Below are 230,686 nucleotides of genomic sequence, written 5' to 3' on the forward strand. Positions count from 1 at the left end.
AAGGACCCGGACAGCGGCACCACCGTCAGCACCTACGACGACCGGGGGCAGTTGACCTCGACCACCGACACGAGGACGGCGAAGAACAAACTCTTCTACGGCTACGACGGTCTGGGCCGCCGCACCGATCTGCGCGAGGGCTCGGCCACCGGAAACCTGTTGGCCGACTGGACCTACGACACGGTCTCCGGCGCCGAGGGCTTCCTCGCTTCCAGCACCCGCTACAGCGGTACCGCCGCCTACACCACCAAGGTGCTGGACTACGACCCGCTCTACCGCGCCACACGCACCAGCATCACCGTCCCCGCCGCCGAGGGTGCCTTGCAGGGCAGCTACCAGTTCAACACCGGTTACAACACCGACGGGACCGTCTCCGGTATCGGCTTCCCCGCGGCCGGAGCCCTGCCCGGCGGGGGTGTCACCTACAGCTACGACGACACACTGCGCCCAGTCGGGATCACCGACAGCCAGGGCCTGAAGGCCGTCACCGCGTACAGCTACACCGGGAAGCCCCTGCAGACCCAGCTGACCAACGGTGCGGCCGGGAAAATCACCCAGGTCAACAACACCTACCAACGGGGCACCCAGCGGTTGGAGACCAGCCGGGTCGACCGCGAAGACCAGCCGGGCGTCGACAAATTCGCCACGTACACGTACGACGAGGCAGGCAACATCCTCGGCGTCGCGGACGTCAACCGCACCGGTACCGACACCCAGTGCTTCACCTACGACCACCTGCAGCGGCTCACCACCGAGTGGACGCAGGCCACCACCGCCTGCGCCGACGCGCCCTCGGGCAGCTCGGTCGGCGGTCCCGCGCCCTACTGGAACTCGTACACCTACGACAAGGCGGGCAACCGCCTCACCGAGACCCGGCACGACCTCGCCGGAGACCCGGCGCAGGACACCGGCCGCACCTACGACTACCCCGACCCCGGCACCGCGCAACCCCACACCCTGACCTCGGTCACCTCGGCCGGACCGAACGGCACGGCCCGCGACTCCTACACCTACGACGAGACCGGCAACACCCGCACCCGCACAGTCGGAGGTGACAAGCAGACCCTCGAATGGGACGCGGAAGGCCATCTCGCCAAGGTCACCGAGCCCGTCGAGGGCTCCGCCGACAAGGTCACCGCATACCTCTACGACGCCGAGGGGCAGCGGCTGATCGGCCGCACCCCCACCGAGACCGTCCTCTACCTCGGACCCGCTGAGATCACGCTGGCCAAGGGGTCCACCACCCCGAAGGCCACCCGCTACATCGACCTCGGCGGGGGCAACCAGGCGGTCCAGAGCGACGGCGGCGGCATCTCCTTCACCCTCGGAGACCACCACGGCACCGGACAGCTCGCCGTCGACTCGGCCGACCTGTCCCTCACCCGGCGCAGCACCACCCCCTTCGGCAGGGCGCGAGGCGAGGAGCCCGCCGGCTGGCCCGGAACCAAGGGCTTCGTCGGTGGCACCACCGACACCAGTACCGGCCTCACCCACCTGGGCGCGCGTGAGTACGACGCATCCACCGGCCGCTTCATCAGCGTCGACCCGATCATGGACCCGGCCAGCCCGCAGCAGATCAACGGCTACGCCTACGCCAACCACTCACCCGTCACCGGGTCCGACCCCACCGGCCTGTACTGCGACAGCTGCAGCATGGGCAACCCCGACAGCGCCTGGGGACCGGGAAGCGGCCCCGGCTGCACCCACTACAACTGCTACGACAAGGACGGCAAGGTCGCCTACGTCGTACGCGAGACCGCTTGGACCCCGCCGAGCGCCAAGTCCTCTGCGGGCCGGGGCCCGAAGCCCACGTCCAAGCCTGTGGCCGAACCCCAACCGATCTTTCTGGCCGGTGTGCGCATCCCCACTCCGAAGGAGATGAACTACCGCTCCGGCTACCAGGACCTGTGGGGCGACTACCAGGCCCAGGTCATGCGTTGGTGCGAGGGCCAGTGCCATTCCAACCCCGACTCCGAGGTCTGCGCGGCCGCCCACGATCTCGGCTGGGTGCGGTCCTCCGGCATCGACCTGCTGGAACTCATCGGAGTCCGGGACGCCATCGACTGCGCCCAGGGCAGTGCCAGCGGCTGCCTGTGGACAGTGGTGGGCCTCACCCCCTGGGGCAAGGTCGGCAAGGCCGCCAAGCTGCTCAAGGCCGGCAAGCATGCCGACGCCGCCAAACTGGCCACGTGCGCCGTACGGCACAGCTTCGTGGCGGGCACCGAGGTCGCGATGGCCGACGGCACGAGCAAACCCATCGAACAGGTGGAGGCCGGCGACAAGGTCCTTGCCACCGATCCCGTGACGGGCCGGACACAGGCCCGCGAAGTGGTCGCCACCATCACCAAGGACGACGACAAGCACTACACCCGGCTTGCTGTCACCACCACCGACGGCGAAGCCGGCATCACCGCCACCGACCACCACCCCTTCTGGAGCCCGGACGCACAGGCATGGGTGAACGCCGGAGACCTCACGCCCGGCACCCGGTTGCTCACCGCGGACGGCATATCCGCGACCGTCGAGAGCATCCGGCACTTCCGGATGTCCGGCCGCACCTACGACCTCACGGTCGTTGGAGTGCATACGTACTATGTGCTGGCCGGCGAGACGCCGGTCCTCGTTCACAACACCAATTGTGACGTCGCTGGCCGAGGGCTTTGGCAGCTAACCAAGGAAGGCTCGACGAAACTCCTGAAGGGAGGTCCGTTCAAGACCACCTTCCATAAGAGCGCCTCGGACGGCACCTGGTGGACTCCGGATGTGACCGGCCACGGCCAATCGGCGTTCAAGGTCTATCGGGAGACCAGCAAGGGGCTCGAATGGATCTCGGACGCCGACAAATACGGCACCTACATGCCGGACAAGTGGAAGGGCGACACGGGGAAATTCATTCCGATGAACAAATTGAGGGGCGTCAAGGGATGATCGAGACCGCCGACGATTTCGTACGGCTGCGCAACAGCTCGGATCCTCAGCAATGCTGCAGGGCGGCAGCGGAGGAGGCGTCCGTGCAGGTATGGACGGAGGTCATCGATCGGTATCCGGAAGAACGGGTGGGGGTAGTCCAGAACAAAACGGTGCCGTTGGCTGTTCTGGAGCTATTGATCGACGACCCCGATACTCGCGTCCGCTTCATGGTGACCATGAAGCGGAAACTGTCACCGGACCTTCTCGAGCGACTCGCTCACGATGCGGACGAATCGATCAGAATGAGGGTTGCACAGCACAGGAATACGTCCAGGGAGACATTGGAATCCCTTCGACACGACCCCTGGAGCGAAGTCCGCGCGGCTGTGGAGGACCGATTGGGCGGCACCGGCAGAGATCTCCCTTGAGGAAGGAAGGCGGCCTCAAGGGCTTGCTCCGCTCGCCGCGCGGGTCCCGGCTCACGGCCGGGAGCGGTCTCCGGGGAGCAGACCATGCCCGCCATTGAAACCCGCCCGGAACCCCTGACCCGGACGCGGACTACCGGCGTCTGGTCGATTCGGCCCCAGGACCTCGCGCGTGGCGGCCTCAGTGACATGCCGGCCTCGTCCTCGAGGGCGAGGCCAGCATTGCGGGCCGCCGCTGTGCTTTTACCTGCGGCCACACCTCCTTCTTCCATAACTCCACTGCCGTGTCGTCACGGTTCGATCGCTCGCCGGGCTGGATGCCGCCACGACCAGCCATGATGCTTCAGCAGCCGCCATGTTGTTTCCACTGTGTAGCTGACGTGGAACAACCGTCCGATCAGAGTCCTCACCCGGGCCAGTGTCCACCGCTGGTCAGCGCAGTCGCGGGAGAGGGGGCCGCGCTCCAACTCCCGCTCCAATTGCGCGATCTGGTCTGCCGAAAGCCTCGGGCGCCGTGGCGATCCGCGACCCCTTCGACCGGGCGCCCTCTTCGCCCTGCTCGCGCCACTGACGGCACCAGCGCTCCACCGGCCGCTCGCTCCACCGGCCGCTCGCTCACCCGGCCGCGATCTCAACGGTTCTTCGCGCCGCTCTCGAAGCGACCGACCGCTTCCAGCCGGATCCCCTCTCTTCCAGCCCTCTTGGCATCGGTCAAACCGCCGCTCTGCGCGTATCGCACACCCCACAACTATCGCCCCGACTCGGCCGGTGACATGCGAACGGCCCGACATCACCCAATTAAGTTGAGTAGCAGGCAGGGGGTGTTCCGACAGTCTAGAGGTGTCCGTGCGGTCGCTGTTGGCGTACTAAGGATCGGGCTGCGCTTGCCTGGAAGAGGTGGCTTCACCTCGATCAGGGCGACGCCGAGGATATCGACGCCTGGTCTTCATGAGGTGTTCGAACGGAAGCGGTGTCGATGCATCTCGTTCGTACGGTCGACGCACTTACTGTTACGAACAAGTGGAGTGACGGCTCCGGGGTGATGTGCGGGGGACGCGTGATGGTTCGATGCCGGTATCCGGTACTGGCTGGGGTGTCGTTCCTCATCGCGGGATGCCAGGTCGTTCCGCAGACAGCCGACCAGCGGAGCGCTGTTCCGCCAACTGTGCTGCGGTGCGCGCCAACTGACGTGTTCGTGTCGGGCCGGATGGGCTACGACGTCTTCCGCATACCGGCACTGGTCACGGTGAGGGAGTCGAGTTCCGATCGTCCGGTCCTGGTCGCATTCGCGGAAGGCCGTCGCGATGGCGCCGCGGATCACGGCGATATCGACGTCGTGCAGCGGGTGTCACGAGACGGCGGCTGCACCTGGTCCGCACTGACCCGGGTCGCGGACGCAGGCTCGGACACGCTGGGAAATCCCGCCCCCGTGGTCGACGCGTCCGGTACCCGGATGGTCCTCCTCACCACACGTAACGGCGGCCGGACGACGGAGCGCGCCATCATGACGGGCGCTGCGGCTTCCCGGGACGGGCGGCGCGTCTACGTCCAGTCGAGTACGGACGCGGGATTGTCCTGGTCTCCGCCCCATGAGATCACCGATGCGGTGAAGCGCCAGGACTGGCGCTGGTACGCCACGGGGCCTGGACACGGGATCACCCTGACCCACGGCGCTCACGCGGGCCGCATCGTGGTGGCAGCGAACCATTCCGTCGCCCCCGGACCCGGGAGCTCGGATACGGGGGTGGAACCGCACCACTACGCCGGCCACTCCCTGATCAGTGACGACGGCGGTGCGACCTGGCGAGTCGGTTATGTCGACCCCGCCGGGGGCGAGCTGCATCACGTCAATGAGACCGCGGTCGCTGAACTCCCGGATGGGCAGGTGTATTTCAACGCCCGCAACCAGCACGGAAGCGCGCCGGGCAGTCGTGTGCACGCCTGGAGCCGCGACGGTGGCGTCACATTGGAATCGCCCTTCGAGGCAGTCGCGGACATCACCGCGCCCACGGTGCAGGGAAGTCTCCTCCACGTGGGCGACAGCGCGGCGGGCGGCTCGCTGTTCATGGCCGCACCATCCGACCCCGAAGACCGTGCGCGGATGACGGTGCGTACGAGTGGCGACGGTGGTGCGACCTGGTCCGACGGGTTAGTCGTCTCCCCGAGCAAGGCTGCCTACTCCGACATGGCACGCGTCGACGCGGACCACGTCGGCCTGCTGTACGAGACGGGTCGCACCTCGGCGTATGACGCCATCCGGTTCACCCCGATCGCCCTCGCCGATCTCACGAACTGAGCGCCCAGAGCTCACGAACTGGCGTAACTTCCGGCGGACATGCGGCAATCCCCTACGTTCACGGTCACGTCGGCCGATGCGGCGTTATCGGACCTGTTCGCGGTAGACGTCCTGGTCGTACTCGCGGCCGAAGAAGAGTGAATCCGGTGCGCGGCCTGGGTGCCGACCCGGCCACTGAAGGCGGGATGGCGTCGATCAGCTGCATGCGCGGTGTGAGGTCGTTGCGGTTGCCACCGGTGAGAATCACGGCGAGCGGGGTTCCATGCCTGTCCGTTATCAGGTGACGTTTCCGCGGCTCACGGAGACGCCCCGATGGCCACGGCCGAGTCGTAGGCTTGTGCCGCTCAACGTTTTCCGTGTCAGAGAAGATCCGAGTCGCTCATTACGAAAAGTGATTGCGCGAGGGCGCGAGGCGATGGGCCAACAGTTCAAGATCACTAAGATCTGGCGACGGTGAGGGCGACCCTTTCCCCGCGCTCCTCTGCAGTAGTACATGCGTGAGGCGGTGGGTGCGGCGAACGCCGCACGGTTCCCGTGCGAGCCGGATCGAGGAGGACCCAGCCGGATTGAAACGGGCTGCTTTGTCCGTTGTTTCGGCATCATTGCAGGTGAGAGGCGTCACCTGAATGGGTTCGAGTCCCACCCGCCCCACCAAGATCCCCAGGCAGAAACGTTCTGACCTGGGGAAACGTGTCTTCTGGGGGCCGTTTAGCGTGCGGCGAACGCCTCGTGGAGTGCGGCGAACGTGGTGCGTCTGGCGTCCAGGTCGGGTGTTGCGCGGCTGTGACCTGGGCTTTTGGCGGGGCCGTGTCCGTGGGAGGGTTATGAATGCTCCCACGGCTGCCTCCCGCCTGAACGGCGAGATGTTTCGAACCCGGGGACGTTCGATCTGGGCACGGCGCCATTCCAACGTCTGCCTATAGCACCCAGTGTTAGCGGCGCCGCGGTGAGTAGTTCCTCGCGTCCTGCCACGGGAGCTGCTTCGGGTTGATGCCGACGAATCAAGCCATTAGGATGAGGCCGCCGTGGGTGCGCACACTGTACGTACGAGCCGCTGATGGACTGGCGGCAGCTCGCGATCTTGCGGGAACTCTCGGTCTCCTTCAGGTGGTTGCGAGAGCTGCGGCTAGGAGCAGCAGTGCAAGTCCGCCCACTGCGATGACACTGCCGATGAGCCTGAAGAACAACGGCCGAACGATGTCGGTATCGGCGAGGCCTAGATTGCCAGTCTGCTGCGCCTTCAGCTCGATGGCAGCCCGACGGCGCTTCATCGTGAGGTTCACAGCGCCACGCACGTCGAAGGCCCACCTTCCTCCGTAACAAACGGCTGCGATTCCCAGCACGGCGATGACAATGAGAGCCCCGGTCGGGGTGGAGGAATCCGCAGCCAGCGTGGCGGTGATCATGAACATGAGGCGCATCATGGCACGTAGGCGCGGGCGCGTCACTGTTCCACCGGGATGCTTCGCAGGAGGCTACTGCCTGGTCGTCAATGGTTACTTTCTGCGCATGATCTTTTCGTGCCAGCGGGCGAAGTAGGCGTGGACGGTGTCCCAGTGCGGGTAGCTGTGCGGCAGATAGCGCCAGGGGGTCCCGGGTCCGATTCACGTAGAGGACCGCGTTCAGAAGGCTGCAGGTCATGGTTCGGCGGCCTGCTTATGTCCAGCCCGTGGCCTCGGTGCTCTGACCGCCAGGCGGTCAGGACCGGCTCGACCAGCTTCGGCCGGGCATCGGAGAGGTCGCTTGGAAAACGGCGACTCTCAGGCATGTTTCGGGAATACCCGCCAGCCAAGGCCCTCTCTGTCAGCCTTGGGTGAGACGTTCCGCTTCGGCGGGTTAGCCTGAGAGGGCACGACAGGAGAACCACGCCTCATGACCAGCACCAAGCCCGCCGGATCCGACCCGGCTCCCAGGCCGAAGCGCCGCTCCTTCAGCCCGGAGTACAAACTGCGGATCGTCGCCGAGTGCGACGGCGCGCCCAGGAACGAGAAGGGTGCGGTCCTGCGCCGCGAACGGCTCTACCACTCGCACGTCAAGGAATGGCGGGCCGCGCGGGATGCCGGTGCCCTGGAAAACCTGGTCGACCGCCGGACCGGCCCGGCCCGTGTGAAGAAGTCCGCCACGGAGGTGGAGAACGAGAAGCTGCGGCAGCAGGTGGAGCGGCTGCAGAAGGACCTGGCCCGGAACAAGGCCGCACTCGAGGTGATGGGAAAAGCTTCCGCGCTCTTGGAAATGATCTCCGAGAGCGCGGACTGAATCCTGCCGCCGGCCCTGTCGTGGCCGAGGCGTTCACCGGCGTCGAGGCTCAGCTGGGCATCACGGCGGCCTGTCGGCTGACCGGGCGCTCTCGGGCCACCCACTACCGCCGGCTGCGGCCGGTACCACCGCGCAGAGCACGTGTCCCGCAGGTGCAGCCGTCGGCCCTGACAGCCGAAGAGCGTGCGGCCGTAGTGGAGTTGATGAACAGCGAAGAGTACGCCGAGCTGGCTCCCGCACAGATCTGGGCGCGTGAGCTGGATGCCGGGCGCTATCACTGCTCCGTCTCGACGATGTACCGGATCCTGCGCGAGCGGGGGCAGTCCGGCGAGCGCCGGCGGCAGGCCACCCATCCCGCCAAGGCGGTGCCCGAGCTGGTCGCCACCGCGCCGTCGCAGGTGTTCACCTGGGACATCACCAAGGCGGCCGGACCGCTCAAGGGCGTCTGGTATCACGCGTACGTGATCATCGACATCTTCAGCCGGTACATCGTCGGCCACACCGTCGAGCGGGCCGAATCCGCGGTGCGTGCCGAGGAGCTGATCCGCGAGACGATCACCCGCAACGGCATCGTGCCCGAGACCGTTCACGCGGACCGCGGCACCTCGATGACGAGCAAGAAGGTCTCCCAGCTGCTGATCGACCTGGGGGTGACGCGGTCGCACTCGCGGCCGAAGGTCTCCAACGACAATCCTTACAGCGAGGCCCACTTCAAGACCACGAAGTACATGTCCGACTACCCCGAGCGATTCGATTCGCTGGCCCACGCCCGCGAGTGGTTCGACGCGTTCATCGCGTACTACAACCATGAGCACCGGCATTCCGGCATCGGCTGGCACACCCCCGCATCCGTCCACTTCGGGACCGCCGAGGAGGTCCGCGACCAGCGCGCGGTCACCCTCGCCGAGGCATACGCCCGCCACCCCGAACGCTTCGGCCGCCGCCCCCGACCACCCGAGATACCCCAGACGGCCTGGATCAACGACCCGGCCAAGCGCCGCGAACCCGCACCACAAACCCCATAGCGATACGACCGTCTCACTGGACTTGAAATCTTCCGTCGCCGGTTTCATCCACCACCAGCACCGCCTGGCCGTCGGCGAGTTCACCGGCGGTCCACATCGCGATCCGGTCTCGGGCGGTGTCGTGGTCGACGGCCGCGCGGGACAGGAAGTGCTGCAGCCGGTGGGGGCCGGAGTGTCCGAGTGCCTCGGCCAGAGTCCAGCAGTTGCGGGTGTCCTGCTCCATCAGCATGGCCTCGCACATCTCCCGCGCCAGAGCGCGGGGTTCACGGCGTCCGAAACAGTCCGTGATCCGGCCGGTCACCGCCCCAAGCGCAGCCGTCCACTCCCGCTCGGCTATCGTGGCCTCCACGGCCACCTGCTCTTGATACGTCGTCACAAACGTTCATGATCACGGTGGCCGTACCCATGCCCGCAGCCAACCCGGCCCGCTGACCAGCTACGAAGCCCTACAGGCCGGAACTACAGCTGCCGTGGCTGAGCCAGCGCCGCAGACGAGTTGACATTTGCGGTCAGGCAGGGAAGCCCTGTGGGGCTGCCCTGCCACCGCCGGCGGCGGGGTGTGTCCCGGAGCGGCGGGTTTCTGGAGCCGGGCGGCTGGGTCACGCGGCGGCTTGCTGGGGCCGGAGCTGTGCGGGGATTTCGTTTCGCTGAAATTACTCCATTCTCCGATCCGTCTCCGAGGTAGATGCATGCCAATACGCGACCCAGAACATAACGGGTGTTACGCTCTCGCTTGGACGATCAATCGATCCCCCGCAGACACGAATGGAGCAACGATGGCCAGTAACAAGTCATTCAATTCAGGCGACAAGGCGAAGGATCGGGGAACACTCGCCGGGGGCTTGCTCGTGCCGAACAAGGGCCCGGTCATCGTCAATGGTGAGGTGATGCCTCAAGACTTCATCCCCAGCATCACCTCGATCGCCGTCACAGGTGACAGCGGCCCGGTCTTCACCTGCACCATCACGGTCGAAGGGGCATGCCCCAAAGGCAAGACCGACAACAAGCTGGAGTTCACCGACGAGTCAGGTGACACCTACGTCTTGCGCATCTACAGTGAGACGCGGGCGAAGCACACCGTGTACTACAACAGCTCGGCCCCGAACATCACCAATATCACCTGGGATATCTGAGGGCAACCGAGAAAGGCATACCGCCGAGAAGTAGCCTCGTCGCCCACAAACTCGGGTAGGTCAGGCTCTGCGCCCATGCCTACCTGACATTCCGGTGCTTCTGCCCTGGTGATTCACGCGCCGGGCAGAGGAATCGGTGGTGGCCCATTGGAGTATCGATTCCAGATTTCCCTCCGCCGCCAGTCGCGCCTTTTCTACCCGGGGTTTCGTTTGCCGTGAGTGAGGTTTTCTCAGCGATGATCACTTCCACATTCCGTTGAGGACGAGGGCGGCGCGCATGAGAGCGTCGATGCATTCGGGGCTGAGGGTGATGCGCTTGAGCGTGCGCCAGCGTTCCTTGAGTTCGGCGGCGGCGCGCTCCCCCGAGGGCCGGACTCCTCGTAGTAGGGCGTTGTAGGTCTGAGTGTCGGGGTGAAGTTGCAGGTGGGAGCTTCCTTTAGGCTTCTTGAACGGGTGGTAGACGCCGATCCCGGCACCCTGGTACCCGGAGTCCGCGAGCGTGGGCAACCCGTCGGCGGCCGCCTTGTAGAGGGCGGGCAGGCAGTGCTCGCGCGCGGCGGTGATGTCGTGGACGGAGCCGGGCTCGGTATCGGAGACCCACAGCGGAGTGCCGTCCGGGGCGGACAGGAACTGCCCGTCGCACCGAATGCCCGGTGCTTGCCGGAGTAGCACGTATCAACCTCTTTGCCCTCCTCGTTGAAGCGGCTGCCTGCGACGCGGTCGGTCTCGATGAGGGTGCCGTCCAGCACGACGTGACTCATGCCCCTCTCCCGACAGGACTTCAGCACGGCATGGAGATCTGGGGCTTGGCCTGCGAGCACATCGATTCCCTCGTGGAGGTACCGGTAACCGGTGGCCTGCGAGACGCCCGCATCGCGGGCCAGGCAGTGCACACACCCGTGTTCCCGGAACCAGCGCAGACCGTGAGTACTCATTGTGTTTGGCGCATTTAGCGGCTCGCGAAGCGGAGGAGGATGTCGATGGCGACGTACGTGGAGGCGTGGGATCTGTCCCACGGGAAACTGGAGTCATTCAATGTCGACTTCGAGGACGAGCCCGACGGGCGCAAGGGGGTCAGCCGCGAGGAATTGATCTCCCTAGTGCGGGAGCGCGACGGCATCCTGCGGGTGAACCGCGCGGCTGGACTGGGGTGGAGCGGAGCCGGGGGGGCAGGACCCAGGGAGGGAGGCTTCGGCAGGGGTGATCACATGACGCTGCCTGGGGTGCCCGACCTCGGCGGCATCGCCGTCCGCTGCCCCACGTCTGGCTGTGGGTTCTCCGGGTTGACATGGACGTGGGACACGCAGTCGCCGCCGACATGCCCGTGGGACGCCACTGCACTCGAGCGGGCGTGATCGATGCCGTCACTCGCTGAGACAGCCACTGACCTGGGCAAAAGCCTCGGCGCCCGGTTCCTGGGAATCGGTGTTGTGCCAGCACTACTACTCGTCGTGCTCTTCGGTGCGCTCCTTGGTGGTGGGGCCCCGGGCAATCAGCCAACGTTGCATCAGATGTCGCACACCATCAGCACGCTCTCTGGTGCCGAGTTTGCCTCTCTCGCTGTCCTCGTCGTCGCCGTCGCGCTCGTCCTCCAGCCACTCCAACTCGGGTTAGTCCGCCTCCTCGAGGGTTACTGGCCGAAAGTTGGCTTCCTGGCCCACGCCACCGCGTGGGCCAAGGACCGGCAAGGCAACCACTGGGAAGACCTGCGGCGGGCCACGACGATCAGTGCCGAGAATGTGGGCTCGGACGCCACCGCCACTGCGCAGCTTGATGCTTCCCGGTGGGCGATCGCGTTTCCGCCAAGCAAGGACCGAGTCCTGCCGACCCGACTTGGCAACGCACTCCGAGCCGCCGAGGATCGGGGTGGGCGGCCATATGGTCTCGACACCGTGACAGCGTGGCCACGGCTGTACCCGCTGTTGCCAGACAGACTTTCTGCAATCATCGACGACGGGCGTGACCAGCTCGACTATTCATCGCGGTTCGTGGCGACATTCGCAATCGGCGCGATCGGCTCCCTCATGCTCCTTGCGGCGCACGGCGGGTGGTGGTTGGTCCTTCCTGCAATCCTCGCCGCCCTAACCTGGCTGTCCTACGCAGCGGCGGTCGCCGCGGCCCGAGCGTACGGACAGTCGGTGTGCGCAGCATTCGACCTTCACCGCTTTGCTTTGTTTACAGCTGCCCACATCGCGCTCCCGCCGAACGGAGCCACGGAGCAGCAACTCGGCGAGAGGCTCACTCGCTTGTGGAGCCTGCGCGATGTGGCACTGGTGACGCCGATGACGTACGACCACGGCGAACAGTCACGGCAGCTGTAGTTCCTTGATCGGTGGGTCATCGTTGCTGGTCAAGCGGTTGCTGCGGCGGTGATGTTGTTCCAACGGCGGTGGGCTTCGGCGGCCTGGTGCTGGTGGTGCCGGCGCCAGGCAGACCAGTGCAGGACGTGCTCGCGGTCGCGTCGGGGGCTCCAGAGGACGGCATGGTCCTGTAGAGCGGTTGCTGCTGCTTCGGTCGAGGTCACTCGCTCATGATTGCCTTCATCGTGCGTCCGGTCGAGCAGGCTTCATCGAGGCTCCTGCTGCCGTGATCTCGCTACGTCGCAGGAGTCCGGTGCGGCCTAGCTAAGACTTGTCCCGTAACTGCTGGTCACACATGAGATGATCTTGTGGTGTCTGGTGTGATCACGGCGTCGGAGCCGTCCTGGATAGCCCCGTTCACCGGGCTGGGCCCGCGCTCCTTCGGCAAGCTCGTGGCCGCGCTGCGCCGCGAAGGGGCAGATCCGGTCCGCAAGGGCCGACCGTGGTCTCTTCCGCTGGAGGACCGGGTGCTGCTCGTGGCAGCGTACTGGCGCACGAACCTGACGATGCGCCAACTCGCCCCGCTCTTCGGTATCTCGAAATCCGCGGCCGACCGCATCATCGACCACCTCGGCCCCGCGCTTGCTCTGCAGCCCCGCAAGCGATTCCGCAAGGACACCGTGCTGATCGTGGACGGCACCCTGGTGCCCACCCGCGACCACTCCATCGCCGCGCAGTCCAAGAACTACCGGTACTCCACGAACCACCAGGTCGTCATCGATGCCGACACCCGGCTCGTCGTGCTGGTCGGCCGGCCCCTGCCCGGTAACCGCAACGACTGCAAGGCGTGGGAGGAGTCCGGCGCGAAGGCCGCCGTCGGCAAGACCATGACCATCGCCGACGGCGGCTACCCAGGCACCGGACTCGTCATGCCCCACCGCCGCCGCAAAGGCGAAGAGCTATCCGACTGGAAACAGGCCCACAACACGTCCCACAAAAAGTCCGAGCCCGCGTCGAGCACGTCTTCGCCCGCATGAAGACCTGGAAGATCCTCCGCGACTGCCGCCTCAAAGGCGATGGCGTCCACCACGCCATGCTCGGAATCGCTCGCCTCCACAACCTCAACCTCGCCGGATAGGCGAGCAGCCGGACTGGCAACCGACCACGCCCACACCCAGTCGAAGATCATTTACGGGACAAGACTTAGGCAGTTTCGTTTGGATCACCGAGTAGACCAGAGGAAGATGCCCGCGATGTGGAGTCCAGCCAGGTAGATGGTTGCGGTCTTCTCGTAGCGGGTGGCAATGCCCCGCCACCGCTTCAGGCGGTTGATGCAGCGTTCGACGGTGTTGCGTTGCTTGTATGCCTCGCGGTCGAAGGCGGGTGGCCTGCCGCCCCGGCTGCCGCGCCGCAGCCGGTGGCCGCGCTGATCGGCCGGCACGGGGATGACCGCCCGGATCCCACGCTTGCGCAGGTGCTCGCGGATCGCGCGGGAGGAGTACGCCTTATCGGCCAGGACCACGTTCGGCCTGGTACGGGGACGTCCTCGCCGTCGAGGAACGCGGAGACGGGCCATGACGTGTGTGAAGGCGGGTGCGTCACCGGCCTGTCCGGCGGTGAGCACGAAAGCCAGTGGCCGGCAGTGGGCATCGGAGGCAAGGTGGATCTTCGTGGTCAGTCCACCGCGGGACCGGCCGATGGCGTGGTCTGCCGGTTCGCCAATTGGGGCCCCTTTTTGCGGGCTCCGGCCGCGTGCTGGTGTGCACGCACGATGGTGGAGTCGACCGAGACTGCCCAGTTGAGGTCTTCGTCGGCATCGGCTTGTGCGACCAGCGCGGTGAACACCCGCTCCCAGGTGCCGTCGATGGCCCACATCCGCAGCCTGTTGTAGACGCCTCGCCAGTTGCCGTACTTCTCGGGGAGGTGGACCCACTGCGTTCCGGTCCGGAACTTGAAGGCGATCGCGTCGATCACCTCCCGGTGGTCCCAATGGTCCTGAGTTAGCTGCCCGGGGTGCGATGATCTTGGGGTGGAGCGGATTGAGGGTGTGGCCGCGGGGCGGCTGACGGATGACGTGTCGATCGGGTTGCTGGCGGCGGTGTTCCCGGAGGAGGCCGTGCGGGCGGCGATCGATGAGGCGGGGGCGCGTGAGGAGCGAACGCGGTCGTTGCCGGCGAAGTTGATGATGTATTTGTCGCTGGCGTTGTGGTTGGAGCCGGGCAAGGGGTACGTGCGCACCCTGCGGGGCCTGCTGGAGGGGCTGCGGTGGTCGCGGGGCGGCTGGGGCGAATACCGGGTGCCCAGTGACGGGGCGATCTCGCTGGCCCGTTACCGGTTGGGTGAGGCGCCGTTGCGGAACCTGTTCGACGAGGTCGCAGCCCCGGTGGCCGATGAGCGCACCCCGGAGGCGTTCTGGCGGGGGCTGCGGTTGATGGCGGTGGACGGCACGGTCTTCGATGTGCCCTCGGGGAAGCGGAACGAGGCGGCGTTCGCGGTTCCGGCCGGTGGAAGCCGGCCGCAGGTCCGCCTGGTGGCGCTGGCCGAGTGCGGCACGCTGGCCCTGACCGGGGCGGCCTTCGACTCCATCGCGGTCGGTGAACGCACCCTGTTCACCCGCCTGTTGGACCGGTTGGCGCCCGGCATGCTGCTGCTGGCCGACCGCGGCTTCCCCTCGTTCGGCCTGTACCGGGCTGCCGCCGCGACGGGCGCACAACTGCTGTGGCGCGTCTCGGCTTCCTTCACCCTGCCCGTCAAGAAACGGCTGGCCGACGGCACGTACCTGTCCGAACTGCGCGGCGAGCGGAAGTCGCAGCGGGTCACGGTACGAGTCATCGAGTACTCCGTCGCCGACGACGGCGGAATCAGCGAGGTCTTCTGCCTCATCACCACCCTGCTGGACCCTGAGCACGCGCCCGCTTTGGAGCTGGCCCGCAACTACGCCGAACGCTGGTCGGTGGAAGTGCTCTTCAAACTGCTCAAGGTCGACCTGCGGCAAAGTGGCGGCATCCTGCGCTCGGGCAAACCCGAGGGAGTACGACAAGAACTGTGGGCGCTACTCTGCGTCTACCAGGCCCTGCGCACCCTGATCGCCAGGGCCGCCGTGATCGCGGGCATCGACCCCGCCCGCATCAGCTTCCCGCCCGTCCTGGACGCCGTCAAAAGCTCCCTCAGGACGGCTTTTTCCCCCTGACCAGCTCGCGAAGGCCCTGCACTTCCTCATAGCCGACCTCCCCGGCATGCACATCCGAGACCGCCCCACCCGCACCACGCCCCGCACCACGAAACGCCCCCATCTCAGCTACCAAACCCGCAGCTCAACCGACCCCGGAACCCGGCGCGTCACCCGCACCATCGTGCTCCACACACTGACACCCGACCCGATCTAACTCATGGCCATTGCCGGTGGTCCCGCCACCTGCCTCCCCGTTTCGGAGTCCGGTCAGGGAGCAACGGCTCGATCCGTGCCCACTGCGCATCGGTCAGCGACATGACCGGACAACGAGGTACACCGTTGCCGGATACTGCTCTATTCAGCCACGTCCGGCATCCGACGTCGCGCCTCCGACATCCACAGCCCTTCACCGCCGCGCGTCATGGACTCATTACACCCCTCGGCTGCATCCTCCAGGTAGTTCAGCCGGGCCTGCGTCAAACTCAGCCCGCCGTTGGGCCCGCCTCGCACGATGTGCGCATCCGCGTCGTCCTGGCCGTCGTCCTCCCATCCGCACTCCGGACAGATTTCGAAGTTGGCCCGTTCCTCCAAAGTCTGCTGGAAACAGCAGGGACACGCGATGAGGTTGTGAGTGGCGTCGCTCGACAGACCAGGGAACGGTTCTTTGGAGACCATGGGTGCCATCATTCCGTCTCCCTCCAATGATCCAAACGAAAGTGCCTAGACGATATTCAGGCTTCCGTCGGGCTGCTCTTGCCATCTGCTGGGGACTTCACTGCACCCGCGACCCGTTACAGAGTGTGACTGGCTGCGGTGTGTCGAGCGGCAAAGGCAGAACTGCCCGTCGTACCCCGGGGGGATTCGGAGATGCTGACAGGCGAGCCTCCCCCCAGGCCCGCGGGGAGGCTCAGCGAGACCCGTGCAGCGGGGACGAAGTGGTGTGGCGAACACCTAACCGATGCCCATTCGAGCGGGATCGAGGGGGATACAGTCGGATGGAAACGGGTGGCTATGTCCGTTGTTTTGGCATCGTCGCAGGTGAGAGGTGTCACTTGAATGGGTTCGAGTCCCACCCGCCCCACCCAGTATCCCCAGGCAGAATCGTTCTGACCTGGGGAAACGCGTTTTTCGGGGGCGTTTTCGCGTGCAGCGTTCGCCGCACGTAGGTGCAGCGAACGTGAGGCTTGGGTCTTTCCAAGCAGGTACCGCACGGCCGTGACCTGGTCTTTTGTTGCCCTCGTGTTCGTGGGAGCGTTAAGGACGGTCCCACAGCCGCACCTACCGGTCCATGTTGCTAGTGGCGAGCCGGGTTCCGTCAGGCGAGACCGCCACTGAGTGCACCTCACCGGTGTGACCGGTGAGGGTTTTGGTGCATGAGGTTGTCGAACGCCTCCTGCCGACGGGGAGGTTCTCGTTGGGCGCCGGAGAACATCGACGCCCTCGACTTTGAGTTCACCGAGGCCCAGGTGGACGCCATCGCCACCCTGGAAGCCGGCACGTCGTTCTTCTTCGACCACCGCGACCCGGAGATGGTCACCTGGCTGAGTGCGTGCCGCCTGGATTCCTGACCCCTCGCGGTGGGTAGGGACGATGCTCGCTCCCAGGAGCGGATGCCCGCGAGGTCATCATGGAGCAGGGGATCACGACCATGCTCAGCGTCCGATACGCCCCCGAGCAAACGGTCGCGCCCTGGTCACGTGGATCGTGAGCCCGCGCCCGCGTCCTGCGAAGGCTGACGGGCGCTGTCAAGAGCCGAGGCATGGCCCGTGGGTATGCGCCTGGTTCACCGTTCGTAGTGGAAGCGGCACGCCACCACGTGGATGATGGCGTTCTCATCGATGCGGTACACCAGTCGGTGTTCGGAGTTGATGCGCCGCGACCAGTAGCCGGAGAGGTCGTTCCGTAGCGGTTCGGGCTTGCCGATTCCTTCGTGGCCGCCCCGGTCGATGTCGGCGATCAGCTGGTTGATGCGCTTCAGTATTTTGCGGTCGTTCCCCTGCCACCACAGGTAATCGTTCCAGCCGTCGTCGACGAACAGCACCTTCACGCGGCGCCCCGCCCGGCCTCGTCATCGGGATCCACCAGCTCGCGGAGCGCGCCCTGGCCGGCCCGGTCCTGCTCGATGGACCTGCGCAGGCGCTCGGCCATCGCGGGCGACCGCAGCAGGTAGTCGGTCTCTTTCAGTGCCTCGTACTCGGCGAGCGAGACGACGACCATCGGCTCATGGCCAGTCCGGGTGATGACCAGCTCCTCGGCGTCGTTCTCCACCGCGTCGAGGGCGTCGGCGATGCCCGCGCGTAGCTCGGTGACGCTCATCGTCTTCATGACGTACACGATAACGTACAGATCGGATCGCCGTGCGACTGATCGCGATCCGCCTCCGGACGGCCATGCGATTCAGCCTTCGGTGACATTGGGGTGCGGCAGAGCCCGTCGGGCGGCTCAGCTGCTGTGGTGACCTCGTCGTTGTCGCGGTCGACCTGCTCCATGTGCGTGATCGTGCGAACTCGGGAATGATCACTTACGAACACGGTGGTTGTGGACTTCGCCTGCGCGGAGTTGGCGGCGTTCGAGGCGGGCCCAGTTGGGCGGCGTGCTCCTCGACTCGCGCCTGCGGCAATCTTCGGTGGCGTTCGACGAACCGTTACCGATAGTTGTGCCGGACGGTCGGCTAGCCGATGTCTCCGATTCTCTGGTCGGCCTGCTGGGCCGGAAGCGAGACTTCCGCTCAGTGCGGCTGAGAGGGACGTGATCGGACGGACCGGATGCGGCCTCATGTGCCTCTCGGGTCGGTGCAGCGAACGCTGCACCGCAACCTGCTGGAGTCGGATCGAGCAGGATGCAGCCGGATGGAAACAGGTTGATTTGCCCGCTTCCTTAAGGAAGCCGCAGGTGAGACGCGTCACCGGTTTGGGTTCGAGTCCCACCCGCCCCACTCGGCACCCCCAGGCAGAATCGTTCTGACCTGGGGATACGTGTTTTTCGGGGTCATTTCGCCTGCGGCGTACGCCTCGCAAAGGTGTGGCGAACGTGGCGGGTCTCCGTGCATCGAAGACGAGCCTTGAGTGCCTGTGACCTGGGGCTTTGTAACGATGCCACCGTTGGGGCGTCGTGGAACGGTCCCACGGCCGTTGAGGGAGGCGCTGCACCCCACCCAACCCCGCCGCATTGGCGCGACATCGGCTCCTCTGCCCCTGGTCTGCCTCGTGCGCGATGAGCCGCCGTCGCGGATGTTGGTGGCGTATCATGGTTATGTACATCGTGGACGCGTGGGAAGGGGTGGCTGGTATGTCTGTGACCCAGGTGGATCTTGATGATGAGGCGTTGGCCGAGGCGATGCGGCTCATGGGTGCCTCGACGAAGAAGGAGACGGTCAACGGGGCTCTGCGGGACTACGTGGCGCGCATCAAGCGGCTGGAGGCTGCCGAGAAGCTGGCCGCGCGGGGTGAGCGGGGCGAGTTCGAGGCCGCGGCTGCGGCGCATGCAGCTGCCAAGCGCGCTCGGCGGGCAGCCTTCGAGTGATCACGTACCTTCTTGACGCGTCCGCCCTGTGGCACCTCTTCCGTACGCCAGGGGCGTTGCGGCCCTGGGAAGGGCACATCGCGGCCGGCGTGTTCCACATCTGTGAGCCGACAAGGGCGGAGTTCCTCTACTCGGCCACAAGCCCCGCCCATCGGGATGAATTGGCCGAAGACATTGACGGCCTCTGCCACCTCTCGCCGGTTCCCAAGAGCGCGTGGCGTTGGGTCGACACCGCGCAGTACAAACTCACCCAGCGCGGGCAACACCGCGCCGCCGGAGCCATCGACCTCCTGGTGTGTGCGACAGCGGTCCATCACGGCCACACAGTGCTCCACATGGACAACGACTTCGCCACGGTGGCGGCGGTCCTCAAGGAAGTGCAGCAGCGAGACGTTCGCGCCTGACTCCTCGCTGGCGTCAAGGGCGAACTACCGCACGTGGATGGCCATATGGCTGAGGATCGTCCCGTAGTCACTGGCGGGCGTGTGACGACAGTTGCGACACCTCGCCGGTGTGTCGCAACACCCGCATACCTCCAGTATGCGGACCCTCCTCCGACTTGCGACGCACCGCATCCGACGCCGCGCACTGATCCACCACGGATCATGGACAGCCCCAGGCGAATCCCACGCCGGGCCCACCCCGATGAAGCCTGTCGGACGCACATCTGATCGACCCGCTCTCGCGCGGATGCTGGTGTGGGACAACGAGGCCGGTATCGGCCAGGGCAAGGTCACAGCCGACTTCGCCGCGTTCGCCGGGATGCTCGCGACCAAGGTCTTCCTCGGCCGCCCCCGTGATCCAAAAGCGAAACGTGCGAACCCTTGTGCGCCCCGGGGGCACTTATGGTGGATAGATGGCTATCACTGCATACGGCACCTCAGGCACGGTGGTGGACGAGCCGGAGGCGGAAACGTGCTCCCCGGGCCTTGCCTGTCTGCTCATCGACCGGGAAGAGGCTGAGCGGCTGGCCGGAATACTCAAAGCCATCGCCGACCCCACCCGCCTGCAGATCTTCCGCCTGATCGAGCGTGCCCCGACGGGTGAGGCGTGCGTGTGCGACCTCGCCGACTGCCTCGGGTTCCGCCAGCCCGCGGTGAGCCACCATCTCAAGCTCATGACCGAGGCGGGACTGCTCAACCGTGAACGCCGCGGCACCTGGTCCTGGTACTCGGTCGACCACACGGGCCTGCGCAGGCTGCGCAACATACTTGACCCGTCGGCCCTCTGACGCGCGATCCCGCCCGTGGACTGGTGTTCGCCACGCCGCGAGCCGGCGGCCAACCCGGGCGGTGCAACGACGTCGCGCCCGTGACCCAGGCCGATCCGTGCTCCGCGCTTCGGCGCGGCCGGCTCAGGCAGGTCGGCTTCCTCTGTGCCGTTCCAGAGGGGCCGCGGTGGTCGAGTTGCTCACGCTGAAGGTGACGCTACCGGGCCGGTAACGGTCGTCGGTCCATTCGATGGGGCGGCCCGACTGGTCGCAGGTGACATGGCGCTGCCGTAGCAGGGGGCTGCTGCGGCGGACGTCCAGCAGGTCGGCGTCCTGGGCGCCCGCCGGTACGGCGTCGATGAGGTGTTCTCCGTACTGGGCGACGATGCCCGCGTCCCGGGCGATGGCGTCCATGATCGATACGCAGTCCTCGGGCAGCGCCTCGATCGCCGGCGCGGCCCAGTCGGCGTAGGCGGTACGCTCCACCATCGCGGGTTCTCCGTCGAGGGAGCGCAGGCGTAGGACGTGGAGGATCTCGGTGTCCTCGGGGAGCGCGAGGCGGCGGGCCTCCTCGGCCGTGGCCGGCCGCCTCGACCGTACGAGGATCCGGCTGGCGACCTCCAAGCCCAAGCCCTGGGCCCACTGGGCGAAGCTGTTCAGCTCGGCGAAGCTCTGGCGGCGTTCCTGGCGGAGCACGATGCGCCGGGCGCCCTGTCGGGAGCCGATCAGTCCCTCCGATGTGAGCAGGGCCACGGCCTGGCGGACCGTGCCGCGCGAGGCTGACCAGTGGGCCACCAGTTCGCTCTCCGAGGGAAGCCGAGCCCCGACGGGGAAGGCACCTTCGAGTATCGCCTGCCGTATGGCGTCGGCGATCTCCAGATAGCGTGCCGTCCTCACGTGCCGGTCTCCAGTCCACTCCTGTGCACAGCCAGTCACCCTGGGTGCCGGTCGGATGCCCACTTTAACCTGCGATCGCAGTCGATCCGCACCTCCAGGGCGACCTTCAAAGCGGCTGTGTTCACCTCGACTTCACGCTGGCCGGGTCTTCCTCCAGTGATCCCGGCGCGGTCATGTTCCGTTCACCTCGGCGTCGGTCGGTACGGGCGAAGTGGGATCAACTTGTTCAGACAAGTAAACCCCTCTCTGTTTAAGGAGATTCCTGTGCCCAGACCCTCCGGCCGCCGTGCGGCTGTCCTGCTCGGCGCCGCCGTACTCACCGCCCTCACCGCCGCCTGCGGCGCCGCTCCCGACGAGCCGGCCGCTGCCGCCGGGGCCGGGGGGGACGCGAAGACCGCCACCTCCGCAGCCGCTTTCGGGGGAGTGGAGGACCTCGTCGCGGCCGCCGAGAAGGAGGGCGAGCTGAACGTGATCGCTCTGCCGCCGGACTGGGCGAACTACGGCGAGATCATCAAGGCGTTCGAGGCCAAGTACCCCAAGATCAAGATCAAGAGCGAGAACCCGGACGCCTCCAGCTCCGACGAGATCGCCGCCGTCAAGTCCCGCAAGGGCCAGGACCGCGCCCCCGACGTTCTCGACCTGGGCATCGCCTTCGCCCGCAGCGGAGCGGAGGAGGGCCTGTTCGCCCCGTACAAGGTCGAGGCGTGGGACAGGATCCCGGCCGGCCAGAAGGACGCGGACGGCCGCTGGTACAACGACTACGGCGGCTACGTCTCCATCGGTTGTGACGCAAAGCGCGTCCCGGTCTGCCCGCAGACCTTCGCGGACCTGCTCAAGCCCGAGTACAAGGGGAAGGTCGCCCTCAACGGCAACCCCACCAAGTCCGGTTCGGCCTTCGGCGGCGTCTACGCGGCCGCCCTCGCCAACAAGGGCTCCTTCGGCGAGATCCAGCCGGGCATCGACTTCTTCGGACAGCTGAAGAAGAGCGGGAACTTCATCCCCGTCGAGTCCACCCCGGCCACCGTCGAGAAGGGCGAGACGTCCATCTCCATCGACTGGGACTACCTGAACGCCGGCTACGCCGACCAGTTCAAGGACAAGGGCGTCGACTGGAAGGTCGCCATCCCCACCGACGGCGTCTACGCCCAGTACTACTCGCAGGCCATCAACAAGGACGCCCCGCATCCGGCCGCCGCCCGCCTGTGGATGGAGTTCCTCTACAGCACCGAGGGTCAGAACCTGTGGCTGAAGGGCTACGCCCGCCCGGTCCTGCTGCCCGCCATGACCACCGACGGCACCGCCGACAAGGGCTTCGTGGCCAAGCTCCCCAAGGTCGAGGGCACCCCGGCCTTCCCCGCCTCCGCAGAGCTCGACAAGGCCAAGGCCACCCTCGCCGAGAAGTGGGACAAGGCCCTCAGCTGATGTCTGCCCCCACCACCACTCCCCACCCGACGGGGACCGCCGGCGGCAGCACCACCCGCCGCCGGCGGCGCGGCCCGCGCACCTGGCTCGCCGCCCTCCCGCTCCTCGTCTTCACCGCCCTGTGCTTCGGCATCCCGCTCGGCGCCCTGATCTTCGGCGCGGTCACCCGTACCGACTCCGGGTCGGGTGTCACCTCCCTGACCGGCGAGCACGTGGCGCGCTCTCTGCAAGGCCCCTACCTGGGCTCCCTCATCGGCAGCGTCCAACTGTCCGTGCTCACCGCGCTCATCGGCGCGGTCCTTGGCGTTCTGATCGCGCAGGCCGTCGTCACCTCCCGCTCCCAGGGCCTGCGCAGCGCGGCCCTGACCGCCTCGGGGGTGCTCGCCAACTTCGGCGGCGTCCCCCTGGCCTTCGCGTTCATCGCCACGCTCGGCATCTCCGGAGTCGTCACCCAGCTCGCCGACCTCGGCAGCCTGGACTGGGACCTGTACTCCTTCACCGGTCTGGCCGTGGTCTACCTCTACTTCCTGATCCCGCTCATGGTCCTGGTCACCGTGCCCGCACTGGACGGGCTGCGCCCCCAGTGGCGGGAGGCAGCCCAGAACGCGGGCGCCACTCCCTGGCAGTTCTGGCGACACGTCGGCCTCCCCGTGCTCGCCCCCTCCCTGCTCGGGGGTTTCGTACTCCTCTTCGGTACGGCCTTCGCCGCGCACGCCACCGCCGCCGCGCTGGTCGGCGGCTCGGTGCCCCTGGTCACTTTGAAGATCGCGGACGCGCTGTCCGGGAACGTGCTCACCGGCCAGGAGAACGTGGCGCTCGCCCTCGGCCTCGACATGATCCTGATCGCCGGCCTGGTCATGGCGGTCTACCTGCCCCTCCAGCGACGGAGCGCCCGATGGCTGCGATGACCCCCACCGCCCAGGAGACCGCCGCCGTCGAGGCGAAGAGCCCGGCACCGGACGTGACCCGGACGCGTCGCCGGCGGCCGGGAATCCGGCGCGGGCTCGTCCTCGGCCTGGCCGGCGCGTACTTCCTCGTCCCGCTCGTCGCCTCGTTCGTCTTCACCGTGCACGTCCCGGGCCAGGGCATCTCCTTCGACGCGTACACCCAGTTGCTGTCCGCCGACGGCTTCACCGAGAGCCTGCTGCTCTCGCTGGGGCTCGCCGCCGCCACCATCGCGTTGTCACTGCTGCTCGCCGTACCCGCCCTGATCGCCGTACGGCTCGGCTCGCCCAGGCTCCGTCCGGTGATCGAGGTGATGTGCATGTTGCCCCTGGTCGTCCCGCCGATCGCACTGGTCACCGGCATCACCACGGTGCTGCGCTGGGGACCGGAACACCTGTCGCGCACCCCGCTCTACCAGACCTTCATCGCCGTCCAGAACGAGAAGTTCCCCGTCGTCCTGGTCCTGGCCTACGCCGTCCTCGCGCTGCCCTTCGTCTACCGCTCGCTGGACGCGGGTCTGCGCGCCATAGACGTACCGACCCTGGTGGAGGCCGCCCGCAGCTGCGGCGCGTCCTGGCCCTACACCGTCGTCCGCATACTGCTGCCGAACCTGCGGTCCTCGCTCGCCGGCGCCGCCTTCCTCACCCTGGCGCTGGTCCTGGGCGAGTTCACCATCGCCTCGCTGCTCGGCTTCCAGCCCTTCGCGGTGTGGATCGTCTCGATCTCCGGAGCCCAGGCCCGCATGTCCGTGGCCGTCTCCATCCTCAGCCTTGTCATCACCTGGGCGCTGCTGCTGCTCCTCTCCCGCACGGGAACGGCCTCAGCCGCGTCGGCGCCCTCCCGTAAGGAGTCCTGACCCCATGTCCTCAGCAACCGCGGAGCGGACCCGGCCGGCCGCCACCACCGGAGCGCGGGTCGAGTTCAGGTCCCTGCGGCGGACCTTCGGCTCCACCATCGCCCTGGACGGCCTCGACCTGACCGTCGAGCCCGGCGAACTGGTCGCCCTGCTGGGCCCCTCGGGCTGCGGCAAGACCACCGCACTGCGCATGGTCGCCGGCTTCGAACAGCCCGACTCCGGCGAAGTCCTCGTCGACGGCGAGGACATCACCCGGGTCCCGGCCAACCGGCGTGACGCCGGGATGGTCTTCCAGTCGTACAGCCTCTTCCCCAACCTCACCGTCCGCGACAACGTCTCCTTCGGCATGCGCGTGCGCAAGGTGCCGGCCTCCCGCAGGCAGGCGCGCGCCGCCGAACTCCTCGAACTCGTCGGACTGCCCCAGCACGGCGACCGCTACCCCCACCAGCTCTCCGGCGGACAGCAGCAACGCGTCGCCCTCGCCCGCGCGCTGGCCCTGGAACCCAGCGTCCTGCTGCTGGACGAACCGCTCTCCGCGCTGGACGCGAAAGTGCGGCTGAGCCTGCGCGAGGAGATCCGCCGTCTCCAACTCTCCCTCGGCATCACCACCGTTTTCGTCACCCACGACCAGGAGGAGGCCCTGTCCATGGCCGACCGGGTCGCCGTTCTCAACGCCGGGCGGCTGGAGCAGTGTGCGGCCCCCGCCGAGCTGTACGCGCGCCCCGTCACCGCCTTCGTCGCCGAGTTCGTCGGCACGATGAACCGCCTCCCGGGGCGCCTGGCGGACGGCGACCTCGTCGAGGTCGCCGGGCAGCGGCTGCCCGTGGACGGCGCCGTTCCGGACGGGCACGACGTCGACGTACTGGTACGGCCGGAGAACGTGACGGTGGAGGCTGCCGCTGAGGGGACGGCCACGGTCGTCTCCGCCTCCTTCTTCGGCGCCGTCACGCGGGTGCACCTCGACCTTCCGGGAGGCGGTGGCGTCAAGGCCGACCTGCCCTCGCGGGATGCGGCAGACCTCGTTCCTGGCGCCCGCGCTTCCCTCCGCCTCGCCCCGCAGCCGGTCCTCGTCGTGCCCAGGGCTGCCGAATGAGCAGCCTGGCCGCCGTCCTGTTCGACATGGACGGCACCCTCGTGGACACCGAGGGGCTGTGGTGGCAGGTGACCGAGGAAGTGGCGGCCGGACTCGGCCACCGTCTCACCCGGGCCGATGCCCACGAGGTGGTCGGCCGGTCCGTCGCGGACACCGCCGCCCACCTCGTACGGATCACCGGCGGGGGCGATCCGCAACACGTCGCGGCAACCCTCGGCGACGAGTTCTTCCGCCGCGTCGACGCGGGAGCGCCGCTCCGCCCGGGCGCTCAGCGGCTGCTGTCGGAACTGGAGCGGGAAGGCGTCCCGTTCGCCCTGGTGAGTGCTTCCCCGAGGGCCGTGGTCGACTCGGTGACGCGCGGGGCACTGGGCCACGTGCCGTTCGCCTTCACCCTCTCCGCCGACGACACCGTACAGACCAAGCCCCACCCCGACCCCTACCAGGCCGCGGCCGAACGCTTCGGTGTTCCGGTCGACGCCTGCGTCGCGGTCGAGGACTCGCCGGACGGTGCCGCCTCAGCCGATGCCGCCGGCTGCGCGGTCCTCGTGGTGCCGTCGATGCTGCCCGTACCACCTTCGCCCAGGCGCGTCTTCGCTGAAAGTCTCGACCGGGTCGACGTGGTCGCGCTGCGGCGCTGCTTGGAACTCGGCCGGAATCACAGCTGACGACGGATCACACGAGTCGAGTCTGCTCCGTTTCCTCACGGAAGCGGAGCAGGCTGCTTTGATCAGGACGGTGTCCGCATGCCACGCGCTTCCCAGCCGGCAGGCCGGCGCGAGCGGAACAAGCAGCTCAAGCTCGACCGCATCACCGCCGCAGCCCACGAGTTGTTCGCAGAACGCGGCATCGACGAGGTCACCACCCAGCGGATCGCCGACAAGGCCGACATCGGCACCGGCACGCTCATCGATGAAGCCACTTCTCCGTATCGATGAAGCGGCACCGCGATGGCGGTGTCGGGTCACCGTGGTGACGGACGGAGCCGGCTGAGTTGCCACAACCTCGAATGCGAACTATCGAGCTTCGGCTTGCGGTCGACCTTGCCCACAGGCTGCGGCGGGAAGTGCAGGACATGGTCCGACCGCATCCGACCCAATCCTCAAGAGGCAGGTCGGTCAGCAGGAAGGCCAGGCAGGTCACGTCGTAGCCAGCATCCGCGGCAGCTGGCACCCCGGAGGGCCTCCACCACGGAATGTAACCATGGGTGTTGGGCAGCGATCAGCCGTGGCTTGTGAAGCCCACCGCAGCGCGGAGGTGGTCGATGGTACTGAAAGGTGAAACTCTTCCTGTGCTCCTCGGGAGCAGTGCTTGCGCAAGGCGGAGATGGAGCGGTGTGGCGAACGCCTAACGGAACCCCGCTCGAGCCGGATCGAGGGGGACACAGCCGGATGGAAACGGGTGGCTATGTCCGTTGTTTCGGTATCGTCGCAGGTGAGAGGCGTCACGCTTATGGGTCCTCGCGTGTCGAAGATGAGCTCTGAACGGCTTTGACCTGGGGTTTTTAGCGAAGCCTTCGTGGGAGCGTCGTGGAATGGTCCCACCCGCCCCACCGTGTGGGGTCCTTGCCCGGCACATTCTGCGGTCCGAAGCGCTGTGGGTGAGGGGACCGTCGCTTGTGGACGGTCTACGTGACGTCACTGGTCGGCCGAGGACGTACCTTCCCTGGCCTGAGCCGGCTGGAAGCTTGGCCTTGGGGGAGCGGGAGAGGGTCTCGCATGGTCCCTGTCCCTCCGGCCTCTGTCGCGTCCGTAGCCGCGGAACTCTCCCTGGCGAGCGGCTATGTTCTGCTCGGTTCGTCGACGTAGACGAAGAGCGGTACGCGAGAGGCAGTTCGCTGTCACGCGGAGTCTTGCGTCCGTCCCGGTCACGATGTCCGTGTCGGCTACTGTGCGATGCGCTCCGGACTTTCGGAGCGCGGTCGTCGCGCCACTGTGGGCGCGGAACTGCACCCGGGACTGCGTCAGGCCTCTGTCAGAGGGCAGGCCGCTGTCCCGGGTGCGTCGGAGGCGGCCACGGGCCGCACTGAATGGGGTGGGGAATGTCCAGACATCGGCTGTCCAGGAAGAGCCGTTACATCGCGTGGGCGACCACGGGGGTCGTGGTGGTCGCGGGTGCCGGTTTCGCGGCACAGACATCCATGGCCGCTACCGCCTGGCCGGCGCAGAAGACGTACACCGGGCGGGCGTTCGACACGTGCACCGCACCCTCGCTCAGCGCGATGAAGGCGTGGCGCACGGGGTTCTACGGAGCTGCCGCCGTCTACATCGGTGGAAAGAACCGTGGCTGTGCCCAGCCCAACCTGACCAAGTCCTGGGTGAAGTCGGTCAACGCCACCGGCTGGAAGCTCATCCCGCTCTACGTCGGCGCGCAGCCGCCCTGCCAGAAGAGCGCGAACCCGGAGAGGTTCACCGCTTCCACGGCTGCCTCCGTCGGCGCGAGCAACGCCAAGGACGCGGTGGCCAAGGCATCAGCGCTCGGGATGAAAGCCGGCAGCCCGATCTACCTGAACATGGAGTCGTACGACATCACCGACAAGGCCTGCAACGACGCCACCCTCACCTACGTGCGTTCCTTCACCAAGACGCTGCGTAACGCGACTTACCGCGGCGGCCTGTACGGTTTCAGCAGTTCCAGCGCCGCGGCCGTCGCCACCGCCACGAACAAGACGGACCTGCCGGGCAACCTCTGGTACGCACTGTGGGACAAGAAGAACACGACCACCACGGACTGGCCGTGGAAGCCGACCCAGTACACCGGCCACAGCCGCGGCCACCAGTACATGGTCAACAGCAAGGAAACCCGCGGCGGTTACACGATCACCGTTGACCGCAACGCCTGGGACGCCCCGGTCGCGATCATCGGCTGATGCAAATGCGTGGTCGTTGACAGGCATCGAGGCGCGGGGCCGGTCGGTGCGGTGCAACCGGGCGATGCCTTGAGGGCTTGAACGCGGGAGATAGACGCGTACAGGCCGAAGCCGGGATTCCGGCCGCTGCCCGCCTTCCCTGGCCCTACGAGAGGTGCCAGGGAAGGCGGGCAGCGGTATCCAGCCTTTCCGATGCGCTTGCCGGACCGCACGGTCCTGGCTGCGCACTCGCCGTCGGCTACTTGAGGTAGAGGAGACCGTCGGTGGTGATGGCCGGGCGGCCGGAGGTGCCTGCCACGACGACCTTGATGGTGTGCTTCGCGCTACTGGTCCAGGTTTTGGTCCAGATGGCGTCGCGGTACTTGGTGGTGGACGACTTGAGGTCGACGGTCGCCGCCTTGGCGCCGTCGACGTAGATGTACGCCTGCCCCGATGTCGCGGCGCGGGAGACTGTCCAGGCTACTGACCGGCCGGTGAACGTCCAGGTGAGTGAAGCGTTCTTCGAGCTACTGGAATACGACTTGCCGCCCAGGTAACTGGTCGATGACTTGGCCGTCCACGTGCCGGACTTCGTGGCTGTCGTCTCCTGCAGGATCACCGGGGTGGCGGAGACGGATACGGAGGCGGCGTTTCCGGCGTAATCGTATGCCGTCATCTTCCACGCGGTCGCGGTGGCGGACTTGGCCGTATGTGACGCGCTGGTCGTGGTGGGTCCGTAGGTCTTCGCCAGCGGTGAGACCAGGCGCACCTCTTTCAGAGCCGCGCTGTCGGTGGCCTTCCAGCTCAGCTTCACGAAGGGCAGCGGTGCGGAAGGTGCGAACGATCCGGCCGTGCAGGCCGCCCACCTCCAGGAGCTGGCGTGCCTCGCCGACCTCTGGGTCACTCATCACGGCAGTGATCAACTGTCGCTTCCAGTTCGGAGGTTACACCGTCCATCACGGTGCCGGCGCCAGCTCGGCGCGGAGGGGTGCGCCCTCTGTGAGGGTCATAAACCGCTCGATATTACATCAGTGGTGTATGCTGCCAGGGTAATAATGTATAGCTGGGGGACGGGAATGGCTTGGAAGATCGTCGTGGCCGAACCGGCTCCTTCGTGGCTTCATGATCTGCGCAGGACTGACCGAGACACCCTGATTCAGGTCAGCCAGGCCGTCACTGCCCTTCAGGAGGAAGGCCCCGCGCTGGGCAGGCCTCTGGTGGGCACGATCAAGGGATCGGTGCTGCCGAATCTCAAGGAGCTCCGGAAGTGCGGTTGTTGTTCGTGTTCGACCCGGAACGCCAAGCCGTGATTTTGGTCGGTGGCGACAAGGCCGGCAACTGGTCCGGCTGGTACCGGGTTGCGGTGCCTCGGGCGGAGCAGGCGTACGCGGAACATCTCAAGCGAATCGACGGAGAGGATGGGGCACGATGACTGATCACCTCAAGGACCCGCAGGCCGTCTCCTGGGAGGATCTGGCCGAAGAGTTCTCCTTCACCGACGCGGAGAAGCACCGGATCCAGAAGGGGGCGCAGGCGTTGGTTCTGGCCTCCCGTGTCCACCGCCTCGCCGAGTTGCGGAAGCGGCAGCACACCACTCAGGTTCAGGTCGCCGAAGTCATGGGTGTCACTCAGGCCCGCGTCTCGCGCATCGAGAAGGGCCAGCTGGAGCGTAGTGAGGTCGACACCCTGGCTGCCTATGTCAAGGCGCTCGGCGGCAAGCTGAAGATCGTCGCCGACTTCGGTGATGAGACCTACGTCCTCGGCTGACCCGAGGTACACGCGACTCGCGGCAGGTCCCAGTCGGACCTGACATCCCACCCATGAGCTCGGTGCGGGTGGGCGCCGCTCGTGGCGGAGTGTGACGGCGGTGGCTGTTGGTTCCCGCCGTGCTGCCCAATTTCCGGCGGTGCCGTGCAACCCGAACGATTGCCGCTTCGACGAGGCTGGAGCGGGGAGTGCTCGGTGCCGTGAACCCTGCGGGTTACTGGAAAGGTGGTGCAGCGAACGCTGCACCATCCCCGATCGAGCCGGATGGAGCAGGACGCAACCGGATCAAAACGAGGGTGTAGATCGGGCGCTTTGATAAAGCCGCAGGTGAGACGCGTCACCGGATTGGGTTCGAGTCCCACCCGCCCCACCAAGATCCCCAGGCAGAAACGTTCTGACCTGGGGAAACACGTCTTCCGGGGGCGTTTCGCGTGTGGCGTTCGCCTCACGGAGGTGTGGCGAATGCGGGTCCGCGCACATCGAAGTTGAGCCCTGAACGGCTTTGACCTGGGGTTTTGTGGTGACGCCTGCGTGGGAGCGTCGTGGAACGGTCCCACGGCCGTTGTGGGAGGCCGTCACCGCATCGGTGTCGTCCCCTCCGCGCAAGGTGCGTGGCCACCGGTCGGGTCGAGTGCGCAGTGAGCCGCTGCGGAATGTGGTGTTGTGTTTCACGCGCCAGGGGACTCGTGACCTTGGGATCACGAGCCCGGGGCATCGCAACGAGTTGACCGAAGAGCTGGACGACTGCTGGGCTGCTCTGGGCATGCCAGGGCCGGAGGCGTTCCGGCGACCGGTTCGGTTATGCGCCGCGGCCCTCGCAGGCAATGGCGGTTGAGGCGGCTCGCCGGATGGGTGGTCCGGGCCTCGTGGTGGTCGAAGCGCCGATGGGCGAGGGCAAGACGGAGGCTGCGCGGGCCGCAGCGGAAGTCCTGGCGGCCAGGTTCGGCGCGAATGGTGTGTTCGTGGGGATGCCGACCCAGACGACCAGTGATCCGATGTTCACCCGTACACGTCGGTGGGTGGAAGCGATCGATGAGCAACTCGCGTCCCGGGTGGTGCTGCTGCACGGCAAGAGGGCATTCAACTTGGAGTGAAAAGCTCTGCTGGAGGACGCAGGGGCGTATACGGACGAGGCATTCTGCGGTGTCGACGAGTTGGGTTGGATGACGACCTGTACGGCGTCGGCCTGAGGTGCGCGGCGTGCCGGAGCGACAGGAGCCTGCTGAGTGGTTCCTGGGGGCGAAGCGTGGGCTGCCGGCCCCGTTTGCGGTCGGTACGGTTGGGTCAAGGGCATGGGCAAGCTCTGCTACGTGGTGGAGCAGACCTACGCCCTGCTCCACCACTTCAACGCGTCACCGTCCGATGGGAACGCCGCACCGAACTCCACGACGCCTTCGTCTCCCTCGCCTGCAGCCTCATCTGCTGGAGGCGCCTCAAGAAAGCCCGATCATGATCGTCTTACGAGCTCTTTCAGAGGTTGCAGCGGGTTCGTGTTGGCGGCTTGGTCGGCACCAGTAGTGCCGACCAAGCTCGGCGACAGAGCGCTCCGCCGAAGCAACGGGTAGGTGCCGTGGGTAGACCGTGCTCACGAAAGCGGTGCGACAGCCCCGGATGACTTACGCCTTCGAGGCTGTCACCCGCGGGGTGACATCAGTCTGTCCACATGGCCCGCACGTAGGCGTCCAGACCTTCCAGTAGACCGTCCTCCCGCTCGTGATTCCGAGCGAGCCGGGGGACGGGAATGGCTTGGAAGATCGTCGTGGCCGAACCGGCTCTTTCGTTCAGGATTCGGGGTCAAGGCCCGCCGCCGTGCTGGCCCCGCAGACCGGTCAGGGGCTGTCCGCCTTCTCTCGCTGCTGGCTCACGCTGCGGGAGAGGGGTGGCGTAGACGACGAGGTTGTCGCGGTACTCGCCCCGTGTGCGGTCGTAGGTGCCTGAGCAGGTGATGAGGTGCAAGGCGGGCGGGCCGGTGGTCGCGTAGACCTTGCTGTCGGGGAGCGTGTCCTTCTCGTACTGGCGCAGTGCCTGGACGGTGAAGGTGACGCTGGAGCGGTCGTCGCGGGCCAGGGTGACCTTGTCACCCGGGCGAAGTGTGGAGAGGCCGTGGAAGGCCCCGGGGCCGGTGGTGGAGTCGACATGGCCGACAACGACGGCCGCGCCTGGGTCGCCCGGCCGTGGGCCGTCGCTCCACCAGCCGATCTGTGAGGGGTCTTGGGGAACGCCGAGGCGGCCGTCTTGTTGGACCCGCACGCCTGTCAGGGGCTGGTCGAGGCCGATGGCGGGTATGCGAATCCGTATCGGCGGCGCCGCGTTTCCGTGTTTCCCGGACGTGGCAGCCTCCGCAGGCCCCGTGTGTACGGGCACCGTGCCTATGTCGCCGGGTCCGGGCGCCCGCGCGGGTTCCGTCACCAGTTCGGATATGCCGAGGCAGGTCAGGGCTATGCCCACGGCGAGGGCCAGAGCCCCGGCGGCTGATTTCAGGGCGGCTGTCGGGCGGTACCGCAAGCGGTGTGTATCTGGGCCGTGGCGCGGTCGCCCGCCCCGCCAGGAGCGGGGCGGGCGACCGGAGAAGAGAGGGCTGTTCATGCCTGGCCGGCGCGCCGCCGGCGCAGGGCCATTGCTCCGGCACAGGCCAGCAATGCGCCGCCGGCGACGGCTGTGACGGGCACGACGGGGAATCCGTCGCCGGAGACGAGGCCACCGAGGCCCGCACCGACGCCGCCGTCGGGGTGGAGGGAGTCGGCCTGGTTGACGGCCGCTGTGTTGGGGAGCGCCACGTACGGGAAGGAGTCTCCCGGCTCGCGGTAGGGGGTGTCGACGGCGTCGCCTGCCGCCAGGGCGGGCACGATCTTGCCGGTCTGCGCGGCGCCTTCGAGGGCCTGGAGTTCGATGTCGACGACATCGTCGTTGAGCCGGCGGCCGTTGGGGAAGCCTGCCAGGTCCTTGCCGAGAACGCCGAGGCGGTTGGGCTTGGCGGCCGGTGCGACCGACATGTTCAGTCGCAGTTCTTCGGCCGGGACCACCTTGGTCTTGTCGACGTCCGCGTTGAGCCGCTGCGAGTTGAGGTCCGCCTTGATGGGGCCGCACTCCTTGCAGATCCCGGTGAGGAAGATCTCGACCAGGTCGTTACGGGGCGCGGCGGGGGCGGGGACCCCGTAGATGCTCTGGATGAGCTTGGGGACGATGGGGTCCTTCACCTTGTCGACGACCGGTGTGATCGTGGCGTCCTTCTCCGGGCTCAGAGCGTTGAAGGCATCCTTGAACTTCAGTGGCACGACCACTTCGTTGACGAGCGGGTTGCCCAGGCGTGAGACCTGGCGCCAGCCATCCTCACCGCCCTTGTCGGGTGCGCCCTCCACATCCGTCGCCTTCCCGTCCTCGGCGCCCTTGCTGCCCGCGCCCGCGACGGTTGCTCCCCGGCGGTCGGTCGTGGACCACACTCCGATCACGGGGTTGCGCGTGGCGTCGCCCTTGAGAGCGACGGCCTTCTTCGGCACCTGGATGGCGACGGTGTTGACGTTGTAGCCGGCGAGCGTGTTGTGCCCGGTCTTCGTCAGGTCACCGCCGTAGAGGAGGTCGAAGATCCGCAGATCGAGGAAGAAGGGGTCGGACGCCTGGCCGGCGAACGTCTGCCCGCCGTCCGGTAGCGGAAGCACGGCCTGCTTGCGCAGCGAGGCGTAGTCGGGCATCGACGCCTTGCCGACGTTGGAGGGTGCTGCGGGCGCGTCCTTGAGGAGGGTCTTGCGCCTGCCTTCGCTGTCGGTGACCGTCAGGCTGTACGTCTGGCGGAAGTTCAGGGCTTCGTCGTTCAGCGACTTCACGACGCCCGTGTTGTAGAGGAACTGGTCGGCGTCGTCGCGGGTGTGGTCGGTGAACTCCCAGGTGTAGGTGGTGTCCGGTTTGCCGTTGCCGTCCGCGTCGATCTTGATGTTGTAGCGGGCGTCGTTGGCGAACGGGTAGAAGTTCGGCCCGCCGTTGGGCTCCTGGAAGGGGAGCCAGTTCGCCACCAGGGTGACGGTGTCGGGCTTGTCCGGGCTGGTGAAGGCGTAGACGTCGGTGTTGTCGGCCCGGGGATCACCTGCGGTCATCGGCGCCTCGCGGTGGCTCGATGCCGAGCTGGAGGCGGGGGCCAGGCCGGTGACAGCGGCCGCGGTAGCCAGGGCGAAGACGCCGGATGCGGCGAGAGTGCGTTCGGCCCGGCGCGAGGCGGACCTTCGTCGGGGCATGCTGGAGGAATGCATGGGCCATCCGTTTCCGGTGAGGGCCGCTTACCTCCGCGGGGTGAAAGCGGGGCGGGCGGCCGGGAGCTGCGCTCCGAGCGCCACACTGGCCCGCAGGAGGTCGCCCTGATCGACGACGATCGCGCGGTGAAAGTCCCATAATGTGACGCCGGGTTGCACTCAGGTCACCATGCGTCCGGTGTGCCCGCAACGATGACTGAGCCGAATGGGCCCGTATACCCGTCAGGCGCGTTGCGGCGCGGCGGAACTGCGCGAGCTAGGCGTACTGGACTTCTCCCGCGGTTGCACCAGGCAGGCAACGCAGGGCGTGCACGAGGTCGGGCCGGGTGGCGAGATGTGCGGCGACGGCGGGATCGGTGCCTTCGAGGAACGCGAGATGCCGCACGGCGTGCGCCACCACGTGGCCGATCTCCAGATCCGGTGGGGTCGGGTGGCCCGGCCTCGGGGAGCGGGCGATCGCGTGCGGATCGGGGAGCGGGATGCCGGGCCGGTCCGCGGCGGGGTCCGGGTGGACGAGATAGGTCAGCACGATGCCGCCGTCACGGGTGGCGCGCCAGCTGGTCGAGTGCGCCATATGCAGTTCGTCGTGTTCCGCCAGGAGCGCGAGGCGCCTTGCGGTCCCGTCGGGGCTCGCCCCCCTGTCCAGCGCCGTGATCAGCCGGCGGTAGGCGAAGCCCTCGGTCGGATCGTGCCGCAGCAGCATTACTTCGACGGCGACAGGCGGCGGCGCGTCAGGTGCTGCGTGCGGGGTGAGCGGCATCGTGTACGGCTCCAACGTCGACGGGCGGGCCCGGAGGGGGGGGGGGGGGGGGGGGGGGGGGGGGGGGGGGGGGAGGAATCCCGTTGCCGATCTTATTGCAAATGCTATGCAAGTGTGCCATTTGGTCAGAAGGGGTATCCGGTGGCTTCTACGCCTGCGGACGGGAGCCGGCTTCCACGTCCTCGGCCGTCCCCTCCCACCGCCATTCGCTGCCCTCTGCGGTGTCGCGAAGCCGGACGCCGCCGGCTGCCACGGCTTCGCGGACCTCGTCCGCCAGGTCGTAGGCGCCGTCCGCTCGCAGCCTCCTGCGCAGGCCGAGCAGGGGAACCAGGATCCGTCCCAGGGTGTGCTCCGGTTCGCTCAGGCCGCGTCCGGCGGCCCGTGCGAGGCGGCGGATCATGCCGTGCAGAACCGTACGGGCCCACTCTCCGCCCTGGTCCTCCTCCATGTCGGCACTCCATGCCGCGATCACCGACTCCAGTTCCACCGTCACCTCGGCCATGGTCGCGGCGTCCCGCGCCTCCTGGGCGGTGTCGAAACGTAACTCCGCTGCCGCGACGGCCTCCTGGAGTGTGGCCGCGCTGCCCGTGGCTGCCGTGGTGGCGAGGGTCGCGGCACCGACACCGTCATCGGCGGGGCGACGAGGCAGGGGCACCCCTCCGGACCCCCTGCCTGCCACCAGGCCGCGCAACTGCTCCAGAGACAGCGTGGTGCCGCCGGGCACCGGGACGCTGACCCCCCGCCGCCGGATCGTCATGACACCCCGCCCCCACACACGTACCGCCGACGTGCCGAGATCGAGGATGACCGCCGTGTGCTCATCGATCCCGAGGACGGCGCTCACGTCCGGGAGTTCGTGCTCCAGGGCGGCGAGGCGGGGTTCGCCCAGGTAGCAGAAGCGGGTGTCGTGCGTGCCTCCCTCGGCGTTGTCGTAGTGCGGGATCACCGCGACCGGCAGGCCGAGCGCCCCGAGCAGATCAAGCCCGGTGAGCCACGCGGGGGTATGCCCGGCCTTGTACACCTCATAGACCGGCAGCGCCGCGAACCCCACCGTGCAGGCCGCCGCGGAGGCCATCACCGTCACGCCGTACCCGCGCCCCACCCGTTCGCGCAGAATCTCGCCGAGACGCTGGGTCTGCCAGCGGCCCAGCGCGTACGACGGGCTGCCGGGCCCGGAGAACACCCAGTCCGCCCTGCGCACCCGGTCGCGTACCTTGTCCGCGTCGCCATCGCCCGAGGCGCCGCCCGGGGGCCCATCGGTGTGCGCGTCCGGAGCGACCACGGTCGTGAAGCCCACCGAGCGTCGGAAGTATTCGCGGGCACGGGTGGAGATGTCGTCGCGGTTGACCTGGAATCCGTACGGTGTCTCCAGGATCACCGCATCGGCGTCGCTGTCCAGGTGGGCGACGAGCTCCCGGTGCAGTGTGACCATGGTCGGGCTGGTCTCGCCCGAGCCCATCAGTGCCAGAACTCCCCGTCCGGCGTTCACGTCCACCCCGCCCCCTCCGCTCAGGGTGAGCGGACCTCTATCCGTACCCGGAGCGCATCTGCCTCATGCCGTCGCGTCCTCCCGGACGGAGGATGACAGCCACGAGCGAACGGGGGAGGTTGGTATCACTTCGCCGCTCGGACCCTCGCCGGCGCTATCCGTTCCCCGTCGCTGCCCGCAGGGTCAAGCCGAGGCCCACGGCGACGACGAGGACAGAGGTGAGGACTGGGCCGAGCCGCACCAGCTTCTTGAGCAGGGGATTGTGACGCAGGGTCCGGGCCCGGTCATGACTCTCGATCCGTTCGCGCAGGCGAACGAGGAGAAGTCCGGCGAGAGTGAGGGTGGCGGCCATGCCGAGTCCGTAGCCGATGACGAGGAGGACGCCGAATGCGGTGCGCCCCAGGGCGACGGCGCCGAGGAGGACGACGAGGGCGGAGGGGCTGGGGACGAGGCCGCCGGCGATGCCCATGCCGATGAGGCCGGGCCTGTTCGCACGCCGGGCGCTTGTGGGTGCCGCTGACATGCCTGACGGGTGGTGTTCGTGGTCCGACGGGGCGAGGGTCGCGACCGTGGGGCTCGCCTGGGCTTCCCCGGCCGGCGCGCTGTCGCGCGCGGGGACCGGTGTGACGGGCGCGTGGCGGTGAGGGCGGTCAGGCCCATGATCATGGCCGTGGTGGTGTCCGACGTCACCGTGGCTGTGGCTGTGGCTGTGGCCCGTTCCGTGGTGATGGTGTTTGTGTTGCGGCCTGCCGCGGAGGGCTCCCATGAGAAGCCAGAGGCCGATGCCGGTGACGAGGAGCCCGCTGGCCGCGCCGAGCCACATCAGGACGGTCTCACCGGCCAGATGGGTGGAGACCGGCAGCGCGAGTCCGAGGACGAGGACACCGGCGGTGTGCGTGAGGGTGACGGTGGCCCCAACGGTGAGGGCGTCCCGTCTGGTACCGCGGCGGCCCGCGAGGTAGGCGGCCATGATGGTCTTGCCGTGGCCGGGCATCGCCGCATGGGACGCCCCGAGGACGAGCGCGAGGAAGAGAGCCAGCAGTCCCACGGGCAGGGTGATCTCTCGGGCCCCGACGAGCGAGTCGAAGACCCCGGTGACCTTCGCGAGCATCCCGCTGATCACGCCCGCGCCGGGGAAGTCCACCATTGCCGGCACGGCGGCCGTGCCCTGACCGGGCTCGCTGCGCAGTGCCGCTGCGCGCTGGTTGAGCGGGGAGGCGAGGGGATCCTGCGGGTACCGGCGCAGCTCACGTGTGGCGGAGGTGGCAGGCACGTCGGTCTGGGTGATCCTGACCTCTCGGCCGGTGGCGGTCATCTCGCGCCAGCCGATGCGCGTGGTGTCGTAGTCCGTTTCGGCTCGGATGGCGGCGGGCTCGGTGAGATCGACCGGGGCGGTCAGGCCGCAGGTGAGGCGGCTGGTCTTCAGGCCCGCTTCGCCGTTTTCGTACACCAGGTTGGCCGAGGTCTGCTTCCAGTCCGCTCGCGTTCTGCCCACGCTCAGGTGGAGCTGCCCGCTCAACCCGGAACAGGTCTTCTCGGCATACGCGCGCGACTCGCTGTCGCTGATGGTGCCGTTGTGGTCGGAGTCGATGCCGGTACGTTCCTGGAGGGCTGAGATCTCTGCGCGATCGACCACGACTTGGGCGTCGATCCGGTCGGGCCGAAGGACGAGGCCCGTGTGGTAGTTGACGCTGAAGTTGCCCAGGGGGTGGGCCGTCGCCGTAGGGGCTGACGCCACGCTCGCGACGGCGGCGAGTGTGGCGGCGGCCAGGGTGGTGAGGACTCGGCACGGGGTGTGGTTCATGGCATGGTGTCGATTCGCTGGAGCAGGGCACGGGCGGCGTCGGCGTGCAGGGGGTGGAAGCCTGGCTCACGCAGCGCTTCGGTCAGGTCGCGGCGGGCTGCTCCGGGATCGCCCAACGCGTGGTGGATGGCGGCGCGGTGGTAGCGGAAGAGCGCGCTGCGGGTGCCCAGGGCCAGGGCTTCGTCGGCCTGGGTGAGGGCTTTGGCATCCCGGCCGGCGCGGTGCAGTGCCCAGGCATACGCGTCGTGGACGGCGAGAAACGGCCGGGTGCGCAGTGTCTCTTCGGCCATGGTGACGGCGCGACGCGGGTTGCCGTGATCGGCTTCGAAGAGGATCGCGTCGGTGTCCGCCGGGTCGCCGGCTGCCTTCCGGATGCGGTCCTGGGCGCGAAGGAGGGCGTACTGCTCTTCGGCCCGGTCGCGGTGGCCCAGGGACTGCTCGAGTTCGCCCAGGCCCAACAGGTAGTGCGGCAGGGGTGCGATCGCGATGGCTGCCCGGTAGTCGGCGATGGCCTTGGTGGTGTCGCCCAGTGCCAGGTGGGCGCGGGCCCGGGTCTCAAGGAGCGCCGAATCCGTCGGGGCTGCCCTGAGCCCGGTCTGCGTCTCGGCCAGGGCTGCCCGGGGGTTGGCGTCCTGGAGGTCCAGGGAGGCCAGGACGTTGTGGGCGAACGCGATGTCGGCCGGGGTGGCCGCTGCCGCGAGAGATCGCCGCATGAGGGTGCGGGCCTGGTCGGTGTCCCCCTTGAGCTCGAAGGTGTACGAGGCCCGGGCGAGGGAGGCGGCGTCCGGGCGCAGGTCCGTCATCTTCTGGACGGCATCGTCGGCTTCGTCGTAGCGGCCCAGCTGGGTGCAGGCGTCGGCGAGGACCCCGTAGGCGGAGGAACTGTAGGGGCCGCTGGTGGTGGCCTTACGGGCCCAGCGCAGCGCGGTGGGGAAGTCGTGGCGGGCCGCGGCCAAGGCGCCCATGCCGGTCTCCGCGTCCGTGTTTCCTTCGCTCTGCACGGTGAGCGAGGTCCGCAGCGCCTTCTCGGCCCGTTCGTAGGTGGCCGGGTCGGCGGTGGTACGGGCCTGCTGGACGTAGGCCATCCCCAGGGCGGCCCAGCCGCCCGGATCCTTCGGCAGCCGGGCCACCCGCGCCTGGAGCGCTTCGACCGACCCACGCGACGGACCCGCTGGTTGCCCTTGGCCCGACGGTCGGGAAACAGTCGTTTCATCGGGTGCCAGCATGACCGCGCCGGCGGCGAACATCGCCGCGCCCAGGGCGAGGGTGACCGCGGTGTTCCGCAACCGTCTGCTGCTCCGTGAGGGGGATGGCGGCGGCGCGTGCGGGGGTGCGTGGTGGTCCGGGTGCACGAAGGATCCTCCCCAATGTTCGATGGTGCCGGGTGCCCGGGCCGGGGCAGCACGCTCCGGCCCGGGGCACCCGGCCGCAGTCCGTTTCCGACTGCGGACGGTTCAGCTGTTCTTGTTGCGACGGCGCAGGCGGAAGCCGCCGATGCCGAGAAGGAGCGCGCCGACGCCGGCGCCCGCCGCGGCCTGGGTGGTGTTCATGACGGGGCTCACCGCGGTGTTCTCCATTGAGGACTGCTCGGCATTGCGGCCGGCCGCGGCGGGGCCGCGGTTCACGTTCTTGGTGTGCGGCAGGGCGACGTAGGGGAACGAGGTGCCGAACGACACCTCGTTGGCGTCGACCTTGTCGCCGTCCGCGAGCGCGGGCACGAGAACGCCGGTCTGGGCGGCGCCCTCGACGGCCTGGAGCGAGATGTCGATGACGTCGTCGGCGAGGCGGCGTCCGTTCGGGAAGCCGGCCAGGTCGCCCGCGAGTACGCCGAGGCGCTTGGGCTGCGCCGTGGGCGGCACCGCCATGTTCAGGCGCAGTTCCTCCGCCGGGACGATGCTCTGGAGCGCCGCGTCCTGGTTGAGGCGGTGCGCGTTCAGGTCGGCCTTGATCGGGCCGCACACCTTGCAGATGCCCGTCAGATAGATCTCGGCGAGGTCGTTACGGGGCGTCGCGGGGGCTGGGATGCCGTAGACCTGCTGGATGAGCTTGGGCAGGATCGGGTCGTACACCTTGTCGACGACGGGCTGGACCGTACGGTCCTGGTCCGGGTTGAGGGTGTTGAAAGCGTCCTTGAACTTCAGCGGGACGACGACCTCGTTGACCAGCGGGTTCCCGAGGCGGGAAACCTGCTTCCACTGCTTGCTGGTGGCCTTGTCGCGGGAGTCGTTGATGGTGACGCCCGCACGGTCGGTGGTCGACCACACACCGATGACCGGGTTGCGGGAGGTGTTGCCCCGGAGGGCGAGCCGCTTCTTGGGGACCTGGATGGCGATGGTGTTGACGTTGTAGCCGGCCAGGGTGTCCTGCCCCCGCTTGCTCAGGTCGCCGCCGTAGAGAAGGTCGAAGACGCGCAGGTCGGCGAAGAACGGGTCCTCGGCCTGACCCGCGTACGTCTTGCCGCCGCCCGGAAGACCGAGGGTCGCCTGGTTGCGCAGCGCCGCGTAGTCGGGCATCGACGCCTTACCTGTGCGCGACGGCGCGGCCGGTACGCCCGACAGGAGGGTCCGGCTCTTTCCTCTGGTGGTGACGACCAGGTCGTAGACCTGACGGAAGTTCAGGTCCGGGTCCTTCAGCGAGGTGACCTGGCCGGTGTTGTAGAGGAACTGGTCCGCGGCATCGCGGTAGCTACTGCGGAATCGCCAGCTGTACGTGATGTCGGCGACGCCGTCACCGGTGTTGTCGACCTTGATGTTGTAGCGCAGGTCGTCGCCGAACGCGTAGAAGTTCGGACCACCGTTGGGCTCCTCCATCGGGATCCAGTTCGCCACCATCGTGACGGTGTCGGCCCTGTCGGGGCTGGTGAACGCGTACACGTCGGTGTTGTCCGCCCGGGGGTCCCCGGCGATCAGGGGAGCCTCGCGATGGCTGGAGGCCGCGCTGAGGCCCGGGGCGAGGGTCATCGCTCCGAGTCCGGCGGCCAGGGTGGTGGCACCAAGCACGAGCAGGGACTGGTCCAGGACGCGTCGCGAGCGGGGCCTGGCCTGGGAAACCTTCACGGCATTCCTTCTGTCTGCTGACTCCCTGCCTGGCACGCGTAAGGGCATGCGGAAGGGAGGACTGGCTGATGGGGGTGGCGTTCGGCACCGCGGCGAGACATCTCGCACCGACCGTGCCGACGGGAAAGGGGGTGAATCGCCGAGGAGGGATGAGATTCTGCCGCTCCGTCAAAAACTGTGCAGCCGTAGACAAGCATGCCCAAACGCCGTCCCGCACGGACCTCGATTGCATCCTCACGTCAGCTGCGCGGCCCGCGACGGATGAAAGGGCCGGTGGGACCGGCAAAGTGGCGAAATGGACGTCCCGCAAAATCGACGACGACACAGACGCCGCACGCTGGGCCGAAAGGGTCACCCCCTCTTATTGCAAGCTGCTCGCAATAAGAGGGGGTTGGGAGTTCACTCTCCCGGCGCAACGGAACTGCTGGAGCACAATGTCCATGGGAATCAGGGCAGTCCGGCATCCTCTGTCCACTGGTGCTCGGCGGCCCGAGCCGGAGCCACCTGCCACCCGCCACGGACAACACCGTCATCCCGCCTCGTGCTTCCAATGGGGTGACTTTCCCACCCTCAGCCAATCCGTGCGCGCGTCGGCCTCGAACCAGTCGTGAACCCGCTCGCCATTCTGGTCGGGTCACTTCACTTCTCCGGGAGCACCATGCGTACTCGTAAGACCGCCGTCGCCGCCGTGCCCGTCGCCGTGGTCGCGGGCCTGTCCGCGCCCGCCCTGGCGTCCGCGGACGGCCGCCACGGACACAACACGGACCACCGAGGACAGGCGCTGACCGCCATCGGGCTGACCGCCGACCAGGGCCTGGTCGAGTTCACCGTCGACCGGCCGGCCAAGACCATGACCATCGGGAAGGTGTCCGGTCTGCGCGGTGACACAAAGGTCGTCGGCATCGACTTCCGAGTTCAGAACGAAAGGCTCTATGGCGTCGGCGACAAGGGCGGCATCTACACCCTCAACACTGAAGCTTCCCCTTGATCGTGGACACCTGGAGACTGGGATCTGAGTGGTTCCAGAGGGAGCTGTGACCAGGTGGCAAGCAAGTACACGAAGCGGTACTCGGACGAGTACAAGCGGGACGCGATCGAGCTCGTGCGTTCGTCGGGGCGAACGGTGACCGATGTCGCCCGGCAGCTCGGCGTCAGTTCCGAGAGCCTGCGCGGCTGGGCGAAAAGGGCCAAGGCCGCCGAGGCCCAGCCTCCCGCGGCGGAGTCGCCGGGGTCGCCGGCCGCGGACGCGGCGGAGCTGAAGCGGCTGCGGAAGCTGACCGTGGAGCAGGCAAAGACGATCGAAATCCAAAAAAACGACAGCTTTCTTCGCGAAGGAGAGCGATCGGTGAGCGCGATATGCCGGTTCATCCACGCGGAGAAGGCGAACTTCACGACCGTTCTGCTGTGCCGGGTGATGAAGACGGCCCGCTCCACCTATTACGCCTGGGCCGCGGGTATCGAGGCCCGCCGGATGCGGCGGCAGGCCGACGAGGCCCTGGTCCACGAGATCACCGTGATCCACCTCGCCTCCAGAGGTACCTACGGGGTCCCGCGCGTGAACGCCGAACTGCGCCGCCTGGGCCGCCCGGTCAACCGCAAGCGCCTCGCCCGCGTCATGCGCGAGCACGGCATCGCCGGCCACACCCGGCGCACCGGCCGCCGCAGCCTTACCAAGCAGGACGCCGGTGCCGCCCCGGCTCCCGACCTGATCGGCCGCCACTTCCACGCCGACCGTCCCGGACAGAAGATCGTCGGGGACATCACCTACATCCCCACCGCCGAGGGATGGCTCTACCTCGCCGGCTGGCTCGACCTGGCCACCCGCGAAGTCATCGGCTACTCCATGGCCGATCACCACCGCGCCGACCTCGTCGTCGACGCCCTGGACATGGCCGCGAACATGGGCCGCCTGGACACCGGTTGCGTGATCCACTCGGACCGCGGATCCGAATACACGTCCAGTCAACTCCGCCGCAGAATAAGCGAGTTGGGAGGGCGTCAGAGCATGGGGCGGACCGGGATCTGTTACGACAATGCCGCAGCGGAGAGTTTCTGGGCGATCCTCAAAGAGGAGATCGGCACCCGATTCTGGTCCGACCGGGCTACCGCTCGCGCCGAGATCTTCGCGTTCATCGAGACCTTCTACAACCGTCGCAGACTGCGCAAGCACATCCGCTGGGGCTACCTCACGCCCCACGAGACACGCCTGCGCTACCAGCAGGGACAGGCCCTCGCGGCGTAACGAAAACGTGTCCATGATCACGGGGAAACTTCAGTGCGGCGAACGTGAGGCTTCGGTCTTCAAGGCAGATCTTGCATGGCTGTGAGCTGGCCTTTTGTGGCCCTGGCGTGTATGGGACCGTTAAGAACGATCCCACGGCTACTGGTCGATTTGAGACCGCTCATAGCGCACGTTCTCCGGAAGTCGCTGGAGTGCGAACAGCACTGGATGCTTGCGGTCAGCATGTGGCTGAGGGCGTCAGACACTGGGATGAGTTGGGACGGATCGGACCGGCGGTCGCTTCGTCCGGCAAGGCGGAGGGGTGCCGGCGGGCCCAATGTCCCGGGCGCGTAGTCCGGCGCCGGGGAGCGCGCCGCACCTTCATGAAACATCCGGTGGAACCTGTCGGGCACTGGCGCCGCCGACCCGGCCGCTCGGCCCACCGCCTCCGACGCGCCGACTCGGCCCAGCATCAGCTACGAGCCGGCATTCGCGGAGGCGTCACGGAAGAACAAGCTAAGTGCCCGGCGTGCGTGGGCGGTGGACTCGCGCGGTGCCCGGTCAGAGCGGGCCGGGAGCGAAGGACAGCATGCGGGCTTCGCGTTGGTCGTCGTTGCCGCTCACGCCCGCCGACGTGAGGACGACCCGTCCGTCGGCATAGGCCAGCCGCCCGCCGAACATCTCGAACTCCTGCGCCGCGGTCGATGCGGGGTGTCGCAGCAGCACCTTCTCCGTGCCCGCGGCGCCCGGGCCCATCAGGAAGGTCCGGCCGGGGCGGCTCGGTGTGGCCGACTCGTAGACGAGCGCCGCCTTGCCCTTCTCCGCACGCAGGGGGTGCAAGGTGCGCAACTCGTTGTTCTTGATGCCCCAGAGGAACTTCCCGGTGGTCAGGTCGTACAGGCGGATCCTGTCGTTGCCGCCCAGGATGATGTGGCCGTTGCCGACGGCGGTGCCGCGGCAGGGCTGGATGTCGCCGCCGCTGCTGTCTCCGGCGCACTGCTCGAGGCTCTTGTCCCGTGGGTCGATGGTGGTGCCGGTCTTTCCTTCCGGGCCCAGGGCCACGACCCGCCAGTCGTTGATGTGGTCCACCGCGTTTTCCGTGGTGAAGACGACCGGATCGACGGAGATCATGCTTCCGAGCCTCCATCCGGTCTTGGTCCGGTGGCGCCACAGGACCTTGCCGGTGAGCGGGTCGATCTCGCGCAGCTGGCTGTGGTTCTTGCTCTGGTCGATGTCGATCATGCAGTCGGACTTCACCAGGAGCCGGGCGCCGCCCGCCACGTCGTCGGGGAAGCACTTCCCCGGGTCCTCCCAGGGGATGTCGAAAAGCTCGGTCCCGTCATCGACCCGGTAGGCGGTCGCCTTCATGCTCCGGGCGATCGCGAAGGTACCGGCGCTGATGGCGCTACGCACGATGAACGTGTTGTCCCCGTCACCGGTCTCGGGGAGCTCTTTGTGCCACCCCGGCTTCCCGGTCTTCAGATCGATCATCTGCATTTGGTTGCACCGATTGTTCCTCCCGGCGTCGGCCCTCTTGTGGTACACGAGCACGACCTTGCCGTCGGGCGTCGGGTTGACCGGTGTCTCGCAGACGGGAGCGGGCAATCGCATGCTCCAGACCTCGGCGCCGTCCGAGAGACGGTAGGCCGCGACCTTTTTGTGCAGGGCCTGGACGACGGTGTCGCCGACGATCCACAGATCGTAGAGCTTCTGGCGCCCGTTGGGCAGGTCGGTCTTGTCGTCGACGATCCACGTCGCCGCATCCCCTGGCTTCCGTGCGGCGTTGATCTCCTCCGTGGTCGGGATGTGCTTCGCCTGCGGGGTGCTGACCGCGGGGGAGCTGGGCGGGGCCGTCGGCGCGGAGGGGCCGGATGATTCCTTCGCCACGGGGGTGGTGGGCCCGTCCTCTCCCCGGTCTACGAAGGCGTACACCCCTCCCCCCACGGCCACGAGCAGCAGCGCGACGGCGGCGGCGATGACCGGTGCTCCGCCGAAGCGCCGCCGACGCGGTGGCGGCCCGAAGCCTTCCGAGGCATACGGGTTGCCGGGAACGGGCTGCTGCGGCGAGCCAGGTGTGTACCAGGGCTGCGGCGGGTTGGGCATGGGTCTTCCCCCTGAGACGTGCCACTCGGTCAGGAAACTACTTCTCAGGCTCAGGCTCGGAAGACGGGCGGAGGTGTGCTCCGTCGTCTCACGAGGCCGCCCGCGAGGATCACTGGTATGGACGCGCCACGCGCCGATGCGGTTCTCCCGCAACGGCAACGGACCGCACGGTCGTTGAGAAGTCGTCAACCACCCTCGATGACTGTTCTTGGAGCCAGGTGGCCGTCCGTGGCCGGTGCCTGTGGATGTGCGAACACGGGGCGGGCAGGCGAGGTGAGCGCGGATGTACGCCATTGATGCCGTCTTGGCTGCCGTAGCCGTCAAGACGGCGGAGCGCGGCTTCGAGGTCACCGTCTTCACCTCGGATGTCGACGACATGGGCAAGTTCCTGGCGGACCATCGCATTCGGGTGGAAAGGGTCTGGCTGCAGGCGCCGGGGCCCGCCGCCCCGGATGTGCCGGGGGGCCGAGGGGCGGGGCCCCGGGTGCCGCGCTGGTCGCAGTCGCACCCGGCCCGCGCCATAACTTCCGTCCGGGGTCCGGGGTCAAGGTCCTCATCGCGGTCGGAGCCACCCGTCTCGGCGCCTAGTCGTCCGCTACGGACCGTAGCCGCGCACTCTGGATGGTGATGGGGTCAACGGCTCATGTAGCGCGACGTAGCCAGGGGTGATCTGTTGCCCCCTGGATCCGAGGTCCCGCTCGAACGTAGGAAGCTGCCGCCGGCCCCCGCCCCCGCAAGCGGCCGTACGGAGGCTCACGTCCGGGCCAGGATCGGGCCCGCTGAAGCTTCCCCTTGATCTTGGTCGCGCTTGTCCACTCCTCCGGCAGGACCGTGGCCGAGATCGCCCAGGAGCCCGGCGTCAGTCCGGCGAGTCTGCGTAACCGGTCCGGCGCGAGCAGGCCGACCGCCGCGAAGGCGCCCTGGCGAGCTGACAGCCGCCGAGCGTGAGGAACTGCGGCAGCCGCGCAGGCAGAACCGCGAACGGCGGCAGGCGATCGAGAAGTCGGCGGTAAGCGGCAGGACGATGGCAGCGGCCTCCGCGAGCTCCAAGATGAGGACGAGCGGCCTGTTCGCCTCCTGCTGGTCTTTGCCTTGGTGGCCTTCGGAGGCTCGGGGGTCCGACGAACGGAGCGGGAATCCGCCTTCCGAACTGGGTGACGTCGGTGTCCTGAAACTTGTCCTGATTGAGATCGATTCCGGCTGCTAGCTTCGGTCCGACAGCAAAGCCTACTGAGGAGTACGCCATGAGGAGACGTCAGTTGACCCGCCGGCGGATATCCGTTCTGGCCGTCACGGTCGCCGCGTTCACCGCGGCCGCCCTGGGCAGTGCCCCGGCCGCGCATGCCGCCGGGCCCGCCGAACTTCGCCTCGTTCCGCTCGGCGCCGACTACCAATCCGGGCTCCAGCAGCAGGTCGGGTACTGGAACCTGAACCGGCTGTCGGCCGCCGCGCTCAACGGTGACGGGGCCGATGCCGTCGCTCCGGCGGCCGGATGGGACGACACCGCCCGGCCCTGGGCCGGCGGCGGGAAGGTCACCCGTACGACGGGCAAGCTGGTGATGCGGATGCGCAACGTCGACGACGCGGGTACGACCGATGGCCTCGCGGCCTGCACCGCCACGGTGGTCAAGAGCCAGAACAAGAGCGTCGTGGTCACCGCGGCGCACTGCCTGCGCGTCAACTGGGGCCTGAACGGTCCGCTGAACCAGATCGCGACAAACGTGCTGTTCATCCCTGGCTTCCGGGGTGAGAACCTGCCGCGCGTCGCCCCGGGCACCGACCTGAACAGCGGACCGGCGATCGGACCCGACGTCGCCCCGTACGGAGTATGGGCGGCCACCCGGGCCTGGTGGACCGAGGGCTGGGCGGCCCAGGCCAACCACTTCAACAACAACGACATGGCCGCGATGGTCGTCGACAACCCGGCCGACGACCGCCCGATCGAAGAGGTCGTGGGCGGCGGCCAGCCGATCGGCTTCAACCCGGCCCGCAAGACGCCGCGCACCAACTTTGGCTACCCCAGCGTCAACTTCAAGAGCTACAGCGGCCCCAACTTCTCCAACACCGGCGCGGCGGTGATCAACGGCTCCCCGAACGTCAACAACGTCCCCGCCGCACAGCAGCGCATCTACGACGGACGCTCGCTGCTGTTCAGCCAGGGTCCGTCCTGGATCAACCGCGAGTGGTGGAGGGACACAAACAGCGACCTGATGAAGACCCAGCTCAGCCCCGGCGCCAGCGGCGGCCCCTGGTTCAAGGACTTCGACCGGGTCGTCGGCGAGGGCGTCCTGGTCGGCGTCACCTCGCACTTCGCCCAGTCCAGCACCGGCGGCCTCGACGCGATCGCCGAAGCCGAGTCCCGTGCCCCCAGCCCCTACATGGCCGGGACGAACTTCGGCGACCAGGAGAAGGCCGCCTTCGAGACGGCCCAGTCCGTCACCCCCGGAGCCTGACCATGACTGAGTCCCTCAAGCGCGTCTTGAACGTGCTGGTCGCGGCCGTCCTGCTGTCGCTCACCGCCCCCGCCGCGCACGCCTCATCTCAGCCATCGCTGGCCGACGGGTTCGGGCTGACCCAGGTCACGAGCGCCGTCAGCTCGGCTCCGACCAACACCGACACCAACTTCGTGATCACGGTGAAGTCCGCCGAGGTCCACGGCGAGCAGAACATCCGGATCATCCTGCCGAGCGACTACGCGGCCAACCCCGGCAAGCGGTACCCGGTCCTGTACTTTCTGCACGGCTCGCCGGACGACCCGTCCATGCCCTTCTACGGCAACGCGGCACTCACTGGGACGTCCAGCATGATCACCGTCGTACCGGACGGCGGCAGCCGCGGCTGGTACGCCAACTGGTTGAACCAGAACACCGCCGCGGGGGCCGCGAACTGGGAGAACTTCCACATCAACCAGGTGATCCCGTTCATCGACGCCAACCTGCGCACCATCCCCACCAAGCAGGCCCGCGCCATCGCCGGCATCTCGATGGGCGGTTTTGGCGCCTTCCACTACGCTCAGCGGCGCCCCGACCTCTTCAGCCAGGTCGGCTCCCTCTCCGGCGACCTGGAACTGGGCGCCAACCAGATGGCCATGCGCCTGGTTGTGGTCGCCTCCCTGACCAACGCGGGCGGCGCGCTGTGCGCTTCCACCTCCGGGACGGTGTGCACAGGTGACGACTACGCCCCCGGCGTGGACAGCGACGCCCTCTTCGGCACCCCCTACCCGGTGTTCAACGCCGACTGGCGCTGGAACCGAGCCGACCCGGTCGCCAACGCCGCCAAGCTCAGGGGTATGGGCATCCACATCTACATCGGCAATGGTGACGGCGGGAAGTACGACGTCAGGGAATGGTGGCTGGAAAGCGGCTCCGCCCATATGAAGGCCGAACTCGACTCCCTGGGCATCCCCGTCCACTACGAGAACTACGGCGACGGCGCGACTTGGGGCGCGTACTGCAAGGGCGGCGGCCACGAAGCCGGCTGCTGGTACCAGGACCTCCTCGACCTGATGCCCCGCCTCCAGTCCAACCTCACCCCGGCAGCCTGAGTCCCTGCGGCAGGTGTCCTCGACACCTGCCGCTTCCGGCTCGCAGCCACCCGGATCTCAAGGCTCGTGCAGCGACGTGACTCGCGGCAGCAGGCGGCGAACCCCGGGTGCCGACTCGGCGGGGGAGCCGAGCCCCTCGTGCACGCGGCCCGCGAACCGGAACGTCCTGATCGATGCGCCGGTCCCTCCTGCCTGCGGAATCGTCTGCTACGGCATCCAGTGAGCCGGAACGCGAGAGGCGGCCCCGGTCAGTGTCCGGGGCCGCCTCTGCTGGTGTGGGTCAGTGGGACAGCGGTTCGAGCGGGTCTACGTAGGCTTCGGGGTCGCTGCGACGGATGCGCCGTGTGCGCCCCTGTCCGAGGTGCTTCGGAACTCCGACGGCCATGGTGCCCCGCTGTTCGCGTTCGGTTGGAACGGTCAGAACAGCGGCTCGTACTGGAGGGAGGGGAAATAGTCCTGCCTGTCGCCGTCACGGTGGATATCCCACGTGGCGCAGTGGAGAGAGCCGCCGTACTCGAAGACGTTGCGGAACGGGATCGGGAAGACCTCGAAACCGAACGAGGAGAGAAGCTCCTGGAGGGGCTTCTCCTGCTCCTCGCAGATGACTTTGGTCGGCGAGATACTCAGCACGTTCATCGAGAGCCACTTCGACGACTGGCAGTACATCGGCATCTCGTCGTTGGCCAGGACGGGCTGGGGCACATCGACCAGTTGCCAGTCGTTGTCGAGGAACATCTTCTCCTCGCCCTCGCGCAGCGGCCGTTCCGGGTTGGTGAGGATCAGGCCGGGGCGCAGCGGCACGAAGGTGCAGTCGATGTGGGACGGGAAGAAGTCCAGCGGGAAGTGCACGGGGTGGACGCGGAAGCCGCGGGGTTCCAGATGGCGCTTGAGCCAGTGGATGCCCGCCCGGTTGGTGGTCATCGACTCCTGGACCAGGATGTCGCGGCCCAGCCGGCTCATATCGGCGGCGTCGAAGACCACCTCGTCCTGGTTGATGCAGAACTCGAACGAGTGCATCTTCGCGTGGCGCTTCTCCAGCGGCCAGTCCCAGAAATCCTCGCGGTACATACCGTCCTTCATCGACGGCTTGGGCGCGGTCGTCCATCCCACCCGCGGGTCGGCGTTCCAGTACTCGTAGACCAGCTTGCGGTAGGGCTGGTACTCGAAGTAGCGGGCCCGGCGCGACATGCTCGCCTCGATGATCTCGTTACCCATGGTGATCATCACGTCGCGTGGACAGACGGCGCAATACTGGTTCTCGACCTCGAAGTCGGGGGTGGTGACCGGGGCGGAGAAGTCGTGCGTCTCGGGGCGGCGTACGGTCACGCCCTGGGATTCCAGAAGCGCGGCGAGACCGGCGAGTTCCTCGTTGGCCAGATCGATGGCCTTCTTGGACTTCGGGCCCGTCGGGAACGGCTTGTCGGGAGCGTTGCGTATCGCGGGCCGGCAGCCTGGCTCGGCCGGTTCGAAGCAGGCGTTGTCGGCGGAGCCGACCACCATTTCCCGGAGGGTGTCCCACTCGTTCCATGAGTTGACGGCCGGGGGGAAGTCGTTCGGCATGTACAGCTACCTATCTCTGCCGGAGCGTTCGATGAGGGAAACGGGTTATGCCGCGTCGGTCGCGGCGAGCGAGGCGGGCCGAATGTCGGTCCAGTTCTCCTCGATGTAGTCGAGGCAGATCTGCCGGGTGCTGTTCGACACAGCCATGTCCCAGCCGGCCGGGACCTCGACGAACGCGGGCCACAGGCAGTGCTGACGCTCGTCGTTGACGAGCACGTGGAAGGTGCCGTCCTCGTCGTCGAAAGGGTTTGTCATGGCTTCAGTCCTTCTGTTCTCGGGGTTCGTTCCGGGCTGGTTCCGGGCTTTGCGTGGGCCTCAGGTGAGTGCGGTGCCGAGGGAGCGGGCGGTACGGCAGCGGAAGACGGCCTCCACGTCGACGGGCCGTCCCAGCTCCGTCTCGATCCGGCCCGCCAGCCGCAGGGCCGTCAGGGAGTCGCAGCCGAGTTCGAACACATCTTCGTCCGCGCTGACGAAGTCGCGTCCGAGTACCTCCGCGATCAGCTCGCACATCATCTGCTGCCCCGGTCCGGCCGGTGGTGCGGGAGTGTGTTCCAGGAACCGACCCGTCGGGAGGGCCAGCGCTCCGGGCAGCTCGATCAGCACCTCCCGTAGACGATCGGCCACCTGCTGCCCGAGTGGTGCGTCGAACAGGTCCGGGCGGTAGCTGATCTCCAGCTCCAGCTGCCGGCCGGGTGCGGCCATCAGCTTGAGCGGATAGTGGTAGGCGTCGTGGCCGACGACGTCCGTCAGCCGCAGGCCGTTGTCCGGACCGCTCGGCAGGGTCTCGGCGGTCGGGAAGTTCTCGAAGACGACGCAACTGTCGAACAGGGTCCCCAGTCCCACCGTCCGCTGGATGTCGCTCAGCGGGAGGTAGTGGTACTCAAGAAGTTCGGCGTGCTCGCCCTGGAGGCGTTCGAGCAGTTCGGCCACCGGCTCGGCCGGGTCGAGACGCACCCGTACCGGCACCGTGTTGATGAACACCCCCACCATCTCCTCGACGCCGGGGAGTTCGGCCACCCTGCCCGAGACCGTGGCCCCGAAAACGATGTCCAGCTGCCCGGTCCGCCGGTGCAGGCACAGCGCCCATGCGACTCGGACCAGCGTGTTGAGCGTGACACCGTGACGGCGCGAAATGTCGAGCAGCGCGGAGGTGTCCGTCTCGGAAAGGGCGACGACGATCCGCTCCGGAAGGACTCGTATCCGCGCGGTGTCCGTGCCGGGGCAGCTCAGCGTGGGTTCCCTCAGCCCCGCCAGCGCCTCCAGCCAGGCCGTACGCGCCTTTTCGCGGTCCTGTTCGGCCAGCCACCGCAGATAGTCGGGGTAGTGACCGGGTGCGGGCAGCCCGCTCGCGGCGCCGTGGTCGTAGAGAGCGAGCAGGTCGCGCAGCAGCAGCGAAGTGGTCCAGCCGTCCACCAGCAGGTGGTGCATGGTCAGTACGATCTGCTGCCTGTCTTCGCCCAGGCCGACCAGGGTGCAGCGCATCAACGGCGGGTCGGCCGGGTCGAAGCGCTGCCGCCGGTCGGCCTCCAGCACCGCCGCCAGCCTGTCGGCCTGCTCGCGCGGGTCGAGGCCGGCCAGGTCATGGGTGTGCCAAGGCATGGCCGTCCGCTCCGGGATCACCTGCACCGGCTCCCCCGACCGCTTCTGCAGGAAGGCTGCCCGCAGCATCGGGTGCCGTCCCAGGAGAGCGTCGCAGGCCTCCCGGAACCGCTCGGCGTGGAGCGTGCCCCTTACCTCCAACGAGATCTGCACGTTGTAGACGTCGAGGTCCCGGCTGTCGTACCGGGCGTGGAAGAGCAGCCCCTCCTGGAGCGGCGTCATCGGCAGGGCCTGGACGACGGGCAGGCCGATACGGGCGCCGAGACCGGCGAGCTCGGTGTCGTGCCGGTCGAGCGGTTCTCCGCCCAGTGGCCCGTCCTCCCGTGGGAGGGCGGGCGGGATCGTCTGCCGCGGGACGATGGCCTCCGTGCTCGTCCCGTGCTCCACCAGCGCGCGCAGGGCCGCGAACCAGAGCCGGCCCAGCTCGGTGACGTCCTGGTCGGACAGGAGCCGGCGGGCCCACAGCCAGTGGGTGACCAGGCGTGGCCCTTCCGCGCCGTCGCTGACCGCCGCGGTCAGTTCGACGACGTGCGCCATGGGCATACGGGGGTCGGCCCCGAGGGGCAGTACGTCCGACTCGGGAGCCACGCTCCAGTCGGTGGTTCCCGCACCGCCCTGTCTCCCGAGGTAGTTGTACCCGATCTGGGGTGCGGGGCGGGCCGCCAGGTCGGCGGCTGTCTCCTGGTTCAGGTAGCGCAGCAGACCGAAGCCGATGCCGCGCCGGGGGATGGCTTCGAACTGGGCCGTGACCCGGCGCACGGCCTCGCCGAGGCGTGCCCCGGCCGGATCGTCGTCCGGCGCCCAGTCGGCGATCCTGGCGTCGACGCGTACCGGGTACAGCGTGGTCAGCCAGCCGACGGTGCCGGACAGGTCGACGTCCTCGGAAATCTGTTCGCGGCCGTGGCCCTCGACGTCGATCAGTACGGCGGTGCTGTCGCCGTCACCGGGCGAACGGTCACGTCGCCAGGCGGCGACGGCCACCGCGAGAGCGGTGAGCAGGACCTCGTTCGTGTGTGCGCCGAAGACGGCGGGCACGGTCGTGAGCAGTGGGGCGGTCAGCTCCGGCGGGAGGGTGAGGGAGAGTTCACCGGCTGTCGCGTAGACGTCGTGCGTCGGCGAGAGCTCCACGTCGGCGAGCCTGCCATCGCCCGGTCCCGTGCCTCTGCTCAAAGTCCGGCGCCAGTGCGGCAGTTCGTCTCTCAGAGCGGGTGCTTCCGCTGCCGCGCGGAGCAGCAGGCTCCACTCCCTCAGCGGAAGCGGTACCGGACCGGTCCGCGGGACGGAGCCCGCTGTCAGGTCCTGCCAGACGCCGTACAGGTCGGTCAGCAGGATGTGCCAGGAGACCGCGTCGACGGCCAAGTGGTGGACGGTGACCAGCAACCTGCCTTGGGCGCCCTCGCCGGCGTCGAACCAGGTCACCCGCAGCATGGCGCCGGCGCGTGGGGCGAGAGCGTCGGCGTCCTCCCGGGCGCACGCGGCAATCCGCAGACGGACACCTTCCGGGGCGAGACCCACGACATCCACCCGACGTACCGAGTTCCGCGACTTCACGGGGTCCACCGGGTCCAGCGTCAGCGCCCCGTCCTCCTGGAGGCGTGCGCGCAGTGACTGATGCCGCTCGGCGACAGCCTGTACGGCGGCGGCCAGCAGGTCGGTGCCGAGTGCGGCCGGCACCCGGAGCAGTGTCGACTGGTGGTACGCGTCGGTCGTTGCGCCCTGCTCCCGCAGCCAGAGCATGATCGGCGTGGCGGGGACCACGTCCGCCGACCAGTCCGCCGCCGGGCCGGCCGCGCCGGAGCCGCCGTCCGCGGTGTCCGCCGCGCCGGTCGGGCTCACCATGAGGAAGGCGGCGAGGGCGCTCGCGGTGCGGTGGATGAATATGTGCTTCGGCGTCAGGTGGAAGCCCGCGGCGCGGGCGCGGACGACGAGTTGGATTGCGGTGATGGAGTCGCCGCCGAGGGCGAAGAAGTCGTCCGCCGCCACGGCGCTGTCCACGCCGAGGACCTGGGTGAACAATTCGACGAGAACGGCCTCGACGCTCTCGTCCCGCGCCTGGTCCCGCCGCTGTCGCTGCCCGGACTCGCGCGCCTCGTCCGGGGCCGGCAGCGCAGCCCGGTCCACCTTGCCGTTCGGGCTCATCGGCAGTGCGGGCAGTGTGACGAACGCCGAGGGGACCATGTTCGCGGGCAGCCGCGCCCCGATCCGGTCCGCCAGCGTGGCCAGGTCCGCGGACGGGCCGACCGCCGGTACGACGTAGGCCACCAGCCGCTCGGTCCCGTGCCGGTCTTCCCGTACGGCTGCCGCGGCCTGTGCGACGGCGGGATCGGCCGCGACGACGGTCTCCACCTCGCCCAGTTCGATCCGGAAGCCGCGGACCTTGACCTGGTCGTCGGACCGGCCGCGGTAGACCATGATGCCGTCAGGCCGCCGGCACGCGATGTCACCGGTGCGGTACATCCGGGAACCGGGCGCGCCGAAAGGGTCGGCGACGAAGCGGGTCGCGGAGAGCCCGGGCCGGTTGACGTAACCGCGGGCGAGTACGTCACCGCCGATGTACAGCTCGGCGGGGACGCCTGCCGGGACGGGACGCAGGAAACCGTCCAGGAGATAGACGCGGGCGTCGGGGGCCGGACGGCCGATCGGCACAGCACCCCTCGGCAGCGGATCGCCGGGTGCCAGGCGATACTCCATGCATCCCACGGTGGCCTCCGTGGGTCCGTACTCGTTCACGACGGTCACGCCCGGGTGGGCCTCGCGCCACTGTGCCAGCGCCTCGCCGTTCAGCTGTTCACCGCCCAGGACCAGTTCCCCGGTCGGTGAGTACCAGTCGGACGACGCGGTCAGCACCGGCAGGTGGCTGGGCGTGGCTTTGACGAAGGTGGGCGGCGGGGTGGCGTCGGCCGGGGCGTCGAAGTCCTCCAGGTCGACGATGCGCACCAGGCCGCCGGAGGTCAGCGGGCCGAAGATACCGGTGACGGTGAGGTCGAAAGAGGGCGGTGAGTGCACCAGCGCCTGTCCGGCGAGGCCGGGATAGGCGGCGCGGGCGAAGGCGAGGTAGCTGTCGACCGTACGGTGCTCGACGGCGACGCCCTTGGGCCGGCCGGTCGATCCCGAGGTGTAGATGACGTACGCGGCGTCCGCGAGCCGCAGCGGCGCGCCGCGTTCGCCGTCCTCCACCCGGTGCCCGGGCAGCAGCGCCAGCTCGTCCTGGATGGCGGGGTCGGCGAGCGGGACGACCGACGGGTGCTTGATGAGCGCCGGGCGGGTGGTGCCGGCGCAGACGACGACGGAGGGGGAGGCGTCGTCGAGCATGAACGAGATGCGTTCGGCGGGATAGGAGGGGTCGATCGGCAGATATCCGGCTCCCGCCTTCAGCGTGCCGAGCAGCGCCACGATCAGGTCCATACCGCGCGGCAGCGCCACGGCGACGAAGTCGCCGGGCTTCACCCCGCGGGCCAGCAGCAGCCGGGCCAGCCGGTTCGCCGCCGCGTCGAGCCGGCGGTAGCTGAGCGACCGCTCCCCGTCCGTCACGGCCGGGGCGTCGGGTGTGGCGCGCACCTGGTCCTCGAACCGCTGGGTGAGTGTCGCCGGTACGCGGGCGGGAACCTGCCCGGACTCCGCTCGGCGGCCTCCCCACCCGGCGATCACCTGCTCCCGCTCCTCGCAGGTCAGCAGCGGAACGGCAGCGACCGGCGTCGTGGGTCTTTCGGCGAAGGTGTCAAGCAACAACCTCAACCGGGAGCCGATCAGTTCGACGCGTTCGGCATCGAACAGATCGGTGCGGTAGTTGAGTTCGAGCCGCAGGCTGGGGCCGGGGACGGCGAAGACACTCAGCGGGTAGTGAGTCGATCCGGTGATCTCCTGCTGTCCGGCCGCTTCCTTGTCCCCTTCCAGCAGAGTCACTCGCAGGCCGGCCGGACCGTCCTGTACGGCCTCCCAGTCGAAAGGCGCGTTGCCGAAGCCGGTGGAGGTGTCGAAGAGCGCGCCGAGGCCGGCCAGCCGCTGCACCTCGGTCAGCCCCAGGTGGTGGTGCGGGGCGAGGGCCGCCTGTTCGTCCTGGATCCTGGCGAAGAGGGCGGCCATCGACTCCTCGGGGGCGATCCGCACCCGGACCGGGACCGCGTTCATGAGCAGGCCCACGACCGAGTCGACCCCGGGGAGCTGTGGCGGGCGGCCGTGCACGGTCTGGCCGAAGACCACGTCGTTGCGCCCTGTCAGCAGGGAGAGGAGCAATGACCAGGCGCCCTGTACGACGGTGTTGAGTGTGAGGCCGTGCTGCCGGGCGGTCGCCGTCAGCGCTTCCGTCGCATGCTCGGGCAGCGTCACGAAGGCCAGCCCGGGCATCGTCTCCGCGAGGGGCGCGCCGGGGGCGACGAGTGTCGGTTCGTCCAGACCGTGCAGGGCGTCCCGCCATGCCTGTTCCGCGGCGGGCCGGTCCTGGCGGGAGAGCCATCTGAGGAAGTCCGAGAAGGGGGTGAGGGGGCCGAGCCCGGTGTCGTCGGCGTCGCTCCGGTAGAACGCCAGCAGGTCCTGGAGTACGAGTGGCAGAGACCAGCCATCCAGCAGGATGTGATGATATGTCATGACGAAGGCGTGGCGGTCGGGTGCCAGCCGGATCAGGGCGAACCGCATCAGCGGTGGCGCCGCCATCTCGAAGCGGCGCAGCCGTTCGTCCTCGAGGAAGGCCAGCAGCCTCGCCCGCCCTTCGGACTCGGACTCCGCCGACAGGTCGAGTTCCGTCCAGGGTGTGTCCACGACGCGGCGTACCAACTGCACGGGTTTCCCGTTGGCACGCAGCCGGAAGCCGGCCCGCAGGACGGCATGGCGCCGGAGCGTGGCGGCGCAGGCCGCGCGCAGCCGCTCCGCCGAGATGTCCCCGGTCAGCTCGAAGCCGGCCTGGATGTTGTAGACGTCCACAGTCTCGGAGTCGTACAGCGCGTGGAAGAGCATGCCCTCCTGCAGTGGCGTGAGGGGCAGTGCCATCTCGATCGGCGACTCTGTCGCTTCGTTCACTGTGAGGTCTTCCCCGTGAGCGGTCGGTGTTGACAGTGGTGCGGCGGCGGGTGGTGTGTGGAACACGCTGACGCGGCCGACAGCGCGATGCTGCCGCACGGCCCGAGTGCGGGGACAGGCAGCCGACCGGCAGCTTCCCCGTCCGACTCCCGCCCTTCGGCCGGGCCCTACCGGCAGGTGCGCGAGCTCCCCCCCCGCTGCCGCGTGAGCGACTCGGTGGCCGGGGGCGGGGCCGGTCAGCGCAGCGCTGTTTCGAGGGCGTCGAGCGCCGCGGGTGCGTCGGTGAAGAGGTAGTCGTGCCCGCCGGGCAGCAGCCGGAGGGAGAACTCGCCCGCCGCGCAGTCCCGCCAGCGCTCCAACTGCGCCTCGCTGACCAGTGGGTCGTCCGCACCGCCGAGGACGTGCAGTGGGCAGTCGACCCGCCCCGGCCCGGGGGCCAGGTAGGCCTCTGTGAGGGCGAGGTCGCGGCGGACGGTGCGCAGCGCGTACCGCAAATACGCCGGGTAGCGGGTCATTTTGGAAGGAATGCCGCCGAACCCGTTCAGCCAGGCGAGCAGCCCGGCGTCGTCCCGGTCCGATACGCTCCGGCGCACCGGGGTGTGCGGCGACCGTGCCGCGGACACCAGCAGTGCGCGCGGCGGGGTCAGGCCGCGCCGCGCGATCCCGACGGTGATCTCATAGCCGAGCAGCGCGCCGAAACTGTGGCCGAAGATGGCGTACGGCAGGTCGAACTCGTCCGAGATGCCGTCGATCACGGCGTCGGCCAGCTCCTCCAGGGTGTCCGGCAGCGGATCCGCGCCGCGTACACCCCGGCCCGGCAGCTCCACCGTCGCGAGCTCCACGCCGGGGGGAGGGGCGAGGCGCCACGGGGCGAACGAGGCCGCGCTGCCGCCCGCCTGCGGCAGACAGAACAGTCGCATCCCGGGGCGTGGCGCGCTGACCCGGCCCACGATCCAGGGACAGTCGGCGCGGGGAGCCGGTGCGCTTCGCGAGCCGGACGAGCTCCCTGAGCAGGTGGGTGGTGCGGCGGCAGTCATGCGCATCCCGCCCCTTCGGTCGGCCGGCGGTCATTCGGGGCGGCAGCCCCTGCCGGTCATCATGGTTCGGCGGGTGGCAGCGGGACCAGGCATGGGGACCGGCAACCGGTCTGCCGCCAAGTTGCCCCGCGGGTGCCTGGAGAGCGGTTCCGCGGCGCGTCAGACTCCACGACAGTCAGTCCTGTTCCGTGCCCGAGGGGTGGACCGTAATCCAATGACCACAGTTCCAGGCTCGGTGACCGGCTTGGCGGCCGCTCCTGGTGGGTCGGCCGCCACGACCGAATCGACCTTTTTCACACTGGATACCGTCACCGCGGACCTCATGGAGGTCGACGCGCAGTTCAAGGCATGTTTGAACTGGGACTACGGCAAACGGGACAGCCGGGTGTGGAACCTCTACGAGAAGAACAAGCTCTCGCAGTGGAACGCCACCACCGACATCGACTGGGACTACGACATCCGGTTCGGATCCGAGTTGTCGGAGGAGAGCGGGGGGAGGCTCGCGTCCTTCGTCGTCGGCGAGGGCAGTCCCGTGCCCCGCGAACTGCTGACACAGTTCCGCTGGCAGTACCAGTCGTGGATGTGCAGCCAGTTCCTGCACGGCGAGCAGGGCGCGCTGGTGACTACGGCCCGGCTGGTGGAGACGGTGCCGGACATGGATGCCAAGACCTACGCGGCCTCGCAGGTCGCCGACGAGGCGCGGCATGTCGAGGCGTTCGCCCGCTATGTCGACGAGAAGCTGGGCGATTCCTACCCGATCAATCCGGGGCTCAAGACGTTGCTGCACGATCTGCTTTCGGAATCCCGGTGGGACATCGTCTACCTCGGCATGCAGGTGGTCGTGGAGGGTCTGGCGATCACCGCTCTGCGGCTCGCGAGCAGCGGCTTCGGGGACCCGGTGATCCGCCAGATCACCAAGATGGTCGCGAGCGACGAGGCCCGGCACATCGCCTTCGGGGTCACCGCGCTCACCGGCATGTACAGGCAGGTGACCTCCGCCGAGCTGCGTGAGCGGGAGGACTTCCTGCTGGAGGCCATCCAGCTGATGTCGCGCCGGTTCATGCTGCGCGAGGTCTGGGAGCGGATGGACCTCGACGTGGAGAAGGGGCTGTTGTTCGCCCGGACGAACCCGATGATGGCCACCTACCGGCAGATGCTGTTCCAGCAGGTGATCCATGTCCTGCGGCAGCTGGACATGCTCTCGGACCGGGTCAAGAGCCTGCTGCTGGCGGAGAACCTGGTGCGTCCCGAGATCATGCTGGCGACGCGCTGATCCCGGGCTCGTCCACCGTCGCGCTGCCGCCGATGTCACCTCGGGTGACATCGGCGGCAGCGTTCTCACTTCCCTCGTCCCGCTTCTCCCGTCCTACTTCCCCGCCGCGCGGAAGCTCTTGACGACGGCGACCAGACTCGCGACGAGTACGATCAGCGCCACTCCGGTGTAGACCTCGGGCGTGGTGTTGTCGGTGACGTCCGCCAGGAAGTCCGGGTTGAAGAACTGCCGCTGATGGAGGATCCAGGCCAGCGGCAGCACGAACAGCGCCTGGGCGATGGCGTGCAGGATGGCCAGTCGGCTGGTCCAGCCGTGCGTGACCACGCGGGCCAGCGCGAGCACGACGAGGCCGGCGAGCCCTGTGAGGACCGGCCAGATCCACCCCGACCACAGGTCCGGGTCGAGTACCGCGATCCGCTCCCCGGTGCCGTCGATCCGGTAGGGCTCGGAGATCTCCTGCCAGATGATCAGACCGAACAGCAGCGCGTACCAGACCGCCGTCATGACGGCCCCGGTACCGCCCTTGTCGGGCTCGCGGGTCTCGGGCAGGTCGTCGGGGGTCCAGTCGGTGGTACGGATGAGAGTCCCCTTCCGGTGGCCGACGCGCTCGGCCACGGCGAACAGTACGGTGAGTACGGTGACCATCTGGGCGCCGACCGTGAGCACCGTCTCGACGCCGGCGCCGACGGCCGCGCCGAGGCCGTTGTCGTCCACGACCTCCAGCAGCACGAACACGACGGTGATCACCGGCAGCACGGTGGTGAGCAGGAGGACCAGCAGCCGGATGTAGGTCGGGTAGAGATCGGGACCGATCAGGGCGAGCGGCCGGTCGGTGTATCGCGCGGCGTGCCGGATCGGATCGCCCATCTCGCTCAGCACCTCGCGCTCGGCCGCCTCGGGACGGGCCGGGTCGCGCGCTTCGATGGTGTCGGCGATCGTGGTGCGCAGTTCGTCGGCGATGTCGTCGCGCTGATCCGCGGGTAGCCGCCTGACGACCTCGTGCACGTAGCGCTCGGTGAGCGTGCTCGTGCTCATCCATTCTCCTTGGTAAGCCGTGAGATCGAGGCGACGAGGTCCTGCCATTCGCGCACCAGTGAGGTGCGTACCCGGGAGCCCTCGGGGCTCACCCGGTAGAACTTCCGTGGCCGGGACTCGTCGGTGTTCCATTCGCTGGTGAGCAGTCCTTGCTTCTCGAGTCGGCGCAGCAAGGGATAGAGGGTGTTGCCGTCGACGGTGACACCCGCGTCGTTGAGTGTCTCCAGCAGTGCGTAGCCGTACTGCGGCTTGCGGAGCAGCGCGAGGCAGGCCAGTACGACCGTGCCGCGACGCAGCTCCTGGGCCTGGCCAAGAGTGATTTCTTCTGTAGCCATGCGATGCACTGTACTGTGCGTCGCACACTATTGTCACGCGCACCGTCCGCCGAGGGCCGGTCAGTTCGCCGTGAACGGCGCGTTCTCCTGCGCTCCCGCCGTCAGCGGTTGTGTCGTCGCGTCGAACTCGCCCGCACAGAGCGCCTTCCAGATAACCCTCCGGCGCGGCTTTCCGCTCGAGGTGACCGAGACACCGCCACGGGGCAGCTCGACCATGTGGAGCACCGCGTCGCCGAGCCATTCGGAGAGGACCTCATGGGCGATCTCCCGCCAGCCGGGACGCGCGCCGCCGAACACCGCCACGCCGGTCGGTACCCCGTCGCGTACGCCCAGGAGGACGGCGACGCGCCGCTCGGGAATGCCCCGGTGGTGCAGCAGGGCCTCCAGGCTCTCGGCGAAGACCATCTTCCCGTTCACCTTCAGCCCGTCGCCGAGCCGGCCGATCACGAAGAGCTGTCCGTCCCGCATGAAGCCCGCGTCACCGGTGGCGAGGCCCCCGTCGTCGACGCTGGTACCGGAGGCGGACCCGGTGGCACCGATGTACCCGCTCGCGATCGACACCCCGGTGACGACGATCTCGCCGACCCGTCCGTCCGGCAGCTCCTCGCCTTCCTCGGACAGGATCCGCACCGTCCTGCCTTCCAGCGGACGGCCGCAGCCGACCACCGCCGCTCCGGCGAGGGACGCGGCGTCACTGGCGTCCGGCGCCTGCGCCGACCATCCCTCGCCGGGGGCCAGACCCGTCACCGCGAGGGTCGCCTCGGCGCTGCCGTACGCGGGGAGCAGGGCGCCGCGGTCGAGACCGTGCGGCCCCAGCAGCGCGTGGAAGTCCTCGAGCACCTGCCGGTCGACCCGCTCCGCGCCGATGATCACGCACCGGACCGAGTCGAAGCGCAGCTCCCGCAGGTCGGCCGGTCTCACCCGGCGCAGGATGTATGCCAGTCCGAAGTTGGGCATGGCCGTCATGACGGCGCCCTGGTCGCTGATGCAGCGCAGATACCGCAGCGGCGAGCGGATGAAGTCGTCCGGCTGCATCATCCAGCCGTCGAAGCCGGTGACGACGACGTTCAGCAGGAAGCCGACGAGGCCCATGTCGTGGTGGACCGGCAGCCAGCTGATCGCCGGGTACTGGGGCGCGCAGCCCAGCCACTGCCCCATTCCGGCGAGGTTGGTCCGCAGGGCGTCGGCGGAGATCAACACGCCGCGTGAGAAGCCGCTCGACCCGGAGGTGAACTGGATCAGCGCGGTCTCCGGCAGGGGCATCGGCCGTTCCAGCGGCTCCGCCCCGGCCACGAGTTCGTCGAAGGCGACCGGCTCCTCGAGCCCCAGCCCGCACGCGATCTTACGGATCTGCTCCAGCGACTCGTCGTCGCAGATGGTGTATCGGGGCGCGGCTGTCCGGAACAGATGGCCCGCGTGCTTCTCGTACTCGTCGGCACGCTGGAAGGCGAAGGGCGGAGGAATGGAGCACGGCGTCGCGCCGGCCGCCAGCGCGCCGAAGAACCCGGCGACGAAACCCGGGCTGGAGCGCAGCACCAGGCCGACGACGTCGCCCTGCCCGACCCCCTTCGCCCGCAGGGCTGCGGCGGTTCTCAGCACCAGCGTGGCCAGATCACGGTAGGACCGGAAGTCCCATCCGTCGGCGGAATCCGCGTAGTACAGACCGCGCTCGGTGGACGGCTGGTCCAGCCAATCGAGCAGGCCTCGGTCCTGGTCTCCCAACGTCCCTGTCCTCTCCAGTGGTTCATGGCACGTACGGCACGCGCGAGGCGTGGCGCCGTGCCCGGCTCGCCGCAGCATCACCCGCGTCCCGTACGAGAACCAGGCAAGCGGCCGGTAACTCGACCCGGCCGGGGCGGCATTTCGACCCGCGCCGCTGATTGCCGGTTCGGTTGCCTGGTTTCCGCACGGGCGGGCGATGCAGCATCGTCGCGAGATCCGAGCCCTCCAGGCTCGCGGGGATGCACGAGAGAGCGGTTACGACCCGATGACTTCACGCGCCGAGAACGGTCTGCTGCCGCTGACGGCGGCCCAGCGGGGGGTGTTCTTCGCCCAACAGCTCGACCCCGCCAACCCGGCCTACAACACCATGGTCGCCATGGAGGTACGCGGGCCGCTGGACGGCAGGCTGCTCCAGCGCGCGATCCGCCGGGCCGAGGGGGAGAGCGGAAGCTTCGACGTCGAACTGGTGGAGCGGCGGGACGGTACGTACCAGCGGCCGGTCGCACCCGGCTGTTCGACCTGGCAGGAGTACGACTTCAGCGATGAGCCGGACCCCGTCGCCGCCGCGCGGACGCTGATCGACCGCGACCGCGCGACCCCGCTCGACCTGGAGAAGGACGCGCTGTCGGCGCACATCCTCATACGGGTCGGCGCCGATCACCACGTCTGGTACCAGCGCAGCCATCACATCCTGTCCGACGCCTTCGGGTCGGTGCTGCACTCACGCCGGATCTCCACGTGCTACGAGGCGCTGGCCGCCGGGGTGGAACCCGATGGTGAGCCGCTGGGCCGACTCCAGGACCTGCTGGCGGACGAGACGGCCTACCGTGCGTCGGCGGACTACACCGCGGACCGGGCGTACTGGGCCGGGATCTTCGCCGACCGGCCGGAGACGGCCGGTCTGGCGCCGGGAGCGCCGACGACCGCAGCGGGCATGGCGATCGCCACGACGACGATGCTTCCGCCGGCCGAACTGCGGGCGCTGCACACCGCCGGGCGGGCCGCCCGCACCCCGTGGACGGTGCCGATGCTGGCGGCGGTCGCCGCCTATCTGCACGGGATGACGGGAGCTCAGGACCTGACCATCGGGGTGCCCATCACCGCACGGCTCGGCGCGAGGTCCCAGAACGTGCCCGGCATGCTGTCGAACACGCTGCCGCTGCGGATCACCGTCGACCCGGCGGCCGACCGCGCCGAGTTGGTGCGGCAGGTCGCCCGGCGTCTGGGCGAACTGCTGACCCACCAGCGTTACCCGTACGACGAACTACGGCGTGACCTGCGAATGCTCGGCACCAATGAGCAGTTGTTCGGCGTGCTCGTGAACATCATGCCGTCGGGGTCCGAGACCGCGTTCACCGGTCGCGAGGCCGAGGTGATGGCGCTGTCCGGCGGACCGGTCACCGACCTCAACATCACCTGCCACCCCGATCCGGGCGGCCGGGGAATGCGCATCGAGTTCGAGGCCAACCCCGACCGGTACAGCCCCGCCGAACTCCGCACGCACCAGCACCGGTTCACAGAATTTCTGACCCGCTTCCTCGGCACCCCCGCAGATGTGCCGCTCGCCCGGGTGGAGGTCCTGACCGCGGCGGAACGCATGCGGGCACTCGCCGCGGGTGACCCCCCGCAGGACACGAAACCCGTCGTCCCGCGTACCTTCCCCCAACTGTTCGAGGAGCAGGTCAGGCGGACCCCGTACGCCTGCGCGGTGCTCTCCCCGACCGAGTCCCTCGACTACGCGCTGCTCAACAACCGCGCCAACCGCCTGGCAAGGGTGCTGGTCGGACACGGTGCCGGCCCCGAGCGGCTGGTGGCGGTCGCCCTGCCGCGCGGCAGCGCCGCCCTGACAGCCACGGTGGCGGTGATGAAGTCGGGCGCCGCGTGTCTCCCGGTCGACCTCGACTACCCGCGGTCCCGGGTCACCGCCATGCTCGACGACACCGCACCGCTGCTGCTGCTGACGACCCGCGAGGCCGACGACGCCACGCTCGCCCCTGCGGTGCCGCGCCTGTACCTGGACGAGGCGGCCGCTCCCGTCGGCTCCCCACCGGCCGGCGGCGACACCGACGGCCACGATCTCGACGACCGGGACCGCCTCACGCCCCTGCGGCAGACGCACCCGGCGTACGTCATCTACACCTCCGGGTCGACCGGCAGGCCCAAGGGCGTCGTCGTCACGCACACCGGCCTGGCCGCGCTGTCGCGCCACCAGAGCGACCTGCTGCGCCTGACGCCCGAGACCCGCGTACTCCAGTTCTCCTCACCGAGCTTCGACGCGTCCGTATGGGAGCTGTGTGTGGCGCTCCTCACCGGCGCCGCCGCGGTTGTCGCGCCGGCCGAACGGCTCACGCCCGGGGCACCACTGGCCGAACTCGTTGCCGAACTCGGCGTCGACTGTCTGCTGCTGGCCCCGTCCACGCTGGCGGCCATGCCGGCCGGGGGGCTTCCGGAAGGCATCAACCTGGTCGTCGGCGCCGAGGCGTGCCCGCCGGACCTGGTCGCACGCTGGTCGCCCGGCCGTCACATGGTCAACGCCTACGGCCCCACCGAGTCGACGGTCATCGCGACCCAGACCGGCGCGCTGTCCGGGCGGACCGTCCCGCTCATGGGCCGTCCTGTCCCCGCCACCCGCGTCCGGCTGCTCGACGACGCGCTGCGACCGGTGCCGCCCGGAGTGGCGGGCGAGGTGTATCTGAGCGGTGACGGGCTCGCCCGCGGCTACCTCGGTCGTCCCGGAACCACCGCGGAACGGTTCGTCGCCGACCCCTTCGGTGCGCCCGGCACCCGGATGTACCGGACGGGAGACGTGGCACGGCAGTCGGCGAGCGGCGAGCTGTCCTACCTGGGCCGGGCCGACAGCCAGGTCAAGGTACGTGGCTTCCGCATCGAACTCGGCGAGGTCGAGAGCGTTCTCGCCGAGGCACCCGGAGTCGACCGGGCCGTGGCGGCCGTCCGCGAGGACCGGCCGGGATACCGGCACCTGGTGGCCTACGTGACCCCGGCCGCGGACAGCGCGGCGGACGCGGTCGCGTTGCGTGAGTTCGTGGCGGAGCGGTTGCCGGAGTACATGGTTCCGGCTGTGGTGATGGTGGTGGAGTCGTTCGCCCTGACACCGAACGGCAAGGTGGACCGGGGGGCGCTTCCGGTGCCCGGGTTCCGGGCGGCGCACGCGTACCGAGCTCCGGCCACCGAGCGGGAGCTGGTGTTGCACGAGGTGTTCGCGGAGGTGCTCGGGCAGCCGCGTATCGGCGTCGACGACAGCTTCTTCGACCTCGGCGGCGACTCCATCATCGCCGTACGGGTGTCGTCCGGGGCCCATCAGGCCGGACTCGCCATCGCCGTCAAGGACGTCTTCGTCCACAAGACCATCGCCCGGCTCGCCGAGGTGGCCGAGGACGTCGGCAAGCGAGCTGTGACCCCCCGTACCGGGAGCCTGGTGCGGATCGACGCGGAAGAACTCGACGAGCTCGAAGCCCAGTGGGGGACAGCACTGTGAGACAGACATCCCTGGAAGCGGTCCTGCCGCTCTCGCCGTTGCAGCAGGGCATTCTTTTCCACGCCCTCTACGAGGAGGGAGAAGCCGACAGCGGGAACGTCGACTTCTACAACGTCCAGACGCCGCTGGAGTTGACCGGGGCGCTCGACACCGACGTGCTGCGCGCCTCCTGCGGCGCGCTGGTCGGCCGACACGCGAGCCTGCGGGCAGGATTCCTGCGCCGCCGCTCCGGCGAGGCCGTCCAGGCCGTCGCGCGGGCGGTCGAGCCGCCGTGGGAGGAGATCGACCTCTCCGGCTTCGGCCAGGAGGAACTGAGACCGCGCCTCTCCCGGCTGCTCACCGAGGAGCGCGCCCGACGCTTCGACATGGCGAAACCGCCACTGCTTCGGTTCACGCTGATACGGCTCGCGCCCGACCGGCACATCCTGCTGATCACCAACCACCACATCCTGCTGGACGGCTGGTCGCTGCCCCTGATCCTCGGCGACCTGTTCCGCATCTACGGGGACGGCGGCACGGCGGAGCGGCTGGTGCCGACGGTGCCCTTCCAGGACTACCTCGGCTGGGTCGGGGAGCAGGACAGCGCCCAGGCCGAGCGGGCCTGGAAGAGCGTGCTGTCGGGGGTCGACGGAGCCACGCTCGTCGCGGCCGGGGCCGGCACCGGCTCCTCGGGCCGGGGCCAGCGGCGCGTCGTCACGGAGCTGTCCGAGAAGGCCGCGGCGGCACTCACCACCCTGGCCCGGAGCCGCGAACTCACCATCAACACCCTGGTCCAGGGCGCATGGGCGCTGTTGCTGACCGAGCTGACCGGACGCCAGGACGTCGTCTACGGGAACACCGTCGCGGGTCGCCCGCCGGAGCTCCCCGGCAGCGACCGCATGGTGGGCCTGATGATGAACACCGTGCCCGCCCGGGTACGGGTCGACCCGGCGGAACCGGTGGCGGACCTGCTGGCCCGTATCCAGCACGACCACACGACCGTGATGGGACACGAATATCTCGGCCTCGCCGAGATCCACCGCGCCGTAGGAGCTACCGAACTCTTCGACACCACCGTCGCCTTCGAGAACGTCCCCGTGGAACAGGCCGTCCGGGGCGCCTCGGTGCCCGGACTCGACGTCAGTCTGCTGCGGGACGCCGTCGACGAGGCGTTCGAGGGCACCCACTACCCGCTGAGCCTGGCCGTCCACCCCGGCAGCCGGCTCCGCTTCGAACTCAACTACCGCGAGGACGTCTACACCGCCGATGCCGCGAGGGGCGTACTGCGGCGCCTGACCGGTCTGCTGGAGGACATCGCCGCCCGGCCCGACGAGCAGGCCGGACGGCTCCCCTCGCGTACGAACGCCGAGCGACGCGAGATCCTGCGCGGGACGAGCGGACGCGCCGTCGAACGGCCGGCCGGGACGCTGCCCGGCCTGTTCGAGGCACAGGCCCGCGCGACGCCCGACGCGGTAGCCGTCGCGGACGGCACGACCAGCCTCACCTTCAACCTGCTCAACGCCGACGCCAACCGCCTGGCCCGGCTGCTCGTCGCCCGCGGCGTGGGACCGGGCGACCTCGTCGGCGTCGCCATGCCGCGCACCACGGACGCCGTGGTGGCGATCCTGGCAGTCCTCAAGTCGGGCGCCGCGTACCTGCCGATCGACGTCGACCACCCTGCGGAGCGCATCGCGGCGATCTGCGCGGAGGCCGGACCGGCCCTCGTCCTGGCCTCTGTCGCGACGGTGTGCGCCGTACCCGAATCGGTGCCGGCGCTACTGCTCGACGAGACCATCCCGCCCGCGGACGAAACGGACCTCACGGACGACGACCGCACCGGTGCGCTGCTACCCGCCCACCTCGCCTACGTCATCTACACATCAGGTTCCACCGGCCGCCCCAAGGGTGTCGCCGTAGAGCACCGCAATCTGGCCAACATGTTCCACAGCCACCGGGCGAACTTCTTCGAACCCGAGCGGGCGAGGGCGGGCGGCCGGCCGCTGCGTGCCGCGCTCACCAACTCGCTCGGCTTCGACGCCTCCTGGAGCCAGCTCCTGTGGATGGTCGCCGGGCACGAACTGCACATCGTCGGTGACACCGTGCGCAAGGACTCCCTGGCGCTCGTCCGCCACGCGGCGGAGGCACGGATCGACGTTGTCGACACCACACCCTCCGTCGCACGGCAGATGCTCGACGCCGGCATGTTCGAGGTGTCGGGGGAGCGGCACCGCGTGAGTGTCCTCGCGCTCGGCGGCGAAGAGGTGGGCGACGACCTGTGGGCCGAACTCCACAGCGTGGACGACCTGTCGGTGTACAACCTCTATGGTCCCGCGGAGTGCACGGTCGACGCGATGCTCTGGCACCCCGGCGGCCCACCCGGTGCGGCGGGCCCGCCCGCCATCGGTGTCCCCGCCGACAACACCCGGGTCTATCTCCTGGACGCGTTCCTGCGGCCGGTGCCCGCCGGGGTCGTCGGCGAGCTGTACATCGCCGGTGACGGGGTCGCCCGTGGATATCTGGGCCGCCCCGACCTGTCGGCGGAGCGTTTCGTGGCCGACGTGTTCGGCCCGGCGGGTGCCCGGATGTACCGCACCGGCGACCTGGGGCGCCGCCGGCCCGACGGCGTCGTGGAATACCGCGGACGGTCCGACTTCCAGGTCAAGGTACGCGGCCACCGCATCGAACTGGGCGAGATCCAGGCCGTTCTGGCCGCCGACCCCTCGGTGGGCCAGGCGGTCGCGGCGGTGTCCGCCGACCGCGAGGGCATACGGCGGATCGTCGGCTACGTACGGGCCGCCTCCGGTGCGCGAGGGCGGCCGGACGCGGTCGCGTTGCGTGAGTTCGTGGCGGAGCGGTTGCCGGAGTACATGGTTCCGGCTGTGGTGATGGTGGTGGAGTCGTTCGCCCTGACACCGAACGGAAAGGTGGACCGGGGGGCGCTTCCGGTGCCCGAGTTCCGGGCGGCGCACGCGTACCGAGCTCCGGCCACCGAGCGGGAGCTGGTGTTGCACGAGGTGTTCGCGGAGGTGCTCGGGCAGCCGCGTATCGGCGTCGACGACAGCTTCTTCGACCTCGGCGGCGACTCCATCATCTCGATGCAGCTCGCGGCCCGCGCCCACCGCGCCGGACTCGCCATCGCCGTCAAGGACGTCTTCGTCCACAAGACCATCGCCCGGCTCGCACAGGTGGCCGAGGACATCGAGGAGAAGGACCCCGCGGCGGCGGACAGCTCCGTCACCGGGCCGCTGCTCCTGCTGGAAGACGCCGAACTGGCGGAGATCGCCGCCGACGGGTACGAGCTCACCGACGTACTGCCTCTCACCCCGCTCCAGCAGGGCATGCACTTCCATGCCCTGCTGGCCGCCGACGGCATCGACGTCTACACCGCCCAGGCGCCCGCACGGCTCGAGGGACCACTGGCGCCCGCCGTGCTGCGCAAGGCGTTCGACGCGGCTCTCGCCCGCCACACCGCGCTGCGCGTCTCGTTCCGGCTCCTGGCCTCGGGCCGTTCCGTCCAGGTGGTGCACGAGGACGTGCGCGTGCCCTGGCGGGAGATCGACCTCTCCGGTGCCGGCCAGGACGAACGTCGCCTGCGACTGGCGGAGCTGGTCGACGAGGACCGTGTCAGCCGCTTCGACCTCACCGAGCCCCCGCTGATGCGGGTCACCCTGGTCCGGCTCGGGACCGACGACCACGCCCTGCTGGTCACCTACCACCACGCCCTGCTCGACGGCTGGTCGCTGCCGCTGTTCTTCCGTGACGTCTTCTCCCTCTACGCCCGCGGCGGAGCCGACAGAGGTCGGCCGGTGGCTCAGTTCACCGACTTCCTCGGCTGGCTCACCCACCAGGACGATGAGCGGGCGACGCGGGCCTGGAGCGAGGCCCTGGCCGGTATCGACGAACCGACGCTCGTCGCCCCGGGCGCCGAGGCGGCCACCGCGACCGTGCCCCACCTTGTGACGGAGGTCCTGGACGCAGAGGGGACCACCGCACTCACCGCCGCGGCGCGCGCCGCGGGCCTGACGCTCAACACGGTCGTCCAAGGCGCCTGGGCGGTGGCACTCGGTCACCAACTGGGACGAGACGACGTCGTGTTCGGCGCGACGACCGCCGGGCGCCCACCGGAGCTGGCGGGCGTGGAGGAGATCGTCGGCCTGTTCATGAACACCGTCGCCGTACGGGTACGGCTGGACCCCGCACGATCGCTCGACCACATCCTGACCGACCTCCAGTCGCACCAGGCCGAGCTGCGCCCGTACCACCATCTCGGGCTCCCCGACGTACAGCGGGCTCTGGGACTGGGCGATCTCTTCGACACCGTCATCGGGTTCGAGAACACCCCCTTCGACGGGGCGGCCATCCAGGAGCAGGTCCCGGGCCTGCGGATCTCCCTCGACGAGGAGCCCGTCCCCGGCGCCTCGCACTATCCGCTCAGCCTGGTCGTCATGCCCGAGGAGCGGCTCAGTCTCGAACTCAGCTATCGAGCCGACCTGTTCACGGCTGAGGCGGCCGGCGCGCTCCTGGCCAGGGTGCGCAAGGTCCTCGCCTGCTTCGTGCACGACCGGACCGTACCGCTGGGCCGGATCGACCTGCTCACGGACCGGGAACGCGGTCAGCTTCTGGCCGCGGCGGAAGGGGCGGCCCACGAGCGGATGGCGACCTTCCCCGAGCTCTTCGAGGAGCGGGTACGGGCCAGACCCGGCGCCGTCGCGGTGTACGACCACGAGCTGGCCCTCACCTACGGGGACCTCGATGCCCAGGCCAACCGGCTCGCCCGCGCGCTGGTGGGCCGGGGCGTGGGTCCGGAGTGTGTCGTGGCGATCGCGATGCCGAAGTCGGCGCGGTCCGTCCTCGCGATCCTGGCCGTCCTCAAGGCCGGCGCGGCCTATCTTCCGCTGGACCTCGGCTACCCGCCGGACCGGCTCCGTTACCTGATCGGTGACGCGCGGCCGGATCTCGTCCTCACCACCGGTGAGGGCGCGGCGGCCATGGCCGAGGCCGGTGCGGGAGAGGTGCTTTGCCTGGACGGGCCCGGACCGGCTGCCGAGAACGGCACCGCACTCCTCGGTGTGGATCCGGAGCTGACCGCCGGTCTGTCCGCGGCCGGTCTCACCGACGCCGACCGGATCGCGCCGCTGCGGCCCGCGAACTCCGCCTATCTGATCTACACCTCCGGGTCGACCGGCCGCCCCAAGGGCGTGCTGGTGTCCCACCTCGGGATCGCCGCTTTGATCGCCCAGCAGCGTGACGGGCTCGCGCTCCGTGCGGAGGAGCGGGTGCTGCTGTTCGCCTCGCCGAGCTTCGACGCGTCCGTATGGGAACTTGCCACGGCGCTGTTGACCGGGGCGAGCGCGGTGACCGCGGACCCCGACGAGCTGCTGCCCGGCCCGGCCCTGGCGCGGACGGTGGCGCGACACGGTGTGACCGCGCTGCTGTTGCCGCCGTCCTCGCTCGCCGTGCTGCCCGAGGACGCCCTGCCCCCCGGGGTCACCCTCGTCGTGGGCGGCGAGGCGTGCCCGCCGGACCTGGTCGCACGCTGGTCGGCCGGGCGCCGCATGGTCAACGCGTACGGTCCCACCGAGGCGACCGTCATCGCGACGATGAGCCGCCCGCTGTCCGGGCGGACCAGTCCGCCGATGGGCGGGCCGGTCGTCGGTGCCCGGGTCCATGTGCTGGACGACTCCCTGCGGCCGACGCCCGTCGGGGTGGCGGGTGAGCTCTACCTGGCGGGCCACGGCCTGGCCCGTGGCTATCTGCGGCGCTCCGGGCTCACCGCGGAGCGTTTCGTGGCCGACCCGTTCGGCCCGCCGGGCGCGCGGATGTACCGCTCGGGCGACGTGGCGCGCCGCACGGCGGATGGGGGCCTGGAATACCTGGGCCGCGCCGACGAGCAGGTCAAGGTACGCGGCTTCCGTATCGAACCGGGGGAGATCGAGGCGGTGCTCGCCGCCGAGCCCTCGGTGGGGCAGACCGTAGTGGTCGTACGGGAGGACACGCCCGGCTCACCACGCCTGGTGGCGTACGTGGCCCCGGTGGCGGCCGGCCTGCCCGACCCGGTGGCGCTCCGTGACCGGGTCGCCGCCGTGCTGCCCGAGCACATGGTGCCCGTGGCCGTCGTCGTCCTCGACCGACTGCCGGTGACGCCGAGCGGCAAGCTCGACCGCGCTGCTCTGCCCGCACCGGACTTCTCGGGAGCCGGCGGCGGCCGGGCACCACGGACCGAGCGCGAGAAGCTGCTGTGCGCGTTGTTCGAGAAGGCCCTCGGCATGGAGGGGGTCGGCATCGATGACAGCTTCTTCGACCTGGGCGGCGACTCGATCGTCTCCATCAAGCTCGTCACGCTGGCCCACGCGGAGGGCCTGGACATCGCCCCGCGCGACGTGTTCGCCCACAAGACCGTGGCGGCGCTCGCCACCGCGGTCAAGGACCTGGTTCCGGCGGCGGACGCCGACGCGGCCGACTCGCAGGAACCGCTGATCACCCTGGACCAGGGCGAGCTCGACGAGTTCGCCGAGGACTGGCGGTAGTCGGCCCCGCGCACGCACCACCGCACCGACAGTGCGCCAAGCGCCATCACTGGACCATGAACGGCCGGGACCCTGCCAGGCCGGTCCGGTGCGCACCACCACGCGGTCCGGCCACTCGGCGCGGACCGCACAGGACCGGACGACGGACGACCCAAGCGGTCACGACCAGGTGAGGACACCCGACATGACAAGCACTCCGACTGTTGACGTACCCTGCCCGGACGTGACCGCGGCGGTCACGCCGGGGAAGGACCGCGGCGACACCCCTGTCGAGTACCACCTCGACACCACCGAGATCACCCAGCTCGAGGAGGCCGCCGCACGGCTCGTCGGCGCCCACGGGGCGCCAGGCCTGCCGGACTTCTACGACCATGCCCACACGGCCGAGGAACTGCTGCCCGCCGGTCTGCGCAGGTTCCTCCTCTCCTACCGCAGGACCGAGCAGTCCGCCGCGTGCCTGGTGCACGGCTTCCCGGTGGACGACGCGCTGCTCGGACCCACACCGGACCACTGGCGCCACGCCATCCGTTCCGACGCGGCCCGGGTCCAGGAGCTGTGGCTGGCGATGTGCGGCATGGTGCTGGGCGACCCGTTCGGCTGGGTGACCCTCCAGGAGGGGCGCATCATCCAGAACATCCTGCCGATCCGCGGCGACGAGCGGCGGCAGAGCGGTTACGGCAGCGAGAGCCTGCTGGAGTTCCACACCGAGGACGGCTTTCACCCGAACCGCTGTGATTACCTCATGCTGTTCGGACTGCGCAACCCCGACCTGGTGCCGACCATCGTCGCCTCCGTCCGTGACGTCCGGCTGAGCGACCACGACCGCGCGGTGCTCGCCGAGGACCGTTTCCGCATCATGCCGGACACCGAGCACATACGGCAGTTGGAGGCCCAGGACCCCGTCCATCCCGCGCTGGAGAAGCTGTACGGGATGATCAGCAGCGCCGTTCCGACCACCGTACTGTCCGGCGACCGGTTCAACCCCTACCTGCGCATCGACCGGCCCTTCATGGACGTCGCCCCGGGGGACACCGAGGCCGAGGGCGCGCTCGACCGGCTGATGGATGAGCTGCACCGTGTGCAGCAGGACGTCGCTGTGGGCCCCGGCTCGCTGCTCATCGTGGACAACTACCGTGCGGTGCACGGCCGCCGGCCGTTCAGGGCCCGGTACGACGGCACCGACCGCTGGTTGAAGAAGCTCACCGTCAGCCGCAACCTGCGCCGCAACTTCAGTGGATACGTACTCGGCAACCACCGCGTCATCGTCTGAGCCGATCGGGCGGAAGGAACAGGAGAAGCATCATGCGCACAGTCATCGTGTCCGGCGCGTCCAGCGGAATCGGACTCGCCACCGCCGAGCGGTTCGCCCGCTCGGGCGACCATGTGGTCAATCTCGACATCCAGGCACTCACCGGGGACGCGGCGGACGGCCCCCGTGAGGGCGGAGGCGAGATCCGGACGGTCATGCTCGACATCGCCGACTGGACCGCCGTGGGTGAGGCCGTCGACCAGGTGCACGCCGACCGCGGCCGCCTCGACATCGTCATCGCCAATGCGGGCATCAGCGTCCGGCACTCCATCCTCGACCTCACCGAGGCGGACGCCCGGCGCACCCTGGATGTCAATCTGATGGGTGTCCTGGCTCTGTGGCGGCACGCCGTCCCGTACATGCTGCGGGAGGGACACGGAGTGCTCCTGGCGACGGCGTCCGTCAACGGTTCGCGCGGCTACCCTCTCTACGCGGACTACAACGCCAGCAAGGCGGGTGTCGCCTCGCTGTGCCAGACCTTCGCCGTGGAGCTGAGCCCGCTGATCAGGACGGCGTGTGTCGCCCCCGGCGCCGTACTGACACCCATGCAGCGCGCCGAGTACACCGACGCGATGCTCGATGAGGTCAACGAACGCATCCCGGCCCGGCGGCACGCCCTACCCGGGGAGATCGCGGACGTGTTCCACTTCCTGGCCTCGCCGCAGGCATCCTTCATCTCCGGTCAGCAGTTCACCGTGGACGGCGCGGAGACAGCCGGTGCCACCACCGCGTTCTTCCCCGGCCCCACCGAGCCGATGCGCTGACCCGGACGGCGCCCAGCCGCCGGCGTCCGCCCCGCACCGTTCCGCTGCCGCCCGCCCGTAACCGAGTCCGAGGAAACCGCCCCATGGACACCCGCCCCGCACTCGATCAGGGTCCGCTCGACGCCGTTGATCTCGCCGATCCGCTCCTGCACGCCCACCACGACCTGGGGCCGTTGTGGCGCCGCCTGCGGGCCGAGGCGCCGGTGCACTGGCAGCCCGAAAGCAGTAGCCGTCCAGGGTTCTGGGTGATCACCGGTTACACGGACGTCGTCTCGGTACTCAGCGACAGCGCGAGCTTCACCTCGGAGCGGGGCAACGTGCTGGACACCCTGCTCGCCGGCGGTGACTCGGCAGCCGGGAGGATGCTGGCCGTCACGGACGGACAGCCGCACAAGGCGCTGCGCAGCGCCCTGCTGAAGCCGTTCTCGCCGCGCTCCCTCGACGTGGTGGTCGAGAGCGTGCGGCGCGGTACCCGGCGGCTGGTCGAGGAGGCGGTGGAGCGGGGCGAGGTGGACTTCGCCGCCGACGTGGCCGCGCACATTCCGCTCGCCGCCATCTGTGACCTGCTCGGCGTGCCGCCCTCCGACCGGCAGCACATCATCGAGCTCACCTCCTCCGCCCTGTCCACCGAGGACGGGCTCCCCAACGAGGAGGCAACCTGGGCGTCGCGCAACGGACTGCTGCTCTACTTCTCGGAGCTGGCCGCCGCCCGGCACGACAAGCCGTACGACGATGTTGTCAGCCTGCTGGTGACCAAGGAAATCGACGGGCGGCCCCTCACGCACGAGGAGATCGTCTTCAACTGTTACAGCATCATCATGGGCGGCCACGAGACGACCCGCTTCTCGATGGTCGGCGGGCTCCAGGCGCTGATGGACCGGCCCGGTCAGTGGCGGGCGCTCAAGTCCGGCGAGGTGACCACGGACTCGGCGGTCGAGGAGGTACTGCGCTGGACGAGCCCTGCTCTGCACAGCGGGCGGACCGCGACCCAGGACCTCTTCCTCGGTGACCAGTTCGTCGAGGAGGGCGACATCGTCACCACCTGGCTGGCCTCCGCCAACCGCGACGGTCGGGTCTTCGCCGAGCCCGACGAGTTCGACCTGGCGCGGACCCCCAACAAGCACCTGTCGTTCGCCTACGGGCCACACTTCTGCCTCGGTGCCTTCCTGGCCCGCGCCGAGCTGACGGCCCTCCTGGAGAGCCTGTGCGACCTGGTCGCCGAGGCCCGTCCGACAGGCCCGCCGAGTTATGTGTACTCGAACTTCCTGAGCGGTCTCTCGTCCCAGCCGGTGAGCCTCACCGGAGAGCCGGCAGCGCGTCGAGCACCGCTGACATCGTCTGCCGGGGGTGTGTGCCCGGGAACGAGTGACCGCCGGGCAGCACCCGGGTCCGGTGCTCCGCCGGGGTGTACGCTGCCCACGGTCTGACCTGCGCCACCGGGGCCACCGTGTCTTCCTCGCCGGCGAAGGTGAAGAGCGGGCAGCTCACGCCGACCGGGTGCGGAATGAGGTAGCCCTCAGCGAGGGCCAGGTCACCCCGGACGGCCGTCAGCAGATCGCTCAGAAAGTCAGGGAAGGCCAGGAGTTCGCGCGGCAGCCCGCCGGTGCTCAGCAGCCAGGCGATCAACTCGTCGTCGGGGCGGGCCGCGATCGGCTCCCGGATCAGGGCCAGATGCGGCGCGCGGGACGCCGAGGCCAGCAGGGCGCTGGGCGGCCGCAGCCCCGCCCGCTCGATCCGCAGCGTCAGCTCGTACGCCACCACGGCGCCGAAGCTGTGACCGAACAGGGCGTAGGGCATGGTCAGTTCGGGCTCAAGGCCGTGGAGAAGAGCCTCGACCAGTGCGTCGAGATCGTCCGGTACGGGCTCGTCGATCCGCGAGCCGCGGCCCGGCAGTTCCACCGGCACCAGCTCCATATGCTCGGGGACGTAAGGTCGCCAGGCACCGAAGGTGCCCGCGCCACTGCCTGCAGGCGGAAGGCATATCAGCCTCAGGCGAGGATTCCCGACGGTGAACCGGGCACTGACCCAGTCGACTGCTGGTGTACTGTCCGCTGTGCTCATGCCGGTCAGCCTCACCGCCGCGCCCGGTTCCGGCAAGGCAGCCGGGCGGCAACTTCGGCGGAAACACTCCAGATGGAGAGGGCGCCGGGGCAGTGCGCTGTGTGTGGATCACGCGCGGGGTCCCGCGTTCGGATCACGCCGGGCTTGCGTGCCCCGGCCCGCGCCGCATCGCGGCGGTTGCGACGTGCGCTTGCCGTCCGGCATCAGCCCTCGCAGGTACGGCCGCCCCTTGGCCCGAAGGTCACGCCGCGACGACGGACCGTGTCCACCTCCTCGTGTACAGCAGCTGACGAGGTGTCATGACGCGTCTGGAAAAAGCTGGTTGGGGTGCCCGACAAAGCTCTTAGGTCCTGTCTGGAGTTCCAGCGCGGGAGAAGGAGCGGCGTCCGGTGCCGTCGAATCCAAGGCGGAGGAGGGAGCGATGGCGGAGCCCTCGCGACTGACGACAACGCCGGAGGCGGCGGTGCCGGACGCCGCGACGCCGCGGGGGAACTCCAGACAGGACCTAGTTGCCGCGCGCTTGCCGGGCCCGTTGCCTGGGCTCGGTGATCGGCGGGTCCTAGCGTCGACGTCATGACTCACACTCCTGCAGCCATCGGCACCGAGGCCATCGCTCCCGTGGTGATCGGTATGGTCCAGGTGATCGCGCCACGCAAGCTGGACCGGATCGATCTCGACCACCGGCTCGTCGGTGACCTCGGCTTCCACTCCTTGGTCCTCGCGGAGCTCGGCTACAACCTGGAGGATCTCTTCACCCTCCAGGCGCTGAATCCTGAGGCCGCCATGAAGCTGGAGCGGGTCAGCGACGTGATCGAGCTGGTCAGCGCCGAGGTGGCCGCGGGCCGGGCGGCGCTGCCCGACGCGGAGACCATGAGCGGCATGTTCAGCCGCTACGGCGTCGACAGCCCCCTGGTATGAGCGGCCACGCAGTGGAGCGCCCGGTCCACGCGCTGGTCGCCGATCTGGAGCGGACGCTCGGTGACCCGTTTGCGGAGGGCGGCCCATTCAGCTTCGCCGAGATCGTCGCGCACGAGGAGAACGACAGCCTTCCGCCAGGAGCGGTGGAGCTGCTCAGATCGTGGGGCTTCTCCGGGTACCTGGTGCCCGAGGAGTTCGGCGGTCGGCTTCGGAATCTCGAAGATCTCTTCCTGCTTACCCGTACGCTCGCGCGCCGCAATCTGACGCTCGCGGTGATGTTCGGCTCCGCGCTCCTCGGTGTCAACTCGGTTTGGCTGTGGGGGAACGACGAACAGCGCGCGCGGGTCGCGGGTGCCCTCCTGGACGGGGAGCTTGCCTGCTTCGCGGTGTCCGAACCAGACCACGGCAGCGATCTCGGCACCAACGAGACCACTGCCGAGCCCGACGGCGACGACTTCCTCCTGACCGGAGAGAAGTGGCCCGTCGGCAACGCGACCCGGGGCCGCTTCGTCACGGTTTATGCGGCGATCGGCGGTTCGCGGTCCTCCTTGTTGCTCCTTGACAAGGAGCAGATGGAGAAGGGTAGTTGGACCAACCACCCTTTCGTGAGGACTGTCGGGTTGCGCGGACACGACCTCAGCGGCATCACCTTCGACCGCACCAGGGTGCCCGCCGGCGCACTCCTCGGGCGCCCCGGTGCCGGACTGGTCCAGATCATTCAGGTGCTCCAGATCACCCGTACAGCGATCGGAGCGCTGTCCATCGGCACCATGGACTCGGTGCTGCGGATCGCTCTGCGTCACGCGCGTGATCGGGTGCTCTACGGACAGGAGATCTACAGGCTCCCTGTCATCCGGCGGCATCTGGTCAATTCCCATGTGGACCTGCTGATCGCGGAATGCACGGCGCTGCCGGTGGCGCGTTCGCTCTCCGTCGTGCCGTCCCGGCTCAGCCTGTGGTCGTCCGTGGTCAAGTACCTCGTCCCTACCCTCGGTGAGGAGGTTGTGCAGGAAGCCGCCAGGGTTCTCGGAGCCCGGAGCTATCTGCGGGAAGGCGTGGCCTCCGGCGCCTTCCAGAAGCTCCAGCGCGACCATGCGATCGCGAGCATCTTCGAGGGGACCACGCACGTCAACCTCCACAGCATCGCTTCACAGCTTCCCGCGGTGGCGCGAGTGGCCGACCGTCCCGCCGTCGGCGGGGAAGAGGTACTGCGGCAGCTCTTCGACTGGTCCGAGGATGCCCCGCAGTGGCATCCGTCGGGCAGGGCGCTGCGGCTGACCAACGCCAGTGAGGACGAGATCACCCGGGGCTGGGGCCCGGCAGCCGCCGAGGCTCGCCGGATCGCGGAATGCGAACTCGCCGAGCCCGAGGGCGCCGCGCTCGTCAAGGTTCTCAGTGAGCTCTCCGAGCGCCGGACGGACTTCTACGCGCGGATCGCCGCCGAGGCACCCGACGCCGTGTCCACGCACGGGCAGGATCAGGCCGCCGAGCACTGCGTCCACCACGCGGCTGCCTCCTGCCTCTATACCTGGCTCTACTCCTTCGAGCGAGAGCGTGCGGCGCAGGGCGGTAGCGGATGGCTGGTGCTGGTGCTGGTGCTTCAGCGACTGCTGAGGCGGCTGGACCACACGACCGAGCTGGAGGAGAGCTGCTTGCCGTGGCTGGAAGAGCTGATGCTGTCGAGCCTCGACGGCCCGCGGCACTTCTCACTCCAGGCCGTCAGATCAGCTGCCGGGTCGACGTCGGCATGAGCGTGCCGCCGTCCCTGGCGGCACGTCAGATAGCTTGGCGCCAGGCGCTGCCCGCGAGTGCGGGCCACTCGCGGCCCTGCTCGGTGGACCGTCCGAGGCCCGTCGAGCGCTCCTCCTGTGTGACCCAGTGCCGCACGAGTGCGTGGACCCCATATCTGTACTGCTGCCCCCGATGGATCTGGACCAGTGAGACGTCCGCGAGTTCGGCCAGGAGATGAGCGACGCGTGTGCTTCCGTGTCCGCCGCCCGACTGGGCCGGGATCGCGTCCAGGGAGAACGTGCGGGGCAGTGAGGACAGTTCACGGAGCAGCTCGCGGTGAGGCGTAGGCAACAGGTCGTAGCTCCACCGCACGCTGTCCGACAGCGTGCGGTGCCGCGACAGGTCACCGGCGTCGACGTGTGCGAGCAGATGGAAGAGCGTCGCGTCGTGCAGGAGGGTGGTGAGAGGGAGTGATCTGAGTCCTCGCGCGGCCACTTCTATCGCGAGTGGCATGCCGTCGAGGAGTCGGCAGAGCTGCTGCACCAGCGGCAGACGGTTGCCGAGGTCGAGCGTCGGCAGACTGGCCCGTACCCGGCGCAGGAACAGCTCCACCGCGCTCGGGAGCTCGGTGTCCGAGCTGTCCCGCTGATCGCACGAAAGCGGCTCGACCTCCCAGGTCTCGGCCGCGCCGACGGCCAGGGCGCGGCGCGAGGTCACCATGATCTGAAGTCCGGGATGCTCGTCGAGGAGCTGCCGCGCGACCCGTGCCGTCTGCTGCGAGACATGCTCGGCACTGTCCAGGACCAGGAGCCGCCGTCCGAGCCCAGCACCGGCACGCGCACCGCCTTCGTCACTGGTCAGACGCCGCACTACACGCGTCAACTCAGCTGCTGAAGCGGCGGGTTCCAGATGCTGGGGCGGGATGTCGTGCAGTTCGGCGACGGCCACTCCGCCCTGGAACAGCGGGCGCAGCCGGGATGCCGCGGCCAGGGCGATGCGGGTCTTGCCCACGCCACCGGGTCCGGTGAGAACGATCAGCCGACTGCGCTGCGCGGCGGAGAGGACGTGCCCCATGTCGGCCTGGCGGCCCACCAACGCGTCGCCCAAGGGCCGGGGGCCCTGCCACGGCGGGAGCGCTGTCGTGTCGGAGTGGGGGTCTGGGGGCTGCCCGAGCGCTGGCCGGCGCCCGCTGTCCCAGGGCGCCGGCTCGGAGAACGCGGTGGCGGTTGCGCCGAGCGCGGTGAGTAGCAGGTTTACGGAGGTCCGACGTGGATTGGTGTTGGAGCCGGTTTCCAGATTGCGGATGGTCCGGACACTGACGCCGGAGCGGTCGGAGAGCTCCTCCTGCGTCCAGCCGGATAGTCTGCGTTGATTGAGAAGGAAGTCGCGGAGTTGGTGAATGTCTGTTCTGTCGAAAGAGTAGAGTTCTTTCAGAATCGGCATGTAAAGCCCCCCGTGAATGATTAACAGTGCCAGTCGGGCGAATCCGCGCGATGCGAAAACCCGGTCGCCGCATTCCTTATGAGAGCGGTGGTACCGACAGGTGAGCGGTGGCGCTTGTGGCGCCAGGAGATTCGCGTGTGCGCTGACGAGCGGCTCAGTGAAGCCTCTCCGTGTAATTATGGAGGACCCTACTCGAAAACTTCATCCGCGTGGGAGATGTGAAGGCGGCAGAAAATTCGGCTGAGCAGCATGGCTCCGACCGCTCCGGCTTTGATCAGCTTTGACTCGCCAGCAGGGCCGAGGGTCGTCGGCGTACGTGCTGAATTCATCAGCACGTACCTATTCGTTCCTTGCGGAGCGAGTGTGTGTGGAGGTAGGGGCGCGGCATGGACCTGCTTGCCCGTGTCGCATGCGCAGCCCTCTTCGAAGAGGCGGGAAACCAGCGTTCAAGGTGTCCTGCACTGATCGGTCGCCTTTCGTGTCTGGTGCACGGCCAATACCTGGGCTGTGGGGTGGGACGTGATCCCACGAAGCCCGGGAGGTGGTCGACGGTTTCGGGCGTCGGATGGGATTCGACGAGACATCCCTTCTCCCGGCGGATCGATCCCCGTCATGCCGTCCTTCCGGGTGCCCGGACAGGAAACGCCGTACTGTCCCGAGCCGATCGGCGCTGCCGGTCCCGGAAGGGCATCGGTCAAGTCGACGAACGCTCATGACGGCCTGAAAGTACCGCATCGATTTGCTCTCAGACAGGCAAGATTGGCTTAAAATAACATTGTCGGATGATGAAGCTCGAGTGTTTTACCGGGTCGATTGTTTCTAATTATCCCAATTTTTCCCTGCTTTCGGCGCCAAACCGTCCAGGTAGCCATTGGGTGCGTAGCTGGCTGAAAATGCCACTACGGACAGGAGCAGGCTGGAACGCGCCGCCCAGCGCCCTGTGAGCCCAGCTGGGTAGGGGGATGAAAAGGGCGTTCCGGGCGTCGGGGGAGTGGTGCGGAACGTGCCGTCGGGCCGCAGCCGAACGGTGAAGTCCCGAAAGCCGAAACGGGTTCCCGTCCAGGGCGAGAACGCCTTGTAGGAAGCCTCCTTGGCGCAGAAGAGCAGACGGTCCAGTGGCAGACCGGCAGCCGAGGGAAAGTCCTGCCGGAGCCAGCCCGCCTCGACGTCCGTGACGATCCGCTCCGCCATGAAGCGGGGGAGGGGCTCCCGCGGCTCCGCGTCGATGCCCAGAGCGGCGAAGTCCTTGGTCGGCGCGACAGCGGCCGCGCGGTAGTTTCGGCAATGGGTCATGCTCCCCACGACCCCCGCAGGCCAGCCGGGTGCGCCCAGGGGGCCGGGCACCAAGGGCGCCGGAGCCACCCCGAGGGCGGCCAGTGCCGCACGGGCGCACCCGCGCACCGTGGTGAACTCCTTGCGCCGCTCGTCGAGCACCCCTTCCACCACCGCCTGTTCGGTGGCGAAGAGGGTGATGGAGGAGTCCGGGCCGTCGTCGTCGAATGCCTCCCGCGCCCGCACCCCGGCGGGCACCACCTCAGCGATCACGCCTCGCCTCCTCCTGGTGAACAACGGGTTACGTGGGTGTCGCGATTCTTCCGGCTGCGGTGCGCCGGGCCGGCCCCCGGGGGCTGATCCGACGACGCGGCGGGCCGGATCCGCGCCGGGACCATCGAGGTGTACGACCGTAGTCCGGTCGATCGAGCGGCAATTCCCGCCCCGTGAGTTGCCGGTGCGCTGCCTGGCCCGGCCCGTTCCCTATCGACCAGCATGCATCGGAGGTCGGCGGCACACGCCCGGACAAGCGCGGAGACAAAGGACAGAGGACGACTAGCCATGGCGCAGGCGCGTCCCGAAGAGACCGAGCCGGTTTCGGTCAGCCCCCCGTCGCTGTGGCGGGATCGCGACTACATGTACTGGTGGTCGGGGAACGGCCTGTCGACGCTGGGCACCAGCGTGTCGACGCTCGCCTTCCCCCTGCTTGTCCTCCACCTGACCGGATCCGCCGCCCAGGCCGGCGTCATCACCGTCCTGCACATGGTCGGCAGGCTGGCCACCCTCGCGGTGGGCGGGGCGCTGGCGGACCGGGTGTCCCGCCGCGCCATCCTGTGTCTCGTACCGCTGGTCCAGGCAGTGTCGATGGGCGTCGTCGCCCTGCTGGTACACAGGGGCGACCCCTCGATCACCCCGATCGGCGCGATGGCCCTGCTCAGTGGTCTGGCGGCCGGACTGCGGGTCGGTGTCTCGATGCCGGTTCTCCGCAGGATCGTACCCAAGGAGCAGGTCGCGACCGCGACGGCCCAAGGGATGGGCCGCGACATGGTCGCCCAGTTGATCGGCGCTCCGCTCGGTGGCCTGCTGTACTCGATGGGCCGCTGGATCCCGTTCCTCTTCGACGCGGTCTCCTTCCTCTTCGTCACCCTGGGCTCCCTGCTGATCCGCCGGCCCCTCGGCCCGGACCGGCACCCCGACGACGGGCCGCGGGCCAGCCTGGCCAAGGACGTGGGCGACGGCCTGCGCATGATCAGGCGCAGCGACTACCTGGTGTTCACGCTCATCTGGGGCGCCGTACTCAACGCCGTCGCCGAGGGTTTCATCCTGCTTTTCGTGGTGCTGGTACAGCACCGGGGAGGCGGGCCCACGGCGGTCGGTCTCGCCACCTCGCTCGCGGTCACCGGTGGTGTCATCGGAGCGGTCCTCGGCCCGCTGCTGATGGGCAAGCTGGGCGCACGGCGGGTCCTGATCATCTCCGCGTGGGTCTTCATGGCCTCGTTCGCCGTGGTGGTGTCGGTCTCCCAGCCGTGGCAGATCGGCCTGGTCGTGATGGTCGGCATGGTCAGCATGGTGCCGATGAACGTCGTGATCGAGTCGTACGAGGTCCGGCTGGTCCCGGACCAGTACCAGGGCAGGGTCGCGGCGACCAGCCGCTTCTTCATCCAAGCGGTCCAGTGGATCGGCCCGTTGGGAGCGGGCATCCTCGCCGACGCGGCCGGCGTGGAGCGGGCCATCCTGGTGCTGGCGGCAGCCATGGCCCTGCTGGCGATCACCCTGCACGCGGCGCGGCGGTATTTGAAGGTGCTCGACATCCCGCTGGCCGACGTGGAGGAACTTCCCCCGCCAGGGGCCGTGCCCACCGGCGAGCAGAGTGGGCCGGCGGCCCCTCCGCAGGACGACATCCTCACCCCGGCGACCGGGAGCGAGACGCTTGGAGACACACAGCAGCGATGACGGGCCTCGGCCCACCGACCGGAACATACGAAGGAAATCATGGAACATCTTGTTCAGCCCATATCACTGACAGACGCCGCCGAAAGCCTGCGGACAGGTGCCGTCGAGCCGCAGAAGTACGCGGCCAGGACTGTCGAGCGCATCACCGAAGTGGATGGCACCGTCCAGTCCTTCGTGGCGGAGCCCGGCCGGACGGACCGGTTGGCCCACGCGGCCCAGGAAGCCGCCCAGTGCGGGACGGAGCCGGGAGACCGGCCTCCGCTGTACGGCGTTCCGGTCGGGATCAAGGACATCATCCACGTCGAGGGGCTGCCCACCGGGGCGGGTTCGGCGCTGCCGCCCGAGGTCCTGGCAGGAGCACAGGCCACGGTCGTGGACCGGCTGCTCAAGGCCGGGGCACTGATCGCGGGGAAGACGGTGACGGGCGAGTTCGCCGTCACGGCGCCGGGGCCCACCCGTAATCCGCACCGGCTGGAGCACACTCCGGGCGGAACGAGCAGCGGCTCCGCCGCGGCCGTCGCCGCGGGTCTGGTGCCGCTCGCCATCGGCACCCAGACCATCGGGTCGCTCATCCGCCCCGCCGCGTACTGCGGAGTGGTCGGCTTCAAGCCCAGCCACGGACGCATTCCGCTGGACGGTGTCCTCCCCGTCGCCCCGACCTTCGACACCGTCGGCATCATCACCGCCCAGGTCGCCGACGTCGCGCTGGCAGCGAGCTGTCTGTGCGACGACTGGCGGCCCGACCGGGCGGTTCCCGGCCGGCCGGTGCTCGGCATCCCGGAGGGTCCGTACATGGGCTTCGCCGAGCCGGAGGCCCGTAGTGCTTTCGACGAGCAGGTGGCCGCGCTGCGCACGGCGGGCTACGACGTGGTGAGCGTCCCCATGTTCGAGAACTTCGAGGAAGAGGTCTTCGACTTCTTCGTGATCAACCTCTACGAGCTGTCCCAGGCCCACGCCGACTGGTTCGCGCGCTACGAGGAGCTTTACGACGAGCGCACCGCCGAGGCCATCCGCCAGGGCCAGGGCGCCCAGGCGTCCGACCACGCGGACTCACTGGCGCGACGCGAAGCGTTCCGTGACCGGCTGGCCGCGTCCACGGCCGAGCACGGCGTCGACCTGTGGATCACCCCCGCCGCCACCGGACCGGCTCCGCTCGGCCTGGAGAGCGCCGGAGACTCGGTGATGTCCCTGCCGTGGAGCGGCGTGGGCCTCCCGTGCCTCACCATCCCCACCGCCCGGCCCGAGGGCGCCCTGCCGCTCGGCTTCCAGTGCGTCGGCCGTGACGGCGATGACGAGCGCCTGCTGCACTGGGCCCTCGACCTCGAAACAGTACTCACCGCGCGGGGAACCGATACCTGTGAGACCTGAAGGACGACGAGTGGAGACTTCGGTGGAGATGGGTATCGTTGCGACCGGTACCGCGTTCGGCACTCGACGCGATGTGGCCGAGACCGCGGGCGAGTACCTTCCCGATCCCGAGGCTGTCACCAAACTGGGCTACGAGAGCTATCACCGGGTGGCCGACGGTGTGACCGCGGTCGACCTGGCGGCCGAGGCGTCCCGCGCCGCCCTGGAGAACGCCGGCCTCGGCATCGAGGACGTGGACCTGATCGTCCTCGGCCACTCCGACATCCCTCAGTACCTGGGATGGGACCCCTCGGCGGCGGTGGCCAGGGCGCTCGGCGCCCATGGCACCCCCACCGTGCTGTTCACCCAGTCCTGTGCCGCGTGGTCGCTGGCCCTCGACCACGCGGCGGGTGCGATGGCGCTCTCGCCCGACACGGGCACCGTACTGGTGGCCATGGTCAACGTGGTCAGCGAGACGCACACCAACCGGATGGACTTCAACGGCACCATCGCCAGTGACGGGGCCGCCGCCGCTGTCCTGCGGCGTGGGCATCCACGCTTCCGTCGGCTCTCCTCCGCGAGCTTCACCAATCCCGAGTTCGCGGATCTGTTCCGTATCGAGGTCGGCGGTTCCGCCCACCCCGTACCGCCCCCGGGCCGGACTCATCGGGACTTGGACCCGATGATCGCGGTCTACGAACACTTCGGCGCGGACCCCGAGCGCTTCGGGCGGTTCATCGGGGAGGTCGTCGGGCGGTTCGCCGACGTGGTCGATCAGGCGCTGGCGCGGGCCGGCCGGGACCGGAGCGAACTGGCCCGGCTCATCTACTTCAACGACAGCCAACGGGCGATCCACGGCGTCGCCGACGCGATCGGCATCCACGTCGCCCGCACCAACGCCGAACTCGCCCGCCGACTCGGGCACATGGGCGCTGCCGATCAGCTGGTGTCCCTCCACCTGCACGCAGAGGCCGGAGAGCTGGTCCCGGGGGACCTCGTTGCCCTCGCGGGTGTCGCCTCCCCCGGCATGCACTGGTTCTGCACGCTCGTCGAGGTGTGAGACCGAACATTGAAACAAGGCGATGCTCCCCATGTCATGGCCCCAGGATGGGAAACAAGAATGACCACCGAATCCGGGATCGAACCGAAGTCACTGTTCAGGATCTCCGAGGATGAGATCGCCCAGTTCGTAGTCGAGCGCTTTCTTCCCGGTGTCGAGCGGACCGAACTCGACCAGGATTACGACCTGTTGGCGACCGGAGTGATTGATAGCCTCGGGGTGCTGCACATCGCGAGCTGGCTGGGGAAGCAGCACGGCATCACCCTGACCGGCCCTGAGCTGACAGCCGGTAACTTCCGTTCCGTGCGGACCATCCGGGAGACGGCCGAGCGGGCGGAAGCGGGTGGCGCGGCATGACCCGCTCGCTCGTAGCATCGTTCACGGCTCGCGCGGCTGCCCACCCCGGCGCACCCGCGCTCATCTGGGAGGACCGGCCCGTCAGTTACGGCGATCTGTACGCCATGGCCTCCAGGGCGCGCACTCAGGTCGAGGAGGCGGCGCCGGACGCCGACCGTCCCGTCGGTCTGCTGGTACGCAAGTCACCGGAAGCCGTGGCCCTGGTGCTCGGCTGCCTGATGGCCGGCCGGGCTTTCCTGCTGCCCTCGCACGAACTGCCCGAAGCGCCCCTGAAAGCCCTCTACCAGCAGGCGGGATGCGCGGTAGTGCTCGGCCTCGCCGACGCTCCACCCGTCGACCGGGTGGTGGATCCGGCCAGGGCTCCCAGGGGCTGCGAGGAGTACCCCCCCGCCGCGGCCGTCGACGACGAAGCCGTGACCTTCATGCTCACCACGTCCGGCTCGACCGGTCTGCCCAAGGTCGTTCCGCTGTCGTCCGGGGCAGTCGGCCGTTTCACCGAGTGGGCGGCCGAGACCTTCGGGATCACGACCGGCGTCACTGTCCTCAACTACGCGCCCCTCAACTTCGATCTCTGCATGCTGGACGTGTGGACGACGCTGGCGTACGGCGGCACCGTCGTGCTGGTCGACCCGGGCAGGGGCGCCTCGGCCGGCTATCTGCGTGATCTGGTCGCCGATCACGCGGTGTCCGTGGTCCAGGGCGTGCCGATGCTGTTCCAACTGCTCGCCGAGGCGACAGCGGAAAGCGGTTCTCTCGACACGCCCGAGCACGTCATCTTCGCCGGTGACAGCATGCCCGCCCGTGTGCTGACCGGGGTGTCCACTGCCTTCTCCAAGGCACGCTGGTACAACAACTACGGCTGTACCGAGACGAACAACAGCTTTCTCCACGAAGTGGACCAGGACCGGCCCCTCCGCACCCCGCTGCCGATCGGCCGGCCGCTGGCCGGTGTGCGCTGGCTGATCATCGGCCAGGACGGCCGGGCGTTGACCGGCCCCGGTCAGGGCGAGCTCTTGGTCAACACCCCTTTCCAGAGCGCAGGATACGTGAACGCGCCCAACGAGAAGACCTTCGCCCCACACCCGGACGGTGCACCCGGCCTTGTCTACTACCGCACCGGCGACATGGTCACCCTGCACGAGGACGGCGCACTGAGCGTGATCGGGCGGACCGACTACCTGGTGAAGGTGCGTGGCTTCCGGGTCAGCACCCAGTGCGTGGAGCAGATCCTCCTGGAGCACCCGGCCGTCGCCGAGGCCGCCGTCATCGCCCTCCCCGATCCGGTCGCCGGTCATCGCCTGCATGCCCGCCTCCGGCTGACCGAAGCGGGAAGTGTGAACAGCCTTTCGCTGCGGCAGCATTGCTCGGAGCGCACGGTACGCGCGGAGATCCCCAGCGTGATCGAAATGGTGACAGACCCGCTGCCCAGGACCTCCACCGGCAAAGTCGACCGTAACCGGATCAAGGCCTGCGTTCTCGCAGCCGAAGAGGAGCTGACCCGGACATCGCGGCCCTGAGCTTGGCGTTTGACATCGCAGGTCACTCGACCTGCTGAGTTCTCCTGGTTTCGGCGGCACGTGACGCGGCCGTTCTCCACAGGGCCGAACTCCTCAGCCGGTGCACGCCCGGTGGCAGCGAGGTGAAGCCGGGCCTCGGCGACCAGTTGTCGCACGCGACTGCGGGGGGCGCCATGTCTGCCGGACAGCAGGTCACCGAGGTGACCGAGCCACCGATCGGTCTCCGCCGTGTCGGCTTCCACGGAGACCGCGGGTTCCCTGCTGCCCGTCTTCTGGGCCGATACGGTCGTGGCTCTGCGGCGCGTAGGGGAGCGGGCGTCAGTCAGGTGGAGAGCGCGGCGGCAAGCATCCGCCGGACGACCGGGGTCAGCTCGGTCACGTCGGGCACCGGGCGGGTCGCGGCCGTCGCGCCGGCGAGCCAGTCGTACAACAGGCCGTCGGTCCAGGCGACGAGCAGGTCCGCCGCCGACGCTGGATTAGGAGCGCCGAGCGCAGCCAGCACGGCGGCGGCCTTGGACCGTGCGGCGAGGCCGGCGGTCCGCAGGTCGGCACGCAGCTCCGGGCGACGGTTCGCCTCCAGGCTGAGTTCGAATCGGGCGAGCTGGCGGTCTCGTTCCACCGTTAGCCAGTGGTGCAGCAGCGCGGCCAGCGCCTCCGCGGCGGAGTCCGGGTCCGGGCGCCCGTGCTCCGCTTCCCACCGGTCCACGTCGGCGACCGACAGTTCGGCCAGGCGGAGGTAGCAGGCGCTGATCAGAGCGCTACGCGTGCGGAAGTAGTACGACGTGCTGCCGGCCGGCAGCCCCGCGGCGGCGTCGACCGCGCGATGGGTCAAGCCGCGCAGCCCGGCGTTGGCCACGGTGCTGATGGCAGCGTCGGCGATCAGGTCTCGGCGATCAGGGAGGGACACACCTCGCACTCTACAGGTGTAGAGTGCGGAGCATTCGCCTCTACGGCTGTAGAGGTGGCGCGTGGGTGAGTGGGGGAGGCAGTCGACATGGGTGTTCGTCATGCCGTCGTGGCCGGAGGCGGCATCGGGGGCCTGGCCGCGGCGGTGGCCCTGAGCCGCCGCGGATGGCGCGTGACCGTGTGTGAACGGGCTCCCGCCCTCACGGGTATCGGCGCCGGCATCGTGCTCGCCCCCAACGCACTGCGCGCCCTGGACTCGATCGGCCTGGGCCCCGAGGTCTGGGCGGGTGACGCCCTGCCCGGTCCGGTCGGGCTGCGTACACCCGACGGCACGTGGCTGAGCCGATCCGACAGCGGTGCCATGTCCACCCGCTACGGGCTCTCCACGCGCGCCGTGCACCGCGGCTTCCTGATCGACGCCCTCGCCGCCGCACTGCCGCCCGGCGTCGTACGCCTCGGCGTATCGGTGGCCGGTGTGGACGACGCCGGGGGCGCCGTGGTCGTGCGTACGTCGGCGGGCGACCTGCGTGCCGACGTCGTAGTGGCGGCCGACGGCATGCGCAGTGTCCTGCGTGGACAGCTCTTCCCCCGGCACTCCGGGCTGTGTCACGCCGGTGAGGCCGGATGGCGAGCGGTGTTGCCCGGTGCCGGCCTGCCTCCCCAGCAGGCGACCGAAACCTGGGGTCGAGGCGAGCGGTTCGGCGTCGTTCCCCTCGTCGACGGCCGGATCTACGTCTACGCCACCACCGTCACGGGCCCCGGTGCGCAGCCGGCCGACCACCACGCGGAACTGACCCGACGCTTCGGCGCGTGGCACGATCCGATACCCGAGCTGCTGGACCGGCTGAACCGGCGGAACCCCGACCCGGTCGGCATACTCCACCACGACTTCCACGAACTGGGCTCGCCCCTGCCCCGGTTCCACGCCGGCCGGGTGGCCCTGCTCGGTGACGCCGCCCACGCGATGACGCCCAACATGGGCCAGGGTGGCTGCCAGGCCATCGAGGACGCGGTCGTCGTGGCGCACCTCCTCGCACGCGACACCGACGTACCAGCCGCGCTCGCCGCCTACACCAAGGCCAGACACCGGCGAACCACCCGTATCAGCCGCCGCTCCCGACGCATAGGTGAACTCGCCCGGCTCTCCCACCCCCTTGCCGCGTCCATCCGCAACCTCGCCGTACGCGCCACGCCGCGGGTGGTCACGTTGAGGGCCCTGGACACGGTCCTCGGCTGGCATCCCCCTTCCGGCCCCGCCCCCACCCCCGCCTCCGTCAACGTCAACGTCAACATCAATGCCAATGTCAAGGAGCAACCATGAACAGCGCGGTCACATCCCGCCCCCTCTCCCGGGCGGACTCCGTCCGGCCCTTCAGGGTCGGCGCCTACGGCTTCGTCTTCCTGGGCATCGGCCATCTCGCCCTCTCCGCCGCCGCGGCGGCGGCCACCCAGACACCGGAGCGGCGTGAAGTCGACACGGCCATGCGGGAGTCCACGTTCGCCCTGCTGGGTCTGGAACGCACCGTCCTCGACGTCTTCAACGGCATGAGCATCGCCATGGCGTTCTTCAGCATCACCTGCGGCCTGCTGATTCTCGCCGCCGTCCGTCACGCCCCCGACCTCGTCCAGCGCCGCACCGCCTTCGGATGGTTCGCCCTCGCGGTCTCCCTGGCCGTCCTGGCGGTATCCGTCCTCCTGCTGCCCCCTCCGCCGATCGTCGTCCTCACCATCACCAGCTGCGCTTTCGCCCTGTCGTTGCGCAGGGCGACCACTCCCTCCGCTCGCGCGGCAGAGGTCGCATGACGCAGGCCGCCACGCCCGCGAGGCCGAAGCGGGTGACAAGCGCGCGGCGCGCGCGCTCCTGATCCTGGCTGCGCAGAAATGGACCTGGGGCTCGGCTCTCAGCTCGCAGGCGACTCCGTGACCGGGCGGCCGGTCTACCCGGGGACCGCATGTCGCGCTCCACCGGTCGTAACTTTCTGTGGCGGGTTGCGGGGCCGAGGGAACGGAAGCCTGTCGAAATTCTGAGGGTCGGCCCAGCGCTGCTGAAGTACGGGCTTGCGGGCTTGTCACCGAGGCAGGGGATCCGCGCGGCGGGGAGTTCACAGTGCGGCGAACGCCGCACCACTACCTGCCCGAGCCGGCCTCCGTGGGAGCGTCGTGGAACGGTCCCACGGCCGTGGAGGGTCGAGGGGGGCGTCGCACTCCACCCAACTCGCCACACCGGCACGACATCGCCCCCTCCGCACCTGGTCTGCGTCGCGCCATGAGCTGCTACCGCGAATGTTGGTCATGTATCATGGTTATGTACATCATGGACTTCTAGTGAGGGCTTGTAGTGAGGGGGTGGCTGGTATGTCTGTGACCCAGGTCGATCTCGATGACGAGGCGCTGGCCGAGGCGATGCGGCTCATGGGCGCGTCGACGAAGAAGGAGACGGTCAACGGGGCTCTGCGGGACTACGTGGCGCGCATCAAGCGGCTGGAGGCTGCCGAGAAGCTGGCCGCGCGGGGCGAGCGGGGCGAGTTCGAGGCCGCGGCTGCGGCGCATGCAGCTGCCAAGCGCGCTCGGCGGGCAGCCTTCGAGTGATCACGTACCTCCTCGACACGTCCGCCCTGTGGCATCTCTTCCGTACGCCGGGTGCGTTGCGGTTGTGGGAAGGGCACATCGCTGCCGGCGTGTTCCATATGTGCGAGCCCACGAGGGCGGAGTTCCTCTACTCGGCTACGAGCCCGGCCCATCGGGACGAGTTGGCCGAAGAGCTGGATGATCTCTGCCATCTCTCGCCGGTTCCCAAGAGCGCATGGCGCTGGGTCGAAACAGCGCAGTACAAGCTCACCCAGCGAGCACAGCACCGCGCCGCCGGAGCCATCGACCTCTTGGTATGTGCGACAGCGGTCCATCACGGCCACACGGTGCTCCACGTGGACAACGACTTCGCCACGGTGGCGGCGGTCCTGAAGGACGTGCAGCAACGGGACGTACGCGCCTGAGCGATGTACCGCCAGTGATCGTCGCTGGGAGTCCGGCCAGTGGGGCTGGGGCGGAAGCGGGTTGCACCGTTCGCACGCTGATGCCGATGGCGGCCCTGCGTGCAGCCGGCTGGGGCGCCCGCGGGCGTGGTCATGGCGAGTCTTTTGCTTGCTCGCTGCTGCCGGCAGGGGGCTGGTGGTGTGTGTCGTCGCCGGCGGGAGGCCGGTCGGCTCCGCTGGTGCCGCCTGCCTCGGTCCCGACCGGCTGCCCCTCGTTGTCGGTGGGCTGGTTGCGGGTGGCGATCAGCGACCAGGCGATGGAGACGGTGATCGTGCCGGCGATGACGCCGAGCGTGAGGGGGATGGGGAGCTTGCCGACGGGTGTCTCGGACAGGATGAGCTTGACGCCGGCGAAGGCGAGCAGGACCGCGAGCCCGTAGTGCAGGTAGGCGAAGCGGCGCAGGAGGCCGGAGAGGCAGAAGTACAGGCTGCGCAGGCCCAGGACGGCGAAGGCGTTGGCGGTCCACACCAGGAAGGTGTTGGTGGTGATCGCGAGGACGGCGGCGACGGAGTCGATCGCGAAGATCAGGTCGGTTGCCTCGACCCCGACGAGGACCACGAACAGCAGCGTGGCCACGCGCTTGCCGTTGACGTGGATGAAGAACTTGTCACCGTGGAACTTGGGGTCGGTGGGGATGAGTTTTTTGATCAGTCGGACGATGGGGTTGCGGTCGGGGTGTACCTCCTCGTCCTTTGAGACGGCCATCTTCCAGCCGGTCCAGATCAGGAACGCGCCGAACAGATAGGCGGTCCAGAAGAACGCCTGGAGCAGTTCGGCGCCGACGAAGATGAACACCAGCCGCGCGGCCAGGGCCCCGAGGACGCCCCAGAACAGGACCTTGTGCTGGTAGGCGTCGGGGACGGCGAAGAAGGAGAACACCAGCGCGAAGACGAAGACGTTGTCGATGGACAGGGCCTTCTCGATCAGGTAGCCGGCGTAGTAGGTGGAGGACACCTCCCCGCCCTGCCACGCCAGAAGGATGAGGCCGAAGCCGAGGCCGACGGCGATCCAGACGCTGCTCCAGATCGCCGCCTCCTTGAAGCCGATCACGTGGTTGTCGCGGTGGGCGATCAGGTCGACGGCGAGCATCACGCAGATGCCGAGAGTGACGGCGGCCCACACCCACAGTGGGACGGCGAACGACAGGCCATTCATCGCAGAACGTTTCCTCTCCGGGAGAGAAGCGGGTCACGAGCAGGAGCCGAGGTCACGGCGAGGGCGATCGCAGGGGCGTCCACGCGGCCGGGGCGATCGTGTGGACGAACTGGCCGCCGCGCAGGGCCGCAGCCTCGATCAGGGTGAACGCGTCCAGTCCTTCCGGTCCGCTCCGGGCGGCCACCACGTCCGGGGCCCGATGTCGGGCGGCCATGGCCAGCAGTTCCCTTGCCGCAGCCAGCCGCGAACCTCGGCCCGCAGGCAGGTGGAAGACCTCGGGGATGTAGCCCGTGGTGATCGGGCCGATCTTGGGCATGACACGGGCCAGGACCGCCCGCAGCGGCGCGGAGAGGGGGCCGTCACCCTGCCGGTGGATGTCCGGGGGTAGCACGGCGATCAGCAGTACCGGAACACGGCGGGCGAGCGCCATCCGTGCGGCTGCCTCGGCCACCGCCAGATCGTCGATGCGGTCGGTCAGCACGGCCGCCACCGGCTGGACCAGCCCGGCCCGCGCAAGCCAGGGGGTGTGGTCTCGGCGGGGGCGGGAGAGCAGTGGGGTCATGACGCTGCCTTCCTTTATGTGGACGAATCCCCTCAAGCGTCACTCCACAACCGGATGTACGTCAACAGTTACGCGAAAAGATTTTCGCTAATAAGGCTTCGCATGAGCAGTCGGATGTGCGAAGCGGGTTTCGTATGATGGAGAGCATGAGTAGCGCACAGTCACGCGGCGCCCAATGGACGTTCATCACCAACCACGCACGGGTGCTGCTGAGGATCGCCCGGGACCCGGAGGTCCGGTTGCGCGACGTCGCCACCGGAATCGGCATCACCGAACGGGCGGTGCAGCTCATTGTCGCCGACCTGGAAGCCTCCGGCTATCTGACCCGGATCCGCGTCGGCCGCCGTAACCGCTACACCATCGACCCGACTGTCGCTCTGCGTCATCCTTCGGAGTCCGGCCACCCCGTCGGCGACCTCCTCGGGGCCTTTCTCCACCGAGAGGACGCACCCGCCTCCGAGTCGGCCGGGCCGTCGGCAGAACACGCCTGAAGCGGCGGTCGGGTGGGCCGAACTTCAGGCGGGTGCCCCTCGGCTGCGGGAGCGCGCGCCGCGGTGGACTCGCTCCCGGTGGCAGCCGTCACGGGACCGCCAGGTGGTGACCATCCGAGCCCCAGTGGTCGGCCAACTCGGGTGGATAGCGGTCGACTTCGTCACTCGAGTGCGGCAACCCGCATCCGCCTGGCCCCTCGCGGACGTCCACCCTTCTTGGAGCCGGTCGTGCCTCGCACCGTCCAGCGAGTCCTGTCCGGAACTCGGCGTGTCCCTCTTCCGCAGAAGCGAGCTTCGACTGCTGAACCACCGGCGCCGCCGCCTGCGGAGCGAAGTGGCGGGACGGCGCCGGGTGTGGTGCGCTTGCATGGTGGGTTCGCCCGCCGACACGCCCCAGGAGAGGCTTGCGGCTGAGGATTCCGGTACCCGCACCCCTCGTCCGCCGTCCTACACGTGAGGAGCGCGCGCATGCTTGTCAGAAAACTGCACGACATCGGAATGACCAGCGAACATGCCTACACCGCCGGCTTCGCCTCGATCGGTCTCTCGGTCGCGTCCTGGGTGGTGTCGATGAAGGCGGAGGCCCGTGGGGTCGAGCGGGCTGACCGGTGGGGCATCTTCGTCGGGGAATGGGCCCCGACCTTCTTCGCCCTGGGACTGGCCCTGGCCAACCACGAGCGCGACGAGATCTTCACCCCCACGAAGGTCGGCGAGAACACGAGCGTCTGACCCTGTCGGGCTTCGGTACGTGCCTGGTCCGGCGTCCCACAAGGCGTGGGCCGACGAGCATGAGAACCCGGGCACGCACACGGCCGGTGCTGACGGCTTCTCGAAGTCGACAACACAGATCCCGGCAGACGCGGTATCTGAGATCCACCGATAGGGCCTGCAGCGAGCAGGCCTGTGTGAAGGGAGCGCAAAATGAGGAAATCCCGTACGAGCGTCATGATCGCCGCCTGTCTCGGAGCCGGGGCTCTGAGCCTTGGTTCCGCAGTTCCTGTCGGCGCGGCACAAACCGAGGACACGGCGACGGTCTCCGTCTTCCACGCAGTTCCCGGTCTGACGGTAGACGTCTACGCGAACGGCGACGAACTGCTGCCGGACTTCAAGCCCGGCACTCTCGCCGACCCGCAAGAGGTGCCGGCGGGCACTTACGACCTGAAGGTCTTCAAGGCCGGCGCCGACCCCAAGACGGCTGACCCCGCGATCCAGAAGACGGTCGAGGTACCCGCCGGAGCCAACGCCACGGTGGTGGCCCACCTTTCGGCCGACGGCAAGCCTCAGCTCAACGCCTTCGTCAACGACACCTCCGCTGTCGCGGCGGGCAAGTCGCGCCTGACGGTGCGGCACGTGGCGGCCGCCCCAGCCGTGGACGTCCGCGCCAACGGCACGGCGGTGTTCAAGGGACTGGAGAACCCGAAGGAGGACACCGCCGAAGTCGACGCAGGCACAGTCTCCGCCGACGTGGTCCTTGCCGGTACCGACACCGTCGCCATCGGCCCCGCTGATCTGAACCTCAAGGAAGGCGCGAACAACGTCGTCTACGCCTGGGGCAGCGCCGACGAGAAGAACCTGGCTCTGAAGGTCCAGACGGTCGGTGGCATGCACTCGTCGCCCAGTGGAGTCGACGCGGGCGGAGACGGTGCGATGGTCTCGGGCAACTCCTCCAACGCCTGGATGGCCTGGGCAGCAGGCGCAGGGGCGCTCGCCCTGGCCGGGTCACTCGCCATGAGGTCCCGGGCACGGCAGGATGCCTGACCGTCCACAACAGCGTGCGAAGTGGCGCACGGTAGCGGCAGGCTCGGCCTGGTCTGCTGTCGCCGCCGGCTCGGCCGCGGCCGCAGTCACCGCCGTGCTCTTGTTCCCCTCCGGTGATCCGGGACCGCCGAACGGTTTCGGGCAAGTGCCCGAAACCGGCCGCAGTACGGGGACAGCTTCGAGTTCTTCTGCCCAGGCGGCAACTCCGCCTGGGCAGAAGCCCGTTCCCTCTGTAGGAGCCACCGACCAGAACAGCACCACCAGCGCCCAAGGCGCTCCACCGGTTCGCGTCGTCATCTCGAGAGCCGACCTGTCCGCCCCGGTCGTTCCTGTCGGCGTGCGGGACGACGGCCGGGCCGAGGTGCCGGCCGACCCCGCCCAGGCGGGCTGGTACCGCTTCGGGCCGGCGCCGGGCGACGCTCACGGCTCGGCCGTCCTCGTCGGACACGTCGACTCACGTACAGGGGAACTCGGTGAGCTCGCAGCCCTCTACGACGTACGCGCCGGCGACCGCGTCGACGTCCAGCGAGGAGACGACACGACGATCGCGTATGAGATCGTCGCCCGACGCATCGTCAAGAAGAACCGGATGCCTGCCGACGTCTTCCGGCGTGAGGGCGAACCCGTCCTCACCCTCATCACCTGCGCGCCTCCGTACGACCCCGACCGCGGCGGCTATCAGAGCAACCTCATCGTGACAGCCGTCCGCTCGGTGTCCTGAGCGGTTTCTCCTTCGCGGAGAAGACCCTGGTAGCCACAGGGCGGGTCGGTGTCCCCACTTGGCGGTCGCCGCGCCGCCAAGGAGTGCAGCCGACTAGAAGGGCATACGGCCGCGGGCCCGTCGGCCGGCGGAGCCGCTGCGGCCCACGGCCCGCGAACTGCTACGGAAGGGCTTGCTGAAGATCCGGCCCAGGACGCCGGGCGCCTTGCCGCCGGCGCGTGTCCCGGCTCCGAGAGTGCGTTGTGTGCCTCGTTCGGGGTGGCGGGACAGTCGGGGGACGAAGAAGGCGAGGACAGCGAGGACGATGCATACGGCGACGATGCCGACAATCATCATGAAGGGCTCCTTGGGTAGGTGTGCCCTGCCGTCTGCCCCGGCGGACGGCAACGCATGCGCGCATCACCCGACTCGTACACCGCACTACGGCACAGCCGGGATCACTGTCCGGCAGTGCAGCCGGAAGGTCTACTTGCTCCAACGCGCCCAGACGGGAAGGGCGACCCAGCAGGCCAGGAACCACAGGAATACGCCCGAAACGATCCACAACGCTGCGGATTGGTGCAGTACGACCCGCAATATGAGCAGCAGTGCGCACATGATGGTGCACAGCAGGAGGAGCAGTCCCGTCACCGTCAGGCGAGAGGCCCACTCGACCGCTTGGGGCTTCATCTGCTGACCGCTGACGAAGCGGTGGAAGGATACGGGAGCTATGAGTGCGCCGGTGGCGGCGGCACCGAGCACGATGGTGATGACGTAGATCGTACGGTCCGTGCTGCCCAGTTCTGTGAAACGCGGTGTGAAGGCGACGCTGAGCAGGAAGGCGAGCAGGATCTGCACACCCGTCTGCGCCACCCGTACCTCCTGAAGCAGTTCCACCCAGCGCCGGTCGGCGCGTTCAGCGGCAGTCTCGTCCCGACCGGCGGAGGCCCTTCGGCTGTCCGTTCCGGTCGGCTGTCTGTCGTCGGACTTCTGGAGATCTGTCACGTCATCCTGCTTTCCTCTGGGAGTGCCACTGCCGGCGCTCGAATCGCTCGTACTACGCGTCAACGACGCCTATCGCCCTGACTTCTCGGAGGCCTTGCCTTCCTGTCGTTTCTCCTTGCCGGTGGAGGCCGGACCCGTATCCGCCGCACCCTTGCGGGAGTTGAGGCCTGGGGCGTCGCTCGCACCGGCGTTCCCCTCGCCGCCCTGACCGGCGTTCTCCTCCGCCTTCTCGCTGCTCCGACTGTTCTGGCCGGGGGAGGGGGCGCCGGGGGAGGCAACGGAGCCCGGGGGATCGGCCGACGGTTGCCCGGCGGACTGCCGGACGGGCCCGGGAGCCGAGGAGCCGGCAGAGGGCGTCCCGGTGCCGGGCCGTACGGACGGCGATGAAGGCGAAGCGGGTGCCTTCTGTTCGCTGGTGCCGCCTGGCAGAAGAGCGGCGGTGGTGAGGGTGGCGCCGACCAGAGCGATGAGCGTGGTGCCGCCGATCAGGAGCGTCCGCGTGCGCCGGGGGAGGGATGCCCTTGTCGGTGGCGGCGGGGGTACTCCTCGTGGCGAGGGTGAGAGGGGAGTGAGCCGGTCGCCTTCCACGTGCTCGCCGACAGTGAGGTGGGACGTGGGATCGGCCGACGCGGGGGTGAGGTCCATGGCGTAGTCCGTCAGGGCGGTGGTGCAGTCCTGTGCGTCCGGCCGTACGGCCTCGTCGGCGGACGTCATGTCGCGCAGAAGTCCGACGAGGGGAGCCGGCACGTCGTCGGGAATGACGGGTGGCCTGTGCAGGCGGGCTATCGCCGCTTCCATGGGCGGGCCGCTGTACTCGAGTTCACCTTTGAGGCATTCGAGCAGAAGGAGCCCGAGTGAGTAGATGTCTGCCGCGGAGCCGGCCCCTTTGCCCAGGACCTGCTCGGGTGCGAGGTAGGCGGCGGTGCCGATGAGCACATCGGGGGCGGTCTGCGTTGTCGCGTCGATGAGGCGGGATATGCCGAAGTCCGTGAGGTAGGGCTTGCGTTCCGCGTCCAGCAGGATGTTGGAGGGTTTGATGTCCCGGTGCACGATTCCCGCCGCGTGCACATGGGCGAGAGCGTCGGCCAGATGGCCACCGAGTCGAGCGACGGACTCCGGCGTCATGGGGGTGCCCGCGAGCTCCTGCCGCAAGGTGGGGCCCTGCACGAGCTGCATGATCAGGTATGAACGGCTTTCGTGCCGTCCGGCGTCGTAGACAGTGACGAGCCCTGGATGCTGAAGGCGTGCCAGCAACACGGCCTCGTCATGGAACCGTTCCTCAAGGAGGGCGTCGGTGCCGGGTCGGAACACCTTCACGGCGACAGACCGCCCGAGGAGCAGGTCGGTCCCCTCGTACACGTCCGCCGCACCGCCCACGCCCACCAGCTCACCGAGCTGGTAGCGGTCGGTGAGCATGCCGTGTCCCGTCTCCGAGCCGACTCCTCTTGGCGGCTTTCGGCGCGGCATGTGACCCCCCGCAGGCGAGGCGCACGGATGTGTACGCATGGACGACCAGAACGCTTATCCGGTTACCCCGTACGTCGCCACCCATCCGCAGGAGTATCTGATCTGCCGGACAGGTGGCCCGCACCGTGGTTGCTCCTGCCCCGGGCCGCGCGGGTGTCGCCGCCGCAACGGGCCTTGGTGTTCTCGTACGTGACGCCTGAGTCGCGATCCGCACCCATGACGCGTGGGACCCATGACGCGTGAGGCGTCTGCCGCCGCTCAGCTCGCGTCGTGCAGCGGGGGCATCTCGCCCTCCGTGGTGGTGACGTCGATGACCGTGAACGCCGCGCCCCGCTCGGTCGCCTTCGCCACCGCCGCCAACCAACCATTCGTCACCTTGCGCGCCGGAAGGTCAGCGACCCAGCGACCGTTTCATGATCTTTCCCAGGTCGTTGCGGGGCAGCGCGTCCAGGAAGCGGACCGTGCGCGGGCGCTTGTGCGGGGCCAACAGGCCCGCGACGTGGTCCGCCAGCTCCTCCGCCGGGGGAGGGGAACCGGGATCGGCGGGCACCACCCAGGCGACGATCCGCTCACCGAGATCCGCGTCGGGCTCGCCGGTGACGGCGGCCTCGCGCACACCCGGGTGGTCCAGCAGGGCGTTCTCGATCTCGCCCGCGCCGATCTTGTACCCCCCGCTCTTGATGAGATCGGTGGCCTTGCGCCCGACGATCCGCACATAGCCGTCGGCGTCGCGCGTGGCCATGTCGCCCGTACGGAACCAGCCGTCCTCGGTGAGGGCGGCGGCCGTCGCGTCGGGCCGGTTCAGATAGCCGGTGAAGAGGTTCGGGCCGCGCACCTGGATCTCGCCGATCGTGGCCGGATCGTCGAGCACCGTGCCGTCCTCCTCGACCAGCCGGAGCGCGACGCCACGCAGGGGCGGGCCCACCGTCCCGGGGCGCGCCTCGCCGTCGGCGCGCACCCCCGTGTTCATCAGGGTCTCCGTCATCCCGTACCGCTCGATGACCCGGCGGCCGGTCGCCGCCGCGATGCGCTCGTGGTCGTGGACGGGCAGGGCCGCCGAGCCGGATACCAGCAGCCGGGCGCCCGCGAGCGCCTTCGTCAGCCCGGGGGAGCCCGCCGGGTCGCCGAGTGCCTCGGCCAGCCGGTGGTACATCGTCGGTACACCGAAGAGCATCGTGCCGCCGGACAGCAGCTCCGCTGCCACGCCCTCGACGGAGAACCGGCCCAGGTGGCGCACCGAACCACCCCGGCGCAGCGGCCCGAGCACGCCCAGGATCAGGCCGTGCACATGGAACAGCGGCAGGGCGTGGACGAGGACGTCGTCCCCGGTCCACCGCCAGGCGTCCTCCAGCGCGTCCAGCGAGGCGGCGATCGCACGGCGGGGCAGGACGGCGCCCTTCGGCGGGCCCGTGGTGCCGGAGGTGTAGACGATCAGCGCTGGAGCCTCGGGGGAGGGCTCGGGGAAGGGCTCGGGGAAAGCGCCGTCCGGGGCGGTGGCCGTGTCGGTGCTGACGTCCAGGCGTTCGAGCCCGGCCAGCGCCGCCGGGAGTTCGTCGGCGGGCCCGGCGAGCACCGTCGTGGGCGCGCTGTCGGCCACGATGTGCGCCAGTTCGCGTGCGCCCGTCCTCGGGTTGACCGGCACGGCGGGCACTCCGGCGCGCAGGGCCGCCACCACCGAGACGACGGTCTCCGCGGTCGGCGTGGCCCAGACGGCGACCCGTCCCGCCCCCGCGAGGCGGACCGCGAGGGCGTTCGAGGCGGCGGCCAGCTGTGCGTAGGTCAAGGAGAGCCCGCCGAACCGGACGGCTTCCCGGGAGGCCGCGGTGCCGGACGTTCCTGACAGGTCCTGGAGTGCAGGCAGAAGAGGCGTCACCCGGCGAAGCCTAGGGCCTCACGCCCAGGCCCCGAGGGCGCGGCCGGACGGTCAGCCGGAGCGCTCGGCCGTCCGCATCCGTCCGTACGCGTACACACACCCGGCGAGCGCCAGATCGGACAGCAGCATGAATCCGATCGAGTACGAGTCCTTCGCGCTGAAGATCGCGCCCATAACCAGCGGCGGTACGAATCCGCCGAGACCGCCCATCGCGCCGACGATGCCCGTCACACTGCCCACCTTGGTCTGCGGTGTCACCTGCGAGACCAGGGCGAAGACGCTGCCGCTCGCGGTGCCGAGACCGGCCGCCATACCGAGCAGCGCGATGGTGCCACCCGGTACCAGGGGCGGGTCGAACGCCTGGACGATCGCCATCAGTGCGGCGGTCAGCAGGGCCACCGAGGCGACCATGGCCGGGTGGATACGGTCGGAGAGCCAGCCGCCGACCGGCCGGAAGAGGACGGTGACCAGGGCGAACCCTGCGGCCCGGGTGCCCGCGTCGGTCGGTGAGAGGTCGTACCAGGTCTTGAGATACGTCGGGAGGTAGACCCCGAAGGCGACGATGCCGCCGAAGCCGATCGCGTACAGGGCGGACAGCTCCCAGGTCACCCGCAGCTTCCCCGCCTCGCCCAGCCGACGGGCCAGGGTATCGGCCGGGATCTTCCGGTCGGGGCGGTCGGTGATCAGTACGGCGGAGAGGAGCGCGTAGAGGACGAGGGCACCGCCGACCACGAGGAACGGCAGACTGTCGCCGTGCTTCGCGATCCGGGGCGTGAAGTAGCCGGACAGCGCCACCCCGCCCATTCCCATGCCGAAGATCCCCAGGGCGAAGCCCCGCCTGGCGGGCTGGAACCACGAGTTGACCAGCGGGATGCCGATCGCGAACGTGGTGCCGCCCAGACCCAGCAGGAATCCGACCGCGAGCATCGCGCCGTAGGAGTTCCTCGCCGGGATCAGCAGGATCACCGGGACGACCGTCAGCGCCGAGACCAGCGGGAACATCACCCGGGCGCCGTACTTGTCGGTGAGCGCGCCCACCGGGATCCGGCCCAGCGAACCGACCAGCACCGGCACGGCGACCAGGAGGGACTGCTCGAACGAGCTGAGCCCCAGCCTGTCCTTGTAGTCCGCGGACATCGGGGCGATGAGATTCCACGCCCAGAAGGTGAGCGCGAAGCCGACCGTGGCCGTCGCCAGGTTAGGGAGCAGCGGACTCCTCGGCTGCGGGGGCGGACGACTGCTTCGCGGCGGTATCCACAGGCCCAGTCAACGGCGCGGGTCCTGTACGGGCCCGCCGGACTGCTCCAAGCGGGGTGCCGGCGCCTCGGTGGCCGGGCCCGCGTTCCACCGTCGTTTTCCGGCCAGGGCTGAGACAATCGCAGTATGGACAGGCTCGACAGAGAAATCCTCTCCGTCCTCCAGGAGGACGCGCGGATCTCGTACCGAGACCTGGGCGTACGCGTGGGACTGAGCGCCAACGCCGCAGGCGACCGGGTACGCCGCATGCGGCGTGACGGAGTCATCCGCGGCTTCACGGTGATCATCGACCCGGCCGCCGACACCCGTTCCGGCCTGGTCGTCTTCATCGACGTGTCCTTGCGTCTCGACACGACGAACGAGGAGTTCGAACGCTCGGTGCTGATGCTGCCCGGCATCACCGAAGTGGTGCATGTGACGGGGGGCCACGACTATCTCGTCCGCGCGACGGCGGCGGACCCGGGCGCGCTGGACGCGCTGCTGCGCCGACTGAAGCGGGAGGCGGGCGTCGCCCACTCCAACACCCGGATCGCTCTCAGAGCGGCGCCTGCCAGGTGACGGTGGGCGGCCGCTCCCCGTTCTCCGCACGCCCGTCGTCGGCGACCACCAGACGCACCGCCGCACCGCCCGTGGGCGCACGCACCGTCGCGTCCACCTCGACGTCGATCGCGGAGACTCCGGCCCGTCGCTGCGCGGCGGCCAGAGCGCCGCGCAGCGCGGCGAGCAGATCCGTCGCGGCGGGCTCCCCGACGAGTGCGTCGACGGCCCCCGTGAAGTGCACCGACGGCTGAAAACCGAGCACGGCCGCCGCGCCCCCGCTCTCCCGCAGGACCCGGCCTCGGAAGGTGGTGGGCACCTCGGCGGGCGGCTGCTGGAGGGCGAAGATCGTGGTCCGCACCTCCTGGATCGTGGAGTCCAGTTCGTCGACCGCCCTGGCGAGCAGCTCGTCGGTCTCCGGCACGGGGGCCCGGCGGCGGGTCGACTCCAGCATCATCTCGGTCGCGAACAGCCGCTGGACGACCAGGTCGTGCAGATCGCGGGCGATCCGGTCGCGGTCCTCGTAGACCGCGAGCCGCTCCCTGTTGTGCTGGGCGTCCGCCAGGACCAGCGCCAGGGCGGCGTGGGAGGCGAACCGCGTGGCGAGCATCCGTTCGACGGGCGAGTACGGGGGCTCGTCGTGCCCCCGCGGCAGGGCGAGGGTGCCGATGAGCCGGCCGCCGCTCTGCAGCGGCAGCATCATGCTGGGGCCGAACCGGGACCGTACCGGCGTCGTCATCCGGGGATCGGACGCCGAGTCGTCGATGAAGACGGGTTGCCCGCCCAGGAGCTGCACGAGGACCGGGGAGCCCGGCTCGATGACCGTGCCGACGATGCCGGCCGGGTCGTCGCGGGTGGACGCCGTGACGATCTCCATCCCGCCCTCGGCCGTCGGCTGGAGGATCACCCCGGCCGCGGCCCCGGCCAGCACCCTGGCCTGCTCGGCGACGATCCTCAGCGCGTCCGTGGGGTCGGTGCGGGTCAGCAGCGCGGTGGTCACGGCGGCGGAGCCCTCGATCCAGCGTTCCCGCTGGCGGGCCGTCTCGTAGAGGCGGGCGTTGCCGAGCGCGATGCCCGCCTGGGCGGCGAGGACCCGCAGCACTCCGGTGTCCGTCTCGTCGAAGCGACCGGAGCGGTCGTCCGCGATGTAGAGGTTGCCGAACACCTTCTCGTGCACCCGGATCGGGACGCCGAGGAAGGACCGCATCGGGGGGTGCCCCGGCGGGACGCCGCAGGCGCGCGGATCGGCGCTCACGTCCTCGCAGCGCAGCGGCCGCGGGTCGTCGACGAGGAGACCGATGACGCCGTGGTGGCCGTCCGGGAGCCGGCCGGCGCGGCGGCGCTCCTCGGCGGTGAGACCGGTCGTGTACAGCTCGGTGATGCGGTCGCGCTCCGGGTCGAGGACGCCGAGGGCCCCGTAACGCGCGCCGGTCAGAGCGGTGGCGGCGTCGACGATCCGCTGGAGCGTGGCGTGCTGGTCGAGATCCGACCCGAGGGCGATCAGCGCCTCCAGCAGACCGGGCAGCCGGGGCGGTGAGCCGCCCCGCGCAGCCTCGCCGCCCCGCCCGGACTTCCGCTTCGTGACCCGCTCCGTCATGTGCTCCCCCTTCGGGGGCGCCGGCTGTCAGCCGGCGAGCGGGTTGAGGACCATCGGCGCGATCTTGCCGTCCAGCATGGCACCGAGACCGAGCACGGCGCACACGTCGGGCCGTTCGGCGATCTGGACGGGCATTCCCGTCGCGTCGCGCAGCATCTGGTCGAGTCCCGGCAGCAGCGCGCTGCCGCCGACCATCATGATGCCGCGGTCGGCGAGGTCGGCCACCAGATCGGGCGGGCAGTCGCGGAGCACCTTGCCGAGCCCGTCGAGCACCGCGGTGAGCGGGGTGTGGATGGCCTGCCGGACGGCGGCGGTGTCGACCTGCACCGAGCGGGCCAGACCGGTGGCCACGTCGCGGCCGTGGATCTCGGTCATGGCGGGGCCCTTGGGCGTCAGGCCGTTGCTGCTGAGCGCCAGTTGCAGGGGGCGCACGGACTGGCTCGGAAGCACCAGCTCGTGCTGCTGGCGCAGGTGCTGGATGATCGCGTGGTCGATGGCGTTGCCACCGACCGGAATGCGTACCGCGGTCACGATCGACCCGAGCGAGAGCACCGCGATCTGGGTGGTGGCCGCCCCGCACACCATGATCATGGTGGCGGTCGGCTGCTCCACCGGCAGCCCGCAGCCGACGGCCGCCGCGATCAGGGTGTCGACCAGTTCGACCCGCCGGGCGCCGAGCCCGACGAGCGTCTCGACGGCGGCGCGCTGGGCGAGCGGATCACTGTCGTGCGGGGTGCAGGCGGCGGCCCGCAGCCGGGGCTTGCGGCGCAACTGGCGGCGGAGCTTGTCGCCGAGCAGATGACGCAGCATCCGCTGGGCCATCTCGATGTCGATGACGGTTCCGCCGGAGACGGGGCGTGCCACCCGGATGTACGCGGGCGTCCGGCCGGTCATCTGCTCGGCGAAGGCGCCGACGGCGATGAGCGAGCCGGTACGGGTGTTCACGGCGGCGACACTCGGCTCGTCGACGACGAGCCCCAGCCCCTTGACGTACACACGGGTCCTCGCGGCCCCGAGATCGACGGCGATGTGGCAACGGCGCAACTGCTCAAGACTGACGGTCACGGCAGGTTCTCCCGAGAACGCTGGGACGGGGCACCGGCGGCAGCCGGTCCTCCTTGCATCGTTGCCCCAGGGGAGGCCTCGCGCGCGCTGGGATGCGCCGTAGGGGGGTATCGAGCTGACGGGGCGGCAGATCAGCCGGGCAGCAGCCGCTGGAACAGCCCCCAGGTGAACTCCGCGACGTACGGCCGCCCGCTGCCGTGATCGGTGATCGCCAGCGCCCACCGGGTCGGCGCGCTGCCCTCCATCGGCCTGGCCGGCGCGAAGGCCCTGGCGACCTCGTCGACGGTGCACGACCAGGGGCGCAGATCCTCGACGGTACGCAGCTCGGGACCGGGCTCTCCCGGCGCGCGGACCAGCCACTCGTTCCATACGGCTCCGCCCGGGGCGGCCATCACCTCGAACCGCAGGCCGGGCCAGAGCGGCACCGGCCAGAACAGCGCGTCGCACTCCAGGTCGCCGACCTCGCGGCGTACGGAGCGTTCGGGCTCCCCGAGTACGGAGCGGTAGCGGCGCAGGGTTCCCCGTCCGCGAGGCGCTCGCACCATCGCCTGCCAGCGGCGGTTCGCCTCCCGCATATCGGCGAGCGAGGCACTCAGCTCCTGCCGGGCCTCCTCGACGAGCTCCGGCTGGTGGTCGGCCATCCGGCGCAGCAGGACGAGCTGGAATTCGAGCGGCCCGAACGGGGCGGGAGCGGTCATGCCGCCCATCCTCCCGCGTGTCTCGCTTTATCGGAGAGGTGTCACACGTATCGGACTCGCGCGCCGAGGAACGCCGGCTTCCACACACGATCCTCACCTGAGCGGCTTCCTCCGTTGATCCGCGCACGTCTACTCTGCGGGCGCCATGGATTACTGCCAACCGTGCCGACGGCACCTCAACGGCGCCCTGGCCTGTGCCGGTTGCGGAACCCCCGCCGAGGCGCTCGGCCCCTACGCCGCCCCCGCGTCCTGCGGTCACGAGCCGGAACCGCAGGACGCGTCCCCTGAGCCCTCCGCGGCCACGGGGCGCCGCCGACGTGTACCCGAGCCCGTGCGCGGCCGGGGCACGGGACGCGGAGCGGGGAAGCGCGAGGGCCGGGGCCGGCGCGGCCACCGCCGACGGGGCCGCACGGCGCTGCTCGCGGTGCTGGGAGCCGTGCTCGCGGTCGGGGCGCTGGGTGTGACCCGGCTGGCCACCGCACCCGAGGGCGACAGCGGCGCCGCGGACTACGTGCGCGAGTCCGCCACGACGGCCGAGCCCGCCCCGGAGCCCCCGGCGAGCGGTACGCCCGACCATCCGGCGCCGGTCACCAGCCCGACCGCACGCCCCACGACCCCCGCCCCTGGCGGCACGGGGAGCGGCACAGGGAGCGGCACGGGGAGCGGCACGGCGAAGCCCGTGAAGACGGAGCCGACCGAGAGGCCCACCGCTCCGGACACGCCCTCACCCTCCGGGTCCGCACCCACGACCGTGCCGCCCGTCCCCGACGACACCGACGCCTCGACCCGTCCGTCGGGTCCCGTCGACGGCCCGACGAGCGGGCCCCCGCCGCGGGAGCCCACGGTCCCCGCCCCGACACCGGAGCCGACCGAGACGTGCGACTGGTTCCTGTGGTGGTGCACCTGAGGGTCCGCCGCGAGCGGTGACCACCGTTGCGGCGGTGACCTTACGGCTGTGACCGCTCCAGCGCCGCGTTGGCGCCCAGCATGCGGCGCAGCAGGTCCCGCAGCACGGTCCGCTCCGCGTCCGACAGCTCGGCGAGGGGCTCGCGGGCGAAGCCGAGAGCCTCGCGCAGTTGCCGCGCGGTGCCGATGCCCTCCTTCGTGGGGGCGGCCAGCTTGACGCGCCGGTCGGACGGGTCGGGCCGCCGCTCCACGAGGCCGCGGGCCTCCAGGCGGTCGACGATGCCGGTGATGTTCGACGGCTCGCACCGCAGCTTGTTGGCGACCTTCCGCATGGGCATCGGCTCCATGGAGAGCAGCCCGAGCACCCTGGCCTGCGCGCCGGTGAGCGAGTGTGCGGCCGCCGCGCGCTCGTACTCCTCGTAGTAGCGCGCCACTACGGTGCCGATCAGCTCGACCACTTCGAGGGTCACGGGGTCTGTACGGGGGGTGGCCATGACACACAGGATACCCCCTTGCTTGACAACATGAAATATTCAGGCGCATGGTTGTTTCACGTAATGAAGCATTTCTTGCTTCTCCGGAAGGCATCTAGGAGACCGAGCCCATGTCTGCAGCACTTCCCACCTCCAGCCGCGAATGGCACCTCGTCGCCCGCCCGAGCGGCTGGCCCGTGGCCGAGGACTTCGCGCTGCGTGAGGCCCCCGTCACCGCCCCGGCCGAGGGTCGCGTCCTCGTCCGTAACCTCCACTTCTCGGTCGACCCCTACATGCGCGGCCGGATGAACGACGTGAAGTCGTACACCCCGCCCTTCAAGCTCGACCACCCCATGGAGGGTGGCGCGGTCGGCGAGGTCATCGCCTCCGGAGCCGAGGGCTTCGCCGTCGGCGACCACGTCCTGCACGGCCTCGGCTGGCGGGAGTACGCCGACGTGCCTGCCAAGCACGCGGTGAAGGTCGACGCGTCCCTCGCCCCGCTCTCCGCCTACCTCGGCGTGCTCGGCATGACCGGCCTCACCGCCTACGCGGGCCTGTTCGAGGTCGCCTCCTTCAAGGAGGGCGACACCGTCTTCGTCTCCGGCGCGGCCGGCGCCGTCGGCAGCCAGGTCGGCCAGCTGGCGAAGATCAAGGGCGCCGCGCGCGTCATCGGCTCGGCGGGCTCCGACGAGAAGGTCAAGCTGCTCGTCGAGGAGTACGGCTTCGACGCCGCGTTCAACTACAAGAACGGCCCCGTCGGCCGGCAGCTGCGCGAGGCCGCCCCGGACGGGATCGACGTCTACTTCGACAACGTCGGCGGCGAGCACCTGGAGGCGGCGCTCTCCTCGTTCAACGTGCACGGGCGCGCCACCATCTGCGGAATGATCGCCCAGTACAACGCGACGGAGCCCACCCCCGCCCCGCGCAACCTCGCGCTGGTCATCGGCAAGCGGCTGCGCCTCCAGGGCATGCTCGTGGGCGACCACGCCGCGCTCCAGCCGCAGTTCGTGAAGGACGTCGCGGGCTGGCTGGCCTCGGGTGAGCTGAAGTACCGCGAGACGGCCGTCGAGGGCATCGAGAACGGCTTCGAGGCGTTCATCGGCCTGATGCGCGGCGAGAACACCGGCAAGATGATCGTCTCGCTCTGACCGCCATCCCGCCGCTCGGGGTCACCCGTTAGGCTCTCCGGCAGGCCGTCGCGATCGTGGGCGCGAGTCGCGGCGCATCAGCAGGAGGAATCCGGCTGGTCTGACGGCGACGAGCACTGCGGACAGGAGCGGCGCCCACTGGCCGAGGAACACCGGTGTCGTGCATGGGAGGCCGTCGGCCTCGTCGTCATGGTGGGTTCCTCCGCCCCGGCCCGCCCGTTCCATGAGTCTTTGACCTAGGGCCTTTCGGTTCCGGTCGCAGCCTGGCCGTGCCCTGGTCTCCCGCACGAGGACGGGTCAGGGGCCTGATCCACTCACTGGATCAGGCCCCTGACCTCGTCGTTCCGAAGGGAGGTTACGAGCCGGCCTTGCGCTTGTTCCAGACGTCGAAGCCCACCGCCGCGAGCAGCACGAGCCCCTTGATGACCTGCTGGTAGTCGGTTCCGATGCCGACCAGGGACATCCCGTTGTTGAGGACACCCAGGACCAGGCCGCCGATCACGGCGCCCATCACCGTGCCCACGCCGCCGCTCATCGAGGCGCCGCCGATGAACGCGGCCGCGATCGCTTCCAGTTCGAAGTTGAGACCCGCCTGCGGGGTGCCCGCGTTCAGCCGGGCCGCGTAGACACAGCCGGCCAGCGCCGCGAGGACGCCCATGTTGACGAAGACGAGGAAGGTGACCTTCTTGTCCTTGACGCCCGACAGCATCGCCGCGGCCTTGTTGCCGCCCAGCGCGTACACGTGGCGGCCGACGACCGCGTTGCGCATGACGTAACCGAGGCCGAGCAGCAGCGCGCACATGATCAGCATGACCACGGGCACACCGTGGAAGCTCGCGAGTGTCAGCGTGAAGGCGACGACCGCGGCGGTCATCGCCACGCACTTCGCCGCCCACAGCCCGGTCGGCAGGACCTCCAGCTCGTACGCCAGCCGGCGCTTGCGGTCCCGCCACTCACGGATGAGCAGGAAGGCGATGGTGGCCAGCCCGATGAGGAGCGTCGGGTTGTGATACTGCGTGTACGGGCCCATCTCCGGGATGAAGCCCTTGGCGATCTTCTGGAAGCCCTCCGGGAACGGCGACAGCGACTGGCCGCCGAGCACGATCTGCGTCAGCCCCCTGAAGAGCAGCATTCCGGCCAGCGTCACGATGAACGACGGGATGCCGAGATACGCGATGAAATAACCCTGCCAGGCCCCGGCCGCCGCACCGATCAGCAGCGAGAGGACGAGCGCGAGGACCCACGGCATGTCGTGTTTTACCATCATCACCGCCGACATGGCGCCGACGAAGGCCACCAGTGAGCCGACGGACAGGTCGATATGACCGGAGATGATGACGATCATCATCCCGATGGCCAGGATGAGGATGTAGCCGTTCTGCTGGATCAGGTTGGAGACGTTGTTCGGCAGCAGCGTGCCGTCGGTCCATATCTGGAACAGCACGACGATGAAGACGAGGGCGATGAGCATGCCGTACTGGCGCATGTTCGACCGCACGCTCTGTGCGAGCACCTGAAGGGCGGGCTGTGTCGCGGACGGGGAGGTGGCGTCCTTGGATGGTGTGGTCGTGGTCGTCATGGCGGCCTCAGCTCTTGTTCTCTGACGTCTGGCGCGTCATCCGGCGCATCAGGGCTTCCTGGGTGGCGTCCGCGCGGTCGATCTCACCGGTCAGCCGGCCTTCGGCCATCGTGTAGATCCGGTCGCACATGCCGAGGAGTTCGGGCAGCTCCGAGGAGATGAAGAGCACTGCCTTGCCGTCGGCCGCGAGCTTGTCGATGACGCTGTAGATCTCGAACTTCGCTCCGACGTCGATCCCTCGGGTGGGTTCGTCGAGGATCAGTACCTCGGGGTCGGCGTGGACCCACTTGCTCAGCACGACCTTCTGCTGGTTGCCGCCGGACAGCCGGCCCACCTGCTCGAAGACCGTGGGCGCCTTGATGTTCATCGAGGCGCGGTAGCGCTCGGAGACCCGGCGCTCGTGGTGCTCGTCGACGACACCGCGCCTGGCCATCCCGGGCAGTGAGGCCAGCGAGATGTTGCGGTTGATGTTGTCGATGAGGTTGAGGCCGTACGTCTTGCGGTCCTCGGTGACATACGCGATGCCCGCCGTGACGGCCTCCGGCACGGTCTTCGTACGGACCGCCTTGCCGTTGACCTCGACGTCCCCGGCGACGTAACTCCCGTACGACCGGCCGAACACCGACATGGCCAGCTCGGTACGGCCCGCCCCCATCAGGCCCGCGATCCCGACGATCTCGCCCCGGCGCACGGTCAGCGAGACGTCGTCGACGACCTTGCGCTGATGGTCCACGGGGTGCCGGACCGTCCAGCCGCTCACCTTCAGGGCCGTGCCCTGCTCGCCCTCGTACCGTGTCCGCTCGGGGAAGCGGTGATCGAGGTCGCGTCCGACCATGCCTCGGATGATGCGGTCCTCGGACAGCTCCGGTTCGGCTTCCGCGGTCTCCCGCACGGTGAGCGTCTCGATGGTCCGCCCGTCGCGCAGGATCGTGACCGAGTCGGCGATCTCCCGGATCTCGGTCAGCTTGTGCGAGATGATGATGCACGCGATGCCCTGCCCGCGCAGCTCCCGGATGAGCCCGAGCAGCTTGGCGCTGTCCTCGTCGTTGAGCGCGGCGGTCGGCTCGTCCAGGATGAGCAGTTTCACCTTCTTCGACAGGGCCTTGGCGATCTCCACCAGCTGCTGCTTGCCGACACCGATGTCCGAGATCGGGGTCTGCGGATTCTCCGGCAGCCCCACCCGCCTGAGCAGCCGCGAGGCTTCGCGCAGGGTGCCGTTCCAGTCGATGAAGCCGCGCCTGCTCCGCTGTTCGTTGCCGAGGAAGATGTTCTCGGCGATCGACAGATAGGGGACGAGCGCCAGCTCCTGGTGAATGATGACGATGCCGTGCCGCTCGCTGGCCCGGATGTCCTTGAACGCGACGGGCTCGCCCTCGAAGAGGATCTCGCCCTCGTAACTGCCGTGCGGATGAACGCCGCTGAGCACCTTCATCAGGGTCGACTTGCCGGCGCCGTTCTCGCCGCAGATCGCGTGGATCTCCCCGGCGCGCACGGTCAGACTCACCTCGCAGAGCGCCTTGACCCCGGGGAAGGTCTTGGTGATGGAGCGCATCTCCAGTGCGGGGCGGCTCACTTGAGCTGTCCCGCGGTGAAGTAGCCCTCGTCGACCAGGAGAGCGGTGTTCGACTTGTCGATGGAGACCGGCTTCAGCAGATACGACGGCACGGTCTTCACGCCGTTGTCGTAGTCGCTCACGTTGTTGACCTCCGGCTTCTTCCCGGTCAGGACCGCGTCGCCCATCTGCACGGCCTGCTGGGCGAGCTTGCGGGTGTCCTTGAAGACGGTCTGCGTCTGCTCGCCCGCGATGATCGACTTGACGGAGGCGAGCTCGGCGTCCTGCCCGGTGACGACGGGCAGCTCCTCACCGTCGTAACCGGCGCTCTTCAGGGCCGAGATGATGCCGATCGAGATGCCGTCGTACGGGGAGAGGACCGCGTCGACCTTCTCGGTGCCGTAGCTCTTGCTGATCAGGTCGTCCATCCGCTTCTGCGCGGTGCCGCCGTCCCAGCGCAGGGTGGTGGCCTGGTTGAGCTGCGTCTGCTTGCTGCGGACCACCAGCTGCCCGGACTTCAGGTACGGGGTGAGCACCTTCATGGCGCCGTTCCAGAAGTACTTGGTGTTGTTGTCGTCGGGGGACCCGGCGAACAGCTCGATGTCGAACTCCTCGCCCGAGCCCTTCTCCGGCTCCTTCAGCCCCAGCCGGTCCAGGATGTACTGGCCCTGGAGCTCGCCGACCTTCTCGTTGTCGAAGGAGGCGTAGTAGTCGATGTGCTTCGTGCCCGTGATGAGACGGTCGTAGGAGATGACGGGAATGCCCGCGTCGTGCGCCTTCTGGAGCACGTCGGAGAGCGCGGAGCCGTCGATCGCGCCGACGACGAGCAGTCGGTGCCCCTTGGTGATCATGTTCTCCAGCTGGGCGACCTGGTTCTCCACCTTGTCGTCGCCGTACTGGAGGTCGGTCCTGTACCCGGCCTTCTTGAACTGTGTGGCCATGTTCCGGCCGTCGGCGATCCAGCGTTCCGAGGACTTCGTCGGCATGGCCAGGCCGATGGTCCCGCCCTTGCTGTCATCGGCCTTGTAGCGGCTGCCCCCTCTGGCCTCCTGGCCGCAGGCGGTCAGAACGAGTCCCAGGGTGACGGCGGTTGCGGCTACGGCGGCTCCGCGTATACGCATCGTGATTCAGTGCCTCTCAGTGGTTCCGGACGGTTCCGGACAGTTCCGGGCTGGTGGGGAAGCGGTTCAGCTCGCCAGGGAGCCGGGAGCCGAGCGGCGACATGCCGCCGTCGGCGCCGTGCCGGGCGAGCAGGTCGAGTACGAGCCGGCCGCGGCGGACCCGCTCCCGCGCGGTGGCGAGCGCGAGGTCGCGCAGGTGTCTGCCGTACGGGTAGATGCCGGGCGACTTGCTGAGCCCGAACTTCAGATAGAGCGGGGCGCCGCGCCTGATCAGCTCGGCCGCCTCGTACATCCGGACGTACCCGCCCAGGTCGTCCGGTGCCTCGACGTACAGGTCGAGGGGTACGCGGCTGGCCCGCCGGATCTCCGTGAAGTGGGCCAGGGTCAGGTCGGACGGCACATTGACCGAGTCGGCGCCGAGCCGTTCCTGCACCTGCACGGCCGCCGGGTTCACCGGGCCGATGAGCGCGGAGACCTTGAGCGTCGTGCCGGCGGGGATCAGCCCCTCGTTCCGCATCCGGTGCAGGGTCCACAGGACCCCTTCGTCGGCGATGAGCAGGCACCGCACACCCAGCTCGGTCGCCCGCACGGCATCCTCGACGCACCCGGCCAGGGCGTCGTGCCCCCGGGCCCGCAGGCCCGCGCCGCCGGAGTCCGTACGTGTGGACGCGCCGGTGTCCCAGGTGCCGCGTGGTCCGGTGAACAGACACAGCTCGATGTCGCGTTCCGCGCAGCCCGCCACCATCTCGGTGATCTCGGTGTCGCTGAGCATCCAGATGCCGCTGCCCTGGCTGATCCGGTGCACGGGGACACCGAGCTCGGCCGACTCCTTCAGGACGACGGCGAGCGCGTCCGGGCCTTCCACGGACGGGATCTCGGTACGCCAGCTGCCCCCGTCGGGGAAGGTGTGGGGCGAGGCGTCGGCGGGGGACAGGGGTCCGGCGCCGAGGCCCAGCGCGCTGAGCGCCGAGTCGCCGGGACGGCGCGGGCCGGGGGGAGAAGCTGTGGCGTCGTTCACGGCTGATCCTTCGTATTCGATGTCTCGGAACAAGGGAAGGGCGGGTGCACGCCGGTACGGGGGTCGTCGTTCGCCTCCGTACCGGCGCGCGGATCAGGGGCCGTCACGGGCGCAGCAGCACCTTGCCGGTCTCCGGGCCGCCGGCACCGACGAGGGCCACCGCCTCCGCGAACTGCTCCAGCGGGAACTCGTGCGTGATCAGCGGCGCCGGATCGAGGAGCCCGGCGGTGAACGCCCGTACCGCGTAGGACCACGCCGACGACGGCGCACCGAACACGCTGCGCACGGTGAGCTGGCTCAGTGACAGATGCACCGGGTCGATCCCCACGGCCCCGGGTGTGAACATGCCGGTGAGCACCACGCGCCCGCCGCGCCGCGCCAGCAGACACGCGTCGGCGGCGGTGGTCGCGGCCCCCGCGGTCTCCACGACCAGGTCGTAGCCGCCGCGTACCTCCTCGGCCCGCTTCGGGGTACGGGTGTCGCTCGCCCCGAACTCCAGAGCCAGGCAGGCCCGTTCCTCCCGCGGGTCGATCACGGTCAGCTCGCCGGGCGACACGGCGGCCAGCAGCTGCACGGCGAGCAGCCCCAGCGTGCCCGCGCCCACCACCGCGACGCGCTCACCCGGCTCGGGCGCCCCGGCCCGCACCGCGGCGGCGACCACCGCCGCCGGCTCCAGCAGGGCGGCGGCCCGCAGGTCGGCGTCGTCGGACAGCAGGTGCAGCAGCCGGGCCGGGACCACGACATGGTCGGCGAACGCGCCGGGCCGGGTGAACCCCGTCTCGTCGTATCCGGCAGAGCACAGCGAGGTCTCACCGCAGCGGCACCGATCGCACCGCCCGCAGGCCCGGAACCCCTCCGCGACCGTCCGCCGGCCGGTCAGCGCCGGATCGACGCCCGCGCCCACCGCTTCGACGATGCCCGACCACTCGTGGCCCGGCACCACCGGATAGCGGACGTAGTCCGCGTCGCGATGGCCGTCGTACAGCTCGCGGTCGCTCATACAGATCCCGGCCGCGGCGACCCGCACCCTGACCTCACCGGGCCCCGGCTCGGGTGGCGGACCCGACGCGAGGCGGTGCCGCCCCGGCCGGTCCACCACCAACGAGCGTGAAAGGGGACTCACTTGGGCTGCCTCTTCTCCCAGCCGTCGGCCCACAGGTCGAACCGGGCCTGCTGCTGCGGGAACTCGGCCGCGGCGTCCACATCGAGCTCGACACCGAGCCCGGGAGCGTGCGACAGCTCGAAGCAGCCGGTGGCCGGGTCGACCTGGGGCGCGCCCTTGACGACCTTCTTGATGTCGGCGTCCGCGAAGTCGTTGAAGTGCTCAAGGATCTTGAAGTTGGGTGTGCAGCCGGCCAGCTGGAGACTCGCGGCGGTCAGCACGGAGCCGCCCACGTTGTGCGGGGCGATCAGCATGTAGTGCGTCTCGGCGGTCGCGGCGAGCTTGCGGGCCTCCAGGATGCCGCCGATGTGGCCGACGTCCGGCTGGATGATGTCGGCGGCCTGTGACTCGAAGAGCTCACGGAACTCGACGCGGTCGTGGATGCGCTCGCCGGTCGCGATCGGCAGATCGATCTTCTCGGCGACCTTGCTGAGTGCCTTGAGGTTCTCCGGCGGCACCGGCTCCTCCAGCCACGCGGGCCGGAACGGCGCCATGTCGCGGGCGATCCGCACCGCGGTCGAGGGGCTGAACCGGCCGTGCATCTCCAGCATCAGCTCGGTGTCCGGGCCGATGGCGTCCCGTACGGCCTCGATGAGGGACACCGCGTACCGGGTCTCCTCCTGCCCCAGCTCGAAGCGGCCCGCGCCGAACGGGTCGATCTTCAGCGCCCGGTAGCCGCGCTCCACGACCGCCTGCGCGGCCTTGTGGTACGCCTCCGGGGTCCGCTCGGTGGTGTACCAGCCGTTGGCGTACGCCTTGACGCGGTCGGTGACCTTGCCGCCGAGCAGCTGCCAGACCGGGACGCCCAGCGCCTTGCCCTTGATGTCCCAGCACGCCATCTCGATGACGGCGATGCCGGACATGACGATCTCCCCGGCCCGCCCGTAGTCGCCGTACTTCATGCGGCGTACGAGATCCTCCACCGCGAACGGGTCGGAGCCGGTGACATGGTTCGCCGCTGCCTCACGCAGATAGCCGACCAGCGCGTCCGTACGCCCGAGCATGCGGGTCTCACCGACGCCGGTGAGGCCCTCATCGGTGTGAACCTGGACGTAGGTGAGGTTGCGCCATGGGGTGCCGACGACATGCGTGCTGATTCCGGTGATGCGCACGGAAGACGCCTCTCGGTTGTTCGATATTTCGACACTCGTTCGAAATGCTGGCGTGACCGTAATGACGGGCCAGCGCACGTGTCAATGGTTCACGCAAGTACGCTGACCCGTATGAGCGATCTTGGGGCGGGCTTCGGCTATCTGATGAAGGGTCAGCGCTGGGCGTTCCAGCACGGCCGGTGGTTGGGGTTCGGTCTGCTTCCCGGGCTGGTCACCCTGGTCGTATACGCCGGTGCGCTGACCGGACTCGGCTACGGCGCCGACGACTTCGTCGCCTGGGCGACCCCGTTCGCCGACGACTGGTCCTCACCTTGGCTCGGCCTGCTGCGCAACACCCTCGTCGTGCTGGTCTTCGTCTTCGGCCTGTTCCTCGCGGTGATCACCTTCACGGCGGTGACGCTCCTGGTCGGCCAGCCCTTCTACGAGTCGCTCTCCGAGGAGGTCGACCGCAGCGAGGGCGGCGAGGTCCCCCGGTCCGACCTGCCGCTCTGGCGCGAACTGTGGATCTCCGCCCGCGACTCCCTCCGCATCCTGCTGCGCGTCGCGCTGTACGGGGTGCTGCTCTTCGCCCTCGGCTTCATCCCGGTCATCGGCCAGACCGTGGTCCCCGCGGTCGGCTTCTGCGTCTCCGGCTACTTCCTCGCCCAGGAACTGACCTCGGTCGCCCTCCAGCGCCGGGGCATGGTCCTCGCCGACCGGCTCACTCTGCTGCGCGGCCGGCGCATGCTGGTCCTCGGCTTCGGCGTGCCGCTGACGCTCTCCTTCCTCGTCCCGGTCGTCGCGGTGTTCCTGATGCCGGGCGCCGTCGCCGGAGCGACGCTGCTGGTCCGCGACCTGGTGGCACCGGAGGGTGCGGAGCCGGCGAGCCCGTACGCGCCGGGCCAGGGGAGACCGGCATGACCGAGATCCTCGCCGTCGCGCTCATCACCGTCCTCGCGGTCGTCAGCCCGGGCGCCGACTTCGCGATGGTCGTGCGCAACAGCTATCTGTACGGGCGCGGGACCGGCCTCCTGGCGGCCACCGGAGTCGCCGCGGGTGTCCTCGTCCACGTCTCGTACACGATGCTCGGCGTCGGCCTGCTGATCGCGTCCTCCACCGCGCTGTTCACGGCGATCAAACTGGCGGGGGCGGCCTACCTCGTCTACATCGGGGTACGCACGTTCTTCGCCCGCAACGATCTCTCCGTCGACCTGGCCCCGGCGTCCGGGCTGAGCCCGTTCGGCGCGCTGCGCACCGGCTTCCTCACCAACGCGCTGAACCCCAAGACGACGCTCTTCGTCGTCTCCACCTTCACCCAGGTCGTCGGGCCGGACACGGCTCTCTGGCGGCAGGCGGGCTACGGCCTCTTCATGTCCGTGGCGCACTTCGGCTGGTTCGGCCTGGTGGCGCTGTTCTTCTCGCACTCGCATCTGCGTGCGGCGATGCTGCGCCGGCAGAAGATCCTCAACCGGTCCATCGGTTCGGTGCTCGTGGGCCTCGGAGTCACTCTGGGGCTGGCCCGCTGAGATCCTCCCGGCCGCCCCGCAGCAGCCGCAGGAAGTCCCGGAACGCCCCCGGCATGTCCACCGCGTCCGGGTCCAGCAGCCACTGGTACTGCAAGCCGTCCATCACCGCGACCATCAGGGTGGCCGCACGCTCCGGCGTCATCCCGCCCGGCAGCTCCTCGCCGTGCTCCGCCCGGAGCGAGGCCGCCATGTCCGCGCGGACCTGCGTGTAACGCCGGGTGAAGAACTCCCGCGCCGGATGCTCCTCCGTCACGCTCTCGCCGAGCAGTGCCGAGAAGGTCTGGACGATGGCGGGGCGCATCGCGTTGTACTCCACGAGCGAGCCCAGCAGTTCGAGCGGCCACGGGCCCTCCCCGCGGCTTCCGCCGCCGCCGGTGTCCCACCGGTCGCGGTCCTCCAGCACGGCGACGAGCAGGGCTTCCTTGGTGGGGTAGTAGTGCAGCAGCCCCTGCTGGCTGAGGCCGACCCGCTCGGCCACCGCGCTCAGCGTGGCCCCGCGGTAGCCGCGTTCGGCGATGACTTCGAGGGTGGCGCGGAGGATGTCCGCCCGCCGCTCCTCGCTCCTGGCCCGTACCATCGCCGGCCCCTTTCCTGCGCGACAGCTCCTTGTCAGCAGGACCGTACGGCATCCTCGGGGCCCGGCCGCCCTTCGGTAACGAAGTGATAACCAAATCTACCGGCTCACCTGGATCGACGACACCATGGAGACCTTCGCAGTGGAGCGGTAACCCGACGAGGAGGTACGGCCGTGGCAGACGCGTCCCCATCCAGCACGCCCGAGGCGGTCCGCGGTGCCGCGGTGGAAGCGGCGCTCGCCGCACTCGGCCTCGACGACAAGGCGCGGCTCCTGGCCGGCCAGGACATGTGGTCGCTGCCCGCGCTGCCCGCCATCGGGCTCCGGTCGCTCGTGATGTCCGACGGTCCGATCGGCGTCCGGGGCGTCCGCTGGAGCGCCGACGACCCCTCCATCGCCCTGCCCTCGCCCACCGCCCTCGCCGCGACCTGGGACGCCGGCCTCGCCCGCCGCGCGGGCCGGCTGCTCGCCCAGGAGGCCCGCCGCAAGGGCGTCCACGTCCTCCTGGCACCCACCGTCAACCTGCACCGGTCCCCGCTCGGCGGCCGCCACTTCGAGGCGTACAGCGAGGACCCGTACCTCACGGGCGAGATCGGTACCGGCTATGTGCGCGGCGTGCAGGAGGGCGGAGTCGGCACCACCGTCAAGCACTTCGTGGCCAACGACGCCGAGACGGACCGCTTCACCGTGGACAACATCGTCGCCCCGCGCCCCCTGCGCGAGCTCTACCTCGCCCCGTTCGAACGCATCGTCAGGAACGCCCACCCCTGGGGCATCATGGCCGCCTACAACCAGGTCAACGGCTCCACCATGACCGAGCACCACTACCTCCAGAACGCCGTCCTGCGCGGCGAATGGGGCTTCGACGGCTTCGTCGTCTCCGACTGGCTCGCCGCCCGCTCCACCGTAGGGGCCGTAACCGGCGGCCTCGACGTCGCGATGCCGGGACCCAGGACGGTGTACGGGGACGGGCTCGCCGCCGCCGTCCGGGCCGGTGAGGTCGACGAGTCGGTGGTCGACGGCGCCGTACGCAACGTCCTGCTGCTCGCCGCGCGCGTCGGCATCCTCGACGGCGCCCCGCCCGTCGTCGACCCGGCCGACCACCCCACGGGCATCGACGGCGAGGCGCTGGCCCGCGAGATCGCCCGACGCTCCTTCGTCCTGGTACGCAATGAGGGCGCCGCACTCCCCATCCGGCCCGGGGCCGTCCGCAAGGTCGCCCTCATCGGCGCCCTGGCCCGGGACGCCCGCGTCCTCGGCGGAGGCTCGGCCCAGGTCTTCCCCGACCATGTGGTCTCCCCGCTCGACGGTCTCACCGCGGCCCTCCCGGACGGAGTGATCGACTACCGCGTCGGCGCCGACCCCAACGACCGGCTCGCCACCGCCGAGCAGGGCTTCGAGTTCAGGGCCGTCTGCTACGACCGGTCGGGCACCGTCCTCGCCACCGCCCCGCTGAACAGCGGATCCGTCCAGTGGGCCGGCACCGACATGCCGGACGGCGTCACCCTCGACGCGCTCCACAGCGTCGAGGTGACCGGCACCTTCGTCCCGCGCGAGAGCGGCGAGCACACCTTCGGGACGCGGGGCACCGGCGCCCTCAGGCTCAGGATCGCCGGCGAGGTCCTGTTCGACGGAGTGCGGCGGGTCACCGGCTCCGACGACCCGGGCGAGGCGTTCTGGGGCAACCCCGTCGAGCGCGGCCGGGTCACCCTCACCGAGGGCGTCCCCGTCGAGGTCTCCCTCCGCCAGGTGCCCGACACCCTCGGCGCCGACTCACCGATCCCCGGCGTCTCGTTCACACTCGTCCACCTCGGTCCGCGCCGTGACCCCGCCGAACTGATCACCGAAGCGGCCGACGCGGCCCGCGCTGCCGACACCGCCGTCGTGGTCGTGGGCACCACCGAACACGTGGAGTCCGAGGGCTTCGACCGTACGGACCTGGCACTCCCCGGCCATCAGGACGAGCTCGTGCGGGCGGTGGCCGCCGCCAACCCGAACACGGTCGTCGTCGTCAACTCCGGTTCCCCCGTCGAGCTTCCGTGGCGGGACGAGGTCGCCGCCGTGCTGCTCAGCTGGTTCCCGGGCCAGGAAGCGGGCCACGCGCTCGCCGACGTCCTGCTCGGCGTGGACGGCGCGGAACCGGGCGGCCGGCTCCCCACCACCTGGCCGGCCGCCCTCGCCGACGCCCCGGTCTCGAACACTGCTCCCTCCGACGGCGAACTCCACTACGAGGAAGGCGTCTTCATCGGCTACCGCGCCTGGGAGCGGGCCGGCACGGCGCCCGCGTACCCCTTCGGCCACGGCCTCGGCTACACCACCTGGGCCTACGAATCGCTGCACGCCACCGCGGAGTCCGCGACCGTCCGCCTCCGCAACACGGGCCCGCGCCCCGGCGCCGAGACCGTCCAGCTCTATCTGGCCCCGGAGGCGGACACGGCACAGCGCCCGGTCCGTCAACTGGCCGGGTTCGCCCGGGTCGAGGCGGCACCGGGCGAGACGGTCGAGGTCACGGTCCCGCTTGACCGGCGGGCGTACGAGATCTGGGACGAGGACGCCAACGGCTGGCAGCTGGTCCCCGGCCCGTACCAGGTGCAGGCGGCCCGCTCCGTCGCCGACATCCGGCTGACCGCCCCGGTGGAGATCAAGGACTAGCGTCTCCCGTGGGCGGAGAGAAGCCCCTCCGCCCACGGGAGACGCCCGTGCTCAGCGCACCGAGAAGCCGTACACGGTCGTCGAGGTGAACTCCTCGCCCGGCCGCAGCACCGTGCTCGGGAACTCCGGCCGGTTCGGCGAGTCCGGGAAGTGCTGGGTCTCCAGCGCGATGCCCGCACACGGCCCGAACGGCTTCCCGTCGAAGTGGTCGGCGGTGTACAGCTGCATGCCGGGCTCCGTCGTACGGACCGTCAGCACCCGCCCCGACCCCGGTGCGTACAGCTCGGCCGCCACCCCGTCCGCCGGTGAATCGTCGAGCACGTAGTTGTGGTCGTACCCGGTGCCCACCGCCTTCGGCTCCCGGAAGTCGAACCGGGTCCCGTCCACCGGAGCGAGTTCACCGGTCGGCAGCGAGGCGCCGTCCACCGGAGTGATCCGCCCGGCCGCGATCCGCAGCTCGTGCCCGAGCGCGCTCGTCCCGTCCGCACCGGCCAGGTTCCAGTACGTGTGGTTCGTCAGGTTCACCACCGTGGGCGCGTCCGTCGTCGCCCGGTAACCGATCCGCAAGGCCCCGCCCGGGTCCAGGCTGTACGTCACCGAGACCGCGAGCCTTCCGGGGAAGCCCTCCTCGCCGTCCTCGGCGACGAGGGAGAGGCACACGCCGTCCGGGACCCGCCGCGCCTCCCACACCCGCTTGTCGAAGCCCATGGGCCCGCCGTGCACCTGGTTGGCACCCTCGTTCGGCGTGACCCGGTGCACCGTGCCGTCCAGCTCGAACCGGGCGCCCGCGATCCGGTTCGCGTACCGCCCGACCAGAGCCCCGAAATAGGGCCCCGAGAATTCCCGGTACGCCGCGAGATCCGGCAGCCCCAGTGCCACAGGGCCCCGGACACCGTCCCGGCCCGGTACCTCGACCGACTGCACGATGCCGCCGTACGTCAGCACGCGTACCCGCGTGCCGTCCCGCTCCAGGGTCCAGCGCCGTACGGCCGTGCCGTCCGCGAGGGCGGAGTAGTCCTCCGCGTGTATGTGCGTGTCCGTCGTACCCGACGCATCCGTCGTACCCGTCGTCATGATCAGGGACCCTACGCGGGTGGCCCGACGGCCGTGACATTGTGGTAAGCGATTTCTGCCAGCCGGGCCTGGCCGTCGCGGCCCGGGTGGAACCAGTCCCACCGGCTGAGCTGCTTCCCGGTGAACCGGTAGTCGAAGACTGCCCCGCCGTCGTACCGGCAGCGCCGGTCCTTCGCGCAGACGTCCTGGAGGACCTCGTTGAACGCGACCACCCGCCTCTGCACGGTGTCCCGCCGCGCCACGGCCGCCGCGTCCATGTTGTCCGCGTCGCCCAGCATCGACCGGCAGATCCCGAGCTTCCAGATCTGCTTGCCCAGCTCGTTGGTGCGTCCCGTCGACCAGAGGCGCTTCAGGTCCGGCACGCTCGACACGTACACCTGTGCCTGGGGAGCGGTGGCCCGCAGCTGCCGCATCGACGCCTCGAACGAGGCCCGGAAGTCCGCCACCGGGGTCATGAGGCGTACCGAGTCCCGGCACGCGTCGTTGGCACCGATCATCACGGTCACCAGCTCCGGCTTCTCCCGCGCCGCCAGCGCCATCTGCTCCGGCAACTGCGCTATCCGGGCTCCGGAAACGGCATGGTTCCAGCTGTGCGTGGCCGCCTTCGCGGCGCCGAGCAGCCGCACCGCGAGGCTGCGCACCCCGCTGTCCGTGCCGGTGGCCCAGGAGGCCTCCGGGCAGTCGGCCAGGACCGAGCAGGCGTCGAAGCCGCGGGTGATCGAGTCCCCGACGGCGGCGAGCGAGGCCGGTGTGCGGTCCCAGAGCGGCGCGGCGGCGGGGGAGGCCCGGCGCACACCGTCGGAGCCGCGTTCCTCGGCTTCTCCGGAGCCGCTGGAACAGCCCGCGAGCGTGAGGCCCCCGGTGAGCGAAAGCGCTGCCAGCGCGGCTGCGCCGGCGTGCCTGCGACGGCGTGCGAGACGTTCCGGCATTCCTGGTCCCCTCCGGTCGAAGCCCTGGTCATGCCGCCGGCCATGCCTCGGGCAAACCCCTGCGGCACAGGTGGCGGGCCCGCGCGCCCTGCCGGGTGAAAGCTGTGCGAATCATGGGCCCAGGACCGACGGTACGTCACACGCCCGGCCCCGGCGCACGGTAGCTTCTTCCCGTCGGCCCAGTGGAGCTTTGCCTGCCGCGTACACATGGGTGGCTCCCGCACGTCACACCTTTTCACATACCGGCCCTTTTCAGGAGATTCACTCCCGATGCTGTTTACTGATGACAACCTCGGGAGCCGACCGGGAAGAGGCGGTACGGGTACGAGGCCGCTGGGCAAGGCGAACTTCGTCCCACACTGGAGGTCCCGGTGACGACACGTGGAGTTCTGTACGTTCACTCCGCACCGCGCGCGCTGTGCCCGCATGTCGAATGGGCGGTAGCGGGAGTCCTCGGCCTGCGGGTTCAGCTCGACTGGATCAGACAGCCGGCCGCACCCGGCACCTGGCGGTCCGAATTCTCCTGGCAGGCCCGCCCCGGTACGGCGTCGGAGCTGGCCTCCGCGCTCCGGGGCTGGGATCTGCTGCGCTTCGAGGTGACGGCCGAGCCGTCCGCGACGGCCGAGGGCGAGCGCTACAGCTCGACGCCCGGACTGGGCATCTTCCACGCGGTGACCGGCATGCACGGCGACATCCTGATCCCCGAGGACCGGCTGCGGGCGGCGCTCGCGCGGTCCGTACGCGGTGAGACGGACCTGGAGGCGGAGGTCGCGAAGCTGCTGGGCAAGCCATGGGACGACGAACTGGAGTCCTTCCGGCACGCGGGCGAGGGCGCGCCGGTGCGTTGGCTGCACCAGGTGGTGTGAGCCTTCGGGGGCTCCGCCCCCGCACCTCCGCACCTCCGCACCCCCAGCCCTCCGGCGTTTGAGGAGCGGGGTCTGGGGCGGAGCCCCAGGTTCGGGAAGGGGCGGGTAGGGGAACAAGCCCGCGCAGCGCGAGAGGCCCGCCTCCCCTGATCGGGGAAGCGGGCCTCGGCACGGGCGGACGGCGCGATCAGACCGAACGGAACGCCAGCACCACGTTGTGCCCACCGAAGCCGAACGAGTTGTTGATCGCGGCGATCGGCCCCTCGGGCAGGGCACGCGGCTTGTCGCGTACGACATCCGCCTCCACCGCCTCGTCGAGGTTCTCGACGTTGATGGTCGGCGGGGCCAGACGCTTGTACAACGCCAGCACCGTGGCAACGGTCTCGATGCCGCCCGCGCCACCCAGCAGGTGACCCGTCATCGACTTCGTCGCGGAGATCGCGACATGGTCGAGGTCGTCGCCCAGGACCTTGCGCAGGGCCTTGATCTCGGCGACGTCACCGAGCGGGGTCGAGGTGGCGTGCGCGTTGAGGTGCACGATCTCGGCCGGCTTGAGGTCCGTCGCGTCGAGCAGGTTCTGCATCGCGGTCGCGATCCCGCGGCCCGTGGGCTCGGGCTGCGCGATGTGGTGCGAGTCGGCCGACAGACCCTGGCCCACCACCTCGCAGTAGACCCGGGCGCCACGCGCGGCGGCGTGCTCCGCGGACTCCAGGACGACGACGCCCGCGCCCTCACCGAGGACGAAGCCGTCACGGCCCGTGTCGTACGGGCGCGAGGCCTTCTCGGGCTCGTCGTTGCTCTTGGACATCGCCATCATGTTGGCGAACGCCGCGATCGGCAGCGGGTGGATCGCCGCCTCGGTACCGCCGGCGATGACCACGTCGGCGCGGCCGGTGCGGATCATCTCGACGGCGTACCCGATGGCCTCGGCGCCCGAAGCGCAGGCGGACACCGGGGTGTGGACGCCGGCCTGCGCGTTGACCTCGAGGCCGACGTTGGCCGCCGGGCCGTTGGGCATGAGCATGGGAACGGTGTGCGGGGAGACGCGGCGTACGCCCTTCTCCTTGAGCACGTCGTACTGGTCGAGCAGGGTGGTCACGCCGCCGATGCCGGAGGCGATGACCGAACCGAGACGCTCGGGGCGGACCTTCTCGTCCTCCCCGGCCTTGCCGGTGTAACCCGCGTCGGCCCACGCCTCACGGGCCGCGATCAGCGCGAACTGCGCCGAGCGGTCCAGCTTGCGGGCGAGCGGACGGGGCAGGACATCGCCCGGGTCGACGGCCGCGAGGGCGGCGATCCGGACGGGCAGGTCCGCGTAGCGCTCGCCCTCGAGGGGCTTGACGCCGGAACGGCCGGTCATCAGGCCTTCCCAGGTCGATGCGGTGTCGCCACCCAGCGGAGTGGTTGCGCCGATACCGGTGACGACCACGGTGCGATTGGTCGGGATCACTGGAAAATCTTCTCCACGTGTAGAGGGTCGTGAATCAGCGGCGCCACCGCCGGGTGGCGACACACGAACCGGGGCTGGATCAGCCCTGGTTCTTCAGGATGTAGCCGGCGGCGTCGCCGACGGTCTTGAGGTTCTTGACGTCCTCGTCCGGGATCTTGACGTCGAAACGCTCTTCGGCGGCGACGACGACCTCGACCATGGACAGCGAGTCGACGTCCAGGTCGTCGGTGAAGGACTTGTCCAGCTGGACGTCCTCGACCGGGATACCGGCGATCTCGTTGACGATCTCGGCGAGACCGGTGACGATCTCTTCCTGAGTGGCGGCCATGTGGCGCTCCTTCGGTGGTTTTCTTCAGGGTTCGGGCATTCGGACCGAGGTCCGGTGTGACTAGGGGAGGGTAACGACCGTCGCGGCGTAGACGAGACCCGCCCCGAAGCCGATGACGAGCGCGGTGTCGCCGCTCTTCGCCTGACCGGTCGCCAGGAGCCGCTCCATTGCGAGCGGGATCGAGGCGGCGGACGTATTGCCGGTGGTCTCCACGTCACGGGCGACCGTGACGTGCTCCGGCAGCTTCAGGGTCTTCACCATCGAGTCGATGATCCGCATGTTGGCCTGGTGCGGAATGAAGACATCCAGGTCGTCCACGGTGATCCCGGCCGCCTCCAGCGCCTGCTGGGCGATCTTCGCCATCTCGAAGACGGCCCAGCGGAAGACCGCCTGGCCCTCCTGCGTGATGGCGGGGAACTTCTCCGGACGGTCGGTGTGGAATTCGTCCCACGGCACGGTCTGCTTGATCGTGTCGGACTTGTCGCCCTCGGAGCCCCAGACGGTCGGGCCCATCGCCGGTACCTCGGAGGGGCCGACGACGACCGCGCCGGCGCCGTCACCGAACAGGAAGGCCGTCGCGCGGTCCTCCAGGTCGGTGAGGTCGCTCAGCCGCTCGACGCCGATCACGAGGACGTACTCGGCCGAGCCCTCGACGATCATGCCCTTGGCGAGCGTCAGGCCGTAGCCGAAGCCCGCGCAGCCGGCGGAGATGTCGAAGGCGGCGGGCTTGCCCGCACCGATCTTGTGGGCGATCTCGGTCGCGACGGCCGGGGTCTGCTTGAAGTGCGAGACGGTGGAGACGATCACTCCGCCGATCTGCTCGGGCGTGATCCCGGCGTCGGCGATCGCCTTGCCCGACGCCTCGATGGACATCGTGGACACGGTCTCCTCGTCGGAGGCCCAGTGCCGGGTGACGATGCCGGAGCGCGAACGGATCCACTCGTCGGACGAGTCGATCGTCTCGAGGATCACCTCGTTGGGCACGACACGGGTCGGCCGGTAACCGCCGACACCCATGATGCGTGCGTACGGGGCGCCCTTGCTGGGCTTGATCTTCGACATGCTCTCGGGCTCCTTAGACACCCGCGTGCTCGAGGATGAGCGCGCGGGCCGCGTCGAGGTCGTCGGGGGTCTTGAGCGCCAGCGTCTTCACACCGGGCAGCGCGCGCTTGGCGAGACCGGTGAGGGTACCGCCGGGGCAGACCTCGATCAGTGCCGTGACCCCGAGCCGCTGGAACGTCTCCATGCACAGGTCCCAGCGCACGGGGTTGGCGACCTGGCCGACCAGCCGGGCGATGATCTCGGTGCCGGTGGCGACGGTCCTGCCGTCGGCGTTCGACACGTACGTCACGGCGGGGTCGGTGACGGTCAGATCCGCGGCGGCCACCCGCAGCTTCTCCACGGCCGGAGCCATGTGGTGCGTGTGGAACGCGCCCGCCACCTGGAGCGGCACGACACGGCGTACGCCTTCGGGCTTGTCCGCGACCAGCGCGGCGATCTGCGCGGTGGTGCCGGCGGCGACGATCTGGCCGCCACCGTTGACGTTGGCCGGGGTCAGGCCCAGCTTCTCCAGGTGCGCGACCGATACGTCGTGGTCGCCGCCGAGCAGCGCGGCCATGCCGGTCTCGGTGACCGCTGCGGCCTCGGCCATGCCGAGACCGCGGGTGCGCACGAGACGGAGCGCGGCTTCGTCACCGATGACACCGGCGAGGGCGGCGGCGGTGATCTCACCGACACTGTGACCCGCGACGACGCCGGGCGAGGCGTCGAGCGCCGCGGCCGACAGCAGGCCCGCGGCCACGAGCAGCGGCTGGGCCACCGCCGTGTCACGGATCTCGTCCGCGTCGGCCTGCGTGCCGTAATGGGCAAGGTCGAGCCCGATGGCGTCGGACCAGGCCGCGATGCGGTCGGTGGCACCGGGGAGGTCGAGCCAGGGAGTCAGGAAGCCGGGCGTCTGAGCGCCTTGGCCGGGAGCGACGAGTACGAGCACCCTCACACTCTCTCTTGTGGACGGTCCCGGACGCCCGTGGGGACAGGGACGAAGAACCGTCGGGGGAATTGTTGAAGTCCGACAAAAGTCTAGGACTGAGGATCTCCGGCGGCCAAGCGCCCCAGGATCAGTGCGATCCGCAGTGTGAAAGCGGACCGCACATCGGAGGGTGACCACCCGGTGACGTCCGTCACACGTCGCAGCCGGTAGCGCACGGTGTTGGGGTGCACGAACAGCATTCGGGCGGCGCCTTCGAGGCTGCTCGCCTGTTCCAAGTACACACTCAACGTCTCCAGGAGGGCCGAACCCGCTTCTTCGAGCGGTCTGTAGATCTCCTCCACCAACTGGTCCCGTGCGGCGGGGTCCCCCGCCATCGCGCGTTCCGGAAGAAGATCGTCCGAGAGTACGGGACGCGGCGCGTCCTGCCAGGCTGAACACGCCTTGAGTCCCGCTGCGGCCGCCTGTGCGGACCGGGTGGCCGCCAGCAGGTCGGGCACCACGGGCCCGGCGACGACAGGGCCGGCCGCGTAGGGGCCGATCAGCGCCTTGGCGACGCGCAGGGGGTTGTCACTGCCGCCCGCGATGACGACCAGACGGTTGCCGAGGACTCCGGTGAGGACCTGGAGCTTCGCGTGCCGGGCGGCCCGGCGGATCGCCTCGACGGTCAGCTCGCTGTCGCCGTCGGGAGCGGTGCCGAGGACCACGCAGACGTGCTCGGGGGAGCTCCAGCCCAGTGCCGCGGCCCTGGACACGGCACCCTCGTCGGCCTCGCCGGACAGCACCGCGTTGACCACGAGCGATTCCAGCCGGGCGTCCCACGCGCCGCGCGCCTCCGCCGCCTGTGCGTACACCTGGGCGGTCGCGAAGGCGATCTCCCGGGCGTAGACGAGCAGTGCCTCACGAAGGACCGATTCGTCGCCGGGCGCCGCGACCTCCTCGATCGCGGTCTCCATGACCTCGATCGTCGTCCGCACCATCTCGACGGTCTGGCGCAGGGTGATGGCCCTGGTCAGCTCTCGGGGGGCGGTGCCGAACACATCGGTGGAGATGGCCTGCGGGGTCTCCGGATGCCGGAACCACTCCGTGAAGGCCGCGATACCCGCCTGGGCGACCAGGCCGATCCAGGACCGGTTCTCCGGTGGCATCGCCCGGTACCACGGCAGCGTCTCGTCCATGCGGGCGATCGCGTTCGCGGCCAGCCGGCCGGAGGACTGCTCCAGCCGCTTCAGCGTCGCGGCATGCAGATGGGCTTTGTTCGCAGCGGGCTGCTCAGGATCGGGTCGGGGCACGTACACAAGACTGCCTTATCGGGGCACAGGGACGGAGGGGCGGGGCGCACGGGACCGCTGCGGTCACCGGCCCGGCAGGGCTAACGTGGGCGCGTGATGGACGTACGCCGCTCCGGCGACCGCTTCCGCGGAGGGGACCCGGCCCCGGGAGTATCCGCGGGCATCGAGACGCTGCACGCCTTCTCCTTCGGGCGGTTCTACGACCCGGACAATCTGCGGTTCGGTCCGGTTCTGGCCTGCAACGAGGAGCGTCTCGCCCCCGGTGCGGGCTTCGGCGAACATCCGCACAGCCACACCGAAATCGTCACCTGGGTGGTGCGGGGCGAGCTCACCCACCGCGACTCGGCGGGCCACGCGACCGTCGTCAGGGCCGGTGACCTCCAGCACCTCAGCGCGGCGGCCGGGGTCCGTCACGTCGAGCGCAACGACGGCGAGGACCCGCTGACGTTCCTTCAGATGTGGCTGGCGCCCCTGTCGCCGGGAGGCGAACCCTCGTACACGGTCGTCCGCGGCATGGCCGACTCCACCCCCTACGAGCTCCCCGCCGCCGGCGCGATGCTGCACGTCCGCAGGCTTGCCGAGGGGGAGCGCGCGGCGGTCCCGGACGCGGCGGGGGTGTACGTACACGTGGTGAAGGGCGACGTACGGATCGGGGGCGAGGATCTGGGCCCCGGCGACTCGGCGCGGATCACGGGCTCGGAGGGTCTCGACGTGCTGGCCGTCACGCCCGCCCAGCTACTCCTCTGGGAGCTCGGCGCCGCCAGAGTGGGCGGAAATCTGTAGGTCGCCTCCCGTTGTCAGTCCCGTCCCATGAAGTACACCTGTACGCATGGGGATTGACGGGATCGACGCATACAAGATGAACGAGGACGAGACGTGTAAGCGGTTCGTCCTCCCAGCGTTGCGCGCTGCGGGGTGGAGCGAGAAGCAGATCCGTCCGCAGTACCGGATCAACGACGGTCGGCTGGTGCCGACCCGCAGGCGTCACAAGCGCGGGGCATCGCTCGCAGCCGACTACGTGCTGGAGTACGTCCCCGATGTGCCGATCGCCGTCGTGGAAGCCAAGCGCTACCGGCTCAGCGAGGAGAACGGCGTCGAGCAGGCACGGCGGTACGCACGCAAACTGGGTCTGTCCTTCGCGTACGCCACCAATGGACGAAGCATTGTGGAGATCGACTTCAGTGGCGACAAGCCCGCGATCCGCTCCATAGACCAGTTCCCGTCGCCCGCCGTCCTGTGGGCGCGTTTTCTGAGCGATCAGGGGGTTCGTGGCACGGCGGCGGGCGAGGAGCTGATGTCGGCACCGTACGACTACACCCTCCGCAATACCGACAACTCGGTGAAGCGTCCGCGCTATTACCAGCGGGTCGCCATCACCCGGGCGCTCGCGGCGCTTGCGCGTGACGAGCGCCGCATCCTGCTGGTGCTGGCTACGGGGACGGGCAAGACCATGCTCGCCCTCCAGCTGGTCGCCAGGCTTTCCAAGTCCCCGGGCGCGTTCGGCGGACGCAAGCCCCGGGTGCTCTACCTCGCCGACCGCAACATGCTGATCGACGACCCCAAGGACCGCTACTTCCTGCCGGTGTTCGGAGAGGACGACGTCCACAAGATCGGTGGCGGTGAGGCCAAGCGCGGACGGAAGATCTACTTCGCGCTCTACCAGTCCCTGGAGCAGGGGGAGGCGCAGGCCGAGCTGTTCCGGGAGTATCCGCCGGACTACTTCGATCTCGTCATCGTCGACGAGTGCCACCGGGGCAGTGCGAGCAGCGACTCGCGGTGGCGCAAGGTGCTGGAGCACTTCGAACCCGCCGTGCAGATCGGGCTGACCGCCACCCCGGTCAGGGACGGGAAGAAGAAGACCGACACGCTGGATTACTTCGGCAACCCCGTCTATTCGTACTCGCTCAGGGACGGTATCGAGGACGGCTTCCTCTCGCCCTACCGGGTGCGCAGAGTCCGGCTGAACGTGGACGTGGGGGGCTACCGGCCCGAGCCGGGCAAGAAGGATGTCTACGGCCGGGAGATCCCCGACGATCTCTACGGGCCCAAGGAGTTCGAGCGGGTCATGGTGATCCTGGAGCGGACCGAGGCAGCGGCGCACTACCTCATCGACTACCTCCGCAAGAACGCCGAGGACGGACGATTGGGCAAGACGCTCGTCTTCTGCGAGAACAACGACCACGCCGGCCGGATGCGGACCGCCCTGCACAACATCGCCTCCGAGGAGGTCGCCGTACTTCCGGACTTCGTCAAGCGGATCACCAGCGCGGACGCGCCGCATGTCGGGGAGTCCCTGGAGGAGTTCCGCAAGGCCGACTCCAGCCAGCCCGTCATCGCGGTGACGTCCAAGCTGCTGTCAACAGGTGTGGATCTGCCCGCGGTGCGGAACGTGGTGCTGTTCCGGCGGATGGCCTCCATGCCCGAGTTCAAGCAGGTCATCGGGCGCGGCACCCGACTGTGTCCGGAGATCGGCAAGGAGTCCTTCGACATCATCGACTTCGTGGAGGCGACCCGCCTCTTCGAGGACAAGGCATTCGACGGCCCGCCGCTGAAGTTGCTCCAGGAAACGGCCGACGAGCAGGGCGAGCTGGTGGATGTCGAGGACATCACTCCGACGGCCGGGGAGGCCGGTGCCGAGGAGGGGGAGTCGGTCGCCGAGCCGCAGGCCGAGTACGAGGAGCAGGACGGCGGCTCGTTCGACCCGGTCGGGGACGACGGTGACACGGTGACCGACCAGGACGAGGTCGATCGCATCCAGGCGCGGGGCAAGCGCTATCGGGTGCGTGGTGTCGACGTCTACAAGTTGGGCGAGCGGCGCTATCAGCTTGCTGACGACGGTGTGACCATGACGCTGGTGAGCGTCGAGCAGTGGGTGCACAACCAGGTGCTCGAACTGGACCTGGACCCGGCACAGTTGCGTACGCAGTGGGCGAGGGCCAAGAGCCGTGCCGTGCTGATGGAGGCCCTGCGGGAAGCCGACATCGACGTGGAGGAGCTGCCGGAGGAGCTGGGCAAGCCCGACGTGGACCCGGTGGACCTGCTGGTCAGTGCGGCCTGGGAGGGGCTTGCCGTGGTGAGCCGGGACGAGCGGCTGACCTGGTTCCGCCGGGAGCAGGAGGAGTTCATGGACTCCTTCGGGGAGCGGGCGCGTGAGGTACTGGAGGCGATGCTGGTGAAGTTCGCCGAGGCGGGCTCGCCGCAGCTGAAGGTGGACACACTGAAGGTGCCGCCGTTCGACTCGATGGGCCGGGTGGTGGACCTGGCGGCGCGGTTCGGTGGACCCCGGCAGGCACACGAGGCGATCGACCAGCTGGCGACTCGACTCCTGAATGTTGTGTAACTGTAAGACTGCTTTAGTTCTGTGCGAACGTTAGTCGTAAAACTAAAGCAGTCTTTGAGTTTCATGACGGTGCTAGGGTAGAGCCGTGCTCAGAGACCGTACGGACAGCCGCGCAGCCCTCTGGCGGACTGCCGCCGGTCAGCGCGGTTACTTCACCGCCGCGCAGGCGCTGGATGCCGGGTACTCGTACCAGGCTCAGCGCTACCACGCCCAGCATGGCAACTGGCTGGTGGTGGACCGGGCACTCTACCGCTTCCGGGAGTTCTCGGACCTGCCGGGCGAAGGCGACGAACAGCTGGTGCGCTGGTCGCTGTGGAGCAAAGGACGGGCGGTGGTTTCGCACGCCACCGCCCTCGCGGTCCATGACCTCGGCACGGCCAACCCGTCCCGCATCCATCTCACAGTGGGGCGCGGCTTCCGGCAGAAGTCGGACGCGGTGATCCTGCACCGCGCGGAACTGGCCGAGCCGGACGTGGCGGACCGGATGGGGTACCGGGTGACGACCCCGCTCCGTGCGCTCGTGGAGTGCGCGGCAAGCGGTGACGACCAGGACGTCCTTGACGGGGCTGTCTCCGAGGCGCTGGAGCGGGGCATCGTGACCCGGCGGAAGCTGCTGCATGCCGCACAGCTTCTGGGCTCGCGTGCGGAACTGGGCGTGGAGCGAGCGCTCGGGACGGTGTCGTGACCGGCCGCTACGGTGATGCGACGGCCCTGCGCCGCGCGCTGGAGGCCCGGCTGAAGCAGGAGGCCGACCGGACCGGCACCGACCTTGCCCGTCGTCGGCGCCTCGTCGTCTTCGACCGCATGGCGGCACGCCTTGCGGAGGACCCGGCCGGCGGCTGGGTCCTGAAGGGCGGGGCGGTGATGGAGTTCCGGCTCACCGGACGTGCCCGTACCACCAAGGACCTGGACCTGGCGCTGCGGCCCGAGGACGGTTCGGAGGCGGAAGGGAGCGAGGTGCGTGAGCTGCTGATCGATGCCATGGCGGTCGACCTGGACGGCGACGGCTTCCGTTTCCGTGTCGGTGCGCCTGTCCCGTTGAAGGCCGATACGGCTGGGCGGGGTGGCTGGCGATTCTCCGTCGAGGCCCACCTTGCGGGGAAGCTGTTCGCCGGAGTCCGGGTGGACGTGGTGGACCGGGGCGAGGAGATTGCCTGCACGGAACGCATCCCGCTTCCCAACACCCTTGATTTCGCGGGGACGCCGCAGCGTGCGATAGAAGCCGTCGACCGCCGTCAGCACTTCGCGGAGAAGCTGCACGCTTTCACCCGTGACTACGGCAACCGCCCCAATACGAGGGTCAAGGACCTGGTGGACCTCGTGCTGCTGGCCGAGAACGGCCTGGTGGGCGATGCAGCACTCGCGGAGGTCGTACGGCATGTCTTCGCGGTACGCGCCACACACGAGGTCCCGGACGAACTCCCGGATCCGCCACCCCGCTGGCGCGAAAGCTACCCGGAACTGGCGCGGGAACTGACGACAGAGATCCCGCCGACGCTTGAAGCGGCCCTCGCACTGGTGCGAGAGCTGTGGGCGGTGGCGCTCGCCGACGAACTACATATTTCTTCTCGACCCGAACAGAAAGACCGGCTGAGCTGACATGGCAGCGACCAAGAAGAAAACGGCGGAGAAGTCCCCCGGCACCTCACGGACACGCCTCGCGTCTCTGATCAAGTCCGCGCGCGACACGATGCGCAAGGACGCCGGGATGAACGGTGACCTGGACCGGCTGCCGCAGCTGTCCTGGCTGCTCTTCCTCAAGGCGTTCGACGAGCGCGTCGAGCAGGAGGGCGAGGCGCTGGACCCGGACGGCTACCGGCGGGCCATCGAGGAGCCGTACCGCTGGGAGGACTGGGCGACCGACCGGGACCACAGTGGTGACGAGCTGAAGTCGTTCGTCAACGAGAAGCTCATCCCGCACCTGGCCGGGCTGGTCGGCGACGACGCGGAGGACCCGCGCAACGTCATCTCGACCATCTTCAAGGACGTCGTCAACCGCATGCAGTCCGGCACGTTGCTGCGGGAGCTGGTCGACATCGTCAACCAGATCCACTTCGTCTCGACCGACGACATCCACACGATGGCGTTCGTCTACGAGTCGATCCTCAAGGAGATGCGCGACGCCGCCGGCGACTCGGGTGAGTTCTACACCCCGCGCCCGGTCAACCGCTTCATGGTCCAGCAGTCCTTCCTCGAACTAGGCGAGTCGATTCTCGACCCGGCGAGCGGCACGGGAGGGTTCCTGGTCCAGGCGTACGAGGAGCTGAAGGGCCAGGTCAAGACGAACACCCAGCGCAGGCGGCTGCTCGCGGACATCCGCGGCATCGAGAAGAAGCCGCTGCCGTATCTGCTTGGCTCGATGAACCTGCTGTTGCACGGTATTGACGCGCCGCAGGTCCGGCGTGCCAACTCGCTCCTGGAAATGCGGACCTCCAACGCCGCCGACAAGGTGGACGTGGTCCTTACCAACCCGCCCTTCGGCGGCGAGGAGGAATCGACGGTCGTCAAGGCATTCCCCGACGGCTTCCGGACCCAGGAGACGGCCTGGCTCTTCCTGTACTCGATCCTCGACCAGCTCAAGCTGGGTGGGCGGTGCGCGATCGTTCTACCCAACGGCAGTCTGTTCGCGACGGGAGAGAACTCCATCGGCGCGAAGATCAAGAAGAAGCTGATGAAGGACTGCAACCTTCACACGGTTGTCCGTCTCCCGCAGGGCGTCTTCGCGCCGTACACCCAGATCCCGTCCAACATCCTCTTCTTCGAGAAGACCGGTCCGACGAAGGACGTCTGGTTCTACGAGGTTCCGTTGCCGGATGGTCGCCGGGGCTACACGAAGACGAAGCCGATGCGGATCGAGGAGTACCAGCCGTGCGTGGATTGGTGGGGCGGCAAGGAGCGCGAAGGGCGGGAAGCGGGAGAGCAAGCGTGGGCCATCCCGGCATCGGACATCATCGCCTCCGGCTTCAACCTGGACATCGCCAACCCGCACGTGGGTGATGAGTTGGCACATCGGACGCCGGAAGAACTGGTGGACGAGCTAGTGAAAACGGAGACGGAGATCCTGAACCAGCTGGAAGAGCTGCGTAAAGGGCTGGGGGTGAGCAGCAGTGCAGAGTGATGTTCGCCTTGGCGACGTGCTTCAGCTGGAGCGGATCGCAGTTGATGTGGATACCGAGGCGCAGTACCGGCAGATCGGTATCAGGTCGTTTGGGAACGGGATCTTCCATCGAGATCCTTGCCTGGGCAGTGAGTTGAGCAAGCTCAAGTACTTCGAAGTGCATCCAGGTCGAATTGTCGTGAGTAACATCATGGCTTGGGAGGGAGCCATTGCTGTTTCAAGCGAGAGGGAAAAGGGGTTTGTAGGGTCGGCTCGATTCCTTAGCTACCGACCGACCGGGAAGGTTGACCTTCGCTATCTGAACTACTTCTTCCAGAGTGAAGCAGGGAAGGCTCTCATTAAGTCGGTCTCGACGGGGACCGTTACACGGAACCAAACCGTTTCACCAAAGAACTTTGAGAACGCGAAGGTTCTGTTGCCCGACCTGACCGAGCAGCGCCGCGTTGCCGACAAGCTCGACACAGGGATGCAGCGAATCGGCGGTGTTTTGGCGCTTCGTGATCACATGACGCGGATCCAGAAAGAGCTTCACGAGTCGCTGATCAGCTCCGCGCTGAATGCGAACTTGGAGAGAGTTTGGGCGGGCGAGGTCCTTGAGCTAGTCCGTGATGAGATTGATGTTGATCTCGATGCGCCGTACAGGGCTATCGGGATGCGATCCTTTGGTAAAGGGATCATACATTATGAGCCGGTTCCCGGGAGTGAGCTCAGTAAGCTTAAGTACTACACATTTCCGGTAGGGGCCATTGTCTTCAACAACATCATGGCCTGGGAGGGGGCGATTGGCGTCACGACGGAATCCGAGCGAGAGTTCATCGCTTCGCAGAGATTTCTTCCGTACGTTCCCACTGGGGAGCGAGTTAACGTCAGTTATCTCCGTCACTATTTCTTGAGTCGACCTGGTCTGGCGCAGATCTCTGCGTGTTCTCCCGGCGCTATGGCCAGGAATCGGACCCTGGGCATCAAGAAGTTTGAGGGGATCGAAATTCCGCTGCCGCCGCGCGATGTGCAGGACCGTATTGCTTTGGCAATCGATCGACTTGCCATGAAGCTTGCAGGCGCCTATGCCGCTCCTGCGGCTTCGGCTGTGCGGCCGGCGCTACTCGATGCTGCTTTCTCTGGGCGGCTGTAGCCCAAGGCATCAAGTCACTCGGCCTGAACCCGCCGCCACCCTCCGTCCGTGACCACCACATGGTCCAGGAAGCGCAGGCCGACCGCCGCAGCCCCCGCCGCCAGGCGGGTCGTAGCGCGGTGGTCGGCCTCGCTCGGGTCCGCCCGGCCCGTGGGGTGGTTGTGGGCAACACCGAAGGACGCGCCGCCTGCCGCGAGGACCAGGGCGAGGACGTCGCGGACCGGGAGCAGGCTGCGGTCCGAGGCGCCCTCGGTCAGGACGCTCGTACGCAGAACCGTGCCCGCCCCGTCACAGACGACCACGACGACTCGTTCGTGGCGCAGGCCGTGCAGGAGGGGAGCCGCGATGCTCGCCAAGTCGGCCGAGCCGCAGACCCTTTGGCGGGAGGACGGAGAAGGAGGCGCGGCCCGTCGGCCCAGCTGGAACGCCGCCGGTACCCGGGCCGTCTTCGCCGGGCCGATCCCGGCCAGGCCCGCCCCCAGTTCGTGCGCGGGAAGGCGGGACAGTTCGTACAGGCCGCCGTGCCGGACGATCAGCCGCCCGGCCAGTTCCACCGCATCCTGGCCGGGGACTCCGGCGCCCAGCAACAGAGCCAGGAGCTCACGGTCGGACAGTGCCTCCGCGCCCCGTGCCAGCAGCCGTTCGCGCGGCCGGTCCCGGGCGGGCACGTCCCGCATACGTACCATCGCTCCGCACCCCCTCAGTCCACCGAGTCGCGGTCGAGAGGCTCCGAGCCGGCGGCTACCGGCGGGTCGGGCTCCACGTCAGAAGAAGAGACGGGCGTCCCCCCGCCCCCGCTGCTCCCCGCCGCCGATCCGATGAGCGCCATCAGCCGTCGGTGCAACGTCTCCGAGCGGGCCCGCAGGAAACCGTCGTAGTCATCGCGCAACGCGGCCTGGTAGGCATCCTCCTCGATGAGGCACGTCCGCAGCCGCTCCCGCAGGACGTCCTCGCCGTTCCAGTCGGCCAGGTCCTTGAGGTAGGCGGAGGGGCGACGGTCGGAGATCCAGTTGTTCGTGATCGCGCTGAGCATGATCAGGTTGCCGCAGACGTTGTCCTGCCCTGACTTCACCCCTTCCTTCTTCAAGTACGCACGCGGAAAGAAGTGGTGGAACTGCTTCCCGTTCTGCCAGGACAGTGCGTCAGCCACGTCGATGACGAGGCCCGTGTTCAGATCGAGCGGCTTCTCGTACGACATGAGCAGGACCAGGAGCTTGCTGGGTGCGTTCTGCCGGGAGAACTGCGCACGCTGCCACAGAATGCTCCGGGGGAGCGCGGCCCCTGTCTCGATCTCCGTCGAGCGGCCCTGCCGCGAACTCCGTGACCGCCGTCAGGTCCGGCCCCATCTGGGACTCTCGCCAGCCCTTGAAGTACTCGCCGCTCGCCGTGAGCCAGAACCATCGGGTCACTGCGTCGTACTGACCGGCCGTCGGCTTGGGCAGCCGCCTGAACAGCTCGACCAGGACAGCGAACTGGTTGTAGTACGGCAGCGCTTCCGCCTGCGGGGTGTGGATCTGGGTGGAGAGGAAGTCCACTGCCCTCGCCGCCGCCTTGCCCGCCTCGCCGACGGCCGTCTGGAGCTGCGGCTGGTCCAGGCTGCGCAGCTCGTGGATGGACCTGGTGGAAAAGCCGAACCCTGCCGCCGCCGAAATCGTCCGCAACATCGTCTTCGCGTCGACCCGGCCGTACTTCTTGGCATCGAGGACCTGGAGCAACTGCTCGATCTGGTCATTGAGGTCGAAGTCCTTGGACCAGGTGCCCGCCCGGATCAGGTCCACGATGTCCATGGACGTACCGGTGCTGTTGATTCGCTCGAAGATACGGGCCGAGTCTTCCTCGGAGACATCCAGGAGCGTCACTATCGGCACCTGGTAGTGCGCGAACTGCTCGCTCAATGCCTCGGCTCGGAGCCGTAGTTCGTCATTGGGCTTGTCCTGCCGGATCCAGGAAAGCATCGCTCCGACGGAGGTGAGGTGGCGCACGGGCATGATGTGAGGCCCGGTCGGAGCGTCTTCCGTGAGGTGCAGGAATTCCTCGCGCTCCAGGTCGTACGCGATCTCCCATATCGGCCCGGAGCCATGCAGCGCACCCACCAGGCTGGCGAGGCGTTGTTGGCCGTCGAGCACGTAGTGCACCGGGGCGCCCTCGTGCTGTTCGACGGTGTCCAGGCCTGCGATCTCGTGTCCGCTGGCCAGCTTGGCCGTGGTGCGCCACATGAGCAGGCTGCCGATGGGGTAGTTGCGGCGCACCGAGTCGAGCAGGTACAGGACCTGCTGCGGGGTCCAGACGAACGCCCGCTGGAACTTCGGTAAAACGATGTCGCCGGACAGCACCCGCGAGGCGAGTGAGGTGATCGGCGCAATCGTCGGCTCGGGCGCGCGTACCCGTGCCGGTGACACCGGTGATGTCCCCATCGTGTACCCCCTGATCGCCGTAATCCCACAGCTGGAGCAGCTATGGGGACGATCGTAGGGGGCACCACTGACATCCAATGCGCCTGCGGTCTGAAGGCGCGGAGGCGACCTACCGCGCCGACTCCGCGGTGGGTGAGCACTCGGCGCGGCATCTGCGCCGCATCCTGCGCCTGTACCTCGCCGGCTGGGGGCTCCTTGACGTCGCCGACGCGGCTGAGCTGGCGCTCACTGAACTGATCGCGAATGTCGTGCGGCACGTCCCCGGTCGTCGCTGCCAGACATGCATTCTCCCGCTCCAGGCCGGCGGCGTGCGGGTCGAGGTTGCGGACGGGTGCCCGCAGCTGCCCAGTGCCGTCGCGGGTGACGAACTCGCCGAGGGTGGGCGGGGTCTGCTCCTGGTCGCCGCCGTCACAGACGGCTGGGGTGTGGAGCCGCGCGGCTCCGGCGGCAAGACGGTGTGGTTCGAGTGCCTGGCCGCCAAAGCCGACGACGGTGTCGCCGAGGGGTGATGTCTCTCAGTGGGGGGCGCCAAGCTCCGCCAGCACCGCGTCCGTGAACAGCGGCCACACCTCGGCTGCCCAGGGCCCGAAGGCCCGGTCGGTGAGCGCCACGCAGGCCGCTCCCGCCACCGGGTCGATCCACAGGAACGTCCCGGACTGGCCGAAGTGCCCGAAGGTCGCCGGGGACGAGGAAGCGCCTGTCCAGTGGGGCGACTTGGAGTCGCGGATCTCGAAGCCGAGCCCCCAGTCGTTGGGGTTCTGGTGGCCGTAACCAGGCAGGACCCCCTTCAGGCCGGGATGGACGACGGTCTGCGCCTCCAGCACCGTGCGCGGGTCCAGCAGCCGGGGTGTCTGCACCTCCGCCGCGAACCGCACCAGGTCCTCGACGGTCGAGACGCCGTCCCGGGCGGGCGAGCCGTCCAGGGTCGTCGACGTCATGCCCAGCGGCTCCAGGACGGCCTGGCGCAGGTACTCGGCGAACGGGATGTCCGTCGCCTTCGCCAGGTGGTCCCCGAGCACCTCGAAGCCCGCGTTGGAGTACAGCCGCCGGGTGCCGGGAGGGGCGCTCACGCGGTGCTCGTCGAAGGCGAGGCCGCTGGTGTGCGCGAGGAGGTGCCGCACGGTGGACCCCTCGGGGCCCGCCGGTTCGTCCAGCTCCACGGCCCCCTCCTCGTACGCCACCAGCACCGCGTACGCCGCGAGCGGCTTGGTGACGGAGGCGAGCGGGAAGCGGTGTGCGACCGGACCGCGCGTACCGAGTACGGTGCCGTCCGCCCGTACGACGGCTGCCGCGACGGTCGTGACGGGCCAGTTGTCGATCATCTCCAGGCTCTGCATGAGTGTGAGCCTAATCCGAAACACGCGGCCGGTTGTGCTTGCTTCGAGTGCACTCCAGGGTTCTAGCGTGGAGGGCATGACGGTGATGGAGAGCACTTCCGAAGGGACGGCTGTCTGCGCCGCGCCCACCCCGGCGCACCCGCGACCAGAGGGCCAGGACCACTACACCATCAGCGAGGTCGCCGCCTTCACCGGCCTCACGGCACACACCCTGCGGTGGTACGAGCGGATCGGGCTGATGTCGCACGTCGACCGGTCCCACACCGGTCAGCGCCGGTTCACCAACCGGGACCTGGACTGGCTGGGCTTCGTCGGAAAGCTCAGGCTGACCGGGATGCCGGTCGCCGACATGGTCCGGTACGCGGAACTGCTGCGCGAGGGCGAGCACACGTTCGAGGCCCGGCGGGAGCTCCTGGAGTCGACCCGCCGCGACGTACGGACGCGGATCGCGGAGCTCCAGGACACGCTCGCCGTGCTCGACTTCAAGATCGAATTCTATGCGGGTGCCCGACGGGTACCGGAAAGGCCCAGTGCCTGATGACTGACAACAAGATCGCCACGGTGCGGCTCGGCAGCGACGGGCCCCAGGTCGGTGTGCAGGGACTCGGCTGCATGGGCATGAGCGAGTTCTACGGCGAAACGGACGAGGCGGCCGCCCGCGACACCCTGGAAGCGGCGCTGGAGGTGGGGGTCACCCTCTTCGACACCGCGGACGTCTACGGGCGCGGAGCCAACGAGGAGTTCCTCGCGCCCTTCGTCGGGGCGCACCGGGACGAGATCACACTGGCCACGAAGTTCGCCATCGAGCGCAGCGACGACCCGCAGTACCGGGGCATCCGCAACGACCCGGCGTACATCCGGCAGTCCGTCGAGGCAAGCCTGCGCAGGCTGAACACCGAGGTCATCGACCTGTACTACATGCACAGGCGCGACCCCGCCGTGCCGCTGGCCGAGTCGGTCGGCGCCATGGCCGAGTTGGTCCGGCAGGGCAAGGTCAAGCAGCTCGGACTGAGTGAGGTGACCGGCGCCGAGCTCCGCGAGGCCCACGCCGTGCACCCGATCGCCGCCCTCCAGTCGGAGTGGTCGCTGTTCAGCCGGGACGTGGAGCGCAGCGCGGTGGGCGCTGCGGTCGAGCTCGGGGTGACGCTCGTGCCGTACTCTCCGCTCGGCCGCGGCTTCCTGACCGGGGCGTTCGCGGACGCGGGCAAGGACCTGACGGAGGGTGACTTCCGTAAGTTCCAGCCGCGCTTCACGGGCGAGAACGCGAAGACGAACGCGGCCCTTCTGGAGCCCGTGCACAAGATCGCGGCGGCGCACGGGGCGACGGCCGCGCAGGTGGCCCTCGCGTGGGTGCAGCGGCGTGCGGAGGTGCACGGCCTGACGGTGGTGCCCATTCCGGGGACGCGTAAGCGGAGCCGTCTGCTGGAGAACGTGGCGGCGACCCGGCTGAGGCTGACTCCGCAGGAGCTGGCCCTGCTGGAGCCGATCGCGGGGCGGGTGGCGGGTGACCGCTACCCGGACATGAGCAGCACGTCGGCTGCGCGCGAGTAGGCCGCGGCGCGTTTGTCCTCAAGCCGACCGGGCTGTCCTCAACCGCCGGACGGGCTTGGTGGGTGGGCCTGCCCGTCTCCATCAGGGCGTGCCGGGGCACTTCCGCCCCGTCCGGTGGCCATCAGGGTGTGCCCGGCACTTCGGCCTCGCCCGGTGGCCATCAGGACAGGTCCGTGCACTTCGAGCCCGTCCGGCGATTGAGGTCCGGGGTCCGGGGCGGTGCCCCGGGGGTGCCCGGCCTCCGGGGCACGGAGCCTGCCCGCCCCGCCCCACCCGCTCACGCCAGCCGGAGCGCGAACACCGCGAACCCCGCCGCGAGCGCCCCCGCCGCCACCCGAAGGGCCCCCGTGCCCGACTGCCACGGCGCCTCGAACCTCCGCGCGTACCGCGCGATCAGCACCAGCAGCCCCGCGAACACCGGCATCCACGCCGGCCGGGCCAGAATCCAGCCCGGCGTGTCCGGGCCGGTCGTCAGTCCCGGCACCGTGCCCGCGAACGACGCGGGCACGGCCGCCGCCAGCATCGCCGTCTGGTGCCAGCACAGGATCGTCATCGCGGAGAGATTGATGACGACGACCTGCGCCCACACCAGCGGTCGGCGCAGGAACCCCGCGATCCGGTCCCGCAGCAGGATCGCCGCCCCGCTCTGCGCCGCCGCCGGCGCGAGCACCAGCAGCGACGGCGGGTGCGAGTTCGTGCGTGCCTCGCCCGGTACGCCGACCATCGAGGCGGGGTAGTGGAACGCGAGCAGCAGCACGGCGAACAGGACGCTTCCGCCGGCGAGCAGCAGCCGGGCCCCGCGCTTGCCGATCCGCCCCTCGCCCCAGGACACCCCGAGCTGATACGCGAAGAGCCAGCCCGGCAGGATGTTCAGCAGGCTCAGCCACGACGGCACGGAGTCCGCGTACGGCCCGTACCGCAGGACGTCCACCACGGCGACGGAGACGAGCGGCGGTGCCGCCGCCCAGCCGCCGAGCTTCCCCGCCGGCCGTACGCAGTACGGCGTCAGGGCCGTGACCACGGCGTACACCCCGACGAACCAGAGCGGCTGGATCACCAGCGTCGACGCCGTGTGCAGCGTGTCGCCGGGCACCCCGAGCGCGTACAGCACGGGAATCATCCCCGCCCAGACGGCCGTCACCCCGAGCACGGGCCTGCCGAGGCGGACCATCCTGCCGCGCAGCCAGGCGCCGGTCGTGGACGTCCGGCGACGGTAGGAGAGCACGGAGGCGTACCCGCCCACCAGGAAGAAGATGCCGAGCATCTGGAGCACCCAGCTGACCGGGGCGAAGAAACCGAACGTGGCCGGCGGACTCGCGTTGTGCAGGGCGCCCCCGCCGTCGAGCGTGAACCCGCCGAGCAGCCAGTGCCCGGCCGGGACGGCGAGCAGGGCCAGCGCGCGCAGGCCGTCGATCGCCCGGTCCCGGTGGGCGGGGGGTTCGGGCGTCGATCCGTGTCGCGAGCCGCCTGACGCTCATCAGAGAACCGTCCCTTCCGGGCCGGCGGAGAGGGCGGCGATCGCGGCGAACGAGCGGAGCGAGTCCGTCCCCGGCACGAAGTAACCCGTGTGCCCCTGGGCGTCCTTCGCCGGTACGGGACGGGCGCCGAACTCCGGGTCGGTGGGGTCGGTGCCGTGTCCCAGGCCGGCGACCTCGACGTTCGGTACGTCGTCGATCCAGTCGGTGGCGTCCTTGGCGGCCCAGACCCGGGCTCCGGTACGCAGGTCACCGACGGTGTCGGCGCGCATTCCGGGCGAGCCGAGTACGACCAGGTCCGTGGCCCGGAGCCGGGGTGCGGCCAGACCGCACACCACGGACCCGTAGCTGTGGCAGAACACGGCCGGCTCGGGCAGCGCGTCGGCGACGAGTCCGTCGGTGAACCGGGCCAGCCGGTCCGCCCCGGCCTCCGCGAGCCTGCCGCTCGCGGCATCGACGCCCACACCGACGGGCGTGGTGTATCCGGCCCAGGCGATCACCGCACTGCCCGGCCCGGTCTCGGCGTACAGCGACTTCGCCATGCCCGACGGGGTGCCGTACACATCCGTCGTACGGTCGAAGGTCCCCGCGTCGATGTCCGAACCCGGCACCACCACGGACACCTGCCGTGCCGACCGCACGTCACCGAAGACCTCGGCGACCTGGCCGCGGCCCCGGGGATCGAAGGCGAGGATCTGCCGGTCGTCGCCGTGGAGGTGCGTGTACCGGGGGTCGTGACCGGTTTTCAGGGCGAGGGCGTTGGCCCGGTAGCGCAGCTCCACGGGAGCCCCGTCGAGGTTGCCGACCACCAACGGGTGCCGCTGCACCAGCTCCTCCCGCTCGGCACCGGTCAACTCCGCGAAGAACCGGCCCACTTCGGCGGGTGACGACTCGGCCGGATCGGGCAGCTCCCGCCCCAGGACACGGTCCGCGCTCCAAGCGGCGCTTCCCGGCGGTGGCCCGGTCAGCGCGTGCTGTGCGTCCCCCGACACCCACCCCGCGCTCCCGGCCACCACGGTCGTCGCCAGCGCGACCGCGACCAGGGTCCTCGCGTAGCGGCGCATCTCGCCCTCCCTCTTTGGCTGTTGCGCACCGTTCGGTGCGACGGAGAGGAAGGTAGGAAGAGGGTGGGTGCGAGGGCGTCACACCACGGAGCCAACCGCGAAGTGATACCGGGGTAGGGGGTGTACGGGGTGCGGGGGCGGGTCAGCTGCCCGGCGCCACCAGTCCCGACTCGTACGCGAAGATCACGGCCTGCGCCCGGTCCCGCAGATCCAGCTTGGCCAGCACCCGCCCGATGTGCGTCTTCACCGTCTGCTCGGCCAGCACCAGCCGGTCGGCGATCTCCTGGTTGGACAGCCCACGCGCGATCAGCTCCAGCACCTCCGTCTCCCGGGGGGTGAGCCCGTTGAGCCGGAGTGCCGGACCGCTCCGGGCCGCAGCGGACGGCCGCCGGGCCGCGAAGTCCGCGATCAGCCGCCGGGTCACCGACGGGGCCAGCAGCGCGTCCCCCGCCGCCACCACCCGTACCGCCGCGATCAGATCCGCGGGCGGCGCGTCCTTCAGCAGGAAGCCGGACGCGCCGGCGCGCAGCGCCTCGTACACGTAGTCGTCCACGTCGAAGGTGGTGAGCATCAGCACCTTGGGCCGGTGGATCACGCCCAAGGGCGGGTTCAGCAGCTCACGGGCCGCCGCCAGCCCGTCCATCTCGGGCATCCGGACGTCCATCAGCACCACGTCGGGATGCCGGTTCCTGCTGACCTCGATCGCCTGCCGTCCGTCCGGCGCCTCCCCCACCACGTCGATGTCGCTCTGCGCCGCCAGCAGCGCGGCGAACCCCGCGCGCACCATGGCCTGGTCGTCGACGATGATCACGCGGATGGTCACGAGTCCTCCGGGTCGGGGGCGCGTTCAGGGGGAGCCGTGCGGCCACCCGGAAACCGCCGTCCGGCAGCGGACCGGTGTCCAGCGTGCCGCCGGTCAACCGTACGCGCTCACGCATACCGACCAGCCCGTGTCCCGTGCCGCTCGTCTCCAGCGGCGAACCGGGCCGCTCTGCACGGTCGTTGACGACCACCACCGTCAGATGGTCCCCGCCCGCCGCGATCGACACCCGGGTCCGCGCCCCCGGCGCGTGCCGGACCACATTCGCCAGCGCCTCCTGCACGATGCGGTACGCCGAGAGCTCCACCGCCTGCGGCAGGTCCCCGCGACCGGCGGCCTCCGCCACCTCCGTGGCCAGCGAGAGTGCGGCGGGCAGCCCCGCCCGCACCGTCGCCTCCACGAGCGCCTGCACCTGTCCGGTCCCCGGCTGCGGCGTGCGTTCGCCCTCCGTTCCGTCGCTGCGCAGCACCGAGAGCAGCCGCCGCATCTCCGTCAGCGACTCCCGGGCACTCGCCGCGATGGTCCCGAACTCCTCGCGCGCCTCCTCGGACAGCCCGCTGATCCGGTACGGCGCGGAGTCCGCCTGGACCGTGATCACCGACATGTGGTGCGCGACGACGTCATGGAGCTCGCGGGCGATACGGGTCCGCTCCTCCAGAAGCGTCCGCTGCGCCCGTTCCGCCTCGCTGATGGTCTCCTGCTCGACGAGCCGCCGCTGGGCCTCGCCCCGCTCCTGCACGGCAGTCCCGATCACCAGCACCACCGCGCCGAGGACGAACAGGAGGAGTGCGCTGCCGGTGCTGCGCCCGGAGCCGACCCAGTGCAGCACCAGCCCCGCGGCGCCCGTCGCCAGCCACACGCCGACCACGGTCCTGCGGGTCTCGCGAAGCCCCAGCGCCAGGAGGACGAAGAGGTAGCCGACGGTGGCCGGCGGCGTCCACGGCCAGACGTCGTACTTCCCGACGGGCTCCGCCAGCAGGACGAGGGCGCCCACGATGTCGGCCGCGAAGATGATCCACCACGCCTGCAGCGGCCGGTGCGCCAGCATCAGCAGCGGCGCGGCCTGCGCGACGGCGAGTGCCCCCGCCATCCCGCCGCTCACCCAGTACTGCGAGGTCAGGACCTCGATCGTGGTGGGGATGAAGATCGCGGCCAGGGCGAGAACGACCCCGTACGGGAGCAGCCGCTTCCACAGTCTCGGGGCGTCGGCGAAGAGCGGGACGGGCGGATGGGACGCGTGGGACAGCCCATGGGCGAGCTCGCGCAGATTGCGGCGGGCGGCGTCGGCCCGGCGGGTGAAGTGGACATGACCCGCTCACCCTAGGCAGCGAACCCGCCGTCCGGCGTCATACCGGGGTGCCGGTCCGCCGCCCGCGCCTCATACCGGGGTACGGGTGTCCTACGGAGCACGGGGTGCCGTACGGACCGTCCCGCTCCGGGGCCCGCTACAGCTCCGCGAGCAGCTGCGCCTTCTTCGCGCCGTACTCGTCGTCCGTGACGAGCCCCGCCTCGTGCAGATCCCCCAGGTGTCTGATCCGCTCGGCGATGTCCGCCGGATCCCGCCGCACCGCGCCGGCCAGTGCGGCGGGCGCCGTCGCGGGCCTGGACTGACGGCGGCGTACGGACTCCAGTACTGCGGCCGCGAACGGCAGCGACTCGTGCACCGGACCGTAGCCGAGCCCGAAGACGACCGCCGCCGGGTCCTGGTCCGCCTGGGCGGGCCGGACGGCGGCTTGCAGGCGGTGCGCCCCGCCCACTCCTCCGTACGCCGCACCGGGCACGTCCACCGGGCCCGCCATCACGGAGTCCGCCGCCCCGGAGCGCGGCACGAGCCGCAGGTAGCCGTCGAACGCCTCGGGCGAACGCCACTCGACACCGCTGAGCTCCTGGACCGAGAACGTCTGGTCGCCGGCCTTCCACTTGGCACTGGACGCACCGGTCCAGGACCACCGGAAGGAGATCCGGTCGCCGTCGAAGCCGGCCCGGCCGTCGTACGCCTTGAAGCTCAGCGGGGCGTCGGGTGCCGCGACCATGAACCGGTCGGCGCGGAGCGCCGCGTCCGGCCCCAGCAGGGCGCGCAGCTCGTCCGCGTAGTACTCGGCGAGCGTCTCGCGTTCGGCGGGCAGCACCAGCCGGTACGGATCGCACCCGTCCTTCAGCTGTCCGGCCGCAGCCTCCAGCAGTGGATCGGCACCGGGTCTCGGCACCGCCTGCAGAACCACCGTGCCCCGCTTGCCAGGGGTCAGCGTCACCGACGACAACGCCGCGTGCGGTACGCGCCGTTCACGCAGGCTCTGGAAGAGCTTCGGCGTGCGGATACCCCGTTCGAAGCGGATGAGCACGGAGTCGGTGTCGAACTCCCAGGTGGCATGAATTCCGGCCAGCACATCACCCATGCGCCTCATCGTATGCGGCACCGGCCTCCACGTCCCCCTCGAAGCGAGCCGCAATTCGGCCCATGTCCCGTGCTCTACGCGCGTCAGGTGTTCCGTTCGCCGGAAATCCCGCTGTGGCAGGCGCCGTCGCCGCTCGCGCAGCTGACCGATTCGTAGGCGCCCACACCGATCGCCGCGAAGTTGCTGAGGCTCTCCGTACCCGGCTCGAAGTAGCCGCTGTGCCCGATCGCGCCCCGCGCCGACATGATCCGCGCACCGAACTCCGGATCGACCGGGTCGGCGCCGTGTCCGATGCCGCCGAACGCCAGATACGGCACGTCCTGGATCCAGTCGTCGCGGTCCCGCGTCGCCCAGACCCTGGCCCCGGTGTCCAGCTGCTCCGCCCGCTCCACCCTCATGCCGGGACTGCCCGCCACGGCGATGTCCGTCACCCGGGACGGCAGGCCCTGTGCGGCGACCCCGCACAGCACGGAGCCGTAACTGTGGCAGAACAACGAGATGCGTGACGTGCCGGGCAACACGTCGACCAGGGCGTTCAGCCGTACCGCCCCGGCCCTGGCCAGCCTGCCCAGCGCCGCGTCCACACCGATTCCGGCGGGGGAGGTGTAGTCGGCCCAGGCGATGACCGCGGTACGGGTACCGGGGCGGGCGGCACGTTCGGCCGCGTACAGGGCATGCGCCATGCCGACGGGGGCCGAGAACGCCCGGCCGGAGCGCTCCAGGGTCAGCAGATTCGTATCGACGCCGGGCACCACGACCGAGACCCGGCTCGCCCGGTCCAGATCGCCGAACACCTCCGCGGCGTGCCCCTTGCCCGACGGGTCGAAGGCCAGGATCTGACGGTCCTTCGCGAGCATGGAACGGAAGCGCTCCATCCTGCGCAGCGCCTCGTGACGGCCGCCGGGCGAGAGTCTCGTGTCGTGCATCCGCCGCTGCTCGATGACCCGCGCTTCCTTCAGTGCCTGCCGGTTGGCGCGGTAGCGCAGAGTGACCGGGGCGCCGTTCATGTTTCCCACGAGGAGCGGGTAGGTGTCGGCGAGCGCGGTCTGCTGTCCGGCCGTCAGCGTGGCGAAGAAATGGGCCAGCCGGTAGGGCGGTGAAGCGATGTCCGGCAGCGCGTGACCGGCTATCCGTCCCTGGGCCCAGGAGACCAGCGCGATCTCTCGTGGCTCGTCGGAGCGTTGCTGACGCACGGCGGTCCACCCGGTGGTCGCCAGCATCACGAACACGACCGCGACGGCGAGCAGGGCGCGCCAGGCGGTGAGCGTGGGGGAGGAGTCGAAGGAAGTCACTGCGCCTCACCCTAGGAGACGCTCGCCGGAGCCCGTGACGAGGGTGACGCACATCACCCGCCGGACCGGAATTCGGCCGCCGTCCCTCACCCTGTGTGCGCGCCCCGCGTACGTTCCGGTGCGCCTGACGCCTCGTCGGGAGGGGATCAGGTGCCGCGTGTGAGGTCCGCCATGCGAGGCCCTGAGAGGTGCGGCACAGCCGCTGTGGGACCTACCGGACCGGGGCGCCGGTTGGCGGCGTCCGCCAGTTCTCGGCCAGTGCGGGGCCGAGGTGGTCGAGGTACTCCTCGGTCAGGGCCCGCAGCGATTCCATGCTGGTGTCCTGCCCCAGACCCCACTGCTGTCCGGACACCCGCATCACTCCGGAGAACGCGGCGACGACGATCCGCGGGCGCGTGTCGGTCTCCAGGTCGAGCCCTTCACGCCGGGCGATCAGCCGGGCGATCTCGTCCTCGAGGGCGACGCCGCGGCGCATGTGGGCGGCGATCAGCGACGGGGTCGACTCGATCATCCGGTACGTCCGCATGTGGAGCTCGATCGGGATGATCTCCTCGATGGCCTCACCGATGCTGTTCCAGGCGCACAGGACGGCCCGGCGCATCGCCTCGAAGGGGGCTTCCGCGGCGGGACGTCGACGCAGCTCCGCGAGGAAGCGGGACTCGACCATCGTCTGGACGGCGAAGGCGGCCTCCTCCTTGTTCGCGAAGTGGCGGAAGAAGGTGCGCTGGGAGACCTCCACGGCCTCGGCGATCTCGTCGACCGTGGTCCGCTCGTACCCCTGCGTGGTGAAGAGCTCCAGAGCGGCGTTCAGCAGGGCGCCACGGGTGCGCTGTTTCCTGCGTTCGCGCAGCCCGGCCGGAGGATCGGCTTCCTGCCCTGCTGGCACGTATCGGCTCGCCTTCTGCTGCTTCGTCCGGTTCGGGATGACCTGTGGGCTACGGCACAGTTACCGAGTTGTGAATCGGTTTGTCAACTGTCAGTGGCTGACACTAATCTCCGGCGCATGACTAGTCAGACCACCGTTGAGAAGGCGGCGCGGGAACCGGACAAGACGGTTTCCCCAGCCCCGGCCAAGGGTCTTCGCGGCCACCCCTGGCTGACCCTGTTCGCCGTCGCCATCGGCGTGATGATGGTCGCGCTCGACGGCACGATCGTCGCGATCGCCAATCCCGCCATCCAGAAGGACCTGGGTGCCTCGCTGGCCCAGGTCCAGTGGATCACCAATGGCTACATGCTCGCACTCGCGGTGTCGCTGATCACCGCGGGCAAGCTCGGTGACCGCTTCGGGCACCGCCAGACCTTCCTGATAGGCGTCGTCGGCTTCGCCGCAGCGTCCGCCGCCATCGGCCTCGCCGACGGTGTCGCCCTGGTGATCGCGTTCCGCGTGCTCCAGGGCCTCTTCGGCGCCCTGCTGATGCCGGCCGCGCTCGGCCTGCTGCGCGCCACCTTCCCGGCCGAGAAGCTGAACATGGCGATCGGCATCTGGGGCATGGTGATCGGCGCGTCGACCGCCGGTGGCCCGATCCTGGGCGGCGTACTCGTCGAGCACGTCAGCTGGCAGTCGGTCTTCTTCATCAACGTGCCGGTCGGGGTGCTCGCGGTCGTCCTCGGCGTGGTGATCCTCAAGGACCACCGCGCGGAGAACGCCCCGCGCTCCTTCGACATCGGCGGCATCGTGCTGCTGTCCCAGGCGATGTTCTGCCTCATCTGGGCCCTCATCAAGGGTGCCGAGTGGGGCTGGGGCGACTACAGGACGCTCGGCTTCCTGGGTGCCGCGGTGATCCTCTTCATCGTCTTCGCGCTCTCCCAGAAGAACGTGCGCGAGCCGCTGATCCCGCTGGCGATGTTCAAGTCCCTGCCGCTCTCCGCCGGTGTGATCCTGATGATCCTCATGGCCTTCGCCTTCATGGGCGGGCTGTTCTTCGTCACCTTCTATCTGCAGAACGTGCACGGCATGAGCCCGGTCGACAGCGGTCTGCACCTGCTGCCGCTGACCGGCATGATGATCGTCGCCTCACCCATCGCGGGCGCCCTCATCACCAAGTTCGGCCCGCGCGTTCCGCTCGTCGGCGGCATGGTCTGCACCGCTGTCGCCTGCTTCGGCATGTCCCAGCTGGCCATCGGCACGGGCACGCTGACCATGTCCGTCTGGTTCGGTCTGCTCGGTCTCGGTCTCGCCCCGGTCATGGTCGGCGCCACGGAGGTCATCGTGGGCAACGCCCCGATGGAGCTCTCCGGCGTCGCGGGTGGTCTCCAGCAGGCCGCGATGCAGGTCGGCGGCAGCCTCGGTACGGCGGTGCTCGGCGCGATCATGGCCTCGCAGGTCGACTCGAAGCTGGCCGGCAACTGGGCGGACGCGGAACTTCCCCCGGTCTCTCCCGAGCAGATGGAGCAGGCCTCGTCGGCCGTCGAGGTCGGCATGCCGCCGATCGCCCCCGGCACCCCGCCGGAGATCGCCGCGAAGATCGCGGGCGTCGCGCACGAGACGTTCCTGTCGGGCATGAGCGCGGCGTTCATGGTCGCCGGGATCGTCGCCGTGGGCGCCGCCCTGGTCGCCACCCTCACCAAGCGCGGCGACAACGCCGAGGCGGGCGCGGGAGCCGGACACATCTAGGTCCTGTCTGGAGTTCCCCCGCGGCGTCGCGGCGTCCGGCACCGCCGCCTCCGGCGTTGTCGTCAGTCGCGAGGGCTCCGCCATCGCTCCCTCCTCCGCCTTGGATTCGACGGCACCGGACGCCGCTCCTTCTCCCGCGCTGGAACTCCAGACAGGACCTAGGGCTGCCGCACTCTCTCCACGATCGCCGGACGGGCACGCTTCCCGTCCGGCGATCGTCGTGCGCCCGGCATTTCACGCGCGTCAGAAACCCCTATCAGGGTGGCGGCGTCCAGGACCCCTTCCCCCGGTGCCGCTCCGCAGGCCAGGGTGCGGGCAACTGATCCGCACGACCACGGGGGACGAACCACCATGCGCACCACTCTGCTCGCGGCCGCCCTGGCCGCCACCGCACTGATCCCGCCGACCGCGGTGCACGCCGCACCCGTCCGGCTCGGCTCCTGCGACGCCGGGCAGTTGTGTCTCTGGAAGAAGCCGGACTTCACCGGTGCCCGCCAGGTCCACGAGCTGTCCACCGTCGACGTCGACAGCTGCGTCCCGCTGCCGGCGGGCACCAAGGCGCAGGCACTCGCCAACCGCACCGGGCGGCCCGTCACCACCTACCAGTCGGCGGAGTGCGACGAGACCGGTGAGTTCGAGACCTACCCGGGCGGGGGCACCTGGGTGCCCAGGTCCTCGTACCAGGTAAGGGCCTTCAAGATCTGGGAGAACTGACCCAGACGGCGACCCCGGACGGCGACCCCGGACACGGCTCCTGACACGGCGAAGGGGCGGCGCGACCTTCCGGTCCCGCCGCCCCTCGTCATCTGTGTGCCTACGCGTCGCCGCCGGCCGGGCCCGGATCGGCCGCGGCCACATCCAGGAGGTCGTAACGGTCGACCGCCGTCTTCAGGGCGGACCGGTCGATCTTGCCCTCCTTCGCGAGCTCGGTGAGCACCGCGAGGACGATCGACTGGGCGTCGATGTGGAAGAAGCGGCGGGCGGCGCCACGGGTGTCGGCGAAGCCGAAACCGTCGGCGCCCAGCGACTGGTACGCGCCGGGAACCCAGCGGGAGATCTGGTCCGGCACCGAACGCATCCAGTCCGAGACCGCCACGAACGGCCCCTCGGAGCCGGAGAGCTTCGACGTCACGTACGGGACGCGCTGCTCCTCCTCGGGGTGGAGCAGGTTGTACCGCTCCACGTCCACGGCCTCGCGGCGCAGCTCGTTCCAGGAGGTCGCCGACCAGACGTCCGCCTTGACGTTCCACTCGTCCGCGAGGATCCGCTGCGCCTCGACCGCCCACGGGACCGCTACACCGGACGCCATGATCTGGGCCGGGATCTGGCCCTTCTCGCCGCTCCGGTAGCGGTACACGCCCTTGAGGATGCCCTCGACGTCCACGTCAGCCGGCTCGGCCGGGTGCTGGATCGGCTCGTTGTAGACGGTGAGGTAGTAGAAGACGTCCTCGTTCTCCTCGGGCGTCCCCCCGTACATCCGGCGCAGACCGTCCTTGACGATGTGCGCGATCTCGAATCCGAACGCCGGGTCGTAGGCGACACAGCCCGGGTTGGTCGAGGCGAGCAGCTGCGAGTGGCCGTCCGCGTGCTGGAGACCCTCGCCGGTCAGGGTCGTACGACCAGCCGTCGCACCCAGTACGAAGCCGCGCGCGAGCTGGTCGGCCATCTGCCAGAACTGGTCACCGGTGCGTTGGAAACCGAACATCGAGTAGAAGACGTAGACCGGGATCAGCGGCTCGCCGTGGGTGGCGTACGCCGATCCGGCGGCGATCAGCGAGGCCGTGCAGCCGGCCTCGGAGATGCCGTCGTGCAGCATCTGCCCGGTCGGGGACTCCTTGTAGGCCAGGAGCAGATCGCGGTCCACGGCCTCGTACTGCTGACCGAGCGGGTTGTAGATCTTCGCACTCGGGAAGAAAGCGTCCATGCCGAAGGTGCGGTACTCGTCGGGCGCGATCAGCACGAAACGCTTGCCGATCTCCTTGTCCCGCATGAGGTCCTTCAGAATGCGCACGAACGCCATGGTCGTGGCGATCGACTGCGTACCCGAACCCTTCTTCGCGGCCGCGTACGTCTTCTCGTCCGGCAGGGCCAGCGGCTTCGCCCGCACCACACGCGTCGGGACGTAACCGCCGAGACCCTGGCGGCGGTCGTGCATGTACTGGATCTCTTCCGAGTCGCGGCCCGGGTGGTAGTACGGCGGGTAGCCCTCGTCCAGCTGCTTGTCCGTGATCGGGATGTGCAGCCGGTCGCGGAAGCGCTTGAGGTCCTCGACCGTGAGCTTCTTCATCTGGTGGGTCGCGTTGCGGCCCTCGAAGTTCGGCCCCAGGGTCCAGCCCTTGACCGTCTGCGCCAGGATCACCGTCGGCTGGCCCTTGTGGGCCTTGGCCGCCGCGTACGCCGCGTAGACCTTCTTGTGGTCGTGGCCGCCGCGCCCCAGGTGCAGGATCTGCTGGTCGGTCATGTCCTTGACCATGTCCCGCAGCCGCGGGTCGTCGCCGAAGAAGTGGTCGCGGATGTACGCGCCGGTCTCGGTGGCGTACGTCTGGAACTGCCCGTCCGGCGTGGTGTTCAGCTTGTTGACGAGGATGCCCGTGCGGTCCTGCGCCAGCAGCGGGTCCCAGGAGCGGTCCCAGACCAGCTTGATGACGTTCCAGCCGGCACCGCGGAACTGCGACTCCAGCTCCTGGATGATCTTGCCGTTGCCGCGGACCGGGCCGTCGAGGCGCTGGAGGTTGCAGTTCACCACGAAGGTGAGGTTGTCCAGGCCCTCACGGGCGGCGATGGACAGCTGGCCGAGCGACTCGGGCTCGTCCATCTCGCCGTCGCCCAGGTAGGCCCACACGTGCGACTTGGAGGTGTCGGCGATGCCGCGCGCCTCCATGTAGCGGTTCATCCGGGCCTGGTAGATCGCGCCGAGGGGGCCGAGGCCCATCGAGACGGTCGGGAACTCCCAGAAGTCCGGCATGAGCCGGGGGTGCGGGTAGCTGGACAGACCGTTCGGAGCCTTCGACTTCTCCTGGCGGAACGCGTCGAGCTGCGCCTCGCTCAGCCGGTCGAGCAGGAACGCGCGGGCGTAGATCCCAGGCGACGCGTGCCCCTGGAAGAAGATCTGGTCGCCGCCGTCGCCCTCGTCCTTGCCGCGGAAGAAGTGGTTGAAGCCGACGTCGTAGAGCGACGCGGAGGAAGCGAACGTGGCGATGTGACCGCCGACGCCGATCCCGGGACGCTGGGCGCGCGACACCATCACGGCCGCGTTCCAGCGGGTCGCGTTGAGGACCTTGCGCTCGATCTCCTCGTCGCCGGGGAAGAACGGCTCGTCCTTCGTGGCGATCGTGTTGACGTAGTCCGTACTGCGCATCTCCGGCACGGCGACACGCTTCTCCCGCGCGCGCTCGATGAGCCGGAGCATCAGATAGCGGGCACGCTCACGGCCCCGCTCGTCGACGGCGGCGTCGAGAGAGTCGAGCCATTCCTGGGTCTCCTCAGGATCGAAATCCGGGACCTGGCTCGGAAGGCCGCCAATGATGATCGGGTTGCGATCGGATCCGGAAGCCACGCTGTTCCTTCGCTGTTCGGTGCTGCTCTACGGGGCCTGGTTACGGGGAACGGACCCCCGGGACATCTGTGGTGCGCCGCCTCCATCGTGTACCGCGAGGGCGCAAACGTCATCTCTACCGTGGGGTAACCGCGAGGTTCTGAAGCCTCGCACCCCGGGCACGAGTATGGGCGTCGGAGGATGGGTCGGGCCAAACCGCAACCATACGCCCAACCCGTCCAAGCGTTCCCAAAGGCTGTTCGACTCCGATTGGCGGATCGAAACGGCATAAGCTGAGGAAGGACGTAAACGGACTGGGCGATATCGAGCGCCCCGCTGGGGACCGGCCGGAGGTTGCGGCGACGTGGCAGGGAACGTCACCGTTTAGGCGGTCTCGGACGCTGGGTACTTGCGCGATTCGCCGAGCCCGTGTGGACTACGGCCAACGCCCCGCGCACGCGCGTGGGTGAAGTACTTTCCGAAACATGATCAGGAGGCAACCCGTGAGCGCGACCGCGGACCACGCGGAGGAGCGGACCAACCCGGCAGCACGCCTGGGGTTCGAGCCCGGACAAGTGGTCCAGGAGATCGGCTACGACGACGACGTCGAGCTGGAGCTCCGTGAGGGCATTGAGGCCACTATCGGCCAGGATCTCGTCGATGAGGAGTACGACGACGTCGCTGACGTCGTTCTGCTCTGGTTCCGCGACGAAGACGGCGACCTTACGGACGCGCTGGTGGATGCCATCGGTCTGCTCGAGGACGGCGGTACGGTCTGGCTGATGACGCCTAAGACCGGCCGCGACGGATACGTCGAGCCGAGCGATATCAACGAGGCTGCCCAGACAGCCGGTCTCGCCCAGACCAAGAGCATCAGTGCGGGCAAGGACTGGACGGGCAGCCGTCTGGTCACCCCCAAGGGGGCCAAGGCCAAGCGCTGAACCCCTCTCCCACCACCCGGGGCCCCCGACGGCATCACGCCGTCGGGGGCCTTCGTACAGCCGTGCAGGTCGCTGCATAGGGTGGGGACAGCCCGGACGGACCGGTCCGGGAGTGCGCTGGAGTACGAAGGGACGCGTTTCATGGCGATCGAGGTCGGCACCCAGGCCCCGGAATTCGAGCTGAAGGACAACCACGGGCGGACCGTGAAGCTCTCCGACTACCGCGGCGAGAAGAACGTCGTGCTGCTCTTCTACCCGTTCGCCTTCACCGGTGTCTGCACGGGCGAGCTGTGCGCGCTGCGCGACGAGCTGCCCCGGTTCGAGAACGACGACACCCAGCTGCTCGCCGTCTCCAACGACTCCATCCACACCCTGCGCGTCTTCGCGGAGCAGGAGGGCCTCGAATACCCGCTGCTCTCGGACTTCTGGCCGCACGGCGAGACCTCCCGGGCCTACGGCGTCCTCGACGAGGAGAAGGGCTGCGCCGTGCGCGGCACGTTCGTCATCGACAAGGACGGCACGGTCCGCTGGAGCGTCGTCAACGGCCTCCCGGACGCGAGGGACCTCAAGGACTACATCAAGGCGCTCGACTCGATCTGATCGCCGCCTGTTCCCCGGTCGGTCCCCGGTCGGTCCCCGGTCGGTCCCCGGTCGGTCCCCGATCCGGGAGATCTCCTGCCGACGCCCCGCCAAAAGTCTGTTTCGGCAGGGAACCGGTCACTAGGATCCAATCGTTGATCCGATGCCAACGCACGATGGGGACACTGGTTCTGCCGGCCCCTTAAACCATGGGAGGACTCGTGGGAGTCAGCCTCAGCAAGGGCGGCAACGTCTCGCTGACCAAGGCCGCGCCCAACCTGACGGCGGTCATCGTCGGTCTGGGCTGGGATGCCCGTACGACCACCGGCGGTGACTTCGACCTCGACGCCAGCGCGCTGTTGACGGGTGTCGACGGCAAGGTGGGCAATGACGGCAATTTCGTCTTCTTCAACAACCTCAAGTCCCCCGACGGCTCCGTCGAGCACACCGGTGACAACCTCACCGGTGAGGGCGAGGGCGACGACGAGGTCGTCAAGGTGAACCTCGCCGGGGTCCCGGCCGACGTCGACAAGATCGTCTTCCCGGTCTCGATCTACGAGGCCGAGAGCCGTCAGCAGAGCTTCGGCCAGGTCCGCAACGCCTACATCCGCGTGGTGAACCAGGCCGACAACACCGAGCTCGCGCGCTACGACCTGAGCGAGGACGCCTCGACGGAGACCGCGATGGTCTTCGGCGAGCTGTACCGCAACGGCGCGGAGTGGAAGTTCCGCGCCATCGGACAGGGCTACGCCTCGGGCCTGCGCGGTATCGCGCAGGACTTCGGCGTGAACGTCTGAGAGCCACACCGGTTTTTCCCGTCCGGCGCCGCACCCTGTGCGGCGCCGGACGTTCTCATCCATCGACACGGGGAGGACACACATGGGCGTCACGCTCGCCAAGGGAGGCAATGTCTCCCTCTCCAAGGCCGCACCCGATCTCACCCAGGTGCTGGTCGGGCTCGGCTGGGACGCACGGTCCACCACCGGAGCGGACTTCGACCTCGACGCCAGCGCGCTGCTGTGCCAGTCGGGCCGGGTGCTCGGTGACGAGTGGTTCGTGTTCTACAACAACCTCACGAGCCCCGACGGCTCCGTGGAGCACACGGGCGACAACCTGACGGGGGAGGGCGACGGCGACGACGAGTCGGTCATCGTGCACCTCGACCAGGTGCCCGCGCACTGCGACAAGATCCTCTTCCCGGTGTCGATCCATGAGGCGGACAATCGGGGGCAGACGTTCGGGCAGGTCAGCAACGCCTTCATACGCGTGGTGAATCAGGCGGACGGCCAGGAACTGGCACGGTACGACCTGAGCGAGGACGCCTCGACGGAAACCGCGATGATCTTCGGTGAGCTCTACCGCTACGGCGGGGAGTGGAAGTTCCGTGCAGTCGGGCAGGGGTACGCGTCGGGGCTGCGGGGCATCGCTCTAGACTTCGGGGTCAACGTTTCGTAGAACCGCGTACACGCGGGGGAGCCCCTCACTCCGGGGGAGGTCCGTACACACACGATGGGGTGCCAGTGATTCTGAAAACCTTCGGCTGGTCGTTCGCGGTTACCGCGGCCGGCCTGGTCGCGGCGATCTTCTACGGGGGGTGGCAGGCCTTCGGTATCGTCGCGATCCTGTCGATCCTGGAGATCTCGCTGTCCTTCGACAACGCGGTGATCAACGCCGGAATCCTCAAGAAGATGAGTGAGTTCTGGCAGAAGATCTTCCTCACCATCGGTGTGATCATCGCGGTCTTCGGTATGCGGCTGGTCTTCCCCGTCGTGATCGTGGCCATCAGTGCCCAGCTCGGTCCCATCGAGGCCATCGACCTCTCCTTCAACGACCCCGACCGGTACAAGGAACTGGTGACGGACGCCCATCCGTCCATCGCAGCCTTCGGTGGCATGTTCCTGTTGATGATCTTCCTCGACTTCATCTTCGAGGACCGCGACATCAAGTGGCTCGGCTGGATCGAGCGTCCGCTCTCCAAGCTCGGCAAGGTCGACATGCTGTCGGTCTGCGTCGCGCTGATCGTGCTGCTCATCTCGGCCATGTGGTTCGCGCCCCAGGCGCACCAGCACGGTGGCGGTCACGCGGACAAGGCGGAGACCGTCCTGCTCGCCGGTGTGGCGGGTCTGATCACGTACCTCATCGTGGGCGGCCTCTCCGGATTCTTCGAGAACAAGCTCGAAGAGGAGGAGGAGCGCGAACACGAGGCGGAGGAAGCCGCCAAGAAGGCCGGCAAGCCGGTCTCCGCGGTTGTCGTCGCGGGCAAGGCCGCGTTCTTCATGTTCCTCTACCTCGAGGTGCTCGACGCGTCCTTCTCGTTCGACGGTGTCATCGGCGCCTTCGCCATCACCAACGAGATCGTGCTGATGGCCCTCGGCCTCGGCATCGGCGCCATGTACGTCCGTTCGCTCACCGTCTACCTGGTCCGCCAGGGCACGCTGGACGACTACGTCTACCTGGAGCACGGCGCGCACTACGCGATCGGCGCGCTCGCCGCGATCCTGCTCATCACCATCCGGTTCGAGATCAACGAGTTGATCACCGGCCTCGTCGGTGTCGTGCTGATCGCCTGGTCCTTCTGGTCCTCGGTGCGCCGCAACAAGGCGCTCGGCGTGGCCGGTGACGGGGACGACGGCTCCGGTTCCAAGGCGGAAGTCTCCTCCGGGGTGTGACCCGGTAGGGAATGAGGAACGCTCTCTGCGGGGCGGCCCACACGGTGGCGGTTCTCCGGAACCGGCCCGGGGTCGCCCCGCAGTGACGTACGGGGGCTGTGACGACGCCCGGGACGCCTGGAGCCCAGTGGGCGGCTCCACCCGGGCACAACCGGAAATGTGGGGGGTTGGGATGGCCTTCTGGAACAGCCTGTGGCCGGGGCGGGACGCGGTGTTCGAGGCGGGCAACTCCGTGACGAGCTCGATCGTGCTGTCCAAGCGGCACGCCACGGTCTCCCTGACCAAGCAGGGCGCCCTGTCCGGGCATCTCCGCGTCAACCTCTCCTGGAGGATGCGGAGCTCGGACATCGAGGGCAGGTCACGGCAGAGCGGACGACTGCTGCGTCCGATGAAGCTCTTCACGCCCGACGTCGTCCAGGCGCACACCCGGGGCGTGGTCAACGTCGACCTGGACCTGGGCTGCATGTACGAGCTGAAGGACGGCACCAGGGGCGTGGTGCAGCCGCTGGGCAACCTGATCGGCGACCTGAACGGGCCGCCCTACATCCGGCTCAGCGGTGACGACCGCTTCGGGGCGCCGTCGGGGGAGACCGTCTACGTCAACCTCGACCATCACGAAGAGATCAAAAGACTGCTGTTCTTCGTCTACATCTACGACCAGACGCCTGCCTTCGACCGTACGCACGCCAAGGTCACGCTCTACCCGGGCAACGGACCCCGGATCGAGATCGAGCTCGACGAGAGGGCCCCGCAGGCCCGGTCCTGCGCCGTGTTCACCGTCGACAACATCAAGGGCGAGCTGATCGTGCGGCGCGAGGTGAAGTTCGTCTACGGCTTCCAGTCGGAACTGGACCGGCTGTACGGCTTCGGCATGCAGTGGGGGCGCGGCTACAAGACCCGGGCCTGACCGCCCCGGCCGGTCCCGGGGCACACCTTCCGCGGGGCTCAGTTCCTGACGAACTGGGGACCCTGCGGGGGCAGCGTGAAACTCGGGTCCGGTGCGTACGCCGCCGCCGCGGCGGGCTGCGGATAGCCGTAGGCGGGCTGCGGCGGGGCCGAGTGCTGCCCGGCGGGCTGCGGGTACCCGTACGCGGGCTGCTGGTGCAGCACCGTGGCCTGCGAGTCCGGGGCGGGCTCCGGTGCGGGCGGGAACGGCGGCGCGGGCACGGCGCCCTGCGCGGGCGGGTCCCCAGCCGGTGCGGCCGCCTGGTCCGGCTCGGAGGCCGGCTCCGTGGCCGTCTCGTCGACGGAGATGCCGAACGCCGTGGCGAGCCCGACGAGGCCCGTCGGATAGCCCTGCCCGACCGCCCGGAACTTCCAGCCCTCACCGCGCCGGTAGAGCTCGCCGCAGATGATGGCGGTCTCCTCGCCCGTCTCCGCCCTGACGTCGAAGACGGCCAGCGGATCGCCGCCGGCCGTCGCGGCGTCGTACAGCAGGATGCGCAGATCCCTGACCCGTTCGAACGCCGCGCCGTCGGAGGACGCGGAGATCACCACCTGCTCCACCGAGGGGTCCAGTGCGCAGAGATCCGCCTCGATCGTGTCGGTGAGCCCTTCGGGGACGCTGCGCTTGGGCAGACGTCGCACCAGGCCGGAGGGGTGCCGGGGCTGGTTGTAGAAGACGAAGTCCTCGTCGGAACGCACCCGGCCGGAGGCACCGAGCAGCAGGGCGGAGGCGTCCACGTCGGGGACGTCGGCGCCCGGGGTCCAGCGCAGCACGGCCCGTACGGCCGTGGCATCGAGGGGGACGTTCGAGCCCTTCAGCATCGCGTGCGTCATCCCGTCATCCTGCCTGCTGCCAGGCCGGACGGACAACGCGGGGGCCCGACGGGTTCCGGTGGCGGCCCCCCGCGGTGGCGTTACGCGTGGAGTGGCGTAGCTCGCCGCGAGTGCCTGTAATGGACGGGTTACCCGAAATTCATGCCTCTGGGGAACTGCCGACACCCGTCCGTACGTACTATTACCGGCCATACGTTGTCCGGCCGATCAGGCAGTACGGGGGATTACATGCGTCATTTCGGGCATATCTCGCCCGCTGCCCGCAAGGGCCTGTTCTTCCAGGAGCCGTGCGAATTCGACGCCGACTCTCCCGCCCGCATGCTCTCCGCAGCGCTGGGAGCCACCCTCTACAGCCCGGCGACCCGGCCGCATCTGGCCGACGACGTGCTCAAGCAGGCCGGTCACGGGCTCGTGTCGATGGTGCTGTGCCTGGAGGACTCGATCGACGACACCGAGGTGGCGGACGGCGAGGCGAACCTCGTCAGGCAGTTCGCGGACCTCGACGCGAGGGCCGCACAGACGCCCCTGCTCTTCATTCGCGTCCGCGCCCCCGGGCAGATCACCGACCTGGTGAGCAGACTCGGCAGCTCCGTCCGGCTGCTGTCCGGATTCGTCCTGCCGAAATTCACCGAGGAGCGCGGCGTCCTGTTCCTGGAGGCCCTCGCGAGCGCCGAGGCGGCAGCCGGCCGGCGGCTCTTCGCGATGCCGGTGCTGGAGTCGCCCGAGCTGCTGCACCTGGAGACGCGGGCAGAGGTCCTCCGGGGGATCTCCCGCACCGTGGACAAGTACCGCGACCGGGTGCTCGCCCTGCGGCTCGGCGTCACCGACTTCTGCTCGGCGTACGGTCTGCGCCGCGCCTCCGACATGACGGCGTACGACGTCCAGATCGTCGGGGCCGTCATCGGTGACGTCGTCAACGTGCTGGGCCGGGCCGACGGGACGGGCTTCACGATCACCGGTCCGGTGTGGGAGTACTTCAGGCTCCAGGAACGTATGTTCAAGCCCCAGCTGCGCCGCAGCCCCTTCGCGGGGCGGGCCGAGGAACTGCGCACCACCCTGATCGAGCACGACCTGGACGGACTGCTGCGCGAGATCGAGCTGGACCGTGCCAACGGGCTGCTCGGCAAGACCTGCATCCACCCGTCCCACGTCCAGCCCGTGCACGCGCTGTCCGTGGTCAGCCACGAGGAGTTCAGCGACGCGCAGGACATCCTGCGGCCCGGGCGCGGTGGCGGCGGAGTGCTCCGGTCGGCGTACACGAACAAGATGAACGAAGTGAAGCCGCACCGGGCATGGGCCGAGCGCACCGTGCAGCGGGCCGAGGTCTTCGGTGTGGCCAAGGAAGACGTCGGGTTCGTGGAGCTGCTGGCCGCGGGCCTGACGGACTGAGCGCGTATCGACGAGCGAGCGCGCAACGAGGGAAGAGACATGGACGTGGTGTGGACGGGCAGCTGGGTCGCCGAGCGGCTGGGAGTCGAGCTGGTCGGCGACGGGGAGCTCCGGGACCTGCTGGGTCTGGCCCTGCGCCGCAACCCCAAGCGGGCACACCTGCTCGTATCGAACGTACTGGGCAAGCACGTGCCACAGAAGCCCTCCGTGGTCTACGGCGCGGGTTTCGAGCTGGGGGAGCGGGTACGCGACCTCCTCGGTGAGGCGCAGGCCCGTACCGCCGTCGTGCTGGGGTACGCGGAAACCGCGACCGGCCTCGGCCACGCGGTCGCCGATGGGCTCGGCGTGGCGCCGTACCTCCACTCCACACGCCGGCCCGTCGAAGGGGTGGCCCGAGCGGGCGGCTTCGAGGAGTCGCACTCGCACGCCACCTCCCACCTGCTGCTGCCCGAGGACGTGGACCTGCTGACGCCCGTCCCGTCCGGTGCGCCACTGGTGCTGGTCGACGACGAGTTCTCCACGGGCAACACCGTGCTCAACACGATCCGCGCCCTGCACGAGCTCTACCCCCGTGAGCGGTACGTCGTCGTGGCGCTCGCGGACATGCGCTCGGTGGCGGACCGGGGGCGGCTGGCCGGGTTCGCCGACGAGATCGGCGCCCGGGTCGACCTGGTGGCCAGGAGCGCCGGGACGGTGCTGCTGCCGGACGGTGTGCTGGAACGGGGCCAGGAGCTGGTCGCGGCCCAGGAGGCGATGGCCGCCGTCCCGGAGGCTGAGCCGGCGAAGCCCGCCCCGGCCCCCACCCGGATCGAGCTGGCGTGGCCCGCCGGCGTCCCCGACGGCGGACGGCACGGCTTCACCCCGCTCCACCGCGCGGCCCTGGAAGCGGCCCTGCCCGGCATGGCGGCCCGTATCGACGAGGCCCTGGGCGATGCCCGGCGCGTACTCGTCCTCGGCTTCGAGGAGCTGATGTACGCCCCGCTCCGCCTCGGCACGTCCCTGGAAGAGGTCTCCACCGCCGAGGTGCGGTACTCCACGACGACCCGCTCCCCGGTGCTCGCCCTGGACGACCCCGGGTACGCGATACGCAGCCGGCTGGTCTTCCCGGCCCACGACAACCCCGCGGACGGCCCCGGCGACCGGTACGCGTACAACGTCGCGGGCGCCGGTTTCGACGCCGTCGTGGCCGTCGTGGACTCCACCGCGGACACGCCTGCCCTGCATGCCCCCGACGGCCTGCTGGCCCGGCTCGCTGCCCACACCGACCACGTCCTGCTGGCCGTCGTCCCCTCGTACACCCCTTCCGGTACCGCCGCCGCTTCCCGCGCCGCCGCTTCGCGAGCTGTCCCCTCGCGCGCCGTCCCCTCACTCGTCGCCGAACGGCAGGAGCCGCCCATGCTGCCCGAGCCCCTCCGAGGCCCCGCCTTCTCCTCCTACGCGGCGGACGACGTCGGCTGGCTCCTCCAGGACCTGTCCGGCACCGCACTGGAAGCGCCCACCGAGGAGCGCGAGGAAGCGATACAGAGCGGTGGCGCGCACTACGCCGAGTCGCTTCCCGTCGAGTACCAGCCGACCCCGCAGTACCAGGAGCTCTTCAAGGCCGCGCTCGACACCTCGGCCGCCCGGGTGGCCCGCGCCGTCGGCACCGTCACCGAGACCGTCCTCGCCGAGCGGTCCCCCCGCCCCGTCCTGGTCTCCCTGGCCCGGGCCGGCACTCCCGTGGGCGTACTGATGCGCCGCTGGGCCCGGTTCCGGTACGGACTCGACCTGCCGCACTACGCCGTGTCCATCGTGCGCGGCCGGGGCATCGACGCCACCGCCCTGCGCTGGCTGGCGGCCCACCACGACCCGGCCGACGTCGTCTTCGTCGACGGCTGGACGGGCAAGGGGGCCATCACCCGGGAACTCGCCGCGGCCCTCGCGGAGTTCGAGGGCTTCAACCCCGAGATCGCGGTCCTCGCCGACCCCGGCGGCTGCGTCCGGACCTACGGCACCCGGGAGGACTTCCTCGTCCCGTCCGCCTGCCTCAACTCGACGGTCTCCGGCCTCATCTCCCGTACGGTCCTGCGCGCCGACCTGGTCGGACCGGACGACTTCCACGGAGCGAAGTTCTACCGGGAGCTCGCCGGTACGGACGTGTCCGGCCACTTCGTCGGCACCGTCGCCGACCGCTTCGGCGAGGTCGTGGACGCGGTGGACGCCGACGTCAAGGAACTCCTCGCCGCAGACCGCGCCCCCACCTGGGAGGGCTGGGCCGCCGTCGAGAGGATCAGCGAGGAGTACGGCATCCACGACGTGAACCTCGTCAAACCGGGGGTCGGCGAGACCACCCGCGTCCTGCTGCGCCGCGTCCCGTGGAAGATCCTCGCCAAGCGCGGAGCGGGCGCCGACCTCGACCACGTACGCATGCTCGCCGAACAGCGCGGCGTATCGGTCGAGGAGGTCGACGCACTCCCGTACACCTGCGTGGGACTGATCCACCCACAGTTCACCCGTGGCGCCACCGGTGCGGACGGCAAGGCGGTGACGGGCAAGTGAGCACCCAGGTGACGCTGGTCGCGAGCGACCTCGACCGCACCCTCGTCTACTCCGCCGCCGCCCTCGACCTGCCCATGCCGGACGCCGAAGCACCCCGGCTGCTCTGCGTGGAGATCTACGGTCACAAGCCGCTGTCCTACGTCACCGAGACGGCCGGGGCGCTCCTCGAAGCGCTGGGCGCCAGCACCGTCTTCGTCCCCACCACGACCCGCACCCGCGAGCAGTACCACCGCATCCACCTCCCCGGACCAGCCGCGCGGTACGCCATCTGCGCCAACGGCGGACACATCCTGGTCGACGGGATCTCCGACCGGGACTGGCAGCGGCAGGTCGCGGCCCGGCTCGCCGACGAATGCGCCTCCCTCGCCGAGGTCAGGGCCCACCTCGTCGCCGCGTCCGACCCCGCCTGGCTCCTCAAGGAACGGATCGCCGAGGACCTCTTCGCGTATCTCGTCGTCGAGCGCTCGCTGCTGCCGGAGGGATGGGTGAAGGAACTGGCTGACTGGGCGGACGGCCGGGGCTGGACGGTCTCCCTCCAGGGACGCAAGATCTACGCCGTGCCGAAGCCCCTCACCAAGAGCGCCGCCATGAACGAGGTCGCACGCCGCTGCGGCGCCACACTGACCCTCGCCGCCGGTGACTCCCTCCTCGACGCGGACCTGCTGCTCGCGGCGGACCGCTCCTGGCGACCCGCCCACGGCGAACTCGCCGACAGCGGCTGGACCGCTCCGAACGTCGAGGTACTGGGCGAGACGGGGATCGCGGCGGGGGAGGAGATACTGCGCCGGTTCATCGGCGCTGCGGGTGCGGAGCGGCGCCGCTAGCCGGGACGGTGGACCCGCCGGAAAGCGGGCCGGCCACGGACGGAAGCACGCACGATGAGCACGGGCTACGAAACCAGGATCACGGACGAGCTGTACGCGTACACGCTGGCCGCACAACCCGCCGCTGGACGCGGCGCGGCGTGAGCTCGTGGAGACGGCGTACGCCCGTTTTCCCGATCAGGGTGCGGTGCGGACGGCATCGCGCGGAGCGACGACGTGCCGGGCCCATCGACCGGGCCCACCTGGACGCGGACGAGGACAACTGCGTCCCGTACTGGGAGGAGCGGGGGCCCCGGATGCGACCGGGCGGGCTCATCGCGACGCTCTCGCGCAAGAGGTAGCCGGCCTTCCTGCGGCGGTCAGCCGCAGCAGCCGCCCCCGCAGCAACCTCCTCCGCCACCCCCGCCGGCCGGTGCGGGCGCGGACCCGGCGGCGCCGCCCACGGCGACGGCGGAGAGCAGCTTCACGGTGTCCTCGTGGCCGGCGGGGCAGGTGGCGGGAGCGGAGGACTCGGCCATCGGACGGCTGACTTCGAACGTGTCGCCGCAGGGGCGGCAGCGGTACTCATAGCGAGGCATGGCCCCAGGGTAGAGCCCCGGGACAGCACCACGCCCTACCGTCGGACCTCCGGCATCCGCGGAACCCGCCGACGACGTGCCTCGCGTGCGGCCTGCTCGGGGTGGCGGGCCTGCCAGTACGGGTTGTCGTGCGGAAGACGGCCGCTGACCCGCCCGTACATGCCGAAGAACATCAGCATCAGACCGACCACGAAGCTGAACAGCACGTTCGGCATGCGGAAGGCGAGGAAGTTGAAGTCGGAGTCCAGCAGAGCGAGATTGACGAACCCGCTCAGGATGAACGCGATACCCAGGACCATGTTGATCGTCGAGGCGGTATTGCCGCCGACCACCATTCCGGCGAAGAGCACGAGCCCGCCGCAGATGGACAGGACGCCGAGCGCGCCGTTGGTGTTGAGGCCCGCCACGGTGTCGCCTCCGGTGTCGAAGAATCCGACCTTGCCGATGAGACCGAGCACGCCGAAGACGAGCAGAACGAGCCCGGTGAGCCCGGCCCCGAGGCGGTAGACCTGGTTGAGCCGGTGGTCGAGGGGGAGATGCTCATCGAGCCGCACGGCCCCCCCGCGCCTGCCGGCCCGGGGCGGCGCATGCCGTGGACGTGGAACGTGAAGGGTCATGCGAGCCTCCTCGGGCCGTGGGCGTACCGCGCGTGCGTCCGGCTCGGCGGGTCTGTCCCCGCCTCCCTTCCAGGATCGGCCCGCGGACGCCCGGCGACAAACGTGGGTCCCCTCTCAGGCCCCGGCCCCGCGCTCCTCACGGATGTCCGAGACCACACGGGCCACGGACCGGCGTACGGCTTCCGTCTCGATCAGGAAGTGCCAGTAGTCCGGGTGGCGCCCCTCCAGCCCCGCCACGGACCGGTCCAGCCGGGACACGGCGTCGTCCAGCGGCAGGGCATGGCGTGGATCAGGGGTGTTGCGCCCGGCCATCGCCAGCCGCTGGGCGTCCCGGATCGCGAACCGGGTCCGCTGGATCTCCTGCTGCGGATCCTTCGCCACCGCGTCCAGCCGCTGCAGACGGTCACCCGCGGCGGACACCGCCTCGTCCGTCGCGTTCAGCAGGGCGCGCACCGTGCTCAGCAGCGCCGTCGCATCGGCCCAGCGCTGCTCGTCGCGGGCCTTCGAAGCTTCCGCGATCTTCTCCTCGGCCCGCCTGATGTTCACCGTGGCCTGCTCGGGAACGGGCTGGAGGTCCTGCCAGCACGCCGCCGAGAACCGGCGCCGCAGCTCGCTCAGCACCGGTTCGACCGACCCCGCGCGTGTCGTCAGTGCCTGGGCGCGGGTGCGGAGCGATACCAGCCGCCGGTCGATCTCCGCGGCCCGCTCCGGAAGCCGGTCCGCCTCGGTCCGCAGGGCCTCGGCCTCCCGCAGCACCTGGTCGGCACGCTGCAAGGTCTCCGGTACGCCGTGCCTGCCGGCACCCTGGTTGAGCCGCGTCAGCTCCGGTGCCAGAGCCGCCAGCCGCGCCGCGAGGTCGTCGGCGCGCATACCGGAGGCCCGTACGGCATCGAGGGAGTTGCTCGCCCCGAGCAGCGCCTGCCGTGCGCGCTCCACGGCGGGCGCGAGCCGGGCGAGCTGCGTCTCCGCGCTGCCGAGCAGCGGCCCGAGGCCCTGGGCGAACCGGTCGAGCTCGGCCTTGACCCGGACGAGCTCGTCCTTCGCCTTCGTCAGCTCGGTCAGGGCGCGGGCGGCGACCGCGGGCTCCAGACCGTCCCGGTCGAGGTCGTGCGCGTCGACGGCCGTGATGTACCCGTGGCTCACCTCGTCGATCCGCCGCCCCAGCGCCGCGAAGCCCTCGACGGCCTGACGGGCCCGCGACGTGCTGTCCACGGCGGTGATCGTCTCGATGGAGATCAGCAGATCGCGCTGAGCGCTGTCGAGCTCGACGAAAGCGGCCGCGGCGGCGTCCTTCGCCGCCTGGGCCTCCGCCCGCTGATTCTCACCACCACGCCCGCCGAACCAACGCCGCGTACCGCCGCCCGCGAAGGCCACCGGCAGCGCGGCGGCCAGCAACGGGACCGGCAACACCATGAGTGTCAGGACATCCCGGACGACGGAACCCCCACCCGCTTTCGCCTGCGGCCGCGCGTGTGTCGCCGTCACATCCCTCTCCCGTGCCGTTTCGCCCTGCCCGGTTCATTCTCCCACCAGGTAAGGACGAACACACGGGTCCGTTAGTTCGCGCTTCGGACGGTGACTTCGCCGTTGTCGCTGCGCGCCCGCACCACGTGCACGCTGTCGTCGCGGCGCGGAACCCTGACGGACACGTCCCCGTTGTCGGCCTCGGCGGTCACGGCGTACGCGTCATCGCCCTTCGGCAGATCGATGGTGATCCCCCCGTTGTCGCTGACGGTCTCGACCAGCGTCGGCACCCTGGTGAACATCAGCCGCACGGAGCCGTTGTCCGAGTGGGCGTTCACCGAAGGAGCGGAGATCCGTTCCGCCCGGACCTCACCGTTGTCGCTCTTCAGCTTCAGCGGACCGCTGGAGTCCCGGACCACGACCTCGCCGTTGTCGGACGTGAGATCGAGCCGCGTGTCGAACCCGGTGGCGGTGACGTCCCCGTTGTCCCCCTGCACGGTCACGGCCACCCCGCGCGGCACCTTCACCTGGTGGCGAGCCGCGCAATCACTGATCACCGCCTCACACTTCACCTGAAGGCGCAGGACCCCGTCGTTCATCTCCCAGACGGGCTCGGGCCCGTTCCCCAGCACGACCCACCCGTCGAACTGCCGCGTCACCTCGACCTGCCGCACATCGGCCGGCACGAGCTCGACGCCGGAGTCCTCGGAATCGATGGTCAGCACTTTCCCACCGAGCGCGAACGACTTCCGCTCGACGGGAGCATCGTCGACATCGTTGCTCCCGCACCCACTGAGGACAGCAACAAGAACAAGAACCCCACCGGAGGCGCCGAGGGCGCCGGTGAGTGTGCGCGTACGCAAGGTCATGGTGGTAGGTCCCCCGGGTAGTGCCGCCGATGTGCGTTCACCGTATGTACTGGGGGCCCGGGGAGGCATCCGGACGGCTACCGTCTCGGGGTGGGGATATCCCCCGTACGCTTGCGGAGTACTGGGGACAGGTGCGGGGTGCCGAGGGTCTCCGGATGCTCGGGTGCTCTCCCGGCACCGTTGAGGCACGCTGCGGCGCTCGAAGGCACTTCGCATTTTCAGGGGACGAGCCGGGCGAACGGGAACCGGTTTGCGGGGAGGGGCTGTGAGCCATGTAATCTGTTCCTTCATCCACGGGTGCGTAGCTCAGGGGTAGAGCGCTGCTCTTACAAAGCAGATGTCGGCGGTTCGAAACCGTCCGCGCCCACCAGCCACAACGCCCCCGCAGCGATCCGCTGCGGGGGCGTTGACGGTAGTTGAGCCAGGGAAGTGCAGTGCCTTCGCAAGTGCTGCATGCAGTCCGCGCTCGTCGGTCACAGAACTGACGTCGATGGTGAGCATGCTTGCACTCCTTGCATGTGCCAGCGGGGGCCTGCGTGCCAGATCCGTGCCAGAACGAGCGGTCGGCCACGGTCAATCGGGGTGCGTCAGGCTCAGGCACGCGTCGTCGGGCTCAGTGCCGTCGTGCTACGTGAGCTTCGGAAGGGACCCGCTGCCCGGCGTCGAACCGTCGGCCGTAGTGCAGTTGGGCGAGGGATCTGACATCCATCGCTGACATCAGCAGCGGTGGACTGCGGCGGTCGTCCCGGCTTCTCACAGCGCGGTAGCCCCGGGAGCACAAGCGAGCGAGACCGTCCGGCGAGGAACTGTGGCCGGGACTGTTTGTCGATACCGGTCGAGCGCCTGCCGGAGCAGGGTGCCCCGCGCGGGGCACCCGCCGGTCGGCTCAGGCGGGCCGGCCCCAGTCCAGGCGGTCTGCCAGGCCTGCGGCGGAGAAGGCGGTTGCCAGGCTTTCGTGGCCCTCGGTGAAGTGCGCCCAGCTGTCGTAGTGGACCGGTACCACGCGGCGGGGGTTGAGGAGTCGGGTGGCCTCGGTTGCCTGGGTGCTGTCCAGGACGAGCAGTCCGCCGTCGTACAGCATCGGGAAGCGGGGGGCTCCGGCGAAGAGAAGTGCGGTGTCGATCGTGGGGAAGCGCTCGGCGATCTCCTTGACCACGTCGAGTGATGCGTTGTCGCCGCTGACGTAGACGGTGGGCAGGCCGTCCCCCGTCAGGACGAAGCCGACGACCTGGCCGGTGATCGGCTCGATCTCCTCGCGCTCACCCGGGCCGTGGATCGCGGGGACGCCGGTGACGGTGACCGTGCCGCCGTCGGGGCGCCTCAGCTCGACTGTCTCCCAGTCGGCCAGGCCCTTGGCCTTCTCGCCGAGGCGCTGAGCGCCGGAGGGGGTCGTCAGGGTGAGGGGTACGTCGGAGAGCAGGGCGCGGCCGGAGTGGTCGAGGTTGTCGGGGTGCTCGTCGTGCGAGAGCAGGACGACGTCGACGGGGCCGAGGTCGGCCGGGCCGGCGAGGGACGGTGCGGTCTTCGTCAGGGTCGGGCCGGCCGAGGGGTAGTCGCCGGGACCGTCGAAGGTCGGGTCGGTCAGGAAGCGCAGGCCGCCGTACTCGAAGAGGGCGGTCGGGCCGCCGAGAACGCGGACCGGGAACTGGTCGGTCGTTGCGGAGAGAGCGGAGAGAGAAGACACGACGTACCTCACGGATAGAGTGCTTGCGAACCGTGAGGCGACTGTAGTCATTTCTCATGGATGCTTGCAATCCGTAGCATGAGAAACATGAAGGAGTCAGTGACGGAGGAGTCCGCCGTGCCACCCGCACCGGGTGAGGAGGAGCACCCTTGTCTCGCCCTCGCCAACAGCGCTGTGGCGCTGCCCGGCGGGCACGTGGTGGATCTCCTGGGGAGCCCTGCGCAGGCCAACCACTGGTTGACGCAACGCGGTCTCGCTCCGGTCGACGCCGGCATGCGGGACATGTGCGCGTCGCAGTTGCGGTCGATGCGCGAACAGATCAGGTCGCTGCTCGCCTCGCGCGCCGAAGGGCTTCCCGGCCTTCCGGCCGCTGTCGCCGCCGTCAACGACGCCATGGCCCGTGTGTCCACGGCGCCGCTCCTGCGGTGGGACGAGAGGAGCGGCCCCTGCCGGGTGACCCCCCACCCCGTCACGGCGATCCTCGACCATGCCTTGGCCGCCCTCGCCTCCGATGCCGCCGACCTCCTCACCGGCCCCGACGCGGAACGCCTCACCGCCTGCGGCTCGCCGCCCTGCAACCGCTACCTGCTGCGTCATGGCCGCCGCCACTGGTGCTCCACCCGCTGCGGAGACCGCGCCCGCGCCGCCCGCGCCTACGCCCGCCGCACGCGGTCCGGGACGGCATGACGGTCCGGATCGACGGTCCGGCTCGATGGTCCGGTCGCACCCACGTGGCCGCCGGTGGGAGTGAGGGGCGTCACTGCTCGGATCCGATCGGCCTGGCGGTCGACGAGGTCGCCCGTCGGCGCATTGCATGCTGCTGCCGGGACGGGCGAGGGGCAGGAAGCTGTTCACGCGGTGCCGGACTCCCGAGTGGTGGGCTTCCTCCGGTGTGAGGTGTGGGCGAACAGGAACAGCAGTGCCCCGCAGGCTGCGACCAGGGCCCAGCCCGGGCGGGTGGCGTGGGCGAGTTCTGTGGGCTGTGTCGCCGTGACCAGGGCGCCGGCGATGGCGATGCCCAGTGCGGCGCCGAACTGGCGCGCGGTGGAGGTGATTCCGCCGGCCACGGCGGCTCGGGCGGGAGGCAGTGCGCTCACTGCGGTGGTCGTGATCGGGGCGTTCGCGAAGCCGAAGCCGATGCCGATGAGCAGGTAGGCCAGCAGGAGCAGGGGGGTGCTCGTGTGCTGGTTGAGACCGATCAGGCAGAGTCCGCCCGCCGTGACGAAACCGCCGGCCAGGGCGAGCGGGAGCCGTGGTCCCGTGCGGCCGACCAGACCGCCGGACAAGGGCGCGCAGACGGTTGCTCCGACTGCCATCGGCAAGGTGGCCAGCCCGGCCGTCAACGGTGTCCAGCCACGGGCCAGTTGCAGGTAGAAGGTGTTCAGCAGCAGTGCGACGTTCAGGGCCACGAAGACGGCTACGGCGGCCAGGACGGCGCCGGTGAAGCCCGGGTTCCGGAAGAGGCGTGGGTCCATCAGCGGTTCGGGTCTGCGGGATTCGATCCGTACGAACGCGATGGCCGTCATTGCGGTGAGCGCGTACATGGTCAGTGCTGCCGGTGATGCCCAGCCGATGCGTGGGCCTTCGATGAGGGCGCCGACCGACAGGCCGATGGTCAGGGTGAGCAGGGCCTGTCCGGGGAGGTCCGATCGGCGGGCGCGGTGGGCGCGGGACTCGGGTACGAAGACAGCGGTGAGGACGAGCGCGGCCACGACGATCGGTGCGTTGATCCAGAACATGGACCGCCAGCCCAGCGCCTCGATCAGGAAGCCCCCGGTGACGGGGCCGACGGCCATGCTCAGTCCGAAGACCGAGGCCCAGATCCCGATCGCCTGGGCCCGCTCCTTCGGGTTCGGCATCGCGCTCACCACGATCGCGAGCGCCACCGGGCTGAGCATCGAGGCGCCGACTCCCTGGACGGCGCGGGCCGCGATGAGTGTGCCCGCGGAAGGGGCGACCGCGCAGACCAGCGAGGCCGCTCCAAAGACGGCCAGCCCGAGCCGGAACACCCGGCGGCGCCCGAACCGGTCCGCCAGTGCGCCGGACGAGATCAGGAGACTCGCCAGGACGAGGGTGTACGCGTCGACCGTCCACGCCAGGCCCTGCGTCCCCACGTCCAGGCCGCGCCCGATCGCGGGCAGCCCCACGTTGACGATGGTGGTGTCCATGCCCACCAGGAACATGCTCAGGCAGCAGACGGCCAGCACCGTCCAGCGTCTGCGCGCGCTCAAGAGGGGTGGAACGGGGGAAGTCTTCGTGGGCGTGGTGGTCACCGTCTGCCTCTCACGTACGGGAGTCGCTTGCCCGGCAAGAATCCGGCGGGGCGGCGCTCGCGGCCCAGCCTTTTTGCGAAGGCTGCAAAATGGGTGACGTGGACGTGGAACTGGAACAGATCCTTGGCGGCATCGGACCCCGGCTGCGTGCGCTGCGCCTCGACCGCGGACTCACGCTGGAGGCCCTGGCGGCTACGTCCGGGATCTCGGTGAGCACCCTGTCCAGGCTCGAGGCAGGCAAGCGGCGCCCGACCCTCGATCTGCTCATTCCCCTCGCCCGCGAGCACCGCATCGCACTCGACCACCTGGTGGCCGCACCGGCGAGCGGTGATCCCCGTGTGCATCTGGAGCCCCTGCGCAAGGCGCGCGGCAGCACCCTCGTACCCCTGACGCAGTACCCGGGACGGGTCCAGGTGTTCAAGCAGGTGCTGGCTCCGCGCGAGCCGAAACTGGTGACGCACGACGGCTACGAGTGGCTCTACGTCCTCGCGGGCGAGCTGCGGCTCATGCTGGGAGGCGACGAGTTCATCCTCCGGCCCGGAGAGCTGACGGAGTTCGACACCGCGGAACCGCACTGGTTCGGACCCGCGGACACCGGCACGGTGGAGATCCTGCACCTCTTCGGGCCGCGGGGCGATCAAGCCGTCGTACGCGCACGGCCCTCCTCGGGAGCGCCGCCGACGCCGTGACGACCCGCCACGGCCTGTGACGGAATGCCGCCTCAGGCGGGCGGGGCGGGGTGGCGAATGCGGGGATGGCCGGCTCCGTGGCGCCGGGGACGCCGGGAGAGGAGCACACTGGACGTATGGCCCTACCCAGAACGCATCATTGCTCGGTCTGTTCAGACGGTGCCGCATCCGATTCGGTCCTCCACGAGGACCTTGTCATCGGGGCGCCGCTCTCCATGGAAGAGCTCACCGACGCGCAGCGTCTCGATCGGTTCGCGCTCAAGTACGCCCACGACGGTTGCCAGGTCAAAGACGTCCGGCGGGTCCCGCACGACAGTCTGAGCGGTTACGCCTGGTCCGTCACCTTCACCGAGACCGCCTGATCCGTCGCCCACCCGATGGCCCCGGGGAGACGCCCGGGCTGTCCGGGCCGGTGGTTCCGCAGGTATCCGGGCTGGCTGTTGCCGCAGCCCCAGCAGGTCCACCAACCGCCGGCGTTCTCGCTCATCCGGCCTCCGCATTTGCCGCACTGCATGCCGGCTTCCTCCTGGGGTCGGGACTCGCGTCGGCTGCCGCTTCTGCGCTGTTCGTAGGGAGCGTGCCTGTGCGTGTGCCATCCATGCGCGGAGTGTGCACATCTCTACCCCTACGAGGGGCATGACTGTCTGCTCTTGACGGTGCTAGCGCCGTTCTCGCCCCGGGATGCGTCCAGGGGCGGCCGGGCGCACCGTGGAGACATGTCAGGTCACCCGCCCGTCATCGTTCATCCGCCCTCGCCCACCGGAGGGCGGCGGGTGACCGTGCACGGGCAGATCGTCGGGCTGGCGCACGGGCGCGGCGACGTGGCCTCGTTCCTGCGGCGGGCCGGGCTCGCTGCCGGGGCCGGGGAGATCGATCTCGATCAGCCCGAGCTCATCGAATGGCGCGGTGGAGACCTCAACACCTGGGGCGACCCGTGACCCCCCACCCATGCCGCCCTCTTGAGCCCCGATACGTCGCATGCCCCCATGAGCCAGGGATGCGAGGCGCGGTGTGGGGGCCTCACCCGTCCGGGTGCCGCCGAGTGGCTGCCCGGGTCGGGCGCGGGCAGCGTCGGTTCTGAATCTGCAGGACGTTGACGCAGGTCATCTGCAGAACGTTGGTGCAGGTCGGAATCGATGCAGGCCCATCCGCAGGCCGAAGAGCCTGCGCGGCGAAGGAGTCCCCATGGCACAGTCAGCACCCACGCCCGGCACCTCGCGGCGGACGGACGTCGGCAGCAACGGCGGCGGTGGATGGGCGGCCGGCGGAACGATGTTCGCTGGTGTCCTGCTCGTCGTGGACGGCTTCCTCTCCGTCGTGAAGGGCATCGCGGGCATCGCGTCCGACGACGTGTACGCCCGCGTCAACAACTACGTCTTCAAGTTCGACGTGTCCGCCTGGGGCTGGATCCACCTCATCCTCGGTGTGATCCTCCTGTTCGTCGGCTGGGGCATTCTGCAGGGCGCCGGATGGGCCCGCGGTGCGGGCGTCGGACTCGCCTCGCTCAGCATCATCACCAACTTCGTCTGGCTGCCGTACCAGCCGGTGTGGGCCATCGTCTCGATCGCCATCGACGTCTTCGTGATCTGGGCCCTGTGCACCGACCGCTCGAAGCCGGCCGTCTGACGTGGCCGTGGACGACGCCGCGGGACTCCTCACGGCCAAGGCGGTGCGCGACACCGCCGCCTCGGCCCGGGTCCGGGGGTATCCGCTTCCGGACCCCCGGACTCGTGTACGACGCCGACGGCGGGCTGACGCTCCACGTACGGAAGGACAGGGCGCCGGGCCCGGAACAGGCGGCGAACCGGCTGCCCGCGCCCGGCGGACCCCGCACGGCCGCTGTACGCATCCAGGGGCCGAAGGCCGCCGTCCTGGACGGCAGTTGATCCATGCCGCCCCTCGCCGTGCGCGACTGAGACGAGAGGAACACCCGTGGTGGAGACTCCCGAAGAGCTCGTCGAGCTGGCCGCCGAGGCCTATGTCTACGGCTATCCGCTGGTCTTCGATCTGTCGATGGTCGATGCCTTCCTGCACAAGGGGTTCGGCGCACTGCCCGCCGCCCCCTTCAACACGTTCGCCCACTCCGGTGAACTGGCCTCCCCCGGCGCCCACTTCGTGTCCGTCAACAACGACACCGTCTCCTCCGTCGCCCAGCTCGACCTGTCCGGCGGTCCGCTCACGCTCCATGTGCCCGATACCGGCGGTGCGTACTACGTGCTCCAGTTCGTGGACGTGTGGAGCAACAACTTCGCCTACGTCGGCCGCCGCGCCACCGGTACGGCGAAGGGCGACTGGCTGATCGTGCCGCCCGGCTGGGCGGGCGCCGTACCCGACGGCGTGAGCGGGGTGATCGACGCACCGACCTCCCTGGTGACGGTGGTGGGCCGCACCGCCTGCGACGGGCCCGAGGATCTGCCCCGCGTGCAGGCGCTCCAGCGGCAGTTCACGCTCAGCCACCGGGACTCCGCGCCCCACCGCACCGGGCTGCCCACGCCCGACGCCGGTGTGCCGGAGGAGCTGCGGTTCTTCGAGGAGCTGCGGGTCTGGATGGCCGACTTCCCGCCGTCCGCCGGGGATCAGGCGTACCAGGACCGGTTCCAGCCGCTCGGACTCCTGGAGGAAGGGCCCTCGCCGTACGTTCCCGCCGGTCCCGCTCTCGTCCAGGCACTGAAGGAAGGGCTGGCGCGCGGCAAGGCGCGGGTGGAAGCGGCGACCCGGCCCGCGCCGGAAGCGGACGGGGTGGTGCCAGGAGCCTGGGAGGCCAATCCGCACCTCTTCGACTACAACCTCGACCACCTCGGTGTCGGAACGATCGATTCACCGGAGTGGAAGATCGCGGACCGTGAGGCGTCGTACCTGGTCAGGGCGGTCGCCGCGCGGACCGGGCTGTGGGGGAACCACGGCTACGAGGCGGTGTACGCGCACACCTTCCACGACTCCGGGGGCAGACCGCTCAACGGGGCGCACACCTATGTCCTTCGCTTCGAGGAGCGGCCGCCTGTCCAGGCGTTCTGGTCGGTGACCATGTACGACGTCCCGGGCTGCCACCTCGTCGAGAACCCGGCGGGCCGCTACTCGATCGGCGACCGCACGCCCGGACTCGTGTACGCCGCCGACGGCTCCCTGACCCTGTATCTGTCCAAGGACCGGCCCGCGGACCCGGACGCGGCGGCGAACTGGCTGCCCGCCCCGGACGGGGACTTCCGGCCCATGCTCCGGCTCTACAACCCTGAGCAGGCCGTTCTCGACGGAAGCCATGTCATTTTGCCCATCGAGCGGGTGGAGGCGGACCGGGGGTGACGCGGGCGGGCAACGGCCGCGGCCCTGCCGTTGTCAGTGGTCCGGTACACACTGGACTCATGTGCCGCAGCATCAAGACCCTTCGCCCACCCGCCCTTCCGGAAGAGGCCACCGAGGAGGACATGCGGGCCGCCGCACTCCAGTACGTGCGCAAGGTCTCCGGCTTCCGCGCGCCCGCCGCGCACAACCGCGAGGCCTTCGACCGTGCCGTCGACGAGATCACGGAGGCCACTCACCGGCTGCTCGACAGCCTGGAGGTACGAGGTGCCGCCAAGGCCGGCTGAGGGAGACGGGAGGTCGAGGCGGAGACGGTGTTGCCGTCAGGAACCGGTGGCTGCCGCCGCGGCCGGGGGCTCGGCCGCTGCTGAGGGGCGGCGTACGACCAGTGCGGCCAGCGCGCCCACGAGGAACAGGGTGAGCACGGAGACCGCCGTGCCCAGCCAGGTGGTACCCATCCACTGGCCGCCGAAGTAGCCGAGGCTCACGCTGTAACCCGCCCAGGCGACACCGGCCAGCGCGGACCAGGGAAGGAATTCCTGCACCTTGCGGTGTGCGGCGCCCGCGCCGAGGGAGACCACGGAGCGGCCCGCCGGTGCGAACCGGGCGATGACGACGAGCGCGCCCCCGCCACGGCTGAGCGCCGCGCCGAGACGGTCCTGCGCGGTGGTGAGGCGACGCGAGCGGGCGATGGCCCGGTCCAGCCGGTCACCGCCGCGCCAGGCGAGGCGGTACGCGACGAGGTCGCCGAGCACCGAGGCGGTGGCAGCGCACAGGATCAGCACGAGGAGCGAGGGCACCTGCCGCGTCGCCTCCCCGGCCGATCCGGCGACCGTGGTCGTGCCCGCGGCGGCGGCCGTGGCCGCCATGATCACGAGGACTCCGCTGGGGAGCACGGGCAGGAAGACGTCCAGAAGTACCGAGAGGGCGACCACTGCGTAGATCCATGGGCTGCCGGTCAGCGCGCCCACACTCTCAAGCACTTCTACTCCCCGATTCGTCAACGCCGCGGCGTCGCAGGGAGCGGCAGGGGCGGCAGGCCCAGCTGTACAGCGTACGCCCGCGGTTTACCTGGACATCACCTCGGGCGGGTGATGTTGTGCACCTCACGTGCACCTCACGTGCACCTTGGGGAGGGTGCGTAACGTCCGGGGCGTCCGGGGCGTCCGGGGCGTCCGGGCGTCCGGGCGTCCGGGGCGTCCGGGTCGCACGGGTCGGGTGGGTCGCACGGGAGGGTGTGAGGCGGTCCGGCGTCCGGCTCCTGCGCGTGTGTCCGGCTCCCCGGAGCGGCGGGGAGCCGGACACACGAGGACCGGCGGACCGTTCGTGGACCTGGACCTGGACCTGGACCTGACCTGGACCTGGAACGGAACGGACGGACGGAACGGTCAGGCTGTGACGGCCGACTCCTTCTCGCGCGAGCGCTCGGCGTCGTGCGTGGCGTCGCCGCGCGAGGAGAACAGCCCGTCGGCGGCGAGGGCCCCGGGGCCGGTGAAGACGAGCAGCAGGAACGCCCAGCAGAACATCGCGGAAGCCTCGCCGCCGTTCTGCAGGGGGAACAGTGCCTCGCTCTGGTGGACGTCGAAGTAGGCGTACGCCATGGAGCCGGAGGCGATGAAGGCCGCGATACGGGTGCCGAGGCCGAGCGCGACCAGGGTGCCGCCGACGAGCTGGATCACCGCGGCGTACCAGCCGGGCCACGTGGCGCTGGGAACAGTGTCGCCGCCGAGCACTCCGAAGAGCGACGCGGCGCCGTGGCAGGCGAACAGGAAGCCGACGACGACACGGAACGCCGCGAGCGCGTAGGGCTGGGCCTGATTCAGGCGTACTGACATGGGGAGGGCTCCTTCGGTCTGTGGGGGACGTGCACCGATTGCCGACTGAGCGCATCAGGTTAGGGAGGCCTCACGCTTACTTGCAAGTTCAACATTCTGTGTCGTGACTGAAAGTCATTCATTCATCGGGAGTCAGATTCCGTTCCAGAACGGTCTCCAGTTGCGTGTCGCGCGACTCCCCCTTGGCCTGAACCAATGTCAGCGCAGCTTTCCGGCCACGCAGTGTCAGTATCATCAGCTGATTGCCGAACCACGGCCCGCCGGTCTTCTGCCAGCGCACCGGTGGAGTCCCCGTGCGCCCGTGGCGCGCCAGGAGTCCGCCGAGCCGCCGCCCCGCCCGGCTCCAGCCGAAACGGAAGGCGGCGCGCAGGGGGCGCGGGATGGCGTTGTGCAGGGGTGAGCAGGTCAGCTGCAGGATGCGTGCCGCTGGAGCGCCGCCGGGTGCGGACGCCGGCCACTCGGGCTCCGCGATGTACGCATGGTGCACATCGCCCGACAGCACGCATACCGTCGCCGGTGCGTCCGGACCGCTCCCCGCCTCTCTGAGCAGCTCCGCCAGTCGGCGGAACGAATCGGGAAAAGCTGCCCAGTGCTCCAGGTCGGAGCCGCGCCGCAGCTTCTCGCCGAAGCGCGCCCAGCGCCCGTCCGGACCGCCGCGCTCGCCGCGGCACAGCGCGGCGTTCCAGGTCTCCGCCTCGTGGATGAGGGGCGGCAGGAGCCACGGCAGCGAGGTGCCGATCAGGAGATGGTCATACGATCCGGGGCCGGCGAGGGCCTCTTCCCGCATCCAGCGGGCCTCCTCGGCGCTGAGCATCGCGCGCTGTTCCTCGTCGAGGACCCGGGCCGCCCGGGTGTCCACCATCAGCAGCCGTACTCGGCCGAAAACGCGCCGGTAGCTCCAGCGGGCGCGGGAGGGATCCGCCGCGGTCCCGGCGGCGAACTCGCGCAGAAGCTCGGTGCCGTCCGGCGCGGCCCGCACCGCCGCGTAGAGCGGGTCGGCGGCCAGTGCGGCGGGGGAGAGGTTGCCGAGGTGCTGGTACACCCAGTACGACATCAGCCCGCTGACGATCCGCTCGTTCCACCAGGGAGTGGCGCGGATCTCCGCGAGCCAGGCGGCGCTGGTGTTCCAGTCGTCGATGACATCGTGGTCGTCGAAGATCATGCAGCTGGGGACCGTGGACAGCAGCCAGCGCACCTGCGGGTCCCGCCAGGACTCGTCGTAGAGGAAGGTGTACTCCTCGTAGTCCGCCACCTCCGCCCCCGGCGGCTCCGTGAGGTCACGGCGCGTGGCGAGCCGGTGCCGGGTCGCCCGCGAGACCTCGTCCGCGTACACCTGATCGCCGAGCAGGAGCAGGGCGTCGGGCCGTACGGCATCGGGGTCGGTGGCCAGGCGGGCCGCGAGGGTGTCCAGCGCGTCGGAGCCCGCCGGGTCGTGGTCGTCGCCGGGCGGGGCCGCCCATCGGCAGGAGCCGAAGGCGATCCGCACGGGCTCCGGAGTCTCCCCGGACACGGGCGGGGGCGGGGGCGTGGTGATCGTGCTCGCGGGCAACCGGGAGTCGTCGAGCGGCCACACCCGCCTGCCGCCGAGCAGCACCTCGTACGCCGTCGTCGTGCCCGGCGTCAGGCCCGTCACGACCACCAGCGCGTAGTGATGCCCGACGACCGCGAAGGTCGGTGACGAGCCGGATGCCCCGTCCTCGCACCGGACCTCCACGGTGCATGGCCGGTCGGCCTCGATCCAGACGGTCGCCGACGAGGCCGACTCCCAGTCGATGTACCGCAGCAGTGGTCCCAGTCGCAGCCTGGCCATGCCGCCCCCTCGCGTCGCCGTGACAGATGGCTTCGTACCGTACGGAACGACGGAGGGGAACGGTTGGGTTCCGCCCGGCGGGTCTGCGCGGAAGGCGGATCAGTGGCCGGGCGGGTGGCGGTCAGCAGGCGGTCAGCAGGCGTTCAGTACCGACTGGAGTGCGCTCTTCTCCGTCGAGTCGACGCTCAGGCCGTAGTAGTGCTTCACGTGCACCCAGGCGCGGGCGTACGTGCAGCGGTAGGCGGTACGCGGCGGCAGCCACTCGCCCGGGTCCTGGTCGCTCTTGGACTGGTTGACGTTGTCCGTGACCGCGATCAGCTGCGGGCGTGTCAGGTCGTTGGCGAAGGACTGGCGGCGGGACGTGGTCCAGCTGTTCGCACCCGAGCGCCAGGCTTCGGCGAGCGGGATCATGTGGTCGATGTCCACGTCGGAGGCCGCGGTCCAGGTGGCTCCGTCGTACTGCGAGTACCAGCTGCCGCTGACCGCCGCGCAGCCGGAGTCCTGCTGGACGTTGCTGCCGTCACGCTCGAGGACCACTTCGCGCGTGTTGCACGCGCCCGACTGGGTGATCCAGTGCGGGAACATCTCGCGGCTGTAGCCGGTCGACGATCCCTCGGTCCTCACGGTGAGCTGGCTGAGGTACGTACGGGCGGTGGACGCGGTGACCGGGGTCGGCATGGCGGCCTGGGCGGCCGGTGCGCTGAGCAGACCCGTGGTGGCGGCGAGGGCGGCGGACGCGGCTATGACGGCAACGCGACGCGCGTAGACACCGGACATGCGAACTCCCTTGATGTGGGGGGCTTTTGGCGGGCTGTCTGTGGGGCCCGGCCATCGTGGCGGCGCCAGGTTTCCGGGGGGTGGGCGCCAGGTAACAGGGTGACGACATGCGCACGTCACATCAAGAGGTCGGACGGAACTGCTGACGGCAGGTCTGAAGTACCGGGTGGTACGGGTGTTGTGCGCGGTTTTCGCGGAGTGTGCGGTCTTGTGGTGGCCGCGTGCTGCTTCCGGTGAATGTGACGCCCGGGGTCGTCTCGCCGTACTCCTGGCGTTCGCGGTCGCAGTCGGCTCGTGGGCCTCGCTCGGCCGCTCCCGGGAGATCCTCGTCGCCGGACTGCGGGCGACGGCCCGACTGGCCTTCGTCTCCGCGCTCATCGGCTGGGTGGTCCACTCCCTGGCGCCCCTGCTCGGCTTCGTGGCGCTGATGTTCGCCGTCGCGGTGTGGACCGCGGGCCGCCGGATCACCGGCAATCGCATCTGGCGGTGGGCCGCCCTGCCGATCGGCCTGGTGGGCGTCCCCGTCGTCGTCGCGCTGCTGCTGACCGGCCTCGTCCCGCTCAGGGGTATCGCGCTGATCCCGGTCACCGGCATTCTCACCGGGGGTGCGCTCACCGCGACCGTGCTCGGTGGCCGGCGTGCGCTGGAGGAGCTCGCCGTGCGGCACGGGGAGGTAGAGGCGGGGATGGCGCTGGGGCCGCTCGACCGGGACGCCCGGCTGGAGATCGCCCGTCCGGTCGCCGCGGACGCGCTGCCGCCCGGGCTGGATCAGACCCGGACGGTGGGGCTCGTCACGCGGCCCGGGGCCTTCGTGGGCATGCTGCTGGGCGGCGCGTCACCGGTGGAGGCGGGCGCCGAGCAGTTGTTCGCCCTGGTGGCCCTGGTGGCCCTGGTGGCCCTGATGGCGGTGCAGACCGTGGCCGTCGCGGTGGTACTCGAACTCGTGGCACGTGGGCTGCTCTTCCGCGACCCCGTCTGACGGGGGAGGAGGAGGGGCGATGGTCTCAGGCCGAGATGTGCAGACGGATCGAGCCGTCGGCTGCCACCTCCACGCGGATCCGCGTCAGGTCCTCGACATGGGCGTCCGGCGAGAGCGCCGCAGCGCGCGGGCCCACGCCCACGACTCGCATACCCGCTGCCCGGCCCGCCGCGATGCCCGCCTCGGAGTCCTCGAAGACGATGCAGTCCGCCGCGTCGAAGCCCAGCTGGGCCGCGCCCTTGAGGAAGCCCTCCGGGTCCGGCTTGCTGGCGCCGACCTGCTCGGCGGTGACGCGGATTCCCGGCATCGGGAGCGCCGCGGCCGTCATCCGTGCCTGGGCGAGCGCCTCGTCGGCCGAAGTCACCAGGGCGTGCGGAAGGCCGGCGATCGAGGTCATGAAGGCCGGGGCGCCGCCGATCGGCACCACGCCGTCGACGTCGGCGGTCTCCTCGGCGAGCAGCTCGCGGTTCTCGGCGTAGTTCTGCTCCATGGGGCGTTCGGGGAGCAGGACGGCCATCGTGGCGTACCCCTGCCGCCCGTGGACGACCTTGAGGACGGCCACCGGGTCCAGGCCCTGCCGCAGCGCCCAGCGGCTCCAGCAGCGCTCGACCACGGCATCGGAGTTCACGAGGGTGCCGTCCATGTCCAGAAGGAGGGCTCGGGATATGAGAACGGTGGCCGACATCGGCAGGCTCCAGAGAACAAGACGCGCGTAAAGAGAAACAAGCAGCCCCGCCCGCCGGTCAGGGTGAACGGGCGGAGGCTACTTTGTTCCCCCACGATACAAAAAGCGGCGGCAGAACGCGAATCCGTCCGGCCCGTGAAGGCGAGTCCCGGCGGTGCGCTCCGCGCGGCGCCGTCAGTCGCGGCCCCGGCCGGTCGTCTCCGCCTCCAGGGCCCGCCGGGTGTTCGGCCCGTACACGCCCTGCGGATCGCCCTGGACGGCCCTGTACGACTGGAAGACCGCGACGGCGTCCCTGACCTTGCCGGAGTACATGCCGTCGGCCGGTCCGTGGTAGAGCCAGACCTCCTTCAGGCGCCGCTGGAGCTCGGAGACCTCCGCCCCGCTGTCGCCCGGCTGCAGCGTGGAACCGTTGAGTGCCGGCGGGGCCGCCGTCGAGGGGGCGGGCGCCGGCGCGCTCGCCGACGAGGGCGACGGGGTCACTGTGGCGGACGCGGTGGGCGAGGCGGAACGGGAGGCCGTCGCGCTCTTCGAGGGTGACGCGGTAGCGGTGGCGGACGCGGAGGCCGACGCGGACGGTGAGGCCGAGACCGACGCGGAAGGCGACGCGGACGGCGATTCCGACACGGCAGCCGCCGGCTCGCCGGGGGAGTCCTCGGTGCTCGTCGTCGCCGAGGGCAGTGCCTCCGTACGGCCGTCGTCCCCGGTGAACAGGCCCCCGGCGAACGCGGCCGTACCGACGACCGCGGCCACGGCCGCCCCCACGGCGATGACCGCGAACGGTCGGCGGCGGCGCGGCTGTACGGGGTCGTCGTCCGGCCCGTACCCGGCGGCGGTCCGCCGTCCGGTCGCGTCCGGTGCCTCGGTCTCCGGCAGCGGGCTCGCCGCGTGAATGTCCAGGAACAGGGGCATCGTCACGGCGGCGGCACCCGGCGCGCCGTCGTCCGGACCGGGGTCGGGGACGGCACGGTCCTCTCCCAGCGTCACGTACGGACGGATGCGGAGCGGGTCGAAATCCTCCGCCGCGGCGATCTCCGCGGCCGTCTCCGCCAAGCGGGCGGCACGCTGCTGATCGGCGGTCGTCTGCGCCGTACGGTCTCCGCAGGCGCAGCCGGGTCTCATGCCCGCGCCGGACCCGCCACCGGGCGCCGTGCTGCCCCCCGCGCCGCGCCCCGACTGCTCCGGGTCTCTCTCCATACCGCATGCCGGGCACACATGTCCGGTCATTGTGGGTCCCCTCCCCTTTGAACTGCCTGCGATTATGCAGGCAGCCACGGCGTAGCCCAACGGCGTCCGGCCACTCGGCGGGCCATAACGGGGCACAAAGGCCAGGATGTGGGTGTAGCGGACCCGAGGAGATGCCCATGGCCCAGCAGCTGAGCCCACCCCTGGCCCCCGGCGAGGGGCGGTCCCGACGGACCGTTCTCGTCGCGATCGGCGCACTGCTCCTCGGCATGCTGCTCGCCGCACTCGATCAGACCATCGTCGCCACCGCACTCCCGACGATCGTCAGCGAGCTCGGCGGCATGGACCATCTGTCCTGGGTGGTCACCGCCTACATGCTGGCGGCCACCGCGGCGACCCCGCTCTGGGGCAAGCTCGGCGACCAGTACGGCCGCAAGAAGCTGTTCCAGGCGGCCGTCATCATCTTCCTGATCGGCTCGGCCCTCTGCGGAATCGCCCAGAACATGCCCCAGCTGATCGGCTTCCGCGCCCTCCAGGGGCTCGGCGGTGGCGGGCTGATGGTCCTGTCGATGGCGATCGTCGGAGACATCGTCTCCCCGCGCGAACGCGGCAAGTACCAGGGCCTGTTCGGTGCGGTCTTCGGCGTGACCAGCGTCCTGGGACCGCTTCTCGGAGGCTTCTTCACCGAACACCTCAGCTGGCGCTGGGTCTTCTACATCAACCTGCCGATCGGAGTCGTGGCGCTCCTGGTCATCGCCGCCGTCCTGCACATCCCGGTACGCAGGACCAGGCACACGATCGACTACCTCGGCACCTTCCTCATCGCCTCCGTCGCCACCTGCCTCGTGCTCGTCGCCTCCCTGGGCGGCACCACCTGGGCCTGGGGTTCGGTGAAGATCATCGGTCTGGCCGTACTCGCCGTGGTCCTGCTGATCGCGTTCATCGCCGTGGAGCGGCGTGCCGTCGAACCGGTCCTGCCACTGAAGCTCTTCCACATCCGCACGTTCACCCTCGTCGCGGTCATCAGCTTCATCGTCGGTTTCGCGATGTTCGGCGCCATGACGTACCTGCCGACGTTCCTTCAGGTAGTGCATGGCATCTCCCCGACCATGTCCGGTGTGCACATGCTGCCGATGGTCTCCGGCATGCTCATCACCTCGACCGGCTCCGGCCAGGTGGTCAGCCGCACCGGCCGCTGGAAGGTCTTCCCCGTCGTGGGCACGGCCCTGACCGCGGCCGGTCTCCTGCTGCTCCACCGGCTGGACGAGACCAGTTCCACCTGGGAGATGAGCGTCGGCTTCTTCGTCTTCGGCGCGGGGCTCGGGCTCGTGATGCAGGTCCTCGTGCTGGTCGTGCAGAACGCCGTCGGTTACGAGGACCTGGGCGTCGCCACGTCGGGCGCCACGTTCTTCCGGTCGATCGGCGCCTCGTTCGGCGTGGCCATCTTCGGCACCGTCTTCACCAACCGGCTCACCGGCAAACTCGACGCGGCGCTGTCCGGCCGCTCGCTTCCTCCCGGAGTCGACGCCGAACGGCTGGCCGCCGACCCGCGCGCCATCGGCGCACTTCCGGCCGAGTTGCGCCCGTCGATCCTCGGCGCGTACTCGACGTCGATCACCGACGTCTTCCTGTACGCGGTCCCCGTCGTGCTGATCGCCTTCGTCTTCGCCCTGTTCCTGAGGGAGGACAAGCTGCGCGGCTCGGTGACCGCCCCCGACACCAGCCAGACCCTCGCCTCGAACCCGGTCGAGCGGTCCTCGTACGACGAGTGCGCCCGCGCCCTTTCCGTGCTCGCCAGCCGGGAGGGCCGGCGCGACATCTATGTGAAGATCACCGCCAGGGCGGGGTACGACCTGCTGCCCGCGGCCAGTTGGCTGCTGCTGCGCATCAAACGGCACGGGACCATCGAACCCGCCAGGCTCGCCGACGTCGCCCCCGTATCGCTGCGGGTCATCAACGAGGCGGCCCGCCAGGTCGAGGAGCGGGGTCTGGCCTGCCGCGAGGGCGTCCAGATGATCCTGACCGACAAGGGCGCCGAGGCCGTGGTCCGCCTCTCGCAGGCCCGTGAGGACTCGCTCGCGGAACTGCTCGGTGACTGGTGGGGGCCGGAACGGCCGACCGACCTGGTCCATCTGGTCGCGGAGCTGACCGCGGAGGTGAGCGGGTCGAGCGAGGACCGGCCCCGCATGCCGGAGCCGCGCCGCGACCACCAGGCGTGAACGAGGGGCCGGGGCCCGGCCATCAGGAGTGAAGTAGGGGCTGGGGCCCGGCCACGAGCCGCCAAAGCGCCGGGGCCGTCACCGCACAGACCTCACAGTTCCTTCGCGAACCAGTGTTCCGCGTACTGATCGCGGTGATGAAACGCCGGGACCTCCCGGTAGCCGTGCTTGGCGTACAGCCCGCGCGCCTCGACCAGGTCGTGACGGGTGTCCAGCCTGATCACCCGCACCCCGGAACCCCGCGCCGCGCTCTCGATGGCGGCGAGCAGCAGCCCGCCCCCGCCCGTGGACCGGAAGCCGGGGCGTACGAACACCCGGGTCAGTTCCGCGATGTGTGGCTCGGTGTCGTTCAGCAGCAGCCCGGCGCAGCTCGCCGGCTTGCCACCGAAGCGGCCCACGACGAACTCCCCGGTCGGCGGGGCCAGCCGCTCCGCGCCGTCGTCGGTGAGCGCCTCCTCGATCTCCTGGTCGGTCGCGGGCCGCCCCCAGTAGCGGCCGGCGACCTCGTCGTAGTAGTCCCACCGGAGCTGAACGGCATCGGGGGAGCCGAAATGCTCGGGGGCCACGGTCCATGTCATGTGGTGCATTCTGACTTCCGCATGATCGGATCGCGAAGCGTTTACGGGTGGGGGAGAGCTGTGGGGGCGGGGCAGATGGAACGGACCGGGTCGATCCAGCGTCTGGGCCAGCAGTGGATACGGGAGCTGGCAGACGCGGACAGGAGCGGCGACGGTTTCGCGTGCTCGCCCGCCGAGAAGGGCGTGGAGGCCGCCGCGGTGACGGTCGTGCCGACGCGGGCCGGCTCCGCGCCCGGCCCCCGGCAGTTGCGGCACCTCGCCTTCGACCGCCCCTTCGGGATCGTCGTCCTGGACGGGGTCGCGGACATCCCGCTGTTCACCGGCTGGCAGGCGGCTCCGCCCGTCCACGAGGGCTGACGGCCCGCTCCCGCCCGGGGGGTGGCGCGGGCCGAAGGTGTCCGGGAGGTTGATTGTGTCCAGCTCATGAGGCAATGAGAGGCTTCATCCGCACAGCCCCGCGTCGAGGGGACCGTGCACGGAACGGTGGGAGGGTCGGCGCGGGTGGCAAATGCGGAGCAGGGCGTGCGCGGGAACACGGCGGGGCCGGAGGCGGGGGCCGGGGCGACCCGGGTGGTGCTCTGGCTGATCGTGGCGGCACTCGCCGTACGACAGATGGTGGCGCTGCTGCGGCAGCCGCCCGGGGAACGTCTGACCGACCTGGAGACCTGGACAGGCCCCGACGGGGTCCTCCAGGTGGCGGGTTCCCTGTACGACACCGGGCGCTTCACCGGAACACCCTTCGCGGGGCTCGTCCTGAAACCCCTGGCGGCCTCGGCCGAACAGGCCCTCGGCGTCCTGTGGACCTTCGGTTCGCTGCTGCTCGTCGCCGCACTCGGCATCGTCGCCGCGCGTGCCCTGCCCGCCCCGGTGAGCCGCCGCACGATGTTCCTCGCGGCCCCCGTGGCGATCACCCTGCTCATGCTCTCGCTGCCCGTCCGCAACACGCTGCATCTCGGCCAGACGAGCATCCTGCCCGTTCTGCTGGTGCTCCTCGGCTGGTTTGTGGCCCGGGGCGAACGCACCTCGGGCGTGCTGATCGGCATCGCCGCCGCGCTCCAGCCCGCCGTACTCCTTTTTGCCGCGCTCCTCTGGCTCACCGGCCGGCGCAGGGCCGCGGCGGGTGCCGGTGCCGCCTTCGCCGGCTGTACCGCCCTGGCCTGGGCCGTGATGCCGCACGACTCCTGGACGTACTGGCTGCACCACGCGGCGGGCGCCGGCCTCGGTGACCGGCCGGACAGTCTGTCGAACCAGTCCCTGCACGGAGCGCTGCTGCGGCTCGGCCTCGAAGGGCCCGCGGAGATCGTGGTCTTCCTCGCGGTGGCCGCCGCCGTCTGCTTCCTCGGACTGCGGCGCGCCGTGCGATACGCGCAGGACGGGCAGCTCCTCCTCGCCGTCGCGGTGACCGGCTGCGTCGTCGTCGCCGTCTCTCCGACGGCCTGGCAGCACCAGCTGCTCTGGGTCCTCCTGGCGGCGGTCGGCCGCGTCGGCAAGCGGGCCTCGGACCGGCTCGTCTGGCCGGCCGTCGTGGTGCTGGTGCTGACCCTGCCCGGCAAGATGCTGCTGCCGAACATCGGGGCCGTCATCCCCGTACGGGACAACGTGCTGCTGATCGCGGCCCTCGGTGCGGCGTGCGTCGCGCCGTTTCTGCCGCGCTCCTCGCCGTACTGGCAGCAGCCCGTTCCCACGGACTACGCCAAGCCCGTCGCGGCACGATGGAGACGGGTGCCGCTCCTGCCGTTCTGGCGCAGAGTGCTCACCCGCCCCAATCTGCTGCTGGAACTCCTGCTCATCCGCGTCGTCTACTCCGCGTACGCGAAGGTCCGGCTGCTGGCGACAGCCGGGCGTCCCACCGCCGAGGAACACGGCCGGCAGATCCACTCCGTCGAGCAGTGGCTGCACATCGACATCGAACACTGGGCCAACCACGCGGTCGTCGAGATCAACTGGCTGCGCGAGTTCTTCGACTACTACTACTCGACCTTCCACTTCATCGTGCCGCTGGCGATCCTCGGCGTGCTGTACGTGCGACGGCCGGCCGACTACCGGTGGGTCCGCAGCTCCATCGGTTTCGCCACGCTCCTCGCGCTCGTCGGCTTCTGGCTCTACCCGCTGGCCCCGCCGCGTCTGATGCCGGGCCTCGGATTCATCGACACCGTGCATGGCGTGCAGGACTTCGCGAAGCCGGACTACGGGACGCTGACGTCGATGACCAACCAGTACGCGGCGATGCCGTCGCTGCACTTCGGCTGGTCGCTGTGGTGCGGTGTGGTCATCGTGATGCTCGCCCCGAAGCCGTGGATGAAGGCACTGGGCCTGCTGCACCCGCTGTTCACGGTCTGCGCGATCGTCGCCACCGGCAACCACTGGATCCTCGACGCGGTGGGCGGGGCGGTGGTGGTCGGCCTGGGGTTCGGCCTGACGTACCTGCTGTCGGGACCGCGGGCGCTCCGGCCGAAGAATCCGGAGCCGGAGCCTTCCTCGGAGCAGCCGGAGCAGCCGGAGCAGTCGGAGCCTTCCTCGGAGCAGCCCGCGTCCTCCGCGTCCCCCGCGCCGTCGGAGCAGTCCGGGCCGTCCGGTCCCGGTCGCGCCGCCGAGAAGGTCGGCTGAAAGCCGTAGCTGTCCGAGTGGCCGAAGAGGTGCCGGGCGGTCCTCACCGCCCGGCACCCCTGCGGCATGGATCGCCGCGTCACCAGCGTCCGCCCGTACGGCCCGTTACGCCACTCGGGGGAGTCACCCCGCGGGCCCCAGGGCCCAGGCGGCCAGGGACAGGGTGACCATCGACACCACCGTGGTGGCCACCACGGAGTTCCGGGGGAGCGCGGTGTCCAGGCCGTACTGACGGGCGTAGAGGAACGCGTTCTGGGCGGTCGGCAGCGCGGAACACAGCACCACGGCCAGCACCTGGTGCTCCGGCAGCCCCAGCAGCAGCGCGACGCCGAAGGCGGTCAGCGGCCCTCCGTTCGAGGCGGCGCGGTGCGGCTATGTGGCGGACTGGAAGACCCGTTGGCGGCTGAGCGTCGACCCTGAAGAGGCCACGGCGCCGGCGGAGGCAGCGGATGCCGGCCCCAACGATCCGGTCCGGTCACCTGCCGCGCCCGCGCCCTTGCCATCACCGCATCCAGTGCCCGTCGGTGCTCCATCCCACAAAGCGCCGGGCACGTCCGGTGTCTGTCGTTCCGTCATTGCCGAAGCTGCCGCCCTCGGCGACCAGGGCCAGGCCCGCCAGGGCGGGGGCAAGCCGGGTTGCGACATGGGCCGGGTGGCGGTCCGTCTCCTCCTTCAGGCCTGGGATGACGCGTGTGCGGTGGTGGCGGCGACCAACTGTGGCACCAGCTCGGCCATGACCTCGGCGGACGGGACGACGCCCCGGTCCACGAGCGTGCTGAGCGGGGCGCTCAGCGCGGACTCGACCACCTGGCCGATCGTGGCCGGTACGACGGCTCCGGCGGGCAGGCCGGTCTCCCGGCTCTCCTCCTCGGTCACCGGGCCCAGGAGCGGGGCGACATCGGTGATGCCCGTCTTCAGCGGGAGTGCCGCGAGCCGACGCAGCATCAGCTGGGCCAGAGCATGATGGGAAGGAAGCGCCACCTGCGCGGCCTGACACCGGCGCAAGGCCATGTGCGCGGCCGAGCCGGGCAGATTTTCACGTAGACCCCGGGCGTTCCGGGCCCCGCCGCAGGAAGCCGGCCCGCTCGGCGCGGTCCGCGGCCACCGCGAGCGTCAGCCGGTCACCCGGCAAGACGGGGCGGCACCGCAGCGGGACCCAGCGTGGTCGCGCCCGGCGCCGCCCGGTGCCCGAGTCCCGTACGGTACGCGTCCAGCGCCGCTTCCATCCGCCCCGTGCGCCGCAGCAGGTCGCCCAGCAGGCGGCACAGGTCCGCGAGGTCGCCCGCCGCTTCGCTGCGTTCCAGGAACGCCAGCGCCCGCACGTAGTGCTCCTCGGCGCGCTCGTCGGCGCCCTCGTCCTCGGCGATCAGGCCGAGCATGCGGTGCGCGCCCGCCGCGTGCACCGAGCCGCGCCTGTCGCCCAACGATGTCGACAGTCCGCGCTCCAGCAGCCCGGAGAGCAACGCGACCGCCTCCGCGCATTGGCCGCGGCGACGCAGTACATCGGCCAACTCCACCTCGACCTGGGCCGTGTAGAGGGTGGCGCGCTGCACGGTCAGCATCTCACGGGCCGTGCGCAGCTCCGTCTCGGCGCTCGCCAGGTCCCCGTTCTGCGCGTGGACATAGCCGCGCATCCAGTGGCAGTGCGCCAGTTCCGTGCAGTCCACGGCGACCTGGGCCGTCCGCGGCTAGCCTCGGCGGACCGTTTCGCCTTCCGTGGCCGATGTCGGTCATGACGCCCGGCTGGAGAAGAACTACGGCCGGACGCCGAGCGAGCCGCCGGCTCGTGCAGTCCGGGACCGAACCGAATCGGGACCACTGCCAGGACTGCCGTTGCCCTCCGCACCATCGTCTTGTGGAGGGGCAGTGCAATGTGAAATATTACTGGGGTGCTCACAAGGAACTCGGCAGACCTCATCGTCGTCGGCGCGGGAGTGGTCGGCGCGGCCTGCGCCTACTACGCCGCCCGGTCCGGGCTGCGCGTCACAGTGCTGGACCGTATCTCCGTCGCAGGCGGAACCACGGGTGCCGGCGAGGGCAACCTCCTGGTCTCAGACAAGGAGCCGGGGCCCGAGCTGGAACTGGCTCTGCTGTCGACCCGGATGTGGCGGGAGCTGGCCGAGGAACTGCCGCAGGGGATCGAATACGAGCCCAAGGGCGGACTGGTCGTCGCCTCTGACGAGGCCGGCCTGGCCACGCTGAAGGACTTCGCGTCCCGGCAGCGGACGGCGGGTGTCACCGCGGAGGAGGTCCCCGCCGACCGGCTGCACGACCTGGAGCCGCACCTCGCCTCCGGCCTGGCGGGCGGCCTCCACTACGCCCAGGACGCGCAGGTCATGCCGGCGCTCGCAGCCGCCCATCTGCTGCGCGCGGGTGGCGACCGGATCCGGCTGCGCCTCGGCGAAGAGGTCACCGGCTTGCTCGTCGGTGCCTCCGGGGAGATCCGAGGAGTGCGCACAGCGGCAGGGGAACTCCATGCCCCGTACGTCGTGAACGCGGCCGGGACCTGGGGAGGCGACCTCGCCCGCGATGTCGGCGGAGGACTTCCCGTACGGCCCCGCAGGGGTTTCGTCCTGGTCACCGAGCCGCTGCCGCGCGTGGTGCGCCACAAGGTGTACGCCGCCGACTATGTCGCCGACGTGGCCAGCGGCTCCGCCGAGCTGCAGAGCTCGGCGGTGGTGGAGGGCACTCCGGCGGGACCGGTCCTGATCGGGGCCACCCGGGAGCGGGTCGGCTTCGACCGCACGCTCTCGGTCGAGGCGCTCAGACGCCTGGCGACCCAGGCCACCGCCCTCTTCCCGGTGCTGGCCGATGTCCGGGCGGTGCGCACGTACATGGGGTTTCGCCCGTACCTGCCGGACCACCTGCCCGCCATCGGCCCCGACTCTCGGGTTCCCGGTCTGCTGCACGCCTGTGGCCACGAGGGCGCCGGCATCGGGCTGGCCCCCGCCACCGGTCTGATCGTCGCTCGGTCCGTGACCGGCCGCGAGCCTCCGCTCGACATCGCTCCATTCAGGCCGGACCGTTTCGCTTCGGCTGCCTGAAGCCGCCCCGCACCGAAAGGAGGGCCCGTGGCCCGCACCCCTGCCGACCTGGTCGGCGCCCAGCCTGGTCCACCGTTCCGGATCACGTTCGACGGCCGCCCCGTGACGGCCCTGCCCGGCCAGTCGGTCGCCGCCGCACTGTGGGCGGCCGGGATTCTCGCGTGGCGTACCACGCGCAACGCCGGGCGCCCGCGGGGCGCGTTCTGTGGCATCGGCCAGTGCTACGACTGCCTGGCCACCGTCAACGGAGAACCCAACCGACGAGCCTGCCTGGTCCCGGCCCGGCCGGGAGACGCGATCACCACACAGGAAGGACACGGCCGTGCCGGTCTCGGGGTCTGAACCGTACGATCTCGCGGTGATCGGTGCGGGACCCGCCGGCCTCGCGGGCGCCGTCGCCGCCGCCGACATGGGGCTGAAAGTCGCCCTGCTGGATGCTTCCGCACACACCGGCGGGCAGTTCTACCGCACTCCGCATCCCGCCCTGGGAGCCGTCCGGCCCGAGGCCCTGCACCATGACTGGTCCGGCTACGCCGACCTGCGCGGGCGACTGGCACAGAGCAGGATCCGTCACCTCCCCGGTCATCACGTGTGGAGCGTGACGAACGAGAGCGCGGACGTCGGCGCGACGTGGGCGGTGCACGCGGTCACCGGGGCCGACGGCGGCGATGGGCGGCCGGTGCGGCTGCGGGCCCGTGCTGTGCTGCTTGCCACCGGAGCCTACGAACGCCACCTTCCCATTCCCGGCTGGACTCTTCCGGGAGTCGTGGCCGCCGGGGGAGCGCAGGCCATGCTCAAGTCCGGGCTGGTACTGCCGGGCCGGCGGATCGTCGTGGCGGGAAGCGGCCCTCTGCTGCTCGCGGTCGCTTCCGCGCTGGCGGCTGCCGGCGCGAGGGTGCCCGCCGTGGTCGAGGCGTCCGGCTACCTGCGCTACGCCCGGCACCCCCGGGCACTCGTCACGAACCCGCACAAGTCAGCCGAGGCGCTGGTCCATGGCACCGCGCTGCTGCGGCACCGGGTACGGGTGCGGATGCGCAGCGCGGTCACCGAGGTCCACGGCACCGACCGGGTGGAAGCTGTCACCGTCACCCGACTCGACAAGAACTGGCGCCCCGCACAGGGGGCGGGGCGCCGCATCCAGTGCGACGCGCTGGCCGTCGGGCACGGTCTCATGCCCCAGATCGAACTGGCAACGACCCTCGGCTGCGCCTCCCGGTCACTGCCCGACGGCACCCGCGCCCTGGCCGTGGACCGCCTTCAGGAGACCTCGGTACGGGGCTTGTGGGCCGCGGGCGAGACCGGAGGAGTCGGCGGCGCGGCCCTGGCCCGCACCGAAGGAGAACTCGCGGGGATCGCCGCCGCCGCGCGGCTCCTGGGACGCCTTGCCCCCAGTGGCCGCGTCCGGGCACTCCAACGCCGCAGGGACCGGATGCGTGCCTTCGTCGACGTGATGGCCGCCGCCCACGCGCCCGGCCCGGGGTGGTCGCGCTGGCTGACGGACGAGACCGAGGTGTGCCGCTGCGAGGAGGTCACCGCGGGGCGGATCCGCGAGGCGGTCGAGGATCTCGGAGCTCGGGACGCACGCACCGTGAAACTGCTTACCCGGGCCGGCATGGGCTGGTGTCAGGGCCGCATGTGCGGCGCGGCGGTCGCCTGCCTCGCAGCCTGCGGCCGAGCCGACGGACTGCCGGTCGAACGCCGTCCGTTGGCCGTGCCGGTACCGCTCGCCGTCCTCGCCGGCCTCGACGACCCCGATGGCAAACCGGCCGGAGCGCCGAGCTACCGGCCTTCGACCTGAGCCCGATGCCGTCCCAGCGCCCACGGGCGACCGCAGGCGAACGCGTGCGGCGTCCGACCGATGTCACATCCACAGAAAGGTTCTTGCCACATGAGCACCACGGCCTGGAACAGTGCCCGCCCCTGGCGCGGCATCGTGGTCGCCACCGTCCTGCCTCTGCGTGAAGACCTCTCCGTCGACTACGACGCCTATGCCGAGCACGTCCGGTGGCTGATCGCCAACGGCTGCGACGGGGTGGTGCCCAACGGCTCGCTCGGTGAATACCAGACCCTCTCCGACGAGGAGCGGGCCCGCGTGGTGCGGACCGCGGTCGAGGCGGCCGGCGGCGCGCGGGTCATGCCGGGCGTCTCCGCCTACGGCAGCGCCGAAGCACGTCGCTGGACGGAGCAAGCGGCCGAGGAAGGCTGCGGCTCGGTGCTCGTCCTGCCGCCGAACGCCTACCGCGCCGACGTGCCGGCCGTACGCGCCCACTACGCCGAAGTCGCCAAGGCCGGGGTCCCGGTGGTCGCCTACAACAACCCGATCGACACCAAGGTCGACCTCACCCCCGATGTGCTGGCCCAGCTGCACCAGGACGGCAGCATCGTCGCCGTGAAGGAGTTCACGGGTGACGTCCGCAGGGCGTACGAGATCGCGGAACTCGCCCCCGGACTCGATCTGCTGATCGGCGCCGACGACGTCCTGCTCGAACTCGCCCTCGCCGGTGCCGTCGGCTGGATCGCCGGGTACCCCAACGCCTTCCCCACCAGCTGTGCCGCGCTGTACCACGCCGCTGTCGCGGGAGACGTGTCCACAGCGCTACCTCTCTACACGTCGTTGCACTCACTGCTGCGCTGGGATTCCAAGACCGAGTTCGTCCAGTCCATCAAGCTGTCCATGGACATCGTCGGCCGACCGGGCGGGCCCACGCGACCGCCGCGTTCCCCGCTCACCGAGGAGATCGAAGCGGCGGTGCGGACCGCCACCGAGAAGGCGGTGGCCGACGGCCACCACTGACCGGACCACCCGACCGAACGAAAGGAAAACCCGTGCGTACGCGCCATGTCTTCCATGCCGTTGACTCGCACACCGAAGGCATGCCCACGCGCGTCATCACCGGTGGCGTCGGGGTCATTCCCGGCGCCACGATGGCCGAGCGGCGAATGTACTTCGGCGAGCACATGGACCACCTCCGTACGCTCCTGATGTACGAGCCGCGTGGCCACGCCTCCATGAGCGGCGCGATCCTCCAGCCACCCACCCGGCCTGACGCCGACTACGGCGTCCTCTACATCGAGGTCTCCGGGCTGCTTCCGATGTGCGGACACGGCACGATCGGGGTCGCCACCGTCCTGGTGGAGACCGGCATGGTGCCGGTGAGCGAACCGGTCACCACGGTGCGGCTCGACACACCGGCGGGTCTGGTGACCGCCGAAGTACAGGTGGTGGGCGGTGCGGCCAAGGCGGTCACGTTCACCAACGTGCCCGCGTTCTGCTCCGCTCTGGATCGCGAAGTGCCGGTACCCGGCTACGGAACGGTGACCTACGACCTCGCGTTCGGCGGCAACTTCTACGCCTTCGTCGACCTCGACGCACTGCACCTGCCCTTCGACCGTGCCCGCAAGGACGACCTGCTGGCCGCCGGGCTGGCCGTCATGGACGCGATCAACGCCTCACCGGAGCGGCCGGTGCATCCTGAGCAGCCGGAGATCGCCGGAGTCAAGCATGTGTACCTCGCTGCTCCCGGTTCCGACGCACGGCACTCGCGGCACGCGATGGCCATCCACCCGGGCTGGTTCGACCGCTCCCCCTGCGGAACAGGTACCTCGGCCCGGATGGCTCAACTGCACGCGCGCGAACAGCTGCCTCTCGGCCAGGACTTCATCAACGAGTCCTTCATCGGCACCCGCTTCATCGGGCGCCTGACCGAGGAGACCGTGGTCAGTTCCGTGCCCGCTGTCGTACCGACCGTCACCGGACGCGCCTGGATCACCGGCACCGCCCAGTACTTCCTCGACCCGGACGACCCCTTCCCTGGAGGTTTCCTCCTATGAGCGCCGTATCCCTCGTCACTTCCCGCAATCCCGCTGACCCGTCCGACGTGCTCCTTCAGGTTCCGGCAACAGGGGCCTTCGCGATGGCGGAGGCGGTGGAGCGGGCCCGCGACGCCCAGGCCGGATGGCTGCTCTGTGGGGCGGCCGCCCGGTCGGCCGCCTTGGCCGCAATAGCCGATGCCATCGACGCCGCGGCAGTCGAACTGACCGCGCTCGCCGTCCGGGAGGTGGGAAAGCCTCTTGTCGAAGCCCGGGCCGAGGTCGCCCGCACGGCTGCCATCTGGCGCTACTACGCGCAGGCGCCGTATGACCCCGTGGGTGCCGTGCACGAGACGGCCACAGGCCCCGGCCTGCTGCTCACCCGACGCCGCCCGCACGGCGTCGCCGGGCTGATCACGCCCTGGAATTTCCCTTTCGCCATTCCGAGCTGGAAAGCCGCGCCAGCTCTTGCGGCGGGCAACACGGTCGTCCTCAAGCCGGCCCCCGAGGCAACCGCCTGCGCGCAACGCCTGGCCGGAATCATTGAGAACGCCCTTCCCCCAGGTGCGTTCATCTGCGTGCCCGGTGGCTCGACGGAAGGTAACGCGCTCGTCTTCTCCGCTGACGTCGTTTCCTTCACCGGCTCGACGATCGTGGGCCAGGCCGTCGCGCGCGCCGCCACAAGCCGAGGCGTTCCGGTCCAGGCGGAAATGGGCGGCCTGAACGCGGCGATCGTCTTGCCGGACGCCGAGATCGAGCAGGCCGCGACGCATATCGCCGCGTCCATCGCCGGGTACGCTGGTCAGAAGTGCACTGCTACCAGCAGAGTTATCGCAGTCGGTGCGGCCCTCAATCCCCTACGCGAAGCGCTCTCCGCGGCGCTCAGGGCCATTCCGGTCGGCGATCCGGCCGACGCGGCGACGGTGAGCGGGCCACTCATCGACCAACACGCCCGAGATCGGGTCAGCGAGGCCTGGTACGGCCTGTCCGCGCTGGCCGGCGGCACCGTGCCCGACCAGCCCGGCTGGTACGCGGCCCCCACGCTGCTCGAGAAGATCCCCCCGGGGCACCGCCTGCTCCGCGAAGAGATCTTCGGGCCTGTCGCCTCCTTGCTGCCAGCCGATGACCTCGCTCACGCGGTGCGGATCACGAACGCCGTGCCGTACGGATTGGTCACCTCGGTACACACCGCCGGCCTGGACACGGCGCTGGGCGGCCTGGATCGTCTCGACACCGGGATGATCCGGATCAACGCCCCGTCCACCGGCGTGGACTTCCACGTGCCCTTCGGAGGCGCCAAGGGTTCCAGCCACGGGGCCCGTGAACAAGGCGGGGCGGCTTTGGAGTTCTACACCTCCAGCCGTACCTACACCCTGTCGCCTGCCCGGGCAACGTGACATTGTACGGTGGTGGTCCTGTCAGCCCGAAGGGACTACCGCTGCGATGGGCCATCTGAAGCGCCGCGACCTCAATGCCACCCGCGAGCGACTGCGGGACCAGGTCGGCAACGCTCTGCGGGCCGCCCTGATCTCCGGTGAGCTGCGACCCGGTGTGGTGTATTCGGCCCCCACCCTCGCCGAGGACTTCGGTATCTCGGCTACCCCGGTCCGCGAGGCGATGCTCGACCTGGCCCGTGAGGGCCTGGTCGAGCCGGTCCGGAACAAGGGCTTCAGGGTCACCGAGCTGAGCGAGAGCGATCTCGATCAGTACACCGAGATTCGCGCACTGCTCGAGATCCCCACGGTCGGGCGCCTCACCCGCATCGCCACCCGCCAGGCGCTGGAGGGGCTGCGCCCGGTCGCCCGGGAGATCGTGCGGGCGGCGCGCGACCACGATCTCATCGGGTACCTGGAGGCCGACCGGCAGTTCCACCTGTCACTGCTCGCCCTCGCCGGAAACGACCGCCTTGTCGAAACCGTGAGCGAGCTGCGCAGTCGCTCCCGCCTCTACGGTCTCACCGCGCTGGACCACAGAGACGAGCTGATCCCCTCGGCAGAGGAGCACCTGGAGATCCTCGACCTGATGCTCGCCGGTGACGACAAGGGGGCGGAGGAGTGCATGGGCAGACACCTGGGTCACATCCGTTCTCTGTGGGCGAGCAGCGGCAACTCCTCCGCCGAAGACGGGGACTGTAAACCATCGGTGTGACTCCTGATCAAGGAAGATGCGCCGATGACCAGTGAGAACGTGACCGAGGCCGCGTCCGTCGAGCAGTCTGAAGCGGCTCCGTCGAAGTCTGCGGACGACCGGCTGATTGACGATATGCAGCCACCCGCGGCGAGGCCGGCCCCGTACTTGCGTTCGTGGTCGATCGGGCTCTTGGAGTCGCACACGCTATATAGCCGACGGACGTTGTAGAAGTCGGTGATCCAGGTGGCGACCGGGCCTTTTGCCGGTTCCGGCTCCTGGTCTCTCTCCAGGACCCAAGGCCCTACCGGCCGACGATGTGAAACCAGCCGAGCAGCCACCAAAGCCGCAGGCCCTCGAATGATAGTTAGCTGGTATCATTGAATCATGCTGTATGAGACTCCCGCCCTCGACACTTCCGACATCAAGGTCCTGGAAGAGGTCGACGGCCTGCGCGAGCGGCTGCGTGACGCGGTGCAACACGCGCCGATGAAGTGGACACAGGATCTACGCAAGGCGCTGACCGCTAGTGCGATCGCGGCGTCGAACACCATCGAGGGCTACCAGGTCGACGCCGAGGACGTAGCAGACCTGATGGACGGCGAACGCGAGGTAGACGCCAGCGAGGAAAACAAGGCGGAGACCCTCGCCTACCAACAGGCGATGACCTACATCCAGTCGCTCCACGACGTCGAGGACTTCCGGTACAGCAAAGAACTGCTGAACGCTCTGCACTGGATGCTGCAGGGCCACCACCACCCGCAGCGCACCGCCGGGCAGTGGCGCAAGACTTCGATCCGGATCACCGTGCCCGGGGATGAGCTCGCCACCGACTACGACGGCCCGGATCCCGAGCTGGTGCCGGACCTGATGGCCGAGCTGGTGGACTGGCTCAACGACGGCGACACCGAGGGGCATTTCCTGATCAGGGCGGCGATGGCGCACCTGAACCTGGTGAAGATCCACCCGTGGTCCGACGGAAACGGCCGCATGTCCCGCTCCCTGCAGACTCTCCTGATCGCCCGCGGCGGCGTCCTGGCATCCGAGTTCTCCTCGATCGAGGAGTGGCTCGGAATGCCCGGCAACACCTGGGAGTACTACAAGGTGCTGCGGGAAGTCGGCGGCCCGGTGTACTCACCCGAGCGCGACACCCTGCCCTGGATCAAGTTCAACCTGCGCGCCTACCACGAGCAGACGCAGCGGGTGCAGTACCGGGTCGACCGCTCCAACCAGGTGTGGCTCGAGCTGATGCAGCATGCCGAGGCGCACGGAATCAGCGAGCGGCAGGTCACCGCTCTGCACGAGGTGGCCATGGTGAACCGGGTACGACGCTCGCGCTACGAACGGCAGGAAGCGATCAACACCCAGCAGGCGACCCGGGACCTGCAGGCATTGACGAAGGCCGGAGTGCTGACCGCGGTCGGGCAGACCAAGGGCCGCCACTACGTCGCGGGTCCGCAGTTCCCCCAGCACGTCGTTGCGACCGCCCGCCGCCCACACCGCATCATCAACCCCTACACCGCTGCCTAGTGCAGCAGGTCGCAAGTCCTTTTAGGGTTGAGGGTCCTGTGCTCGCTCACGCTTCGTGGACACTAGAGCCTGCCGGTGCTGACCTGCAACTGCTTGATGCCGTTGAGCCAGGCCGAGCGCAGCCGCCGTGGCTCGCTCACCAGACGCAGGTCCGGCAGCACGTCGGCGACGGCGTTGAAGATCAGGTTGATCTCCATCACGGCCAGGGACTTGCCCAGGCAGAAGTGCGGGCCGCCGCCGCCGAACCCGAGATGCGGGTTCGGATCGCGGGAGATGTCGAAGCGCTCGGGGTGATCGAAGACCTCGGGGTCGTTGTTGGCGGAGGAGTAGAACAGCCCGACCCGGTCCCCCTTCTTGATCCGCTGCCCGCCGAGCTCCAGGTCCTGCGTCGCGGTGCGCTGGAAGGAGACCACGGGGGTCGCCCAGCGGACGACCTCCTCGGCGGTCGTGGCCGGGCGCTCGCGCTTGTACAGCTCCCACTGCTCGGGGTGGGTGAGGAAGGCGTGCATCCCGTGGCTGATGGCATTACGGGTGGTCTCGTTGCCGGCGACGGCGAGCAGGATCACGAAGAAGCCGAACTCGTCGCCGGAGAGGTTCCCTTCGCCTTCCGCCGCGACGAGCTGGGACACGATGTCCTTGGCCGGGCACTCCTTGCGCGCCGCAGCCAGGTTCATGGCGTAGGAGACGATCTCCATGGCCGCCTCGGTGCCGACCTCCTCGGTGATCGCGTACTCGGGATCGTCGTACGCGGCCATCTTGTTGGACCAGTCGAAGATCTTGGACCGGTCCTCCTGGGGCACGCCGATGAGTTCGGCGATGGCCTGGAGGGGTAGTTCGACGGCGATGTCGGTCACGAAGTCGAACGAGCCGTTCTCGTCCACGGCGGCGAGGGCGGTCTCGGCGATCGAGCGGGCGCGGTTGTGCAGGGCCTGCTCCAGGGAACGTATCGCGCGGGGCGTGAAGCCGCGCTGGACGATCTGGCGGACCCGGGTGTGCTCGGGCGGGTCCATGTTCAGCATGATCAGCTTCTGGACCTCGATCTGGTCACGGCTGATCGTCTCGTTGAAGCGGATGACCGCGGTGTTGGTGTTCGAGGAGAAGAGTTCCGGGTGGGTGGAGACGTATCTGACGTCCGCGTGGCGCGTGACGGCCCAGTAGCCCTCGTCGTCGAAGCCGGAGATCCCGGCGGGCTGGGCGCACCACCAGACCGGTGCGGTCTCCCGCATCTCGGTGAACTCCGGGTGCGGCACCCGGGCTTGGAGCAGGTCGGGATCGGTGAAGTCGAACCCTTCGGGCAGATGGGGGCAGCGCATGGGCACCTCTCCACTCCAGGTCTGGCAGCGAACTGTCTGACGGCCCATCAGAAGTTGCCCGAAAGGTAGTAACGAGTTCTACAAATCGCAAGAGCCGTGGCCGGATCTGTTGCCCAGCACGGTACGCCGCGCGTAACGGAGTGCGTGCCGCGTGCGCAAGGTGGGTGCACGCCCCTTGCGTACCCGGGGTAAGGGTCATAAGACTGCTACAGAACTAGAACGCGTACTAGTTCCTTCCGTGGGTGCCGGGACGCCCCAGCGGAAGTGCGAGGAGAGGACGAGCTCATGGCCGCGGAACCCGTCATCGTCGAAGCCGTACGCACCCCCATCGGCAAGCGCGGGGGCGCGCTCGCCAATCTGCATCCCGCCTATCTGCTGGGCGAGACCTACCGTGAACTGCTGGGCCGCACCGGGATTCACGCCGACTGCGTCGAGCAGATCGTCGGCGGTACGGTCACCCACGCCGGCGAACAGTCCATGAACCCGGCGCGCAACGCGTGGCTGGCCGTGGGCCTCCCCTACGAGACCGCCGCCACCACCGTGGACTGCCAGTGCGGCTCCTCGCAACAGGCATCGCACATGGTCGCCAACATGGTCGCGGCCGGGGTCATCGACGTCGGCATCAGCTGCGGCGTCGAGGCGATGTCGCGCGTGCCGCTGGGCAGCGGCTCCAAGCACGGGCCGGGCAAGCCCTGGCCGGACGAGTGGAACGTGGACCTGCCCAACCAGTTCGAGGCCGCCGAACGCATCGCCCGGAAACGTGGCCTCTCCCGCGAGAACGTCGACTCGCTGGGCCTGCTCTCGCAGGAGCGGGCGGCGGAGGCCTGGGCCGAGGAACGCTTCAAGCGCGAGACGTACGCGGTCCAGGTGCCCACCACCGAGGAGGAACAGGCCGCGGGGCAGGGCATGTGGCGGCTCGTCGACCGTGACGAGGGGCTGCGGGACACCACCATGGAGGGCCTCGGCGGCCTCAAGCCGGTCATGCCGACCGCGATCCACACGGCGGGCAACGCCTCGCAGATATCCGACGGTGCCTGCGCCATCATGTGGGCGTCCAAGCGCATGGCGCGCGCCCTCAAGCTCAAGCCGCGCGCCCGGATCGTCGCCCAGGCCCTGGTCGGCTCGGACCCGCACTTCCACCTCGACGGCCCGATCGACGCGACCCGCGCGGTCCTTGGCAAGGCGGGCATGTCCCTGAAGGACATCGACCTCGTCGAGATCAACGAGGCCTTCGCCTCGGTGGTGTTGAGCTGGGCGCAGGTGTTCGGCCAGGACCTGGAGAAGGTCAACGTGAACGGCGGAGCGATCGCCCTCGGCCATCCGGTCGGCGCCACGGGTGCCCGGCTCATCACCACGGCCCTGCACGAACTGGAGCGCCGGGACAAGGAGTTCGCGCTCATCACGATGTGCGCGGGCGGCGCGCTGGCCACGGGGACGATCATTCAGCGGCTCTGAGACCGCCCCGGTCCCGGGCAGGGAGCACCGACGGACGCGCCGCCGTCCCTCCCGGGGAGGGGAACGGCGGCGCGTCCGGGAGGTGCGGCCGGGCTTCCGGCGAAGGTCAGGAGCGCGAACCGGAGTCGGGGCGAATGTCCTGATCGGCCATCTGCTGAGCCGCCAGTCTCAATCATTGCCCTCGACTCCACCGTGTTGAGCGCCAGTTGGCGCATCGCCTCGATGTAGTACCTATTCTCGCGGACATCCCTGGGACGCTTCTGGAACGTCATTCCCGTCATGGAATCGAACGCGGTGAGGGGCTTCTCGTCTGCCCCGCCGAACTCCAGGAGATGCAGCGGGTGTGTCGGTGGAACGGGAGCTGTGAAGGGTACGACTCGCAGGCTGATGGCGTGGAGGGCTTCATCCTCGATCAGTGAGTCGAGCTGCTCCAGCATGATGCTTCTGCCGCCGGCGCGCTGGGTCGGAGCAGCTTCGCTGAAGATGAACTCGAATTCAACGGGGTTCGGCCTGGTGAAGAGCCGACGCCGATTGCGGCGCAGCTCAACAGAACGGACTCGGGCCCCATCACGACGATGGCCGGTAAGTCGATCCCCGGCTTCGATCAGCTTGCAAAGCTCTGGCCGGAGCGGGCACCGCTGGGATGGGATACCTCCGACGCCACGTCCGTCGCGGACACGGTGGCCTTCCTCCTCGGTGACGACTCGCACGCCATCACGGGTCAGGTCATCCATGTCGACGGTGGGTTCACGGCCGTCGGTGCCTGAACAAGCCGACGCGAAGGGCCCGGCGCCACGAGGTCCCCGACCGGAGTTGTCCGGTCGGGGACCTCGTGTGAGTTTTGGGCTGTGGGTCAGTACCAGCCGTTGGACTGCCAGAAGTCCCAGGCGCCGCACGGGCTGCCGTAGCGGTCCTCCATGTAGTCGACGCCCCACTCGATCTGGGTCTTGGCGTTGGTCTGCCAGTCCGAGCCCGCCGAGGCCATCTTCGAGCCGGGCAGGGCCTGGACCAGGCCGTAGGCGCCCGAGGAGGCGTTGGACGCGTTGACGTCCCAGTCGCTCTCGTGATCGACGATCTTGTCGAAGCACGTGTACTGGGCGTTGTCGTCGATCATCTTCTTCGCCGTGGCCTGGGCGCTCGCGGCGGTCGTCGGGGCAGCGGCCGGGGCGGCCGTCGCCGGGGTGACGGCCAGGGCCAGACCGGTGGCGCCCAACAGTACGGTCGCGCCGGCGGCGGCGGCCTTACGGCGGGCGGAGCGGGGCTGGGCGAGCATGCGACGGGCGAACGACACGTAGAGACCTCACGTCGGGAACGGGGGAGTCGCGGCCGGTCCGAGTGGTGCGGGACCGGTACTCGTCGACCGTGACCCGTTCGTACGGGGTCCGCGGTGTCCGGCGACGTGATCCATTGTCAGCGAGCCCGACCGGCCTCCGCAACGACCCCGAGTACGGCCCCGCCTCGGAGGAAGGGTCCGAAGTCCCGAGCCGGGGGCGGGCCAGGGAGGCGCGGGCGTGGTTCCGGGGCTACTAACGCCGGTCGTGGAGGACCAAGGGCCTGTGGCATCCTTCACCCCTTCGGGACCTCGAATGTGACCTGGGCCTCGGAGGTGGGGGCGGGCGCTCGCTCGGGTGTCAGGCGGAGTCCAGCAGGCGGTCCTGTTCCTGATCGGCGACGGGCTCGCCGGAGGAGGGGAGCAGTTGCGGGATGCCGTCGACGATCGGATAGCGGCGTCGCAGGCGCGGGTTGTAGAGAGCGTCGCCGTTCTCTTCGAGGATCAGCGGACCCTTGTCGAGCGGACAGGCGAGGATCTTCAGCAGCGGGTTGTCAGGCTTCATGGCCGGCTTCCTTCGATGTGGGGGTGTCCGTGTCGTGTCGCGGCAGGGTGAGCAGGACCGTCAGGGCCAGCACGGTGCCGCCGATGCGCAGTAACAGCCGCAGTGGGTCCTCCGGCAGCGGCTCGTCGAACGCGATCGTGCCGCTGACGATGGTGAACACACAGGTCACCGTCGAGCACACCGGGACGATCAGGGACGCCCGGCAGCGCTGCAGTGCGGTCTGCGACAGCACCAGTCCGCTGAACCCTGTGACCAGCAGAAGGTACGGGTAGGGGCTGGCGAACAGGCCCGCCACGGAGCCCTTGAGGTCTGCGGTGTCCACGTGTCCGGAGACTCCCTTGATGGCGAGCGAGCTGACCCCGTAGAGCAGACCGATCGCCACCGCGTACGCCACTCCGGTGGTCGGCTGCCGGTGACGCCGGCGGGCGCGGCGTTCCGCAGCCGCGTACAGGGCCAGTCCGGCCGCGAGTGTCGGCACGCACAGTGCCAGCAGGATGCCCGCGGGCGCGCTGCGGCTGACCTCCTCCTCGCTCCCGTACAGAGAGGACACCACCATGACCAGTGCCAGCCCGATGACCGCCACCGCGCGCCGCTCACGGCCGGAGGGGCGCTCACCGAGCACCACCGACGAGAGCACCAGCAGGAGGACGAGACCGGAAAGGAACAGACCCTGGGCGGCGGCGATCGGCAGGGAGCGGTAGACGGCCAGTTGGGCGCCGAACCCCAGGGCGAGCGCCATGGCCCCGCAGATCCACAGGGGCCGGCGGGCCAGCAGGAGCAGGGCCCGGCCCGGCTGTGCCGCACTCAGCGCCGGCATGCCGGCCAGCGCACGCTTCTCCAGGACGAAGCCGGTGCTGTAGAGCACGTTCGCCACCAGCGCGGCGGCTACTCCCCACACCACGGGCTACACCTTTCTCGCGTGCACAAGGAGGATGGACGCGAGGGACGGCAGCCGGCAGGCCATCCGGTCCAGAGTCCGGAGCGGGCGCGGCACTCCGTGGAACGGTGCACCGGCGACCTTCACCACCTCGAACCCGCACGCCGCCACGAACTCGCGCAACGCGCGTGCCGTGTAAAGGCGCAGATGGCCGACCACCTGGCTGCCCGGCCTGCCGTGGATGTGGCGCAGACTCACCTCGGAGAACACCGGCTGGACTCCGGCGAGCAGGAGTCCGCGGTTGTACCAGGCGGCGAGGTTGGGGGTGGAGAGCATCAGATGCCCACCTGGCCGCAGCACGCGGTGCAGTTCGTCGAGGGCGCTGTCGGGGTCGACGAGATGCTCGACGACCTCGCTGAAGAGCACGGCGTCAGCGCTTCCGGAGGCGAACGGCAGCCCGCCGTCCGTCAGTTCACCGCGGACGACCTGGCTCAGGCGCGGCGCCGCCCGGAGCAGCGCGCCCTGCGACCAGTCGACTCCCACGACGCGGTGCCCGTTCAGTTCTCGGGCGGCGATCGCGGCGGCCGAGCCGTCACCGCAGCCCACGTCGAGCACGGTCGCGGCCGGACGGCCGGCGCTGACGGGCCCGAGGGCCTCGGCGAGCATCCGGGCCTGGCGCAGCGTACGGGCCTCGCCGGAGGCGACGGGGACGGCGGGGTCCTCGTAGAAGTCCCGCAGCCCGGGAGCGGACGGGGCCGGCGAAGGTACGGTCGGCTCCGCCGAGTTCCTGGCGGCTGAGCAGTGGGGGGAGAGGGTCATGACGGCCTCGCAGAGTCCTTTTCGGGGTGGGTGACCTGCGATGTGGCCGAAAGCGACTGCGCGAACAAGCCGGCCAGGTCCGCGCCCGCCGTGTCGCCCAGCAGCGCCCGCGACCAGCGCAGCGTCACATGCAGCCGCCCGCCGGTGGAAGCCGCCGCAACGCTCAGCCCGCGCGGCATCCGGGCCGGTGCGGAGAACCACACGGCCTTCGCCCGCCCGGCGTCGCCGAAGTCCAGCGCGTAGGGAACGCGCCCGACATTGGTGACCAGCACCGTAGACGTCCAGGGGGCCGCGGCCCGCCGGGCGCCACGGGTGAGCGTGCCCCGGATTCCGACCGGCAGAAAGGGCGCGGTCAGCAGGTTCGCCCCGAAGCCCAGCGGCGCACCGTGGGCCGACTTGAGCGCGCGGGTGCGCCGAGCGGTGGCGCGCAGCAGTCGGGCCACGGCCGCCGGGTCCGGCCGCTCACCGAACAGCAGGTCCAGGTCGTGCGGGTCCTCGGGGGTCATGGCCACTTCGACGAGCCGGGTTCCGTTCCCCATCGGCATGTCTCTGCCGCGCGGACGGTCGTCGACGGGCATCGTGATCCGCACCGGACCGGCGGGCCGGCCCTGGGAGACGTTCCAGCGGCCCACCATCAGTGACGCGGCGACCAGCAGTTGATCGTTGACGGTCCACGACGCGAGCCCGCCGGTCCGGCCCGCCGCGGGCGGAACGGGCAATTCCGCCTGCAGCATGCCGTTGCCCATGGCGCGGGCGCGCTCCGGTCCGGGGCGGGAGTCCGGCGCGACCCGCACGGGCCGCGACCGCACCGCACGGTCCGCGCCGCCGGTCGCGGCCGGACCCGGGGGGCCCTGCCGGACCGGCCCGGCGACGGGGAGAGCGGCCGAGCCGCCGTACTGTTCCGCGGTCGTGGCGAGGACCCGTAGTCCGGACCCCGCGTCGAGAGCGGTGTGATGCATCGTCAGCAGCAGCACCGTCCGGGTCGCCTCCGGGCCGTCCGCCTCCGGCGGCTCACCGACGGCGGTTCCCCCGTCCCCCTCGATGACTTCCAGGCGCATCGGCGGCGACAGGGCCAATGACGGGCATTCCCCCAGGGCCCGGGCGCGGGCACGGCCCAGCGCCTCGGGTCCCGGCCTGGGGAAGCTCACCGGATCGCACTCCGGTTCGCCGGTCAGCTCCCACGCGAAGGACTGCCGGAGCCGGCGGCCGGGCACTTCCCGCATCAGTACCCGGGGGTGTGTCAGCAGGGCCCGCCGGAACGCGGTCCGCAACCGTTCCGGGTCCAGCCGTCCGGGCAGATGGACCTCGATGTGTACGGTGTCCGGCTCGTCGTCACTGAGGCAGTGCCGGGACACCTCATCGGTCACCGGAAAGGGAATCCGGACCCCGCCGGGTGGGGGTGAGGACCCCCACCCGGCGGTTCGCGACGAGGTCATGACGGGCCACCGCCTCCTTGGTGCCCAGGGAGCTGCTCAGTCCGGTCCCCGGCGCCCGTGCTTCCCTGCCGGGCCGTGACCACCGGTCCTGCCACGGGTGCGTCGGCACCGCTGTCGCGTTCCGGCGCGTCGGCACCGCTGTCGCCTTCCGGCGCCTCGGCACCGCTGTCGTCTCCCCGCCCGGCCGTGGACCCCGGGCGTACCGCCGTCACCAAGGCGGCGGACAGGGCCACCAGTGCCAGTACCTGGGCGAAGGCGCTGAACGCGCCTTGCCCGGCGGCGGCCGGCTCCCCGGCGCCGATGGCCGCGGCGATACCCGCTCCGGCCATCGCCGCCGCGGCGGTCGGCACCAGGACGGCCGGCCGGAACCTTGCCGCCACGGCGAGTACGGGCACCACCAGGGCCAGCGGACCGGCCGCCACCGCGACGACGGCGGTCAGCGCCAGTGTCCCGAGCAGCATCCCGGGGGCCGCCGGTTCGGGCAGCTCCTCGTAAAGGCCGGTGGGTCCACCGGCGTTGCGCCTGCGGCCCGCGAAGGCCAGTGCGACCAGCGCGGCGAGCGCGATCGCACCGCCGATCAGGGCGGCCCGGTACGGACCGGAGGGCTCGAACTCCAGGTTCACCGTGCCGGACGCCCCGGCCGGGATCACCCACGCCTGCTGCCAGCCGTCGAGCCGCACCGACTCCAGCTCCGCGCCGTCCAGCGTGGCCTTCCAGCCGTCGTTGGCGTTCTCGTAGGTCTGCAGGTACGCGGCCTCGCCCGAGCCGGCCGAAACCGAGACGGTCCGGCTGTCGTCGGTCCACTTGGTGACGTCGGCCTCACGGCCCGCCGCTCCCGCGATCTCCTGCGGGGTGCCCCGGGTCAGCGTGACGTCGGTGATCGCCAGTGGGCCCGCGTCATCCGCCTCCACCTCGTGCTTTCCGGCCGGAAGGTCCAGGGTGCCGTCCTCTTCCTCTCCCGCGCAGAGTGCGACGGTGACGGGACGCCGCTCGGTGAGGTCCCGGACGGATCCGGAGGCCTTCGTCTTGTGCAGGACGCCGCCGACCGCGAGGTCCGGGCCCTGGCCGCACGGAAGCGAGAAGCGCGCGGACGGCTTGGCACGGGGCACCCGCAGATCGGCCAGCGCCGGAACATGGACCTCACTGAGCCCGACGGGCAGCTGCAACTCCGCCTCCGCCACCGGGTTGTGGACGGTGAGCGGGGCTACCCGGCTGATGGTGATGTCGAGCTGGTTCGTCTCGATCTCCGGGAAACGGGCCCGGCCGTTCTCGTCCACGTCAGCCGTCGCGGCGCCGTGCGGCGAACTGATCAGCACCTGCTCGGGCCGGGTGGACACCCCGCCGGCCGGTGCGAGGACGATCTCGTCGATCTTCTCCTTCTTGGGCCAGCTCAGGTGGACGACCGGCCGGTCACCCGCGATCCAGGCGGTCGTCAGGTCACCGTCGACCAGGTTGCGCGCGCTGAGTGACATGCCGCTGCGGCTGGTGGAATCCACGGAGGCCGTCACCCGGTTCTTCGATCCCGGAGCCGAGCGGTCGAGCAGTTCGTCCATGCGGGCGCCGGGTACGGCGACGGCTCGCGCCGACACCTGGTACTCGGCCGCGTCCTTGGTGCTGATCTGCCGGTGCAGTCCCACCTCGGCCGATACGGGCGACAAGCCGCCCGCGTCGGTACCGCGGTGCAGGGAGTACACGGTCGCCGCCGCCTCGGTGTCGCTCGCGTCGGCGGGCAGCGCCAGCATGCGCGTCACCTGCACGTCCGGGATCGACACCTCGGAGAAGCCGGCCCCGGCCAGGCCCGGCCCGCCCTGCTGCGCGGCAAGAACGGTGATCTTCATCCAGGAGGCATCGCCGACGGGTGCCTTGACGGTCTGCGGCGAGCCGTTCGTCTGCAGCGGGCTGTCGGCCGAACCCTGGTCGGTCTCTATCCGCACCCGCGTGGGCGCGGATCGAGTGCCGTCGCCCCGCAGCGGCGTCAGCTGGATGGAGGAGGGGATGTCGGTCGGCTGAGAGAAGTGAACCTTGAGCCACTGACCGGCCGGCTCACCCGGGCTGCCCTCGGCCCATGCCGTGTCCGGGTTGCCGTCGAAGGCGTTCACCGGGTCGTACTGCGGCTGGTGGAACAGCCAGTTGCCACTGCTGGAGGCCGTCACGGACTCCGCACCGCGCAGTTCGGCCGTCGTCTGGTGACCGGCGCCCTCCGACGGCAGGATCTGCTTGGGCTTCTCGCCCGGGTTCTGCAGGCTGTCGGAGTGATTGCGCTCGTTCTCGGTGTACGTGTACGAGGTGTTGTTGTTGACCAGGCCGAAGCGGGTGTCGGCGCGGCGCAGTCCGTCCGCGACGGCCTTCACCGGTGCGGTGACACCCTCGGGAAGACGGTCCCCGGCCAGCACGGCCGGCCGGTCGGCCATGGAGGGATCGGCCGACAGCTGGAGCAGCGACTCGGGTCCGCCACTGACCACGGCCGTGTCGGACGCGGCCGACACACCGACCTTGCCGGGACGGCCCTCGCGGTCCTGCGGGCGGTAGATCTCCACGGCCTGGAGCCGCGGAACGAGCCCCTGCACCTGCAGCGGGGTGCCGGCGGCGATACGACCGCCGGTCACCAGCGGACCGAATCCGGCGACCTTGCCGTAGCCGGACGACTCCAAGGTCCGCTTCACGGTCTGCGGCGGGACGTAACCGATCTGGTCGGGGTCCAGGTCGTTGCGTACGACCACCTCGTGCAGGCCGGCTCGTGCCAGGAAGGCCTGGAGGCCCGGAACCTCGGTGCCGGACAGCAGCGCCTGCTCGACGGCGTCCGTCGCACGGCGTGAACCGGGCGCGCCGAAGGGCACGAAGTCACGCTGTGCCCAGGCCGTCTCGGCCAGTACGTCGAACGGCTGGTCGATCGGGGAACCCCAGGTGTAGATGCCGTGCGCCGTCGCCGGGACGACCATCGCCCGGCTGTCCTGGGCGTTGTCCTTGAGCCAGCCGGCGGCCTTCTCCCAGTGGGTGGGCAGCTTGGTGAAGGCGCCGGGCTGCAGGATCGAGCCGTTGACGTACGGCAGGGCCAGGCCGGGCAACACCAGTACCGCCGCCACCGCGGGCACCCAACGGCGGCCGGGGAGCGCGCGGGGAGCTCTGCTCGCGGAGAGCACCGCGGTCAGGTGGGCCAGGCCGAGAGCGAGCGCGAGGGCCAGTCCCGGCTGGAACTTGTAGATGTTGCGGAAGGGCTTCAACGACCCGTTCAGCCAGTCCTGCACAACACCGTGGAACGGACCGCCGAAGGCGCCGCCGTACCCGGCCAGCGCGATCAGGACGACCGCCAGCACGGTCATGAGCAGCCAGCGTCGCTCGGGCAGGTCCCGGCGGGCCAGGCCCGCGAGACCCAGGGCCGCGGCGAACGCCGAACCCAGGATCGTCAGGACGGAGGCGGCGACGGTCCAGCCGGCCGGCAGCCAGGCCTCACCGAAGTTCAGATACGCCACCCAGTTGCCGGCGCCGCGCAGCAGCTCGGTCGCGGACATGGTGGCGGTGGTGGTGTCGGCCTGCTCCACGTACGCCATGAAGTTCTCGCCGTGCATGCCGAGCAGGAGCAGCGGCACCACCCACCACAGGGTGGCCAGCAGCACGCCCGGTATCCACCAGCCCAGCAGTGCGCGCCGCCGCCGTCCGGCCGGGCGGCTGAGCAGATACAGACCCACGGGCAGGAGCGAGGCCAGTGTCGAGGCGGCGTTCACGCCACCCATGAAGGGGATCAGCAGGGCCGACCGCGCGGCGGCCTTACGGGGGCTCAGCACCGTTGAGGTCAGCGGCAGCAGGACCCAGGGCAGCAGGGCACCGGGCAGCGCGGCGGCGGAGGTCGAACCGATGACGATCGTGAAGGTGGGCCACAGCGCGTACACCACCGCACCGAGCAGCCGGGTCGAGGGCGTACCCACGCGCAGCCGTTCGGCGAGCCTGAGCGCACCCCAGAAGGCGGCGGTCACGATGATGGACAGCCAGAGCCGTTCGGCCAGCCACACCGGGACGTGCAGCGTGTCCATGAGCGCGTAGTAGGGGAGCGCCGGGAAGGCGTAGCCGACGTACTGGTTGGCGATGCCGCCGAAGCCCACGTCGCCGTTCCACAGCGAACCGAGGTCGCCGAGGAAGCGCCAGGGGTCCAGGGCGACGCCCAGCTTGGTCTCGAACGTCATCTTCCCCGGTGACACCGCGAGGAAGGACACCAGCACGACGGCCCAGAAGCCGAACATCAGGCGTCGTCCGCGTGGGCCCTCCGGCGCCTCGGGCGGCGTCGGGCCGGGCTGCGGCGCCCGGGTGGGCGCCTGGACCGTACTGGTCATGACCGGTTCCTCGCTTCGCTTGCTCATGGGCTTCGCCTGAGAATCAGCAGCAGATTCCAGGTGGCGATCTCGCGGATTCCCGGTAGCCGGGTGATCGTGCTCGCGAAGAACGGCCAGTAACGGGATCGCGCCGTGACGACGTGCATGTCGTCACGGCCGCGGACGTGCCGCAGGGTGGTGCCGATATGGACGGGGAACAGGTTCTCGCCGACCGTGTGCTTGGCCTCGCGGCCGGTGCGCCGTTCGTAGCGCCTCCGGGCCCGCCCCGCCCCGAGGTAGTGCCAGGGGGCTGTCTCGTGACCTCCCCAGGGGGAGAGCCAGTTGGTGAACGACAGGTAGATCAGTCCGCCGGGGCGGGTGACGCGCGCCATCTCGCTGATGAACGTCTGCGGATCCGACACGTGCTCCAGCACGTTGGACGAGAAGCACACGTCCGCCACGCCGTCGGCGAGCGGCAGCAGATAGCCGTCGGCGAGCACCGCGTCCTCGATCGCCGGGCCGCGGGAGCTCAGCTCCCGCAGGTCGGGCTCGAAGAGGTAGCTCTGCGCGCCGCGGCGGCGGAACTCCTGGGTGAAGTAGCCGCTGCCGCCGCCGATGTCGACGACGATCTTGCCGGGCAGGTCGATGTGACGTGCCACCTGTGCGACCGAGTCACGGGCCAGCAGGGTGTAGCACCTTTCGGGGGCACTCTCTTCGCGCATGAACGCACGGAAGAGGGTGGCCGACCGCCGCAGCGACGGATCCTTGAACGTGCGTTCGGTGACATCAGACACAGCCGCTCACCTGCCGTGTCCGGGGGCGGCGGCGCGCGCCGCCGCCTCGGCCGCCACCGCTTGGAACTGCCGGACCGTCGAGCTCCAGCGGAAGCGCTCGGCGCGACGCGCCGCCGCACGTCCCATGGCCGCGCGCCGCGCGGCGCTGAGGGACAGAGCGCACCACATGGCGGCGAACGAACTCTCCCCCCGGGCCAGCACCCCGGTCTCCCCGTCCTCTATGGAGTCGCGCAGGCCCGGTATGTCGAAACCGATCGCGGGAGTGGCCCGGGCGGCGGCCTCGGTGACGACCAACCCCCAACCCTCGACGAGGGAGGGGTGCAGCAGCAGCCACGCCTCGCACATCAGCCGGTGCTTCTCGGCCTCCGACACCCGGCCGGCGAACGTAACGCCGGGGCCGGCCATGGCTTCCAGCCGCTCCCGTTCGGGGCCGTCACCGACGATGACGAGGCGACCGCCGGTGACCGGACGGACCCGCTCCCACAGGCGCAGGAGCAGATCGATGCGCTTGTACTCCACCAGCCGGCCGACGGCCAGGAACAGCGGTTCCTTCGCCTCGGGCAACAGCGGGCCGGGGTCTTCGACACCGTTGTTCACGATCCGGATACGGTCCGCGGCGACACCGATGCCGCGCAGCTCGGAGGCGGTCGACTCGGAGACCGCCACCATCAGGTTGTCGCGGTGGGTGCTTGCCAGCGCCCAGTGCTCCAGCCTGCGCCCGAGCCGGGCCGCCGGGCCGGGGTAGCGCAGCTGCCACAGATCGCTGTGCACATGGTTGACCAGGCACAGGGTCGGTCCGCGGTGCCACAGCGGCGCCAGGTAGGGCATGCCGTTGCACACCTCGACCAGCAGGTCGCAGCCGTCGACCTCGCGGGCGAACGTCTTGCCGGCGCGCAGGAAGTGCCCTGCGTCACCGCCTGCGGACACCACCCGGTACTCGCGTGCGGCGACAGGGCCGCCGCACACGAGCGTGACCTCATGGCCGTCGGCGGTCAGGCCGTCGGCTATCCGGTCGATAAGCAGTTCCGAACCGCCGGCGGCCTGGTTGCCCAGGTCGCGGCGGGCCAGGAAGGTGATCCGGCGCGGCAGGCGTTCCACGGCGGATGCGTTGTGCGGGTCGGCGGCGAGCGGGCGGGTGACCTGGCTGCCGATTCGGGCTTGAGCGGGAACGGAGTCTGCCTGGCCGGAGGCCAGAGCGGACGCGTGCTGGGGCATAGAGGTGCTCCAACTCGGTGGCTGCGGGAGCAGTCGGGTTAGGGGATTGCCGGGCTTCCGGGATGAAGCGCTGGGCGACTCGGTGTGCGGGTACTGCGGTGCGCTGAGCCTTACTCAGGGGTAACCCAAGTGTTCGTACGAGTGATTCATCCCGCTACGCACGTGGGTGACAAGTTCGGGCCTGCCGGGAGGTCCGAACTTGTCACGCAGCTGAGTGTTCCGGCTGCCGGCGGCCGCGGATCAGCAGCACCACGCCACCGACGGTGAGCAGACCGCCCGCGATCCCGCCCCACAGGGGAACCGTCTCGCCGATCAGCTTCAGCCGACCGCCGTCATCGGAAGCCAGCGCGGCCTGCTCGCGCCGTGTCGACTCGGTGAACTCCAGCCGCTTGCTGGCCAGCAGGGTGACCGCGTCCTTCTTCGAGCCCGGGGCCCGCAGCGTCTTGGTCGGCGCGATCACCGCGTTCATGATCCGGCCCGTGCGCGGCTCCACAGTCAGCTCGATCAGCGCGTTGGAGTACCACTCCTCGGCGAGCACCTGGCCCGGCTCCTTGCTGCCCACCAGCACGCCCGGGACCTGACGGGTACCGGTGGCGACGGCTTCGACGGTGCCGGTGAAGCGGTAGCCCTGCTGGCCGTGGATCTCGGTGGTGTCCTTGAACTCCAACGGCACACCGGCGCCCAGGCTGCTGTCCCACCAGGTGTAGACGCGCTTCTCGACGTCGAACGGGAACTTCAGGTAGGCCTCGCCCTCGAACGCGGGCGTCTCCTCGCAGCAGTGCACCGGAAGGTTGGTCCGGCGGTCGGTGACCCAGCGTTCCGTCGTCCACTGCAGGGATTTGCGCGGGTCGGCCAGCGGCAGCGTCTTCGGGGTGTCGATCTGCGTCGACACGTCCCAGATCGCCTTTCCGCTCCGCTCGCTCTCAGCGACGTTGCCCAGCACCCGGCGGGTGATCGTGAGGGTCTGGTCGTCCTCCGTGGAGACGGTGCCGGTGTCGAAGTAGCTGCCCTTGCCGGTGAAGACCGTCGTGGAGTTCACGTCGGTCGGTGTGCGTTTGGCGCGCGGTTCCACGTACCAGGCGAGCAGCTGGGTGAGGACCAGCAGGAATACGCCGGCACCCAGCAGAACCAGGGAGGGAAGTGACGTTGAGCGGCGCATGCGGGTACTCCAATGCAGGCAGGATGTGTGCGGTTTCGTTCGCGGGCTGTGCGGAAGTGTCGCCCGCGCAGCCTTCAGCCTGACCGGGCCGAGGAAGGGCGTTCCGGGCGTGAAATGACGTACCCGGGAGTAACAGCGCTGTGAACCGCGAAATTAAGCGGCGCTTGACCACCTGTCAATGGGCTCGCATACTGACCGCGCCGGACCGGGCCGGCGCGCTGGGTGACAACCTCACCCGACTGAGAGGCCGATCATCCTCATGCCCAGACTGCTCGCCGCATTGCTGACCTGCACCGCTTCCGCCGTACTGGCCTCTGGTGCCGCCTTCGGAATCGTCGCCGCCCTCGAGGCCACACCCGAGCCGCAGAACGTGCCGCTCGTCACGTTCCCCGACCCTCCCGCAGACCGGGCATCGGGCGCACCGAGCCCCAGCGCGGGCTAGTTTGTGATCGAGGCCGGCCGATCGAGCGGGCATACGGACCGAACGTCCAGGAGCGGGTGCTGTGGCAACGTCGTCAGCGTGGCACGACGTGCCACGGGAACGGATCAAGCGGTTCGCCGATCTCGCCCAGGAACAGGTGCCCGAGCTCGCACAGGACGTGCTCGCGGCGATCCGCAGGGAACATCCAGGTCTGACGTTCATCGTCGACGAGTCCGGAGAGCCGAAGGGCCTGGTGGCGATCCGGCGCTCTCTGGAGCTCTTCGTGGAGCAGATGATCACGGGGTCGGACCGGCCACGCGCCCTTCCCGAGATGTTCCGGGACTTCGGACGCGGTGAGGTCACGCAGGGGCGCAGCCTGGACTCCCTGCAGGAGATCTACCGGCTGGGCGTACGCCTCTGCTGGCGGCGCATGGCGGCGATCGGCCAGCAGGTCGACATCCCGCCCGCGGCCATGTACGAACTCGCCGAGACCGCGTTCGAGTACCTCGATGTCATGGTGGCCCAGTCGGTACGCGGCTACGCCGAGGCCGTGGCCCGCCAGGCCGGGGAGCGGCTGCGGCTGCAACGACTGCTCGTCGAGTTCCTGCTCGTCGAGCACCGCACGGATCCGTCCGCCCTCCTCGCCGACCGCGCGGCCGGCATCGGCTGGCAACTGCCCGAGAGGGTGGCGGTGGCCGTGCTGATCCGCCCCACCCAGGACGCCGTCGCGCCCGCCGTGGGCGACGAGGTACTGATCAACATGGAGGCCGAGCGGCCGCGCGCGGTGGTCCCGAACCCGGAATCCCCCGGGCGGGCGGAGCTGTTGCACCGGGCGATGGCCAACTGGTCCGGCGCGATCGGCCCGTCCGTTCCCCTGGCCCAGGCTTCCACCTCGCTGCGCTGGGCGGAGGCCGCCGCCGGGATGATCGAGCAGGGCCTGCTGCCGCAAGGGCGGTTGCTGCATTGCACCGAGCACGTCGAAGCCCTGGTGCTGCTGCCCGCGCGCGAGCTGCTCGACGATCTGGCGCGGCGGCGACTGGCCCAACTGGGCGGGACCGGCGGCCCCGCTCACGCCCACCGTCTCGCCGAGACCCTGCTGGCCTGGCTGGAAACGCGTGGTGGTGCGCCGGAGGTGGCCGCCCGTCTCGGAGTCCACCCGCAGACTGTCCGCTACCGGCTGAGGCAGCTCCGTGAGGTGTGGGGCGAGGACCTGGACGACCCGGACCGGCGATTCGAGATGGAGCTGGTGCTGCGAGCCCGGCGACTGCGCGGTGATCTCCTCCCGCCGCCCGACTGACCAGCCCACACACCTTCACTCCTTGGGGACCTCGAAGGTGACCTGGGCCTCGAACGCCGCACGGCGGGTGGCCCGGCGCAGGGCCTTCAGCAGGGTGGGGCCCACGGCGAACGTCAGGGCCACGGTGAGTACGGCCCGGCCCAGGTCCCAGCCCAGCGAGGTGGCCAGGCAGTACGCGACGAAGCGGACCAGGTTCTCGTGCACCGGGTCGCCCGCGACGAACGAGATGCCGGAGCCGGCGGGCGGCACGATCGTCCAGCCGTAGAGGTTCATCACCGTCCCGTAAGCGAACGCCGCCACACAGCCGTACGCCGCGAGCATCAGGACCTCCGCGCGGCCCCGCAGCCGGTCCTGGCCCGGCAGCAGGCCCGCGCCCATCGTGAACCAGGCCAACGACAGCATCTGGAACGGCATCCACGGCCCTACCCCGCCGGTGAGCAGCGCGGACGCGAACATCGTCACCGAACCGAGTACGAAGCCGAAGCCCGGCCCCAGCACGCGGCCGCTCAGCACCATCAGGAAGAACATCGGCTCCAGGCCCGCCGTGCCCGCTCCCAGGGGGCGCAGCGCGGCGCCGACCGCCGCGAGGACCCCCAGCATCGCCACCGCCTTCGCGTCCATGCCGGAGTCGGCGATGGTCGCCACGACCACCGCGACGAGGAGGGGCAGCAGCGCGCCGAACAGCCAGGGTGCGTCCTTCTCGTGGGCGACGCCGAACGACGGGTCGGCGAAGAGGGGCCAGCCGAAGGCCGCCACCCCGATCGCGCTGATGAGGACCAGTGCGGCGATCGCCCGGGGGCCGAGACGGATCGGGCGGGTCCGGTGGGTCCGATGGGTCGGGTGGGCGGTGGGTTCGCTCATGGCGTGACCTCCAGAGCGGTGCGTACCTGGGACACGGTGAGCCAGGGCTGCGGTGCCAGGATCTTCGCGGTCTGCGGGGCGAAGGCGGGGGAGGAGACGACGACCTCCGCCGTCGGGCCGTCCGCCACGATCTCGCCGTCCGCGAGGATCACCACCCGGTGGGCCAGCTCCGCCGCCAGCTCCACGTCGTGTGTCGCCAGGACGATCGCGTGTCCCTGGGCGGCGAGACCGCGCAGGATGCCGACGAGGCGGGCCTTGGCCGCGTAGTCCAGGCCCCGGGTCGGTTCGTCCAGGAGGAGCAGCGGGGGGCGGCCGGTGAGGACGACCGCCAGGGCGAGCGCCAGTCGCTGGCCCTCGGAGAGGTCGCGGGGGTGCGTGCCGTCGTGAATGCCGGGGATCAGTTCGGCGACCAGGGCGCGGCACGTCCCGGGAGCGGCGTCCGCGTCGGCGTCCGCCGCCGTGCATTCGGCGGCGACGGTGTCCGCGTACAGCAGGTCGCGTGGTTCCTGCGGGACCAGGCCGACCTGGCGGATCAGCTCTCGGGGGCTGGTGCTGCGGGGGGTGCGTCCGCCGACCGTGACGTCACCCGTCGTGGGCTCGATCATGCCGACGAGAGTGGCGAGGAGGGTGGACTTGCCTGCGCCGTTGCGGCCCATGAGGGCGATGGTCTCGCCGGGGGTGACGCGGAGGTCGACGCGGCGGAGAGCCTCGATGCGGCCGCGGCGGACGCCGAGGCCGGTGGCCCTGGCGGTGTCGGTGTTCCGGGGCTCGGGGGGCGGGGTGGCGCGGCGCCCCAGCAGGCGGGTGAGCCTTCCCCCGGCCCGCCCCTTCCTGACCCCGGGGCTCGTCCCCGGGCCCCACTCCTCGGTCGCCGGAGGCATTTCCGGCCCGCCCGGCGATCGAGGGCTGGAGGTCCGGGGGCGAAGCTCCCGGGAAGGGGCGGGATCGGGGACATGACCGTTCCCGGGCACGCCCTGCTCCGGCACCGCTCCCGACAGCCTCGCCCGCAGCGCACCCGCCCCCCGCCTCGCATCCCGTACGGACAGGGGCAGCGGCGACCAGCCCGCCAGGCGGCCCAGGGCCACCACCGGGGGGTGGACCGGGGAGAGCGCCATCACGTCCTGCGGGGTGCCGGTCACCGGGGCCGCGCCGGGGGACGGCAGCAGGATGACCTGGTCCGCGTACTGCACCACCCGTTCCAGGCGGTGCTCCGCCATCAGGACCGTCGTCCCCAGGTCGTGCACGAGCCGCTGGAGCACCGCGAGGACCTCTTCGGCCGCCGCCGGGTCCAGTGCGGACGTCGGTTCGTCCAGGACCAGGACCTTCGGGTGCGAGGTCAGGACCGAGCCGATCGCCACCCGCTGCTGCTGACCGCCCGACAGCGTCGCGATGGGCCGGTCGCGCAGCTCGGCCAGACCCAGCAGGTCGAGCGTCTCCTCCACCCGCCGCCGCATGACGTCCGGCGCGAGGCCCAGCGATTCCATGCCGTACGCGAGCTCGTCCTCGACGGTGTCGGTCACGAAGTGCGCGAGCGGGTCCTGCCCCACCGTGCCGACGAGGTCGGCGAGTTCACGCGGTCTGTGGGTACGGGTGTCCCGGCCGTCCACCGTGACCCGGCCGGACAGGGTGCCGCCCGTGAAGTGCGGGACGAGCCCGGACACCGCGCCCAGCAGGGTCGACTTGCCCACCCCCGACGGACCGACGAGGAGCACCAACTCGCCCTCGGGGATGGACAGATCGATGTCGGAGAGGGTGGGGCGGTCCGTTCCCTCGTACCGTACCGAGACATGCTCGAACCGGATCAAGACTGCTCCTTGAAGCCTGTGGGTGAGGGCGGCAGCGGTGCCACCAGCGCGGGCAGCAGACCGATGAGGACCGCGGCGGCGGGCCACAGCGGCAGCACCGGGGCCCTCAGCGGTACGACGCCGGGGTGCAGCGCCCGCGGATCGGCGCCGGACGCCCAGATCATCGCCGCGGCGACGAACGCGCCCGAGCCCGCCACCAGCCAGGCCCTGGCCCCCCACCGGTCGGGCCGGTAGCGGGTACGGACCGAGCGCCGGCCGCCCAGCCGCAGCCCCGCCATCGCGGCGGCCAGGCCGATGAGCAGCAGCGGCAGCCCGTACACCGCACCCTGCGAGGCGAGCAGCCCGTACGTGCCCGCGCACACCCCCAGCAGTCCGCCGAGCGTGAGGATGTTCGTGGTGAGCCGGACGGCGGGCGGCACCCGCGCCGTGCGCCCGTATCCGCGCGCGTCCATCGACGCCGCCACCGCCACCGACCGCTCCAGAGCACCTTCCAGGACCGGCAGTCCGATCTGGAGTACGGCCCCGATCCCGCCGGTCGGCCGCCCCCGCAGCCGCCGGGCCGTACGCAGCCGCACGACATCGGCGACCATGTTCGGCGCGAACGTCATCGCCACGACGACGGCGACCCCCGCCTCGTACAGCGCGCCCGGCAGCGACTTCAGCAGCCGCGCCGGGTTGGCCAGCGAGTTGGCCGCGCCGATACAGATCAGCAGGGTCGCCAGCTTCGCCCCGTCGTACAGCGCGAACACGAGCTGCTCGGCCGAGACCCGGCCGCCGATCCTGACCCCCTGCGCCCAGTCGGGTACGGGCACTTCAGGGAGGGCGAACAGGGTGTGCGTGCCGGGAACCGGCGAGCCGAGGAGGACGGAGAACACCAGCCGTACGCCGACGACGAACAGCCCGAGCCTGACGAACGCCGCGTACGAACGCGCCCAGGGGGCGTCCGTGCGCCGCGCCGCCACCACATAGCCCGCCACCCCGACCAGCAGCCCCAGCAGCAGCGGGTTGGAGGTCCGGGAGGCGGCGGTGGCCAGCCCCAGCGCCCACAGCCACCACGCCCCGGCCGGCAGCGCGTTGCTGCGGGTGGCCTCGGGCGCGCGCAGGGCACGGCGGAGCCGGGCGGCACGGGTGGAGCGGGTCATCGGCGTCGGCGGGCCTGGAGGACGGCGGCGATACCGAGCAGGAGGACGGCACCGAGACCGACGAGCACACCGGCCGAGGGGCCACCGCTGTCGTCGTCGCCTGCGGCCGGGGTGCGCGTGACGGGCTCGGAGGCGGCGGACCCGGCGGCGGTGGCATCCGTGTCCTCGGAGTCCTCGGTGGCCTCGGCGACCTGCTCCCCGCAGCCCGATGCCGGGTAGCCGGAGATCGCGCAGAGCAGCGCGTTGCTGTCGTAGCGCAGCGGTGCCGCCACCGACGCGAGCGCTTGCGCCCCGCTCGCGTCCGGCTCCACCTGCGCGCACGCGGCCCGCGGCGCGGGCGGGCGCTCACCGGCGGGGGCGTCCGCCGCCGTACCGGGATCGATGACGACACCGATCCGCTTCCTGCCCTCCTGGGCGGGCGTTCCCGCGCAGATCTCCTCGAAGTCCGGGGCGCGGCGCGGCTGTGCGGCGTCCTGGGAGTCCTCGCTCACGGCGAAGCGGAAGCCCTCCACCGCTCCGTCGTCGGGCCGCGTCAGGGACGGCCCCTGGGTCGCGTACGTCCACTTCCCGCCGTCGCTCTCCCAGAACGACCAGTAGCGGTACCCGGCCGCCTGCGCGCTGCCCGCGCCCAGCACGGCCGGCAGACCGCCGAGGACCAGCAGCAGGACCGCGGCTCCCATCCGGCCCCGTGCGGCGCCCCCCGCCCGCTTCACAGCTGCTGGTTCTTCCGGCGGCTGCTGAGCAGGAAGCCGATGCCCGCGCCGAAGGCGAGGCCGACGCCGACGATCCACCAGACGCCCATGCCGCCGTCGTCACTGCTCTTGTCCTTCACCGGCTCCTGCCCGGTCACGGTCGGCGAGGGGGCGGCGGTGGCGGCGGGCGCGGGGCCGGTCGCGTTGAGCTGTGCGACGAGGTCGACGCCGCCGAAGTCACGGGCGTCGGTGCCGGTGGCGTGCGCGGCGAGCACCAGCTGCGCGGTGGCCGCCGGGCCACCCTGCTCTGCCCACTGCCTGGAGTTCTTCTCCAGCCACTTCACGGCTCCGGCCGCCTTGTCCTTGTGACCGGAGGCGGCGAGGGCGACGACCGCGTCCGCGGTGTTGCCGAAGTCCGGCTGCGGCGCGGTGTCCTCGGCGCCCGGCATGGGCGGCAGGTTCAGATACGGCTGCTCGCCGAGGGCGCCCGCGAGGTGGTGCGCGCCGTTCTGGGCGGTCTGCTCGGGGCTGAGGCCGGTGCCCTTCCGGCAGACGGGGGCCTTCACCGCGTTGGAGTCGCCGGCCGCCAGGCCCTTGCCCATCGCGCCGAGCACTCCGGCCGCCGTGGCGTCCGCGTTGGCGGTGAGCTTGCCGTCCTTGTCGGGCTGGTACGCGAACGCGCCGCCCTCGGGCCCGCCGCACGGGATCGCGAACGTCTGGAGCGCCGCGTACGGGGTCTTCCCGCCGAGCGTGGTGATGTCACCCAGCTTCTGGCCGGCCCTGGAGAGTGCGCCGATCACGATCGCGGTGGAGTTGGCGTCGCTCGGGCTGCCCGGGTTGTAGCCCCAGCCGCCGTCCTCGTTCTGTACGGACTTCAGCCACCGGACCCCGCTGTCGACGGTCTCCCGGTGCACGGCGAGCTCGACGAGCGCCTGTACCGCTACGGCGGTGGCGTTGGTGTCCGCGACCGTCTTGGGAGTGCAGTTCTCCGTGGCGTCGCGGTACGAGGGGAACGCGCCGCTCGCGCACTGCTGGCCCGCCAGCCAGTCCACCGCCTTCGTGGACGGCGTCACGTACTCGATCTTCTGGGCGAGGAGGGCGAGCGACTGCCGCCAGACACCGTCGTACGTCGGGTCCGAGGTGCCGTACAGACCGGACGGCAGTGCGGTGGTCGGGGAGGGCGACGGGCTCGGGGCGGCGACCGCGGCGGGAGCGGCGGTGGCGCAGAGCACGGCGGTGGTCGCGAGCGCGGCTGCGCTGCGGCGTACGGACATGGCTGGCTGGGCCTCTCCTGCGGGGACCGGGCGCAGGCGCACTGAGGCACCGGGCTCCGGCCCCGTATACCTCGACGGTGCCGGCCACCGGGGTCCCGGTGGCACGAGCCGGTCACGACCGCGTACAGGGCATTCCGACTTCACCGCCGCGGGGCGGATTTCACGGTTGCGCGGTCAGTGCCGGACTTCCACCGGCTTTCCCCTGTACGGGCATGATGACGACGGGCTCACTCTACCGGCCCGCCCCGCCCCCTTCCCGGCCGGACGGCCCGGTCAGACAGCGACGTACGTCACCGGACCGGTGCCCGCCGCCTCCGCGCGCCCGAGCTTCACCAGCCGCCGCAGATGGGCTTCGGCCTCGGAGACGGCGATGGAGCGGGAGCCGTGGGGGATCCGCTCCCAGGGCCGGTTCCACACCATCCGCTCGGCCAGCTGCCACGGGGTGAGGGGTGCGGCGAGCAGGGCGAGCAGCCCGGTCAGCCGCTCCTCGTGATGGTCCAGGAGCTCCCGTACGCGCCCGGAGGCGTCCGTGAACGCGTGCTGGTGCGCCGGAAGCACCTCGGCGGCCCCGAGGCGGCCGATGCGTTCCAGCGAGTCGAGGTAGTCGCCGAGAGGGTCCGTGACCGTCGTGTCGTCGGGGTCCTCGTACAGCCCGATGTGCGGGCTGATCCCCGGCAGCAGATGGTCGCCGGAGAAGAGCCGGCCGCGGCCCGGCAGCCGTGCCGGGTGGTCCTCCTCCAGGTGGAGGCAGACGTGGCCGGGGGTGTGGCCCGGTGTCCAGATGGCGCGCAGCCGGCGGCCCGCCAGGTCCAGCAGCTCGCCCGGGACGATCTCGCGGTCCGGGATCGCGGCGCGGAGTCCCGGCAGGGTGCGCGTCCGGCCGCTCGCGCGGGCGGCCCTGAGCGGGGCGAGGTGTTCCTCGGGGGCGCCGGCCGCGGCGAGTTTCTCCGTGAGGTAGGTGAGCCAGGTCGCCGGTTCGGACTCCCTGGTACGGCGGACGACCTCGGTGTCCGCCGCGTGCATGGCGATCCAGGCGCCGGACACCTCCCGCACCTGGCCGGAGAGGCCGTGGTGGTCGGGGTGGTGGTGGGTGATGACCATGCCGTGGATGTCGGCGACGCCGGTTTTGAGGGAGGCGAGTCCCGTGACCAGGGTGTCCCAGGACTCCGGGTCGTCCCAGCCGGTGTCGATGAGGACCGGGCCGCGGTCGGTGTCGACGAGGTGCACGAGTGTGTGACCGAGAGGGTTGTCGGGGATCGGCACCTTGATGCTGTGGACGCCTCCGCCGTGGTCGGTCACCTGGGCCATGGGTTCCTCGTCTCTGACAAGAACTCGTTCCAGTGGTAGCCCCAGTCAATCACTCTTGCCCGCGCGGATCGATGCCGATGCGTGGACTCCTGCAAGCGGAACTGGTATCAGTTCTGACACATAGTCAGGTACGTGCCGGGTTCGCGGGAGGCAGCAGCCATGACCGAGCTTGTGGAACACGGAAGACTGTTCATCGGCGGGGAGTGGACCGATCCGCTCGGCGACGGCGTCATCGAGGTGATCTCCCCCCACACCGAGCAGGTCATCGGCCGGGTCCCGCACGCCTGCGAGGCCGACGTGGACCGGGCCGTCACCGCCGCCCGCCGCGCCTTCGACGAGGGGCCGTGGCCGCGTACCACCCTGGACGAGCGGATCGCGGTGATCACCCGGATCAAGGACGCCTTCGCCGTACGGTACGAGGAGATCGCCCGCGTCATCAGTTCCCAGAACGGCACCCCGTACAGCTCCAGCGTCATGGTGCAGGCGCTCGCCGCGATGATGGTGTGGGACTCGGCGATCACGGTCGCCCGTACCTTCCCGTACGAGGAGCGGCGCGACGGAGTCCTCGGACCCCTGCTCGTACGCCGTGAACCGGTCGGGGTGGTCGCGGCCGTCGTGCCGTGGAACGTCCCGCAGTTCACCGCGGCGGCCAAACTGGCCCCTGCCCTCCTCGCGGGCTGCACCGCCGTCCTGAAGGTCTCACCCGAAACTCCCCTGGACGCCTACATCCTGGCCGAGATCGCGGCCGAGGCCGGGCTCCCGGAAGGGGTCCTCTCGATCCTGCCCGCCGACCGCGAGGTCAGCGAGTACCTGGTCGGACACCCGGGTGTCGACAAGGTGTCGTTCACCGGATCCGTCGCCGCCGGCCGCCGGGTCATGGAGGTCGCCTCCCGCAACCTCAGCCGCCTCACCCTCGAACTGGGCGGTAAGTCCGCCGCGGTCATCCTCCCCGACGCCGACCTCGACGCGGCCGTCGCGGGCATCGCCCCCTTCGCCTGGATGATCAACGGCCAGGCGTGCGTCGCCCAGACCCGCATCCTCGCCCCCCGCTCCCGCTACGAGGAGATCGCCGAGGCGTTCGCCGCCGCGGCCGGGGCGCTGAAGATCGGCGACCCGCTCGACCCCGCGACCGAACTCGGCCCACTCGTCGCCCGGCGTCAGCGCCAGCGCTCCCTCGACTACATCGGGATCGGCCAGGCGGAGGGCGCCAAGATCTTGACGGGCGGCGGCCGTCCGGCCTCGCAGGAACGGGGCTGGTACGTCGAGCCGACCCTCTTCGGGGACGTCGACAACTCCATGCGCGTCGCCCGTGAGGAGATCTTCGGCCCGGTCGTCTGCCTGCTCCCGTACGGGGACGAGGAGGAGGCCGTGAAGATCGCGAACGACTCCGAGTACGGACTCAGCGGCAGTGTCTGGACCGCCGACACCGAGCGCGGCATCGACATCGCCCGCCGGGTCAGGACGGGCACGTACAGCGTGAACACCTTCAGCCTCGACATGCTCGGGCCGTTCGGCGGCTACAAGAACTCCGGCCTGGGACGGGAGTTCGGGCCCGAGGGCTACGGCGAGTTCTTCGAGCACAAGATGATCCACCTGCCCGCCGGACACCAGGGGGCGTGATGGGTGACCGCTGGCAGGTGGAGGTCGACCGGGGCGTCTGTATCGGCTCCGGGATGTGCCTGAATCACGCTCCGCAGCGCTTCCGGCTGGACACGGCCAGGCAGTCGCATCCGGCCGCCCCGGAGAGCGACGCCGACGAGCAGATCCTCGCGGCGGCCGAGGGCTGCCCCGTCGAGGCCATCACGCTCACGCTCGTGGCCTCCGGCGAGGTGGTGTTCCCGCCGGAGGAGTGAGGGAAAAGGGGGCTTCCCAGCAGGTCAGAGCCCGTGCGAGACTCCGGCGGAGAACGCACGGGCGCCCGCCCGTGAGGACGACGACCGGGCGGGGACGCTTCCAGTGAGTACGAGAAGAACGGCGACCGTCGCCGCCGCGGTGAGCGCGATACTGACCACCGTCGCCGGCTGCGGCCTCGGCGACGGCGGTACGGCGGACAGCGCGGCGAAGGCGTCGCCCACGGCCACCGCACCCTTCACGAAGGAGACGGTGGCCAACGAGGTGGGCGCGGCCGCGGACGCCTCGGGGCTCCCGCCCGGCGACGACTCGATGGCGGGGATGCCCCAGGGGGAGTGGCGGGACTGCGTCGCGCCCTGGCTGGCGGACGCGCCCGACGCCGCGGACGGGTTCGCCGCCACGGTCGAACGGCTGGAGAAGCTCGGCTGGCAGGTCACCACGAGCCGCGAGGAGCAGGACGTCACCTTCCGTACCCTGACCAAGCAGGGCTGGAAGGTGTACGCCCGGCACTTCGCGATGGAGGGTTTCGGCGCCGAGCAGCCGGTCTCCTTCACCGCGGTGAAGGACGGCTGCGCCCTGCCGGATGAGGTTCAGAGGGACTTGAGCGACGACCCGGCCTGACAGCCGGAGTCGGCGATCACGAAGTACCCCGCAGGTGACTCCTTGAGCGTGTGGGTGACGAACACGTTGTACAGCCCCATGTTCTGGCCGGACCCGTGCGCGTACACATAGCCGCCCGAGGTGCGCGCCCGGCCCGCTGTCACGTGCGCGTAGTTGCTCGCGGTGAAGCACCGGACCGTGGAGCCGCCCGTGGTGGTCGCGGTGACCGCGGGTGCGGTGGCGCCCACCGCGCCCGAGGAGCCGACCGCCGCCACCGTGTAGCGGTAGGAGACCCCGGGGGACAGCCCGGAGTCGGTGAACGACGTCCCGGTGGGCGATGCCACCTTCGTGCCGTCGCGGTGCACCACGTACGAGGCGGCCTCCGCCACCGGACTCCAGGACAAGGAGGCCGAGTCGGCGGTGACGCCCGTGACGCGCAGACCCGTCGGCGCGGGCAGCCCGTCACCGCCGCCCGGCGCGTCCCGGTCCAGACCCCAGAAGACGCCGGTGTAGTACGTCGAGCAGACGGTGTCCAGGAAGTACGCGGCCGTCGACCCGCACTGCGAGGCGCCGACACCGGGGTCCACGGCCAGGCCGTGACCCATGCCGGACATGGAGTACGTCTCGACGGCGGGCTTCCCGGAGGCGTCGTCGTAGACGGTACGGGTGGTGTTCCCGGGCAGGGTGCTGGTGCCGTCCGGGGTCTGGCCGATGCCCCACACATCGGTCCACTGGTCGCGCAGCGCGGTGGCGTTGGCCGGGTAGACCGTGTAGTCCGACGTGCCCTGCCAGATCGCCACCCGGGGCCATGGCCCGGTGTAACCGGGGTACGAGGCGCGGACCTTGTCGCCCCACTGGGCGGGGCTGAGCTTCTGCGGCCCCGTCTGACAGCCGGAGGCCGCGGCCTGAGTCGTCGCGCACTGCGCCGGCAGCCCGGAGGCGACGGACCCGCCCGCGAACACGTCCGGATAGGCGGCGAGCAGGTTCGCCGTCATACCGCCGCCCGCGGAGAGCCCGGTGACGTACACCCGGCGGCCGTCGGAGCCGTACGTCCGCTGCGCGTACTCGACCATCTGCACGATCGAGGCGGCCTCCCCCCGGCCCCGGGTGTCCTTGGCCGCATCGAACCAGCTGAAGCAGGAGAGCGCGTTGTTCGCGGACGTGGTCTGGGGGTACACCACGTCGAATCCCCAGGCGTCGGCGAACTTCGGCCAGCCTGAGTTCGCGTGGTAGGCGTTCGCGCTCTGGGTGCAGCCGTGCAGGGCGACGACCAGCGGCGCGCCCGCGGGGGCGGTGGAGGGCGTGTACGCGAACATCTGGAGGTTGCCGGGGTTGGAGCCGAAGCCGGTGACCTGGTGCAGCGTGTCGGCGGCGGAAGCGGAAGTGCCTGCGGGGGCGGCTGAGGCGGCGGCTGTCGCGGTGACGGGTGTCGTCAGCAGGACGCCGAGGGCGGTGGCGGACACGACGCTCCGGAACAGGCGTCGCAGGATCGATGGGCGCACGGTGGGGCCTCCCTGATCGGACGTGCGGACTGCTGCCGGAACCTATGAGCGGAGACGGGAACTGCCCATGTGGTGCGCGGCCACCGGCACCGGCCCAAAGTGTGCGCTACGGCCCTTGCGCAGGTCAGAGCGGGCGCCGGGACACCGCGGCCCCGCACCCGCCGGCCGCCGGGCCGTCACCCCGCACCATGTACGCCGCCACCATGTGCCCGTACGAGGGTGTGTGCACCGGCCCCGTGTGATGCGGGCGGCGATCTCCTTACCGTGACGGCCATGCAGACTTCCCGGACACCGGACCACGCGCCCGCCCCTTCCCCCGACGCCGTGCCCCCGGCGGCGGCCGACCGCTTCCTGGCCGGGCGCACCGCCCTGGTGACCGGCGCGGCGAGCGGCATCGGACTGGCCTGCGCGCGGACGCTCGCCGCGGCGGGCGCCCAGGTGCACATCGTGGACAAGGCGGCCGATGCGGCGAAGCGTCTGGCCGAGGAGCTCGGCGCGACCGCCTGGGTCGTCGACCTCTCGGACCCCGAGGCGGTCGACACGCTGCCCGCCGACGCGGACATCGTGGTCAACAACGCGGGGCTCCAGCACATCGCCCCGGTGCACGCGTTCCCGCCCGAGCGCTTCGCGCTGATCCAGCGGGTGATGGTCGAGGCACCGTTCCGCATCTTGCGCCGGACCCTGCCCGGCATGTACGAACGCGGCTGGGGGCGCGTCGTGAACATCTCCTCCGTCCACGGACTGCGCGCCAGTCCCTACAAAGCGGCCTATGTCACGGCCAAGCACGCACTGGAAGGACTCAGCAAGGTGGTCGCGCTCGAAGCGGCGGAACACGGGGTGACGAGCAACTGCGTCAGCCCCGGGTACGTCCGGACGCCCCTGGTCGAGAACCAGATCGCCGCTCAGGCCCGTACCCACGGCATCTCGGAGGAGGAGGTGGTGGGGCAGGTCATGCTGGAACGCAGCGCCATCAAGAGTCTCATCGAACCGGCGGACGTGGCCGACGCCGTGCTGTGGCTGTGCGGTCCGCGCGCCGGGCACATCACCGGTACCTCGCTCTCCATGGACGGCGGCTGGACCGCCAACTGACCGACCGACCCGACCCGCGCACCCCCGACGAACGATGGCCGCCCATGTCTGAACCGTCCCACTCCGCCGCACCCCACCTCCGGCACCTCCTCACGCTGCTGGCCGACGACGCCCCCGCCGAGGCGCTCGGCGCCGTCTCCTCGGCCGCGAGAGCGGCCGGCGTGCCCGCCGCGGACCTGGCGGAGGTGGAAGGGGCGGTCGCCACGGCCCTGCGGATCAGGGGCGCCCTGCGTCAGCACCGCCGCCGGGAACTCCAGCTCACCGCCCTCTTCGACACGGCCGGTGACCTGGCCGCCTCCCGCGACCTGGACGACGTGCTGAAAGCGATCGTGCGGCGGGCCAGAATGCTGCTCGGCACCGACACCGCCTATCTCACCCTCCCCGACGAGGAGGCCGGGGACACCTATATGCGGGTGACCGACGGCTCCGTGTCCGTGCTCTTCCAGCGGCTACGGCTGGAACTCGGCGAAGGGCTCGGCGGCCTCGTCGCGCAGACCGCCAGCCCGTACGCGACCCCCGACTACCGCACCGACGAACGCTTCCGCCACACCGACAACATCAACGCCGGTGTACTGGCCGAGGGGCTCGTCGCCATCCTGGGCGTCCCCCTCCTGCTCGGCTCCAGCCGGGGCGGTACGGGGAAGGTCATCGGCGTCCTCTTCGCGGCCGACCGCTCCCCGCGCGTCTTCAGCCCGGACGAGGTGGCCCTGCTCTGCTCCCTCGCCGCGCACGCCGCCATCGCCA

196 protein-coding genes, 1 tRNA gene and 14 pseudogenes (2 of these 211 only partly in view) are annotated in these 230,686 nt (G+C 69.9%); 106 read left to right on the forward strand and 105 right to left on the reverse strand.

Annotation, left to right across the window (positions count from 1 at the left end):
• Window positions 1-2,928: the final stretch of a polymorphic toxin-type HINT domain-containing protein gene (locus F0344_RS25610; RefSeq protein WP_185301009.1), read on the forward strand. 3,990 nt of this gene lie to the left of the window's left edge; only the last 2,928 of its 6,918 coding nucleotides appear in the window; its start codon lies beyond the left edge, outside the window; the stop codon is at window positions 2,926-2,928.
• Window positions 2,925-3,338 (forward strand): hypothetical protein, encoded by a 414-nt coding sequence (locus F0344_RS25615; RefSeq protein WP_185301010.1) that lies wholly within the window; start codon window positions 2,925-2,927, stop codon window positions 3,336-3,338. The genes F0344_RS25610 and F0344_RS25615 overlap by 4 nt, the downstream gene beginning before the upstream one ends.
• Before the next feature lie 74 nt (window positions 3,339-3,412).
• Here the strand turns inward: F0344_RS25615 and F0344_RS25620 are convergent.
• Window positions 3,413-4,074: pseudogene (locus tag F0344_RS25620) on the reverse strand (winged helix-turn-helix domain-containing protein); the annotation flags it as partial.
• A gap of 456 nt (window positions 4,075-4,530) precedes the next feature.
• Here F0344_RS25620 and F0344_RS25625 point away from each other — a divergent pair.
• On the forward strand, window positions 4,531-5,631 hold the full coding sequence (locus tag F0344_RS25625) for a sialidase family protein (protein WP_219732154.1): 1,101 nt from the start codon (window positions 4,531-4,533) through the stop codon (window positions 5,629-5,631).
• 87 nt (window positions 5,632-5,718) lie between these two features.
• Here the strand turns inward: F0344_RS25625 and F0344_RS36125 are convergent.
• From F0344_RS36125 to F0344_RS25635, 3 genes and pseudogenes are all read right to left on the reverse strand, one after another.
• Window positions 5,719-5,959 (reverse strand): annotated as a pseudogene (locus F0344_RS36125) (transposase); the annotation flags it as partial.
• A 775-nt stretch (window positions 5,960-6,734) separates the two neighbouring features.
• Window positions 6,735-7,043, reverse strand: a complete 309-nt coding sequence (locus F0344_RS25630) for a hypothetical protein (RefSeq protein WP_185301012.1) — start codon at window positions 7,041-7,043, stop codon at window positions 6,735-6,737.
• A 102-nt stretch (window positions 7,044-7,145) separates the two neighbouring features.
• Window positions 7,146-7,399: pseudogene (locus tag F0344_RS25635) on the reverse strand (transposase); the annotation flags it as partial.
• 104 nt (window positions 7,400-7,503) lie between these two features.
• Between F0344_RS25635 and F0344_RS25640 the strand changes: the two are divergent.
• Together F0344_RS25640 and F0344_RS25645 are read left to right on the forward strand one after the other, a co-directional pair.
• Window positions 7,504-7,887, forward strand: a complete 384-nt coding sequence (locus F0344_RS25640; RefSeq protein WP_185301013.1) for a transposase — start codon at window positions 7,504-7,506, stop codon at window positions 7,885-7,887.
• Window positions 7,888-7,907: 20 nt separating this feature from the next.
• Window positions 7,908-8,912, forward strand: a complete 1,005-nt coding sequence (locus F0344_RS25645; protein WP_185301014.1) for an IS3 family transposase — start codon at window positions 7,908-7,910, stop codon at window positions 8,910-8,912.
• A 13-nt stretch (window positions 8,913-8,925) separates the two neighbouring features.
• On the opposite strand, the gene F0344_RS25650 is transcribed toward F0344_RS25645, so the two are convergent.
• Window positions 8,926-9,288 carry a transposase gene (locus F0344_RS25650; RefSeq protein WP_185301015.1) on the reverse strand — a complete coding sequence of 121 codons (363 nt, stop codon included), beginning with the start codon at window positions 9,286-9,288 and terminating at the stop codon, window positions 8,926-8,928.
• 400 nt (window positions 9,289-9,688) lie between these two features.
• On the opposite strand from F0344_RS25650, the gene F0344_RS25655 reads away from it, so the two are divergent.
• On the forward strand, window positions 9,689-10,045 hold the full coding sequence (locus F0344_RS25655) for a hypothetical protein (protein WP_185301016.1): 357 nt from the start codon (window positions 9,689-9,691) through the stop codon (window positions 10,043-10,045).
• A gap of 240 nt (window positions 10,046-10,285) precedes the next feature.
• On the opposite strand, the gene F0344_RS25660 is transcribed toward F0344_RS25655, so the two are convergent.
• Window positions 10,286-10,717 (reverse strand): transposase family protein, encoded by a 432-nt coding sequence (locus F0344_RS25660; RefSeq protein WP_185301017.1) that lies wholly within the window; start codon window positions 10,715-10,717, stop codon window positions 10,286-10,288.
• 308 nt (window positions 10,718-11,025) lie between these two features.
• On the opposite strand from F0344_RS25660, the gene F0344_RS25665 reads away from it, so the two are divergent.
• Entirely contained in the window at window positions 11,026-11,400 is a 375-nt protein-coding gene (locus tag F0344_RS25665) for a hypothetical protein (protein WP_185301018.1), read from the forward strand.
• Between the two features lie 156 nt (window positions 11,401-11,556).
• Window positions 11,557-12,366, forward strand: a complete 810-nt coding sequence (locus F0344_RS25670) for a hypothetical protein (RefSeq protein WP_185301019.1) — start codon at window positions 11,557-11,559, stop codon at window positions 12,364-12,366.
• A gap of 29 nt (window positions 12,367-12,395) precedes the next feature.
• Here the strand turns inward: F0344_RS25670 and F0344_RS25675 are convergent, their stop codons facing one another.
• Window positions 12,396-12,569, reverse strand: a complete 174-nt coding sequence (locus F0344_RS25675) for a hypothetical protein (protein WP_185301020.1) — start codon at window positions 12,567-12,569, stop codon at window positions 12,396-12,398.
• Window positions 12,570-12,716: 147 nt separating this feature from the next.
• Here F0344_RS25675 and F0344_RS25680 point away from each other — a divergent pair.
• Window positions 12,717-13,483: pseudogene (locus F0344_RS25680) on the forward strand (transposase).
• Window positions 13,484-13,567: 84 nt separating this feature from the next.
• Here F0344_RS25680 and F0344_RS25685 read toward each other — a convergent pair.
• Window positions 13,568-14,331 (reverse strand): annotated as a pseudogene (locus F0344_RS25685) (IS5 family transposase); the annotation flags it as partial.
• 43 nt (window positions 14,332-14,374) lie between these two features.
• Between F0344_RS25685 and F0344_RS25690 the strand changes: the two are divergent.
• Window positions 14,375-15,535, forward strand: a complete 1,161-nt coding sequence (locus tag F0344_RS25690; RefSeq protein ID WP_185297178.1) for an IS4 family transposase — start codon at window positions 14,375-14,377, stop codon at window positions 15,533-15,535.
• A gap of 336 nt (window positions 15,536-15,871) precedes the next feature.
• On the opposite strand, the gene F0344_RS25695 is transcribed toward F0344_RS25690, so the two are convergent.
• Window positions 15,872-16,204, reverse strand: coding sequence for a CPCC family cysteine-rich protein (locus F0344_RS25695; protein ID WP_258050111.1), 333 nt, complete (start codon window positions 16,202-16,204; stop codon window positions 15,872-15,874).
• A 591-nt stretch (window positions 16,205-16,795) separates the two neighbouring features.
• Window positions 16,796-16,858: a hypothetical protein gene (locus F0344_RS35195; RefSeq protein WP_219732192.1), complete on the reverse strand. Its 63-nt coding sequence runs from the start codon at window positions 16,856-16,858 to the stop codon at window positions 16,796-16,798.
• 32 nt (window positions 16,859-16,890) lie between these two features.
• Here F0344_RS35195 and F0344_RS25705 point away from each other — a divergent pair, with 32 nt between their 5' ends.
• Window positions 16,891-17,085, forward strand: a complete 195-nt coding sequence (locus tag F0344_RS25705; RefSeq protein WP_185301022.1) for a hypothetical protein — start codon at window positions 16,891-16,893, stop codon at window positions 17,083-17,085.
• A gap of 215 nt (window positions 17,086-17,300) precedes the next feature.
• Here the strand turns inward: F0344_RS25705 and F0344_RS25710 are convergent, their stop codons facing one another.
• A complete protein-coding gene (locus F0344_RS25710; RefSeq protein ID WP_185301023.1) occupies window positions 17,301-17,564 on the reverse strand; it encodes a Txe/YoeB family addiction module toxin in 264 nt (87 codons plus the stop codon).
• Window positions 17,561-17,842, reverse strand: a complete 282-nt coding sequence (locus F0344_RS25715; RefSeq protein ID WP_164493698.1) for a type II toxin-antitoxin system Phd/YefM family antitoxin — start codon at window positions 17,840-17,842, stop codon at window positions 17,561-17,563. The genes F0344_RS25710 and F0344_RS25715 overlap by 4 nt, the downstream gene beginning before the upstream one ends.
• Before the next feature lie 963 nt (window positions 17,843-18,805).
• Here F0344_RS25715 and F0344_RS25720 point away from each other — a divergent pair.
• The 3 genes from F0344_RS25720 (at window position 18,806) to F0344_RS25730 (ending at window position 20,270) form a co-directional block, all read left to right on the forward strand.
• A complete protein-coding gene (locus F0344_RS25720; RefSeq protein WP_185301024.1) occupies window positions 18,806-19,039 on the forward strand; it encodes a type II toxin-antitoxin system VapB family antitoxin in 234 nt (77 codons plus the stop codon).
• Window positions 19,036-19,443, forward strand: coding sequence for a PIN domain nuclease (locus F0344_RS25725; RefSeq protein ID WP_185301025.1), 408 nt, complete (start codon window positions 19,036-19,038; stop codon window positions 19,441-19,443). The genes F0344_RS25720 and F0344_RS25725 overlap by 4 nt, the downstream gene beginning before the upstream one ends.
• Window positions 19,444-19,895: 452 nt before the next feature.
• Window positions 19,896-20,270 (forward strand): ArsR/SmtB family transcription factor, encoded by a 375-nt coding sequence (locus F0344_RS25730; protein ID WP_185301026.1) that lies wholly within the window; start codon window positions 19,896-19,898, stop codon window positions 20,268-20,270.
• A gap of 123 nt (window positions 20,271-20,393) precedes the next feature.
• On the opposite strand, the gene F0344_RS25735 is transcribed toward F0344_RS25730, so the two are convergent.
• Window positions 20,394-21,146, reverse strand: a complete 753-nt coding sequence (locus tag F0344_RS25735) for a GntR family transcriptional regulator (RefSeq protein WP_185301027.1) — start codon at window positions 21,144-21,146, stop codon at window positions 20,394-20,396.
• 264 nt (window positions 21,147-21,410) lie between these two features.
• Between F0344_RS25735 and F0344_RS25740 the strand changes: the two genes are divergently transcribed.
• The 7 genes from F0344_RS25740 (at window position 21,411) to F0344_RS25770 (ending at window position 28,328) form a co-directional block, all read left to right on the forward strand.
• On the forward strand, window positions 21,411-22,568 hold the full coding sequence (locus tag F0344_RS25740; protein WP_258050112.1) for an ABC transporter substrate-binding protein: 1,158 nt from the start codon (window positions 21,411-21,413) through the stop codon (window positions 22,566-22,568).
• Window positions 22,568-23,476 (forward strand): ABC transporter permease, encoded by a 909-nt coding sequence (locus F0344_RS25745; RefSeq protein WP_185301028.1) that lies wholly within the window; start codon window positions 22,568-22,570, stop codon window positions 23,474-23,476. The genes F0344_RS25740 and F0344_RS25745 overlap by 1 nt, the downstream gene beginning before the upstream one ends.
• Window positions 23,464-24,369: an ABC transporter permease gene (locus F0344_RS25750; protein ID WP_185301029.1), complete on the forward strand. Its 906-nt coding sequence runs from the start codon at window positions 23,464-23,466 to the stop codon at window positions 24,367-24,369. Before F0344_RS25745 ends, F0344_RS25750 begins: the two co-directional genes overlap by 13 nt.
• Before the next feature lie 4 nt (window positions 24,370-24,373).
• The gene (locus F0344_RS25755; protein ID WP_185301030.1) at window positions 24,374-25,462 is read left to right on the forward strand and encodes an ABC transporter ATP-binding protein; all 1,089 of its coding nucleotides are present in this window, start codon (window positions 24,374-24,376) and stop codon (window positions 25,460-25,462) included.
• Window positions 25,459-26,127: an HAD family hydrolase gene (locus tag F0344_RS25760; protein ID WP_185301031.1), complete on the forward strand. Its 669-nt coding sequence runs from the start codon at window positions 25,459-25,461 to the stop codon at window positions 26,125-26,127. The genes F0344_RS25755 and F0344_RS25760 overlap by 4 nt, the downstream gene beginning before the upstream one ends.
• 78 nt (window positions 26,128-26,205) lie before the next feature.
• Complete coding sequence (locus F0344_RS25765) at window positions 26,206-26,397, forward strand: helix-turn-helix domain-containing protein (RefSeq protein WP_258050113.1); 192 nt, start codon at window positions 26,206-26,208, stop codon at window positions 26,395-26,397.
• Between the two features lie 1,103 nt (window positions 26,398-27,500).
• On the forward strand, window positions 27,501-28,328 hold the full coding sequence (locus F0344_RS25770) for a glycoside hydrolase domain-containing protein (RefSeq protein ID WP_185301032.1): 828 nt from the start codon (window positions 27,501-27,503) through the stop codon (window positions 28,326-28,328).
• Between the two features lie 238 nt (window positions 28,329-28,566).
• Here F0344_RS25770 and F0344_RS25775 read toward each other — a convergent pair.
• Window positions 28,567-29,115 (reverse strand): annotated as a pseudogene (locus F0344_RS25775) (N-acetylmuramoyl-L-alanine amidase); the annotation flags it as partial.
• 459 nt (window positions 29,116-29,574) lie between these two features.
• Between F0344_RS25775 and F0344_RS36590 the strand changes: the two are divergent.
• From F0344_RS36590 to F0344_RS36885, 3 genes are all read left to right on the forward strand, one after another.
• Entirely contained in the window at window positions 29,575-29,739 is a 165-nt protein-coding gene (locus F0344_RS36590) for a type II toxin-antitoxin system RelE/ParE family toxin (RefSeq protein WP_308460992.1), read from the forward strand.
• Window positions 29,736-30,074 carry an XRE family transcriptional regulator gene (locus tag F0344_RS25785; RefSeq protein WP_185301033.1) on the forward strand — a complete coding sequence of 113 codons (339 nt, stop codon included), beginning with the start codon at window positions 29,736-29,738 and terminating at the stop codon, window positions 30,072-30,074. The genes F0344_RS36590 and F0344_RS25785 overlap by 4 nt, the downstream gene beginning before the upstream one ends.
• A gap of 848 nt (window positions 30,075-30,922) precedes the next feature.
• Window positions 30,923-31,168, forward strand: coding sequence for a hypothetical protein (locus F0344_RS36885; protein ID WP_374940118.1), 246 nt, complete (start codon window positions 30,923-30,925; stop codon window positions 31,166-31,168).
• 700 nt (window positions 31,169-31,868) lie between these two features.
• Here the strand turns inward: F0344_RS36885 and F0344_RS25795 are convergent.
• From F0344_RS25795 to F0344_RS25825, 7 genes are all read right to left on the reverse strand, one after another.
• Entirely contained in the window at window positions 31,869-32,579 is a 711-nt protein-coding gene (locus F0344_RS25795) for a class F sortase (RefSeq protein ID WP_258050114.1), read from the reverse strand.
• Between the two features lie 77 nt (window positions 32,580-32,656).
• The gene (locus F0344_RS25800; RefSeq protein WP_374940119.1) at window positions 32,657-34,300 is read right to left on the reverse strand and encodes a DUF4331 domain-containing protein; all 1,644 of its coding nucleotides are present in this window, start codon (window positions 34,298-34,300) and stop codon (window positions 32,657-32,659) included.
• A gap of 271 nt (window positions 34,301-34,571) precedes the next feature.
• Window positions 34,572-35,075: a hypothetical protein gene (locus tag F0344_RS25805; protein ID WP_185301036.1), complete on the reverse strand. Its 504-nt coding sequence runs from the start codon at window positions 35,073-35,075 to the stop codon at window positions 34,572-34,574.
• A gap of 148 nt (window positions 35,076-35,223) precedes the next feature.
• Entirely contained in the window at window positions 35,224-36,570 is a 1,347-nt protein-coding gene (locus F0344_RS25810; RefSeq protein WP_185301037.1) for a hypothetical protein, read from the reverse strand.
• A gap of 148 nt (window positions 36,571-36,718) precedes the next feature.
• Window positions 36,719-38,368, reverse strand: a complete 1,650-nt coding sequence (locus tag F0344_RS25815) for a nickel/cobalt transporter (RefSeq protein ID WP_185301038.1) — start codon at window positions 38,366-38,368, stop codon at window positions 36,719-36,721.
• The gene (locus tag F0344_RS25820; protein WP_185301039.1) at window positions 38,365-39,720 is read right to left on the reverse strand and encodes a tetratricopeptide repeat protein; all 1,356 of its coding nucleotides are present in this window, start codon (window positions 39,718-39,720) and stop codon (window positions 38,365-38,367) included. Before F0344_RS25820 ends, F0344_RS25815 begins: the two co-directional genes overlap by 4 nt.
• A gap of 102 nt (window positions 39,721-39,822) precedes the next feature.
• Window positions 39,823-41,424: a DUF4331 domain-containing protein gene (locus F0344_RS25825; RefSeq protein ID WP_185301040.1), complete on the reverse strand. Its 1,602-nt coding sequence runs from the start codon at window positions 41,422-41,424 to the stop codon at window positions 39,823-39,825.
• Between the two features lie 658 nt (window positions 41,425-42,082).
• Between F0344_RS25825 and F0344_RS25830 the strand changes: the two are divergent.
• Window positions 42,083-42,397, forward strand: a pseudogene (locus F0344_RS25830) (DUF4394 domain-containing protein); the annotation flags it as partial.
• A gap of 69 nt (window positions 42,398-42,466) precedes the next feature.
• Complete coding sequence (locus F0344_RS25835) at window positions 42,467-43,666, forward strand: IS3 family transposase (RefSeq protein ID WP_185301042.1); 1,200 nt, start codon at window positions 42,467-42,469, stop codon at window positions 43,664-43,666.
• 540 nt (window positions 43,667-44,206) lie between these two features.
• On the opposite strand, the gene F0344_RS25840 is transcribed toward F0344_RS25835, so the two are convergent.
• Complete coding sequence (locus tag F0344_RS25840) at window positions 44,207-45,748, reverse strand: outer membrane protein assembly factor BamB family protein (protein ID WP_185301043.1); 1,542 nt, start codon at window positions 45,746-45,748, stop codon at window positions 44,207-44,209.
• A gap of 1,244 nt (window positions 45,749-46,992) precedes the next feature.
• On the opposite strand from F0344_RS25840, the gene F0344_RS25845 reads away from it, so the two are divergent.
• Window positions 46,993-48,201 (forward strand): trypsin-like serine peptidase, encoded by a 1,209-nt coding sequence (locus F0344_RS25845; RefSeq protein WP_185301044.1) that lies wholly within the window; start codon window positions 46,993-46,995, stop codon window positions 48,199-48,201.
• 2 nt (window positions 48,202-48,203) lie between these two features.
• Complete coding sequence (locus tag F0344_RS25850; protein ID WP_185301045.1) at window positions 48,204-49,292, forward strand: alpha/beta hydrolase; 1,089 nt, start codon at window positions 48,204-48,206, stop codon at window positions 49,290-49,292.
• 417 nt (window positions 49,293-49,709) lie between these two features.
• Here F0344_RS25850 and F0344_RS25855 read toward each other — a convergent pair whose 3' ends face one another.
• From F0344_RS25855 to F0344_RS25870, 4 genes are all read right to left on the reverse strand, one after another.
• Complete coding sequence (locus F0344_RS25855; RefSeq protein ID WP_185301046.1) at window positions 49,710-50,852, reverse strand: glycine amidinotransferase; 1,143 nt, start codon at window positions 50,850-50,852, stop codon at window positions 49,710-49,712.
• Window positions 50,853-50,897: 45 nt separating this feature from the next.
• The gene (locus tag F0344_RS25860) at window positions 50,898-51,107 is read right to left on the reverse strand and encodes an MbtH family protein (RefSeq protein WP_185301047.1); all 210 of its coding nucleotides are present in this window, start codon (window positions 51,105-51,107) and stop codon (window positions 50,898-50,900) included.
• Between the two features lie 60 nt (window positions 51,108-51,167).
• Window positions 51,168-57,464 carry a non-ribosomal peptide synthetase gene (locus F0344_RS25865; RefSeq protein ID WP_185301048.1) on the reverse strand — a complete coding sequence of 2,099 codons (6,297 nt, stop codon included), beginning with the start codon at window positions 57,462-57,464 and terminating at the stop codon, window positions 51,168-51,170.
• Window positions 57,465-57,700: 236 nt separating this feature from the next.
• Window positions 57,701-58,501, reverse strand: a complete 801-nt coding sequence (locus F0344_RS25870) for a thioesterase II family protein (RefSeq protein WP_258050116.1) — start codon at window positions 58,499-58,501, stop codon at window positions 57,701-57,703.
• A 214-nt stretch (window positions 58,502-58,715) separates the two neighbouring features.
• Here F0344_RS25870 and F0344_RS25875 point away from each other — a divergent pair, with 214 nt between their 5' ends.
• On the forward strand, window positions 58,716-59,774 hold the full coding sequence (locus tag F0344_RS25875; RefSeq protein WP_185301050.1) for a diiron oxygenase: 1,059 nt from the start codon (window positions 58,716-58,718) through the stop codon (window positions 59,772-59,774).
• Between the two features lie 93 nt (window positions 59,775-59,867).
• Here the strand turns inward: F0344_RS25875 and F0344_RS25880 are convergent, their stop codons facing one another.
• Genes F0344_RS25880 through F0344_RS25890 form a run of 3 tightly spaced genes read right to left on the reverse strand, consistent with a single transcriptional unit; the run spans window position 59,868 to window position 62,866 of the window.
• Window positions 59,868-60,809, reverse strand: coding sequence for an HAAS signaling domain-containing protein (locus F0344_RS25880; RefSeq protein WP_185301051.1), 942 nt, complete (start codon window positions 60,807-60,809; stop codon window positions 59,868-59,870).
• The gene (locus F0344_RS25885; protein WP_185301052.1) at window positions 60,806-61,144 is read right to left on the reverse strand and encodes a PadR family transcriptional regulator; all 339 of its coding nucleotides are present in this window, start codon (window positions 61,142-61,144) and stop codon (window positions 60,806-60,808) included. Before F0344_RS25885 ends, F0344_RS25880 begins: the two co-directional genes overlap by 4 nt.
• 60 nt (window positions 61,145-61,204) lie before the next feature.
• Window positions 61,205-62,866, reverse strand: coding sequence for an AMP-binding protein (locus F0344_RS25890; RefSeq protein WP_185301053.1), 1,662 nt, complete (start codon window positions 62,864-62,866; stop codon window positions 61,205-61,207).
• A gap of 265 nt (window positions 62,867-63,131) precedes the next feature.
• On the opposite strand from F0344_RS25890, the gene F0344_RS25895 reads away from it, so the two are divergent.
• From F0344_RS25895 to F0344_RS25915, 5 genes are all read left to right on the forward strand, one after another.
• Complete coding sequence (locus F0344_RS25895) at window positions 63,132-66,362, forward strand: non-ribosomal peptide synthetase (protein ID WP_185301054.1); 3,231 nt, start codon at window positions 63,132-63,134, stop codon at window positions 66,360-66,362.
• Window positions 66,359-72,868: a non-ribosomal peptide synthetase gene (locus F0344_RS25900; protein ID WP_185301055.1), complete on the forward strand. Its 6,510-nt coding sequence runs from the start codon at window positions 66,359-66,361 to the stop codon at window positions 72,866-72,868. Before F0344_RS25895 ends, F0344_RS25900 begins: the two co-directional genes overlap by 4 nt.
• Before the next feature lie 184 nt (window positions 72,869-73,052).
• Window positions 73,053-74,138: a guanitoxin biosynthesis L-enduracididine beta-hydroxylase GntD gene (gntD, locus tag F0344_RS25905; RefSeq protein ID WP_185301056.1), complete on the forward strand. Its 1,086-nt coding sequence runs from the start codon at window positions 73,053-73,055 to the stop codon at window positions 74,136-74,138.
• A 32-nt stretch (window positions 74,139-74,170) separates the two neighbouring features.
• On the forward strand, window positions 74,171-74,941 hold the full coding sequence (locus tag F0344_RS25910; RefSeq protein WP_185301057.1) for an SDR family NAD(P)-dependent oxidoreductase: 771 nt from the start codon (window positions 74,171-74,173) through the stop codon (window positions 74,939-74,941).
• 83 nt (window positions 74,942-75,024) lie between these two features.
• Window positions 75,025-76,368, forward strand: a complete 1,344-nt coding sequence (locus F0344_RS25915) for a cytochrome P450 (protein WP_258050117.1) — start codon at window positions 75,025-75,027, stop codon at window positions 76,366-76,368.
• Here the strand turns inward: F0344_RS25915 and F0344_RS25920 are convergent.
• Window positions 76,328-77,002 (reverse strand): annotated as a pseudogene (locus F0344_RS25920) (thioesterase II family protein); the annotation flags it as partial. The gene F0344_RS25915 and the pseudogene F0344_RS25920 overlap by 41 nt on opposite strands.
• Before the next feature lie 573 nt (window positions 77,003-77,575).
• Here F0344_RS25920 and F0344_RS25925 point away from each other — a divergent pair.
• Together F0344_RS25925 and F0344_RS25930 are read left to right on the forward strand one after the other, a co-directional pair.
• On the forward strand, window positions 77,576-77,920 hold the full coding sequence (locus F0344_RS25925) for an acyl carrier protein (RefSeq protein WP_185301059.1): 345 nt from the start codon (window positions 77,576-77,578) through the stop codon (window positions 77,918-77,920).
• A complete protein-coding gene (locus F0344_RS25930) occupies window positions 77,917-79,671 on the forward strand; it encodes an acyl-CoA dehydrogenase family protein (RefSeq protein WP_185301060.1) in 1,755 nt (584 codons plus the stop codon). Before F0344_RS25925 ends, F0344_RS25930 begins: the two co-directional genes overlap by 4 nt.
• A gap of 25 nt (window positions 79,672-79,696) precedes the next feature.
• Here F0344_RS25930 and F0344_RS25935 read toward each other — a convergent pair whose 3' ends face one another.
• Together F0344_RS25935 and F0344_RS25940 are read right to left on the reverse strand one after the other, a co-directional pair.
• On the reverse strand, window positions 79,697-81,094 hold the full coding sequence (locus F0344_RS25935) for an ATP-binding protein (RefSeq protein ID WP_185301061.1): 1,398 nt from the start codon (window positions 81,092-81,094) through the stop codon (window positions 79,697-79,699).
• 819 nt (window positions 81,095-81,913) lie between these two features.
• Entirely contained in the window at window positions 81,914-82,639 is a 726-nt protein-coding gene (locus F0344_RS25940; RefSeq protein ID WP_185301062.1) for a 4'-phosphopantetheinyl transferase family protein, read from the reverse strand.
• Between the two features lie 288 nt (window positions 82,640-82,927).
• Between F0344_RS25940 and F0344_RS25945 the strand changes: the two genes are divergently transcribed.
• Genes F0344_RS25945 through F0344_RS25965 form a run of 5 tightly spaced genes read left to right on the forward strand, consistent with a single transcriptional unit; the run spans window position 82,928 to window position 88,600 of the window.
• Window positions 82,928-84,319, forward strand: a complete 1,392-nt coding sequence (locus F0344_RS25945) for an MFS transporter (RefSeq protein ID WP_185301063.1) — start codon at window positions 82,928-82,930, stop codon at window positions 84,317-84,319.
• A 39-nt stretch (window positions 84,320-84,358) separates the two neighbouring features.
• The gene (locus F0344_RS25950; RefSeq protein ID WP_185301064.1) at window positions 84,359-85,687 is read left to right on the forward strand and encodes an amidase; all 1,329 of its coding nucleotides are present in this window, start codon (window positions 84,359-84,361) and stop codon (window positions 85,685-85,687) included.
• 10 nt (window positions 85,688-85,697) lie between these two features.
• The gene (locus F0344_RS25955; protein WP_258050118.1) at window positions 85,698-86,726 is read left to right on the forward strand and encodes a 3-oxoacyl-ACP synthase III family protein; all 1,029 of its coding nucleotides are present in this window, start codon (window positions 85,698-85,700) and stop codon (window positions 86,724-86,726) included.
• 60 nt (window positions 86,727-86,786) lie between these two features.
• The gene (locus F0344_RS25960) at window positions 86,787-87,083 is read left to right on the forward strand and encodes an acyl carrier protein (RefSeq protein WP_185301065.1); all 297 of its coding nucleotides are present in this window, start codon (window positions 86,787-86,789) and stop codon (window positions 87,081-87,083) included.
• Window positions 87,080-88,600, forward strand: a complete 1,521-nt coding sequence (locus F0344_RS25965) for an AMP-binding protein (protein ID WP_185301066.1) — start codon at window positions 87,080-87,082, stop codon at window positions 88,598-88,600. The genes F0344_RS25960 and F0344_RS25965 overlap by 4 nt, the downstream gene beginning before the upstream one ends.
• Before the next feature lie 322 nt (window positions 88,601-88,922).
• Here F0344_RS25965 and F0344_RS25970 read toward each other — a convergent pair whose 3' ends face one another.
• Window positions 88,923-89,507, reverse strand: a complete 585-nt coding sequence (locus F0344_RS25970) for a TetR/AcrR family transcriptional regulator (protein ID WP_258050119.1) — start codon at window positions 89,505-89,507, stop codon at window positions 88,923-88,925.
• Window positions 89,508-89,594: 87 nt separating this feature from the next.
• On the opposite strand from F0344_RS25970, the gene F0344_RS25975 reads away from it, so the two are divergent.
• The 4 genes from F0344_RS25975 (at window position 89,595) to F0344_RS25990 (ending at window position 92,499) form a co-directional block, all read left to right on the forward strand.
• The gene (locus F0344_RS25975) at window positions 89,595-90,827 is read left to right on the forward strand and encodes an FAD-dependent monooxygenase (protein ID WP_185301068.1); all 1,233 of its coding nucleotides are present in this window, start codon (window positions 89,595-89,597) and stop codon (window positions 90,825-90,827) included.
• Window positions 90,824-91,309, forward strand: coding sequence for an LIC_13387 family protein (locus tag F0344_RS25980; RefSeq protein ID WP_185301069.1), 486 nt, complete (start codon window positions 90,824-90,826; stop codon window positions 91,307-91,309). The genes F0344_RS25975 and F0344_RS25980 overlap by 4 nt, the downstream gene beginning before the upstream one ends.
• A 552-nt stretch (window positions 91,310-91,861) precedes the next feature.
• Window positions 91,862-92,095: a type II toxin-antitoxin system VapB family antitoxin gene (locus tag F0344_RS25985; RefSeq protein WP_185301024.1), complete on the forward strand. Its 234-nt coding sequence runs from the start codon at window positions 91,862-91,864 to the stop codon at window positions 92,093-92,095.
• Window positions 92,092-92,499: a PIN domain nuclease gene (locus tag F0344_RS25990; RefSeq protein ID WP_185301070.1), complete on the forward strand. Its 408-nt coding sequence runs from the start codon at window positions 92,092-92,094 to the stop codon at window positions 92,497-92,499. Before F0344_RS25985 ends, F0344_RS25990 begins: the two co-directional genes overlap by 4 nt.
• A gap of 130 nt (window positions 92,500-92,629) precedes the next feature.
• On the opposite strand, the gene F0344_RS25995 is transcribed toward F0344_RS25990, so the two are convergent.
• Both F0344_RS25995 and F0344_RS26000 read right to left on the reverse strand, forming a co-directional pair.
• Complete coding sequence (locus F0344_RS25995; RefSeq protein ID WP_185301071.1) at window positions 92,630-93,694, reverse strand: TerC family protein; 1,065 nt, start codon at window positions 93,692-93,694, stop codon at window positions 92,630-92,632.
• Window positions 93,695-93,746: 52 nt separating this feature from the next.
• Entirely contained in the window at window positions 93,747-94,256 is a 510-nt protein-coding gene (locus F0344_RS26000) for a universal stress protein (protein WP_185301072.1), read from the reverse strand.
• 146 nt (window positions 94,257-94,402) lie between these two features.
• Here F0344_RS26000 and F0344_RS26005 point away from each other — a divergent pair, with 146 nt between their 5' ends.
• The 4 genes from F0344_RS26005 to F0344_RS36890 all read left to right on the forward strand — a co-directional run bounded on the left by F0344_RS26005 (window position 94,403) and on the right by F0344_RS36890 (window position 97,226).
• Window positions 94,403-94,747 carry a helix-turn-helix transcriptional regulator gene (locus tag F0344_RS26005; RefSeq protein ID WP_185301073.1) on the forward strand — a complete coding sequence of 115 codons (345 nt, stop codon included), beginning with the start codon at window positions 94,403-94,405 and terminating at the stop codon, window positions 94,745-94,747.
• Between the two features lie 468 nt (window positions 94,748-95,215).
• The gene (locus F0344_RS26010; protein WP_185301074.1) at window positions 95,216-95,476 is read left to right on the forward strand and encodes a hypothetical protein; all 261 of its coding nucleotides are present in this window, start codon (window positions 95,216-95,218) and stop codon (window positions 95,474-95,476) included.
• A gap of 192 nt (window positions 95,477-95,668) precedes the next feature.
• Window positions 95,669-96,505 (forward strand): DUF4397 domain-containing protein, encoded by an 837-nt coding sequence (locus F0344_RS26015; protein WP_185301075.1) that lies wholly within the window; start codon window positions 95,669-95,671, stop codon window positions 96,503-96,505.
• 337 nt (window positions 96,506-96,842) lie between these two features.
• Complete coding sequence (locus F0344_RS36890) at window positions 96,843-97,226, forward strand: class F sortase (RefSeq protein ID WP_374940120.1); 384 nt, start codon at window positions 96,843-96,845, stop codon at window positions 97,224-97,226.
• 93 nt (window positions 97,227-97,319) lie between these two features.
• On the opposite strand, the gene F0344_RS26025 is transcribed toward F0344_RS36890, so the two are convergent.
• The 5 genes from F0344_RS26025 to F0344_RS26045 all read right to left on the reverse strand — a co-directional run bounded on the left by F0344_RS26025 (window position 97,320) and on the right by F0344_RS26045 (window position 102,810).
• Window positions 97,320-97,562, reverse strand: coding sequence for a DUF6411 family protein (locus F0344_RS26025; protein WP_185301077.1), 243 nt, complete (start codon window positions 97,560-97,562; stop codon window positions 97,320-97,322).
• A 129-nt stretch (window positions 97,563-97,691) separates the two neighbouring features.
• Window positions 97,692-98,210: a DUF6328 family protein gene (locus F0344_RS26030; protein ID WP_185301078.1), complete on the reverse strand. Its 519-nt coding sequence runs from the start codon at window positions 98,208-98,210 to the stop codon at window positions 97,692-97,694.
• Between the two features lie 69 nt (window positions 98,211-98,279).
• On the reverse strand, window positions 98,280-99,626 hold the full coding sequence (locus F0344_RS26035; RefSeq protein WP_185301079.1) for a serine/threonine-protein kinase: 1,347 nt from the start codon (window positions 99,624-99,626) through the stop codon (window positions 98,280-98,282).
• 442 nt (window positions 99,627-100,068) lie between these two features.
• Window positions 100,069-101,550 carry an acyl-CoA synthetase gene (locus tag F0344_RS26040; RefSeq protein WP_185301080.1) on the reverse strand — a complete coding sequence of 494 codons (1,482 nt, stop codon included), beginning with the start codon at window positions 101,548-101,550 and terminating at the stop codon, window positions 100,069-100,071.
• Window positions 101,551-101,601: 51 nt separating this feature from the next.
• The gene (locus tag F0344_RS26045) at window positions 101,602-102,810 is read right to left on the reverse strand and encodes a nitrate/nitrite transporter (protein ID WP_374940166.1); all 1,209 of its coding nucleotides are present in this window, start codon (window positions 102,808-102,810) and stop codon (window positions 101,602-101,604) included.
• 123 nt (window positions 102,811-102,933) lie between these two features.
• Here F0344_RS26045 and F0344_RS26050 point away from each other — a divergent pair, with 123 nt between their 5' ends.
• On the forward strand, window positions 102,934-103,365 hold the full coding sequence (locus tag F0344_RS26050; RefSeq protein ID WP_185301081.1) for an Lrp/AsnC family transcriptional regulator: 432 nt from the start codon (window positions 102,934-102,936) through the stop codon (window positions 103,363-103,365).
• Here the strand turns inward: F0344_RS26050 and F0344_RS26055 are convergent.
• The 3 genes from F0344_RS26055 to F0344_RS26065 all read right to left on the reverse strand — a co-directional run bounded on the left by F0344_RS26055 (window position 103,343) and on the right by F0344_RS26065 (window position 106,704).
• Entirely contained in the window at window positions 103,343-104,941 is a 1,599-nt protein-coding gene (locus F0344_RS26055) for a GAF domain-containing protein (protein ID WP_185301082.1), read from the reverse strand. The genes F0344_RS26050 and F0344_RS26055 overlap by 23 nt on opposite strands.
• Window positions 104,942-104,968: 27 nt before the next feature.
• A complete protein-coding gene (locus tag F0344_RS26060) occupies window positions 104,969-106,006 on the reverse strand; it encodes a rod shape-determining protein (RefSeq protein WP_185301083.1) in 1,038 nt (345 codons plus the stop codon).
• A 131-nt stretch (window positions 106,007-106,137) separates the two neighbouring features.
• Window positions 106,138-106,704, reverse strand: coding sequence for a hypothetical protein (locus tag F0344_RS26065; RefSeq protein ID WP_185301084.1), 567 nt, complete (start codon window positions 106,702-106,704; stop codon window positions 106,138-106,140).
• 145 nt (window positions 106,705-106,849) lie between these two features.
• Between F0344_RS26065 and F0344_RS26070 the strand changes: the two genes are divergently transcribed.
• The gene (locus F0344_RS26070; RefSeq protein ID WP_185301085.1) at window positions 106,850-107,611 is read left to right on the forward strand and encodes an SCO2400 family protein; all 762 of its coding nucleotides are present in this window, start codon (window positions 106,850-106,852) and stop codon (window positions 107,609-107,611) included.
• 40 nt (window positions 107,612-107,651) lie between these two features.
• Here the strand turns inward: F0344_RS26070 and F0344_RS26075 are convergent, their stop codons facing one another.
• The gene (locus F0344_RS26075; protein ID WP_185301086.1) at window positions 107,652-108,104 is read right to left on the reverse strand and encodes a MarR family winged helix-turn-helix transcriptional regulator; all 453 of its coding nucleotides are present in this window, start codon (window positions 108,102-108,104) and stop codon (window positions 107,652-107,654) included.
• Between the two features lie 110 nt (window positions 108,105-108,214).
• On the opposite strand from F0344_RS26075, the gene F0344_RS26080 reads away from it, so the two are divergent.
• Complete coding sequence (locus F0344_RS26080; protein ID WP_185301087.1) at window positions 108,215-109,231, forward strand: NADP-dependent oxidoreductase; 1,017 nt, start codon at window positions 108,215-108,217, stop codon at window positions 109,229-109,231.
• Between the two features lie 355 nt (window positions 109,232-109,586).
• Here the strand turns inward: F0344_RS26080 and mmsB are convergent, their stop codons facing one another.
• The 6 genes from mmsB to F0344_RS26110 form a co-directional block, all read right to left on the reverse strand.
• Window positions 109,587-110,810 carry a multiple monosaccharide ABC transporter permease gene (gene mmsB / locus F0344_RS26085; protein ID WP_185301088.1) on the reverse strand — a complete coding sequence of 408 codons (1,224 nt, stop codon included), beginning with the start codon at window positions 110,808-110,810 and terminating at the stop codon, window positions 109,587-109,589.
• A gap of 7 nt (window positions 110,811-110,817) precedes the next feature.
• Window positions 110,818-112,383: a multiple monosaccharide ABC transporter ATP-binding protein gene (mmsA, locus tag F0344_RS26090; RefSeq protein WP_195826153.1), complete on the reverse strand. Its 1,566-nt coding sequence runs from the start codon at window positions 112,381-112,383 to the stop codon at window positions 110,818-110,820.
• Window positions 112,380-113,483, reverse strand: coding sequence for a multiple monosaccharide ABC transporter substrate-binding protein (gene chvE, locus F0344_RS26095; RefSeq protein WP_185301089.1), 1,104 nt, complete (start codon window positions 113,481-113,483; stop codon window positions 112,380-112,382). The genes mmsA and chvE overlap by 4 nt, the downstream gene beginning before the upstream one ends.
• 16 nt (window positions 113,484-113,499) lie before the next feature.
• Complete coding sequence (locus F0344_RS26100; protein ID WP_185301090.1) at window positions 113,500-114,501, reverse strand: hypothetical protein; 1,002 nt, start codon at window positions 114,499-114,501, stop codon at window positions 113,500-113,502.
• Between the two features lie 103 nt (window positions 114,502-114,604).
• On the reverse strand, window positions 114,605-115,624 hold the full coding sequence (locus F0344_RS26105) for a zinc-dependent alcohol dehydrogenase (RefSeq protein WP_185301091.1): 1,020 nt from the start codon (window positions 115,622-115,624) through the stop codon (window positions 114,605-114,607).
• Entirely contained in the window at window positions 115,621-116,775 is a 1,155-nt protein-coding gene (locus tag F0344_RS26110) for a mandelate racemase/muconate lactonizing enzyme family protein (RefSeq protein ID WP_185301092.1), read from the reverse strand. The genes F0344_RS26105 and F0344_RS26110 overlap by 4 nt, the downstream gene beginning before the upstream one ends.
• A gap of 111 nt (window positions 116,776-116,886) precedes the next feature.
• Between F0344_RS26110 and F0344_RS26115 the strand changes: the two genes are divergently transcribed.
• Window positions 116,887-117,675: an EI24 domain-containing protein gene (locus F0344_RS26115; protein ID WP_185301093.1), complete on the forward strand. Its 789-nt coding sequence runs from the start codon at window positions 116,887-116,889 to the stop codon at window positions 117,673-117,675.
• Window positions 117,672-118,280 (forward strand): LysE family transporter, encoded by a 609-nt coding sequence (locus F0344_RS26120; protein WP_185301094.1) that lies wholly within the window; start codon window positions 117,672-117,674, stop codon window positions 118,278-118,280. The genes F0344_RS26115 and F0344_RS26120 overlap by 4 nt, the downstream gene beginning before the upstream one ends.
• Here the strand turns inward: F0344_RS26120 and F0344_RS26125 are convergent.
• Window positions 118,258-118,857 carry a TetR/AcrR family transcriptional regulator gene (locus F0344_RS26125; RefSeq protein ID WP_185301095.1) on the reverse strand — a complete coding sequence of 200 codons (600 nt, stop codon included), beginning with the start codon at window positions 118,855-118,857 and terminating at the stop codon, window positions 118,258-118,260. The genes F0344_RS26120 and F0344_RS26125 overlap by 23 nt on opposite strands.
• Before the next feature lie 171 nt (window positions 118,858-119,028).
• Between F0344_RS26125 and F0344_RS26130 the strand changes: the two genes are divergently transcribed.
• A complete protein-coding gene (locus tag F0344_RS26130; protein WP_258050122.1) occupies window positions 119,029-121,506 on the forward strand; it encodes a glycoside hydrolase family 3 protein in 2,478 nt (825 codons plus the stop codon).
• Window positions 121,507-121,557: 51 nt separating this feature from the next.
• On the opposite strand, the gene F0344_RS26135 is transcribed toward F0344_RS26130, so the two are convergent.
• Both F0344_RS26135 and F0344_RS26140 read right to left on the reverse strand, forming a co-directional pair.
• Window positions 121,558-122,580 (reverse strand): aldose epimerase family protein, encoded by a 1,023-nt coding sequence (locus F0344_RS26135; RefSeq protein ID WP_185301096.1) that lies wholly within the window; start codon window positions 122,578-122,580, stop codon window positions 121,558-121,560.
• Window positions 122,581-122,591: 11 nt separating this feature from the next.
• The gene (locus F0344_RS26140) at window positions 122,592-123,509 is read right to left on the reverse strand and encodes an SGNH/GDSL hydrolase family protein (RefSeq protein WP_185301097.1); all 918 of its coding nucleotides are present in this window, start codon (window positions 123,507-123,509) and stop codon (window positions 122,592-122,594) included.
• A gap of 371 nt (window positions 123,510-123,880) precedes the next feature.
• Between F0344_RS26140 and F0344_RS26145 the strand changes: the two genes are divergently transcribed.
• On the forward strand, window positions 123,881-124,375 hold the full coding sequence (locus tag F0344_RS26145) for a DUF3145 domain-containing protein (RefSeq protein ID WP_185301098.1): 495 nt from the start codon (window positions 123,881-123,883) through the stop codon (window positions 124,373-124,375).
• 187 nt (window positions 124,376-124,562) lie between these two features.
• Here F0344_RS26145 and fabF read toward each other — a convergent pair whose 3' ends face one another.
• The 5 genes from fabF to F0344_RS26170 form a co-directional block, all read right to left on the reverse strand.
• The gene (gene fabF, locus F0344_RS26150) at window positions 124,563-125,825 is read right to left on the reverse strand and encodes a beta-ketoacyl-ACP synthase II (RefSeq protein WP_185301099.1); all 1,263 of its coding nucleotides are present in this window, start codon (window positions 125,823-125,825) and stop codon (window positions 124,563-124,565) included.
• 79 nt (window positions 125,826-125,904) lie between these two features.
• Window positions 125,905-126,153, reverse strand: coding sequence for an acyl carrier protein (locus tag F0344_RS26155; RefSeq protein WP_185301100.1), 249 nt, complete (start codon window positions 126,151-126,153; stop codon window positions 125,905-125,907).
• Window positions 126,154-126,213: 60 nt separating this feature from the next.
• Window positions 126,214-127,215, reverse strand: a complete 1,002-nt coding sequence (locus F0344_RS26160) for a ketoacyl-ACP synthase III (protein ID WP_185301101.1) — start codon at window positions 127,213-127,215, stop codon at window positions 126,214-126,216.
• Between the two features lie 13 nt (window positions 127,216-127,228).
• A complete protein-coding gene (locus F0344_RS26165; protein ID WP_185301102.1) occupies window positions 127,229-128,143 on the reverse strand; it encodes an ACP S-malonyltransferase in 915 nt (304 codons plus the stop codon).
• An 89-nt stretch (window positions 128,144-128,232) separates the two neighbouring features.
• Window positions 128,233-129,432: a PucR family transcriptional regulator gene (locus tag F0344_RS26170; protein WP_185301103.1), complete on the reverse strand. Its 1,200-nt coding sequence runs from the start codon at window positions 129,430-129,432 to the stop codon at window positions 128,233-128,235.
• A 96-nt stretch (window positions 129,433-129,528) separates the two neighbouring features.
• Between F0344_RS26170 and F0344_RS26175 the strand changes: the two genes are divergently transcribed.
• The 6 genes from F0344_RS26175 to F0344_RS26200 all read left to right on the forward strand — a co-directional run bounded on the left by F0344_RS26175 (window position 129,529) and on the right by F0344_RS26200 (window position 137,022).
• Window positions 129,529-130,215: a pirin family protein gene (locus tag F0344_RS26175; protein WP_185302897.1), complete on the forward strand. Its 687-nt coding sequence runs from the start codon at window positions 129,529-129,531 to the stop codon at window positions 130,213-130,215.
• Between the two features lie 46 nt (window positions 130,216-130,261).
• Window positions 130,262-132,772 (forward strand): EcoAI/FtnUII family type I restriction enzme subunit R, encoded by a 2,511-nt coding sequence (gene hsdR / locus F0344_RS26180; protein ID WP_185301104.1) that lies wholly within the window; start codon window positions 130,262-130,264, stop codon window positions 132,770-132,772.
• Between the two features lie 85 nt (window positions 132,773-132,857).
• Window positions 132,858-133,457, forward strand: a complete 600-nt coding sequence (locus F0344_RS26185; RefSeq protein WP_185301105.1) for a type IV toxin-antitoxin system AbiEi family antitoxin domain-containing protein — start codon at window positions 132,858-132,860, stop codon at window positions 133,455-133,457.
• Window positions 133,454-134,371 (forward strand): nucleotidyl transferase AbiEii/AbiGii toxin family protein, encoded by a 918-nt coding sequence (locus F0344_RS26190; RefSeq protein ID WP_258050123.1) that lies wholly within the window; start codon window positions 133,454-133,456, stop codon window positions 134,369-134,371. Before F0344_RS26185 ends, F0344_RS26190 begins: the two co-directional genes overlap by 4 nt.
• 1 nt (window position 134,372) lies before the next feature.
• Entirely contained in the window at window positions 134,373-135,890 is a 1,518-nt protein-coding gene (locus tag F0344_RS26195; RefSeq protein ID WP_185301106.1) for a type I restriction-modification system subunit M, read from the forward strand.
• Complete coding sequence (locus F0344_RS26200; protein ID WP_185301107.1) at window positions 135,880-137,022, forward strand: restriction endonuclease subunit S; 1,143 nt, start codon at window positions 135,880-135,882, stop codon at window positions 137,020-137,022. The genes F0344_RS26195 and F0344_RS26200 overlap by 11 nt, the downstream gene beginning before the upstream one ends.
• A gap of 14 nt (window positions 137,023-137,036) precedes the next feature.
• On the opposite strand, the gene F0344_RS26205 is transcribed toward F0344_RS26200, so the two are convergent.
• From F0344_RS26205 to F0344_RS26215, 3 genes are read right to left on the reverse strand one after another with little or no spacing between them, the layout of a single operon-like run.
• Window positions 137,037-137,699, reverse strand: a complete 663-nt coding sequence (locus F0344_RS26205) for a JAB domain-containing protein (RefSeq protein ID WP_185301108.1) — start codon at window positions 137,697-137,699, stop codon at window positions 137,037-137,039.
• A 23-nt stretch (window positions 137,700-137,722) separates the two neighbouring features.
• Window positions 137,723-138,220, reverse strand: a complete 498-nt coding sequence (locus F0344_RS26210) for a hypothetical protein (RefSeq protein WP_185301109.1) — start codon at window positions 138,218-138,220, stop codon at window positions 137,723-137,725.
• The gene (locus tag F0344_RS26215; RefSeq protein WP_185301110.1) at window positions 138,165-139,436 is read right to left on the reverse strand and encodes a GmrSD restriction endonuclease domain-containing protein; all 1,272 of its coding nucleotides are present in this window, start codon (window positions 139,434-139,436) and stop codon (window positions 138,165-138,167) included. The genes F0344_RS26210 and F0344_RS26215 overlap by 56 nt, the downstream gene beginning before the upstream one ends.
• Before the next feature lie 77 nt (window positions 139,437-139,513).
• On the opposite strand from F0344_RS26215, the gene F0344_RS26220 reads away from it, so the two are divergent.
• Window positions 139,514-139,945 carry an ATP-binding protein gene (locus F0344_RS26220; protein ID WP_185301111.1) on the forward strand — a complete coding sequence of 144 codons (432 nt, stop codon included), beginning with the start codon at window positions 139,514-139,516 and terminating at the stop codon, window positions 139,943-139,945.
• A gap of 6 nt (window positions 139,946-139,951) precedes the next feature.
• Here the strand turns inward: F0344_RS26220 and F0344_RS26225 are convergent, their stop codons facing one another.
• Window positions 139,952-140,773, reverse strand: a complete 822-nt coding sequence (locus F0344_RS26225; protein WP_185301112.1) for a serine hydrolase domain-containing protein — start codon at window positions 140,771-140,773, stop codon at window positions 139,952-139,954.
• 76 nt (window positions 140,774-140,849) lie between these two features.
• Here F0344_RS26225 and F0344_RS26230 point away from each other — a divergent pair, with 76 nt between their 5' ends.
• Both F0344_RS26230 and F0344_RS26235 read left to right on the forward strand, forming a co-directional pair.
• Window positions 140,850-141,311: a MerR family transcriptional regulator gene (locus F0344_RS26230; RefSeq protein WP_185301113.1), complete on the forward strand. Its 462-nt coding sequence runs from the start codon at window positions 140,850-140,852 to the stop codon at window positions 141,309-141,311.
• Window positions 141,311-142,324 carry an aldo/keto reductase gene (locus F0344_RS26235; protein ID WP_185301114.1) on the forward strand — a complete coding sequence of 338 codons (1,014 nt, stop codon included), beginning with the start codon at window positions 141,311-141,313 and terminating at the stop codon, window positions 142,322-142,324. Before F0344_RS26230 ends, F0344_RS26235 begins: the two co-directional genes overlap by 1 nt.
• 277 nt (window positions 142,325-142,601) lie before the next feature.
• On the opposite strand, the pseudogene F0344_RS26240 reads toward F0344_RS26235, so the two are convergent.
• From F0344_RS26240 to F0344_RS26270, 7 genes and pseudogenes are all read right to left on the reverse strand, one after another.
• A pseudogene (locus F0344_RS26240) lies at window positions 142,602-143,802 on the reverse strand (acyltransferase family protein).
• The gene (locus F0344_RS26245) at window positions 143,802-144,863 is read right to left on the reverse strand and encodes an alpha/beta hydrolase (RefSeq protein ID WP_185301115.1); all 1,062 of its coding nucleotides are present in this window, start codon (window positions 144,861-144,863) and stop codon (window positions 143,802-143,804) included. The pseudogene F0344_RS26240 and the gene F0344_RS26245 overlap by 1 nt, the downstream one beginning before the upstream one ends.
• A gap of 142 nt (window positions 144,864-145,005) precedes the next feature.
• Window positions 145,006-145,686: a response regulator gene (locus F0344_RS26250; protein ID WP_185301116.1), complete on the reverse strand. Its 681-nt coding sequence runs from the start codon at window positions 145,684-145,686 to the stop codon at window positions 145,006-145,008.
• Window positions 145,687-145,699: 13 nt separating this feature from the next.
• A pseudogene (locus F0344_RS26255) lies at window positions 145,700-146,991 on the reverse strand (histidine kinase); the annotation flags it as partial.
• Between the two features lie 137 nt (window positions 146,992-147,128).
• Window positions 147,129-148,079: a DUF4429 domain-containing protein gene (locus F0344_RS26260; protein WP_185301117.1), complete on the reverse strand. Its 951-nt coding sequence runs from the start codon at window positions 148,077-148,079 to the stop codon at window positions 147,129-147,131.
• A gap of 83 nt (window positions 148,080-148,162) precedes the next feature.
• A complete protein-coding gene (locus F0344_RS26265; RefSeq protein WP_185301118.1) occupies window positions 148,163-149,371 on the reverse strand; it encodes an alpha/beta hydrolase in 1,209 nt (402 codons plus the stop codon).
• A 211-nt stretch (window positions 149,372-149,582) separates the two neighbouring features.
• Window positions 149,583-150,257, reverse strand: a complete 675-nt coding sequence (locus tag F0344_RS26270) for a TetR/AcrR family transcriptional regulator (RefSeq protein WP_185301119.1) — start codon at window positions 150,255-150,257, stop codon at window positions 149,583-149,585.
• 117 nt (window positions 150,258-150,374) lie between these two features.
• Between F0344_RS26270 and F0344_RS26275 the strand changes: the two genes are divergently transcribed.
• Together F0344_RS26275 and F0344_RS26280 are read left to right on the forward strand one after the other, a co-directional pair.
• Window positions 150,375-151,985: an MFS transporter gene (locus F0344_RS26275; protein ID WP_185301120.1), complete on the forward strand. Its 1,611-nt coding sequence runs from the start codon at window positions 150,375-150,377 to the stop codon at window positions 151,983-151,985.
• A gap of 351 nt (window positions 151,986-152,336) precedes the next feature.
• On the forward strand, window positions 152,337-152,699 hold the full coding sequence (locus F0344_RS26280; RefSeq protein WP_185301121.1) for a peptidase inhibitor family I36 protein: 363 nt from the start codon (window positions 152,337-152,339) through the stop codon (window positions 152,697-152,699).
• Window positions 152,700-152,799: 100 nt separating this feature from the next.
• On the opposite strand, the gene aceE is transcribed toward F0344_RS26280, so the two are convergent.
• Complete coding sequence (gene aceE / locus F0344_RS26285) at window positions 152,800-155,541, reverse strand: pyruvate dehydrogenase (acetyl-transferring), homodimeric type (RefSeq protein WP_185301122.1); 2,742 nt, start codon at window positions 155,539-155,541, stop codon at window positions 152,800-152,802.
• A 482-nt stretch (window positions 155,542-156,023) separates the two neighbouring features.
• Here aceE and F0344_RS26290 point away from each other — a divergent pair, with 482 nt between their 5' ends.
• The 6 genes from F0344_RS26290 (at window position 156,024) to F0344_RS26315 (ending at window position 160,616) form a co-directional block, all read left to right on the forward strand.
• Window positions 156,024-156,461 carry a DUF3052 domain-containing protein gene (locus F0344_RS26290; protein ID WP_185301123.1) on the forward strand — a complete coding sequence of 146 codons (438 nt, stop codon included), beginning with the start codon at window positions 156,024-156,026 and terminating at the stop codon, window positions 156,459-156,461.
• Window positions 156,462-156,602: 141 nt separating this feature from the next.
• Complete coding sequence (locus F0344_RS26295) at window positions 156,603-157,061, forward strand: peroxiredoxin (protein WP_185301124.1); 459 nt, start codon at window positions 156,603-156,605, stop codon at window positions 157,059-157,061.
• A gap of 200 nt (window positions 157,062-157,261) precedes the next feature.
• Window positions 157,262-157,837: a TerD family protein gene (locus tag F0344_RS26300; protein WP_185302899.1), complete on the forward strand. Its 576-nt coding sequence runs from the start codon at window positions 157,262-157,264 to the stop codon at window positions 157,835-157,837.
• 82 nt (window positions 157,838-157,919) lie between these two features.
• Entirely contained in the window at window positions 157,920-158,495 is a 576-nt protein-coding gene (locus F0344_RS26305; RefSeq protein WP_185301125.1) for a TerD family protein, read from the forward strand.
• 65 nt (window positions 158,496-158,560) lie between these two features.
• Window positions 158,561-159,709, forward strand: a complete 1,149-nt coding sequence (locus tag F0344_RS26310; protein ID WP_185302900.1) for a DUF475 domain-containing protein — start codon at window positions 158,561-158,563, stop codon at window positions 159,707-159,709.
• A 172-nt stretch (window positions 159,710-159,881) separates the two neighbouring features.
• Window positions 159,882-160,616 carry a TerD family protein gene (locus tag F0344_RS26315; RefSeq protein WP_185301126.1) on the forward strand — a complete coding sequence of 245 codons (735 nt, stop codon included), beginning with the start codon at window positions 159,882-159,884 and terminating at the stop codon, window positions 160,614-160,616.
• Between the two features lie 38 nt (window positions 160,617-160,654).
• On the opposite strand, the gene F0344_RS26320 is transcribed toward F0344_RS26315, so the two are convergent.
• Window positions 160,655-161,488 (reverse strand): TerD family protein, encoded by an 834-nt coding sequence (locus F0344_RS26320; protein WP_185301127.1) that lies wholly within the window; start codon window positions 161,486-161,488, stop codon window positions 160,655-160,657.
• Window positions 161,489-161,716: 228 nt separating this feature from the next.
• Between F0344_RS26320 and F0344_RS26325 the strand changes: the two genes are divergently transcribed.
• Genes F0344_RS26325 through F0344_RS26335 form a run of 3 tightly spaced genes read left to right on the forward strand, consistent with a single transcriptional unit; the run spans window position 161,717 to window position 166,239 of the window.
• Complete coding sequence (locus F0344_RS26325) at window positions 161,717-162,877, forward strand: HpcH/HpaI aldolase/citrate lyase family protein (protein ID WP_185301128.1); 1,161 nt, start codon at window positions 161,717-161,719, stop codon at window positions 162,875-162,877.
• Window positions 162,878-162,916: 39 nt separating this feature from the next.
• Window positions 162,917-165,415 (forward strand): phosphoribosyltransferase, encoded by a 2,499-nt coding sequence (locus F0344_RS26330; protein ID WP_185301129.1) that lies wholly within the window; start codon window positions 162,917-162,919, stop codon window positions 165,413-165,415.
• Complete coding sequence (locus F0344_RS26335) at window positions 165,412-166,239, forward strand: HAD family hydrolase (RefSeq protein WP_185301130.1); 828 nt, start codon at window positions 165,412-165,414, stop codon at window positions 166,237-166,239. The genes F0344_RS26330 and F0344_RS26335 overlap by 4 nt, the downstream gene beginning before the upstream one ends.
• A 359-nt stretch (window positions 166,240-166,598) precedes the next feature.
• On the opposite strand, the gene F0344_RS26340 is transcribed toward F0344_RS26335, so the two are convergent.
• The 4 genes from F0344_RS26340 to F0344_RS26355 form a co-directional block, all read right to left on the reverse strand.
• The gene (locus F0344_RS26340; RefSeq protein ID WP_185301131.1) at window positions 166,599-166,817 is read right to left on the reverse strand and encodes an FmdB family zinc ribbon protein; all 219 of its coding nucleotides are present in this window, start codon (window positions 166,815-166,817) and stop codon (window positions 166,599-166,601) included.
• A 35-nt stretch (window positions 166,818-166,852) separates the two neighbouring features.
• Complete coding sequence (locus F0344_RS26345; protein WP_185301132.1) at window positions 166,853-167,434, reverse strand: DUF4383 domain-containing protein; 582 nt, start codon at window positions 167,432-167,434, stop codon at window positions 166,853-166,855.
• A 114-nt stretch (window positions 167,435-167,548) separates the two neighbouring features.
• Window positions 167,549-168,919: a hypothetical protein gene (locus tag F0344_RS26350; RefSeq protein ID WP_185301133.1), complete on the reverse strand. Its 1,371-nt coding sequence runs from the start codon at window positions 168,917-168,919 to the stop codon at window positions 167,549-167,551.
• Window positions 168,920-168,990: 71 nt separating this feature from the next.
• Window positions 168,991-169,767: a DUF4097 family beta strand repeat-containing protein gene (locus tag F0344_RS26355; RefSeq protein ID WP_185301134.1), complete on the reverse strand. Its 777-nt coding sequence runs from the start codon at window positions 169,765-169,767 to the stop codon at window positions 168,991-168,993.
• Window positions 169,768-170,062: 295 nt separating this feature from the next.
• On the opposite strand from F0344_RS26355, the gene F0344_RS26360 reads away from it, so the two are divergent.
• A tRNA-Val gene (locus F0344_RS26360) sits at window positions 170,063-170,137 on the forward strand.
• Between the two features lie 516 nt (window positions 170,138-170,653).
• Here the strand turns inward: F0344_RS26360 and F0344_RS26365 are convergent.
• The gene (locus tag F0344_RS26365; protein WP_258050124.1) at window positions 170,654-171,451 is read right to left on the reverse strand and encodes an MBL fold metallo-hydrolase; all 798 of its coding nucleotides are present in this window, start codon (window positions 171,449-171,451) and stop codon (window positions 170,654-170,656) included.
• Between the two features lie 87 nt (window positions 171,452-171,538).
• On the opposite strand from F0344_RS26365, the gene F0344_RS26370 reads away from it, so the two are divergent.
• Window positions 171,539-172,138, forward strand: a complete 600-nt coding sequence (locus F0344_RS26370; RefSeq protein WP_185301136.1) for a CGNR zinc finger domain-containing protein — start codon at window positions 171,539-171,541, stop codon at window positions 172,136-172,138.
• A gap of 164 nt (window positions 172,139-172,302) precedes the next feature.
• On the opposite strand, the gene F0344_RS26375 is transcribed toward F0344_RS26370, so the two are convergent.
• Window positions 172,303-173,682 carry an MFS transporter gene (locus F0344_RS26375; protein WP_185301137.1) on the reverse strand — a complete coding sequence of 460 codons (1,380 nt, stop codon included), beginning with the start codon at window positions 173,680-173,682 and terminating at the stop codon, window positions 172,303-172,305.
• Between the two features lie 131 nt (window positions 173,683-173,813).
• On the opposite strand from F0344_RS26375, the gene F0344_RS26380 reads away from it, so the two are divergent.
• The 7 genes from F0344_RS26380 to F0344_RS26410 all read left to right on the forward strand — a co-directional run bounded on the left by F0344_RS26380 (window position 173,814) and on the right by F0344_RS26410 (window position 177,997).
• A complete protein-coding gene (locus tag F0344_RS26380) occupies window positions 173,814-174,413 on the forward strand; it encodes an XRE family transcriptional regulator (protein WP_185301138.1) in 600 nt (199 codons plus the stop codon).
• Window positions 174,414-174,529: 116 nt separating this feature from the next.
• Window positions 174,530-174,775, forward strand: a complete 246-nt coding sequence (locus F0344_RS26385) for a hypothetical protein (protein ID WP_185301139.1) — start codon at window positions 174,530-174,532, stop codon at window positions 174,773-174,775.
• Window positions 174,776-175,129: 354 nt separating this feature from the next.
• The gene (locus tag F0344_RS26390) at window positions 175,130-175,351 is read left to right on the forward strand and encodes a hypothetical protein (protein WP_185301140.1); all 222 of its coding nucleotides are present in this window, start codon (window positions 175,130-175,132) and stop codon (window positions 175,349-175,351) included.
• 247 nt (window positions 175,352-175,598) lie between these two features.
• On the forward strand, window positions 175,599-176,039 hold the full coding sequence (locus F0344_RS26395) for a DUF7144 family membrane protein (protein ID WP_185301141.1): 441 nt from the start codon (window positions 175,599-175,601) through the stop codon (window positions 176,037-176,039).
• A 104-nt stretch (window positions 176,040-176,143) separates the two neighbouring features.
• Window positions 176,144-176,299, forward strand: coding sequence for a hypothetical protein (locus F0344_RS26400; protein WP_185301142.1), 156 nt, complete (start codon window positions 176,144-176,146; stop codon window positions 176,297-176,299).
• 46 nt (window positions 176,300-176,345) lie between these two features.
• On the forward strand, window positions 176,346-177,713 hold the full coding sequence (locus tag F0344_RS26405; RefSeq protein ID WP_258050125.1) for a DUF1254 domain-containing protein: 1,368 nt from the start codon (window positions 176,346-176,348) through the stop codon (window positions 177,711-177,713).
• Between the two features lie 59 nt (window positions 177,714-177,772).
• On the forward strand, window positions 177,773-177,997 hold the full coding sequence (locus F0344_RS26410; RefSeq protein ID WP_185301143.1) for a DUF2277 domain-containing protein: 225 nt from the start codon (window positions 177,773-177,775) through the stop codon (window positions 177,995-177,997).
• Between the two features lie 36 nt (window positions 177,998-178,033).
• Here F0344_RS26410 and F0344_RS26415 read toward each other — a convergent pair whose 3' ends face one another.
• The 4 genes from F0344_RS26415 to F0344_RS26430 form a co-directional block, all read right to left on the reverse strand.
• Complete coding sequence (locus tag F0344_RS26415; RefSeq protein ID WP_185301144.1) at window positions 178,034-178,693, reverse strand: DedA family protein; 660 nt, start codon at window positions 178,691-178,693, stop codon at window positions 178,034-178,036.
• A 405-nt stretch (window positions 178,694-179,098) separates the two neighbouring features.
• Window positions 179,099-179,545 (reverse strand): DoxX family protein, encoded by a 447-nt coding sequence (locus tag F0344_RS26420; RefSeq protein WP_185301145.1) that lies wholly within the window; start codon window positions 179,543-179,545, stop codon window positions 179,099-179,101.
• Window positions 179,546-179,663: 118 nt separating this feature from the next.
• A complete protein-coding gene (locus tag F0344_RS26425) occupies window positions 179,664-181,355 on the reverse strand; it encodes an alkaline phosphatase D family protein (protein WP_185301146.1) in 1,692 nt (563 codons plus the stop codon).
• 132 nt (window positions 181,356-181,487) lie between these two features.
• Entirely contained in the window at window positions 181,488-182,132 is a 645-nt protein-coding gene (locus F0344_RS26430; protein ID WP_185301147.1) for an HNH endonuclease family protein, read from the reverse strand.
• Window positions 182,133-182,353: 221 nt separating this feature from the next.
• On the opposite strand from F0344_RS26430, the pseudogene F0344_RS26435 reads away from it, so the two are divergent.
• Window positions 182,354-183,111 (forward strand): annotated as a pseudogene (locus F0344_RS26435) (ABC transporter permease).
• A 25-nt stretch (window positions 183,112-183,136) separates the two neighbouring features.
• On the opposite strand, the gene F0344_RS26440 reads toward F0344_RS26435, so the two are convergent.
• Window positions 183,137-183,796 carry an HAD-IA family hydrolase gene (locus F0344_RS26440; RefSeq protein ID WP_185301148.1) on the reverse strand — a complete coding sequence of 220 codons (660 nt, stop codon included), beginning with the start codon at window positions 183,794-183,796 and terminating at the stop codon, window positions 183,137-183,139.
• Window positions 183,797-183,970: 174 nt separating this feature from the next.
• The gene (locus F0344_RS26445; protein ID WP_185301149.1) at window positions 183,971-185,020 is read right to left on the reverse strand and encodes a peptidoglycan-binding domain-containing protein; all 1,050 of its coding nucleotides are present in this window, start codon (window positions 185,018-185,020) and stop codon (window positions 183,971-183,973) included.
• A gap of 137 nt (window positions 185,021-185,157) precedes the next feature.
• Here F0344_RS26445 and F0344_RS26450 point away from each other — a divergent pair, with 137 nt between their 5' ends.
• Window positions 185,158-187,197, forward strand: coding sequence for a DHA2 family efflux MFS transporter permease subunit (locus F0344_RS26450; RefSeq protein WP_185301150.1), 2,040 nt, complete (start codon window positions 185,158-185,160; stop codon window positions 187,195-187,197).
• 92 nt (window positions 187,198-187,289) lie between these two features.
• On the opposite strand, the gene F0344_RS26455 is transcribed toward F0344_RS26450, so the two are convergent.
• On the reverse strand, window positions 187,290-187,775 hold the full coding sequence (locus tag F0344_RS26455) for a GNAT family N-acetyltransferase (protein WP_185301151.1): 486 nt from the start codon (window positions 187,773-187,775) through the stop codon (window positions 187,290-187,292).
• Window positions 187,776-187,946: 171 nt separating this feature from the next.
• On the opposite strand from F0344_RS26455, the pseudogene F0344_RS26460 reads away from it, so the two are divergent.
• Window positions 187,947-188,132 (forward strand): annotated as a pseudogene (locus tag F0344_RS26460) (serpin family protein); the annotation flags it as partial.
• A 255-nt stretch (window positions 188,133-188,387) separates the two neighbouring features.
• Window positions 188,388-190,382, forward strand: coding sequence for a bifunctional glycosyltransferase 87/phosphatase PAP2 family protein (locus F0344_RS26465; protein ID WP_374940167.1), 1,995 nt, complete (start codon window positions 188,388-188,390; stop codon window positions 190,380-190,382).
• 123 nt (window positions 190,383-190,505) lie between these two features.
• Here the strand turns inward: F0344_RS26465 and F0344_RS26470 are convergent, their stop codons facing one another.
• The 3 genes and pseudogenes from F0344_RS26470 to F0344_RS26480 all read right to left on the reverse strand — a co-directional run.
• Window positions 190,506-190,724 (reverse strand): AEC family transporter, encoded by a 219-nt coding sequence (locus tag F0344_RS26470; RefSeq protein ID WP_185302902.1) that lies wholly within the window; start codon window positions 190,722-190,724, stop codon window positions 190,506-190,508.
• A 345-nt stretch (window positions 190,725-191,069) separates the two neighbouring features.
• Window positions 191,070-191,423: pseudogene (locus F0344_RS26475) on the reverse strand (hypothetical protein); the annotation flags it as partial.
• A gap of 80 nt (window positions 191,424-191,503) precedes the next feature.
• Window positions 191,504-192,040: pseudogene (locus tag F0344_RS26480) on the reverse strand (tetratricopeptide repeat protein); the annotation flags it as partial.
• Between the two features lie 231 nt (window positions 192,041-192,271).
• Between F0344_RS26480 and F0344_RS26485 the strand changes: the two are divergent.
• From F0344_RS26485 to F0344_RS26520, 8 genes are all read left to right on the forward strand, one after another.
• Entirely contained in the window at window positions 192,272-193,426 is a 1,155-nt protein-coding gene (locus tag F0344_RS26485; protein ID WP_185301153.1) for an NAD(P)/FAD-dependent oxidoreductase, read from the forward strand.
• 27 nt (window positions 193,427-193,453) lie between these two features.
• The gene (locus F0344_RS26490) at window positions 193,454-193,768 is read left to right on the forward strand and encodes a (2Fe-2S)-binding protein (protein ID WP_185301154.1); all 315 of its coding nucleotides are present in this window, start codon (window positions 193,454-193,456) and stop codon (window positions 193,766-193,768) included.
• Window positions 193,749-195,224 carry an FAD/NAD(P)-dependent oxidoreductase gene (locus tag F0344_RS26495; RefSeq protein WP_185301155.1) on the forward strand — a complete coding sequence of 492 codons (1,476 nt, stop codon included), beginning with the start codon at window positions 193,749-193,751 and terminating at the stop codon, window positions 195,222-195,224. The genes F0344_RS26490 and F0344_RS26495 overlap by 20 nt, the downstream gene beginning before the upstream one ends.
• A 90-nt stretch (window positions 195,225-195,314) precedes the next feature.
• Window positions 195,315-196,220 (forward strand): dihydrodipicolinate synthase family protein, encoded by a 906-nt coding sequence (locus F0344_RS26500; protein WP_185301156.1) that lies wholly within the window; start codon window positions 195,315-195,317, stop codon window positions 196,218-196,220.
• A 32-nt stretch (window positions 196,221-196,252) separates the two neighbouring features.
• On the forward strand, window positions 196,253-197,257 hold the full coding sequence (locus F0344_RS26505; protein WP_185301157.1) for a proline racemase family protein: 1,005 nt from the start codon (window positions 196,253-196,255) through the stop codon (window positions 197,255-197,257).
• Window positions 197,254-198,633 carry an aldehyde dehydrogenase family protein gene (locus F0344_RS26510; protein WP_185301158.1) on the forward strand — a complete coding sequence of 460 codons (1,380 nt, stop codon included), beginning with the start codon at window positions 197,254-197,256 and terminating at the stop codon, window positions 198,631-198,633. Before F0344_RS26505 ends, F0344_RS26510 begins: the two co-directional genes overlap by 4 nt.
• 46 nt (window positions 198,634-198,679) lie before the next feature.
• Window positions 198,680-199,384 (forward strand): GntR family transcriptional regulator, encoded by a 705-nt coding sequence (locus tag F0344_RS26515; RefSeq protein ID WP_185301159.1) that lies wholly within the window; start codon window positions 198,680-198,682, stop codon window positions 199,382-199,384.
• A 366-nt stretch (window positions 199,385-199,750) separates the two neighbouring features.
• Window positions 199,751-200,893 carry a Fic family protein gene (locus F0344_RS26520; RefSeq protein ID WP_185301160.1) on the forward strand — a complete coding sequence of 381 codons (1,143 nt, stop codon included), beginning with the start codon at window positions 199,751-199,753 and terminating at the stop codon, window positions 200,891-200,893.
• Between the two features lie 62 nt (window positions 200,894-200,955).
• Here F0344_RS26520 and F0344_RS26525 read toward each other — a convergent pair whose 3' ends face one another.
• A complete protein-coding gene (locus F0344_RS26525; RefSeq protein ID WP_185301161.1) occupies window positions 200,956-202,206 on the reverse strand; it encodes a cytochrome P450 in 1,251 nt (416 codons plus the stop codon).
• A gap of 285 nt (window positions 202,207-202,491) precedes the next feature.
• On the opposite strand from F0344_RS26525, the gene F0344_RS26530 reads away from it, so the two are divergent.
• A complete protein-coding gene (locus F0344_RS26530) occupies window positions 202,492-203,661 on the forward strand; it encodes a steroid 3-ketoacyl-CoA thiolase (protein ID WP_185301162.1) in 1,170 nt (389 codons plus the stop codon).
• Here F0344_RS26530 and F0344_RS26535 read toward each other — a convergent pair.
• Window positions 203,649-204,269, reverse strand: a complete 621-nt coding sequence (locus F0344_RS26535) for a DUF5753 domain-containing protein (RefSeq protein WP_258050301.1) — start codon at window positions 204,267-204,269, stop codon at window positions 203,649-203,651. The genes F0344_RS26530 and F0344_RS26535 overlap by 13 nt on opposite strands.
• Between F0344_RS26535 and F0344_RS26540 the strand changes: the two genes are divergently transcribed.
• Window positions 204,192-204,428, forward strand: coding sequence for an SDR family oxidoreductase (locus tag F0344_RS26540; protein WP_258050302.1), 237 nt, complete (start codon window positions 204,192-204,194; stop codon window positions 204,426-204,428). The two genes, F0344_RS26535 and F0344_RS26540, sit on opposite strands and share 78 nt — an antisense overlap.
• Before the next feature lie 86 nt (window positions 204,429-204,514).
• On the opposite strand, the gene F0344_RS26545 is transcribed toward F0344_RS26540, so the two are convergent.
• The 9 genes from F0344_RS26545 to F0344_RS26585 form a co-directional block, all read right to left on the reverse strand.
• Window positions 204,515-204,934, reverse strand: coding sequence for a lytic transglycosylase domain-containing protein (locus tag F0344_RS26545; RefSeq protein WP_185302904.1), 420 nt, complete (start codon window positions 204,932-204,934; stop codon window positions 204,515-204,517).
• Between the two features lie 358 nt (window positions 204,935-205,292).
• Complete coding sequence (locus F0344_RS26550) at window positions 205,293-205,496, reverse strand: Trm112 family protein (protein WP_185301164.1); 204 nt, start codon at window positions 205,494-205,496, stop codon at window positions 205,293-205,295.
• On the reverse strand, window positions 205,486-206,397 hold the full coding sequence (locus F0344_RS26555) for a DMT family transporter (protein ID WP_185301165.1): 912 nt from the start codon (window positions 206,395-206,397) through the stop codon (window positions 205,486-205,488). The genes F0344_RS26550 and F0344_RS26555 overlap by 11 nt, the downstream gene beginning before the upstream one ends.
• Before the next feature lie 3 nt (window positions 206,398-206,400).
• The gene (locus tag F0344_RS26560) at window positions 206,401-207,192 is read right to left on the reverse strand and encodes a class I SAM-dependent methyltransferase (RefSeq protein ID WP_185301166.1); all 792 of its coding nucleotides are present in this window, start codon (window positions 207,190-207,192) and stop codon (window positions 206,401-206,403) included.
• Window positions 207,189-208,628 carry a condensation protein gene (locus F0344_RS26565; RefSeq protein WP_185301167.1) on the reverse strand — a complete coding sequence of 480 codons (1,440 nt, stop codon included), beginning with the start codon at window positions 208,626-208,628 and terminating at the stop codon, window positions 207,189-207,191. The genes F0344_RS26560 and F0344_RS26565 overlap by 4 nt, the downstream gene beginning before the upstream one ends.
• Window positions 208,625-212,953, reverse strand: coding sequence for an alpha-(1->3)-arabinofuranosyltransferase domain-containing protein (locus tag F0344_RS26570; protein ID WP_185301168.1), 4,329 nt, complete (start codon window positions 212,951-212,953; stop codon window positions 208,625-208,627). Before F0344_RS26570 ends, F0344_RS26565 begins: the two co-directional genes overlap by 4 nt.
• 23 nt (window positions 212,954-212,976) lie before the next feature.
• On the reverse strand, window positions 212,977-213,654 hold the full coding sequence (locus tag F0344_RS26575) for a class I SAM-dependent methyltransferase (protein WP_185302905.1): 678 nt from the start codon (window positions 213,652-213,654) through the stop codon (window positions 212,977-212,979).
• Between the two features lie 78 nt (window positions 213,655-213,732).
• Window positions 213,733-214,941: a glycosyltransferase family 4 protein gene (locus F0344_RS26580; protein ID WP_185301169.1), complete on the reverse strand. Its 1,209-nt coding sequence runs from the start codon at window positions 214,939-214,941 to the stop codon at window positions 213,733-213,735.
• Between the two features lie 202 nt (window positions 214,942-215,143).
• Complete coding sequence (locus tag F0344_RS26585) at window positions 215,144-216,100, reverse strand: DUF3068 domain-containing protein (protein WP_185301170.1); 957 nt, start codon at window positions 216,098-216,100, stop codon at window positions 215,144-215,146.
• A gap of 259 nt (window positions 216,101-216,359) precedes the next feature.
• Here F0344_RS26585 and F0344_RS26590 point away from each other — a divergent pair, with 259 nt between their 5' ends.
• Together F0344_RS26590 and F0344_RS26595 are read left to right on the forward strand one after the other, a co-directional pair.
• Window positions 216,360-216,542 (forward strand): hypothetical protein, encoded by a 183-nt coding sequence (locus F0344_RS26590; protein WP_185301171.1) that lies wholly within the window; start codon window positions 216,360-216,362, stop codon window positions 216,540-216,542.
• A gap of 61 nt (window positions 216,543-216,603) precedes the next feature.
• Window positions 216,604-217,818 (forward strand): PucR family transcriptional regulator, encoded by a 1,215-nt coding sequence (locus F0344_RS26595; RefSeq protein ID WP_258050128.1) that lies wholly within the window; start codon window positions 216,604-216,606, stop codon window positions 217,816-217,818.
• 15 nt (window positions 217,819-217,833) lie between these two features.
• Here the strand turns inward: F0344_RS26595 and F0344_RS26600 are convergent, their stop codons facing one another.
• The 6 genes from F0344_RS26600 to F0344_RS26625 all read right to left on the reverse strand — a co-directional run bounded on the left by F0344_RS26600 (window position 217,834) and on the right by F0344_RS26625 (window position 224,900).
• Entirely contained in the window at window positions 217,834-218,679 is an 846-nt protein-coding gene (locus F0344_RS26600) for an ECF transporter S component (RefSeq protein WP_185301172.1), read from the reverse strand.
• Window positions 218,676-220,484: an ABC transporter ATP-binding protein gene (locus F0344_RS26605; RefSeq protein WP_185301173.1), complete on the reverse strand. Its 1,809-nt coding sequence runs from the start codon at window positions 220,482-220,484 to the stop codon at window positions 218,676-218,678. The genes F0344_RS26600 and F0344_RS26605 overlap by 4 nt, the downstream gene beginning before the upstream one ends.
• Entirely contained in the window at window positions 220,481-221,626 is a 1,146-nt protein-coding gene (locus tag F0344_RS26610; protein WP_185301174.1) for an energy-coupling factor transporter transmembrane component T, read from the reverse strand. The genes F0344_RS26605 and F0344_RS26610 overlap by 4 nt, the downstream gene beginning before the upstream one ends.
• Entirely contained in the window at window positions 221,623-222,306 is a 684-nt protein-coding gene (locus F0344_RS26615) for an SCO2322 family protein (RefSeq protein ID WP_185302907.1), read from the reverse strand. The genes F0344_RS26610 and F0344_RS26615 overlap by 4 nt, the downstream gene beginning before the upstream one ends.
• A 29-nt stretch (window positions 222,307-222,335) precedes the next feature.
• Window positions 222,336-223,592, reverse strand: a complete 1,257-nt coding sequence (locus F0344_RS26620; RefSeq protein ID WP_185301175.1) for a prenyltransferase/squalene oxidase repeat-containing protein — start codon at window positions 223,590-223,592, stop codon at window positions 222,336-222,338.
• Between the two features lie 273 nt (window positions 223,593-223,865).
• Window positions 223,866-224,900 carry an MBL fold metallo-hydrolase gene (locus tag F0344_RS26625; protein WP_185301176.1) on the reverse strand — a complete coding sequence of 345 codons (1,035 nt, stop codon included), beginning with the start codon at window positions 224,898-224,900 and terminating at the stop codon, window positions 223,866-223,868.
• Between the two features lie 159 nt (window positions 224,901-225,059).
• Here F0344_RS26625 and F0344_RS26630 point away from each other — a divergent pair, with 159 nt between their 5' ends.
• The 3 genes from F0344_RS26630 to F0344_RS26640 all read left to right on the forward strand — a co-directional run bounded on the left by F0344_RS26630 (window position 225,060) and on the right by F0344_RS26640 (window position 227,372).
• Window positions 225,060-226,520 (forward strand): aldehyde dehydrogenase, encoded by a 1,461-nt coding sequence (locus tag F0344_RS26630; RefSeq protein ID WP_185301177.1) that lies wholly within the window; start codon window positions 225,060-225,062, stop codon window positions 226,518-226,520.
• Window positions 226,520-226,753, forward strand: coding sequence for a ferredoxin (locus F0344_RS26635; RefSeq protein ID WP_185301178.1), 234 nt, complete (start codon window positions 226,520-226,522; stop codon window positions 226,751-226,753). Before F0344_RS26630 ends, F0344_RS26635 begins: the two co-directional genes overlap by 1 nt.
• 103 nt (window positions 226,754-226,856) lie before the next feature.
• Complete coding sequence (locus F0344_RS26640) at window positions 226,857-227,372, forward strand: hypothetical protein (protein ID WP_258050129.1); 516 nt, start codon at window positions 226,857-226,859, stop codon at window positions 227,370-227,372.
• Here the strand turns inward: F0344_RS26640 and F0344_RS26645 are convergent.
• On the reverse strand, window positions 227,342-228,853 hold the full coding sequence (locus F0344_RS26645) for an extracellular catalytic domain type 1 short-chain-length polyhydroxyalkanoate depolymerase (RefSeq protein WP_185301179.1): 1,512 nt from the start codon (window positions 228,851-228,853) through the stop codon (window positions 227,342-227,344). The genes F0344_RS26640 and F0344_RS26645 overlap by 31 nt on opposite strands.
• Before the next feature lie 273 nt (window positions 228,854-229,126).
• On the opposite strand from F0344_RS26645, the gene F0344_RS26650 reads away from it, so the two are divergent.
• On the forward strand, window positions 229,127-229,942 hold the full coding sequence (locus tag F0344_RS26650) for a 3-hydroxybutyrate dehydrogenase (protein WP_185301180.1): 816 nt from the start codon (window positions 229,127-229,129) through the stop codon (window positions 229,940-229,942).
• 44 nt (window positions 229,943-229,986) lie between these two features.
• Window positions 229,987-230,686, forward strand: partial view of a helix-turn-helix domain-containing protein gene (locus F0344_RS26655; RefSeq protein WP_185301181.1) — the 5' end (the start) only. The gene runs 1,313 nt beyond the window's last position; 700 of the gene's 2,013 nt are visible here — the first part of the coding sequence; its start codon is at window positions 229,987-229,989; the stop codon falls past the right edge of the window.

Source organism: Streptomyces finlayi, assembly GCF_014216315.1.
Taxonomy (GTDB): domain Bacteria; phylum Actinomycetota; class Actinomycetes; order Streptomycetales; family Streptomycetaceae; genus Streptomyces; species Streptomyces finlayi_A.

Bases quoted from the DNA above. Each gene is read 5' to 3' on its own strand.
- F0344_RS25615 (WP_185301010.1), top strand. From the start codon at position 2,925: ATGATCGAGACCGCCGACGATTTCGTACGGCTGCGCAACAGCTCGGAT.
- F0344_RS25630 (WP_185301012.1), bottom strand. From the start codon at position 7,043: ATGTTCATGATCACCGCCACGCTGGCTGCGGATTCCTCCACCCCGACC.
- F0344_RS25640 (WP_185301013.1), top strand. From the start codon at position 7,504: ATGACCAGCACCAAGCCCGCCGGATCCGACCCGGCTCCCAGGCCGAAG.
- F0344_RS25655 (WP_185301016.1), top strand. From the start codon at position 9,689: ATGGCCAGTAACAAGTCATTCAATTCAGGCGACAAGGCGAAGGATCGG.
- F0344_RS25665 (WP_185301018.1), top strand. From the start codon at position 11,026: ATGGCGACGTACGTGGAGGCGTGGGATCTGTCCCACGGGAAACTGGAG.
- F0344_RS25670 (WP_185301019.1), top strand. From the start codon at position 11,557: ATGTCGCACACCATCAGCACGCTCTCTGGTGCCGAGTTTGCCTCTCTC.
- F0344_RS25695 (WP_258050111.1), bottom strand. From the start codon at position 16,204: ATGATGGCACCCATGGTCTCCAAAGAACCGTTCCCTGGTCTGTCGAGC.
- F0344_RS25705 (WP_185301022.1), top strand. From the start codon at position 16,891: ATGAGGTTGTCGAACGCCTCCTGCCGACGGGGAGGTTCTCGTTGGGCG.
- F0344_RS25715 (WP_164493698.1), bottom strand. From the start codon at position 17,842: ATGAAGACGATGAGCGTCACCGAGCTACGCGCGGGCATCGCCGACGCC.
- F0344_RS25720 (WP_185301024.1), top strand. From the start codon at position 18,806: ATGTCTGTGACCCAGGTGGATCTTGATGATGAGGCGTTGGCCGAGGCG.
- F0344_RS25730 (WP_185301026.1), top strand. From the start codon at position 19,896: ATGGCTATCACTGCATACGGCACCTCAGGCACGGTGGTGGACGAGCCG.
- F0344_RS25745 (WP_185301028.1), top strand. From the start codon at position 22,568: ATGTCTGCCCCCACCACCACTCCCCACCCGACGGGGACCGCCGGCGGC.
- F0344_RS25750 (WP_185301029.1), top strand. From the start codon at position 23,464: ATGGCTGCGATGACCCCCACCGCCCAGGAGACCGCCGCCGTCGAGGCG.
- F0344_RS25755 (WP_185301030.1), top strand. From the start codon at position 24,374: ATGTCCTCAGCAACCGCGGAGCGGACCCGGCCGGCCGCCACCACCGGA.
- F0344_RS25760 (WP_185301031.1), top strand. From the start codon at position 25,459: ATGAGCAGCCTGGCCGCCGTCCTGTTCGACATGGACGGCACCCTCGTG.
- F0344_RS25765 (WP_258050113.1), top strand. From the start codon at position 26,206: ATGCCACGCGCTTCCCAGCCGGCAGGCCGGCGCGAGCGGAACAAGCAG.
- F0344_RS25770 (WP_185301032.1), top strand. From the start codon at position 27,501: ATGTCCAGACATCGGCTGTCCAGGAAGAGCCGTTACATCGCGTGGGCG.
- F0344_RS25785 (WP_185301033.1), top strand. From the start codon at position 29,736: ATGACTGATCACCTCAAGGACCCGCAGGCCGTCTCCTGGGAGGATCTG.
- F0344_RS36885 (WP_374940118.1), top strand. From the start codon at position 30,923: ATGGGTGGTCCGGGCCTCGTGGTGGTCGAAGCGCCGATGGGCGAGGGC.
- F0344_RS25800 (WP_374940119.1), bottom strand. From the start codon at position 34,300: ATGCCCCGACGAAGGTCCGCCTCGCGCCGGGCCGAACGCACTCTCGCC.
- F0344_RS25805 (WP_185301036.1), bottom strand. From the start codon at position 35,075: ATGCCGCTCACCCCGCACGCAGCACCTGACGCGCCGCCGCCTGTCGCC.
- F0344_RS25815 (WP_185301038.1), bottom strand. From the start codon at position 38,368: ATGAACCACACCCCGTGCCGAGTCCTCACCACCCTGGCCGCCGCCACA.
- F0344_RS25840 (WP_185301043.1), bottom strand. From the start codon at position 45,748: ATGCCCAACCCGCCGCAGCCCTGGTACACACCTGGCTCGCCGCAGCAG.
- F0344_RS25845 (WP_185301044.1), top strand. From the start codon at position 46,993: ATGAGGAGACGTCAGTTGACCCGCCGGCGGATATCCGTTCTGGCCGTC.
- F0344_RS25850 (WP_185301045.1), top strand. From the start codon at position 48,204: ATGACTGAGTCCCTCAAGCGCGTCTTGAACGTGCTGGTCGCGGCCGTC.
- F0344_RS25855 (WP_185301046.1), bottom strand. From the start codon at position 50,852: ATGCCGAACGACTTCCCCCCGGCCGTCAACTCATGGAACGAGTGGGAC.
- F0344_RS25860 (WP_185301047.1), bottom strand. From the start codon at position 51,107: ATGACAAACCCTTTCGACGACGAGGACGGCACCTTCCACGTGCTCGTC.
- F0344_RS25870 (WP_258050116.1), bottom strand. From the start codon at position 58,501: ATGACTGCCGCCGCACCACCCACCTGCTCAGGGAGCTCGTCCGGCTCG.
- F0344_RS25875 (WP_185301050.1), top strand. From the start codon at position 58,716: ATGACCACAGTTCCAGGCTCGGTGACCGGCTTGGCGGCCGCTCCTGGT.
- F0344_RS25880 (WP_185301051.1), bottom strand. From the start codon at position 60,809: ATGAGCACGAGCACGCTCACCGAGCGCTACGTGCACGAGGTCGTCAGG.
- F0344_RS25885 (WP_185301052.1), bottom strand. From the start codon at position 61,144: ATGGCTACAGAAGAAATCACTCTTGGCCAGGCCCAGGAGCTGCGTCGC.
- F0344_RS25895 (WP_185301054.1), top strand. From the start codon at position 63,132: ATGACTTCACGCGCCGAGAACGGTCTGCTGCCGCTGACGGCGGCCCAG.
- gntD (WP_185301056.1), top strand. From the start codon at position 73,053: ATGACAAGCACTCCGACTGTTGACGTACCCTGCCCGGACGTGACCGCG.
- F0344_RS25910 (WP_185301057.1), top strand. From the start codon at position 74,171: ATGCGCACAGTCATCGTGTCCGGCGCGTCCAGCGGAATCGGACTCGCC.
- F0344_RS25915 (WP_258050117.1), top strand. From the start codon at position 75,025: ATGGACACCCGCCCCGCACTCGATCAGGGTCCGCTCGACGCCGTTGAT.
- F0344_RS25925 (WP_185301059.1), top strand. From the start codon at position 77,576: ATGACTCACACTCCTGCAGCCATCGGCACCGAGGCCATCGCTCCCGTG.
- F0344_RS25930 (WP_185301060.1), top strand. From the start codon at position 77,917: ATGAGCGGCCACGCAGTGGAGCGCCCGGTCCACGCGCTGGTCGCCGAT.
- F0344_RS25935 (WP_185301061.1), bottom strand. From the start codon at position 81,094: ATGCCGATTCTGAAAGAACTCTACTCTTTCGACAGAACAGACATTCAC.
- F0344_RS25945 (WP_185301063.1), top strand. From the start codon at position 82,928: ATGGCGCAGGCGCGTCCCGAAGAGACCGAGCCGGTTTCGGTCAGCCCC.
- F0344_RS25950 (WP_185301064.1), top strand. From the start codon at position 84,359: ATGGAACATCTTGTTCAGCCCATATCACTGACAGACGCCGCCGAAAGC.
- F0344_RS25960 (WP_185301065.1), top strand. From the start codon at position 86,787: ATGACCACCGAATCCGGGATCGAACCGAAGTCACTGTTCAGGATCTCC.
- F0344_RS25965 (WP_185301066.1), top strand. From the start codon at position 87,080: ATGACCCGCTCGCTCGTAGCATCGTTCACGGCTCGCGCGGCTGCCCAC.
- F0344_RS25975 (WP_185301068.1), top strand. From the start codon at position 89,595: ATGGGTGTTCGTCATGCCGTCGTGGCCGGAGGCGGCATCGGGGGCCTG.
- F0344_RS25980 (WP_185301069.1), top strand. From the start codon at position 90,824: ATGAACAGCGCGGTCACATCCCGCCCCCTCTCCCGGGCGGACTCCGTC.
- F0344_RS25985 (WP_185301024.1), top strand. From the start codon at position 91,862: ATGTCTGTGACCCAGGTCGATCTCGATGACGAGGCGCTGGCCGAGGCG.
- F0344_RS25995 (WP_185301071.1), bottom strand. From the start codon at position 93,694: ATGAATGGCCTGTCGTTCGCCGTCCCACTGTGGGTGTGGGCCGCCGTC.
- F0344_RS26000 (WP_185301072.1), bottom strand. From the start codon at position 94,256: ATGACCCCACTGCTCTCCCGCCCCCGCCGAGACCACACCCCCTGGCTT.
- F0344_RS26005 (WP_185301073.1), top strand. From the start codon at position 94,403: ATGAGTAGCGCACAGTCACGCGGCGCCCAATGGACGTTCATCACCAAC.
- F0344_RS26010 (WP_185301074.1), top strand. From the start codon at position 95,216: ATGCTTGTCAGAAAACTGCACGACATCGGAATGACCAGCGAACATGCC.
- F0344_RS26015 (WP_185301075.1), top strand. From the start codon at position 95,669: ATGAGGAAATCCCGTACGAGCGTCATGATCGCCGCCTGTCTCGGAGCC.
- F0344_RS26025 (WP_185301077.1), bottom strand. From the start codon at position 97,562: ATGATGATTGTCGGCATCGTCGCCGTATGCATCGTCCTCGCTGTCCTC.
- F0344_RS26035 (WP_185301079.1), bottom strand. From the start codon at position 99,626: ATGCTCACCGACCGCTACCAGCTCGGTGAGCTGGTGGGCGTGGGCGGT.
- F0344_RS26050 (WP_185301081.1), top strand. From the start codon at position 102,934: ATGGACAGGCTCGACAGAGAAATCCTCTCCGTCCTCCAGGAGGACGCG.
- F0344_RS26055 (WP_185301082.1), bottom strand. From the start codon at position 104,941: ATGACGGAGCGGGTCACGAAGCGGAAGTCCGGGCGGGGCGGCGAGGCT.
- F0344_RS26065 (WP_185301084.1), bottom strand. From the start codon at position 106,704: ATGACCGCTCCCGCCCCGTTCGGGCCGCTCGAATTCCAGCTCGTCCTG.
- F0344_RS26070 (WP_185301085.1), top strand. From the start codon at position 106,850: ATGGATTACTGCCAACCGTGCCGACGGCACCTCAACGGCGCCCTGGCC.
- F0344_RS26075 (WP_185301086.1), bottom strand. From the start codon at position 108,104: ATGGCCACCCCCCGTACAGACCCCGTGACCCTCGAAGTGGTCGAGCTG.
- F0344_RS26080 (WP_185301087.1), top strand. From the start codon at position 108,215: ATGTCTGCAGCACTTCCCACCTCCAGCCGCGAATGGCACCTCGTCGCC.
- mmsB (WP_185301088.1), bottom strand. From the start codon at position 110,810: ATGACGACCACGACCACACCATCCAAGGACGCCACCTCCCCGTCCGCG.
- chvE (WP_185301089.1), bottom strand. From the start codon at position 113,483: ATGCGTATACGCGGAGCCGCCGTAGCCGCAACCGCCGTCACCCTGGGA.
- F0344_RS26115 (WP_185301093.1), top strand. From the start codon at position 116,887: ATGAGCGATCTTGGGGCGGGCTTCGGCTATCTGATGAAGGGTCAGCGC.
- F0344_RS26120 (WP_185301094.1), top strand. From the start codon at position 117,672: ATGACCGAGATCCTCGCCGTCGCGCTCATCACCGTCCTCGCGGTCGTC.
- F0344_RS26125 (WP_185301095.1), bottom strand. From the start codon at position 118,857: ATGGTACGGGCCAGGAGCGAGGAGCGGCGGGCGGACATCCTCCGCGCC.
- F0344_RS26135 (WP_185301096.1), bottom strand. From the start codon at position 122,580: ATGACGACGGGTACGACGGATGCGTCGGGTACGACGGACACGCACATA.
- F0344_RS26140 (WP_185301097.1), bottom strand. From the start codon at position 123,509: ATGCCGGAACGTCTCGCACGCCGTCGCAGGCACGCCGGCGCAGCCGCG.
- F0344_RS26155 (WP_185301100.1), bottom strand. From the start codon at position 126,153: ATGGCCGCCACTCAGGAAGAGATCGTCACCGGTCTCGCCGAGATCGTC.
- F0344_RS26160 (WP_185301101.1), bottom strand. From the start codon at position 127,215: ATGTCGAAGATCAAGCCCAGCAAGGGCGCCCCGTACGCACGCATCATG.
- F0344_RS26175 (WP_185302897.1), top strand. From the start codon at position 129,529: ATGGACGTACGCCGCTCCGGCGACCGCTTCCGCGGAGGGGACCCGGCC.
- hsdR (WP_185301104.1), top strand. From the start codon at position 130,262: ATGGGGATTGACGGGATCGACGCATACAAGATGAACGAGGACGAGACG.
- F0344_RS26195 (WP_185301106.1), top strand. From the start codon at position 134,373: ATGGCAGCGACCAAGAAGAAAACGGCGGAGAAGTCCCCCGGCACCTCA.
- F0344_RS26205 (WP_185301108.1), bottom strand. From the start codon at position 137,699: ATGCGGGACGTGCCCGCCCGGGACCGGCCGCGCGAACGGCTGCTGGCA.
- F0344_RS26210 (WP_185301109.1), bottom strand. From the start codon at position 138,220: ATGTCGTACGAGAAGCCGCTCGATCTGAACACGGGCCTCGTCATCGAC.
- F0344_RS26215 (WP_185301110.1), bottom strand. From the start codon at position 139,436: ATGGGGACATCACCGGTGTCACCGGCACGGGTACGCGCGCCCGAGCCG.
- F0344_RS26220 (WP_185301111.1), top strand. From the start codon at position 139,514: ATGCGCCTGCGGTCTGAAGGCGCGGAGGCGACCTACCGCGCCGACTCC.
- F0344_RS26225 (WP_185301112.1), bottom strand. From the start codon at position 140,773: ATGCAGAGCCTGGAGATGATCGACAACTGGCCCGTCACGACCGTCGCG.
- F0344_RS26230 (WP_185301113.1), top strand. From the start codon at position 140,850: ATGACGGTGATGGAGAGCACTTCCGAAGGGACGGCTGTCTGCGCCGCG.
- F0344_RS26235 (WP_185301114.1), top strand. From the start codon at position 141,311: ATGACTGACAACAAGATCGCCACGGTGCGGCTCGGCAGCGACGGGCCC.
- F0344_RS26245 (WP_185301115.1), bottom strand. From the start codon at position 144,863: ATGCGCCGCTACGCGAGGACCCTGGTCGCGGTCGCGCTGGCGACGACC.
- F0344_RS26260 (WP_185301117.1), bottom strand. From the start codon at position 148,079: ATGGGTGATGTGCTGGCCGGAATTCATGCCACCTGGGAGTTCGACACC.
- F0344_RS26275 (WP_185301120.1), top strand. From the start codon at position 150,375: ATGACTAGTCAGACCACCGTTGAGAAGGCGGCGCGGGAACCGGACAAG.
- F0344_RS26280 (WP_185301121.1), top strand. From the start codon at position 152,337: ATGCGCACCACTCTGCTCGCGGCCGCCCTGGCCGCCACCGCACTGATC.
- F0344_RS26295 (WP_185301124.1), top strand. From the start codon at position 156,603: ATGGCGATCGAGGTCGGCACCCAGGCCCCGGAATTCGAGCTGAAGGAC.
- F0344_RS26305 (WP_185301125.1), top strand. From the start codon at position 157,920: ATGGGCGTCACGCTCGCCAAGGGAGGCAATGTCTCCCTCTCCAAGGCC.
- F0344_RS26315 (WP_185301126.1), top strand. From the start codon at position 159,882: ATGGCCTTCTGGAACAGCCTGTGGCCGGGGCGGGACGCGGTGTTCGAG.
- F0344_RS26320 (WP_185301127.1), bottom strand. From the start codon at position 161,488: ATGACGCACGCGATGCTGAAGGGCTCGAACGTCCCCCTCGATGCCACG.
- F0344_RS26325 (WP_185301128.1), top strand. From the start codon at position 161,717: ATGCGTCATTTCGGGCATATCTCGCCCGCTGCCCGCAAGGGCCTGTTC.
- F0344_RS26330 (WP_185301129.1), top strand. From the start codon at position 162,917: ATGGACGTGGTGTGGACGGGCAGCTGGGTCGCCGAGCGGCTGGGAGTC.
- F0344_RS26340 (WP_185301131.1), bottom strand. From the start codon at position 166,817: ATGCCTCGCTATGAGTACCGCTGCCGCCCCTGCGGCGACACGTTCGAA.
- F0344_RS26345 (WP_185301132.1), bottom strand. From the start codon at position 167,434: ATGACCCTTCACGTTCCACGTCCACGGCATGCGCCGCCCCGGGCCGGC.
- F0344_RS26355 (WP_185301134.1), bottom strand. From the start codon at position 169,767: ATGACCTTGCGTACGCGCACACTCACCGGCGCCCTCGGCGCCTCCGGT.
- F0344_RS26370 (WP_185301136.1), top strand. From the start codon at position 171,539: ATGAAGGAGTCAGTGACGGAGGAGTCCGCCGTGCCACCCGCACCGGGT.
- F0344_RS26380 (WP_185301138.1), top strand. From the start codon at position 173,814: ATGGGTGACGTGGACGTGGAACTGGAACAGATCCTTGGCGGCATCGGA.
- F0344_RS26385 (WP_185301139.1), top strand. From the start codon at position 174,530: ATGGCCCTACCCAGAACGCATCATTGCTCGGTCTGTTCAGACGGTGCC.
- F0344_RS26390 (WP_185301140.1), top strand. From the start codon at position 175,130: ATGTCAGGTCACCCGCCCGTCATCGTTCATCCGCCCTCGCCCACCGGA.
- F0344_RS26395 (WP_185301141.1), top strand. From the start codon at position 175,599: ATGGCACAGTCAGCACCCACGCCCGGCACCTCGCGGCGGACGGACGTC.
- F0344_RS26410 (WP_185301143.1), top strand. From the start codon at position 177,773: ATGTGCCGCAGCATCAAGACCCTTCGCCCACCCGCCCTTCCGGAAGAG.
- F0344_RS26420 (WP_185301145.1), bottom strand. From the start codon at position 179,545: ATGTCAGTACGCCTGAATCAGGCCCAGCCCTACGCGCTCGCGGCGTTC.
- F0344_RS26425 (WP_185301146.1), bottom strand. From the start codon at position 181,355: ATGGCCAGGCTGCGACTGGGACCACTGCTGCGGTACATCGACTGGGAG.
- F0344_RS26430 (WP_185301147.1), bottom strand. From the start codon at position 182,132: ATGTCCGGTGTCTACGCGCGTCGCGTTGCCGTCATAGCCGCGTCCGCC.
- F0344_RS26440 (WP_185301148.1), bottom strand. From the start codon at position 183,796: ATGTCGGCCACCGTTCTCATATCCCGAGCCCTCCTTCTGGACATGGAC.
- F0344_RS26445 (WP_185301149.1), bottom strand. From the start codon at position 185,020: ATGACCGGACATGTGTGCCCGGCATGCGGTATGGAGAGAGACCCGGAG.
- F0344_RS26450 (WP_185301150.1), top strand. From the start codon at position 185,158: ATGGCCCAGCAGCTGAGCCCACCCCTGGCCCCCGGCGAGGGGCGGTCC.
- F0344_RS26455 (WP_185301151.1), bottom strand. From the start codon at position 187,775: ATGACATGGACCGTGGCCCCCGAGCATTTCGGCTCCCCCGATGCCGTT.
- F0344_RS26465 (WP_374940167.1), top strand. From the start codon at position 188,388: ATGGTGGCGCTGCTGCGGCAGCCGCCCGGGGAACGTCTGACCGACCTG.
- F0344_RS26500 (WP_185301156.1), top strand. From the start codon at position 195,315: ATGAGCACCACGGCCTGGAACAGTGCCCGCCCCTGGCGCGGCATCGTG.
- F0344_RS26510 (WP_185301158.1), top strand. From the start codon at position 197,254: ATGAGCGCCGTATCCCTCGTCACTTCCCGCAATCCCGCTGACCCGTCC.
- F0344_RS26515 (WP_185301159.1), top strand. From the start codon at position 198,680: ATGGGCCATCTGAAGCGCCGCGACCTCAATGCCACCCGCGAGCGACTG.
- F0344_RS26520 (WP_185301160.1), top strand. From the start codon at position 199,751: ATGCTGTATGAGACTCCCGCCCTCGACACTTCCGACATCAAGGTCCTG.
- F0344_RS26525 (WP_185301161.1), bottom strand. From the start codon at position 202,206: ATGCGCTGCCCCCATCTGCCCGAAGGGTTCGACTTCACCGATCCCGAC.
- F0344_RS26530 (WP_185301162.1), top strand. From the start codon at position 202,492: ATGGCCGCGGAACCCGTCATCGTCGAAGCCGTACGCACCCCCATCGGC.
- F0344_RS26545 (WP_185302904.1), bottom strand. From the start codon at position 204,934: ATGCTCGCCCAGCCCCGCTCCGCCCGCCGTAAGGCCGCCGCCGCCGGC.
- F0344_RS26550 (WP_185301164.1), bottom strand. From the start codon at position 205,496: ATGAAGCCTGACAACCCGCTGCTGAAGATCCTCGCCTGTCCGCTCGAC.
- F0344_RS26560 (WP_185301166.1), bottom strand. From the start codon at position 207,192: ATGACCCTCTCCCCCCACTGCTCAGCCGCCAGGAACTCGGCGGAGCCG.
- F0344_RS26565 (WP_185301167.1), bottom strand. From the start codon at position 208,628: ATGACCTCGTCGCGAACCGCCGGGTGGGGGTCCTCACCCCCACCCGGC.
- F0344_RS26570 (WP_185301168.1), bottom strand. From the start codon at position 212,953: ATGACCAGTACGGTCCAGGCGCCCACCCGGGCGCCGCAGCCCGGCCCG.
- F0344_RS26575 (WP_185302905.1), bottom strand. From the start codon at position 213,654: ATGCGCGAAGAGAGTGCCCCCGAAAGGTGCTACACCCTGCTGGCCCGT.
- F0344_RS26580 (WP_185301169.1), bottom strand. From the start codon at position 214,941: ATGCCCCAGCACGCGTCCGCTCTGGCCTCCGGCCAGGCAGACTCCGTT.
- F0344_RS26585 (WP_185301170.1), bottom strand. From the start codon at position 216,100: ATGCGCCGCTCAACGTCACTTCCCTCCCTGGTTCTGCTGGGTGCCGGC.
- F0344_RS26590 (WP_185301171.1), top strand. From the start codon at position 216,360: ATGCCCAGACTGCTCGCCGCATTGCTGACCTGCACCGCTTCCGCCGTA.
- F0344_RS26600 (WP_185301172.1), bottom strand. From the start codon at position 218,679: ATGAGCGAACCCACCGCCCACCCGACCCATCGGACCCACCGGACCCGC.
- F0344_RS26610 (WP_185301174.1), bottom strand. From the start codon at position 221,626: ATGACCCGCTCCACCCGTGCCGCCCGGCTCCGCCGTGCCCTGCGCGCG.
- F0344_RS26615 (WP_185302907.1), bottom strand. From the start codon at position 222,306: ATGGGAGCCGCGGTCCTGCTGCTGGTCCTCGGCGGTCTGCCGGCCGTG.
- F0344_RS26620 (WP_185301175.1), bottom strand. From the start codon at position 223,592: ATGTCCGTACGCCGCAGCGCAGCCGCGCTCGCGACCACCGCCGTGCTC.
- F0344_RS26625 (WP_185301176.1), bottom strand. From the start codon at position 224,900: ATGGCCCAGGTGACCGACCACGGCGGAGGCGTCCACAGCATCAAGGTG.
- F0344_RS26630 (WP_185301177.1), top strand. From the start codon at position 225,060: ATGACCGAGCTTGTGGAACACGGAAGACTGTTCATCGGCGGGGAGTGG.
- F0344_RS26635 (WP_185301178.1), top strand. From the start codon at position 226,520: ATGGGTGACCGCTGGCAGGTGGAGGTCGACCGGGGCGTCTGTATCGGC.
- F0344_RS26650 (WP_185301180.1), top strand. From the start codon at position 229,127: ATGCAGACTTCCCGGACACCGGACCACGCGCCCGCCCCTTCCCCCGAC.